Raw genomic sequence first — 225069 nt, 5'->3', positions numbered from 1 at the left:
CGGCGTGAGGATCAGGTCGTATTCCTGCATGAACATCGCCAACTGCCGGCCCAAGCCATGAATCCATTCCACCGCGCCCGCGTGATGTGCCCCGCTGACATCGCCCTTGCTGCGCAAAATGATCCGGGTGCGCGCCTCAAGCTCCTCGGGCTGCACCGCAAAGCCGCGCATCTGTCCCAGCACGTCGAGATAGTGACGGGTACTGGCGCCAATGATGGTGAAGACCTGATCGAGAAATTCCGGCAGTGACACCGGCAACTTCACCGGCTCAACCCGATGGCCCAGGGATTGGCACAATCTGGCGGCCTCCTGCACCGATGCCAACGCTTCGCTGGACGTCGGCCAAGGCCCGAGTTGCTCCACCAGTGCGATGCGCAGCGGCTTTGGTTCGCGCTGTAACGCCGAAACATAGGGCTGCACCTGCACCGGTGCGGCATAGGGTGCGCCGAGGTCGATCCCGGCCGTTGCATCCAACAAGGCGGCGCTGTCACGTACCGACAAGGTGATCCCATGGGGCGTGCCCATGCCGGCCCAGCCTTCGCCGACCATCGGCCCTGATGGCAACAATCCGCGACTGGGCTTGAGGCCAAACACCCCGCAGCAGGACGCCGGCACGCGCAAGGAGCCGCCGCCGTCGTTGCCATGGGCAAACGGGACGACACGCGCCGCCACCAAGGCGGCCGCGCCACCGCTGGAGCCGCCCGCACTGTGGCCGGTGTTCCAGGGGTTGCGTGTGGCGCCAAAGCGCGTGGACTCGGTGGAGTACGACGTGCCGAATTCGGGCGAGGTGCTGGTGCCGGCAATCACGCAACCGGCACGGCGCAAACGGGTCACCAGTTCGGCTTCAAAATCTGCGCGAAACCCTCCCAGTGCCTGGGAACCGTTGGTCATCGCCGCGCCGTTGACCGGCGAAAACAAGTCTTTGATCAAGGTCGGTACGCCCGCGAATACGCCGTGGCCGGGCTGCACGGTGCGTGCAGCTTCACGGGCCGACGTGTACAGCCGTTCGGCCACGGCATTGAGCTGCGGCTCGACCCACTCAATCCGGTCAATCACCGCTTCAAGCAACTCGCCGGGGTGCACTTCGCCACGGCGGACCCACTCGGCCAGGCCGGTGGCATCCTCGCTGTCCAACAGATTCTGGATGTTCATGTTTATCTCCTTTTAGTTACGAATGACTTGACCGGAAGGTACCCGGAGCCCCCTTACGTCGGGCGTGCAGGCCTGCCAGCGCCCAGATCGCCGCCGAGGCAAAGCTGGCCAGCGCCAGCCACTGGATGGAGGTGCGCAGGTCACCGGCGTAGACACTGAGCAGCGCCACCACCAGCGGGCTGACAAATTGGCCGAAATACAGGCAAGCCGTGAACCCGCCCAGGCCGCGCCCGCGTGTTCGGGCACTCAGGGCATTCATCACCGGCGCCATCACGTTGGGCACCAGCAGCCCGGCGCCCAGGCCGTGAATCAGCACCGCCACCAGCACCGCGTTGTAGCTTTGCCCGCGCATCAGCAGCCACAGCCCCAACCCCAGCAGAGCCAGCAACAGCGCGTTGCAACCGACGATGCCGAAGCGTCGACGCAGCAATGGCCAGGCCAGCGAACCGCCCAGGGTCGCGAGCAAACCCAGGCCCGCCGACAGCCCGATCAGCGTGCTAGAGGTCACTCCCAGGCCGACCAGCAGAATCGGGGCCTGGATCGGCACGATAAAACTCAGGACCATCCCGCTGAGAATCAGCAGATAACCCAGTACCAACGGCACCACGGCTACCCTGCCCGGCTCGGGTTCGTCGAGGGACTGCGGGCGGCTAGCCGGTTCCCACAGCACCTTCATCATCAGCGGCACCAACAGCAATGGCAGCAGGTACAGCAGGAACGGCAGGCGCCAGGAATGCTCGCCCAGCGCGCCGCCCACCACAAAGAACAGCGAGCCCACCAGGCCGATGGTTACTACCTGCCGATTGATGTAGCGCAGCCGTTCCTCACCGTGCCAATAGTCGGCAATCAAGGTGGCGCAACAGGTCATCACGGCGGCTTCGGCGCAGCCGAACAACAGGCGCACGCCCACGATGGCCTGCAAGTTATCCAGCAGTGCCGGCAAGGCGCCGAGCACGGCGTATAACAAGGTCGCGATAACCAGCAACGCCTTGCGCCCGACCCGGTCGGCCAACCAGCCGGCCAACGGCGCGCACAGTGCAATCGCCAGCGCCGGCCCGGTGACCGCCAAGGGCACCAGCAAGTCGGCGCGCGGCTCCAGCGGACCAAACGTGGCGCCAAGCTTGGGCAGGATCGGCGCAACCATGACCGCGCCCATGATCGTCAGGCTGCTGCCGAGCATCAGCACCAACCCTTCACGACGACCGCTGGCTTGCCGGGGTGGTGCGTATTCAGAACGTGATGGATTCATGGCCAGCCCCTTAAAAGCTTTGAGAAATACGCAGCGCCACGGTGTAACCCTCGGCACGGTTGCGCGCGTCGGTTTCCTTGTAGGCATGCAGCCAGACCGGTGGCAGGCCCGGCTTGAAGTAACTCACCGCCGGCCCCACTGCCAGCACCCGTGCCCGGTTGCCAGTCTGCAACCCTGGCGCATCGTCATCGCTGAACTGGCGGTAGTAATAACCACCCAGGCCCAACGTCCACGGGCCGATGTGCTGGCCCACGGCAAACTCGTGGCGGTACTCGACACCGTTTTTGTAATCGGTTGCGGGGTTGCGGGTGTTGACGTCGACTTCAAAGCTTGAGGAAACCTCGAAGCCACTGTCGGTGAGGTAGGTGGCGTTGACGATCGGCGAGAACGTCCAGTGATTGAGACCGGGGGAAACCAGACGGTTCTTGTCGTAGTCACCGGTAGGCGCCTGGATCTGCAATTGGGTGTTGATGAACAGATTCGGCGATGGGTTCCATTGCAGGATCACCGGCAGGAATTGCACATCGGCCAGTCGAAACGGATCAGCCTCCAGGCTCAGCGGCCCAATGGGGGTCGGCACCTTGACGGAAGCGTCCATCTTGAAAAACGGCACCACCACGCCAAACCCATAGTGGGCGCCCAGTACAGTGTGATCAGTCATGCGCATATAGGCGACGCCAATCGACAAGACGTCCAACGAGAAGTGGTTGTCGATCGAACGGCCGTTGCGGTCCTTCTGCACATTGGCCGAGTAGAACGCCGTACGCAGCCCGATGGTGCCGAACGGCGTGGCCGGTGGCATCATCCCCGCGCCGAAGTCATACACGCCGACCGCCGTGGTCGGCGCGCCGTTCTCGGTTGCCTGGACGCCGGCGCAGCAACCGAGCAGCCCCAGGGTGAACAACGTCTTGCGTGCAGCGCTTGCGTTATTGTTATTGCTCATCGAATGCCCCTCCCAGCAAGTGGTGTGGGTCATCCTAGGCAGCAGCGCCGTGGGCGGGTTATCCGTTTTCAGCAGAGTTGCGTACGGCGCAGGGTCTGTGAAGGGGTTTCACCAAACAGGGTGCGATAGTCACCGGAAAAGCGGCTCAAATGCCAGAACCCCCAGCGTGCCGCGACGTCCTGTACGTTCAGGGATTGGGTGCTCATTCGCAGTTCACGACGCACTGCATTGAGGCGCAACGCACGCAAATACGCCACCGGATTGATCCCCAGGGTTTCCTGGAAACAATATTGGAGTTTGCGCCGGCTGGCGCCGATGTGGTTACACAGGTCGAGGATCGACAACGGCTCGTCGAGGTGACTCAGCGCGTATTCCCGTGCGCGGTCGACCATCCTTTTGCGCGCGGTGGGGTTGAGCGGTGGAGCGTGATCCGGCGCAATCAGCTCCAGCACGTGCAGCATCACCGAATCCCGCAGGCCACGGCGGATCGAATCGTGGCCAAGCAACGCATCCCGCGCTTGCTCGGAGCCGGACAGTGCCTCGAACAGCGCCGCGAGTTCAGCCTGCACAGACGAGTCACCCAAGCGGTAACACTTGGGAAGATCGGTAATTCGAAAGTGGCTGCCCTGACGCTCCAGCACATGCTCAAGGACGTGCTCGTCAATGGCCACACTGAGCAAATCCAGGTGTTGGGGAGTGTGCAACTCAGGAAGATGCTCACCGTGGGCGACCAACAGGCTTGGCTCATGGATCGGATGCCCCGAGCAATACACCGGGCCATCGGCACTCAAGGGGATGCTGAAAGTGATCGCGCCTTTCCACGCCATGCCACTTTTGATCATGGCCTGATTAGAGCGGTCGCGGGCCAATTGCATCCAGTCCGACCGGAACGCCACCAACTCCCCTTCAAAGGCCCCCGCAGACACTTGATCGTAGCGAACCTGCCAGCCGTGCATATTGCGAGCGTGCTCGTCGATATCGCGGGTCAGAAAACGTTGGAGCGCTGGCGCCCCTCGGGCAACCACCGCGGCCTCAGGCATCAGCACATTATTGTTGTTCATTGACCCAACCTTTTTCAGTTGCAAGGCTTACCGGTCAGGTACAAGGCAAGTTCCATTCCGAACTCAGGTGATGCGGCACATTTGTGCCGAAAACGGATAGCGATCGGTGCTGCGCGGGGCGAACACATTCACTTATTAACTAAATTTAGCCCATCAAGGCTTTATGTTTTTCAGCTCGTTGAGCAAACCCAGCAGTTGCTCCATTTTTTCCGCGCCAAACTGTTCCTCGATTTTCTGGTAGTTGCTTTCCATGCCTTCACTCATGGAAACGAAGCACTGCTGACCGCGTTCGGTGAGGGCGACGAACACGCGGCGCTGATCCTGGCTGGACTTCTGCCGACGCACCAGGCCGTCACGCTCCAGGCGACTCAGCACGCCAGTCATGCTCGGTTTGAGAATGCATGCCTGCTGGGCGAGTTGATGGCTTTCAAGTTCCCCCTGCTGGCGCAGTATGCGAATGACGCGCCACTGTTGTTCAGTCAGTTCGTGCTGGTTCAGGGCGGGTCGGAAAAAAGCCATTGCGGCTTCACGGGCTTGCAGCAAGGTCAGGGTCAGCGAAGGTCGGGGGTTGGCCATATCGGCACCACTTGAGGGGGCGAGTCGGCAGCTTAGTGTCGCCGGCCTGTCCGTGCAAGCCGCGCGCAAGCCTGTGAAAAGTGCAATCGGTTCCGTGTAAAAGCCATTCTGTCGCACCGCTGCGCTGGTCATGCTGATCCTTACAAGATCAACAAGATCAAGGCGCAGTTCCCCATGCCTGTCTCAACGCAGCCCCAATTGTCGCTGGCGGTACTCCCCCGGAGTGAGCTGTGCGTAGCGCTGGAAAAACCGACTGAAGTAGGCCGGGTCCTTGAAGCCGAGTTGGTAGCAGATCTCGTTGGCGGAGCTGCCCGTGAACATCAGCAGCCGCTTGGCCTCCTGCATCAGCCGCTCCAGGATCAGGCGCTTGGACGGCAGGTCGGCGATGCGCCGGCACACATCGTTGAGTCGCGCCTCGGTCACCCCGATGCCTTGCGCATACCGGGACAAGGGCCAGTGTTGCTGGTAGTGCGCTTCGATCAGCTCGTTGAAACGGTGGAAAATCCTCAAGTCTTCGTGCCGCGCAGGCGTGGCTTTCAGCGAGTGGGAGCACAGCCGCAGCAGGCTGATCATGATCAAGCGCGTCAGGCTGTCCAGGGCCGCACTGTGCCCTGGGCGCTGGGCCTCGACCTCTGCACTGAGTTCCTCGAACAGAAAATCCAATCGACGGACCTCACTCGCGTCATGCAGGCCCAACTGCGCCAGCGCCACGCACGCGGCCGGGAGTTGCGCGCCCGCCGGCGCCAGGCTGGGATCAGCATCGATCAGTTGCCAGACCAGTTGCTGGCGCACCGTCAACACATGCCCGTCACTGTCGGCCTCGGTCACAAAGGAGTGCGGCACCGTGGGCGGCGTGAGAAAGAACATCGGCCCCGACTCGACGTATTGCTGGTCGTCCAGATACACCCGCACCGTACCGCTTTTCACGTAGTGAACCTGGAAGAACCGGTCGTGCCGGTGGATCGGCATGTTGCGCCCGAAGAAACCCGCGAGGTTGGCCAGCCGGTCGTAGTGGACCTGCGCGTCGCTGTAGCGCTGGTCGTACACCTGGCCAATGTTGATGTTGGGAATGGGTTGTCGGTCGGTCATCGCACGCTACTCATTTTTATTCTGATTGCCGGGGTGCTGCCACGCTCATCCTGCACCGATTTGGGCAGCGCAACCACCGCGAGAACAGTCTGCCACGCTTGACGATAGTTAACATCTTAATTATAACTGTTAACACATTAACAATATTCAGAGCCTCCCCATGGCTCTGCCAGGAGAAAGCATGAGCCATGCCTTGCATGACGTCGCGACCGGCACTCTTTTCGGTGTGGCGCTCAACTACCAAGGGCTGCTGAAGCAGCGCCTCGCCGAATTCGAACAGCCTCCATATCAGAAGCCGCCGGTCAAACCGGTGCTGTTTATCAAGACGCCCAATACGCGCAATCAGCACGGTGCAGCGGTGGTGCATCCAGGCCAGGGCGAGCGCCTGCAACCCGGCCCAGCCCTGGGCGTGGTGATGGGCAAGAGCGCCAGCCGCGTCAGCCAGGGCGACGCACTCGATTACGTTGCCGGATTCACCGTCATCAATGAATTCAGCCTGCCGGAAGACAGCTACTACCGCCCCGCCGTCAAAGCCAAATGCCGGGATGGCTTCTGTTCCGTCGGGCCCGAATTGATCCCTACCGCCCAAGTCACAGACCCGCACAGCCTGGCGATCACGCTGTACGTCAACGGCGAGATTCGCCAGCAAAACACCACGGCTAACTTCGTGCGCAACATTCCTTTGCTCATCGCCGAAATCAGCGAGTTCATGACCCTGCACGCTGGCGATGTGTTGGTCACTGGCACTCCGGAAGGTCGCGTGGATGTGCTGCCGGGTGACACCGTCGAAGTCGAAATCAGCGGTTTGGGCCGCCTCGTCAACCATGTCGTGGCCGAGTAACAGGAGCTTCCATGAAACACGCCCGTATCCAGTTTGAAGGCGAAGTGCACCTCGCCCATGTCGAAGACCACAACGCCGTGCGCCTGGCCGATGGCCGCCTGCTGGCCGAACATCAAGTGCAATGGCTGCCACCGGCCACAGGCAGCATGTTTGCCCTGGGCCTGAACTATGCCGATCACGCCGCCGAGCTGGCGTTCACGCCGCCGACCGAGCCGCTGGCCTTCATTAAGTCTCCAGGCACTTACACCGGTCACAACCAAGTGACATGGCGCCCGGACAACGTCGCCTACATGCACTACGAGTGCGAGCTGGTGGCCGTCATCGGCAAGCCCGCGCGCAACGTCAAGCGCGAAGACGCCCTGGACTACGTGGCGGGCTACACGGTGTGCAACGACTACGCGATTCGCGACTACCTGGAAAACTACTACCGCCCCAACCTGCGGGTGAAAAACCGCGACGCCACCACGCCTGTCGGCCCGTGGATCGTCGATGTGGCCGATGTGCCGGACCCAAGCAACCTGACCCTGCGCACGTGGATCAACGGTGAACTGCGCCAGGAAGGCAGTACCAGAGACATGATTTTCGACATCCCCTACCTGATCGAATACCTGTCCAGCTTCATGACCTTGCAGCCCGGCGACATGATCGCCACCGGCACGCCGGAAGGCCTGGCCGATGTGGTGCCCGGTGATGAAGTGATCGTGGAAGTTGAAGGCGTCGGCCGCCTGATCAATCGAATTGTCAGCGAAGCGGCGTTCTTCAACGCCCGTAAAGAGGCTTGAGCAGCATGATCAAACATTGGATCAACGGCCGTGAGGTCGAAAGTAAAGACGTGTTCGTCAACTACAACCCAGCCACCGGTGAAGCCATCGGCGAAGTCGCCAGCGGCGGTGCCGAGGAAGTCGCGCAAGCTGTGGCCGCCGCCAAGGAAGCCTTTCCCAAATGGGCTGGCACACCGGCCAAAGAGCGTGCGCGCTTGATGCGCAAGCTGGGCGAACTGATCGAACAGAACGTGCCGCACCTGGCCGAACTGGAAACCCTCGACACCGGCCTGCCGATTCACCAGACCAAAAACGTGCTGATCCCCCGCGCCTCGCACAACTTCGATTTCTTCGCCGAAGTCTGCACACGCATGGACGGGCACAGCTACCCGGTCGATGACCAGATGCTCAATTACACCCTGTACCAGCCAGTGGGTGTATGCGCGCTGGTCTCGCCGTGGAACGTGCCGTTCATGACGGCTACCTGGAAGACCGCGCCGTGCCTGGCGCTGGGTAATACTGCCGTGCTGAAAATGTCTGAATTGTCGCCATTGACCGCTAACGAACTGGGGCGCCTGGCCGTCGAAGCCGGCATCCCCAACGGCGTCTTGAACGTGATCCAAGGCTATGGCGCAACGGCGGGTGATGCGTTGGTGCGTCACCCGGACGTGCGCGCGATTTCCTTCACCGGCGGCACCGCCACCGGCAAGAAAATCATGCAGACCGCCGGCCTGAAAAAGTACTCCATGGAACTGGGCGGCAAGTCGCCGGTGCTGATCTTTGAAGATGCCGACCTGGAACGCGCCCTCGATGCCGCCCTGTTCACGATCTTCTCCCTCAATGGCGAGCGCTGCACCGCCGGCAGCCGCATCTTTATCCAGGAAAGCGTCTATCCGCAGTTTGTCGCCGAGTTTGCTGCGCGCGCCAAACGCTTGATCGTCGGCGACCCGCAAGACCCGAAAACCCAGGTCGGCTCGATGATCACCCAGGCCCACTACGACAAGGTCACCGGCTACATCAAGATCGGCCTCGAAGAAGGCGCCACCCTCCTCGCCGGCGGCCTCGAACGTCCGGCCAACTTGCCGGCGCACTTGAGCAAAGGCCAGTTCATCCAACCGACGGTGTTCGCTGACGTGAACAACAACATGCGTATTGCCCAGGAAGAAATCTTCGGCCCGGTGGTGTGCCTCATTCCCTTCAAGGACGAAGCCGAAGCCCTCAAACTGGCCAACGAAACCGACTATGGCCTGGCGTCGTACATCTGGACCCAGGACATCGGCAAGGCGCATCGTCTGGCCTATGGCATCGAAGCCGGGATGGTGTTCATCAACAGCCAGAACGTGCGCGACCTGCGTCAGCCGTTCGGCGGTGTGAAAGGCTCCGGCACCGGCCGTGAAGGCGGCCAGTACAGCTTCGAAGTGTTCGCCGAGATCAAGAACGTGTGCATCTCGATGGGCAGCCATCACATTCCACGCTGGGGCGTTTGAGTCACACCAGCCCCCTAAGACAACAACAATAATTTCAGGAGAATCATCATGGGCGAAGTCGTCCTGGCGGCGAAAATCTGCCACGTTCCCTCGATGTATTTATCGGAGCTGCCCGGCAAGCACCATGGCTGCCGTGAAGCAGCGATTGCCGGTCACAAAGAGATCGGCCGCCGCGCCCGCGAACTGGGCGCCGATACCGCCGTAGTGTTTGACGTGCACTGGCTGGTCAACAGCGCCTATCACGTCAACAGCGGTGAGCACTTCAAGGGCACCTACACCAGTAACGAGCTGCCGCACTTCATCAAGAACATGGACTACGAATACCCAGGCTGCCCGGAACTTGGCGAGTTGATCGCCGCCGAGGCCAATGCGGCCGACGTGCGTACCCTGGCCCACAACATCCCCAGCCTGGAGCTGGAATACGGCACCCTGGTACCGATGCGCTACATGCACATGGGCGTACCGGACGCGCAGAAATTCAATGTGGTATCGATTGCCGCCTGGTGTGCCTGGCATCGCCTGCAAGACAGCTTCACGTTCGGCGCCGCCGTGCGCCGGGCCATCGAGAAGAGCGACCGCAAAGTCGTGGTGCTGGCTTCCGGCTCACTGTCGCACCGGTTCTCCGACGACCGTAATGCCGAAGCCAATATCCATAACTGGACGCGCGAGTTCGACAAACAGGTCGATCTGCATGTGGTGGAGCTCTGGCGCCAAGGCCGCTGGAAAGAGTTCTGCGCGATGCTTCCGGACTACGCCGAACACTGCTTCGGCGAAGGCAAGATGCACGACACCGCGATGCTTCTCGGGTTACTCGGCGGGCCGGATTACGACAAGCCTGCCGAAATCATCACCGCCCCGTTCGGCAGCTCAGGCACCGGGCAGATCAACGCCATTTTCCCCGTTTGACCGTATGGCCGCACGGTGTCCCCGCGCGGTCTGAAGGAGCCGTTCATGCCCCACTTCATCGCTGAATACACCGACAACATCGAGCAGCAGGCGGACTTGCCTGCCCTGTTTGAAAAAGTCCATGCCACCCTGGGCGACAGCGGTGTGTTCCCGCTGGGCGGCATCCGCAGCCGTGGCGTGCGCCTGGATACCTGGCGCATGGCCGACGGCAAGCACGACTACGCCTTCGTACACATGACGCTCAAGGTCGGCCATGGCCGCGACCTGGCGACCAGTCAGCAAGTCGCCGAACACCTCTTCGAGGTGATCACCGCGCACTTTGCCGAGCTTCAGGCCCAACGCCTGCTGGCCCTGTCGTTTGAAATGATCGAGCTGCACGAGCAGCTCAACTTCAAGCAGAACAACGTGCACGCCTTCCTCAAGGCCCAGCTGGGCTAGCACGCCCTGCCCGTTCACTCCATCGGCCTTCTCAGACAAAAAGTATAAAACCATGAGCACAGCCAATATCGCCGACAGCCTCGGCAGCGTCGCCCGCGACCGCACCCACAGCACCATCACCTGGCGGCTGATGCCGCTGTTGTTGATCTGCTACCTCTTTGCCCACCTCGACCGCATCAACATCGGCTTCGCCAAGATGCAGATGAGCGCCGACCTGAATTTCAGCGACACGGTCTACGGCTTCGGCGCCGGTCTGTTCTTTGTCGCTTACGCGCTGTTCGGCGTACCGAGCAACATGGCCCTGGACCGTGTGGGTCCCAGGCGCTGGATCGCCACGTTGATGGTGGTGTGGGGCGCGCTGTCGACCTGCATGTTCATGGTCGACAGCGCCACGGGCTTCTATGTGCTGCGCTTTTTGCTCGGAGTGGCCGAGGCGGGTTTCTTCCCAGGCATCCTGGTGTTCCTCAACCGTTGGTACCCGGCTGGTCGGCGTGCGCAAGTCACCGCCTTGTTTGCGATTGCGGTGCCCATGGCCGGGGTGATTGGAGGACCACTGTCGGGCGGCATTCTTGAGCACTTCCATGACCTGGGCAGCCTGCGCGGCTGGCAGTGGATGTTTGTCATCGAGGGCGCGCCGGTCATCCTGCTCGGGCTGGTGGTGCTCAAGTGCCTGCCGGACAGTTTCGAGACCGTTACCTGGCTGACGCTCGCGCAGAAGCAACAACTGCGCGAACAACTGACGAAGGAAGAACAGCGCAAATCGATCACCTCGTTCTCCGCGATTCTGCGTAACCCGCAAGTCTGGCTGTTGGTGGCGGTGTATTTCGCGGTGATGCTGGCGGTCAACACCCTGGCGTTCTGGATGCCAACACTGATCCACGGCGCCGGGGTCGGCAGCGACGGCAAGGTCGGACTGCTCAGTGCAGTGCCGTATCTGGCGGGTTGCTTTTTCATGATCGGCTGCGGGCGTTCGTCGGATCGCCAGTGTGAACGCCGCTGGCACCTGTGCGTGCCGTTGCTGATGGCGGCTGCCGGTATTGCCATCGCCGGGCTCGCTCCGGCCAACCCGACCCTGGTGCTGAGCGGCCTGATCCTCGCCGGCATGGGCGCCAGCGCGGCATTGCCGATGTTCTGGCAGTTACCTCCGGCGTTTCTCTCCAACACCACTCAGGCCGCCGGCATCGCCTTGATCAGTTCCTTCGGCAGCATCGCGTCTTTCTTTGCGCCCTATCTGATTGGCTGGATGCGCGACACCACCCACAGCGCCAGCCTGGCCCTTTACGCCCTGGCGCTGCTTATTGCACTCGGTGGCCTGCTGGTGCTGCGCACCCAGGCCGCCATCGTCAACCCTCACTGAGAGACCTTTGTCATGCTTGATCAACAGCTCATCCAGCAAGCCGCCGCCCGTCTTGACCAGGCCGAAAGGTCACGGGAACAGGTGCGCCAGTTTTCCCTGGAGCACCCGACGATCACGATCGAAGACGCCTACGCCATCCAGCGCGCCTGGGTCGCCCAAAAGATCAAGGACGGGCGCAAGCTGGTCGGCCACAAGATCGGCCTGACCTCCCGCGCCATGCAAGTGTCGTCCAACATCACCGAGCCGGATTACGGCGCGCTGCTCGATGACATGTTCTTCGATGAAGGCACCGACATCCCCTTCGAGCGCTTTATCGTGCCGAGGGTCGAGGTGGAGTTGGCGTTCATCCTGGGCAAACCGCTTAAAGGCCCGAATGTGACGGTGTTCGATGTGCTGGACGCCACCGAGTGGGTGATCCCGGCGCTGGAGATCATCGACGCGCGTATCCAACAGGTCGACCCGCACACCAACGCCACCCGCAAGGTGTTTGACACCATCTCCGACAATGCCGCCAACGCGGGCGTGGTCATGGGCGGACGCGCCGTGCGCCCCACCGAAATCGACCTGCGCAAAGTGCCGGCAGTGCTCTACCGCAATGGCGTGATCGAAGAATCCGGCGTATCGGCCGCCGTGCTCAATCACCCGGCCAAGGGCGTGGCCTGGCTCGCCAATAAACTCGCCGCGTATGACGTGACCCTGCAACCTGGGCAAATCATCCTCGGCGGTTCCTTCACCCGGCCGGTGGCGGCCAACCCTGGCGATACCTTTCATGTCGACTACGACATGCTTGGCTCGATTGCCTGCCGCTTCGTTTAACAGGAGATCGCTCGATGGACATGCCTATCAACACCTTCAAGCAACGCCTGCACAGCGGTGAGGCCCAGATCGGCCTGTGGTTGGGTTTATCCGATGCCTATTGCGCAGAACTGGCCGCCAACGCCGGGTTTGACTGGCTACTGATCGACGGCGAACACGCGCCCAACGACCTGCGCGGCATGCTTGGCCAGCTCCAGGCCGTGGCGCCCTACCCCAGCCACCCGGTGATCCGCCCGGTCATCGGTGACACCGCGCTGATCAAACAAGTGCTCGATATCGGCGTACAAACCTTGCTGGTGCCCATGGTGGAAAGCGCAGCGCAGGCACGGGAACTGGTCAAGGCGATCCACTACCCGCCCAACGGCGTGCGCGGCGTCGGCAGCGCGCTGGCACGGGCATCGCGCTGGAACAGCATCCCCGATTACCTCGACAAAGCCGACGAGCAGATGTGCTTGCTGGTGCAGATCGAAAGCCGCGAAGGCCTGGCCAACCTGGATGCGATTGCGGCGGTAGAGGGCGTGGATGGTGTGTTTATCGGCCCGGCGGACCTGAGCGCCTCGCTGGGTTTTCGCGGCAACCCCGGCCATCCTGACGTGCAGGCGGCGATTGAACACGCCATCGCCCGTATCCGCAGCGCCGGCAAGGCCGCCGGCATCCTCAGCGCCGACCAGACCTTAGCGCGGCGTTACATCGAACTGGGCGCGGCGTTCGTCGCAGTGGGCGTCGACACCACCGTGCTGATGCGCGGATTGCAAAGCCTCGCGGCGGCCTTCAAAGATGCACCGGCGCCCACAAGCACTGCCGGTGCTATCTACTGACGCTGCGGTATTCGCGTTTGCTTTGGCTTTGCCGGCAAACACGCTGGCCGAACGCAGGCTTGAATCCGTGGGCTAACCCGGCAGGACGCTGGGTTAGCCCTATCAACGCTTGAGCGTCTTCAGCTCATTGAGCAACGCCAGCAACGTCTGTAACTTCTCCTCACCAAAGCCCGCCTGCAAGCGCTGATAATTCGCCTCCATGCACTGACTCATCGAGGCAAAACACGCCTGACCTTTGTCGGCCAACCGCACCAGCACACGCCGTTGGTCCTGCTGCGCCTTGCGCCGTTCAACCATGCCCGCGGCCTCCATACGAACCAGCACACCGGTCATGCTCGGTTTGAGGATGCACGCAAGCTCCGCGAGACGATTAATCTCCAGCTCATCGTGCTGGCTCAGGATGCGAATGACCCGCCATTGCTGCTCGGTCAAACCGTGTTGGTTAAGCGAAGGACGAAAAAACCCCATGGCGGCTTCACGCGCTTGGAGCAAAGTAAGGGTCAAGGATTGGCGCGGTTTGGGCATGGGTGCAGGCGTCGCAATTAGTTAACAGATTAACAACATTCTAGCACCCGCGACTGATCACCGTGTGCCGCTTTACCGCCTGGCCGGCTCCAGGGTGGACAGTGGCAGCCAGGGTCAAGACCGACGGCACACAGAATCAAGACACCTACCGCTCGGAAGGCAGTTAATACACCCCAACAGGCACAGAGCTTCTTGTCGGCTCTGCAGTGAGTTCCCCTTCACTTTTCCAGGCTGCGCCATGATCAATATCGAAACGCCGACCTACTACTCGGCAACCAAAAAATACAACCTCAGTTTCCCAACCCTCGAACAGGACGTGGAAGCGGATGTGGTAGTGATTGGCGGCGGTTTCTCCGGCATCAACACCGCGCTGGAACTCGCTGAAAAAGGCATCACCAATATTGTGGTGCTGGAAGCGCGCTACCTGGGTTTTGGTGGCACGGGTCGCAACGGCGGGCAAATCATGGCGGGGATCGGCCATGACCTTGAAAAGATCAAGCAACAAGTGGGCGACGAAGGCCTGCGCCAGATTTTTGAAATCAGCGAGCTGGGCGCCGGGATCATCAAGGACCGCATCGCCAAATACTCGATTGACGCCGACTTCTGCCACGGCTACGGCTACATGGGCTTCAACGCCCGCCAGGAAAAAACCCTGCGCGCCTGGGAGAAAGACTTCAAGTCGATCAATACCAAAGACGAAATCCGCTTTATGGCAGGGTCCGAGGTCAAGCAGATCATCGGTTCCGACGCCTATACCAGCGCGCTGCTGCACATGGGCGGCGGCCACGTGCATTCGCTCAACCTGCTGCTGGGCGAAGCCAAGGCACTGGCCGGCCATGGCGTGCGCATCTTTGAGCACAGCCCGGCCCTGGACGTCAGTTATGGCGACCGCATCACGGTGCGCACCGGCCGCGGCTCGGTCAAGGCGTCCAAGTTGCTGTGGGCCTGCGACAGTTTCCTCAACAAGCTCGAACCCGAACTGCACAAGACGACCGTTAACACCTACGCCTTTCAGTTGATGACCGAACCGTTGTCGGACGAGATGATCCATCGCATCAGCCCGATACGCGGCGCCTACAGCGATATTCGGCCGGTGATCGACTACTACCGCGTCACCAATGAAAACCGCCTGCTGTTCGGTGCCGCCACGCCGTTTGTCGAGCACATCCCGCTGGACCTCAAAGCCTGGAACCGCAACCTGATGCTGAAGATTTTCCCGTACCTCAAGGACGTGAAGATCGACCTGGCGTGGGGCGGGCCGATGGCGACCGGGGCCAACCTGTTTCCGCAGATCGGCACCCTCAGTGGTCGCCCCAACGCCTTCTATGTGCAGGGTTACGCCGGCTTTGGCGTCACGCCCAGCCACATCATCTGCAAGGTCCTGGCCGAAGGCATGAGCGAGGGTTCATCGCGCTATGACCTGATCAGCTCGGTCAAGCATGCGCAGATCCTGGGCAAGGACCATATCCGCCCACTGCTGCTGACCGCCGGTAAAAGCCTTCATCAACTGTCGGGTTACTTCAACGGTCGCCGTTGATTCCCACCGTTTCATTCTCAGGAGAACTGCCATGCCCGTTACGACGCTCAAGAAAGACATCCAATTATCCGACCTCGATGCCTGGGGCACCGTCGCCGACCTTGGTTCCGAGATCCTCGAAGGTGAAGTCAACGCCTTCGGCAAAATGACCTTTGGCGCACCGACCGACCCGGTCAGCAGTGCCTATTTCGGCACCACCCAAGGCAAGTTCCGCATGGTCTATCCGTTTGCCGAACAGGCCACCGTGGTCACCGGCGAAGTGGTATTGACCGATGAAAGCACCGGCCAGAGCAGCCGTTACAAGGCCGGCGACAGCTGGTTCGTGACCAAGGGCACGCCGGTGCTGTGGGAGATCGTGAGCGAGAGCTTTGTGAAGCACTATTTCGCGGTTGTTTGATGGTTCTGCCTGCCGGCTTCGGTCGGCAGCATTTTCTCCGGCGCAGGTGACCGACCATGCACGCCATCCCCGCTCAGGAAGTCGCCGGCCATTGCCTGCAGGCTTTCACCCAGCTCGTCCCCGCCAGCCAGGCCGCGTTTTATTGTGTCGACCGCCAACTCCAAGCCCGCGATTTCCAACTGCAAGGCATGACTGGCGAGATGCACCGCGACTACCTGGACAACTACCGGCAATTCGACCCGTTGCAGCCGCGCAATTGCCTGTCCACCGGGCTGGCCGTGGTGCCGCTGGGTTTGGCCATGGCCCGCCAACCCCAGCGTGACAGCCGCCGCTATCGCGACTTCCTGCAGCGCTACGGTGTAATCGATGTGGTGGAGATCGTTGCCCATCGCGCCGACCAACCCCAGGCGGCCATCTCGTTACTGCGCACTGCCGAACAAGGCGCCTTCACCCCCGACCAATTGGCGCAGCTCACTGCCTTGCAGGCCCTGCTGCAAATGGCAGTGGCCAATATGCAGCCCTGTGAGGATGCATTCGCCGCCTTCACGCCCAAGGAGCGCCAGATCGCGTGGTTATTGCGTCAAGGCGCGAGCAACAAGCAACTGGCCCTGGAACTGAACGTGGGCCTGCCCACCATCAAGACCCACCTGATCCACCTGTTCCGCAAGGCGGGCGTGAGCAGCCGCACCGAACTGGTGGCGGCGCTGTTTCTGTAGCGGGCTCAACCCTTCGGTTGATAGGCGCGCGCCCTGCTCCACCTCATGCTCCGGGTTGTCCATTCAACCCACCGGAGCCATGCAATGACCACCCCATCCGACTGGATCACCGTAGGCGCCCTCGCCGACGGTTTCGCCCCCGCAGCGTTCATCCTGCCCAACCTCGCCGACCTCAACGGCAAAACCTTCACCCTGCACTTTGCCAACGGCTGGCAGATCGAGCATCGCTTTGAAGCCGACGCGCTGCACTGGCACGCCGCCGACGGCCACTCCAGCGGTTCGGCCGCGTACCGCGCTACATCGGTGCGACCGGGGCTGTACCTGGTCGATTTCATCAAACACGAAGCCGGCCAGGCGTGGTCGATCAGCCTGGTGCTGGACACCGCCACGTCGTCGTTCACCGCCGTGATCGGCCGCATGCCGCGCCGCGAGCACACCGAAGAAGGCCTCTACAGCCGCGCCCTGGCCGGCAAAGCGTTGACCTCGGTTGAGGTGGATTTCCTCCACGGCAGCCTGGACCAACCCTGGCAACCCGGCCATTGCCCCCACGCGCCGACCCAGGAGCTGACCGGCTTGCGCAACCTGTACCGCTACAGCCCGAGCGAAGTCTACGAGCACATCTACCTGAACGATCAGTTCTACGCCTGGCAATGCATCAAGGGCGTGGAGCAAGGCCTGTGCGATACCGACCGCTGCCACTACTACAAGATCGCCGACCAGTTGTACCTGTTTGTCTGGCGCGAAAAGATCATCCCGACCTTGGGCCTGGTATTGATCGACCTGCAACAGCACCGCAGCGACGGCAAGATCTTCGGCTATGCCGACGCGTCCTTTGCTGAGCTGTCGAACTTTCCGGTCAGTTCCTACTGCCAGGTACTCAACCGTACGGAGTATCCCGATGCCTGATCCACGAACCGTCGTCATCACGGGCGCCGGCACCGGCATCGGCGCCGCCTGCGCCAGGCTGTACGCCGCCGAAGGGGCCAATCTGGTCCTGATCGGCCGGCGTCGCGAGCCGTTGGAGCAGGTGGCGGCCCAAACTGGTGGCCTGATCCTGGTCGGCGATGCGGCCTGCCCGGACACCTGGGAAGGCTTTATCGCGCAGATTCGCGCGCGCCATGGCCGCCTTGATGTATTGCTGGCGTGTGCCGGTGGGCATGGCGTGGGCAGTGCCAGCCAAACCAGCCCGGCCAGTTGGGAAGCCGCGTTGCGCAGCAACCTGGACAGCGCGTTTTACAGCGCCCGGGCTTGCCTGCCGCTGCTGATCGAAAGCGCCGGCAATATCGTGCTGCTCGGCTCCATCGCCTCCCTTGCCGCCGGGCCTGAAGTGTGCAGCTACACCACCGCCAAGCATGCGCTGCTCGGGCTTAACCGCTCGCTGGCACGGGACTACGGGCCGCGTGGGGTGCGGGTAAACGCGGTGTGCCCCGGCTGGGTCACCACGCCGATGGCCGATCAGGAAATGCAGCCCTTGATGGAGGCTTACGGCGACACGTTGCAGCAAGCCTATGTCCGCGTATGCGCCGACGTACCGTTGCGCCGCCCCGCCAGCGCTGACGAAATCGCCAAAGTGTGCCGGTTCCTCGCCAGCCCTGACGCCTCAATCATCACCGGCGCAAGCGTGGTCGCCGACGGCGGTTCGAGCATCGTGGATGTGCCGACGCTGGCCTATGCCCATATGGAGAACGCCCATGCCTGAAGATTTAAATTTCAGCGGCAAAACCGTGCTGGTCACCGGCGGCGCCCAAGGCATCGGCCAGGCCATTGTCGAGGCGTTTGCCTGGCGCGGCGCGCGCGTGATGATCGCCGACCTGCGCCTGGTGCAAGCCCAAGCGCTGGCCGAAGCGCTGCGCGTGCGAGGCTGTCAGGTCGAGGCCATGGAACTTGATCTGGCTGACGCCGCTGCCGTGTTCGACGGTATCAGGACCATAGACCTGGACTGGGGCCGCCTGGATGTTCTGGTGCACAACGCCGGCTATTTCCCGCTGACACCCTTCGCGCAGATCACCCCCGCCGTCCTGGAACGCACCCTGGCGGTCAACCTCTGCGCATTGTTCTGGCTGACCCAGGCCGCCTTGCCCATGTTTCAGCGCCAGGGCGGTGGCTGTGTGCTGGTCACGTCATCGGTCACCGGGCCACGGGTTGCCTATCCCGGCCTCAGTCACTACGCGGCGTCCAAAGCCGGGGTCAACGGTTTTATCCGCAACGCAGCGCTGGAGTTGGCCTGCGACGGAGTGCGGGTCAATGGCGTCGAGCCAGGGATGATCGCCACGCCGGCCATGGGCAATCTGGGCGACGAACAAGTCAACGCCGACATCGCCAGCCGCGTTCCTCTGGGACGACTCGGCGCGCCGGAAGATATTGCCGCAGCCATGTTGTTTCTGGCGTCTGACCTGGCCGCCTACATCACTGGCCAGACCCTCGTGGTGGATGGCGGATCGACGTTACCTGAGGTGAAATAACCTCTGTGTCTCTGTAAACCGAATCAACTGCGGGAGGGGCTTGCCCCCTCCCGCAGGTTGATCTAGCGCTCGGCCCTTTCGAGCATCGACAGTGAGTCACCGAACACTCGCGACAACGCCGCTAGCCGTTTGACGTACCCCTGAGCCGTCGAATAAATCAACTCCACATGCAAGCTGTCGACAATCCCCAGATAGGCATCACAAAACACCTCAAGCGCCTCGGGCTCTACCCGGCTGTACCGACTGCGCGCTGCATGCTGAAAACCCTCGCGTATGCAGGCCAGATACCCCTCGAATCCCGCGGTAATCACGCTGCGAATCCGCGCCGGCGGAAAGTACGCCGTACGCAACAGAAAGCGCAGATGCGCAGAGCCTTCATAGCGGCCGATCAAGCGCTCAAGGTGCAAATAACCCGGCATCCCCGTGTACCCGGCCTCGTCCTGAAAGCACCCAGCGATAGAGTGATGTTCATGATCCAGGGCAATCTGGAAGACCGTCTGAAACAGCGCATCCTTGCTCACAAAGTGCGCATACAACGACGCCTTGCGCATACCCGCTCCCACCGCGATATCGTTCAGCGACGAGGCGTCATACCCATGATCGGCAAAGTGTTCGACCGCCACCGCACAAATGTTACTGGCCGACAGGCTGAGCGCTTTCATTGATCGATGGACAACCTACGCCGCACCGACCGCTTGCTGCAGATGGGTCGAACGAAAGTCCTTGGGCGACAGCTCGAATTGCTTCTTGAACGAGCGACTGAAGTGAGCCGAATCGGTGAACCCCCACTTATAGGCAATCGAGGTGATCGACTCACTCTTGAGGAACGGGTTGGTCAGGTCATCCGCGCTACGCTTTAGCCGCGCCCGCTGGATGTAGCGGCAGACGCTGTCGTCCTGTTCTTCAAACAGGCGGTACAAGTGTCGCACCGAGATGTTCAGCCGATTGGCCAGGCCCACGGGGCTCAGGCCCGGTTGGGTCAGGGACTCATCAATGACTTTCTGCACATAGCTGCGCAGGTTGCTGCCGTGCAACGAGGCGGTGCTGTCACCTTGGGTGTCATGCGCGTCAAACGCCGAGCCCAGCAAGGAGACAAAGGCCGCCTGCAGTGCCTGCGCCTCTTCCTCTGAATCCTGGCCGTCCAGCCCTTCCCTGCACAGTTGGTCCATCAACACATGGAGCATCCGCCCACAGGCTTTGCTCGACGAGATCTTGCCGAAGGTTTTCGAGGCGTTGCCCAGCTGTTTGCACACTGCGTTGCGCGAAAGAGACAGGGATGCATGTTCAATCAGGCCGAAGGGGCTGATTTCGATTGAACCGGTGGAATCCATCAGCAGCATGTCACCGGGGGCCAACTGGATGACCTCGTCGTTCTGGGTGATCTGGCAATAGCCGCTGCGCTGGCTGACGAGGAAGCAATGCTGGTCCATGTCGTGATCGGCGTTGGGCCGTGGGCGCTTGATCAGGCCGGCATTGGTCCGCAGGGAGGCCAGTGAGAGGCAACCACGGGAGAGCGTGGAGACTTCACCGATGAACAGCGAACGGTTGAAGGCCAGTTCAGTGTCGAAATGGCCACAGGCCGCTCGCAAATCCTGAGTCCAGGTGTCCAATCCAGTGTGCGCAGATTGATAGGTGCTCATGGCAACTCCACAGTGGCTTCTTGTTTTTGTTGGCCAATAGTTAACATGTTATCTATATAGGCGCAACAAGTACGTAGTACCGACTGTGGAAGCAGTAATGATGCCAAGTCGCCAAAAATCAGAGCGCGCCCAGCACCCGGTGTAACCCCGCTAGAACATCGAACAAAGCCCCTCGTTGCGCGCCGCTCAAGGCGATGTAGCGACGAAACGCGGGCATGCGGTTGACCACTTCGCTGCCGCCCATATGTTCAAGCCGAACGTGCCACTGCTGGCCGTCCAGTGCGATGCACAGGCGCTTGAAGTCCAGCGCCATCAACGCTTGATGCAGGGCTTGATCCTGCGTCAACGCAGACTCAAGCCTGGACAGCAAGCTCGGCGTACCAGCGCGTTGCCGACATGCCAGCCCCGTGCGCCGAATTGACCCGCGGTGGTGCAGCTCGAAGCGTGCATTGCCCTGCTCTGAGGCGGGCACGTTGACCATGAATTCGGTCATGACCAAGTGCATCAGCAACTGCGATTCGGTGCGCTCGCCAACCGCCACCTGCACGTCGCTATCGCCCAAACCGAACACTGCGCTTGTCGGCCCCGTCGAGGTAAAACTCGCCAGGCCAAGGTTGCGTCGCAGGTACTCAAGCGTGACGCCGGGACGATAACCGGCCGGGGCACGTTTGGCACTGAACAGCTCAGACAGCTTTTGCAGCATGCTCGATATACCCAGGGTGAGGGTTGCCAGGCTCATGGGAAAACTCCTTGGCCAGCACGTCTTCTACCGACGCGGGCTTGAATGGATTGACCTTCTGCACCACCAGTGTCCAGAACAGCGCATAGCTCGCGGTGATCCCAAGCATCACGCCAAACGGCACATAAATGTCGGCGGGGTTCATGCCCGGTGGGGTGATGAACCACATGCCCAGCAAGATGCCGACGCTGGACAGGATCTGCGGCAACGGGAAAAACGGCGAGCGATAGGCCCGTGGCAGATCAGGGCGACGAATCCGCAGGATCACCACCGACAGCGTCACCAGCAGGTAGGAGAAACTCCACGCACACACCGCCGCCAGCACCAGGTGCATGATGTTATCGGTGTTGCCACCCAGCCACAGGGCATACAGGCACGGGATCAGCATCGCCACGAGGATGCACAGCAGCGGCGTCTTGAAGCGCGGGTGCAAGTAGGTGAACACCTTGGGCAACGCACCGTCCACCGCCATGCCATAGAGAATTCGCGGTACACCGGCCATCAACGTGTTGATGGTGGCGGCGCCCGCGAACAGAAAACCGATCCCCAGCCACAGCGGGCCTACCTGGCCCATGACCTGCTCGGCAAACTTGGGAATCGCCATCGGCGTGTCGAGCAGGTGCACGCCCGACGCGGCGTCCAGCAGCACGTTTTCGACCTGGCGCTTCATCGCCGCGCCATAGATAAACATGCAGGTTGCCACGCTCAGCAATCCAAGAATCATCGCCTTGGGCATGACCTTGGCCGAATTGCGCAAATCCGGGGCCAACGGGGTGACGAACTCGCAACCGACGAACATGAACATGGCCATGCCCACCAGCGACAGAATGGTGATCAGGTCGGTACCCACCAGCGACACACCAAACCAGCCCTCCAGCTGCACCGCCGGTGCGGCGATCAGGCCCATCACGCCAAACACCATCAGCGTGGTCCACATGCCGAAGGTCAGGATGATCTCGGCCCGGCCAAAGGCACTGACGCCGAAAGCATTGAGAATGCCGAACACCACCACGAACCCGACCCCCAGCAACCAGGAGCCGCCGGCCGACTCCGCCAGGGTATTGAGGTGCTCGAAGTTCACCAGGGCCATGACCCCGGACAGAATGGTCTCTGCCGTGCCCGCGAACACGTGCACGATCAGGTACGCCGACAAAGTGCCGGTGATCGCGAAGAATCGACCCATGCCGCAATTGATGTAGTCGTAGACCGAACCGGTGGTCGGCAGGATCGAAGCCGCCTCGGCAAAGGTAGTCGCCTGGGCCAGCATCATCACCACTGCGATCAGCATGGCCACCGCAAAGGCGCTGCCGCCGATCCCGAAACCCATGGTCGCGGTAAGAATCACCGGGCTGGCCATGATCAGGCCAATGGTGCTGGCCAGCGCGGTTGGAAAGCCGACGCTGCCTCGTTTCAAATGCTGCGTGAGCCGGTCATTGATCGACATGGTGCGGATCCTCGAAAGCGGATTTCTTAGTGGATGCATCGAGCCCTACAGGGAGCCGGCGATAACGCCCTCCCCAACCAGTCCCTGATCAAAACGGCATCGAGCGAAATCACTGTGCGCCCATGACCTATCGAGCGTCTTGCCCATGTCTGCCGTCGCTTTTGTTGCTGCCTGCCACGGGCAAAGTAAACAGATAACTCAAATTGATCAGGTGTAACACCCATAAAATGTGGGAGGGGGCTTGCCCCCGATAGCGGTGGATCAGCCATCACATCAGTGACTGACACACTGCCATCGGGGGCAAGCCCCCTCCCACATTTGACCGACTGCGTCTGCCCGCTCGGTGAACGGCTCACCACCTATAGCGCCAGCCCTGCAACATTTCAGATCGGCTTACACTCACACGCCCATCAGCATTGGCTGATCAACTGCTTAAGTACGGCCTTGAACGTTTCGACCTGGGCTTGGCTGAACTCGGCAAACACCTTTTCCTGCTGCTCCCGTGCAATCGCCCACAGATCTTCGGTTTGCTCGACACCGGCAGCGGTCAGATGCACGCCCTGCTCATCATCATCCACCAACCCCTTGCGCTTGAGGTTGGCCACCGCGTCATCGATCTCCCGCACCGGCATCGCGACTTCCCGCAGCAGGTCGCCGGGGCTCAGGCGGGCGTCGTTCTCCAGCACCATCAACATCCGCGCCTCGTTGGTGCGCAGGCCGGTGGACAGCTGTCGGGGTTGGTAGCTGGATTGGTAGGCGCGCACCGCCTGGGTCATCAAGTAGTAGAGGTTGTGGCGCAGGCGCCCCTGGAAATGGCTGCTCGGCGGCTGGCTTTCGTCACGTTTGGTCATGCGGGTATGGGGCAAGACCATGGAATAGGCGCCCTGATGGTAGAGCAGCGGCGCACGGCCAAAATCGTCGAAGGCCACCACCTTGCCGATCATGATCCAGTGATCGCCGCCGTCCACTTGTTGGTAGTTCTCGCAGTGAAAGCGCGCCGCACAATCGGCAAACACTGGCGCGCCACCCTCTCCCGGTTCGTATTCGATCTCAGCGAAACGATCGTCCTTGGGCCGCGCAAAATTGTTCGACAGGTCGATCTGGTCCGCCGCCAGCACGTTGACGGCGAAATGGCTGGCCTGCTCAAACACCTCATGGCTGTTGGAGCGTTTGTCGATGCTCCACAGCACCAGCGGTGGGTCAAGGGACACCGAATTGAAACTGTTGGCGGTAACGCCCACCTTGCGCCCGCAGGCGTCAGCGGCGGTGACCACGGTGACGCCCGTGGCGAAGTTGCCCAGGGCGCGGCGAAAGGCCCGTGGGTCGAAGGTCGATTCAGACATGCAAGACTCCCGGACTGCGTCATGCGCAGCCCCTATTGTTGTTTTCAAAAGCGGGTTCAGATCATGCTCGGATCGGGCTCCAGGCCCATCAGCTCACGCCCGAGGATCTGTGCACAGACGTCGTAGTCGGTGTAGGCATGGGCGCCGGTCATGTGCGAATCGCGGAACAGGCGCTGCATCTCGTTATGTTCAAACCAGGCATTGCCGCCAGCGGCTTCGAACAGGCGGTCCACCGCCTGGATGCACATCTTGGTGGCGTAGGCTTGGTTGGTGCGCCAGAACGCCAGGGTTTCGCGGCTAGGGTAGCGTTGCTGCTCACTGTGCTCAGCGTGTTCGGCCCAGGTCTTTTCCAGGAACGCTCGCGCGGCGCCCACCTGGTGCGTCGACTCGGCCAGGCGCATCAGCGCCGGGGTGGCGGCACCGACTGCGGCACCGGTGTAGGCGCGTACTCGCGTTTTGGTCTTCTCGCGGAACACTTCCAGCATCCGCTCGGCGACGCCCAGGCTCACGGTGGAAAAACCGCTGGCGAAATAGGGTCGATACGGCGAGTAGAACACCTTGCTGTCGGGGTACAAGCCGAAGCCTGCGGACTTGCCTTCCATCATGTCCTTGGCCTTCTGGATACGGTGCTCCGGCACCCTGGCCTTGTCGATGATCAAGGTCTTGGTGCCGCTGCCTTTCATGCCCGCCGCAAACCAGTCATCGCGGATCTGATAGTCACTGCGCGGCAGCACCGCAAAGCAGTAATCCTGAGTGCCCTCGGCATTGGGCCGACGGAATCCGACAATCGCCCATTCGGCGTGATCGCAGCCGCTGCTCCAACCCATCTCACCGCTGAACAGCACGCCACCCTCAACCTCTTCGGTGCGACCGAACGGCGCGATACTGCTGCTGGCCGTGGCATTCGGGTCCAATCCCCAGACTTCCTGCTGCAACTGGGCAGAAAACAGTGCCAGTTGATGGCTGTGCGTACACAGCAGGCTCATGGCCCAGGCCGTGCTGGCGCAGGCTCCGGCGAGCAACGCGATGCAGTCGGCAAACTGTGGCAGCGACAACTCCATGCCACCGAACGCCTTGGGCTGGAACGCACGGTGCAGGCCGATGCCTTTGAGCAGCGCAATATTCTCGGCGGGCACCTTGCGATCCTGCTCGGCTTGGAAGGCATTGGCGGCAATGGTCGGCAAGACGGACTTGAGGTCTTCGAGGAGCGGGTTTGGCTTTTTCATGGATGGCCCTGCTTATTATTGGATGTCCGGGCAACCCCAAAAAGCGAGGCGTGGCGCCGGATGCAGGGCCAGTATGGAGCGCAGTTTGCCGGCCGAACATGCACCTTCCAGAGTCAAGATTGTACTTTTCAAAGGCTCAGGCTGATCCGTCGCGCACAGGCGTTGGCAGCCACAGACATGCCACTCGGCAGCCAGAGTCAAGCCCGTTCCGGCCACTGCAATTAACCTCGGGCTTTTCAATGTCTGCCACCAGGAAAAACCCATGAGCGATATTCCACTGCTGCCCCAGGTTGAAGCCTTCCTCCGTCGAAACCATACGTTGTTCATCGATGGTGGCTACGTCGAGAGCCATTCGAGCCAGCGGTTGGAGGTGATCAACCCGGCGACCGGCCAGGTCATCGCCGATGTCGCCGACGCCGACCAGGCCGACATCGACGCAGCCGTGGCGTCGGCGAGCAGAGGCTTCAAGCAGTGGTCGCAGGTCGCACCGGCGGTGCGCGGCAATGTACTGCTCAAGCTGGCCGACCTGCTGGAGCAACACCGCGAAGAACTGGCACAGATCGAAACCTGCCAGTCGGGCAAGATCATCCAGATTTCCCGTGCTTTCGAAGTCGACCAGGCCGCGCATTTCCTGCGTTACTACGCCGGCTGGGCTACCAAGATCAGCGGCCAGACCATCACCCCGTCGCTGCCCTCCTTCGCCGGCGAGCGCTACACAGCGTTCACCCTGCGCGAACCGGTCGGGGTGGTGGTCGGCATCGTGCCGTGGAATTTCTCGACCATGATCGCCATCTGGAAACTCGCCTCGGCGCTGGTGACCGGTTGCAGCATCATCATCAAGCCCAGCGAGTTCACGCCGCTGACCATCCTGCGCATCGCCGAGCTGGCGATTGACGCCGGCCTTCCCGCCGGTGCGCTGAACGTATTGACCGGCGGCGGCAGCGTAGGCAAAGGCCTGATCGAACACCCCGGTACCGACAAGGTGTCGTTCACCGGCTCCGTGCCGACCGGGATTGCGGTGGGCCAGAGTGCCATGGGCGCCGGACTGACCCGGGCCACCCTTGAGCTGGGCGGGAAAAACTCGGCCGGGTTCCTGCGCGATGTGGACCTGGACAAGGCCGTCAACGGCATCATCGAAGCGGGCTTTTTGCACTCCGGGCAAATCTGCGCCGCCGCCGAACGCTTCTTTGTGCACCGTTCGCAGATCGAAGCAGTCATGGGCAAACTGGCCCAGCGCCTGAGCGCGCTGAACATCGGCTCACCCCTGGATGAGCGCACCGAATTCGGCCCGGTCACCAACCGCCAGCACCAACTCAAACTCGGCGAGTTCTTCGCCAAAGCCCGCGCCGAAAACAACAGCATCGTTCACGGGGGCAACCTGATCGACCGTCCTGGCTGTTACGTCGAACCGACGATCATCCTCGCCAACAGCGTCAACGACACCCTGCTCAACGAAGAGACCTTCGGCCCCATTGCCACGTTCTTGCCGTACGACAACGAAGAAGAACTGCTGGCCTTGATGAACAACACGCCCTACGGCTTGAGCGCCAGCCTCTGGACCAACGACTTGGGCAAGGCCCTGCGCATGGTGCCCGCCATCGAGGCCGGCACGGTGTGGGTGAACATGCACACGATGCTGGACCCGGCGGTGCCGTTTGGCGGCAACAAATCCTCGGGGATAGGCCGGGAGTTCGGCAGTGCGTTCATCGATGACTACACCGAGCTGAAGTCGGTGATGATTCGCTACTGAAAACACTTTATTGGATCCACTGGTGCATATCGACCGATAATCGCCCAACAAAATATCAATGCAAGATTGACTCTCCATCCTACGGCCCATTTAATGGATCCATTAAATAAAAATAATCCGTTGCCTGGAGAGTCATCATGTACCCCAAGAACACGTGGTATGTCGCCTGCACCCCCGATGAAATCGCGCACAAGCCCCTGGGTCGTCAGATCTGCGGCGAAAAAATGGTGTTTTATCGTGGCCAGGAAGGCGCCGTGGTGGCGGTCGAGGACTTCTGCCCCCATCGCGGTGCGCCGCTGTCGCTGGGTTATGTCGAGAACGGCAACCTGGTCTGCGGCTACCACGGGCTGGTCATGGGCGGCGACGGCAAGACCGTGGAAATGCCCGGTCAGCGGGTACGCGGCTTTCCGTGCAACAAGACCTTTGCCGCGGTTGAACGCTACGGCTTCATTTGGGTGTGGCCCGGCGATCAGGCCCAGGCCGACCCGGCGCTGATCCACCATCTGGAATGGGCCGAGAGTGACCAGTGGGCCTATGGCGGCGGGCTGTTTGATATCCAGTGCGACTACCGCCTGATGATCGACAACCTGATGGACCTGACCCACGAAACCTACGTGCACGCCTCCAGCATCGGCCAGAAGGAAATCGACGAAGCGCCGCCCGTGACCACGGTGGACGGCGATGAGGTCGTCACTGCCCGGCACATGGAAAACATCATGGCCCCGCCGTTCTGGCGCATGGCCTTGCGTGGCAACAACCTGGCCGATGACGTGCCGGTAGACCGCTGGCAGATCTGCCGCTTCACCCCGCCCAGCCATGTGCTGATCGAGGTCGGCGTGGCCCACGCCGGCAAGGGTGGCTATAACGCCGCCCCCGAGCATAAGGCTGCGAGCATTGTGGTCGACTTCATCACCCCGCAAACCGAGACCTCGATCTGGTACTTCTGGGGCATGGCGCGCAACTTCAACCCCCACGATGAGGCACTGACCGCAAGCATTCGCGAGGGCCAGGGCAAGATTTTCAGCGAAGACCTGGAAATGCTCGAACGCCAGCAACAGAACCTGCTGGCCCATCCGCAGCGCAACCTGCTCAAGTTGAATATCGACGCGGGTGGCGTGCAGTCACGCAAGATCCTGGAGCGACTGATTGCCAAGGAACGCGCCCTCGAACCGCAACTGATCGCCACCACCACCGCCTGAACAGCACGACAACTTTGCGAGGACTGAACATGATCGATGTGGTGGTGGTATCCCGTAACAACGAAGCCCAGGACATTTGCAGCTATGAACTGGCCAGTGTCGATGGCCAGCCGCTGCCGGCCTTCAGTGCCGGCGCGCATATTGACGTGCACCTGCCCGATCGGGTGATCCGGCAATATTCCCTGTGCAATCACCCCGAAGAACGTCATCGCTACCTGATCGGCGTGCTCAAGGACCCGGCCTCCCGGGGTGGCTCGCGCAGCTTGCACGAGCAGGTTCACGAAGGCGCACACCTGACCATCAGCGAACCCCGCAACCTATTTCCCTTAGTCCACGACGCGCGTCGCAGCCTGCTGTTTGCCGGTGGCATCGGCATCACTCCGATCCTGTGCATGGCCGAACGCCTGGCCCATGCGGGGGCCGACTTCGAACTGCATTACTGCGCCCGCGCCAGCGAGCGCGCGGCGTTTGTGCAGCGGCTCAAGGCGTCGCCTTTTGCAGAGCGAGTGTTCCTGCATTTCGATGAGCAGCCGCACACGGCCTTGAATGCTGCCGAGGTGCTGGCGGCGCCCGCCGACGACGTACACCTGTATGTCTGCGGCCCTGGCGGGTTCATGCAGCATGTACTCGACAGCGCACGCGCACAGGGCTGGCAGGAAGACTGCCTGCACCGCGAATACTTTAGTGCGGCACCGGTGGACAGCAGCCTCGACGGCGGCTTTTCGGTGAAGCTCGGCAGCAGCGGCCAGGTCTTCGAAATTCCCGCCGACAAGACCGTGGTCCAGGTCCTGGAAAGCCACGGTATCGAGATTGCGGTGTCCTGCGAACAGGGGATTTGCGGCACCTGCCTGACCCGCGTGCTGGAAGGCATACCGGAGCACCGCGATCTGTTTCTCACCGAGCAGGAGCAGGCGCTGAATGATCAGTTCACGCCCTGCTGTTCGCGGGCGAAAACGCCCTTGCTGGTACTCGATATCTAACCGGGTTACGACGCGGGCAGGATCACCTTCATGCGCGCGTCGGCGGTGGCTGAACTGAAAATCTCGGCATAGCGCAGGGTCGCGTTGGCATGCTCGCGCATGATGGCTTCGGCCCGTGCGCCCTGGCGATTGACCAGGGCGTCGAAGACCGAGTGATGCTGCATGTGGGCATAGTTGAAGCGTCGGTACTCGCGGGCCATGTCCTCGCGATCCACCGCCAGCGCGGTCACCGAGGCGAACGGCAAGTGATCATTGCGCGCCAGGGCGTCGGCGATCGCCGGGTTGTGGCTGCCTTCGACGATGACCTGGTGAAAGCGCATGTTCAGGTCGTGATAGACCTCAAGGTCGTCTTCGGTCACGTAGCCCTTTTCGAACAGTTGATCGCCCTCGACCAGGCAGCGCTCCAGCGCGGCGCGGGCCTCGTTGGATAACCCAAGCTCCGCGGTTTGACGCGCGGCCAGGCCTTCGAGCACGCCGCGCACTTCAACCGCGCCGGCAATGTCGCTGGGGCTGACCGAACGCACCTGATAGCCGCGCCCGCCAAACGGCACCAGCAGTCCTTCTTGTTCGAGGGTACGAAAGGCCATGCGCACGGGCATGCGCGACACGCCGAACAACTGCGCCGTGGGAATTTCCATCAGCCGCTCGCCCGCCGCCAACTCCCCGCTGGCAATCATCTTGCGCAGTGCAACCAGCACCAATTGACCGGGCTTACTCATCCAGGCAACTTCCAGAAAACGTGGGTCGCCATAGTACCGCAAGCCTCTGCCGCCGTCAGACGAATGCCAGTGCCGCCCGCGCCCCGTCTATCGCGCCCAAGTGCTGGGCCAGCCTTGATGGCAGGTAATCAAAAAAGAACCCGGCGCTTTGCAGCTTGGCGGCGCGCAACGGATCCCCTTCGGGCAATGCCCTGGACACCCGCGCCGCCCGCGCCCAGGCAAAGGCCAGCAGCGCAACGCCACACAGCTGGAGGAAATCCGGCGCAGCGCGATACGGGTATTCGCTGTCTTCCAGGGAGCGTTCGCGGATGGCACTCACCACCGTGTCCAAGGTATCGCATAGGCTGCCAAGTGCCCGGGAGAAGGCCGCGCATTCGACGAACTCGCTGCCCTGCCCGGCCTCTGCACGCAACTCGCTCAGCAGCAGGCCGAACACCCGACCGTCATCCCCAAGCACCTTGCGCAGCAACAGGTCATTGGCCTGGATCTCATTGCTGCCCTCGTAGATCATCGCGATGCGACTGTCGCGCAAGGTTTGCTCGATGGCGAACTCGGCGACGTAACCGTAACCGCCGAAGACCTGCAAGGCATTGCTGGCCTGGCGGAAGCCCTGTTCAGTGAAAAACGCCTTGATGATAGGGGTCAGCAACGGCGCCAATGGGTCGTCCCGATCCAGCAGGTGCGCCGCCCAGTAACCGATAGCGCGCATGCCCTCGCTGGTGGTGCGCAGCTCCAGCAATACACGCCGCATGGCCGGGTGATAGCAGATCGGATCGGCCGCCTGGGCCGCCACTTCTTCAGGCCTGATCGGTGCGCGCATCTGCACACGTTCGGCGGCGTATTGGCGGGCGTTCTGCCACGCCGCCTCGGCATGCCCCAGGCCTTGCAGGCCCACGTGCAGGCGCGCCGAATTCATCATCACAAACATTGCCGCCAGGCCGCGATTGGCCTCGCCGATCAGCCAGCCCTGGGCAGCTTCGAACGTCAGCGAACAGGTGGCGCTGCCCTTGATGCCCATCTTGTGCTCAAGGCCGTCACAGCGCACGCCATTGACGTGGCCGTCGTCCAATCGCTTGGGCACCAGAAACAGTGAAATACCGCGACTGCCGGGCGGCGCATCGGGCAGGCGCGCCAGCACCAGGTGCAGGATGTTGGCCGTGAGGTCGTGCTCGCCACCGGAGATAAACAGCTTGCTGCCGCTCAGGCGATAACTGCCATCCGCCTGGGGTTCGGCGCGACAGCGCAGCAAGCCGACGTCGCTGCCGGCCTGGGGCTCGGTCAGGCACATGGTGGGCAAGGCCTGGCCGCTGACGATTTCAGGCAAGTAGCGCGCCTGCAACCACTGCTCGGCGTGGGTCTTGAGGCACAGGTAAGCGCCGTGGGCGATGCCGGTGTACATGGCCCAGGCGTGGTTGCTGGCGTAGAGCATTTCTTGCAACGCCGCGTCGAGCAATTGCGGCAAGCCCTGCCCGCCCACTGCCTCGGCGCACGCCAGCCCTGGCCAGCCACCGTCCACATAGGCCTGGTAAGCCTCGACAAAACCATCCGGGGTGCTGACCTGCCCCGCCTGCCAACGGCAGCCCTGACGATCACCTTGACTGTTCAGCGGCGCCAGCACGCCCTGACTGAAGCGTGCAGCCTCCTCCAGCACCTGCATCGCCAGGGACAGGTCCAAGGCCTCCCATGCAGAGGGCGCCTGCAGCCAATGCTCCAGGACAAATTGCATATCGCGCAGGGGCGCCTCATAGCTCCACATCGGGACACCTCATCATCGAATAAAACGTGTGTGTTCAAGCGCGCCAGTCAGGGTTCTCGATCAGCAGCGCCATGCCCTGCCCGCCGCCCACGCACGCAGCAGCAATGCCGTAGCGCAGGTTGTACTGACGCAGTTGCCGGGCCAGGCTCATGACCAGGCGCAGACCGCTGGCAGCCAAAGGATGCCCCAGCGCAAGGGAGCCGCCCTGGACGTTGAGCCGGGTGCTGTCCAGCTCCAGCTCCTGGGCCACTGCGAGTACCTGGGCCGACTGCGCTTCGTTGATCTCGAAACGGCCGATATCGCTCAGGTTCAACCCGCTGCGGTGCAGCAACAGACGGATCGCCGGTGCCGGGCCGATGCCCATGAATTCGGGGGCCACGCCGACCACCGCGCTGGCCACCAACCGGGCCAGGGCCGGGCGCGTGCAGTCTGAAGCGCGTCCCACCAACGCGGCCGCCGCACCATCGACCACCGCACAACTATTACCGGCGGTCTGCACGCCGTCCGCATGCACGGCGCGCAAACGCGCGAGTGCCGCAAGGTCGGTGGGCCGTGGGTGACTGTCCTCGGTCACCGCAGCGGCGCGACGTGCCAGGGTGAGGCGTCGGGGTTGATAACCGTCAAGTTCGAACACCTGGTTATCGACGCTGACGATCTCTTGCGCCCATGCCCCCTCACGCTGCGCCTGCAACGCACGCTGATGGCTGTCACAGGCATACCGGTCCACCGCCTCGCGGCTCAGGCCATAACGGCGCGCCAGGTTATCGGCGGTGGCGATCATGTCCAGGCCGGGAGCCGGGTCGTACAGTGCCTCCCACAGAAAATCCTTGAATTGCACCTCGCCTCCCAGGCGAAACCCGCCCCGGTGGGTGTAAGCAGCAATCGGATTGCGCGACATGGACTCAGCCGCCACGCACAGGGCCAGTTGCACTTCGTCGCGCAGTTGTTCAGCGGCCTGGCGCAACAGCTCGAAACCGGTGGCGCAGATGCGCTGCACCCCCAGCGCCGGGACTGATTGCGCCACACCGCTGTACAACCCGATATGCCGTGGCAGCAAGTAGGCATCGAAGCTGGCCTGGGCCATGGAACCCGCCAACACGCTGTCCACCGCCTGCGGATCGATATCGGCCCGGGCCAGCACTTCACGGCCGACCTTGATTCCCAGGTCGATGGGCGAGACCTGGGACAGCGCACCACCGAGGTCGACCCACGGCGTGCGCACCGCCTCGAAAATCGCCGCGTCGGCAAACGCCGAATACTGCCCTGCGCCGCTCAAGGCTTGGGCCCGGCGCGCAGGATGGTGGGGTCTTCACCGCGATACAACGCCTCGACCTTGGCCGCGCGCCACTGCAGTACCGCCCGCTGGTTGATCGAACCTTTATCGGTGATTTCCCCACGGTCGATGGACGCGGGTTCGTCGAGCACGGCAATCCATTCCAGGCGACTGGCATTACCGGTGGCGTCGCGATTAAGGCGTTGCAACCAATCGCCGAACCATTGGCGCACCGGCTCGCTGGCCATTACCTGGGCGTCGCTGGCGTCGGCGCTCAAACCCGCCAAACGGCGGCATTCGTAGGCTCTGGGGAACACCAGCGCCCCCAGGCATTCGCGGTCCGGCGCGGCAATGACCAGGTCTTGCACGTAGGGCGAGCCTTCCAGTACCGCGCGATTGCGCAACGGGCCTACGCTGACAAACACCCCGGAAGACAGCTTGAAGTCTTCGGCAATGCGCCCGTCGAACATCAGCCCCAATTGCGGCTGGTGGGGATCGGCGAGTTTGATCGCGTCTCCGGAACAGTAGAAACCCTGGTCATCGAACACCTCGGCGGTTTGCTCGGGCGCGCGCCAGTAACCCGGCATGATGTGCGGCCCGCGAAAGCGCCCTTCGAACTTGCCGTCCACCGGCACCAGTCGCACTTCGCATCCCGGCGCGGGCAAGCCGATATAACCGGCCATGGACAACGGCCCAGTGGTGAACGTGCAGGACGGCGCGGCTTCGGTCATGCCCAGCCCGGCCATCATGCGGATGCGCTCACCGCAGTGCAGCTCGGCCACGCGATCGAGGCGATCCCAGATGCTCTGTGACAGGCCCGCAGCGGCAAAGAAGAACAGTGTCATCCGCGCAAAAAAGCGCTCGCGCAACTCGGCATCCTGCTCCAGGGCGCTGACCAGTTCTTCCCAGCCCTTGGGGACAGTCAGGTAGGCCGTCGGCGAAATTTCCTTGAGGTTGCGCAGGGTCTCGGCAAAGCCCTGGACCGTGGGTTTGCCGTCGTCGAGGTAAAAAGTGCCGCCGTTATAGAGCACGATGCCGACGTTGTGGCTGCCGCCAAAGGTGTGATTCCACGGTAGCCAGTCCACCAGCACCGGCGGTTCCTCGCCGAACACCGGAAAAGTCTGCAACAGCATTTGCTGGTTGGCGCAGAGCATGCGTTGAGTGGTGATCACGGCCTTGGGCAGTTTGGTCGAGCCCGAAGTGAAGAGGAACTTGGCAATGCTGTCCGGGCCGGTGGCGTCAAACGCCGCTTCAGCCTCGGCGCCACTCGGCGTTTGAAGCAGGCTGTCGAAGCTCACCCGAGTGCGCCCTGGCACTTCACCGCGCACACTGATCAACGGCGTTTCGGCGGGCAACACCGCCTCGATTGCGCGCTGGTAGGCGGCCGCATCGCTGACGAACACCAGCCCCGGTTGCAGCAGGCCACACACATGCCGCAGCTTGGCGAAATCCTGGGACAGCAGCGAATACGCGGGCGATACCGGGCAATACGGAATACCGGCATACATGGCGCCCAGCGCCACCTGCAAATGCTCGATATCGTTGCCCGACAACAATGCCAGTGGCTTGTCCGCCGACAGTCCGTAACTCAACAGGCCTTGGGCAATAGAGCGCACGCTGTCGAGCATCTCCCTGTAGCTCACGCGGCGCCAGTCACCACCGCCCTGGCGTGCGGCGATAAACGTCTGCTCGGGGCGCACCCGGGCCCAATGCACAAGGCGATCGAGCAAGCGCGCAGGCAACTCGGCCAACGGCTCCAGGGAACGCATATGCAGCACGCCCTGCTCTTCGGTGACCTGCACCGGTGCGTGGCCGATGGACACTTCGCGGTATCGCGACGCGGACTGGGGTTGCGGTCTGAATTCGGAACTCACAAGGACGTCCTCCATCAAGGCGAATCAACGCCGCCTTGTTATTGTTATGTCGCAGCGCGTGCTCAGATCGGGTAGTGCCGTGGCCCGTTCTGCAAGGTCACCCAGCGCAGTTGCGTGAAGTGTTCAATGGAGGCCTTGCCGCCAAAACTGCCGTAGCCGCTGGACTTGACCCCACCGAAGGGCATCTGCGCTTCGTCGTGCACGGTCGGGCCGTTGATATGGCAAATGCCCGATTCGACCCGCTGTGCCAGGGCCAGGGCACGGCCGGTGTCACGGCTGAAAATCGCCGCCGACAGGCCGAACTCCGAATCGTTGGCCAGGTGCAGCAAGGCTTCGTCGCCGTCACCGCGCAACAGCACCGCCACCGGACCGAAGGACTCTTCGCGGTACAAACGCATGTCTTCGGTAACGCCATCGATCAGCGTCGGTTGCAGGATGCTGCCGTCCAGTTGCCCTCCGACCACCAGCCGCGCGCCTTTGCCCAGCGCATCGTCGATCAGGGCCTTGATGCGCGTACCGGCGCTGGCGTCCACCAGGGAACCCAGTACCGAGTCCGCCGCCGTGGGATCACCGGCGCGCAGGGTCGCAACCTTGGCCGCCAGCTTGGCGACAAAGGCATCGGCGACCTTGGCGTCGACAATCAGGCGCTCGGTGGACATACAGATCTGCCCCTGGTTGAAGTAAGCGCCAAAGGCTGCTGCCGATACGGCGGCGTCCAGGTCGGCGTCGTCCAGCACCAGCAACGGCGCCTTGCCGCCCAGTTCCAGCAAGGCCGGCTTGAGATGACGGGCCGAGAGTTCACCGACGATCCGACCGACATGGGTCGAGCCGGTGAAGTTGACCCGACGCACCGCCGGGTTGGCGATCAGCCGTTCGACAATTGCCGCCGCATCCGCCGGGGCGTTGCTGATGACGTTGACCACGCCATCGCCCAGGCCGGCGTCCTGCAGCACCTGGCCGATCAGGCGGTGCACTGCCGGGCTCAGTTCCGAGGCTTTGAGCACCACGGTATTGCCGCAGGCGAGCGGCATGGCAATGGCGCGGGTAGCGAGGATCACCGGAGCATTCCACGGCGCGATGCCCAGCACCACGCCGCAGGGCTGACGCAGGGCCATGGCGAAGCTGCCAGGCACATCGGAAGGGATCACGTCGCCGGTGATCTGGGTAGTCATCGAAGCCGCTTCGCGCAGGATATTGGCCGCCAGGCGCACGTTAAAGCCATACCAGTTGGCCATGGCGCCGGTCTCGCCGGCGGCCGCGATAAATTCGTCGCTGCGCGCCTGCAACTGCTCGGCAGCCTTGAGCAGCCGGGTACGGCGTTCGTTGGGCGCCAGCGCCGCCCACGCGGGGAACGCAGTTTGGGCAGCGGCCACGGCGGCGTCAGCATCTTCCAGAGTGGCAGCGGCGACCCGCGAGACCACTTCACCGGTCACCGGGTTGCGACGCTCAAAGGTTCGACCGTCGCGCGCGGGGCACGACTGGCCGCCGATCAACAGGGGCACGTCCAGCATGGTGATTCCTCTTTATTGTCTTTATCGGGAATACGTTCAAGCAGGGTAAAACGGTGCGGCCCGCAGGCCGCATGCTTCAGCGTTTATACGCCTGCAGACCAGGCTTGATGCTCTTGTCGTCGAGGAATTGCTTCATGCCCTGCTCGCGACCGCCTTCGGTGTCGAGCAGGCGCGATTGGTCGAGTTTGGCGTAAAGGTAATCTTCGTTCTGCTCCCAGGTCAGCTCGCGGCAACGCTTGAAGCCATGCTTGGCGGCACGCAGCACCACCGGGTTTTTCTCCAGCAGGTTGCGCGCCAGGTCAATGGTGACTTCACGCAGTTGCGCCAGGGGCACGCTTTCGTTAACCAGGCCCATTTCAGCGGCTTTCTGCCCGCCGAAGGTCTTGCCGGTCATGATGTAGTACAGCGATTGGCGATGACCCACGGTGTCGGCCATGGCCTTGCTGACCAGGTTTCCAGGCGGGATGCCCCAGTTGATTTCCGAGAGGCCGAAGGTGGCTTCGTCGGCGCAGATCGCCAAGTCGCACGCTACCAGAGGGCTGAAGCCGCCGCCGAAGCACCAGCCGTTGACCATGGCGATGGTCGGCTTGGCGTACATGCGCAGCAGTTTCCATTGCCATTGGGAGGCTTCGCGGCGGATTTTTTCCTGGAGGATTTCCGGGCCGGCGTCCACTTCGCGGAAGTATTCCTTGAGGTCCATGCCGGCGGTCCAGGCCTCACCGGCTCCGGTCAGCACCAGCACACCGGCGGCGGGATCCTGTTCCAGGGTTTCCAGCACGTCGATCATTTCCCGGTTCAGGGTCGGGCTCATGGCGTTGCGCTTTTCGGGGCGATTGAGAATGACCCACGCGATGCCTTCCTCAATCTCAACCTTGACGGTGGTCCAGCGGCCTTCGTAATTGCTCATGGCGGTGTGCTCTTGTTCTGGGTTTGAAGATGATTCGAAATTAAACCGCAAATATAGTTATGTCAATTAACTATTAATCTGAATAACCAATATTTAACAACTGTGAAAAACCGTCGTAGCCACAGCGCGCCAACCCCGGCAAACTAGATAGCCTTGTTAACCGCTACCTTCTGAGGATTGCACTGCTAATGGCCAAGCCTTCCAACATCGCCACCAGCCAGGCCCTGCCCGACCATGACGAGGTACAGCCGCCGCTGGATTCAGCCCTGGACGATCTGATCGGTTATGCCATGCGCCGCGCCCAGCTCAAGCTGTTCCAGAACCTGATCGGCCGACTGTCCGACCACGACCTGCGCCCCGCACAGTTCTCGGCCCTGGCGATCATCGAGCAAAACCCCGGCCTGATGCAGGCCGACCTCGCCCGCGCCTTGGCAATCGAACCGCCCCAGGTCGTGCCGTTGCTGAACAAGCTGGAAAGCCGCGCCCTCGCCGTGCGCGTGCGCTGCAAACCCGACAAGCGCTCTTATGGGATTTTCCTGAGCAAACCGGGCGAAATCCTGCTCAAGTCCCTCAAGGACATTGCCGCGCAGAGCGACCTGGACGCCACCGCAGCCCTGGACGTCGAGGAACGTGCAGAGCTGCTGCGTTTGCTCAAGAAGGTGTATCAGGACTGATCCCGCGATCTACCACAGCGCCACGGTGTAGAGCACCAGGAAGCGGGTCTGGTTTTCATCGCGAAAGGCCGCGCCGCCTGGGAAGTCGTTGCGGTAGATCGACTTGCGTGCCATCAGCCCGACGTTTTTCAGCGGGCCGCTTTGGATCACGTAACCCAACTCCATCTGGAACTCACGTTCCTTGCGGTCCTCGGCATTGAACGCCGCCAACTCGATGTTATCGCCGCGCACATAACGCAGCCGGCCCTTCAGGCCCGGCATGCCGGATGCGGCAAAGTCGTAGTCGTAAATGGCCTGCCAGGTGCGCTCCTTGGCGTTGAGAAAATCCGAACTCATGGTCAGTTCGCTCATGCCCATCAGCTCCGTGCCGGAGATGTAGGGCGTGGCAGTGTCGCCGCTGGAATGCATGTAACCCAGGCTGACGCGGTGCCCACCCAGGCGGTAGGCAAACAGCGCCGAGAGGTTACGGTTATCCACGTCCCCAGCCTTGGCACTGCCGTCCTCGCGGCTGAAGAAACTGCGCAGGTCGCTGGTGAATACCCCATCGCCCACCGGCAGGTTGTGCAGCAACGCCAGGGTGTCCTGCTGGTAAAGGTCCGCCACTTGGGAGTGATAGACGCGCAGGCTGAGGTCTTTATTGACTTGGTAATCCCCGCCGACATACGCCAGGTGTGAGGTGGTCGCCGTCGCATTGAACCGCCGGTTGGGCGATGCGATGGTCATGGCCTGGTAGTCAGTGGAATCACGCTTGTTGATACGGTCGATATAGCCCGTGTTCAGGGTCAGCCCGTCGAAGTCCTTGGAGCTCAAGGTGGTGCCGCGAAAGGTCTGGGGCAGCAGGCGGGACGGGCTGGCGAAGGCGAATGGCAGGAAGATTGACACGTCACCGGCCTTCACCGTGGTTTGTGCAAACCGCAATTTGGCGGTGGGCGCCAGGCGTGAGTATTCATCGGCGGCACGCTTGTCGCTGGCCGACACCGGCAATAGCTCGGTGCCGCTGCGGTCCGGCGACGAGTCGAGTTTGATCCCCATCAGCCCACGCACATCCAGGCCAAAGCCTACGACGCCAGGGGTGTACCCAGACTCCAGGTTGAGCATGAACGCCTGGGCCCATTCTCGCGCGGCGGTCTTGGCGCCGTCGTCCTTGTAGTCACGGTCCAGGTAATAATTGCGCAGCGTCAGGGTGCCGTGGCTGTCGTCGATGAACCCCGCCGCCCACAGCGGAGTGGGCAGGATGCTGAACATCAGCAGTGCACTGATCAGGCGTGGAGTGCTGTTCGACACACAGCAGGCCGCCGCGACGGCGTCCGTGGGGAGTTTTGGCATGTTCGATGTCCATTTTTTGTTGTTGTTTTTGGGGGTGGCACAGGCGTGGCCCAGTGGGCTTCGCGGACAGAGAATGGAAACAGCTGGAGCCCTTCGTCAACCGCCACTGACCGATAATCGAACATTAATAAACCTATCTATTTTCATATTTTCGACTGACGTTAATCTCAAACACCTGCGTTAGACGGCTTGCGTCATGATTTTAGACTGGGGTCCGGCACCCTTCTTTTTATAGTTATATTTGTTATCTTAATTTCCAGCAGCCGGTCAGGCTCGCCACCACAACAAAAACAACAACGAGGTTTGCCCATGAACAGTTCATCGCGTCGTTCGACGCTGACGATCGCTTTGTGTTTTATCGTTGCGCTGATCGAGGGTTTCGATCTACAGGCGGCCGGCACCACCGCTGCCGGGCTGCGCAACAGTTTTGCCCTTGACCCGAAAATGCTCGGCTGGGTATTCAGCGTCGGGATCATCGGCCTGCTGCCGGGAGCGTTTTTTGGCGGATGGATCGCCGACCGTATCGGCCGCAAGAAAATCCTGGTGATCGCAGTGCTGCTGTTTGGGCTGTTCTCATTGAGCACGGCATTTGTACAGAGCTATTCAAGCCTGTTGCTGGTGCGTTTTCTCACCGGCCTGGGCCTGGGCGCCGCGTTGCCCAACCTGATTGCGCTGTGTGCCGAAGCGGTGAGCGAGCGCAATCGCGGCACCGCCATCAGTGTCATGTACTGCGGTGTACCGCTGGGGGGTGCATTGGCCGCCGTGGTGGCGATGTTTTCCAGTGAACACTGGCAGACCACCTTTATCATCGGCGGCCTGGCGCCGCTGCTGGCCGTGCCATTGATGATCCTGCTGCTGCCCGAATCCAACGTCTTTCGCCAGCAGGTCGACCACACGCCAGGCGCCCGCCCATCCACGGGCCAGGCGCTGTTCGGCGAGGGTCGCGCCCGCACCACCCTGGCGCTGTGGCTCAGTTACTTCTTCACCCTGACCGTGATGTACATGTTGCTCAACTGGCTGCCTTCATTGTTGCTGGAACAAGGTTTCAGCAAACCCCAGGCGGGCATGGTGCAGATGCTCTTCAATATCGGCGGCGCCCTCGGTTCACTGCTCGGTGGCGTGCTGCTGGACCGTTGCAACGCGCTCAAAGTGGTGCTGTTTGTGTACGCCGGGTTGCTGGCGGCGCTGGCCGGTGTCGGCCTGTCGGTGGGCATCGTGCCCATGGCCGTCGCGGGTTTCGCTGCCGGGTTGTTCGTGATGGCTGCGCAATTGGTGCTGTATGCCAGCGCCCCGCCCTCCTACCCCACGGCAGTGCGCGCCACCGGCGTGGGTGCGGCCGTGGCCATCGGCCGTCTGGGCTCGGTGGCCGGGCCACTGGCGGCCGGGCAACTCCTTGCGGCAGGCGCCGGTACCGCCGGCGTGCTGCTGGCTACCTCCCCCGGCGTGGTGATCGCCGCACTGACCATCATCAGCGTGATGGTGCGTGCGGCGCCACTGAACCTGCCCGGCACCTCCACGTCTAGAACTGGTGCAGCCAGTTAAGCACCAGCTTATTGCCCTGGGTGCGGTTCTGCGCCTCCTGCTCAAAGTACGCGTTCACCGACAGGACATTCTCCTTGTTGAACGCGTACACCAGGCCCGGGCCAATGGCCCAGACCTTTTCCCGCCGACCACTCACCGCATGCCCCTCTACCTCGGTGTCGGTGATCTGCTTCAACCAATAGCCATTCAAGCCCACGCTCAACTGCTGGTCGATTGCGTACTGCAACGTCAGGTTGGCATGTAATGCCTGCCCCGCCTGGGTGTCGGAGACATCGCCAAAACTGGCCGATGGTTGGTCATTCTTGCCATTCCACAGGTACATGAAGCGCCCGCTCGCCGACCACTTCGGGTTGAACCAGTAGGTCGCCGCGTAATACGGGTTGAATGACCAGAAGTTGCTGCCAGGGTTGATCGAGCGCTTGCGATCGTAGGCACCTACCGGGATCGCCACATCGACTTCCACCCGCTGGGTCAACAGCGGGCTGCCATCGGCGCGGTTCAGGGTCGGCAGTTGCAGGAAGGGGCCGACGACCACGTCGCCAAAGCCTGCCCGCGAACTCAGTGCCGCGTTATTCAAACCATCGTCCACATCCACATGGGCCAGGGACGTGTTGATCACGGTGAATCCGGGCATCGCACCATTGGCCAGGGGTTGGCCGACGTAGATGATCTGCGTGGTCGGCGCCACCACTTCCACGTCCTGCTTGGGCAGCGCCAGCTTGTTGCCGTTGGCGTCATTGAAGCGGCTGGCGCGCGCGTACGTCAGGTATTCCTCCAGGTACCAACCGGGTCCGGCAGGCGCTGGCGAGCCATCGTAGAAACTGGTGCTGCCCAGGTTGAGTCCGGGCAGGTCGTAAGCGTGTGCAGTCGATGACAGTGCGACAAATGTTGAGGCCGCAACGGTCCGCAAGATTGGCTTGAGCATCTTGTATGTCCTGTATTTTTGTTGTTGTTCAAGACCCCCGGCACGGTGGATCCGCCCCGGGGTTTAACGCGGTTGCAGCGCCTACACGTAGGTGGCCGCCAACCCGCCGTCCACCGGCAGATTGACCCCATTGATCCATCGCGCAGCGTCCGAACAGAGGAAGGCGATCACCGACGCCACCTCATCGGCCAGGGCGGGACGCGTCATGCGCTGGCTGTCCTGGGCCACCCGTTCCGGGCCGAGCATGCTGACGAAATCCCCCAGAATCGGGGTGAACACCGGCCCCGGCGCGACGCAGTTGATGCGTACCGAATGATCGCGAAACCATCCTTGGGATTGCTGCAGGCTCCAGACGATCAGCGCCTCTTTGAAATACTGATAACAGGTGCCCTGCTCCACCGGATTGGCGGCCAGCCACTGCTGCCCGGCCCTGAAACTTTCGGTCGCCGCCAGCGCCTTGTGCAGCGCCAACCGCTGCGGCCACTGCGCACCGAGTACCGAAGCGACATTGACGATGCTGCCGCCCGCTGGCATGCGCGGCAGCAGCGCTTGAGTCAGATGGCGCAGGCCCAGGTAATTGACCTCGGCCACCGTTTGCATCGGCGCCGTACCGGGCACGCCGGCAATGTTGCACAGGGCATCGACCTGCTGCGGCAGGCGCGCCACCAGCGCATCGATGCTGGTGGGATCGCTCAAGTCGGCATGGAAAAAGCCATCAAGCGTCAACTGCGGTTCATGGCGATCGACGCCGATCACCGTGGCGCCCTGGAAGCGCGCCAATCGCGCGACTTCCGCACCAATGCCCGACGCCACGCCGGTCACGATCAAGGTTTTGCGGTACAGGTTCATGGTCAAGCCCTCTTATTGTTGTATAGGCATGCGCGAGCCGGGGCTCAGAAGGGATAGGTCGGCGGCGTGTTTTTTACGGTGACCCATTGCCACTGGGTGTACTCGTCCCAGTCGGCCGGCCCACCCACACTGCCGCCATTGCCCGAGGCGCCGCGCCCGCCGAAGGGGTTGATGCATTCGTCCGCCACGGTCTGGTCGTTGATGTGCAGCAGGCCGCAATCAAGTCGTTCGCCAATGGCCATGGCGCGCCCCACCGAGGGTGAAATGATCGCCGCCGAAAGCCCGTACTCGGTGCGGTTGGCCAATTCGATGGCCTCCTCGTCCGTGGCAAAACTGACCACCGTGGCCACTGGGCCGAACACTTCGTCCTCAAAGGCGCGCATGCCCGGACGTACGCCACTGAGCACGGTGGGCTGGTAGAACAACCGGTCGTATTCGCCGCCCGCTTCCAACCGCGCGCCGGCTTGCAGGCTGTCGCTGACTATCTCGTGCACGCGCTGCAATTGGCGTTGATTGATCAATGGGCCGAGCGCGGCCTCACCCCGGGCGGCGTTGCCCACAGTGAGCGCCCGGGCCTTTTCCACCAACTTGCGCGTCAGGCTGGCGGCGATGGATTCATGGACCAGAATCAACCCGGTCGCCATGCAGATTTGCCCTTGATGCAGCCAGGCGCCCCAGGCGGCATTGCTTGCGGCCAGGTCAAGGTTGGCGTCTTCGAGAATAATCAATGGGTTCTTGCCGCCCAGTTCCAGCGCGACTTTTTTCAGGTGCCGACCGGCCACCTCGGCGACTTTGCGCCCCGCCGCCGTGGAGCCCGTAAACGCGATCATCCGCACATTGGGGTCGCGGCACAGCGCCTCACCGGCCGCCGCGTCGCCGGGCAACACGTGCAGCAGGCCCTTGGGCAAGCCTGCTTCTTCGAAGAGTCGGGCAATGAGAAAACCACCGCTGACCGGCGTCTGTGGGTCAGGCTTGAGCACCACCGCATTGCCCGCCGCCAAGGCCGGCGCCACCGAGCGCAGTGACAGTATCAGCGGGAAATTGAACGGTGAAATTACCCCAACCACGCCATGGGGCTGGCGCCGAGCATAGGACAATCGCCCCGCCGCACTGGGCAGCACCACTCCGTGGGGTTGAGACAACAAGCCCGCCGCCTGATGCAGCAGCACAATCGCCTCGCGCACTTCGTGTTCGCCCTTGAACAGCGCGCCCCCGGTTTCCCGCGCGACGTACAGCGCCAGTTCGGCGAAAGACTGCTCGGCGACGTCGGCCGCCTTGCGAAACACCTCGGCGCGCTCCCGTGGACCGAGTGCGGCCCACGCCGTTTGGGCCAGGGCCGCGCTGCGACTGGCCAGGGCGACATCGGCCGGGCTGGCCATGGCGCAGCGCAGCAGCGGCTCGCCGGTGGCGGGTTCGATCACGGGGCTCACGGATCCCGAAGCGGGTATCCAATCGCCGTTAAACAGGCATTCGGACTCAAGGGCCCGCTGTAACAGGTGGGTGGTTTCAGACACTGACATGGCAACTCCCGGTTCTTGTAATTGTCATCGCCTGCACAAGTGCAAACGCCGCATTGGGCCTTGAGCAAAGGCTGTGCCGCTTGCACGTGCTGACGCAGACATAAACCGCCGAGGGCTCTGGACCGGGGCCTGACACGTGCCGCCCGTTTACCACTCGCCCATCGGCCGCAAAAACCAGGGGCCTGCCACTTGTTCAATTGATAAGGTTATGTTTAGTAACTATCTGAGCAGTTACTCATATCGTTCATTCGCTTTGCAGGGGCATAACAATGACTAACCCCCACAGCGCGCCAGCCACCGCGCCCTATCATCCGCGCGGCGACAGTCGCCACCTCAGCGACAGCAGCTCGCCGACGCCTGCGGAACTGACCGACTGCCTGTTTTTTTCTCCCGAAGACGGGAGGATCTGGCTCAACGACCAACGCATGCTGCTGCTGCACAGTTCCTCGTTCGGCGCCCTGCGCAGGGAAGTCATCGAGCGTCTGGGGCTGGAGCAGGCGCGTGGTCTGTTCACCCGTACCGGCTATGCCTCCGGAGCGCGGGATGCCCGGCTGATCCGCGAGCGCTGGCCAAACGCTGATGCCGCTGCGGTGTTTCGTGCCGGGACGCACCTGCACACACTGGAAGGCATGACCAAGGTCGAGCCGCTGCATTTCAAGTTCGACGCCGACTCGGGCTTTTATGAAGGCGAGTTTCTCTGGCACCACTCCTGCGAGGCCGATGAGCATGTGGGCGCCTACGGCATCGGCCAGGACCCTGTGTGCTGGACGGAGACCGGCTACGCCATCGGTTTTGTCAGTGGCCTGTTCGGGCAACTGGTGATCTTTCGCGAAGTAGAGTGCCGAGGCATGGGCCACAGCAGTTGCCGGGTGATCGGCAAGACCGCCGAACAATGGGGTGATGTTGAGCAGGACTTGCGCTACCTGAACGTGTCCTCGACCGTCACCCACACCGCCGACGCCTGTGCGCGCCACAGCCCGGTAGACCGCCTTGCCAGCACCAGCGCGCCCCGACCTTTGGTGGGCGCCAGTGCCGCGTTCAACGCAGCAATGCAGGCCCTGCAACGCGTCGCGCAGACGCCCGCCACCGTGCTGATCAGCGGGGAGTCCGGCGTGGGCAAGGAAATGTTTGCGCGCCAGTTACATCAACTCAGCCGTCGCCACGACAGCCCGTTCGTGGCGCTCAATTGCGCGGCCATCCCGGACAACCTGATCGAGGCTGAACTCTTCGGGGTTGAACGCGGCGCGTACACCGGCGCCACCCACTCACGGCCCGGGCGTTTTGAACGGGCCCAGGGCGGCACGTTGTTTCTGGATGAAATCACCAGCCTCAGCCTGGCCGGGCAAAGCAAACTGCTGCGGGCATTGCAGGAGCGCGAGATCGAACGCGTCGGAGGCATACGCGGCATCACGGTGGATGTGCGGGTAGTGGCCGCCACCAATATCGATCTGCGCAAAGCGGTGTCTGACGGCACCTTTCGCGAAGACCTGTTCTACCGGCTGAATGTCTACCCCATCGCCCTGCCGCCGTTGCGTGAACGCCGCGATGATATCCCGCTGTTGATCAACGCGTTCCTCACCCGCTTCTGCCAGGAGTACGCCCGTACACCCGTAGGCCTGACCATGCGCGCCCTGAAAGTCCTGCTGCGCTACGACTTCGCAGGGAACGTGCGCGAACTGCAAAACCTGATCGAACGCGGCCTGATCGCCAGCGACGAAGGCCAGGCCATCGACTTGGTGCACCTGTTTCGCAACGAGCCACTGCCGGCGGATCCGTACGGCCTGGACGACCATGGCAGCCTGTCAAACACCGCACCTTTGCAGCGACCAGCACTGCTGGACACCCTTGGGCAGTTGGACCAGGGGTTTTCCATCGAGGGCCTTGAATCACGCCTGATCACCGAAGCGCTGCAACAGAACGCCGGCAACCTCGCCGCCGCCGCCAGACTCGTGGGGCTTAGCCGTGCTCAGTTTGCCTATCGGTTGAAGAAGCACCAGCGGCAACAGCCTTGAAGGGATTGCCTGAAAATGAGTGCTTTAAATGTTTTATCCGATTAAGTATTTTGCACGGGTACCGAGCCCCCTTTGAATCGTGACCAGGAGCACCCGTGACCGGACTGCGTGAACGTCAGAAAGCCGAACGCCGACAAGCCATCAGCAAGGCGGCCATCGAACTGTTTGAGCGCCAGGGTTTCCAGAACACCACCATCGAACAGATCGCCAGCCAGGCTGGCGTATCGGCGCCCACGGTGTTCAAGTATTTCGGCAACAAACAGGAAATCATCCTGGAAATCCTGCACCACGCCGATCAACGCGCGATCACCGACACTCGCCGCCTGATCCAGGAAATCGAAGATCCGGTTGACGCGCTGTGCCACCTTGAACGGCTGCTGACCGGCTACGCCCTGGAAGTCATGCACCCCAGCCTGTGGCGTGAATTGCTGCCACTGATCCTGTTCGGCGGCACCAACGAACTCCCCGCCGGCTATCGCGCGATGAACGACGCACTCAGGGCTGAGATCAGCCAACTGCTGCGCGAACTGCAACTGGCCGGCAAGCTACGCCCGCAACTGGACGTGGAAATGGCTGCGTTTTTACTGAACGATTATTCACACCTGCAACTGTTCAGACTGGTGAATCAGGAACACCCGGATATAGAAGCGCACTCCACGCAGGTCAGGCGTATTACGGAGCTGGTGTTTTATGGCATGCAGGCCTGACTGAGGGATTGCCCCATGAGCATGGTTATCTGCACGATTCTTACAGGTTAACGCCTCACTCTGTGGTGAGCGGGCTTGTCCCGCGCTGGAGTGCGCGACGGCCTTAGAGCCGGCCGGATTTTTGTCTCGTGTCCTCAGGTAACCGTGTGGGAGGGGGCTTGCTCCCGATGGCGGTGGGTCAGTTACAGCTCTGTTGGCTGACACACCGCCATCGGGAGCAAGCCCCCTCCCACATTTTGATCTCCATAGATCAGACAGATAGGTCTCAGTCTGCTTTTGCTCTGCTTTTGCTCTGCTTTTGCCCTGCTTTTGATCCGGCCCTTACATCCTTTTCGCTGACGAAGTCAGCGGTCTTTTGATCTGCGCTTTTGATCTTGATCTCAGGCGCCCCATCAAACACGCTGGCCGAACGCAGGCTTGAATCCGTGGGTAACCCGGCAGGACGCCGGGTTAGCCGCGCTGGGCCATGGATGGCCCATCGCGGCGGCCCACGGATTCAAGCCGGAGTGAGGGCACACCGAGCCTAGGCGAGGTGCCGAGTGTTGGGGCGAAGCGTTTTTGGTTACTTTTTGCGCTCTTCAAAAAGTGACCCGCTGTAAAAGCGGAACCCATAGCCGCCGTTACCCAAATAACGGATATGTACACCGACAAACCGCCATCGCGCTCGAACTCGGTACCCCCGGACAGAGCCCGCACATCACTGCACCAAACGCCCTCAGTAAAACCGATAACACCGAACCACCACCTGATCAGCACTGGGGTAATGCACCAACCCAATAAAACTCGCACGCCCAAGCCAATCCAACCGCCCCTTCGGCACCTGAAACACCGGCGTACAGGTACACCGATACTCCGTCTCTGGAATCGGCCACTGTCCCTCACGCTCCAACTGACGCCCATACTCCGTCATGTTCAGAACCCCCCGATTACGCAGATTAATCAGCTCTCCCTGATCAGTCCTGAGGCTATAGCGAGCGTCCAGTTGACCCAGCCCATCCGGGCGCAGCACAAACAAATCCTCGCCGCCCGCCAGCACCTGACCGCGAATACCTACCCCCTCGAAATCCCCCCCCACAATCGGGTAGTTGCAGCGCAAACCGTCAACACTGTCGCCCAGCATCACCCCACGCCCTATGGCCACGCGCAACGTCAGCACGCGCTGCAAATTAGGCGCAACGTCCATCAAGTCCAAATGCTCACTCATGGCACAACTCCAAACCCGGCGCGCACGCACCGGGTCGCAGGGGATCAGCGGTTGGTCTTGATGTTGGTCCAGGTGCGCGTACGGATTCGCTCGATCGCAGGCGGAATCGGCTCCAGGGCAAACAACGTCTTACGCACTTGCTCCGGCACATACATGTTGGGGTTGTCGCGGATATTGGCGTCTACCAGTGCAGTGGCGTCCTTGTTCGGGTTGGGGTAGCCGATCTTGTTGCTGATGCGGGCAATCACTTCCGGACGCAGGATGTAATTGATGAACGCATGGGCCTCGGCCACGTCGGGGGCATTGGCCGGGATCATCATCACGTCCGACCACATCGGCGCGCCTTCCTTGGGCAAGGCCATCTCGACCTTGACGCCCTTGCCGGCGGCATCCGCCAATTGCTTGGCCAGCGCGACACCACCGGACCAGCCCACGCCGACGCAGATATCACCATTGGCCAGGTCCATGCCGTAGCGCGATGAGTTGAAATAGGTGATGTAGGGACGGATTTTCATCATCGCCGCCTGGGCCTGCGCATAGTCCTCGCGCTTCTGGCTGTTGGGGTCCAGGCCCTTGTAGTGCAAGGCGATGGGCACGATTTCGTTGCCTGCGTCGAGGAAACCCACGCCGCAACTGGCGAGTTTGGCGAGGTTTTCTTCCTTGAAGATGATGTCCCAGGTGTCAATCTTTACGTCGGGCCCCAGGGCCTTGCGCACCTTGTCGACGTTGTAGCCGATCAGCGTGGTGCCCCACAGGTAAGGTGCGGCGTAGCGATTGCCAGTGTCACCCACCGCTTCCAGGGACTGCATGAATTGCGGGTCAAGATGCTCCCAGTTCGGCAACTGCTTGCGATCCAGGGGCTGGACGGCACCGGCGGTGATCAGGTGCCCCAGGTTGGCAGTGCCGGGGAAGACCACGTCGTACCCGGAGTTGCCCGTCAGCAGCTTGGACTCCATGGTTTCGGCGCTGTCGAACACGTCATAAATCGGGCGAATACCGGTTTCTTCCTGGAAGCTCTTGAGCACTTCCGGCGGCAGGTATTCGATCCAGTTGTAGATCCGTACGGTTCGTTCTTCCGCCAGGCAAAAGCCACTGATCAGAAGGGAGGCGACAGTGCCCAACAAGGTGTGACGCAAAAACCTGTTCATGATTAAACACTCCAGCGCGGCCACGATGGCTCGCGGCACTTAGTAGCGATAGGTGAAATACAATTCCAGCGCGCTGAACCTCTGGTCATCGCCAAAGACTTGCTTGGCAGCGGCCAGTGGCTTGACCCAGTTGTAGGACAGCGATGTATAGAACGACGGCGTGGGCGTCCAGTCGAGGAAAACCACGCTCTCATCGGCAAAACGCCGGTCACTGACCGCCGCGCCCATGTAGTTCTTCTCGTCCAGCCAGAACTGATAGTGAATCGTGCCGAGGGTCACGGTGTCGCTGAGGTGGGTCTTGAGCGAGAACTGCTGGACCTTTTCGTTGCTGTTGAACAGCAGGTAGTTACCGACCACGTCGCCGATAAGCCACGTGCTCCAGTCGACAAAGCCTTTGCTCAGCGGGTCCCAGGCTTTCTGGCGGTTGTCGGTGAGGTTGTCGTCACCGGAAAAACTCGCGTAGCGGTAGCCGATGATCGGTGTCAGCGGCAGCGTGCTGAAGGCATAGTCGGCCTGGCCATACCAAGCGTTGGCATCGTAGTTGGCACCCTCGCCGCTGCCGCGCTCAATGGCGTATTCGGCGTTCAGCGTCAGTGCCTGCACACCGGGCACCTTGGCGTTGAGCGCCCTGATGTTGTAGACCTGCATCCCGTCACGAAGACGCGGGAATGTGCTGCCTCTGGGCCCCAGGGCATGGACCTTCATGGCCATCGCCCCCAGGGTCACCTGGTCATCGACGTTGTAATCGAGGTTGACGCCAGTCATGCGGAAGTCGCCCAAATCGTCATCGGTGCGCAAGGTGAATGCCTGGGATTTGAGTGCGCCATGGTTCCAGGCCAGGACCGCTGAATCCTTGAACGCGGTTCGAGGGCCCAGCCAGTAGGCGGCGTCCTTGTACTGGTCGAGGTTGCCGTCCATGACGATGAACCCGGTGCCGATCATGTAGTTCTGGCGGCCTGCGGTGAAGGTCCACTCGCCGGCCCGAAAACCAGCGTAGAGCTCTTCAAACGCGGCTTTACCGTCGGAACTGCGGGTGAAGCCGCCCGCATCGCCATCGCCGAACGTGCTGGCAGCCACCAGGGAGCCGCCCGCCAGCAGGCTGAAATCGGGCTGCAGCGCGTAGTCGAGTTTGACGCCGGGCTTGATGTAGAGCTCTTGCCAGTTGATGTTCGCGCCGCCGTTTTTACCGCTGCGTGCATCAACCTGGCCACTGCCAAAGTTAACGCCACGGGTAAACAGCGTCCCACCACCCGCCGTGAAGTTGACTTCGCCCTTGAGATTGCCGTCCTCAAAGGTGTAGCCCGCCAACGCGACGTGGGTGGTCAGGGGTAAGCCGACCGCTAAGAGCGCTCGTGAGAAACGCTTGGTGAAAACCATAAGAAGCTCCTGTGGAATTATTGTTGTTACAGGGCAGTCAATGGCGACGCAGCGCGCCGCCAACACCTGGCCGGGGTCAGGTGAATAGAACGCAAGACTCTTATTGTTGGGCGTGTGTCAGGGATTCAGGTGGGCCGCAATGGCGCGCAGCATGCGCACGCTGTCGGCATCGAACGGGCCGACCGCTTCCGTCAGGGACGATTGCTTGACGATCACTACGCCGGACGGCTTGTCGATGAACAGGTACTGGCCGTGAATTCCGCCGGCCATCAGTGCCTGGCTGTGATCGTTGAACACGTACCACTGGCTGCGATAGGACGCACCCGGCGTCCAGCTGGAAAACTCGTCATTTTGCGCGTAGATCGCCGGATCGGAACCGGCAGCTATCCGGGCGACGGTCGCAGGGGACAGCAGTTCAAGCCCTTCGTGGCGTCCATTGTTGGCCAGCAGCCGACCGAAACGCGCCATGTCCCTCAAGGTGGCGCTGAAGCCTGCGCCCGCCACATTGCGTCCCCAGGCGTCGGCCATGAAGTAGCCGTCACGGTCGCAACCCAGGCGCTCCCAGATCGTCTCCAGCATCTGACTGCAAGCCTTGCCCGACGCACGTTCCATAACCCATGCCAAGGCTTCGGTGGTCGCGGTCACATAATGGAAAAATCCGCCATGGCTGCCGCGTTTCTTGAGGGATGGCAAGTACTGGTACAGGGATGCGAATTGCGCGTAAGCCGCCGGAGCCGGTTGAAAGCCGCAGGCATAACCGTACTGCGAACTCTCTGAGTTGGGATCGTCGTAGACCTCGCTGTAGTCGATGCCCACCGCCATGTCGAACAACTGACGCACCGTGGCATCGCCAAACGCACTGCCGGCCAGCTCGGGGACGTAATACGCAGCGAGCAACTCAGGTCTGAGCACGCCCTCGGTGACCAGTTGCTCACCCAACGTCCCAATCAACGACTTGGTCACCGAGAACATGATGTGTCGATCACCGGCGCGCTGTCCGTTGAAGTAACGCTCGAACAACACCGTATCGCCCTGCATCACCAGGAAGCCGTCGGTCTGGCTGGCCACAAGGTGATCGATAACGCTGATGCTCAGCCCGCATTCGCTGTTGAAATACAGCGAATCCAAGGCTGTCGGGGCAACCTTGAGCGGGCTGGCAGGTGCTGCGCCCGCCTGCACGTCGATGGTGGGACGCAGTCGTGCGAGGTTGCGAAACCCCCATTGACTGAAGGGCGAACGCATCCAGTTGTCCCACGTAACGCGGCGTTCGGGCTCTGACGGGAAGCCCTGCATGAGTAAAGGTGCGAGGCGAGGCTTGGACAACGCCTCGTCAGTCTGGACATACAGGCTGGCCAATGACGGCGTGATTTTCTGACCCATGGTGTAACCCTGGAAATGACTCTGCATGCGAGCAGATGCGAAGCAATAATTAACCGGCAAATATTCTTTAGTCAATAAAAGATTTAACCGATCAAAATCTTTCCAGACCAGGGGCCGCCGATCACCTTGCCGTCAGTAGAAGTACGCCACGCGAAACTGCAGCGAATTATCGATCTTCACGCCCTCGCGCACCGAGGTGTCATGCATGAGCTGCCCCATCACCTGCACTTGCTTGCCCAGCATCGTGGCGACAGTGAAACCGAGCGTGCCGTTACTGCGGCTGGTGGCGAGGGTTTCATGGTCAAGCGTCTGGCGCGCGCCCCAGTTATGTCGATACGAAATCGCGGCGTAAGTGTCCGGGGTGAAGTTGTAGCGTAAATGGTTGTGCAACTGGAATAGCGGCGCTTTTTCGGCGTCGGTGGCGCGCTGCTTGTCGTAGAACTCCGTTTCGGCGATCACGTCCCAGGTGATTTTATCGGTGAGTCCCTTGATGTAGCCGACTTGAAAGTCCAAGGCCCAGCGGTTATCGCTCAACGCAAAACCCTGGTTTTTATCGCTGCCGGTGGGTGCCGTGACGAACACCGACCAGCCCAGGTGTTCATTTCTGGCAAGGTCTGCGATGGTCCATACCGTTCCACCGAAGGTGATATCCCCCAGCCCAGAGTTTTTGCTGTCGGTGGTGCCGATCTTCTGATAACCGAAGGGGATCACAATCTGTGGATCCCAGGTCAAGCCTGTGTTGAAGAACTCGGTGAAGTGGATCAATCGCAACACGCCGACAGTCAGGTCGAGGTCGAGGTTGTCGGCGACTTTCTTGCCGCCGGAATACACCTTGTCCCCTCGCGGATTCTGCTGGTACAGCACCACCACATCGGTGCCTTGGGGCAGCGCGGTGTAGTCGCCGGGGTCGGGTTTGACATCGGCCTGGGCCAAGGGCGCCAGACTGGCAAACAATGCGCTGAACGTCAGAGTGCTAAGTATTTTCATGGCGGGTCCCGTTATTTTTATTGGAGGCAGAGCTTCGCCATGACGACTCCGTGGGGAGTCGCCAGGCTTAGGTGAAACGGATTGGAATCAGTGCGCGGTGGTGTGTCCGCCAGCCTTGAGATCGGCTTGCAGATCCTGGGTCCGCTTGACGAGGTATTGACGGATCAATTCCATGTCTTCGCGCTGAAGGATGTCGGAAAAATTCGGCATCCCTCCATTGATCAGCGCCCCGCTGAGAAAGGCGGGAAACGCCGCGTGCTTGTTGTCATCCAGGTAGCGCAGGTCTGGCACCACACCGCCGCTGATAGCATTGAGGCCATGGCAACCCGCACACAATCCATTGAACAGGCCGCGCGCCTGGGTCAGTTGCTCGGGGGTTGCAGTGAGTGCCTGATGGGTCGTCGGCATGACGGGTGCAGCTTTCGGCGCAGGCAGTTCCCCGTGCGCGCCCAGTTTGAAAGCGATCACCCGCGACTCTGCTCGCACCTTGCCTTTGTTGGTCAATGGGCCGGTCAGCAAAGGAATGATGCCGCCCCACCCCACAGAGAACGCCACATATTGTTCGCCATTGACGGTGTAGGTGACGGGCCCGGCCATTACTCCTGAATTGGCTCGATGCTCCCATAGCGGCTTGCCGGTGTCGGCGCGGTAGGCGACGACGCGCCCATCGGCGGTGCCCTGGAACACTAGGTTACCCGCCGTGGCCAACGTGCCGCCGTTGCCGGCGCTGATGTACGGTTGCTTCCAGGCGGCTTTCTGTTTTACCGGGTCCCAGGCGATCAGTTCGCCGCTCCAGGCGTCGCGGATTTTATTCAGGATTTTCGGGTCCTCAGGCAGGTCCGGCACATCCAGGCCGAAGTTCACCACGGACTTGTTCGATAAGAACATCGGCGCCTTGGCCGCTTTCAGTTCGGCCAGGGTGTATTGGGCCGGGATGTAGACGTAACCGGTCTTGGGGCTGAACGACATCGGGTGCCAGTTGTGCCCGCCGAGGAAACTCGGCTGCACCACTTTCGGCTCCTTGGAATAGTCGGCCGCGCCGGTGAGGATCGGACGCCCGGTTTTCAGGTCGATACCGCTGGCCCAGTTGACCGGGACGAAATTCTTCGCCGAGAGCAATTGCCCGTTGGTGCGATCGAGGACATAGAAAAACCCGTTCTTCGGCGCCTGCATGATCACTTTGCGCAGGCTGCCGTCGATCTTGATATCGGCCAGGATCATGTGTTGGGTCGCCGTGAAATCCCACTGGTCCTGCGGCGTGATCTGGTAGTGCCACACGTATTCGCCGGTGTCTGGGCGCAGTGCCAGAATCGACGACACGTACAGGTTGTCACCTTTGCCATTGGTGCGGAACTGGTAGTTCCAGGGTGAACCATTGCCGGTGCCCACATAGAGAAGATCAAGCTGCGGATCGTAGGCCATGGAGTCCCAGACCGTGCCGCCACCGCCCCACTTCACCCAGCCGTCGCCGTCCCAGGTTTTCATGGCCTTGGCCATGGCGGGGTTTTCCGCTGGCAGCTTGGGGTCACCCGGCACCGTATAGAAGCGCCACACCTGTTTACCGGTGTCGGCATCGTAGGCCGTAACGTAACCGCGCACGCCGAACTCGGCGCCGCCATTGCCGATCAGCACCTTGCCCTTGACGATGCGGGGCGCGCCGGTAATCGAATAGCTTTTTGTGCGATCGATAATGGTATCGACGCTCCACACCGGCTGACCATTAGACGCATCCAGGGCGATCAAGCGTCCATCGAAACTGCCCACATAGACTTTACCCTGCCACACCGCAACGCCCCGGTTGACCGGCCCACAACACCCCTGGCTAAGGTTTTCGGCGGGCACTTTCGGGTCGTATTTCCACAGCAACTCACCGGTGGCGGCATTGATGGCATACACGATGCTGAAGGCGCCGGTGGTGTACATCACACCATCGACCACCAGCGGCGTGGCCTCGGTGCCGCTGTCGATATCCAGCTTGGTCGTCCACGCCAAGCCCAGCTGTGCGACGTTGCCGGCATTGACGCTGTCCAGTGGGCTGTAACGCTGCTCGTCATAGGTGCGACCGTGGCTCATCCAATTGCCGGGCTCCTGGTCGGCCGCGATGATTCGCTGGCCATCGACCTGCGCCGGGGCCGCCCACACAACAGAGCAGAACGTAGCCATCAGTAAGGGAATGCCTGGCAACAGGCTGCGTAATCTCATTATTATTTTTCTCCAGCGATAAGCGGCTCGGTATCACCCCCAGCCCAGGCAAGCTTATTAGAGGACTTGGCGCGCTGCGCGACTTGACTGACGCTGCCAAAGCGCTTGGCATTCTCTGCCAGGCGCGCACTTACGTAGCGTGCTGGCGAAAATCCCGAGGGGCGTGCTGAAAATGACGCTTGAACGCGCGGCTGAAATGCGCGGCGTCGACAAAACCCCATTTAAAGGCGATCTGAGTGATGGATTCATGGCGCAGATCCTGGCAGCGCAGATCCTGGGCCACCCGCTCCAGGCGGCGCTGCTGAATGTAGCGAGAGATGCTTTCGTGGCGCTGCTCGAACAACCGATAGAGCTGGCGGACAGAGACGTTCAACTGCCGCGCCAGATAGTCAGGGCCCAACTCAGCCTCTTGCAGGGAAGACTCAACCAGGCGGGTGGCCAAGCCGTACAGATCATCATGACCCACGCAGGCAAAGGCGGGCTGCCCGTCGGTGCGTTCATCCAGGCCAGCGACAGCCAACCGGATTAATGCATGTTCCAGCGCGGGCCCATCGCTCCTGCCGCCGGAGTCACCGCTCAACGCAACGTCACCCAACGAACGCACCAGAGCGCGAATCATGTGAGTGGCGACACTGTTGCGCGCGAGCTTGCCAAACAGCGGTTGCGGGCCAAGCTGATGGCTGACTTCCTGGCGTGACAGGTGAATCGAGATATTCTGCACCAGCCCTCGCGGCTCTATATCGAAGGCCTGGGCCGAGTCCACCAGGGCGATGTCTTCAGGCCCTAACTCAATCACCTGACTTTGCCCGCGGATGCGCTGGTGGCCGCTGCTCTGAAGAATGAGAAAACAGTGACGATCGTCATCGCCGTCACCCGAGGTGCGATGGCGGCTGATCAATCCTGCATTGGTGCGGATATGGGCCAACTCCAGGCCGCACACATCCTGAGCGTGGACGCTGCCGATAAACAGTGTGTGCTGTTCGGACAGGGCTGTGCTGAAATTACCGCACACCGTACGCAAGTCGCGGTTCCAGTTGGCGAACGCCTCACGAGTGCTCAACAAGGCAGGCATATCCTCGCTCCCACAGGTTATTTATAGTTATACCGTTAACATATTATCTATTTTTTCCGGGTGCAAGCGGGCTGGGCTTGATGTGGGTGAGCAACCGGCCGCTCCAAGACCGACGCGCTATTGCTTTTGACCTCAAATCACCCGTCACACACACTGCCCGGGTACTAAAATCAAGGCTCAAACAGGAGTGGTGGTTATGCGCAATTTTTCAATTCAACGCCTCGACCATGTGGTTCTGCGGGTGCAGGACATCGAGCGCAGCCTGGCTTTCTATACCTCGGTGCTGGGATGTGAGGTCAAAAAGCGCCGGGAAGACCTGGGCCTGATTCACCTGAGCGCTGGGGCATCCATGATCGACTTGGTGGACGTGAATGGCTCCATCGGACGCCAAGGCGGGAAGCCGGCGGGCAAGCAAGGGCACAACGTCGATCACGTTTGCCTGCGGGTCGAGCCGTTCGATGAGCAGGCCATTCTCGGCCACTTGGCTGACGCGGGAATATCCGCTGAAAAAGCCGAGATGCGCTATGGCGCAGAGGGCACAGGCTGGTCGCTCTATTTCAATGACCCGGACGGTAATCAAATCGAGTTGAAGGGCCCGGCTGTGCAGCCTTGATGCAGGCTCGGCCCCGCCGCCCCCGTGACACAACATCATAAAAATAGATGATCTTAAAAAACCACATAATGACAATATCTAATAATTAGCTTATTCCAAAAAAGACTTTCCCTCGGGTTTTTTATAGGAATATCTTCACTTCACAGACCGACCCCATACCTGGCGGAGGACGTACCCCCGACCACCAGGAGCCTGCTATCAGGCTAAATGGACCGATCTCGACATGCCAGACCTCACCTCCCCGCTGCCCCTCAAGAACTTTCACCTGTCACTGCTGACCAGCTCCCTGCTGCTCGCCACTGCGCCCTCCTTCGCCGAAGCCGCGACGGAAGACGCCCAACTCGGCACCGTCACCGTGATCTCCACCGGCCTGCGTGGCCAGGAGCGCACCGTGGCCGACAGCCCGGCGCCGATCGATGTGATCAACAGCGAGCAACTGCTCAAGACCGGTCGCGCCGAATTGTCCGAAGCGATTGCCAAATTGCTGCCGTCGTTCAACTTCGGCACCAATATCGCCGGCTACAACTCGGTGACTCGCCCACTGAGTAACCGCAGCCTCGGCCCGGCCTACACGCTGGTGCTGGTCAACGGCAAACGTCGCCACAACGGCGCCACCGGTCAGCGCGGGTCCATCGACAACAGCGGCGCGAATGCGGTGGATATCGACCTGATCCCGGTCAGCTCGGTGGACCATATTGAAGTGCTCAAAGACAGCGCTGCCGCCCAGTACGGTTCCGATGCGGTGGCCGGGGTGATCAACATCATCCTCAAGACCGGCAACAGCGGTGGGCACCTGGAAACCAGTTACGGCCAGTTATTCTCCGGCCAGGGCGAAACCATCAAGGTGGCCGGCGACCAGGGTTTCAAGCTGGGCGACGGCGGCTTTTTCCACCTCTCCGCCGATGCACGCAAACGCGGCGAAGCCTCTTGGAACGACAAGGCCGACGGCAGCGTGAGGGCCTTCAACGATCCGGCCAAGGAAGCCGCCTGGGACCGTGTGGCAATCAAGAACGGCGACCCGGACCTCAAGGCCTTCAACCTCGCCTACAACGCCGAACTGCCCCTGGAAGACCTGACCCTCTACTCGTTCTCCACCTACGGCGAGCGTGATGCCGAGGCGGCCAACTACTTCCGCCTGCCCACCGGCCGCGCCGCCGTGCCCGAGGTGTTCCCGGACGGTTACTACCCCTTGAACAACATCAAGGACCGCGACTATCAATTGCTATTCGGCGGCAAGGGCCAGGCGGCCGAATGGAACTGGGACCTGAGCACCACCTACGGGCGCAACAATGTCCACCACTCCAGCGACCTCAACATCAACCCGTCCCTGGGCACCGCCTCACCGACCAAATTCGACAACCTGGCCACCTTCCGCTTTGAGCAGTGGGTCAATAACCTGGACTTCACTCGCCGCTACGACAGTTTGTTTAATCTGACTTCGCCGGTGCAGGTGTCGGCCGGCCTGGAACATCGCTGGGAACACTTCAGCACGTTCGCCGGCGACCCCGAGGCCTATATCACCGGGACCTACCCGGCGGCATCGGGCGCTCAGGCGGCGGTGACGATTCGCCCGGAAGATGAAGTCAGCCTGATCCGCAACAACTACGCCGGCTACCTAGATTTAGGCTTTGACCTGACCGAGCGCTGGTTTCTCGACGTCGCCGGGCGTGTCGAACATTACGACGACGACTCAGGCAACACCTTCGGCCTGAAAGTGAACTCGCGCTACGAACTCACCGACAGCGTGGCCGTGCGCGGCACCGTCGGCACCGGTTTCCGTGCGCCATCCCTGACCCAGATCGGCTACACCGTGGCCGACAACCGAGTCGCCGTAGACGTGAACGGCAACGTGGTGCCTGCCGTCACCCGCCTGACCCCGTCGGGCAGCAACCTGGCCAAAGCCTTGGGTGGCGATGACCTCAAGCCGGAGAAATCACGCAACCTCGGGCTGGGCTTGACCTGGCAACCGGCACCGCGCACCAGCATCACCGCTGACGCGTACTTGATCGACATCGACGACCGTATCGCCTTGACCAGCAACATCTACGACCAAGGCAATGGCGTGATCAACGGCATCCTCACCGCCCAAGGCGTGCCCTCCGGCACTTGGGTCAACTACTACACCAACGCTTTCGATACCCGCACCCGTGGCCTGGACGTGGTCGCCGACCACACCACGCCGCTGGATGCCTGGGGTGATGTGCGCTGGAGCCTGGGTTTCAACTGGAACAAAACCACTATCGAAGGCAACCGCGATACCCCGAGTGCGCTGGCCAACTCCGGCGTCACCCTGGTAGGCCGCGACCGCGAAGGCGACCTGACCGAAGCCTCGCCCAAGACCAAATGGATCCTGGGCGCCAACTGGAAGGTCGAGGACCTGGCAGTGAACCTGCAAACCAGCCGCTACGGCGCGGTCAAGACCTTGGCGGTCAACCCCACGGGCGACCGCAGCTTCGGCGCCAAATGGATCACCGACCTCGACGTCAGCTACACCTTCGTCGACCAGATCACCGTGAGCATCGGCGGCACCAACATCTTCGACGTGCGCCCAGACCGGCACGCCGTCTACAGCAACCTGGGCCTGGCGCCCTACGGCAACCCGCCGTTCTACCCCGGCGGCGGCTACTGGTACACCAAGCTGGCCTACGACTTCTAAGCCAATCGCCATACGAGGGCATCCCATTGAACACCTCCAACTTGATGAGCCGTCTATTGGCCCCGTGCGCCCTGGCGCTTAGCCTGGCCGCCTGCTCGCCTTCGGGCAGTGACGCCCAGGCCGGCAAGACCCTGAACATCGCCTTTTTTGGCGACAACACCACCCTGGTCAGCGTCGACCCGTTCCAGGTCTATTGGCTGGAACACCGCGTGCTGCTGCGCAATGTCGCCGAGTCCCTTACCGACCAAGACCCGGAGACCGGCAAGATCATTCCCTGGCTGGCCAAAAGCTGGGAAGTCAGTGACGACGCGCTCACCTATACCTTCCACTTGCGCGACAACGTCACCTTCAGCAACGGCGAGCGCTTCAATGCGGTGGCGGTCAAAACCGCCTTCGACAGCAACAAGGCGTTAGCCACCGAGTTGCCGGCCACCTTTGGCGCCACCTACCTGGCGGGGTTCGACCACGCCGAAGTGGTGGATGACCTGACCGTCAAACTGGTACTGGCCAAGCCCAACGCCGGCTTCCTGCAAGCCACGTCCACCACCAACCTGTCGATCCTTGCGCCGGCCTCTTACACACTCAGCGCCAAAGAGCGCTCGTTGGGCAAGATCATCGGCACCGGGCCGTTCGTGCTGGCCAGCTACACCCCGGAAGTCGGCGCGCACCTGACCAAGCGCAAGGGTTACGCCTGGGCTTCGGCGAATATGAAGAACCAGGGCGAAGCGCACCTGGATGCGGTGGACATCAGCTACATCCCCGAGGAAAGCGTGCGCAACGGCCTGTTCCTGCAAGGCAAGGCTGACATCCTGTGGCCGCGCAACCCGTTCTCCGAGGTGGATCTGAAGCTGTTCCAGTCCAAGGGCGCCACCATCCAGAGCCGTTCGCTGCCGGGGCCGGCCCTGAACCTGTATCCCAACACCCGTGATGGGCGTGCACTGAGCGACAAGCAAGTCCGCCTGGCCCTGCAAAAGGCCATCGACCGCAAGAGCTACGCCAGCACCGTCTACAACGCCGAATTTCCGGTGGTGGACGGCATCTACGACGTCACCACGCCTTATTTCAAGAGCCAGGGTGCCAAGTTGGCCTACGACCCGGCAGGCGCGGAGCAGCTGCTGGACCAGGCCGGCTGGGCCAAGGGCGCGGACGGCTACCGCCAGAAAAACGGCAAGCGCCTGAGCCTGAGCTACAACATCACCCCATCCGAAACCGCCGGTGACGTGCTGCTCCAGGACCAACTGCGCAAGGTCGGTATCGAGGTCAAACTCAACGTGGTCACCCGTGCCGAATGGGTCGCCAACAACTCGGCCGGTAACTATGACCTGACCAGCACCTACATGACCCGCGCCGACCCGATCATCCTGCAAACCATCCTCGACCCACGCACCGCCAACAGCTCGACCCTGGCCACCAACCTCTACGAACCGACGGTGCTGAACGCTGCCAAAGGCCTGTTCGATGCAGGCATCACCGCCACCCAAAGCCAACAACGCGCAGCGGCCTACGGCAACCTGCAAGACCTGCTGGTGGATGAAGGCTCGGCGTTCCCGGTGTATGAGCGCGTGTGGCAGGCCGCAACGTCGGCCAAGGTGAAAAACTTCCGCTGGACCGCCGAAGGTTTTGCGCTGCTGGGTGATATCGAGGTCGCCGCGCCATGAGTCGTTACCTGATTGGCCGGGTCGGCCAGGCGCTGCTGGTGCTTTGGGGGGCCTACAGCATCACCTACTTCATCCTCTATCTGCTGCCCGGCGACACCTTGTCGATCATGCTCAGTGCGTCCGGCATGGAAGCCGACGCGCTGTCGGTGGAAGACCTGGCCAAGGCGCGGGCCTATTACGGATTGGATAAAGGTCTGTTTGAGCAATACATCGACCTGCTGCTGGGCGCGCTGCGCGGTGACTTTGGGCAGTCATTGTCACTCAACCGCCCGGTGGCCGAGTTGCTCGCCGAGCGCCTGCCACAGACGCTGTCCCTGGCGGGGCTGGCGATTGTGCTGTCGCTGCTCGGCGGCATTGGCTTGGCGTACCTCACCGCGTATATCCGCTGGCAACCCCTGAAAAAAGCACTGGCGCGCTTGCCGTCCCTGGGCTTTTCGGTGCCGGTGTTCTGGATGGGTTTGTTGCTGATCCAGGTGTTTGCGTTTGGCCTGGGTTGGTTTCCCGCGACCGGCACCCGAGGCTTCGAAAGCTTGGTGTTACCGGCGATCACCCTGGCGATCCCAAGTGCCGCGGTGTACGCCCAAGTGCTGCAACGCAGCTTCCAGGGCGTGTGGAAAGAGGCCTATATCGTCACCGCCTACGCCAAGGGCCTGAGCCGGGGCCAGGTGCAGGCACGCCATGGGTTCAGGAATGCCGCGCTGCCCATCCTCACCCTGATCGGCCTACAGGTGGGTAATACCGTGTCCGGCGCGGTGCTGGTGGAAACCATCTTCGCCCGCTCCGGCATCGGCCGCCTGGCCCAGGAAGCCGTACTGCGCCAAGACATTCCGGTGGTGTTGGCCATCGTTGCAGTGTCGGCGGCAGCCTTCGTCCTCGTGAACCTGCTGGTGGACTTGCTGTACCCCTGGCTCGACCCGCGCATTTCCCACACGCCAAAGGTGTCCTAGACCATGACGACGCTCACCCAGAAACGCGTGCGCAGCGAAACCCTCTGGCACCGCCGCAGCCACTTGCAACGCGCCACGTCCACCCTGCTGCCCTTGCTGCGCCGGCCGGGGTTCAGCCTGGCCGTGGCAGTGGTGGTGTTCTCGCTGGTCGCCGCCCTGGCGCCGCACCTGCTGAGCAGCTTCGACCCCTACGCCACCGCGCCGCTCGCCAAACTCACGGCGCCCAACTTGACCCATTGGTTCGGCACCGATGAATTGGGCCGTGACCTGTTTACCCGCGTGGTCTACGGCGCGCGCCTGTCGGTGCTGGCGGCCTCGCTGGCGGTGGGGATCGCGCTGGTAGGCGGACTCGGGCTGGGCATTTTGTCCGGGTTTGCCGGTGGCCGTATCGATGCGGTGATCATGCGCGTGGTCGATGTACTGCTGGCTCTGCCTGGACTGCTGCTGGCCCTGGCGATCGTCACGGCCATCGGTTTCGGCACCGTACCGGTGGCCATCGCGGTGGGCATCGGCATTATTCCGGGCTTTGCCCGCACCACCCGCGCCGAAGTACTGCGGGTGAAAACCCTGCCCTATGTCGAAGCCGCACGGCTGGGCGGTGCCAGTTGGGGCCGCACGTTGTTGCGGCACATTCTGCCCAACGCCTGGGGCCCGGTAGCGGTACTGGCAACGTTGGACTTCGGCGCAGCCATCCTCGCCACCGCAGGCTTGAGTTTTCTCGGTTTCGGCGCCGCACCACCGGCGGCGGAATGGGGCACCTTGATCGCCAACGGCCGGCACTTTCTGATCACCGCACCTTGGGTGTCGTTGCTGCCCGGCCTGTTCCTGGTGGCCGTGGTGTTCAGCCTCAACCATATCGCCCGCACCTTCGAGGAGATCCAGCGATGAGCCCGTTTTTGGTCGATGTACGCCAACTCAGTGTCGATTACCGCTCCAGCGGCCAGGTCAATCCAGCGGTGCGTTCGCTGTCGTTTTCCCTCGCCCAAGGCGAAACCGTGGCGATTGTCGGCGAGTCCGGCTCGGGCAAATCCACCCTGGCCAACGCCATCCTTGGCCTGCTGCCAGACAACGCGCAAATCAGCGCCGGTCAACTGTGGGTGGATGGCCATAACTTGACCCACGCCAGCGAACGCCAGAAACGCAACCTGCGCGGCCGCACCATTGGCCTGGTGCCCCAGGACCCGATGGTCAGCCTCAACCCTACCCTGCGCGTCGGCCAACAGATCGCCGAGGCGTTGATCCTGGCCAAGGGCAAGCGCTACCCCGGCGTCGATGCGGATATTGTCGAGTTGCTGCAACAGGTGGGGATCGACAAACCGGTGCTGCGCGCCCGCCAATATCCCCATGAACTCTCCGGTGGCATGCGCCAGCGCGTGCTGATCGCCATCGCCCTGGCCGGTAATCCGCGCCTGATCATTGCCGACGAGCCCACCAGCGCGCTCGACGTCACCGTGCAGCGCAAGATCCTCGATCACCTGCAACGGCTGGTCAGAGAGCGCGGCATTTCGCTATTGATCATCACCCATGACCTCGGCGTGGCCACCGACCGCGCCGACCGCATTCTGGTGATGCAGCACGGCGAGGTGGTCGAACAAGGCCTGCCACAGCAGATCCTTTCCCGCCCCAGCCACGACTACACCCGCGCACTGATTGCCGCCGCGCCCGCCTTCGCCAAGCGCCGCGATCCGTTGATCAATCTCGATCTGGGGCGCCAGCCGATCCTCAGCCTGCACAACGTCGGCAAGACGTTTGCCCTACCCAAGGTCAAGGGAGAAGCCTCGACCTTCCTGGCCCTGGAAGGTCTCAACCTTGAGGTGTACCCCGGCCAGACCCTGGCCATCGTCGGCGAGTCCGGTTCGGGCAAGAGCACCGCGCTGCGCATCGCCCTCGGGCTGGAGAAGCCGAGCCAGGGCCGGGTCTGCTTCGAACAACAGGACGTTACAGACCTCAGTTGGCGCGACTTCCGCCCGTTGCGCCAACGCCTGCAACTGGTGCAGCAAAATCCCTTCGCTGCGCTGGACCCACGCTTCACCGTGTTCGACAGCATCGTGGAGCCGCTGGTGTCGTTTGGCTTGCTCAAGGGTGCCGCCCTGGAACAGGCGGCGCGGGAGCTGATCAGCCGCGTGCACCTGCCGGTGAGCTTTCTGGACCGTCTGCCCCGTGAACTGTCCGGCGGCCAGTGCCAACGCGTCGCCATCGCCCGCGCCCTGGCGTTGAAACCCGACCTGCTGTTGCTGGATGAACCGGTCAGCGCCCTGGACGTGTCGGTGCAGGCACGCATTCTTGACCTGCTGCAAGAGCTGCAACGGGAGATGGGCATTGCGTATGTGCTGGTGTCCCACGACTTGTCAGTGGTGGCCAACTTCGCCCATGAGGTGCTGGTGCTGCGCAATGGTCGCGTGGTTGAACAAGGCTCGGTGGCGCAAATCTTCAACCAGCCGGCCACCGAGTACACCCGCGAACTGATTGCGGCCATCCCTGGCCGGCAAGTCGCGGCAAGCGCCGCCTGAGGTTTACTGCGCCGAACAATCACGCGCCACGATGCCCTTTTCCTGGGCATACGCGGCGGACTTGGCTTCGATCAACGGACGCAAGGTGGCGCGGTCGGCTTGCAGCCAGTCGGTCACCAGCACCCACTTTTGCCCATCCCATTGCTGCACTCGGGCCGAACCGCCGCCTTCGTGGTCCACGCAGGACAATGTCAACGGCGCCAACAGCCCGTCGAAGCCCATGGCCTTGAGGCGTGCCGCATCGATATTCAGGTGCTCGAACGCCCAGCGGGTTTCCTCACCGTTCAGTGCGCGGTTGCCGAATTTGGCCTGACCAGTGCGCAGCGCTTCGACAGCAATCGCGGCGTTGATCAGGCCGATGTTGTAGTAGACCTTGCCGAAGTAGCTGGTGTCCTTGAGGTTGCTCTTGCCGGGATCGAGGATGAACTGCTTGAGCTTTTTATGGATTTCGAAACCGTCGCCACCGGGGAACGGCGCCAGCGCCTGGTAGCCTTTGGCGGCGGTGCCGGCGGGAATCACATCGGCTTCAGAGCCTGCCCACACATCACCGATCAGACGGTCCACGGGAACGCCAAAACGCACGGCGGTCTTGATCGCCACCGGTGTCGAAACGCCCCAAGTGCGCAGGAATACCCAGTCCGGGTTGATCTGGCGCACTTGCCGCCATTGAGTGGACTGCTCGTTACCCGGGTCTGCCACGGGAATCTGGATGTTCTCGAAACCGTACTTTTGCGCCAGCAACTGCATGGCCGCCTGGGTTTCGCGACCGTAGGCAGAGTCGTGATAGACAGTGACGATCTTCTTGCCCTTGAGCTTGTCCAGCCCACCTTCGCGCTGGGCAATGTAATTGATGCCCACCGAGGCCTGGCCGTAGTAGTTGAGCAACAGCGGAAACGCGTAAGGGAACACGCGGCCATCAGTGGATTCGGTACGCCCGCCGGCGCCATCGATCAAGGGGATGTGATCGACGGCAGCACGGTCCATCAGCGCATAGGAGGCCGGGGTGCTGTGGGTAAAGAAGAACCCGGTGGGCGCACCGTCCAGGCCGCCTTTGTAGCGTTCGTAGCATTCGATGATGCGGTCGGTCTTCCACTCGGTCTCGCATTCCTGCCAGACCAGCTTCACGCCGTTCACCCCGCCTTCGACTTCGTTGATATAGCGAAAGTAATCAATTTCCCCGGCCCACCACGGAATACCGCTGGAGGCATAGGCGCCAACTCGGTAGGTGGCCAGCGGGATGAACTGTTGATCGTTGGCGGCCTGGGCGATGGTCGACAATGGCCCGCCCAAGGCGCCGAGTGCCAGCAGGCTGGCGATGACTGTGCGTTGCAAGACGTTGTGCATGGGTGTGGTTTCTTATGAAAGGTGAGGTTTCCCCTCCCGTTGTCGGGTCAGCGCCAATCGGGTCACAACACAATTCATGCCAAGCGCATAAGCCGTCTTATTCAAGGGGTTGCGCTGTACCGGTCACCCCGCACGGCTCGGATAATCGAACACTTTATTGAACCGCTGTTGCGCCACCAACACCGCGTTCGGTCGCCAGGCCTGCGGCAAAATAGCGCGTTTTACTTCATGCCTGAACTGCGGCTAAATACGCGCCCCTTTGCGTCGATGGCTTTATGGCTATGTTCAAACGCATCAGCCCCTGGATCGCCTGCCTGGCCCTGTTGCTCAACATGCTGGCCATGCCGTTGAGCCGCGCCCTGCAAACGCCGGACATCGGCCTGATGCTGTGGGGTGGATTCTGCTCGGGCGGCGCCTCCCAAGCCCTGCCACCAGGCTTTGACAAGCTGATCGACCCGCTCAAATCTGCGCCTTCGACTGCCGCCATGAAGCATGGCGACTGCTGCTGCGGGCATGCCGGCCTGGCCGCGCTGCCGTCCAACTATTACCGGCATTGGCTGCCGCGCTATGCGCCGGATGTCGCCCTCGCTGATCCGCTGTTACCCACGTTGCATCCCAGGGTTCGCTGGCCGAGCCTGAGCCCGCGCGCCTCCCCTGTTGCCTGACTGCCCCGAAACCCTGTGTTTTCTGCCGCCCCTTGAGGGTGGCTGAACGTCCTTGAAGTCTTTTGGTCATCAGGAAGCGTGCTCATGCCTGCTCCATTTACTCTGTCCCGCGCACAGCGTATCGCTGTGCCCTCCTCACTCTGGCCGCTGCTCTCAGTGTTTGCACTCACGCCACTGGCCCATGCAACCGAAAGTTCGGCCCTCACCCTTGGCACCGTCAGCGTCCAAGGCAGCACCAACGCCAGCGGCCCGCTGAACACCGCCAGCGTGCTCAGTTCGGTCGACATCCTCGGTGCCGACATCCTGGAGAAAATGCCGGTCAACTACAGCTGGGAGCTGTTCAGCCGTGCGCCAGGGGTCATGCTCACCGAATTCAACCAAGGCACCACCTCCGGCAAGATCTCCTTTCGCGGTTTCAACGGCGAAGGTGAAGTGAACGCGGTGAAGCTGCTGATCGATGGGATCCCCAGCAACAGCAACGACGGCAACATGCCGTTCATGGACATGATTTTCCCCATGGAGCTGGACAGTATCGAAGTGGTACGTGGTACCAGCGACGCGCGCTACGGCCTCAACAACATTGCCGGCAACGTCAACATGCTGACCCGCACAGGAGGCGACTACACCAAGGCGCGAATCCGCTACGGCAGCTACAACACCCGCGAGACGCAACTCGCCAAAGGTATCGAAGGCAGCAACTGGACCCAGAATTATTTCTTCGCCTACCAGAAAGCCGATGGCTACCGGGATCATGCCCAGGCGGATAAATTCTCGATGTCCGGCAAATGGTTCTACACCCCGGACGACAGCAGCTACCGTGTCGGCCTGATCGCTCGCCATTACGAAACCGAGGCGCAAGAGCCGGGTTATTTGAGTGAAGACGACGCCCGCCACCACCCCACCATGACCAACCGCTACAACGCCACCGACAAAGGCACGCGGCGGATGAACCAACTCAGTGTGCACGTCGATACCGAACTGGCCGAAACATTGGCCTGGTCGGCAAAAACCTACCTCAACACCTTCGACGACCGACGCTGGACGCAATACTGGCGCACCAGCTCCCAGCAGGAGCGCGACGCCTACGAAACCCAGTACGGCGCCCTCACCTCCCTGACCTGGCGGCCCGAGGTAAGCTGGCTCTACGCCTTCGCCCTGGAAGGCGGCGCGGACGTCCAGCAGCAACAGAACACCAGTGAACGCTACCGGACCCAGAACCGCACACGCCTGGCGCAAACCCGCGACCAGCAGTTCGACTTTGACACCTACGGGGCTTACATCCAGGCTGAGATCAAACCGTTTGAATCGCTGAAAATCATCCCGGCCTACCGCGTCGATAAAATCCACGGCGACTTCACCAACCAAATGACCGGCATGGATTACGCCATCAACGACTATGGGCTGATCAAACAACCCAAGCTCAGCGTGGTGTACTCGCCGTGGGACGTGGCCAGCGTGTACGCCAACTGGGGCCGTACCTTCCAGGTCGGCACCGGCGCCGCTGCCTACAAGATCCCGCCACGGGATACGGACCTCGCGCCGTCGATCAACGAAGGCTGGGAAACCGGTATCAAGTTCACCCCCGCCGACTGGATCGACGGCCGCGTCGCCTATTGGCAGCAGGAAGCCAGCGGCGAAGTCAGCCGCCGGCTCAATGATCCGAGTGGCGAATCGGATAACGTCGGCGAAACCCGCCGCTGGGGTTACGACGCGCAGTTGAACCTGCACCCGAACGACCGCACCGACATCTGGATGGCCTACGCCTGGCAGTACTCGAAAATCCTCGAGCCCAGCGCCACCCTGCCCAACAGCAAAGGCCAGGAAATCGACCACATCCCCCATCACCTCTACAACGCAGGCATAAACTACAAAGCCACCCCCGCGCTGCAACTGACCGCGTGGATGAACGGCCAGACCCACTATTACCTGGAGCGCGAAAACACCAAGGGGACTTACGGCGGTTACGTGTTGATGAACCTGGGTGCGACGTACCAAGTGACTGAATCAGTCAGTGTCGACCTGCAACTGAAAAACCTCACCAACCGCTACTACGAATACGTCTGGTACGACCCGGACGGCGCGAAGGCGTCACTGCACTCACCCGGCGACGGGCGTGCGCTCTATACCGGCGTCACCTTGGACTTCTGAAAGACAACCCCTTGTTATCAACCATAAAATAAGCCACTGATTTTAAAGGGTTAACCATTTTTCTAAACGGGCCTGTTTTTTTGACGAGCGTGGCCTCTCACATTTGGATAGGGAGAGGTCGTCAAATGCCCATGGGTTCCGGGTCCGTCACAGGGGCACTCTCCCAACCACCACAAAAAAATGCCTACCCCCGCCAAGGGATAGGCATTTTTTCCTCCCATCGTTACTGCTTAGCGTGCTTGACCTGCACCTCAGGCATCGCCGAAGAGTGGTGATTAAGAATTTTCCACTGGCCCCCCACCTGCTCATAAACGAAGGTGTAGCGCGCCTGCACATGGCTGACCTGCCCCTTCGCGTCGGTCAGGGTGAAGGTGTAGACCCCGCTGTCCATGGCTACGTTAGTGCCCAGTTGGCGGATTTCACGGTAGTTGATCTGGCCTACCGGCTTGAGTGCCAGGAAGTGATCGAAGTAGTCCTTGATCTGATCCGGCGTAGTGCGCACTTGGTTGGACACGGTGGGCTGCAGCACCGCGCCCGGCGCATACAGGTCGACCACCGAGGTGACGTTGCCGGTCTGCAAAGCGCTGTTCCAACGGTCAAACAAACCGGCAATCTCCCGGTCCTTCACATTGGCCGGCGCCTGGGCCACCTCACGGTAGACATACGGCGACGTTTCGGCGGCCTGAACAAACGGAACGCTCAAGGCAAACATCAGGGCGATTGCTGCGGGCTTGAATTGCATTGGGATACTCCAGTGGTGTTCGTTGAGCCCACTTTGCCAAGCCGACCGCGGCGCGCCATCGGCCAACCGGAGTCATTTACCTATGCCATTTGGCAGATAGCGCCCAAGGTGTTTAACCATGTTTAATAGAAGCCCCGCACGCCCGCAGCACTGGAGCATCACCCATGCATAACCCGCCCCATGACCCCGGCAGCGCCTTGGCCATGCGCGCGCATTTCCGGCAATCGGAAAGCCGCACGGCGCGGCTGCGGCTGTTAGTGGATACCGGGCAGGAGCTGAGCCAACTGGCCCCCGACGCCATGCGCGAACGCGTACTCGCACGGGCTTGCGCGTTTCTTGCGATGGACCATGGCCTGCTGCAGGAATGGGCCGCCGACGGAGCTGTTCGCACCACGGCGAGCCATGGCAGCCCGGCACGCTTGACCAGCCTGGCCGCCCTCGCTGACCGCGATCTGCGCGCACCTCGCTGGAAGGAGCAACCTCACAGCGTGCTGCAAGTGCCGTTGCGAGGCAGTGACGGCAAAGCGTTTGGCCTGCTGGTGCTGGGCAATAGTGTCAGCCTGCGGGCACCGGAGCACGAAGACAGCGAATCCCTGCAACTGCTCGCCACCCTGCTGGCCACTCACCTGGAAAACGATCGCCTGCTGACCACCCTCAAAACCCGCGACAAGACGCTGTCCGACCTGGTCAACCGGCTGTTTCGCGCCCAGGAAGACGAACGCAAGCGCGTGGCCTACGACCTGCACGACGGCCTGGCACAGACCCTCGCGGGTTTGCACCAACGGCTGCAAGGGTTTGCCGGCCGCTGCCCCGTACTGCCGGACGCACTCGCCGCCGACTTGCAGGCGATTCTCACCCTGGCCCAGCACTCCGTCGGTGAAGGCCGTCAACTCATCGCAGGTCTGCGCCCCACCGTGCTGGATGATTTCGGCCTGTTCAAAGCCCTCGACAAAGAAGCCGACCGCCTGCGCGACGCTGGCATCAACGTGGTGTGGCTCGCCCACTGTGAAACGCGATTGCCCAGCCAGGTGGAAATCGCCCTGTTCCGGATCGGCCAGGAAGCCATCAACAATATCCTCAAGCATGCGCATGCCAGCCGGGTGACCCTGACCCTGGCCTTGCACGACGGCCAGGCTTCCCTGCGCATGGACGACAACGGCAGAGGCTTCACTTCGGCCCCCTCACGCGATGACGCCCAGCATCTTGGCCTCGCGACCATGCAGGAGCGTGCCAGCCTGCTGGGCGGCAGCTTCACCTGCGTCAGCGCAGTCGACTGCGGTACCCAACTGCACGCCCGCGTGCCAGCCCACTTGCCTGGAACTCCTCAATGACCGACGTCCTGCGTCTCGTGCTGGCAGACGACCATGAAGTCACGCGCACCGGTTTCGTCTCTCTGCTGGCCGGCCTTGCGCAGTTCGAGGTGGTCGGTCAAGCCAGCGATGGCCTGCAAGCAGTGGAGCTGTGTGAGCAACTGCTGCCGGATATCGTCATCCTCGACATCCGCATGCCTGGGCTCAACGGCTTGGGCGCCGCTCGGTTGCTGCAAGAGCGCCTGCCAGCGGTGAAAGTGGTGATGTTCACCATGGACGACAGCCCCGAATACCTGGAAGCGGCGATGAATGCCGGTGCGGTCGGCTACTTGCTCAAGGACGCCAGCCGTGCCGAGGTGATCCAGGCCCTGCAAAAAGTCGGGGCCGGCGGCGAAGCGCTCAACACAGCGGTCAGCACGCGGCTATTGCGCCGCATGACCGAACGCCAGGCCAGCGGCGCGGCCCCCACCGAAAACCTCACCCCGCGCGAGCGCCAGGTCCTTGGCCTGGTGGCCAACGGCATGAGCAACCGCGCCATCGGCGAGCAGCTCGGGATCACCACTGGCACCGCCAAGGCCCATGTGGAACGCGTGATCGGCAAGCTTGGCGCAGCCGATCGCACCCAAGCCGCCGTACGCGGCATCGCCTTGGGCCTGGTGACGTCACCATGAAGCGGCGTTGGGCCGACCTGCCACTGCGGGGCAAGGCGCTGGTGGTGATCTCGCTGCCGCTGGTGGTGCTGTTGCTGTCGCTGGTGCTGATCTACACCACCGAACGCCAGACCGCCCGCGCCGAAGAGGACGTGCGCCGGGTGCTGCGCGTGCAAGGCGATATCCAGGCCGTGCACACCCTGCTCGCAGAGGCCGCCGCCAGTGTGCGCGGCTACCTGCTCACTCGCCGCGAAGACTTCCTGCCCAGCTACCTCAACGCCAGGCCGCAGATCGAGTCCGCCCTACGCCGGCTTGACCACAACGTGCGTGATCAACGGGTACGCGAGCAACTCAGCGCCATCAAGCCGCTGATCGATGGCAAGGTCGACGGGCTGGAAGAGATGCTCAAGGACCGCGACGCCACGCCGCAATCGATCAGTGCCATCCTGATCAGCAACAAACACATCCTCGATGCGTTGCGCCAACACATCAGCACCATGCTCACCCTTGAGGCGTCGTTGCTGGCCGAGCGCAGCGCGGCGGCGGCCGAAACCCGTCAGCGTTTGTTGCTGTCCACCTGGCTGGCGGCGATCTGCGGCTTGTTTGGCGCCATTGTCGCCGTGCTGTTCCTGTCCAAAGGCATTGTGGCGCGAGTCCAGAATGTACAGCGCAACGCCCAGCGCCTGGCCCTCGGTTCGCCGCTGCTGCCGCAACCGCCGGAGCACGATGAAATCGGCCAATTGGGCACCAGCCTGGTAGAAGCCGGGTTGCTGCTGGCCGAGCGCGAGCGCGCATTGCGTGACAACGAAGAACGCTTGCGGCTGATCATCGATGGGGTCAAGGACTACGGGATCTTCGCCCTCGACACCGCGGGTTATGTCACCAGTTGGAACAACGGCGCCGAGCGGATCAAGGGCTACACCGAACAGGAAATCATCGGCCAGCATTTCTCGGTGTTCTACTTGCCCGAGGAATGCCCTCAGCACCCGGACATGGCGCTGCGCGAAGCCACCCGCAACGGCGATTACACCGAAGAAGGCTGGCGTTGCCGCCAGGACGGCACGCGGTTCTGGGCCAGCGTGGTGATCACCGCGCAGTACGACGGCACGGGCGCCTTGCGCGGTTTTTCGAAGATCACCCGCGACATCACCGACCGCCGCGCGGCCGAGATCGCTCTGCGCAAGGCCCGTGAGGAAGCCGAACGTGCCAGCCGTGCCAAAAGCGAGTTTCTGTCGCGCATGAGCCACGAACTGCGCACCCCGCTCAACTCGATCCTGGGCTTTGCACAACTGCTGGACATGGACGCGCCCAAGGCGCAAAAGGCCGACGTCGGGCATATCCTGCGGGCCGGCCAGCACTTGCTGACACTGATCAACGAAGTGCTGGACATCGCCAAGATCGAGGCGGGAAGCCTGGCGTTGAATATCGCGCCGATCCCTTTGGCGGAGGCGTTGCAAGAGGCGCTGTCGCTGGTGTCGCCGATGGCCGCCGAGGCGGGCATTCGGTTACAGCCATTGCCCGCCTTGGCGGCGGATGTGGGCATCGTGGCCGACCGGCAACGCCTGACCCAGGTGCTGCTGAACCTGCTGTCCAATGCGATCAAATACAACCAGCGCGATGGCGACGTCAGCATCGAAGTCAGCGTTGATGGGCCACGTATCGCCGTGTCGGTGTGTGATACCGGCAACGGCATCGCGGCGGATCACCTGGGGCAACTGTTCAAACCGTTCGAACGCCTGGGCGCCGACCCCAATGTGGAAGGCAGCGGCTTGGGCCTGGCCCTGAGTAAAAGCCTGCTGGAAAACATGGACGGCCACCTCAATGTGCAAAGCCAGGCCGGCATTGGCTCACGCTTCACGCTGGAGCTACCGTTCGCGCGCGTAGCGGCATTCCAGCGCAGTACCACGCCCGTCATCGACACCCAGTTGCCGCGCCCAGTCCCCGCCGCCTGCACGTTCCTGGGCAAGGTTTTATGCATCGAAGACAATCTCTCCAGCCTGGCGCTGATCGAAACCCTGCTGCAACGCCGACCGGGGATAAAACTGCTGTCGAGCATGCAAGGCCAACTGGGCCTGGACCTGGCCGCGCAGCACGCGCCACAGTTGATTCTGCTGGATGTCTGCCTGCCGGACCTCGACGGATTGAAGGTGCTGCAACGGTTGCGCCAGTCACCGATCACCCGTGACACACCGGTACTGATGATCACCGCCGACGCCAGCGACCTTACCCGCCAGGCCCTGCAGGACGCCGGCGCAACCGCCGTGTTGAATAAACCGATCAACGTGCCCGCGTTTCTCGCCCACCTCGACCAGTCTTTCCCGGAGCCCGCGTGAACCTCGACCTGCGCATTCTAATCATCGACGACCAACGCCCGAACCTCGACCTGGTGGAGCAACTGCTGGCGCGCGAAGGGCTGACCAACGTGCTGAGCAGCACCCAGCCGCTGCGCACCCTGGAGCTGTTCAACAGCTTCGAACCGGACTTGGTGATTCTTGACCTGCACATGCCGGAATTCGACGGTTTTGCAGTGCTGGAACAACTCAACCGGCGCATCCCCCAGGGTGAATACCTGCCGATCCTGGTACTCACCGCCGACGCGACCCGCGACACCCGCCTGCGCGCCCTAGCCCTGGGCGCCCGGGACTTCATCAGCAAACCCCTGGACGCGCTGGAAACCATGCTGCGGGTGTGGAACCTGCTGGAAACCCGGGTGCTCTACAAGACCTTGCGCACCCTGGTACCCGCGCAGCACATCGAGTTGTTGCAACGGCGTGAATCAACGGGCAATCTGCCCGCCGCCGGGGAGGACTCGGCTTAACTTCCCCCTCGGTTCATGCACCTCAAGGACGATCCGCACATGGCGGCTTCAAACAAATGGCTGATGTCGTCAGTCGCGTATTACCTGGATTTCTTCACCGTTCCCCTGTTTATCGGCCTGGCGCTCTGCCTGGCGCCAATTGATCCGCTGCAACTGCTCGCGGGCTTCATGGCCTGGACGCTGGTGGAGTATTCGGCACACCGCTTTCTGTTCCACTCGCTGTATCGCCACGAGCACTGGACCCACCATGTGGATGTGCTGGCCTATATCGGTGTGTCGAGCTGGAAAACCAGCTCCACCTTTGCGGCATTGCTGCTATTGGCCTGGTACGCCGGTTTGACCTCGGCGTTTGTCGGCGCGGTGACGGGCTACTTCTATTACATCTCGGTGCACTACGTGATGCACCGCCCGGCGCACTGGGCCTATCGATTTATTCCGGGGCTGGTGGCCAATCACGACCTGCATCATCGCAAAGGCATCGAGAAGAACTTCGGCGTGTCTTCACCGCTGTGGGACCATGTGTTTCGCACCTATATCCGCGCAGAGCGTGCCTGAAGCGCCTCTGAGCGATTGTTTTTATTACGAATAAATCTAGCGTCCCGTACACCGGCATTTCCAACCTTATCTACGCTCAAGCCCGTGCCAGGAGGCGCATTGAAGAGTCCATGACGGACCCACTGTCTCCTGGCGTCTGATGCCTAGGAGATACCGATGAGAATGGAAACCCATCGCCCCCGGCCCGGGTTCGGCTGTGCGCTGTTTGGCGCGTTGCTGAGCCCCCTGGTCGTCGCGGCCCCCACGTTGTCTACGCAAATACCCTTCGATGTCACGGCGACCCCGCCCTTCTCTCTCGACAGCCTGCAAGCCAACTTCGATGAAATGTCGTGGCAGACGTTCATTGCGCTGAACTGGCCGGTCCTGGCCGATGGCAAGCCCAATACCGGCGTGCAGATCGGCCAGCAGGACGCGGCCACGGTGTGGGAAAGCTACAAGGAGAGCTACCAAATCTTCCTGCCCCAAGGGCAGAAACCAGCGGCCTGGCAGGCGCCGGCCAGTGTACCGGCGGCCTGTGAAGGCAAGGGGTCGGGGCGCTTGTTGCAGCAAATGGGCAAGGTCCCGGATGTGCTGGACGAGTTTATTCAGCCGTTTCAAAGCGGCCCGTTGGTGGACCAGAGCGGCGTGTACACGCGCAATGAAATCGTGGTTAACCAATCGATGTTCGACGGCATCGTCAACAATGGCCTGTACAGCATCCAGGGTCAGCAGGCATTTTTTGCCGCCAGTGCGACCAATGCGGTGGCATTCAGTTGCGGCAACCCGGCCACCAGTGACGTGGGTTCGTTGATGGTCAAGGCCTCGTGGAAGGTGCTGGACGGCAACGACAACCCCAGCCGTTTCCACACCGTCGATGCCCTGGTGTATACGCCAGGCAACAGCGACCCGAGCAAAGGGCCGGTGGTGGCCGAGTCCTGCGTTGCCGAGCCGGTGGGACTGGTGGGACTGCATATCGTGCATAAGACCACCAGTGCGCCGCAGTGGGTGTGGTCGACCTTCGAGCACGTTGACAATGTCCCGGAAAAAACCACGCCGCCTGCCGAGCGCAAAGGCCCGTACCTGTTCTACAACGCCAGCAGCCATGCCGAGGTCAACCAACCGCCGCCACGGCCCTGGAACCCGGCGGTAAAGGCCACGCCATCGCAGATCGTGCGCGAGATCCCTTTGACCGATGAAACCAAGGCGCTCAACAGCACTTACCAGAACCTGCTGCGTACGGTTAACCCCAACAGCGTCTGGGCCAATTACCAGTTGATCAGCACCCAGTGGCCTACCCTCAGCGGCCAGCCACCGTGCCAGATCTCGGCCACCAAACCGTTGGGCAATCCAGCGCCTTCGTTCCTCGCCAATGCAACGCTGGAGACCTATATCCAGGGCACGGTGCCCCAGGCGTCCTCCAGTTGTATCGCCTGTCACGGCAATGCCGCCACCCACGTGACGCAATCACCGCGCACCAGTTTCGCCGACTTCACTTACCTGCTCGAACGCGCTCAATCCACCGGTGTGACAAGGAGTCAGCCATGAGTACCGACTTGGACAATTTTACCGGCCTGAGCGTGGTGCTCACCGGCATCAATCAGGAACTGCTGGCGCCGTCGGTAGACCCCATCGGCCTGCCCACCCTGTTTCTGAATTTCGTTGGCCCTCGCGTGGGCCAAGACGTGCTCAGCGCCCTGCTCGCCCAATACGCCGCGCTGGCGAGCGAGCAGCAGACGCCGCAGCAAATCGGCAACGCAATCCTGATGCAGAACGGCCAACCCGCCGCTACGCAAACCGCCCAAGCGGCGCGCGCGATCATGAAACTGTGGATGCTCGGCGTGTGGTATCAGCCGTACACCCAAGGCGCGTTCCCGGTGAACGAGCAAACCGTGGTCAGTGCCGAGGCCTACACCCAGAGCTGGGCGTGGAACATCGCCCAGGCCCATCCGATGGGCTACAGCGAGTTCTTCTTCGGTTACTGGAACAGCCCACCACCGAGCCTGGAAGACTTCACCGGGGTTACCGCCAGCCCACAGCCTGGAGCATCGTCATGAGTACCGAACAAGCAGACGTAGTGATCGTCGGTGCTGGCCTGGCGGGCAGCATCATTGCCTATCAATTGGGCCTGGCGGGGGTGAAGGTGCTGGTGCTGGAGTCCGGCCCGGAAGTCCCGGCCAACCGAAACCAGTACCTGGAGCGTTTCTACACCGCCACGCTGAAGACCCCCGAGTCCCCCTATCCGCCGGTGAGCACCCTCAGTCCGACGCGCAACCCAGCCGAACAGAACGCACCGCGTGCGACCATCGCTGACCTGCTCGATGACAACTGGAAAAATCCCGAGGTCAGTTACCTGGTGCAAAAAGGCCCGTTGCCGTTCACCAGCACCTATGAGCGCGTCGGCGGCGGCACTACCTGGCATTGGGTCGCCACGTGCCTGCGCATGCTGCCGAATGATTTTAAGATGAAGACGCTGTACGGCGTGGGCGTGGACTGGCCGATCAGCTACAACGACCTGCAAAGCGCTTATTGCCGCGCCGAAGCAGAAATAGGCGTGGCGGCCAACGTCACCGACCAGGCCTATCTGGGCATCACGTTCCCGACCAACTATGAATACCCGATGACCAGCATTCCACTGTCGTTGGTGGATGGCAGCTTCGTCAGCGCGGTGCAGGGCCAATCGTTCCAAGGACTGCCGCTGGTGGTGAGCCCCACTCCAGCCGGGCGCAACTCGCAGCCGTATGCCGGGCGACGGGTGTGCGCAGGCAATACCAACTGCACGCCGATCTGCCCGATCCAGGCCAAGTACGACGCCACGGTGACCCTGAACAATGCGCTCAACACCGGCAATGTGCGGGTGCTGTACAAGACCGTGGCGAGCAAGGTCACGGTGGCAGCGGACAAGACTGTCAGCGGCATTGAGTTCATTCAGTATCAGTTGGGCGATGGGCCGGCCACCGGCACTGGCGTCGCGATCGGGCAGCGCTACGTGATCGCCGCCCATGCCATCGAAACGCCAAAACTGCTGCTCAACTCCACTAGCAGCGCCTGGCCCCAGGGCGTGGCCAACAGCAGTGGCCAGGTCGGTCGTAGCCTGGCGGACCACCCGATCTACCTGGCGTGGGGCTTGATGCCCGAAGGCAAGACGGTGTTCCCGTACCGTGGCCCGGTGTCCACCGCCGGCATCGAAAGCCTGCGCGACGGCGCCTTTCGCAGCCAGCGCGCGGCCTGGCGGATCGAGATAGGCAACGAGGGTTTCAACTGGCCGATCGGCGACCCGTACACCACAGTGGCCGACCTGATCGATGGCACCAACGTCAGCCGCACCAACCCACTGCCAAAGTCCACGGACGCGTCCCAGGTGCTGTTCGGCACGGCACTGGTGCAACAGCTGAACAACCTGCTCACCCGGCAGTTTCGGGTGGGGTTTCTGGTGGAACAAGTCGAGGACGATCCGAACAAGGCCAACTGCTACATCGTGCCGTCCAGTCAGTACAAAGACCGTCTGGGCATCCCGCGACCGGAAATCCATTACAACCTGTCGGACTACACCAAGGAAGGCTTCAAACAGGCGCGGATTCTTGCCAGCCACGTCATCACTGAGCTGCTGGGCGCCACGGAACTAACCACCAATATCAAGCCCGGTTTGTTTGAATACCAGGGCGAGTCGTACTCCTTCCAGGGCGCCGGGCACTTGATGGGCACCTACCGCATGGGCGCAGACCCGGCCACCTCGGTGGTAGACAAATACCAGCGCAGTTGGGACCACAACAACCTGTTCCTGGTGGGCGACGGCGTATTCCCCACCACCGGCACCTCCAACCCGAGCCTGACCATTGCCGCGCTGTCGATCCAGGCCGGCGACACCCTGTGCAACGACCTCAAAGCCGTCACCGTGCAGGTGCAAGCCAACCAGCCATGGCAAGGGACTGGCGTGCAGATCAGCGGCCCAAGCCCGCGTGTGGTGCGGTATGTCAGCGGCCATTGGCTGGCCAGCCCGGTCGGCGGCATGGTTGATGGCAATGGCAGTCCGGGGTTGATCGCCAAAGCGGGCTACACCCTGCCGGGCGCAAATGAAGGCGCGCTGGTTGGGCGTGTGGGCAGCAGCGGGACACCGTTTCTGGTGGGGGATCTGGCCGAGATTCCGCCGGGGCAGACGGGGGAATTGCAGCTGTGTATCAACGATGATCTAGAGGGGCGCTATGGCATTGGTTTGGGGGATAACCAGGGAGCGCTGACGGTGCAGATCGGGTTCGGTACAGCGTAGGGCCCACGGCCAAACACCGTCCGGTCGTTTTGACTGGACGGTTTCACCCGTCCATACGCCCACCTCAATGTAATACCTGACACCCCAACCGCCACACCCTCTCAGTGCTTGTTGCGAACCACGCAACAGTCCTTTGTCATCACGCCCATTGATAGCACCCTAACGAAACCCCCATCCTAGAGGGCTAATCTCGCGCTTATATCATTCGCAATGATAGTTACCTTTGCTTCATTCGATTCGTGACATACCACCCCGCCGCGCATGATCCGCCCATCTCAAATACATTGGCGGATGCACCTCATGGAACAGTCACTCAAACATTTGCGCTTCCCCCTGGCGATTTTGGCCGTGGTGGTGATGAGCGCGTGCGGCAAGACCCCGGAACAAGCGGCCGCCATGCCAGCCGCCAAAGTCAGTGTGGCCAAGGTGCTGGAACAACCGGTGAACGAGTGGGATGAATTCACCGGCCGTTTGGAAGCACCGGAAACGGTGCAGATCCGTCCACGGGTTTCTGGCCAGATTGACCAAGTCGCTTTCACCGAAGGCGCTTTGGTCAAGAAAGGCGACCTGCTGTTCCAGATCGACCCGCGTCCGTTCCAGGCTGAAGTGCGCCGCCTTGAAGCCCAGTTGCAACAGACCCGCGCCGCCGCCACCCGCAGCGACAACGAAGCCCAACGCGGCGAGCGCCTGCGCCAGAGCAATGCGATCTCCGCCGAACTGGCCGACTCGCGCACCACCGCCGCCCAGGAAGCCCGCGCCGCCGTCGCCGGGATCCAGGCGCAGTTGGACCTGGCCAAGCTGAACCTGAGCTTTACCCGCGTAACCTCGCCAATCAGCGGCCGCGTCAGCCGTGCCGACATCACCGCCGGCAACTTGGTGACCGCTGACGTCACCGCGCTGACCAGCGTGGTTTCCACCGACAAGGTCTACGCCTATTTCGACGCCGATGAGCGCGTTTACCTCAAGTACACCGAGCTGGCTCGCCAAGGCCGCCGTGGCGCTACGACCCCGGTTTACCTGGGCCTGTCGAATGAAACCGGCAACCCGCACCTGGGCCAGATGAACTTCGTCGACAACCAGGTCAACCCGGCCACCGGCACCATTCGTGGGCGCGCCGTGTTCGACAACAGCAAGGGCGAATACACCCCTGGCCTGTACGCACGCCTGAAGCTGGTGGGCAGCGGCACCTACTCCGCCGTGCTGATCAACGATGAAGCCGTGGGCACCGATCTGGGCAAGAAATTCGTACTGGTGATGGACGGCGACAAGCCGGCCTATCGCGCCGTGGAACTGGGGCCGAAGATCGAAGGTTTGCGCATCGTACGCAGCGGCCTGAACAAGGACGACACCATCATCGTCAAGGGCCTGCAGCGTGCACGCCCCGGCTCGCCGGTCGCCCCGGAAACCATTCCGATGGCCAGCAAAGAAACCCTCGCCGCCTTGGCCCAACAACGACAAGCGCTTGAAGCCAGCAACCTGGAACAAGTGGCGCCGGATAAAGCCGCGCCCAAACTTGCCAGCGTCGCGACTCCACGCGGTTAAGGGATACGACTCAAGATGAATTTTTCCAAGTTCTTCATTTCGCGGCCGATCTTCGCAGCGGTGCTGTCGCTGCTGATTCTGATCGCTGGCGCGATTTCGCTGTTCCAACTGCCGATCAGCGAGTACCCGGAAGTGGTACCGCCGACCGTGGTGGTGCGCGCCAACTTCCCCGGCGCCAACCCCAAGGTCATCGGCGAAACCGTGGCCGCGCCGCTGGAGCAGGCCATCACCGGCGTCGAGAACATGCTGTACATGTCCTCGCAATCGACTGCTGACGGCAAGCTGACCCTGACCATCACCTTCGCCCTGGGCACCGACCTGGACAACGCGCAGGTGCAGGTGCAAAACCGCGTGACGCGGACTCAGCCAAAACTGCCTGAGGAAGTGACGCGCATCGGTATTACCGTGGACAAGGCCTCCCCCGACCTGACCATGGTGGTGCACATCACCTCGCCGGATCAGCGCTACAACATGCTCTACCTGTCCAACTACGCGATCCTGAATATCAAGGATGAGCTCGCGCGGCTCGGCGGCGTGGGCGATGTGCAGTTGTTCGGCATGGGCGACTACTCGTTGCGTGTATGGCTGGACCCGAACAAGACCGCCTCGCGCAACCTGACCGCCACCGATGTGGTGACGGCGATTCGCGAGCAGAACCGCCAAGTCGCCGCCGGTGCCTTGGGCGCGCAGCCCTCACCTAACGACACCAGCTTCCAGCTGTCGGTCAACACCCAGGGGCGCCTGGTCACCGAAGAAGAGTTCGAGAACATCGTGATTCGCGCTGGCGATAACGGTGAAATCACGCGCCTCAAGGATATTGCACGGGTCGAGCTGGGCTCCAGCCAATATGCCCTGCGCTCGTTGATCGACAATCAACCAGCGGTGGCGATCCCGATCTTCCAGCGTCCTGGCTCTAACGCCATCGACATCTCCAATGATGTGCGCGCCAAGATGGCGGAGCTGAAAAAAAGCTTCCCCGAAGGCATGGACTACCGCATCGCCTATGACCCGACGGTGTTCGTGCGCGGCTCCATCGAGGCGGTGGTTCACACGCTGTTCGAAGCACTGATCCTGGTCGTGCTGGTGGTGATCCTGTTCCTGCAGACCTGGCGCGCCTCGATCATCCCGTTGGTGGCGGTGCCGGTCTCGCTGATCGGTACGTTTGCGGTGATGCACCTGTTTGGGTTCTCGCTTAACGCACTGTCGTTGTTCGGATTGGTATTGGCGATTGGTATCGTGGTGGACGACGCCATCGTGGTGGTGGAAAACGTCGAACGTAATATCGAGTTGGGGCTTGAGCCCTTCCCCGCCACTGAAAAAGCCATGAGCGAAGTGACCGGTCCGATCATCGCGACGGCGTTGGTGCTGTGCGCGGTATTCGTGCCAGCAGCCTTTATCAGCGGCTTGACCGGGCAGTTCTACAAGCAGTTCGCGTTGACCATTGCGATCTCCACAGTGATCTCCGCGTTCAACTCGCTGACCCTGTCCCCTGCACTGGCAGCGGTGTTGCTCAAGGGCCACAACGCGCCGAAAGATGGCTTCTCCAGGTTCCTCGACAAGCTGTTGGGTGGCTGGTTGTTCCGTCCATTCAACCGCTTCTTCGAAAAAGCCAGCCACGGCTATGTCGGCACCGTTCGCCGGGTGATTCGCGGCAGCGGCATCGCACTGTTCCTGTACGCAGGCCTGATGGTCCTGACCTGGCTGGGCTTTGCCCACACACCGACCGGTTTCGTACCGGCCCAGGACAAGCAATACCTGGTGGCTTTCGCCCAACTGCCCGACGCCGCCAGCCTGGACCGCACTGAAAACGTGATCAAGCGTATGTCTGACATCGCCTTGAAACAGCCCGGCGTGGAAAGCGCTATCGCCTTCCCGGGCCTGTCGATCAACGGGTTCACCAACAGCCCGAACAGCGGCATCGTGTTCGTGACCTTGAAGCCATTCGATGAGCGCAAAGACCCGAGCATGTCCGCCGGTGCGATTGCCGGCGCGTTGAACGGCAAGTACAGCGACATCCAGGAAGCCTACATGGCGATCTTCCCGCCACCACCGGTACAGGGCCTCGGCACTATCGGCGGGTTCCGTCTGCAGATCGAAGACCGTGGCAACCTGGGCTATGACGAACTGTACAAAGAAGTGCAGAACGTCATCACCAAGAGCCATGGCGTGCCGGAACTGTTCGGCCTGTTCACCAGCTACACGGTCAACGTGCCCCAGGTCGATGCCGCCATCGACCGCGAAAAGGCCAAGACCCACGGCGTGGCGATCAGCGACATCTTCGACACCCTGCAGATCTACTTGGGCTCGTTGTATGCCAACGACTTCAACCGCTTCGGCCGTACCTATCAGGTCAACGTGCAGGCGGAGCAGCAGTTCCGCAATGATTCGGACCAGATTGGCCAACTGAAAGTGCGTAACAACAAGGGCGAGATGATCCCGCTGGCAACCTTCATCAAGGTCAGCGACACCTCAGGCCCGGACCGCGTGATGCACTACAACGGCTTTATCACCGCTGAAATCAACGGCAACGCCGCTCCGGGCTACAGCTCCGGCCAGGCAGAAGCGGCGATTGAAAAACTGTTGAAGGATGAACTGCCCAACGGCATGACCTATGAGTGGACTGACCTGACTTATCAGCAAATCCTCTCGGGCAACACCGCGCTGTTCGTGTTCCCGCTCTGCGTACTGCTGGCGTTCCTGGTACTGGCTGCTCAATACGAGAGCTGGAGCCTGCCACTGGCGGTGATCCTGATCGTACCGATGACGCTGCTGTCGGCCATTACCGGGGTGATCATCTCGGGTGGCGACAACAACATCTTCACTCAGATTGGCTTGATTGTACTTGTGGGCCTGGCGTGTAAGAACGCGATTCTGATCGTCGAGTTCGCCAAGGACAAACAAGCCGAGGGCCTCGACCCGCTGGCCGCGGTGCTGGAAGCCTGCCGCCTGCGTCTGCGGCCGATTCTGATGACCTCGTTCGCCTTCATCATGGGTGTGGTGCCACTGGTGTTGTCCAGCGGTGCCGGTGCCGAGATGCGTCATGCCATGGGCGTGGCGGTGTTCTCCGGGATGATCGGTGTGACCTTCTTCGGTCTGTTGCTGACGCCAGTGTTCTACGTACTGATCCGTCGTTATGTGGAGCGCAGCGAAGCGCGCAAAGCGGCCAAGGCCTTGAAGCTGGAGACACAGCAATGAGTGTGAAAGTATTCCTGCCGAGCTTGCTGGTACTGGCGCTGAGCGCCTGTGCCGTGGGCCCGGACTACAAGACCCAGACCCCGGAGGCGGCGAACATCACCGCCGCCGCGGACGCCAAGCAGTATGACCACGCCAAGTTCGAAGGCATCTGGTGGCAGCAGTTCGAAGACCCGACGCTTAACCAGTTGGTGACTCAATCGCTGCAAGGTAACCGCGATTTGCGCGTAGCGTTTGCCCGCCTGCGCGCTGCTCGTGCAATCCGCGATGACGCCAGCAATGATGCCATGCCGACGATTACCAGCCGCGTCAGCAGCGACCAGGGCAAGGGCCAGATCCCGGGCCAGACCACCCGCCGGGTCAAGACCGAGCGTTACGACCTGGGCCTGGACATGGCCTGGGAACTGGACCTGTTCGGCCGCATCCAGCGCAACCTGGAAGCCACCGACGCCGACCAGCAGGCCGCCGAAGCCGATCTATACCAGTTGCAAGTCACCCTGATTGCCGAACTGGTGGACGCCTACGGTCAACTGCGCGGCGCACAACTGCGTGAAAAGATCGCCCTGGACAATCTGAAGAACCAGCAGGACTCGCGCACCATCACCGTCAGCCTGCGCGACGCCGGTGTGGGTGACCAACTCGACGTGGAACGCGCCGACGCACGCCTCGCAGCCGTTGAAGCCAGCGTGCCGCAACTGCAAGCCGAACAAGTGCGCGAACGTAACCGCATCGCCACACTCCTCGGCCAGCGTCCGGACAAGTTGAGCGTGGACCTGGGCCCGAAAGACCTGCCGGCGATTGCCAAGGCGTTGCCGATCGGTGATCCAGGCCAACTGCTGCAACGTCGCCCGGACATTCTCAGCGCCGAACGCAAACTGGCCGCCGCCACCGCACGTATCGGCGTGGCCAAGGCCGACCTGTTCCCACGGGTCAGCCTCAGCGGCTTCCTCGGCTTTACCGCCGGGCGCGGTTCACAGATCGGTTCGTCCGCCGCGAATGCCTGGGCCCTCGGCCCGAGCATCACCTGGGCCGCGTTCGACCTGGGCAGCGTGCGCGCCCGTTTGCGTGGCGCAGACGCCGAAGCCGATGGCGCCCTGGCGACCTATGAGCAGCAAGTGTTGCTGGCACTGGAAGAATCCGAAAACGCCTTCAGTGACTACAGCAAGCGTCAGCAACGCCTGATCTCACTGATCCGTCAAAGCGAGTCCAGCCGCGCCGCCGCCGACCTCGCCGCCATCCGCTACCGCGAAGGCACCGTGGACTTCCTCGTCCTCCTCGACGCCCAACGCGAACGCCTCGCCGCGGAAGACTCCCAGGCCCAGGCCGAAGTGGACCTGTATCGCGGGATCGTGGCGATCTACAAGGCACTCGGAGGTGGATGGAAGCCAGATACCGTTGTAGCAACGGCGAAGTGATGTAAAGAGCTCCTTTGGTTGGTCGCATCCAACCAATTTTTAGCCCCGTGGCCTGTTTGGTCATGGGGCTTTTTTTGATTAATGTCTCAGCCATCTATATAGGGTGTCGGCTATGGCAACCGTTAAAAAAACCACTCCCCCCAGCATTATGCTTTGAAGTACACGCTTAAGGCCGCGAGGAAAGTCCTGCACTTGCTGCCTGTCCACGACACCACGTCGTATGTTCCACCTCGGCATTGATACCGTCGCCATGACGGCGCATAGCCGAATCACCCTCCCCAGTATCCCGTCACCCCAGATGCGCTTGTGAGAAGTAACAAGACGGCACTTGTTTAATCGATCCTCCATCTGATCCAGTCGCGTATACGCCAGAACAATGCCTGCCACATTGAAGGCAAGGGCCAGACACATGACTCCTACATCAAACCAAAATTTTTGAGGGTGATTGAACAAGTAATCAATACTCATAGATTTTCTCGCCTACGGTTTCCCCGAGCGCGATCCTATCGCCAACAGCGTCCCCGACTTGAGTACTTAGACTGTTTTGGTGGTTCACCCGGCGAATTTGCCGGCTATTGTTAACTTTGGCAAATGAGTTACTGGGTGAATTCATGAGCCTATCAGGCACTGCAATAGTGGACGTAATCAGGTTAGCCAAATAATAGCGAAATAGGCGAAGAAAATTATGCTAGTGAAATATATCCCTAGGAAGAGGGTTCTATAGCGCTTAAGAAACGCCTCAGTTTGCTGCCAGTCGATAAGACCACGTTTCAGAAATCTCATGGGTAGTAACACTACCGCTGCAACTGCAGCGAGCCGCATCATCCTGCCGCCGGGCCGCCTCGATTTATGTATTGCGGTGAGCACAACTGGCGTATTCGGCTTTACCCACAGGGGTGGTTCGCAGATTGGGTCGCCGGCCTCGAATGCCTGGCGCCATTCAGAAATCGACCTGTATCGCGGGAACGTGCCGATCGACAAGGCGCTCGGAGGTGGATGGGAGCCGGACACGGTTGTGGCAACGGCGAAGAGATGTAAAGAGCTCCTTTAGTTGGTCAAATCCAGCCATTTTTAGCCCTGCGGCCCGGTTGCTCATGGTTCTTTTTGTTTGGAGCGTCCTAAAATATTGAAGGACACTTTTGTAAGCCAAGTTAGAAGTCCTACGTAAGTAATTTCCTAGTACAGCGCTGTTAGTGGTGACAAGCCCAAACTGTTTACTGTCTCGGGCATATCGCACTAGCCTTCCCCTGCAATCGACTCATTGATGCATGAGATTACAAGGCGTACATTTTCGCGATAGCGGCAACTCAGTTACTACTACAGAGAACGCTGATTCACCTAAGGCAATCACGCGACCACCGTTAACCGAGCTAATCAATCAATGCTTATTACATCTGCACCTTACCGAATAAAAACAAAGCATTTACTAACAAAACCATGTTTCTCGACAGTTCTTGCGCGAACCCATAAACGCAGGCATTAAAATACGATGAGCACATTAGGTTTTTATAAGGCAAAAAACAACAAGCCATACTATCTCTTATCAATATTTATGAACCTGGACGTTCAGAGAAGCTTGTTTGTACTTTACTTGCTACAGCTTGGTGTCACACAAGGAGAAATAGGCATTCTTCAATCATTTTTATTTTTCTCCTCAGTAGCATTAGAAATCCCATCCGGATTAATCGCAGATCGATACGGTCGCAGACTCTCTCTTACAATCGGATTCCTAGGTTTATCTTTAAGTGGCATTGGCTTCTTAATCTTCACCTCCTTTATACCTTTCGCAATTATATTTTGTCTATTTGGCGCTAGCATTGCCATGGGTTCCGGGTCAGACAGAGCGCTACTTTATGATAACTTATTAGCTGAACACCGAGCTGAAGAATTCCCTAAAATATTATCGCGCGCCCGTGCCATTGGGGCTATATCACTAGGTTTGTCTATGATCCTCGGAGGTATCTTACAAGACAGCTGGTCTTGGAACAGCGTGTATATTGCTTTTGCAGCATCAAAGCTTATAGGAGCGCTTATCGCAACACTCACCCCAGAGTTAAAACTGCCATCTATTTCACACCAGGAAAATAAGATACCCAGCATCAGCAATCATAAAACCGAATCAACTTCCACCTCGCTCGTTAATTTTTTTCGCACAAAAAATGGCGCCTTTTTTATACCTTTATTTATTGGATACGCCTTATTCGAGCTGTCAACGATTCCATTATTTATATACGGACAGCCATTTTTTTCCATGCGCGGTTTAGAAGTGCCTATGATTGCTGGTATTTATGCAGCGATTGAAGCTATATCAGCAGGGGTATTCATAGCCGCTGGCTTCATTTGTTCCAGACTATCTCTCGGCATAATTGCGCTAACTACCACCTGCATTACTACCTTTCTTCTTTTTATCCTTTCATTAGATTTTGGAATAACCATTTCGATTGTTGCTTTTGTCCTGACCATGTCCCTCCCTGCAATCTACGAGACTGCATATGAGACATACATCCATGAAAATGTCGAATCACGCATCCGCGCATCCTGCGTCTCTTTTGCAAATCTAGTTAACTCAGTCATTATCGGCATTTCCTATACGGTTTTTGGAGGACTATTGGACAGGCATGGTTTTTCGCTGACGTTAATTATAATTGCAGTCTGCTGCTTTACTGGTTTACTTGGTGTAAATGCAACATTACTGCTAGGCAGGCAAATAGCTCACTCAAAAAACAAGAAACTTGAATCTTCTCGTTTTTTTTAGAGACTCCCCGGGCTCGCGCCGATTTTTGCCTTTAGCTCTGCGCCTTGCGGGCGAACGCTTTAAAACATTGCCCTCACGCTGCCCAGCAGTATCTGTCAGACCATTCTCAAATTACAGCGCTGACTAAGGTTGGCCGGTCCAAGGTCGATAAGGGATGGAGTGCTTAATACAAACAGGAGATTGATATGGGCATGCTCGTTACGAATGCCGCAACCACGCTATCGAAGCAGACAGATGCTCGCGTAATCAGAAATCCGACGATGGTGACAAATGCGTTCACTGTGAATGAAGAGGCCAAGGCGGCGGAGACATTAAAACTCAAAAACGCCGAGAAAACGGCTGACCTGAAGGCATTCCTGAAAAACTATGACATGACATCGATCAGCACCCAGGAGCTGAAAATCGTTGGTAGGAAACTCTATGAGAGCGATCTGATAGATGGAAATACATTTAGTATGTTCATTTCCGGCGATGGCGCATTCGATGAAAATGGGCACCAGACAAAACAGGACGTTAAGTTCAATGCTATAGCGCTATTCAATGAGAAATATGAAGATCAACTGGCATATTTCAGTACCGACCGCTACTCGAAACCCGGAGATGTCACCTATATTCTTGGTGGAATGAAAAGTGCAAATCAAGTGATCAATGTCTGGCCTATTTTGTAAACTCTGAAAATAACAACCTGTCGGTAGATGAGCGTGCCTGAGCCACGACTCGTAGAATTGCAGTGCAATCAACCGCGCATGAATTATCAATCCAAGTAAGCCGGGCACTTCCTAAAAGTTCGAAGGATCACGTTGTCGGACGCAAACGCAAGACACAGCCAGTTATTTCTTAGTCCCTTGCGCCCCGAACTTAAACGCGAGTGACTTCATTCAAAATCAAACTCCGATAATGCCCAGGATTGGACCCCGCCCACTTCCGAAACGCCTTATAAAACGAGCTCGTGTCCGCAAACCCTAACCGCGCGGCAATCTCGGCGAAGCTGATCTGCGGTTCCGCCAGCCACACTATCGCCAGTTCTTTGCGCACGCTGTCCTTGAGGCCTTGGTAGGTTTGCCCTTCTTCCGCCAGACGGCGGCGCAGGGTTGAGGCGGAGATGCATAAGGTGGCCGCAAGGCCTTCGGTTTCCGGCCAGGTGTCGGGGGGCATTTGGCGCAGGTCGTGTTTGATCCGTGTGGCGAGGCTGTCGGGGTCGCGGTATTTGACCAGGATGTTGGCCGGCGCGTGGGCGAGGAAGCGCTTGAGTTCTTCAGGGCTGCGCTTGATGGGCAAGTCGAGGCAGTCGGCGGAAAAGATCATACGGGTGCGCGGTCGGTCGAAGCGCAGGTTGTCGGAAAACATCACTTGGTAGTCGTCGTAAAAGTCTGGCTGTGGGCAGCGCAACTCAATAGCCAGGATGGGAATGCGCCGTCCCGCCAGCCAGCAGGCGACGCCGTGCACGATCATCCAATAGGTAAAATAGGTGAACGCGCGCTGCGGCTTAGGCTCGGGCTCGTGCAGGACAATCTCTGCCAGGCTCTGTTGGCGCACCAACTGGGCGGGCATGCGTTCCAGCATCAGAGAGAGGAACCCCAAACCGGTTTCCAGGCTGGTAGCAAGCGTTGGTTGCGCCACGCAGGCATGGCACAAAAACGCCAGGCTGCCGGACTTGAGCTTGCGCGGGTCCATGCCGAAGAATTCGTCGTCCATGCGCCGTGCCAGCAAACGCCACAGCCGCGCATAAGCGGTAGCCGAAATGCGTGCGGTCGGCAGTTCGAGCAACCCAGGGTCAATCCCGACTTTGCGCAAGACTTCAATCGTGGCCGCACCGGTTGCACAGCTCTGCAACAAGGCCTCGCGCACGAGGTGGATGGAGATGGTGTCTTTTTCCAACATTGGCGCCGCCGTGCCCTGTGTGGCGTGAAGTGCGGCCATCTTAGGCAGTCGCGCGGCAAAAGAGTAGGCACCGAGGTATTGGTCTCGGGTATTCTGCGCCGGGATTTTTACCGACAGGGAGTGGAATCGATGAGTTGCTGGGAAGTACTTGGGCTGCCGTCCGACGCCGATGCTCGCAGTATCAAGCGCCAATACGCGGTGTTGCTCAAACAGCATCGCCCGGATGAAGACCCTGTCGGCTTCCAGCGCCTGCGCGAGGCCTATGAGCACGCGCTGCAATGGAGCCGTTACGAAGCGCCCGTCGAAGTGCCGCAATCGCTCCCGGTCGACACAGTGCAGCCCGCTACGACCGAGCCCGACACGCGCTTGGACCAGGCGCAAGCCTTGGTGGACGACGCCACACCGGCCAATCTTGCGCGTCTCTATGAGCAGGCCCAGCACATTGGATGCGCCGAGGCTTTTGAGGCCCTGCTGCTGCAACGCTGCCTGAATGGCACGGAACCCGCGATTGCGGCCTGGGCCGTCACTCATCTGCACTGGCTCACGCCCTGGCAACGGGAAACACCCGTGCGACTGCCCGACTATCGTCTGGCTGCCTTGTTGGAGCAGATGTTTACCGACGTCGAGCACACGCTCACCGAATTACTCAATCAACAACAGGTCGAGGCCTTCACGGCGGCCTTGATCGAGTTGCATAACACCGAATGGCTCAAGCCCCTGGCGCGCCATGCGCGGCTCAATGACGTACTCGCGCGCACGCTGCTGGCCAGCACCTTCTGGTCAGAGGCGCTGTTCGAAACCCTGTGCACCGAGCAGGCCTGGTCCGATCAGTACCTGGAAAACCACTGCCCCGAGCCTGAGTGGTCGGCGTTAAAGGAACGCAATGTACTGGAGCGTTTCAGTGCACAGGTCTACCACCAGGCCAGCCTGGACAGCCGTGACCCCAAGGCGCGCGCGGCCAGGTTGCTGTTCGGCGACATGACGCTGGAACAACGCCAACGCTTTGCCCGGCGCTTCGGCGAATCCGACTGGAACGCCTGCCGCACCCTCAGCGAAACCCTGCTCAACCAGTACCCGGCCCTGTGCGCACACATGCCCGGTGAGGATCCCTACTTCTGGCGCGACTGGGAACGCATCAGCCGCCCCTGGCCGATGTTTGTGGCGTTGCTGGGCATGGCCGTCGGCTGGGCGATCCACGACCAGCAAATGACCGACCACACCTTGATGGAATCCCTCGGCATGGCCCCTACCTGGGCCTTCCTGATCGCTATACCGGCGCTGCTCATCCTCGCGATCTGGCGTCCGGCCACCGACGGTTTTGGTGAAATCGATGAGCGGCTTGCCGTGCACCTGTCGCCCTGGCTGAGCTTTCGCCGGCCGCCACCGTTGGTGATCCGCGAGATTCTGCCGTGCTGGGTGCTTGGCCTGTTGATCTGGATGATCCTCGGCAACTACGCGTTGGCGGGCTATGTGTTGACGTTGCAGGGCCTGGGCCTGGCGCAGCGCGTGCTTGGTCGGCCGGGATTACGTGCAGCACTGACGTGGCGCTGGCCGGCGCGACCGTCGACGCGTCAATGGGCCATCGGCCTGGGCCTCGGCGCCCTGCTGCTGAGCGCCGCGCAGATGTACGAAAACAATCAACGTATCCACCGTGATGAGGGTTTGCAGCCGTTCTTGATGAGCCGTTGCAGCGGACTCAAAGCTGGCGCGCCGGGGTGTACACCATGAACCGCATCACCTTTGCAGCCCTCTGCACCTTCGTGCCCCTGGCGCTGAGCACCGTGGGCCTGCTGACGAATACCGATATGCTCGCCCCGCTGAAAACCTGGGCCAACCGCCCGGCAGCGCTTGAGCACCAGCAAGCCCAGGCGCTGCGTCCGGTGATCGACTGCCTCAACCGAGTCGACAGCAATTGGCGAGTGGCGTACTTCAACTACCGCAGCCGCAGCCCCCGCGCCAACGACCCGAATCTGGCGTTCATCGAGCGTTTCCCCGAGCTGTATCAGCGCACACAAGGCCCGCAATTGAGCCTGCTGGACTACGACGCCAAACGCCCGGACCTGTGCCTGCTGACGTCCTCGCAAAGAAGCGCACTGCAAAAATACTTGCCGCAGATCGCCGCGCTTCGCAACGACTATATGGACCACCTGCTGCAGGTCTATTCATCGGTGAAAGCGTTCGACTTCTACCCCAGCGCAACCGTCCCTGGCCTCACCCCTGCGCAGCGGGCGATCAGCGATGCGCAGTTCTTCCCTGTGGCGGAAAAATTCCTCACGGTCTCATCCGAACTGCGCGCCGCCGTGGACGTAGCCGACCGCCGGATACGCCTGCAACAACTGCAGCACTTGCAGGTACGTGACGAACACCAGATGGCGCTTATCGCCGGCCTGATCCTGCAGACCCGCGACACGATGCACAGCCTTGACCCACGATCCCCCAAGCAATTGGCGGACGCATTGAGCGACATACAGCAGACCTGGGATTACGCCCAGCGGTACCTGCGCCCCAACCTACCGACCTCCGAAGCCAAGGCCCAACAGTTGTGGCAGCGGATTAAACAACCCGGTTACGACTACCTTGGCGCGCTCCAAGCACTTGCCCAGCATTCCAGCGAAACCCCCGATCCAGACCGGCTAAACGCTGATTACTTTGAAACACAACGGCGCTTTGACTTGCTGGTGGACGCCTATAACCAGGCCGTCGGACAGGACTACTGAGCGGCCTTCTCTTGGTCGTTCAGCCACTGTTCAGCAAACGTCAATATTTCCTGTTTAGCAATGAGTATCATTATGTTACAACTTAGGCTCCTATCTAGTTACGCTCTGGTGCCGAATGCTTGTCCCCTTTCTCATCATGCTGCGCGAAGGCATTGAAGCAGCATTGATCGTTGGCATCATCGCCAGTTACCTGCAACAGACTGGCCGCGGCCAATGGATGCCGGCGGTGTGGATCGGGGTGTTCCTCGCCGCCGCGTTGGCTTTGTTGGTGGGCGGTGGCCTGGAGCTGGTCAGCGCCGAATTCCCGCAAAAACAACAGGAACTGTTCGAAGGCATCGTCGGCTTGGTCGCCGTGGGTATTCTCAGCTCCATGGTGTTCTGGATGCGCAAGGTCGCGCGCTCCATCAAACATTCCCTGCATGCCTCCCTTGATCAGGCTCTGACCGGTTCCAAACACCAGGTCACGGCCCTGATCCTCATGGTGTTCTTCGCCGTGGCCCGGGAAGGCCTGGAAACCGTGTTTTTCCTGCTGGCGGTGTTCCAGCAAAGCGAGGGCCCGGGCGCGCCGATTGGCGCCTTGCTCGGCCTGGTCCTGGCGATCATCGTGGGTTTCCTGATCTACACCGGCAGCATGCGCCTCAACCTCGGCGCGTTTTTCCGCTGGACCGGCCTGTTCATCCTGGTGGTCGCCGCCGGCATTCTGGCCAATTCGGTGCAGGCCCTGCACGAAGCAGGCGTGTGGAACCACCTGCAAACGGTGCTGTTCGACTTCAGCGCCGCATTGCCGATGGACAGCCCTCTGGGTTCGGTGCTCGCCGGCATGTTCGGCTACCAGGAAGCGCCGACCGTCAGCACCCTGGGTGCCTACCTGATCTACCTGGTGGTCGCGCTGGTGATGTTCTTCCTGCCTGCCGCACCGGCCAAACCCGCCAACATGCCCTCTTCCGTTTCCAGCCAGTAAGGACCGTCTCTTGTCCAACCCAACGCCTCAACCCGCCTCGCCACCCCGCGCCCTGCGCTGGGCGGTGGCCGGCTCGGTGGTCGTGATGATCGCCGCCGGTGGCCTGTTCTATTACGCATCGCAATTGGCCGCCGCCAAGCGCCAGACCAACAGCAATGAGATCGCTGTAACGATTCATGGCCACGCCTGCGAGCCCAATGCGTTGACGGTTCCGGCCGGGCGCGCGAGCTTTCGTATCATCAACCGCTCCGACCGCGCGGTGGAATGGGAAATCCTCGACGGCGTCCTGGTGGTCGAAGAGCGGGAAAACATTGCCCCCGGTCTGAGCCAGGTGATCAACGCCAACCTGCTGCCGGGCGACTATGCGATCACCTGCGGCCTGTTGAGCAATCCCCGTGGCACCCTGCATGTGACGCCAACGGCAGCCTCCGATGCCCAGGCCAAGGCCAAGCCGTCGATGGTGGCGTTTATCGGCCCGCTGTCGGAATTCCGCGTGTACTTGAGCGGCCAGGGTAGCGCGCTGGTCAAGGCTGCGACCGCCTTGCAACAAGCAATCGACGCCGGTGACCTGGCGCAGGCCCAGGCCCTGTATGCGCCGGCCCGTGAGGCTTACCAACGACTGGCGCCGGCGTCCCAACGCCTGGCAGAGCTGGACAACGCGATCAACGCCCGCGCCGATTACTTCGAGAAACGCGAACAGGACCCGGCCTTCAGCGGCTTCCATCGCCTCGAATACAGCCTGTTCCAGCAACGCAGCCTCGACGGCCTGGCCCCGGTGGCACAGCGCTTGGTGACCGATGTCACCACGCTTAAGCAGCAACTGCTGGCTCAATCGCTGCCACCGGAGCAACTGGTGAGTATCGTGGTGCGCAACCTCAACAGTCTGGCCGATGTGCGCGCCATCAGCGGTGAGGAAGAGCGCTACAGCCACCTAGACCTGAACGGTTTCGCCGCCAATCTGCAAGTGGCGCACAAAGTGGTCGAGTTGATGCGTCCACTGTTGACCAAGTCCGCTGCCGACCTGTTGCCTGACATCGACAACGCCCTCGCCGCGTTCGATGCCGAGCTCGCGGGGTTCAAGGTCAATGACAGTTACAGCACGTACGACAGCGTGACCGCCGATCAGCGCAAGCAGATCGCCGACAAGGCCAAGGCTCTGGCCGATGCACTCGATGGAATCGACCCCGCCCTTGGCCTTTCCGGCCTGCAGTGAAGACGACCGAATTTTATGAGTGACTCAGAACAGTTTTCAGCCCAACGCCGCCGTGTCCTCTTGGGCATGGCCGCCACCGGCGCGGCCATCGCCGGCAGCTCCCTGACCTGCCCGGCCATGGCGGCCGCCGCCGAGCAAGTCACTACCGCACCGCGCAGTGACAAGACCCAGGACCACCACGATTTTTTCGGCAAGCACCAAAGCGGTATCGTCACCCCGCGCCCGGCCTGCGGCATGCTGGTGGCGTTCGACGTATTGGCCAGCGACCGTGAAGACCTGGAGCGCCTGTTCCGCACCTTGAACGAACGCATCAGCTTTCTGATGACCGGCGGCACCGTGCCCCAGGTCGACCCGAAGCTGCCGCCCACCGATTCCGGGATCCTTGGGCCGGTGGTCACACCGGACAACCTGACCATCACCGTGTCTGTCGGCGAATCGCTGTTTGATGAACGCTTCGGCCTGGGCGCCGCCAAACCGAAGCGTCTGAGCCGCATGGTCGGTTTTCCCAACGATGCGCTGGAGCCGGCGCAGTGCCATGGCGACCTGAGCCTGCAATTCAGCTCTAACACGCCGGACACCAATATCCACGCCCTGCGCGACATCGTGAAGAACCTGCCCGACCTGTTGCTGGTGCGCTGGAAACAGGAAGGCAGCGTGCCGCCGCAGGCGCCGGCCAAACCCGGCGAGCCGGCGCAGAGCGCGCGTAACTTCCTGGGTTTCCGTGATGGTTCGGCCAACCCGAATTCCAACGACAACAAGGCGATGGACCAGATTGTGTGGGTCCAACCCGGCAGCGACGAACCGGCCTGGGCCGCCAATGGCAGTTACCAGGCGGTGCGCATCATCCGCAACTTCGTCGAGCGCTGGGACCGCACGCCCCTGCAGGAGCAAGAAAGCATCATTGGCCGCGTCAAGACCACCGGTTCGCCCATGGATGGCCAGAAAGAATCCCAGGTGCCCGACTACAGCAAGGACCCGGAAGGCAAGCTGACCAAGCTCGATGCCCATATCCGCCTGGCCAACCCGCGTACCCCGCAGACGCAGGCCAACCTGATCCTGCGTCGGCCGTTCAACTACTCCAACGGCGTCAATAAAAACGGTCAGCTGGACATGGGGCTGTTGTTCATCTGCTACCAGGCTGACCTGGAGAAAGGCTTTATCAGCGTGCAGACCCGACTCAACGGCGAGCCCCTGGAGGAATACCTCAAGCCCGTCGGCGGCGGGTATTTCTTCACCTTGCCGGGAGTCACCGGGCCCAAGGATTTCATCGGTCGCACGCTGCTTGCCGCGACGCCCCCTCAAACCACTGCCAACACCTGAAACCAACCCCCAAAGCGGAAACCGCCCTATGAAGAAGTCGACCCTCGCGTTGTCGTTGTTAGTGACCCTCTCACCCCTGGCCGCCTTCGCCGCCACCACGGCGCCGCTGGATCTGGTAGGGCCGGTGTCGGACTACAAGATCTACGTCACCGAAGAAATCGGTGAATTGGTCACCCAAACCAAAGCGTTTACCGACGCCATCAACCAGGGCGACCTGGCTACCGCCAAGAAGCTCTACGCGCCGACCCGCGTGCATTATGAGTCCATCGAGCCGATCGCCGAGCTGTTCAGCGATCTGGATGCGTCCATCGACTCCCGTGTCGACGACCACGAAAAAGGCGTGACTGCCGAAGACTTCACCGGCTTCCACCGCATCGAATACGCGCTGTTCTCGCAGAACTCAACCAAGGGCCTGGAAACGTTGACGGCCAAGCTCAACACCGACGTCAACGACCTCAAGACCCGGGTCGACGGCCTGACCTTCCCGCCGGAAAAAGTCGTGGGCGGCGCCGCAGCCCTTCTGGAAGAGGTCGCCGCAACCAAGATCTCCGGCGAAGAGGACCGCTACAGCCACACCGACCTGTATGACTTCCAGGGCAACATCGACGGTGCGAAGAAAATCGTCGACCTGTTCCGTGGCCAGATCGACAAACAGGACAAGGCCTTCCTGGCCAAGGTCGACAAGAACTTCGCCACCGTGGACAAGGTTCTGGCCAAGTACAAGACCAAGGACGGCGGTTTCGAGACCTACGATAAGGTCAAGGACAACGACCGCAAGGCGTTGGTAGGCCCGGTGAACACGCTGGCTGAAGATCTGTCGACGCTACGCGGCAAGCTGGGCTTGAACTGATCAAGACCTGACGCCATGTCCCGCGCTCCGGCGCGGGGCATCACCGGTTCGGCGCTGCTCGCCTGGCCCCCCGCAACCATCATGTACGTACGCAATTTTTCTTCAGCCGTGAGCAGATGCGGCGCCGTCTTGCCCCATTTCGTCGCTCCCCCCGCCAGCAGCACCGGCAGTTTTACCAGGCCCTTCGTCGCGGCATGGATCATCTGCGGATAACCATCCAGCGGGTTTAACGCGGCATTGGCAAACAGGCCGGAGTGTTTGATGAAGTCAAACGCGCGCTCGCTGAAACTGGCCGCGACTTTAGCCGTATTCGCCGTAGCGGCCGCGGGTCTGAACCGCGTGGCAAGTCGCTGCACCGGGTTGGGCAGCAAGGCCTTGGCCGAACGCAGCAGGCCACTCGCCTGACCGCCGGCGCCGATGGCCACGCCGATCATATCCACGGTCAAATTGCCCAGGCCCTGGGCGATATCGCCACGCTTGAACGCCTGGTACGCACCGAGGAACGGCACAAACCCCAATAGAAACTCGTGCTCGCGGGCCCGGGCTTCCCGGCGTTTTTCAAGTGGTAACGGCTCGCGCGCGCGCTGCAAGAGAGCCTCGGCGGGCTCATAGAAATTGTCCTGAGCGATTCTGCCGGCAATGGCCGCGATCTTGCGCGAGCCATAAGTGTTGGGCACGAAGCTTTGCAGCGTGTGGTTGGCAGGCAACTCGCCTGGCGCAATCGCTCCCCCCAGCGGTTCAACGATAACCGACGACGCCATCGCCTCCGGCCGTGGCGCAGAGCCGGTCGTGTAGGCAGCAAGATCGAAGGGCATCTGTGTGCCACGGACTATCGGCATATACACCGAACCATGGGGCGCGCTGATGCGCTGCTTGCGAATCACGCCGTGTAGCTCGATGGCGTCGGGCAGGTCTGTACGCTTGATCAGCTCGCCGCTGGCGAAGACCTCGTAATAGGCCACCGTCTGGTCATGCTCCACACGCATCAGGGTTGCGTGGCGACCGCGCTGCGCATCTTTGCGGGCCTGGGTCTCCTCGACCTGAACGACGCCAGTTTCGCCACGCAGGGTGAACAATTCGACCTTGCCCAGCTCGATCAACGTGCGCTCGGCAAGGGGTAACTGGGCAAACATCAATTTGAGCTTCGTGGCATAGGCGCCCTGGAGCTGTTTGAGGTGACGGTTGACGGTGCTTTTGAGTAACGGTTCAAGCTCGGGCAGATGACGAATGCGTCGATCCAGTAACTCCAGGGCGCCCTCCGCCACCTGCGGCGCGCGGTCTGGCTGATAGGGCGTTTGCGCAGACGTCGGCGGTGCTAGCAAATGCTTGCTGAGCACCCACTTTCCCGGTGTGAGGTCGCCGGTCATGTAGGTTTCCACCAGCGAACGGCTGCGCGGTTCGGTGACCGGTGCGTTGCGGCGATCTTTGCCGTTGGCCAGTTCCAGGCTCATGCGCTCAAGCTCAGACGCCGTGCTGTCGGGGAATACTCGCAGCAACTCCCGGATGGCCAGCGCCTTGCGCGTCGGCAGTTCCACGCTGGCGCTGGCGAAGGCCTCGGCCGTCTCTTCTTGCTGTTTGAACAGTGCCCGCGACGCCTCTTGGAGGTCGTGTTGCGAATACTCGCCGTCACTGCGCAGCCTGACGGCGCCGTTCAACACGCCCCAGTCAGCGAGGATTTTCAGCGCATTGAGTTGCATCAATTCTGCTTGTGCCTCACTGGTGGGCACCAGGGTCGTCAGTGCACGGACCTGGTGTTCACTCATCATCCGTGACGTGCCCGGCGCAGCATGATCGGCCAGCGTGCAGCCCAGGCGTAGCTCCATCCAGGCCAGAGTGCCGATACGCAACGTGTCCGGCACTTCCTTGACCAGCATTTCCGGCGCCGCTTGCGCCAGGAATACCGGGGTGACCAGCGCCGCCAGGTCGGGCGTCAGCTTTATATATTGCTGCAGGTGCTGCTCGATATCGCGCCGCACCTCGCTCAACGAACGGCCCATATTCGCCGGTTGATAGATCGAATAACCACCGATGTGCCCAGGTTTGACGTCGTCCAGGTTGATCCGCGCGACTTTAGTCAGTGTGGCCTTATCAGCCTCGCTCAACGTGTCGGGGGAATATGGCCCGGTGTAGTCACCCACTGCGGGCGCCGGCGGCAGCGACAGCCGTAACCAGCGGATGACATTGCGTGTCTCGGCCACGGTGCGTGGCGACCCCAGCCCCTTCAATTCGAGGAGCTGGCGTGCGTCAACCCGTGGCGTCGAGTACACGGCATTCCCCAGTGGTTCGGTCAGTGGGGTCAACGCCGCAAGCTCATCACGCAACGTGTCTACGTCGTTGACGTAATGGGTCAGATTCACCCAGCCCCCCACCGGGCTCAAGCGTTCAAGGCGGCCTTCAGATACTCGAAAGGGCTTACCGTCCCAATCGAACCGTTCGCGCTGCAGCAGGGCGAGCATTTGCGGGCGAGACACAAATGCCTGCAAACGCTCCATCGCCGCTTGGCTGCGCGCGAGCAGTGACGATGTGAGTGGAACGTCCCAGGCCTCGGCGGACCAGTCGGTGCGTGCGCCGTCTGGCAGGTCTTCAAGCCCGGCTTCAAGGCGCTCGGCCAGCGCGTCCCGCTCCACCAGCTCGGGACTCAGGCGCGGCGCCTGGGCAAGGTTGGCGACGTTTGCCGGGGCGGCCCATAGGCGCGGCTGCTGGACCGTGGGCTTGGCACTGTCTTCGCCGACTACGGGAGCCTGCACAGCATATGGAGGGGGCGAGCCGGTGCTCGACAGTGGCGTCAACATATTCAATCCTCTCTGCGCTAGGCCGTGGAATACGGCTTCGTCTGGAGAGGCAATCTAAGGAAAGCTTAAACGCGCTGAATGTAAGCCGAGTCTTGCCGCCTTACGCGTTGCGTTGCGGCGGATTACAGGATCCGGTAAAGCAGTCGCTCGATCCGCACGCGGCTCACCCGACGCAGAAACTTGCCGACCGCCGGGGGGTAATCCACCAGTGTCTGCAACTGCGCGTACCCGTCGATGCGGGTGGTGTGCTGGAAAATCTGCTCAAGCTCGGTCCGCCGTGGGTCCAACCATTGCCCCTGGGGATCGTCGATCAACAAGGCGTTTTCCAAGTCGAGACGGAACGCCCGAGGGTTTAGGTTGTTGCCGGTGAGCAAGGTGTAACGCTGGTCGATCCACATGCCTTTGAGGTGGTAGGTGTTGTCGCCATCGCGCCATAGGTGCAGGTTCAATTGGCCGCTGTCGATCATCGGCTGGTGGCGCTTGGCAAAGCGACGCAGGCTGATTTCGTACAGGTATGGCAGTGCCGCGATGACCTTGAAAGGCTCGCTGGGTGGGATGTAGAAGTCGTTGGCGGTCTTGTCACCGACGATGATGTCGATCTTCACGCCACGCGCCAGGGCACGGTTGATCTCGCGCGTGACCGCCAATGGCAGGTTGAAGTACGGCGTGCAAATGGTCAGTTGCTGCTGGGCGCTGGCGATCAACTCCAGGATCACCCGGCTCAGCGGGTTGTTCTTGCCGACGCCGAGCAACGGGCTGACTGACAGGTGGCCATTGGGCAACTGCCCGGCCGTGGTGTCGTAGGTCGCGTGCTTGAGGCGGCTGCGCAGGTCGCCGATGTCGTTGCGCAGGCTGCGGGTGGTGGGCGGGTTGGGCAGGTCGAGGCGGTGCACCGCTTTGGACGCTACCAGGCCGTGTTCCACCAAGTGCTGCATCGAATCGGCCAGGGGCTTGCTGTGGATCAGGTGATAACGGTCAAACCGGTATTTGTCGAACTTGTGCAGGTACACATTGTTCAGGCTGGCGCCGCTGTACAACACGCTGTCATCGATCACAAAGCCCTTGAGGTGCAACACGCCAAACAGCTCGCGGGTTTGTACCGGAACGCCGTACACCGGCACTTCGCTGGCATGGCTCTGTGTCATGGCCTGGTACCAGGCGCTGTTGCCGGGCTGTTTGCCCGCACCAATCAACCCGCGTTGGGCGCGTAACCAGTCGACCACCACCACGATGTCCAGCTCCGGCCGTGCAGCCTTGGCGGCGTGCAAGGCGTCGTAGATCTCCTGCCCTGCCTCGTCCTGCTGCAAGTACAGCGCCACGATGTAGATACGCCGGGTGGCCTGGGAGATTTTTTCCAGCAGGCAGCGGCGGTACGCATCCGCACCGGACAGCACATCGAGCGCGTCGGGAGTGAGGGGGAAACCACGCAGTTTGGGCAACAGGGAGCGTTTGAAGAACGACGGCATAGGGCTCGCAATGGGTCGAATCCGAAGAGGCCCCGAGCTTACACCATGGGGTTGCTCAGGTCTCGTTGCCTCGTAGGAAAAAGCCCATTGACCATGAAGAACGATCGTTCTACTGTGTGCGACATGAACGACATTACTGGCAATGAAACCCGCGACATTATCCTCGACGTCACCGAGAAGTTGATCTATCGCCACGGCATCGCCGCCACCGGCATGGACTTTCTGGTGAAAACCGCTGGCGTCTCGCGCAAGAGTATTTACCGCTACTTCGCCAATAAAGACGAGTTGGTGATCGCGGCCCTGCAACGCCGCGATGAACGCTGGATGCACTGGCTGCGTGGCGAAGTGGAACGCGTCGACGGCAGCGGCGAACGCCTGCTCGCGCTGTTTGACGCGCTCAGGACGTGGTTCGGCTCGGCGGATTTTCGCGGCTGTGCCTTCATCAACACCAGCGGTGAAACCGGCGACCCGCACAGCCCGGTGCGCCTGCTGGCCAAAGCGCATAAACAGAAACTGTTCGAGTACGCACTTGAACTGTGCCAAGCCCATGGCACCTGCGACCCCGAACGGCAGGCAGCACACCTGCTGATCCTGATCGATGGCGCCATTACCGTTGCCTTGGTCATGGGCGATACAACCGCTGCTGATAACGCGCAATGCATGGCGCGAACGTTATTAGGGCTTTGAATGCACTGGCCGAGCCACTTTGTCTAAACAGGAGCGTTGAAATGTCATCCACCCCAGAAACACGCCCGCCGCTGCCGCCATTCACCCGCGAATCAGCGATTGAAAAAGTCCGCCTGGCCGAAGACGGTTGGAACTCCCGCGACCCACAACGTGTGTCCCTGGCTTACACCCTGGACACCCAGTGGCGTAACCGCGCCGAATTCGTCCATGGCCGCGAAGAAGCCAAAGGCTTTCTCACGCGCAAATGGGCCAAGGAGTTGGATTATCGGCTGATCAAGGAATTGTGGGCCTTCACCGACAACCGCATTGCCGTGCGGTATGCCTATGAATGGCATGACGACTCCGGCAACTGGTTCCGCTCTTACGGCAATGAGAATTGGGAGTTCGACGAAAACGGCCTGATGGCCAACCGTTTTGCCTGTATCAACGACAGGCCGATCATGGAAAGCGAGCGGCTGTTCCATTGGCCGCTGGGCCGACGCCCGGATGAGCATCCGGGGTTGTCCGATCTCGGCCTGTAAAACCTGGTGCGGTTCAAATGTGAGAGGGGGCAAGCCCCCTCCCTACGCTGAGTGCCTCAGTCCTGATTAAGGCCGACTCGATACAACGCACCATCATCCTCATCCGTCAGCACATACAAAAAGCCATCCGGGCCCTGCCGCACATCGCGAATACGCGCCTTCAAACCTCCCAGCAAACGCTCCTCGTGGATGACCTTGTCGCCCTCGAACTGCAACCGAATCAGCTCCTGGCTGGCCAGCGCGCCGATGAACACGTTGTGCTGCCACGCCTTGAACCGGTCACTGTCGTAGAACGCCATGCCGCTGATGCCCGGTGACTTTTCCCACACATGATGGGGCGCCACGGTACCTTCCGCCGTCTTGCCTTTGGCCTCCGGAATCGGCGTCAGGGAGTAGTTGATGCCGTGCGTCGCCAGGGGCCAGCCATAGTTTTTGCCACGTTCGACGATGTTGATCTCGTCACCACCACGGGGGCCGTGCTCGTTTTCCCAGATCGTGCCGCTCCAGGGGTTCAGTGCCAGTCCCTGTGGGTTGCGTTGGCCGTAGGACCAGATTTCGGGGCGTACGCCCGGCTGACCAACAAAGGGGTTGTCATCCGGCACGCGGCCGTCGGGGTAGATCCGTACGACCTTGCCTTGCAGCTTGTCCAGGTCCTGGGCAGTGGGTCGGTCGTTGTTTTCGCCCAGGGTCACGAACAGGTACCCATCCTGGTCGAAGGCCAGGCGCGAGCCAAAGTGATTGCCGGTGGAGAGCTTCGGCTCCTGGCGCAGGATGACTTTGAAATCGATCAGGCCGCTGAGGTCCGCCGCCAAACGTCCACGTCCCACCACAGTGCCGGCCGTGCCGCCTTTGCCGCCGCCTTCGGCGTATGACAAATAGACCGTGCGGTCCTCTTTGAAATCGGGCGACAGCACCACATCGAGTAAACCGCCCTGCCCCTTGGCCCACACCTCAGGCACGCCGCTCAGCGGAGCCGAGAGTTTGCCATCCGGGCTGACAACGCGCAGGTGGCCAAGGCGTTCGGTAACCAGGAAGCCTTGCTGGTCCGGCAGAAACGCCACGGCCCATGGGTGGTCCAGGCCTTTGACGATCGAGGTGACAGTGAGGCTGCCTTGTTCACTGGGGAACTGCTGCGAATCGGCGGCGTAGACCGTCGTCAGGGTCGTCGCGCACATAACGGCTAACAGGGTTTTGCGTATAAACATAAGACGAGTCCTTACCGGCGATTGCCGTTGGCATCAAACGTGGGGGCTTTAGTGTCGGTGGCCGGGCGGCTGGGCGCGGCCTCACGCTGGGGGTAACGGTTGCCGATGCCGCCGTTTTCCAGGGTCGGCGGACGCGTGGCCGGCACGGTCTGGATACCGCGAATCGCCGGCGCATTGGGCTGCGTGCCCTGCATGCTGTTGGGGTTGGCCCGGTGAATGGGGCCATTGTTGGTGTTGTTGCCGCCAGGCAGGTTCTGCGCTTGAGCGGTGGCTGCAAGTGCCAGGCTCAGCGCCAGCACTGCAAGATGACGCACGCGGGTGATCATGACAAAGCCTCTCTGGGACGAGGAGTACCTGCTTTCGATACCACGCTACGCCTGGGGTTCGGCTTTGGTAACTAAATACTTCCTCATCAGGTGTAACACGATCTGTCCGCGCATCCATCCAGGGAAACTTTTTTAACCGCACGCGAGTCACCCGAACACAGTCTCTTCTCAAGGAATCGCACTTATGCCACGGGCCATCTGGAAAGGCGCCATCAGCTTCGGTTTGGTTCATATCCCTGTATCGCTGGTTTCCGCCACGTCCGCACAGGGCGTGGATTTCGACTGGTTGGACAAGCGCAGCATGGACCCGGTGGGCTACAAGCGCATCAACAAAACCACCGGCAAGGAAGTGACCAAGGAGCACATCGTCAAAGGCGTAGCGTTTGAGAAGGGACGTTATGTGGTGCTCAGCGAAGAGGAGATTCGCTCGGCCCACCCCAAGTCCACTCAGACCATCGAAATCATCGCCTTTGTCGCCAGCGACCAGATCCCCTTGCAGAACATCGACACGCCCTACTTCCTGGCGCCGGACAAACGCGGCGGCAAGGTCTACGCGCTGCTGCGGGAAACCCTCAAGAAAACCCGCAAGGTCGCCCTGGCCAATGTGGTGCTGCACACCAAGCAGCACCTGGCGGCATTGATGCCCCTGGAGTCCGCACTGGTGCTGGTGATGCTGCGCTGGCCCGCCGAGGTGCGCAGCCTGGATGAATTGGAACTGGGCAGCGACGTAACCAAACCCTCCCTGGCCAAAGGTGAACTGGACATGGCCAAGCGCTTGGTGGAGGACATGAGCGCCGACTGGCAACCGGATGCCTACCGCGACAGCTTTCAGGAAAAAATCATGGCGCTGGTGGCGAAGAAGGCCAAGGCCGGCAAGATTGAAGATGTGGAATCCAAGGAAGGCAGCGAAGAGCGCAAGTCGGCCGATGTGCTCGACCTGACCGAACTGCTCAAGCGCAGCCTGGCGGGTAAGCCTGCGGCGAAAAAAACCGCCAAGAAAAAGGCCTCTTGAGCCTGGCATTACAGGGAGAACCCCATGGCAAAGCCGCTGAGTGAATACAATCGCAAGCGCGATTTCGAGATCACCGCAGAACCTTCCGGCAAGGCGACCACGGGCAAACGAAAGACGTCAGCACTGTCGTTCGTGATCCAGAAGCACGACGCACGCAACCTGCACTATGACTTTCGCCTGGAACTCGATGGCGTGCTCAAAAGCTGGGCCGTGCCCAAGGGCCCAAGCCTCGACCCCAGCCAGAAGCGCTTGGCGGTTCACGTGGAAGACCACCCGCTGGGCTACGGCAGTTTCGAAGGCAGCATCCCGGCCGGTCAATACGGCGCCGGTGATGTGATTGTCTGGGACCGTGGGGTCTGGAAACCCCATGACGACCCACACAAGGCTTACGCCGCCGGCAAACTCAAATTCACGCTGGTAGGTGAAAAACTCTCGGGCGATTGGGCGCTGGTGCGCACTCGCTTGAAAGGCAGCGGTGACAAGGAACAGTGGCTGCTGATCAAAGAGCAAGACCAACAGGCGCGCCCTGCCGCCGACTACGACATCGTGCAGGCTGAGCCTAAAAGCGTGCTCAGTGATGCCTCCATCGCCCCCACCAAGAACCAGCCGAAAGCCAAGAAAGCAGCCGCTGCACTGCCCGAGCAATTCACACCGCAACTGGCAACCCTGGTAGACCGCGCGCCCGACGGGGACTGGCAGTATGAAATCAAGTTTGATGGCTACCGCATGCTGGCGCGGATTCGCGACGGCGAAGTCCGCCTGTTTACACGTAACGGCCATGACTGGACCGAGCGCCTGCCGCGGCAGGTCAAGGCCCTGCACGCCCTCAAACTCAAGGACAGTTGGCTGGATGGCGAAGTGGTCAGCCTCAACCCTGAAGGTTTACCGGATTTCCAGGCCCTGCAAAATGCCTTTGACAGCGGCCGTAGCCTGGACCTCGTCTATTACCTGTTCGATGCGCCGTTTCTGGATGGCGCAGATCAGCGCCAGGCCCCCGTAGAGGATCGCCGGGCCATGCTCAAGGCCGCGCTGTCCGGAAGCAAAAGTAAGTTACTGCGGTTTTCTGAAGCCTTCACCGCCCATCATCAGGACATTTTACAGAGCGCCTGCAACCTGGCCCTGGAAGGCGTGATCGGCAAACGCATGGGTAGCCCCTACACGTCCGCTCGCAGCACTGACTGGATCAAGCTCAAATGCCGTTTGCGCCAGGAGTTTGTGATTGTCGGACATACCCGTCCCCAGGGTTCGCGCAGCGGTTTTGGCGCATTGCTGCTGGCGGTGAATGACGACAGAGGGTTGAGGTACGCCGGTCGCGTCGGCACCGGTTTTGATCAAGCGTCGTTGGAGGCTATCTACACGCAGCTCAAAGCGCGGGCGCGCAAAACCTCGCCTTTGCACAAACCCCTGACCAGTGCCCAGGCGCGAGGCGTGCAGTGGGTGGAGCCGACGCTGGTGGGCGAAGTACAGTTTGCCCAGTGGACCCGTGACGGTTTGGTGCGCCACGCCACTTTTATGGGCCTGCGCAGCGATAAACCGGCCGCGCAGATCGTGCACGAACAGCCGCAGGTGGCTGAATCCATGAAAGCCCCGCAAGCCAGGACCGTGTTGAAGATCACCCACCCTGAGCGAGTGATCGATCCACTAAGCGGCACGCAAAAGCAGCAATTGGCGCAGTTCTACGAAAGTATCAGCGAATGGGTCCTGCCCTTTCTGCGCCATCGCCCGGTGTCCTTGCTCAGGGCTCCGGAAGGCATCGAGGGCGAGCAGTTCTTTCAGAAGCACTCGGAACGCCTGGCGATTCCCCATATCAAGCAATTGGACGCCGCGCTGGACCCAGGCCACGCGCGGCTGATGGAGATCGACAGCGTCCAGGCACTTGTCGGCGCTGTGCAAATGGGCACCGTCGAATTTCATACCTGGGGCGCCACCTCAGACAAGATCGAAACCCCTGACCTGTTTGTGCTCGACCTCGACCCGGATCCCGCGTTGCCCTGGAAAAGCATGCTGGAAGCGGCACAACTCACCTTGTCGGTACTGGACGAACTGGGCCTCGATGCGTTCGTCAAAACCAGCGGCGGCAAAGGCCTGCACTTGGTAGTGCCGCTGGCACGACGGGACGGTTGGGAGCCGGTAAAAGCCTTCGCCAAAGCCATTGCCCAGTTTATGACCGAGCAACTGCCGGAACGCTTTACCGCCACCTCCGGGCCGAAAAACCGTGTGGGCAAGATCTTTATCGATTACCTGCGCAATGCACGGGGCGCGAGCACCGTGGCCGCCTACTCGGTACGGGCTCGGCCAGGGCTGCCGGTGTCGGTGCCGGTCAGTCGTAAGGAGTTGCAGGGGTTGAGTGGCGCGCAGCAGTGGACGGTGGCCAATCTGCACCAACGCTTACAGGGACTGAAGGAGGATCCGTGGGCGGGTTATGCCCATAGGCAGAAGATCAGCAAAAAAATGTGGGACAAACTGGGCGCCCAGCCACCGCAATGAGGGCGCCCTGGCCGAGCGTTAGATGAGCACGAAGATCAGCGCCAAGGCCGCGAAAATCGCCCATTTTTCCAGGTAGTAACGGGTGCGGTTGCGTTTCTTCAGCTCTTTGCCGCGCAGGCGGATCTTGTACAGACGCGTAAACGCTCGGTTCAGTCCGCCGGTCTTGTCGCCAGCGTCGTTGGGCGAACCCGCCGCCGCCATCACTGTGCGGCTGAACCAGCGATTGAACGCCGCAGCCCAGCGGTATTTCATCGGTCGCTCGACATCGCAGAACAGGATGATGCGGTTCTGCTGCGTGGTGTTTTCGGCGTAGTGAATATAGGTCTCGTCGAACATCACCGGTTCACCGTCACGCCAGTAGTAGCTCTCACCGTCCACGTTGATGTAGCAGCCAGGATCATTCGGGGTATCCAGGCCCAAGTGATAGCGGTAAGAGCCGGCGTAGGGATCGCGATGGCGTACCAGTTTGGAACCCGGCGGCAGCTCGGCGAACATCGCGGCCTTGATCGAGCCGATGCTCTGCACCAGCTCGGTGGTGCGCGGGCAGAGCTTCATTGCGGAAGGATGGCTGTCGCCGTACCACTTGAGGTAGAAACGCTTCCAGCCCGACTTGAAAAACGAGTTGAAGCCCACGTCGTTGTACTGGTCAGAGCGCTTGATTGCCCCTGCCCTCATGAGGTTCTGGCCTTCCTGGCGAATCTCTTCCCAATGCTCCTGCAACGGGCTTAGATCAGGGAAGTCGCTGGGCGAGAGAAACGGTCGACCGGGGAGTTTGGAGAACAGGTATAGAAAACAGTTGATGGGTGCCAGGAAGGTTGAATGGTCACTGAGCTGGCGACCCAGTTTGTGTCGCACCCGGCCACGCAGGTGTACATACGCAATGGAGGCGACATAGAGAACAACAATGATGAGCTTCAAGGGATTTCGTCACACGTCAGTAGAGAACAGGCTGCTCCTGCGTGCCCACGACGGCCGAGGATGAATAGCAGCACCTGAAATCACAATTCACAGACAGGCAACATGAGCGGCTTGATGACAAGCGGTTACATGGCCATTGGCAGTTATTTAGCCATATTCTGTAACGAAAAGTTAACTAAGAATTGTGAAAAGCTGTCTACTTAGGCAGGGTTCGCACCTGCACAACTACAAGGAATGGTTATGTCGCCCACTTTAGATCCGGATCATCAGGCCCTTCAGGGAGCCTGGGAGCAAACTTCACTCGAGGACAACGGTGTCCTGAACCCGGTAGACGCTCACACTGCGCCCGGTGCCATCACCACCATTTCAGGCGACCGCTTCGAAGTGAAAACCGTGCAGGGCGACCTGTTGCTGGCCGGCCGATTCTCCCTGGACAGCAGCACTACGCCAAAAAGCATTACGTGGGTCGATTCCATGGGCGATGACGCCGGCAAGCCGTTGCCTGCCAGCTACCGCCTTGATGGCGACGAATTTGTATTTATCGCGGCCGATGAAGGGATGCCCAGGCCCACCGTCTTCAGCACCGGCCCCGGTCAGACCATGCGCAGCTTCGTGCGGCGCGCTTGATCAATACGCCGTCCGAACCTGCGACGTGCTTTTCACACAGCCTTCACTTTCGGCGCGATAGGGTAAAGCCTACCTACTCCAGTGAATCCCTTGGCCCGCCTCTTTAAGCGGGCTTTTTTTTGCGTGGACAAACCGTATCAGGCAGGCCTTTTAGTGGCGGTCAAGGTAAAGCACAGCGGCAATTGCGCCGCTTGGTGCTCGTACTGATCGTAGAGTTCTTCACGATTGGAATGCGCGTATTCCTGCAAGTGACTGATCTGCAGGTCTGCGCAAATCGCGGCGCTCACCACATCGCCCAACGTGTGCACGTACCAATAGGAAGTCGGTCCGACTACCTCACCCTGACCTTCATAGACAATCGACTCCTGCAGCACAAAGGGTTCAAGCTGAAAGTACGAGCTGGCAGGTAGCAGCGGGTTCTGCGCCCTGGGGTCGAACACTTCCAGGAACGGATGGGTTTCGTACATCACCAGCGAACCGCCGGGCTTCAGCGTGCTGGCGACATGGCGCATGAACAACGCCACATCCGGCATCCAGCCGAGCACGCCGATGGTGACCAGGGCGATATCAAAGCGCTCGTGTAACCGCTGCGGCAACTGGTGGATATCGCTTTCGATAAATTCAGGAGCATGAGGCGACACATCGGCAAGCTCACGCGCTTGCCGGAGAAACGCGGCGGACTGGTCCACCCCCACCACCGAGCGTGCGCCGAGGGCGAACAGCGACAGGCTTTCTCGACCGTTGTTGCAGCCCAGTTGCACCACGTCCTTGCCGGCGACACCCAGGTCCTGCAGAACCCCTGTAATGGTTGGGTCCAGGCAGGAAAAATCGGCGTTACCAACACCGGTCAGCAATGCGCTCCAGGTGTCGGTGGTTTTATGCAGGCCGGCAGATTGGTCCCAGGCGTCCTTGTTGCTGGCAATTGCCTGTTGGGCTGAGGGCATGTCCATTGCGTCTCCAGATAAGTCTTACGGCGGGGCACCGAAGATAAGCCACATGCCGGCGTATTGAAACTCCAGGCAACTGCGGAAACTTAACGCTCACCGCGCAGGTCATTAACGCAATGAGTGTTCAGCCGTTGAACGCCCCCTCTGCGAAGCCGTCATCGTGGCCAATCACTCCGACCTGCGAAATGCCTTGTCACTGGACAGTCTGAACTTCTTTCTGGCGGATGTGCGCGACGGCCTCGGCCCGTACCTGGCCATCTACCTGCTGGCCGTGCACAAGTGGGACCCGGCCAGCATCGGCGTGGTCATGACCCTGGCGGGCATCGCCGCGCTGCTCACCCAGGGCCCGGCGGGCGCACTGATCGACCGCACGCGCAGCAAACGCGCCGTGGTTGCGCTTGCCGCCATCCTGGTGACCGCCAGCTGCCTGGTGCTGCCCTTCGTCAGCTCCTTCAGCCTGGTGGCGTTGACCCAAGCTGCCAGCGCCGTCGCCGCGTCCGTGTTCGCCCCGGCGATTTCCGCTATTTCCCTGGGGATCACCGGCCCGCGGGCATTTACCCGCCGCACCGGGCGCAATGAAACCTTCAATCACGCCGGCAACGCCGTGGCCGCGCTGCTCGCCGGTGGATTGGCCTACCTGTTCGGACCGGTGGTGGTGTTCTACCTGATGGCGTTTATGGCGGTGGCCAGTGTGGTCGCGGTCAGTTGCGTGTCAGCCAAGGCCATCGACCATGAAGTGGCCCGCGGCTTCGACCCTGCCCACGCCACCGATCATGAACAACCGTCGGGCCTGAAGGTATTACTGGCCAACCGTCCGCTGCTGCTGTTTGCCATTTGCTGCGCCTTGTTCCACTTGGCCAATGCCGCCATGCTGCCGTTGGTCAGCCAGAAGCTGTCCCAGATCAACCTGCAGATGGCCACCCCGCTGACCTCGGCCTGTATCGTCGCCGCGCAATTGGTGATGGTACCGATGGCCTGGCTGGTAGGGGTCAAGGCTGACGTGTGGGGACGCAAGCCGCTGCTGATATTCGGTTTCATGATTCTGCCGCTGCGTGGCGTGCTCTACACCGTGTCCAGCGATCCCTATTGGCTGGTGGCAGTGCAAATGCTCGACGGCATCGGTGCAGGGATCTTCGGCGCGCTGTTCCCGGTGATCGTCAAAGACCTGACCCAGGGTACCGGGCGTTTCAATGTCAGCCTGGGTGCGCTGTCCACCGTGTTTGGCTTGGGCGCGGCACTGAGCAACAGCCTGGCGGGGTTCGTGGTGCAACAGGCGGGCTATAACGCGGCCTTCTTAACCCTGGCGGGCGTGGCGGGCGCTGCGTTGGTGCTGTTGTGGGTGGCGATGCCGGAGACGTTGGAGAAACCGCTCTATGCGCCCCATGTGCCTGCAGCATGATAGAAGCGACACAGAAAACCCGGCACATGGCCGGGTTCCTTTCTCTACACATACTCAGTTGTCGGGATGTTCGCTGGCGACCGAATCGGCAGCATCGACATCGGACATGTCCTCTTCTAGAGGTGCATCATCGTCCGGCGGCAGAGGGATATTGTCCTCATCATTTCTCGGGTCGTGGCCTGTCTCGTTGTCTGTGCCACGTGTTACGGCCTGCTGTGAAAGATTGCCGGGGGCGTTCTCATTGATGTCCATGCTGGCTCTCCGTTCTTACGCTCGGGATATCCGCGCTTAAAGATGTGAGGCGGCAGATCCTGGCAAGTGCCAAGCATTAGACGAATGGCGAAAAAATACAGGCATCGTGTGCGGGCCTTTTAGCTACCACCTGTGCACGCACTGATTACCGATACCCGTCCGGACTCGTCTTCCTCAGGTTTTCACAAATATCACGCAGGACATCCGCAAGTGGAGGTTGGAGCAGAAAGGACTTCATTTCCGAGACTGCCGCTTTGTATGAAGGATCAGCGTTGACCCTCCGGAACTCGGACTTTCTCTCTTCGCTGAAGGTGGGATCACTGACCAGTCCTTCTAGGGTCAAGCCACGCTCGGGATTTCGCTCGTCGCATATCTCAAGTGCAGCGATGAAGCTGACGGCGACCTTTTCTTCGCGTATCGGGTGAGTTGCTGTAGCTGCCTCGACTGCAGTGGCAGCGGATAGAAGCCCCCACAACGCTGCGCTTTTTCCTGAGAACACTTATTTACTCCTGATTTGGGCAACTGAAACTGCCTCTCACTTATGGACCGTATGAGTCGTTCATTTGTCCAGATTCAGTAGTTCGTGCATCCGCTCGCCAATTATTCCTCGCAGCCAGGCAGCATGAAACTCCATCTCTTTCAGGGAAGTACCCTCAGCAAATTGGTATTCGAACACCTTGTCCTTCGGCCCCCGATACACAACGCTGAAATGACCATCGCGGTCATACGAAGCGACTACGTAGGGGCAGATGTAAATAATGTCGCTAAACAGCACGCGCACTTGGGTGGGTTTACGTGCGCGACGGATGACAGTGAGGGTAAGCAGTTGCTGGTTTTCGTCGAACGTAAAGGCCTGCACCCTAGGCTCAGAGAAAATCCACGCGAAGACCAATCCCATAACCACGACAGAGCCGAGCAGGAACAGGATGAGGGACGACGTTGTAAAACTCGACTCATCGCTGGACGGCACATCCTGCATCGCACCGAGCCCGATAACGAGCAAGATCGCCAGCCCGAAGGCAGGCAATAACATAATCACCGCAGCGCAAAAGCCCAAAATGGCCGAACCCGTGCTGCCAGTGATCGGTAAGTCCGGACCACCCTGCCAAATAGATGGGTGGGCGGCGGGATTTTCAGTGCGTGGTGCGGCGACGTGGTGAGGTGGACTTGGACGATTCATTAGGCAGGCTCAAGGGTGCTGTATAGACGGTACCACTACTGCCACTTCTCTAACCCGCAGAGCGTATTGATTCAACGGATATGAAGGCAGGGCTACAGAAGCTGTTTCATGAACTCCTGAGTCGGAACATCAAGCCCCATGCTCTCACCGAACACCACCTTAATCCCATCATTGGCAATTAACAGCATCTCGCAGTGCATACCAATGGCAGTCGTCAAATGGTTGAAATCACGCAGTTCTTCCACATACTTGTCTTTATAGGATTGCAGCCGATGAGAGGCCAGGTCTCTGAGACTCGGGTCAGTTTCTTGAGCTAAAGCGCCCTCTTCTGCTAACAGGCGTCGCTTAGTCAACCCCACTTGTAAGTTGGACATCCGAAAGCGCGTGTATGTGCGTATGACGCTTATGGCGCGAGATGTGAACTCGATTGCCGCGTCTTTTTTCGTCTCAGCACCCGACCAATCGGCAGATTGCATCTCCAGCAAATCCGCTGTTAGCGCCTTCTCGGCATCTTCACCGCGCGCCAAGAAGCTAGACAGGTCTAATGCCGGCTCAGCGTCAAAAGCAAGTAGGTGCGAGGCGACTAATGATGACGCTTTAGCCACATTGTCACGGCCCTGATATGCGCTCCATCCAGAACCGGCTATTCCACATCCAAAAACAATCAGCAAAAGCGCGACGGTAATTTTTCTCATGGATCCCTCCAAATCATCCAGAAAGGCTATCACGGCGACTTTCAAAAGCGGAATTGAGCCAATGGGCATCATGACAATGACTAGAGCGCGGGGCTTCTTGAGCGCGCGCAGTAAAGCCTAGGGCGCTCAGAACATCTTTCCTGTAATGCGTTGCTGGTGGAGGCTAGGTCCAGCACACTAAGTCCGCGCTTTTCAGTTGAAGGAGTAGGTTCAAATGACAGCTCTACCAGGCTCGATCCCGCTTGTTATCCTGGACGTTCAAGATGCGATTGATAGACCAAACTGGGATGGAAAAAGTAATCCTGAATACTTGGCAGTGATCCAGCGCCTTCTAGGCCATTGGCGATCAAACGGCTGGCCAGTTATTCATGTGAAGCACGATGAGCGCACTCCTACATCCAGCTACTTCGTCGACGGCCCATGGAATGGCATCAAGAAAGAGGTCGCACCGATACAGGGAGAAGCCGTCATCATCAAACAGGAAAACTGCGCCTTTGTTGGCACCGAATTGGATGCCACTCTCACACAGATGCAAGTAAAACGGTTGGTGCTGACGGGCGTTGTTATTCACAACAGTATGGACGCCACCGTCCGTGCGGGGAAAGCGCTCGGATACAGCATCATCTTACCGTCAGATGCAACGACCGCCGTGCCCGTTGTTGGGGCGAATGGAAAGTCTTGGGACGCGACAACCGTTCATGAACTGACCCTGGCAATACTCAATGATGAATACGCCGACGTAATGTCATCGGACGAAGTGATCGCACAATTCACGCTATGAACTATGAAGGTACCCAGTGCCGCAGAAGCATTTGACACGCATCAATCGCCAGCTATTTCGACAGGCGTAAGCATGTCCTTTGGGTACCGAAAATACCTAGCGCATATCGCAATTGGAGTGACCTTTATCTTTTCCCCCAACGCTGCTCCAAGCCAAACACCGGAGCAGACGATCATTCCAGCGTCTGCCAGTAATAGGGATGGCAACTTGCGCTTCATTGCGTGATCCCTCACAACAGAGTCGAACCCCTAACATACCGTCCTGTCCAGGCATCCAGCGTGGGTGGCATTCCAGTGAAAGTAACCGACAGGTTTGAACAGGCAGGCACTGCGCTTAAAAAGTTATTTTATGAGGAGGTGCATCCACTTTGATCGTTGGCTCGTAGATTCAATACCCTCACCCGGAGGGCATAAGAGCCAAGGAGATACATCATGCACGCTTTTTTCAAAAAACTTGCTGCAACAGCCTGCTTCGCGATTCTCTCCGTAACTGCAACGTTCAGCTTTGGTGCCGACCCCGTAATGGTCGGAGGTGCAGCTATGTACCCGACCAAAACCATCGTTGAGAACGCGGTCAACTCGAAGGACCACACGACATTGGTAGCCGCTGTCAAAGCTGCCGGCCTGGTTGATACGCTCAATAGCAAAGGTCCGTTCACCGTGTTCGCCCCCACAAACGAAGCCTTTGCAAAGCTGCCAGCGGGCACCGTCGATACTCTGGTCAAGCCTGAGCACAAAGCCGACCTAACTAGAATTCTGACCTACCACGTCGTGCCGGGCACTCACACATCGGCACAGCTGATGGCCGAAGCCAAAAAGAACGGCGGCACCGTTGTGTTGAAAACAGTTCAAGGTGAGTCGCTGAATATCAAGCTGCATGACGGCAAGCTTTGGGTGGTGGATGCCAAAGGCGGTAAGGCTGGTATCAGCATCGCAGACGTAATGCAGTCCAACGGCGTAATCCATGTTGTGGACTCAGTGTTGATGCCTTAAGCGCTCTTTAAGCCCGGCAGACGCAAAGCTTGCCGGGTATTGGCAACCTGCATAGACACTTCAGTTAGTCCGAATTCAAGGTATGGAAATTTCGCCGGGTGGCGCTGGGTGAGCGCCTAGGTAAATCCCGGCATGATGAGGGTGAACCGTGTGCCCGACCTGCATCACGATCATGTCGCCACGCTGCGGCCGTCTAAGTGAACGAACCTGCCAGCAGTCCCAGGCACCGTGAACAAACGAACGCTTGAGCAGCGGCGTCTGTCCGTTCGGCATGATCGTCCAAAGGTCACCGACCTGTTGAGGCACCCTGTAGCGTCAGGCACACTTGCGCGGACTCATCGCCCAAAAAGGAATTTACGATGCCGTTTTCACCGGAGGAAAGAGCCGCTTTGCTCGCGCTCAAAGGCGTAGGACCAACCGTCATTACTCGGCTTGAGCAAATGGGTATCGAATCGCTCGCCGAACTCCGCAAATCAAATGTTAGTGACATCCTGGCTCAAGCATCCGCGGCATTAGGCTCGACTTGCTGGAAGAATAGCCCTCAAGCCAGAGCGGCCATCACCGCTGCAGTGGAGCTTGCGAAGCGCTCTACAGAGCAAATCCCGGCCCGGTAGGCACGTTCGATTGACTCCCAGTCGGGTTGCTTTTGGTCATGGAGAATCCCCTACTATCTGATGGGTCTGTGCATGGGCATGGAGCAAGCGTTGGGGCAGACCGGAAGCCTTTGCAGCGTCCACAGCATCGGCAATTGCCTTGTCGAGCAGGCGCAGCAGACAGTCCATGCGCTCGTCTACACGGGGCATGATTGAACAAAATGTCTTCTTAGCCAAAAACGAAAAAGCCCAGCAGTCGCGCTGGGCTCAGATATGAAAACTCAGTAAAAAATATGAGCCGTGCTACTTAATCCTTGCAACGCGTTTGCGGCGACTCCGTACCTGCGAGCCTTTTTGGCAATGCAAACGGCAGGTTAGGGATAGAGGTAAGCTCGACTAAGCCAAACATGCACATAAGCACCGCATTCCCATCCGCGTTTGGTGCGCTGCTGAGTCCAACCAAGGCCTCATAGTCTTTCCCGGGCTCTAGAGTGAATACTTTCGCCTGGCCTGGGCAAACAGCGTAAGTGCTGCCGTAGCTGCCGGCGGACGCACCCAATGTTGCGATCTGAAAGGGTGCATCCGTTTTAACGCGGTACTCAGCCACAATCTCGGTGTATAGGCCTTCGGCCATCCGAACAGATCCGATGTACTGCTGAAGCTTGGGTGAAACCCTTCCCGGCATTCCAAGACTGGCGGGCTTAAGTGGGTACTGGGGGTAGTTAATGCTCGGCTGCCCTTCCTCTGAGAAGCGGCCAGCTTCAGCCATTTTGTGGCGAGTATCCGGGGCGCAGCTGCCCGTCACACTATCGCCAAACACATTAGAATTGGTGATCACACGAACGCGAGCCGTATTGTCGGCCTGAGGTGGATCGACATAGGGAACAGAGGGGAACCCCCCACAACCAGCAAGGGCGATAGACGAAGAAAACAGGAGCAACCAGGTATTACGCATGTACTACATCCTTGAACTTACCTAAGCGCCATCGTGTGCGAATCAGACTAAAAACTCTAGACATTAATCCTCAGTAAAAACCTGACAACGCGCTTTATATTTCCTTGCTTGCCCGGTTTGTCCCGCCTCTTGGGCATCTAAAGTATCTGCGCTGCGACGGCAATAACAGTTTGCGTTTTTGAATCAGCTCAGGCATCACTCCCTGCTCAGAGCGGAAGATGTGGCGGGGTCGAAAAAGAAAGGACCTTAGTGACGGCTAAAGCCTCAAAAGTCTGCATGAAATTGATAGACCGAACGATCGGAAGGCTAACTAGTCCAACGCTTACCGGATCAGATAACGCAGCGTCCGCAGTTCGGCCATCACCCTATCTCTCGGTATCACCACCCGACAGACCTCTCTGAATTCCAGTTTCCAGGATTGACCCTTTTGGGTACGGCTTCGGCCAAGAGGCTCTAATGGAAAATTTAATACCCTATAAAATTCATTATCTACACGATGGGAAGCCGGAGCACTTCTATACGAATGCAACGGCGTTCAGCGAAAGCGATGCGATTCGCATGGCCACAAGACACGCTGGTGAGGGCCCTGAATATTGGATACCGATAGGTCTGTCTCGGGACTCAATATTAAAAATTGCCGACAAGCTGGGTATTACGAAGGTCCGTTGGAATAAAGCCGGGTAAAACCACGGGCGCCGCCGCAGTTCTAACTCGCAAAGTTCGCGAATAAAAAACCCGGCGCGGTGGCCGGGCTTAGTTGGATGATCTCCAGCGCAAGCTCGGCTGTTGAATAAGCCCGAACCGCCCTTGGATGAGATTGAAAAAGAGACGAAGACGGCCCACGTCTGTCGCGAGGTCGCCTGGGGGGAAGTGGTGGAGCGCACTAAAACGGGTGCAGACCGCTTGGTTTTGTGGAATGCCCCTGCCATGCCCCCCCCTTAAAATCGTCGGTGAATACGCAGAGCGTCAGAAAAAGGGAAAGCCACAGGGCCTTGAGACGCCTTTTATTTTCCTGCCGTCATGGACTCCAGAGCCCCCTAACTCGAACGTTACCTGCAAAGGCATTAATAGGGGCCCGGCGTCGAAAGTTCTTAATACCCGTCGTCCTCTGCCATACAACTGTCGTCACACATATGCGACAATGCGCGCCAAATTCCAACACACATCCCCATTTTTTTGCTCAGCGACCGGGTTTCGCGCCTTGATGTCGCTGTTGATGCATGCCTGACGGCGCCTGCTGCCATGCTCGCAACCCATTGATAGGTAAAGTAATTGATCTCCACAGCTAACATCACCATGCGGTATGAAACGCATTCTGATGATTACTGCTGATCAGTGTTTACTGGGCCAAGTCGTCATTAGTAATCAACGATAAAGCACCGAAATGCACCCGTTGGTCCCAAGATTGGTCCCAGCGGGCAAATTTCAGCCCATGCCGAAACTGCATAACCCTTCCCCGGCGGCCTGCCGACTGAACACAAACCACCAAATAGCCCCACTACTCCTGAGACATCTCACATCGCAGCATTCGGTCAAAAGCGGACCTTCGCTATGACTTCTCCAATCCTGAAACCCACGAAAGTCAGTTGGATCAGTAGCCGAGTCGCATTATGTTTCTACGACTTCCCGCGAATGATGCTCAACTCGATTTCGCCCAAGTTTTTTTGCGTGATACAGAAGAACGTCAGCTTTTTCCAACAAATCAATCGCTACAATCACGCCACGCTGGTGGTTAGAAATGACACCTGAGCTGATCGTGACAATGCCTGCAGTACTGCCTTTGTGTTCTATTTTTGCAGCCTCAATTGCTGAGCGCACTTCCTCAGCGATCTTTACTGCACCTGCAAGTTCTGTTTCTGGAAGCAGGATTACAAACTCTTCGCCACCATACCGCGCAGCCAGATCGGCTGGACGTTTTATATTTTTACCTATCAACTCTGCGATTTGCCTTAAGCATTCGTCGCCGAGTACGTGGCCATAATGGTCGTTATACTGTTTGAACCAGTCTATATCGATAAGTATGAGTGCTAAGCTATTTCCAGTGCGGCATGCTCTCGACCATTCTTGTGCCAATGTAGCGTCGAAACACCTACGATTGGGCAACCCCGTAAGGCTGTCTGTTTTAGCAATATGCTCCAAATCTTGATGCGCAAGACGCAGTTCTTCTTCTGCCACCAACAAACGTTGAATTTGTCGATAAAAGAGAAAACCCAGACTGGTCAGCACAAAAATTATAAGCACCACCATAAGCGATACCTGATAGACGTATGTCCACCATGTAGCAAATACTGAATCTAACGAAAAACCTGCTGCTGCTACGATCGGAAGGCCACGTATGCGGCTGTATGCATAGACTCGTTCCACCCCGTCCACGACGGACGTCAGGGTGGCGGTTCCGTCGTCGCTGTTTATTAAATACCGACTAAATAGCTCTCCCTTTGCGATATTAGTCGTCATTAGCGCGTCAATCATGGGCCGGCGGGCTAGCAAATCACCGTTATTCAGTGCGAGCAGTATCACCCCTTTTTTATCTAAGTCTAAACGATCAAAGAAACTTTGAAAGTATGCGACGGGTACTGTCGCTAAAACCACGCCGCTGAAACTGCCATCGGGGTATTGAGTGCGACGGCTGACAGGGATAATCATATCGCCGGTGGTGCGGCTCAAAATGACCTCGCCTATATGGATGGCCGAACCAGGATGGTTTTTGTGGTAGATAAAATAAGAACGATCACTATTATTCTTTGCGACCGTCTCTGAGGAAAATGAATTTACGACCCAGTCGCCATTTTTGTCGTAAATGAACAATCCTTGAATGCCGTCGGTTGCCTCAACGTTGTTGGCCATTACTTTGGATAAACGAACTCTCTGCTCCTCGCTAAACTTGTCATTTTCGACGCGCTCTGCAAGGTTGCTGAGAATGCTTTCAGCCTGACGCAAGGTATCTTGAGCCTGCTGGTCGGAAGCCCGAACAATGTTGCGCACAGCAATTTTGGCATTCGTCAATCGTTCGTCCGCTGACTGCTTTAGCTGCCAGGCAATTGCGGACACCAGCATGACGCATACCAGTAAGATGAAAGCCACCAGACCCACAGAAAGAGCTTTAGGTGTTAATCGGCCAGACACGAGCGTTATGTTTTTCATTGAGTTCATCATAGCGTGGAAATGCTGAACCTTCCTGTGAGTCATCTAAACTCATCAAGATCCAGGTTGAGCGTATCCAAAGCGATCGGGATACCGAGTCAATATAGGCTTAATAAGCCCATGCTTCACGTTATGAATCTAGGCAAGATCTCCGTTACGAAACTGCTGTGATGAGCGAATACGGGGTGAGGACCAGAGTAGGCGCACCGCGACGTACTCGATGTCTACTTTCAACAGTGCGATTACCAGATCGATTTAGACAATGCTCAGCACCTATACGCTTGCAATTTCATACAGACGTTTCTCAATTGCCACTGTAAAAATTATCCGCAGATTGTCTGCGTCGAGCCTGGAGACGGTGTCTTCTGATTGGTGTTTCAGTATCAACTCCCGCGCGCGAATCTCATGCTGACGAGCTTCTACTGCGGTGGGTGCGCGGGCAATCACAGCGAGTAAATGAGCCGACGCACTCATTGCGGGATGACGATCGCTTCTAGCGCCAAACATGACTTCCTACCCAAGCTCTCAAACGATTGAAGGCGGGCTAAAGAATTTGGCCCCTCCCCTAGGGAGTCATGGGTATAACGGTAGGTTCATAAAAAAACAATCGGGCTCTAGATCGCGATCCTAAAACCGCGCAAAAATGTGGCGCAAGTCGCATAGTGGTCACATGGGCCATTTTTTTGGACGCCAAAAACCACAAAACCCGACTTTTTCTAGAAATATCATGGTTTGCGTTTTCAGAATGTGGCAGTGAAGGAAAGATTCGAACCTGCAACAAGTCAATCCGCTAAACAATTCACGCGGTGTCCGCGCAATGACTGCTTCCGGCCAATAGCAGACATTTGAATCCCATTCTTGCGGCTCAGACTCTAGTAGCGAATCTGCTGGAACAGGCGAGAAAAAAAGGCGCCAAATTGGCGCCTTATCGCTGCTAAGCAACTTTGATCACTACTTTTCCAAATGCTCCCCTCGCGAGATGCTCGTAAGCTTCTCGTGCTTTCTCGAACGGATATACCTGGTCGATCACGGGACGAATCTCGTATTCGTTGAGGAACGTATTCATCCGGTCGAACGATGAGCGCGGCGCTACTGCGATACCGCGAATGGTCGTCTGGCGAAAGATAAGTGGCATCAGATTGAGTTCAACGGTCTGCCCAGTGAGAAAACCGATCTGCGCAATACGCCCCGATGCCTTGGTCGCCGCGACCGATTGATTGATGCCGCTGCCTCCGGCCACATCGAGTAGCAGATCCACGCCCTTGCCTTGGGTCAGCTTCAGCACTTCCTCCGCCCAGTTCGGTGTCGTTCTGTAGTTGATGCCCGCCACGGCCCCCAGATCCTTCACGGTTTGCAAATTCTGGTCGCTGCTCGATGTTGCAATTACCTTCGCGCCAAGCGCAGTAGCGATCTGCACGGCGAATATCGACACGCCTCCAGTGCCTTGAACCAATACGGTCTGGCCCGGCTGGATTTGCCCAAAATCCACTAGCGAATACCAAGCCGTGAGCGCAGCAATAGGAAGTGTTGCCGCCTCTTCGTCGCTCATGTTGTCGGGTGCACCGACGGCGCTGTCTTCATGGATGATCATGTATTCGGCCAAACCGCCGGGCAACGGCGAACCGAAGCAGTAATCGGGTTCGTTCGGCCCTGGCTCGCCATCCAGCCAGCGTGAGTAAAGATGGGAGTTGACGCGATCACCGACTTTAAAGCGCGTGACGTTTTCACCAATCGCTACCACAGTGCCAGCGGCATCGCTCACGGGAATCAACGGTTTGGGCACCATGTGCGGTTCATAAATACCGTCGACGATAGCCTTGTCGCGAAAGTTGAGCGAGACAGCACCGACCTTTACCAGCAACTCGCCAGCCTTGGGCTGAGGGGTCGCTACCTCTCCCAATTGTAGGTTGTCGAGTCCGAAATCTTTCAATAACCAAGCTTTCATTGCGAATCTCCAAATACACGCCAATGGCTTCGAACCAGAGTCGGTTCCGCCTTGGGTGTATTTTTCGCTTTTGACTGTGCGCAATAAATGCGTACGAAAAGACATGATTATTCTATTCTTAGATAACAATCTCTTGATTCAATCGGTTTGATAGGAACGCGTCATGGAACTGCTTCAATCGATGCGACTTTTCGCCAGGCTTGCCGAACTCGGCAGTTTTACTAAAGCCGCCGAATCGCTGGACATCGGCCGCCCTCAGGTGACTCGGTACATCCAGGAGCTGGAGACGTCATTGGGCGTGCGCCTGTTTCAGCGCACCACGAGAAAGGTGGCCCTTACCGCCGAGGGCGAGAGATTCTATGAGCGGGTACAGGAGATTTTGGCTGATATTTCTGCTGCGACTTCGATGTTCGACAGATCTGGAGCAACACTCACGGGCCGACTTCGCGTCGATATTCCGACCGCTTTCGCGCAAATGGAATTCATCAAAAGCCTAAAAGAATTCACCACCTCCTACCCAGGTATCAACATGGTTCTGGGCGTCACTGACCGGGCCGTCGACCTGATTGGCGAAGGTATCGACTGTGCGTTGCGTATCGGCGATCTACCGGATTCAACCTTGATCGCTCGTCCTATCGCGATGGCGACCATGGTGACGTGTGCCGCGCCCGAGTATCTGCACGAGCACGGCGAACCCGAGACACTCGACGATCTGGCCTCCCATCGAGGCGTCAACTTCCTATCAGGTCAGAGCAACAGAACATTGCCTTGGCATTTTTCGGTGAATGGTGAGGATCAATCATTTGTGACTAACGCCGGCATCACCGTCACCGAGTCAAATGCGTACGTGCAGTGTGGTGTTTCGGGTTTCGGAATAATCCAGGCACCCGGGATTACCGTGGCCGAGCATTTATCCAGTTGCGGTTTGGTGGAAATTTTAAAGCACTATCGGCCAGCCCCTCGCCCTGTATCGTTGCTATACCCGAGCCGGACTCATCTGGCCCCCCAGGTTCAAGCTTTCATTGAGTGGCTGCAAATGCGTTTTCCGCAGCTTCATTCTGACTGGATGGAAGCATAGCGATCATTGAGTCTCGTATACGGTGGCTACTGGGTAGGAACGGTCACTCATGAACGTCCGCTCCTGGCCGAGAGCGAACAATCATAACTTTGGAACTGGTTACTAACACCTGCTGCTACGCTGTTGACTCCAACAGAGGAACGCCGATGCCAAACTCAGATCTACTCCCCTCCCTGCTATCGAAGCTATACGAAAACCAGCTGGCCCTTGAAGCCTCCATCATGGAGCTCTCGAATTGGGTAGAGCAGCGCGGCTCTCCCGAAGTGGCCGAAAACATTCGAGGTGCTTTGCACACCATCGACGACAACGAAGAGTTCATCAAATTGACGCTCGCAGTTCTCATGGCACCGGAGTGATCGCTACTTGCAGGCCACTGACCAGAGCTGGTCCAGCTTGGTGGTGTAGCTCTGGCTCATCATCTCGCGCCGCATGCCCCAATCGGGGTTCGTAGGCACGCTGGCAGACCGTAGCGTTCCCCTTCCCCACCTATCATTGATCTGGTCCAGTACGGTCATCACTCTGGTCGCATCGGTGGGCTGAGACACCGCGAATAGATCATCCGTGTATTCCCCAGGCTGGCACAGGTTGAGCAACATCACCTCGGCCTTGCTGTAGTTGAAGCCTGGACGGTAGATATGGTCGAGCGCATCAACCGCAGCCTTGGTGAGTAATCGCACATCGTCGGTTGGATACGGCATGTCCACCACAACCCCGTTCGCGTATTTCGCCTCGTCCGGATTGAACATGCCGGTGCGGATGCAGACCCGGACTTTCTTGCAGAGCGAGTTCTGTGCCCGGAGCTTTTCCGAGGCTCGCATCATGTAGGTGGCCACCGCCTCCTTGATCGGCGCAAGCTCGGTAAGGCGCTTTCCAAACATGCGGCTGCAGCAGATTTCCTGCTTGGGTGGGTCGGGCTCATCCAATTCGAGGCAGGAGGTGCCTGCCAGTTCCCGCGCGGTCTTCTCGATCACCACGCTGAATTTCTTGCGGAGCGTCCAGGGGTCGGACCTGGCCAAGTCCATCGCGGACTTGATGCCTAGAGCGTCCAGATGGAGCTTCATTTTTCGGCCAACACCCCAGACCTCGGCCACATCAGTATTGCGCAGCACCCAGTCCCGCTTAATCGGATCGGTGATGTTCACCACACCGCCCGTCTGCGCTTGCAGCCGCTTCGCGGTGTGGTTTGCAAGCTTGGCGAGCGTCTTAGTGTTCGCGATTCCCACGCCGACGGGGATACCGGTGCACCGCAGCACCTGGGCGCGGATCTGCCGGCCGAGAGCGTCGAGCCCGCCAATTCCGGTGAGGTCGGCGAATGCTTCGTCGATGCTGTAGATCTCGACGGCGGGCACCATCGATTCAATAAGCGTCATCACGCGCTCGCTCATGTCGCCGTAGAGCGCATAGTTCGAGGAAAACGGGATGATTCCGTGTTGCTTGAGCTTGTGCTTGATCTGAAAATACGGCTCGCCCATCTTGATAAAGGGCTTGGCGTCGTAGCTTCGAGCAATAACGCAGCCGTCGTTGTTGCTCAGCACGACAATCGGCGTTTTGGCGAGATCTGGACGGAACACACGCTCGCAACTGGCATAGAAACTGTTGCAGTCGATCAGGGCGAAGACTGGGGAGTTAGACATGGCTGCGGACTGTGCTCGTGATCACACCCCAGATCGATAGTTCGTCGCCCTCAAGCACGTAGCGCGCGGGGTACTTGGGGTTTTCGGAAAGCAGGATCACCTCCTTGCCGCGCTTGCAGAGTCGCTTGCACATGGGGTCGTTGTTTAGGAGGGCCACTACGATGTGGCCGTGCGCAGGCTCAATCGAGCGATCCACCACCGCCAGATCGCCCTCGAATATCCCTGCGCCCTGCATGCTCTCACCTGTGATCATCACCAGGTAAACATGGGGCGCCCTGATGTTAAGCACTTCATCCAGAGAAATATGCTGCTCAATGTGATCGGCCGCAGGCGATGGAAAGCCAGCCGGTACATGAAACGAGCAAAGAGGCAGTTTTACGCCCCCTTCAGCTATTGGACCCAGGATGTTGAAGCTCATGGCGGCGCCTTATGCAAATACTGTACGAATATACAGTTAACTTTGTAAGCGGCTTGCGGTCAATTTCTCTGTAGGGGATTTCGACAGGCGGAGGCGTGTCTATGTGCGGTCGATTCGTGCAGTACGAGGGAATGGCGATCTACATAGAGGAATTGAGCCCTCAGATCGAATTGTTCAGTGGCTACGATGCACAGCCGATTAATCGGTTTAACGTGGCGCCCACGACGCGTGTGCAGCTGCTACACAGCAAAGAGGATGGGTTGCACATTGACGCTGTGCAATGGGGGTGGGCGCCGTTCTGGGCGAAAGGAAAGCGTCCTGATCCGATAAATGCTCGGGTCGAAACTGTGACCACTGGCAAGTTCTTCAAACAGCTTTGGCCAACTGGCCGCGCGATTGTACCCAGCGAAGGCTGGTATGAATGGGTTAAAGACCCGGACGACCCGAAAAAGAAACAGCCCTACTTCATCCGACTGAAAAGCAGAAAGCCGATGTTCTTTGGAGCCTTGGCCCAAGTAAACCCAGGCCTTGAACCGCATGAGGGCGACGGCTTCGTCATCATCACTGCTGCCAGTGACCAAGGCATGGTGGACATACATGACCGTCGGCCACTGGTACTTGCCCCGAAACACGCCAATGAATGGCTTGATCCGGATCTTTCACCGGCACGCGCAGAGGAAATCGCGAAAGAGCTGTGTCAGCCGACCGAAGAGTTTGAGTGGTTTCCGGTTGGGAGGGCTGTTGGCAACGTCAGGAACCAGGGACCGGAGCTTATCGAGCCGTATCCATCAACTGAAAAACCACATGACGAACACGACGGCTGAGACCCAGCCGAGGGTGAGCAGGAATGAAATGCCTGCAAGCCGCTTATCCATTGTGCCCTGTCCATATCCAATGATATCGGAGAGTTCTGCTGTGCGCTCTGCCTGTAATCGCTGGCAAATAGCATGGCACGTCCCGGACGTCGCGCTACCAAAACGGGCCAAATTCAGCAGACAGAGTGCACACGCATTTACTTAGCGCGCAATTATTTAGCGCCTCTATCATTCCAATACATTCTTTTGCGTTCCTCGTTTCAGCCTTAAGTCTGCAAGCTGTAAATGGAATTCACTGTGCCGCATGAAAAGGCTGCCTTTGTTCGTGATCAGCAAAATGACGTGGAAATGCCACGCCACCAAATCCGGCCTTCGGAGGCCTATATGAAATTGAGATCCTTAAGTATCGCGCGAAGAGCCTTCGTCTGTTTTGGCCTAATCACATTCCTGCTAATCAGCTTGGCAGGCTTCTCTTATCTTCAAATTGATCGGCTGCGTGCTACAGAGCAGGACATTGAGCAAAACTCCCTCCCAAGTATCCAAGTCATTGACGACATCCAGATCGCCCTCCTTCACGCCCGCCTTGAAAGTATCCGCATGCTCTCAAGTACCACGAGAGATGTGCATGATTTCTCACTGTCAAAGGTCGAAGAATCTATGCAGACACTTCAGGTAAAAACTGATTTTTATCGTGCACATTTAATGTCTGGTGAGCAGGACGAGATCCAGTTCGCGAAGGCTAACCAGGCTATGCATGCGTACATCGAAGGTCTCAAAAAAGTAATCGCTTTAGATTCATCCGATCATGATCAGGCTGTCATTTTTGCCAACACAGAGCAGGCAAATAGAGCCAACACCTATCAAGAGCAGCTGACGCTTCTGCGAGACCAAAATACACGCCAAGCCGAGGTATCTGGGGTCGACGCGACCGACGTATATAACCATAGCGTCAAAGTTTTGATAGCGGTGCTAATCGTGGCATTTATCTTAACTATAGCGCTGGCGATTTTGTTCACTAATAGCATCACTATTCCAATCAGCTCATCACTAAAATTGGCGGAGAATATCGCTGCTGGCGACCTTACTCATGATCTTGAAGTAACAGGTTCAGATGAAGCTTCGCGCTTGATGCATGCATTGAATCTGATGCAGAAAAATTTGCGAGACACAATTCTAGAAATCTCGGGAGCTTCATCCCAACTGAGCACTGCTGCCGTCGAAATGACGTCGATCACTGAAAGCGCTGATCGCACACTTCAGCAGCAGAACAGTGAGATAGAGCAAGCTGCTACCGCAGTAACTGAAATGAGTGCGGCGGTTGAAGAGGTTGCACGAAACGCCAACTCCACGTCTGAAGCAGCGATGCAGTCGAGCATGGCTGCAGATCTCGGCAATCAAAAAGTCACTGAAACTTTGACGGCGATGCGTGGCTTGACGGGTTTGGTTGAAGTGTCATCAGATCAGGTAAGAGAACTTGCAGGCCAAGCGCAAGACATTAGCAAAGTTCTGAGTGTGATTAGGGCGATTGCTGAGCAAACCAACTTGCTAGCTTTGAACGCCGCAATTGAAGCGGCTCGTGCAGGAGAACAGGGTCGCGGTTTCGCAGTAGTCGCAGATGAAGTTCGAGCGCTGGCGCACCGAACGCAAACATCGACGCAAGAAATTGAACAGATGATATCCACGATTCAAGCAGGCTCATCTGCCGCGGTCGAATCAATGAAAAAAAGCACATCCGAGGTTTATAGCACGCGAGACACTGCGGAACAGGCGGGCCAGTCGCTGCGTCAAATCATTGATTCCGTGCTCGAAATTAACGATAGGAATGTCCAGATTGCAACCGCTTCTGAGGAACAGGCTCACGTGGCGCGGGATGTCGATCGCAGCCTGATAAGCATCCGCGACCTTGCAGTGCAGAGCAGTGAAGGCACTCGGCAAACGCTTACAGCCAGCAACGAACTTTCTCGTCTGGCCGTCAACCTAAACGATTTAGTTCTTCGATTCAGAACATAGGAAATGGGTCAGCCAACTCTAGCTTTGTTGCCCAATCTCTCATAAGCCAATACGGCACGCCCAGCTAAACACAGCATAGGTGGAATATGGTTAGCCCTGAAGTCACCTTGCACTCTATGCTGAGTTTAGATGAACGATCAGCTTTAGCTGAAATTGAGGCGATCTCCAGCATTTTAAAACTCGTAACACGCCTTACGGGAATGCGATTTGCTGGGATCGCGAAGTTCACCGAAACAGACTGGGTGGTCTGCTCAGCTCACGACCCGTTGCATATGGGGATAGAGGCTGGTGACACGCTAGAGCTGGAAATCACGCTCTGCAGCGAGCTCAGGAGAGACCCTAAGGCACTATTTATTCCTAAAATCAGCGAAGACGGCAGATACTCCAGTCGTGCAGTGGTTAAACGGTATGCGATAGAAAGTTATGCTGGTGTTCCTATCTTCCTTCCCGATGGTAGGTTATATGGTGCTCTATGCGCCCTAGATTCGCGCTCGATACTATTTGAAGACCCGGAGCTGGAAGAAACTTTAGCTTTATTTGCAACGTTGATAGGGTGCGTTTTTTTCACTAACCCGCTGCTGAATGAGTCCGAATAACACGGCTTATCTCATGCGAACTATTCAATTTTAATGAGATTGGTTTATAGCTCGGACGTAATCTTGGCATGCTCGTAATGCTATCAACCCATTATCACCTTCATCGGTTATGGCGATAATTCTTTGAGCATGCGCTGGGTCAAGTTGGGCTCGACGGGTTGCATGAACCACGCTGAAGGCGCCGGGGGCGCAAGGCACGTCGCAGCCACTGGCTGGATCCTCGAGGAGGACTGACAGCCGGACATCAGCAGTGGCAAGGCGATCGCGCATGCGAGCCTGATCACGTTGGGCATCGGATAATTCCTTTATGTGTTTTTGGTCCTGCGCGGCCAGTTGCCGCTCACTGGCCAGGCGTTTGTCCTGCTGGGTTCTGGCCTGGGCGGCCGCGGCATTGCTGATCGCCGCCAGGTCATCCTTATGCAAGCCTGCCTGCTCGGCGAGTTTCTTGCCCATTCGCCAGTCCTGAACCTGCCAGGTGACGCCGGCGGCGCTGGCCATCAGCACCAGGATCAGCAGCACCAGACCGGCCTGCTTCTGCACGGGCGTCATCACGGTACATCCTTGAAGAAGACGTGATGCCCGAGGCGCAGAGTCTGCTTGGCCTTCGCCGCCCAGGCCGGCGCCTTGGGCATCGTGGTTGCGTAGTAGTGCGTGGCACCGCCAGTTGGGTCCGGTACCGAGCCAGACATAACTTGGTCAGCAGCGCGCTGGGCCTGGGCGAACTGCGCAGCCGGGATCGGTTTGGCGCCGCTGAGGTAGGCATAGTTCGGGTCGTTCTGGTTCCAGCAGCTGAACTGCCATGGCTTCAGGCACACGCCCGCGTAGCCCTCCCCCCACCAGGACTTGGCCTTGCCGTCGAACACGCGGTTGCGGATGGTCCAGGCCACGGCGACTTGGCCGTCCGGACCTTCGCCGCGGGCCTCGCCCCACAGCGTGCGCGCCAGGATGTCCCGGTCTTTTTCAGAAGTAGTCATGCTTTTCTCCAGGCAATAAAAAACCCGCTCAAGGCGGGCGGGGTGTTGCGCCATCACTCAGTTGATCGGAGCGGGTGCAAGACGCGAGATCGTCGCCCGTGCGGCGGTGCGCGCCGTGGCAATTTCGCTAGGAATAGGCGTGCCATCCTCAAGCAGCGCAAAGGCGTGCCAGTTGGTTTCGCGCAGGTAAGCACGCGCTTGCTCAAGATCCAATTGGTCCGCAACGTCCTGAGCAGTCTTCACCGGCTCAAGCTTGGATAGATCCACCATCTTCAGGCACCTCCAATAATTCGCTCGGTTCGACAGCCACAAGGGCCGCAGGTGGCGCGGTATCGGGAAACTTTACCGGGCCGCTGCGCGCGTCCAAGATTATTGGTTCCGCCGGGTTTCGGTACTCTTCAGGGCTTTCCCATGTAACAGGAAGACGGAGAGTGAAGTGCAGTGTCTTGCCTATACGCTCCACGTAATCCGACTCGACAAAAAACTTATTGCCGACGGCGCTGCCTGGCAGGCGGTAACCACTTGGGATACCGGAGAGGTCGATAGCCTCGCCATTGATAGTGATAACGTCGCCCTGCACGCTGGCCTCCAGCGTATCGTCCATGAGTGCTGCCCAAAGTCTGATCTTCATTTCCAAGTACCCCGCACCGATACGTTTATTTCAAATGCCTGGGCGGTTGCACCGTTCCTGACCGCGTACAGTATTGAACTAGTCGACGCTGCCCGCTGGAAAACTACGCCATACGAGTCACCCGTAGATTGGGCGTTACAGGTCAGTCCCGGCATCATGTTTGCGGTGTTGAGAAACGTGACAGGCAAGGTCAGAGTTTGGTATCCAAAACTGTTGGCTGCCTGACTTGCTAAGGCCACCTTTCCGGTTACACACATCGTGCCGTTAGCAAACTTTTCAACACGGAAGCCGCTAACCACCGCGCTGGAGATGACTCCACCCGCATCTGACTGCGGGTCATTGGTCATATTGAAGCCAGTAACGTAAGGAACCCATCCGTTCCAGTCAGCCGCAGCAGCAGTAGGGTTAGCTACTTTGGCACTCCGTTGCCAAAGAGCATTACCGTAAATTGGACGAACTTCCTGGTATGGGTAGAGACCTCTGCCCTTAACGGAAATCAAGTGCGCGGGGACAATTGGGGCATTCGTCGGGGCAGTGCCGGAGCCGTAGAAGTATTCACCTGGCTGGGTGAGAGTGTTGTAATCCTGCCCCGGCGTGATTGGTAGAGCGTCCCCAAGCCCCAGCCACCCGGGAATCAGTAGCCGACCTGCAGTGCGGTCTGTAAGTGAAGTTGCGGGAACCAGGGCCAATTCTACCTGCATACCTGCGGTATCGCTCCGGGCAAGAAGTGCGCGGGCTTTGCTTGTGATTACTGCAAGGGATAGAGCCCCCGCTCCAGTAAAGTACGGGAGGCGATCAGCGGCACCAACGAGGCTCGACAAGGCAGTAAGGTTGTTGTTCTTGTCCTGCTTAGTTTCAGGAATTGTTGCAATAATTTTTGTTGCTGCGCGCAATTGGTCTGCGGAATCTTTGTTGTAGCCCTGCACGGGCATCACGGCATAGATACCGCTACCGAGTGTGGGACCCAGATAATTGGTGGCAATAGATAGCGCCGTATCGCTTGCGATGTTGTTGATCTCGTACCACGCACCATCTGGTCCACGGAATCCATCGCCTACACGAGCATTGGCGATAAAGGCCGTACCCGTACCGATAACAGCGGTCGAGCCATTCGTGACGGCAACAGTGCCAGCCCTATACCAACCCATAATTTTCTCCAGGCAATAAAAAACCGCACATGGCGGCTATAGAGTTCTACTAATTATTCCAGCAGCTAAGAGATTGGCTTAGCGAAAACAACAGGAATATATAGTGATGTTGTCAAATCAACTCCCACAGACTGAATTACAAGTCTGTCGTTCTGATAATCCCAGACAGCATACATATTGCCTTGCCGGGAAGTGCCGCCAGCAATATCCATTGCAATATTATTGAGTAGCATATAATCACCGGACGCGAGACTCGATGCGGCAGTCCAGCTCAGACGAGAAGTCCCTTGCCCAGTGGAGGATGATCCCAGATAGGCCCATCCGGTTATCGTTCTCGTAAACTGTGCGCAGGGCGTACCGCTGTCAAATAGAAGATCTGTTGACCCATCCCAAATTCGGAATCCAAACTTTGCAGTTGGTTCTGACTTAAAGGCAGCGACGAACCAATTTCCAGAAGTGCCCTGCCCCACAATCCCCGAAAAAGAAAATCCCGTCCAAGATCCGGCCGATCCCTGCACTACACAAAAACATAGAGTTACCGATAGGTTCGGTCTGACAAAAACTAAGGGAGGCTCACTTGTTGTAATTGGTTTAGAGAATGGTACGTAGACGCCAGATCCGTTACCGCTCCACGCCCCCTTCTCCAGAACAACAAGCCTCGCAAACTCAGAATCAAGGGTAACGACGTCGCTGTTGTTTGTGAACGTTACACCAAACGTCATTAGCGATACCTCATAACCAAAAGCCGTTGAGGAGAAAGCCCAAGAGGACCGTTCGATCTTGCTGGATTGCCGAAGTAGATGACCACTCCGTCCACCCCAACGACTGGGGTGTATTGAATCGCGTAGTAGCTCTGTCCGGACGTGTCGTAAGCAGCGACCGGAACGCAGACAGCGGAGTGTGTGGCCGGGTTTACACCTGGAATAGATATGTAGCGAGTTCTCCCTGGCGCAGGAACGCCCACCTGCACAATTTCCGAGTAAATAATCCGGACAGTAAATGAGTTTTCATCCAGTTCAAGGAGGCCGGTCGGCCCCCAGACTCTTGCCCCGTAGTTCATGCGGAAAGGTCTCCCCACTGGTAGCGCTTGATACCGTTCTCGTCGAAAACCTTACCGCCCGCGCTATTGATTACTTGCCGAGCTTGGCCACCGAAAGAGCTGTTGATTTCAAAGGTCCCGTCGAAGAACAGTTTCCAGCCGGAAACGCCCGCAACATAGTTGTTGGACGCGATGTAGTTGCCGATTTTGGCGTTGGTGATCGTGCCGTCCTGGATGAAAGCCGAGTTAATGAACACCTGCCCGCCTTGCACCGCAAACGGAACCGAGATCGCGCCGCCGGCGATTGTGTTCACGATGGCGAACCGGTCCGCGCTCACCAGGAACTGGCTTTGCAACTGACCATCTACGTTCTCGATACCAAACCCAACGCCGGCGGCGACGTACTGCCCGTTTGCATTCAGCTGCATCTTTACCGACCACATGGTGGAGAGCTTGCCGTCGGTGTCGACCTGAGCCCGGCTTACTGTCTGGATGTCCGCGGAGTTGTCATCGATCTTCACGCCGATCTGCTGGATAGCCTGGGCCGTGGCCTCGCGATCCGTGACCACGACGCTTTCCAGATCGGTCACAGTTCCGGCAACGTCGCCCACCGACGCGTTGAGTTCGGTCTGGCGTTGCACCATGGCCTCGTTCTGCGAGGCGCGGGTCTTCACCTCCTCCGCGAAGCTGGCCGCAGCGTTATAGCCTTGGAGCGCATCAGCAAGATCACCCTCCCCGTTGTCATCCCTGTATGCCGCCTGCAGAACCTGAAGGCTCGACGCCGAGGCCGTCACGATGCCGTCCAGCTTGGTGATATCGGTGGTGTTGGTGGAAACCTGCTGTGCCAGACCGTTCGCCGTCTCTACCGACTGGCCAACATCGAGCCAGTAGGTAGCATCCGGTGGCGGCATGTTGATTGGCACAGCCTGAGCGGCTTGGTATATCCGCCCGCCCTCCACCACCATCCGGCCTTTGAGGTAGGTGGCGTCCTTGTTGTACCCCTTCAACCCACCCAAAGCGCTGATCTGATCTTGGAGGCCGGGGATCTTGTCGATCTGGTCGATGATGTCCTGGCCAAGCTCAGTGCGCCCAATCTGCCCCGCGATCAACTCCAGCACCGGCGCAGCATCCGCACTGGCCTGCCCCATCACACCATTGCCAACCGGGTAGAACGGGCCAACATTGCCGGTGCGGTCCACCAGGCGCGCCCAGAAGAACAGGGTTGCGCCAGCCAACAGTGACTGCATGCGATAGTCGGCCTGCGGATGCGCCAGATCGGCAAGCTTGGTGGCCACCGACAAGTCATTGGCCGGGCCATACCAAAGCTCGGTGCGCTGGGTGTCCTCTGCACCTGGTGGGAAGCCCCACTTGATGCCGATGCCGAACAGTTCGCTGGTGGTGCGCAGGAACGCCACCGCCGGCGGTAAGCCCACCTTCCCTTCCAGGTTGGTTAGGTTGGAGCTCTTCCAGACCGATGAGATCTCAAAGGCACTCACGGATCGCACCCGGGCCACGTAGGCGCCCGAGTAAATGCCGGTGACATCCACACTTGTCGCGCCCGTGCGCTGCAGCTTGATCCAGTTGCCGCTGTCCTTGCGCCACTCCACGTCATACGCGACCGCGCCAGCCACAGCTGGCCACGAGATGTTCATGGTGCTGATCGCCAGGCCCTGGTCAACGGAGTAGTTCGACGTGATGTCGACGCTCGCGGGGGCAGGAACGACGGTGATCGGCACAACGCTGATTGGCCGCTCTTCCAGGCGCGCGCCGGTGTCGATGTGATCGAACTTGCTCGGGTCGTACTGCACAGCCGAGATTTCAAACACGCCAGGCTCCGGCCGCGCCACGCTGACCACGCGATAAAGCGGGATGGCCAGGTCGTCAGCATCGAGCGCCCACACCAGTTCGCGCTCTGGCGTAACGGAGTAAGCAACCGTGACGGTGACCTGCCGGCCGCTGACCAGTTGCACGGTGCGGCCCTCGCACTTGCCGTCGGGCAGGTTGAGGATCAATCGATCGCCAGGCTTGGCCTGGGTGTCGCGGTCAAGCGTGATGACTTTGCCGTTTACAGCTGAGATACGCCCACCGACAGGCCTGCCGGCCAGTAGTTCGTCAGCGATCGGGATCACGTAGCCAGGGAGCGGGATGCGCCCGTCGAGCCCCACTTTGAAAGTGACGGCCCGATCCTTGGAGTTGGTGAGCAACGCCCACTTACCGCGGCGCTGGGCCTCGGATTCACGCGTACAGCCAATGGCGCTGATCTCTAACGGGTTGTCGCCGTAGCGCCGCTGGAGCTTGGCATCCGTGACCGCCGTGACGTCGGTGTCGTAGTTGTTGGCCGGGTTGTCGTAGCTCACCAGCGCGCGGCTGTAGCGGGTGCGCTCCGACGCACTGGAGTAAGTGAACTTGCCGTCGATGACGTTCGCCCGGGTGTAGGCAAAGTCGAAGTCGGTAGCGCGCGGCATATCCGAAAGAGTGAAGACTTGACCTTGGGCCCAGTAGGTCATGCCCCTGTAAATCGCCGAGATATCACGCAGCAGAGACCAGGCATCGGCCTTGCTCTGCAGGTTCAAGTTGCATATGAAGCGAGGCTCTTGGCCGCCCTTTCCGTCCGGCACCAGCTGGTCGCAGTACTGCGAGATGCGGTAAAGCTCCCACTTGTCGACCATCCAGGGTTTGATGCGGCGGCCAAGGCCGAAACGGTCGGCCGTGGTGATGTCGTAGGTCATCCAAACCGCGTTGTCGGTCCAGGCCTGCTTGAATGTTCCGTCCCAAACGCCCGAGTAGGTACGAGACACAGGGTCATAATTGCTCGGCACCTGCATCTTCTTCAGCTTAGTCTCGACGGTTACCGCCGGGATGCTACGGAACTGCTCGGCAGAAAATTCAATGTAGAGCAGCGCGGTGTTCGGGTACCGAATCTTCGCGTCGATCACCTCCGTGAAGCCAGCGATCTGCATCGTGTCGGAGATTTTGTTGTTGTTCTGGTTGATGGTCACCCGGGTAATACGCATCAGCCAGCCGGTGGTGGCCCTGGGCAAATCGATACGGCGGGTGCGCTCGTAAAGGCTGGTGTTTTTGCCGTCGACCGCTTCGCTAAGCACCTGCTGGTAGGCGCCGCCGTCGGTGGCCAGATCAACTTTGTACTCGATCCGATAACCATTGATGTTGCCGCTCGAATCCACAGACTGGAGCGCCGGCCAGGCGAAACGCACGCGCACGGCCGAAAGCTGGGTATTGGTGATCGCCCGAACCCACGGTGTGCCGCTGCGCAGTTCGGTACTGATAGTGGTTTCGTTCTCGATCGAGGGGATGCCCTGGATATAGGTCTGATCCACCGCCCCCGTGCGCCACTCCCACTTCACGTTCGGGAAGTTCATATTGCCTTGGGGGTCTTGCAGCGGAGTGTTATCGAGGTAGATGTCGCGCGCGGTAGGGGTGCCCTCGAACTCGCCCTCCCCGATGGCGATGAGCATCTTAGCGATAGCGACCGAGCGCAGGCTGTCAGGGGCTTCCGTTGGCGTTTTTTGTTTCTCTTCGCCGCCCTTGGCACCATGGATGTCGATTTTGCGAGCTGCGCCCATGCTTTCCTCCAGGCAATAAAAAACCGCCTAATGGGCGGCTGCGGTGTTTCAGTTGTTCACTACATCTGATCTTCGGCGTAGATCGCGGCACTGATGATCGCGCCGCCAACCCGGCGCTTTCCGTAGCAGAGCGGGACCGGGTTACCCGACGCTGTGGTGTTCTTGGCGCTGCCGAAGGCATAGCCAGGCGTATTTTCTGGCGCAGCGCTGGTCTTTAGTCCGCCGGCCTGGGGGCTGAGCATCTGGATCACGCCGCCCAGCACCATCGAGCCGCCCATCATGATCAGGGCGGAACCGAAAGGTGCCATGGTGCCGAAGCTGCCCCCGGTGATCACTAAACCGACGACGATAAGGACAGCTCCAATGATGGTCTGCAACGCTCCACCACGCTTGCTACCGGTAATTACCGGGGCAATACGAATGTCGCCAACACCGGCAAACCCAAGTTCATTTTCACCAAGGTTTGTCGCGCCCCGGAAGACGGCGAACTCAACGCCCCTCGACTTGGCATTGGACAGAAACCGTTCGAGCCCTGGGATCTGAACGCATAGCGCCTTGATTGCTTCGGCTGGCGATCTCACGGCCATTCGAAAAGAGCGTCCGAACTGCCGAAGCTGGCCATAGAGCAAAATCGTAGTCATGGGTTGATAGTTGATTGCCAGTGCTGCCATAAAGATCTCCGGATAAGAAAAAGGCCCGCCGAAGCGAGCCTTGTAAGCCATTTAGTTGCTATAGACAGGCCTGAAGAACCGCCAATCGTTTGTTTGCAATCCAGTTGGGCAGCACTACGTAATATTTTGAGACCGAGCCAGCCCCTTCAGGCTGCACGTCCACAAAATAAGCAGAGGCCTCTGTGAAAACGGTGTAGCCGCTAGGTCTTCCAGCTTGAAGTGTTGCACCTGGCGTGCCGCCGAAAACTGCCTGATTTTGCCATTCGTACTGAACGCATTCCGCGACGTCTTTATCCGACTTTTTTGAATGCAGAACCTTGTAGGGACCATCTTGGCGAGCCTCGTTCATCGTCGGAGGCATACACCCCGCCAACATCACCACCGCTACCGCAGCTATCAAAATCCGCATGTCGTTCCCTCTTTGGTTTGGCGGGACTGTAGCACTGAGGGGGAGATGCAAAAAGCCCAGCGCGGGGCTGGGCTGCCAGATCTGCCATCGACCTTCTCGGAAACCTGCTACTTCAAAATCTCATACCAGATCTGGGCATTAACCAGCATTCTGACAGCGTTAACTTTGTCGATCGCATACTGCGGGGCTGTCTCCCAAGGTAGCGAACTGCCTGTAAAAACAAGCAGCGGCTCATCCGTGCCACGCTCAAGCACAAGTCGAGCATTAATAGATGTGAACTCAGGCTTGGCATTCAGCGTATCGCGCATATTCAGCCGCTGCATTGGCGGAAGTTGACTCCAGGCAACAAACTCTTTGATCGGCTCCAGTCCAGCTGGAAATGTGTCGCGATGTAGAGTATTTCCAAACGTCTTTATGACTCGCCCCATGTCATCGTTGAAGTCCATCCATTGATTGTTATCGGCTATCCGTGCGGGCAGCATTCTATTCCGAAAGTTGGGATTAGAACTCAGCATGCCTGACTTGCCATCAAAGTAATTGTACTGAACGTTCGTTCGATTCCACTCATAAAATTGCAAGGTTGCATACTTATTGAACGTCGACACAGAGCAGCCAGACAGCAGGAGCGTTGGAATAGTTAGCCACAGAGCTACCAAGATTTTACGCATGGGGCATCCTTGCGATTCAGGTGGATAGGGAAACTCGAAATCCAAGCACTGTACCTCGTGCCTGTCCAGGCATCCAGCGTGGATGGAATACCAGTAACCGGGTTGATCGGCAGCGTAGTAGCTTTGTGCCTCTCAATTGGAGATCGCTATGGACGGAGAAGACGAACTTTCGCGCGCACTTGTTGAAGCACTGAAGAAGACTGAAGTCGGGAAGAGGCTGACCGTTAACTTCAAAGGCCAGCCTCATCCAGTTGATGTGAAGTACCGCTTCGCAGGTGGATGGATAGTTGAGCAAACTCTCATACCAGGCATGTCGTTAGAGCTCACCCGAGGAGAGGATGGCGTCCTCGAAGGAATTGATATCACCATTCAGCCCAATGACGGGTTGAAGGAGATTAAAGTCGATTAAAGGATTTCCCAGTCCTACGCCTGCAAGCCCAAGGACTGGGGTTGCGCCAATACCGGCGCGTTTATGACCTGGAGGTCAATTTGAACGAGTACGCAATACCAGACGGCACAAAGTTTGTGCCGATTCTCTTCTCAAGGAGAGATGGGCATGTTTATACCGCGCCACCTGGGCGCCCCGTAATTGTGGCGGCATTGAGGTATGACCCCGAGCACGGGAATGGGCCAAGAGAGATTTCTGGATACAAGCTAACCTATGCCTTGGTTGACAGTGGGGCCGACCACAATTACGCGACTCCAAAGCTGATCGCCGAAGCCGGATGCCCGCAAATAGGTACTGCAAAAACTCGCACCGCCAGTGGGTGGATAGAGTCGACTCAGCATACTGCTCACATATTCCTTCCTGAAGTTGGTAAGCAGTTTGAGACAGACGTTTTTTCATCGCCGCTCGTAGATGAAGATGGTTTCGGTGAAAGCCTTATCATTGGCGTTCTGGTCATTAAAACAGGACGGCTCGTCATGGACTTCCAAGCCAACATCTACCGGCTCTACGTCGAATAGCTCAGCCCTTGAAGAGCTTTCAGTCTCGATGAATGCGCGTTCAATTCGAGGTGGCACCGCTTCATTTGCTTCCCATAAACAATTCTTCGTTTCTGGAAGTCGTTCAGTTCTGATAGAGCAAGCGCGATTTGCGCTATCTATGGACATTGCTCTCTCCTGCGGCCACGCCGCGTCATGTTGGTTGTCTTGCGTCTTTGTGCCTGAGGATCAGGCGCGTCCGGTCATGCCAAGGCCCACCGTAAACGATGATCTCCGACGGCCTGCCGTACAGGTGATGCAGCAAGAACGGGCCAAGGCCAAAAGCGCCTGAATCCTCGCCAGGCATCGTCGGATCAGTGCCCAGGTAGATCCCGGCATGGTTGGGGTGAACAGTCCGCCCGACGTGCATGACGACCAGATCACCACGCTGCGGCCTGTCGACGCGCACAAACCCCGCCCCCTCGTAGTGCTGCTCGTACAGGCTGGCGTTTTCCGCACTCTCCCACCAGCCGTCGGTGCGCTGGAAGGCTTCGAAATCCAGGCCCCACTCGCGGGCGTACCAATCAGCGCACACCTGCCAGCAGTCCCAGACGGCGTGCACGAACGGGCGCCTGAGCAGCGGCGTGCTGCCCGTCGGCGTGATCGTGCGCAAATCCCCCTCGGGCCACGACAGGATGTGCCACGGCAAGGCGGTGGCTTCGCACATGGCCAGGTCGTGCGGTGACGGCCTGCTGGTGGCGTCCGGGTGTGAGTGAACGATGCCGATCACCTCACCTGCGTCTTCTGCCGCCGCGTAGTCCTCTGGATCAAGCCGAAACTCTTCGTTCGGCTCCATGGCGATGTTCCGGCACGGGAAGTACTTCTGCGCCCGCCCAACCGCCAACAGCAAGCCGCAGCACTCTTTCGGGTACTCAGCTGCCGCGTGCGCCTGGATAGCGGCAATGATGTGCTTGCGCATGGTCAGCTCCGGGCAATCAGGGACACGGCGGGGAATCCACCGAAGGACAGTTCGTTGTTCTCGCCGAAGCGCAACTTGCAGGACGACAGGCAGCCCTTGCACTGGTCCAGTGCTGGGTCGTCCGTGGCGCTGTCCTCGTCGTCGAACATGGCCGCGCCGGTGTAGCCGCAGTCCGGCCCCCGGTAGCCATTGGTCATCGCCCAGTGGCAGAACGTCGTCATCTGCCGCCCGGGCAGCCCGTGGTTATCGATCTCGCCCGGGGAGGACAGCTCCCAAACCACGGCCTCTCCGTCCTCGCTGGTCTTCTGGTCGATATACCAGATCTCCAGCGCCTCTTGAGTCGGGTCAGCAGTTGGGTTGCCCTCGGGGAAGTTGGCCGCATCCAGGTATTGGGCCAAAGTCTCGCGGACGGTCAGTTTGAACTTCAGCAGGTCCTCGAAAGCCAGGCACAAGGCGGTGATCCGTCCATTGATGTTGCCCGCGGCGAAAGTCGGTCGGGTAGCAGTACCGTCGCTGTTGGAGCCGAAACCTTCGATCTGCACCGGCCAGGCAGCGTACTCGGCGCCCTGCCACCAAATCGACTTGGCAGGCAGGTCCTCCTCCGAATGCTCGTACGCAAGAAGCTCCTGTGGTGTGTGCGGAATGGCGTGACCGTGGAACCGCAGGTAATCGGCGCCGTACTCGGTCCCGTCGATTTCAAACAGGCGAATCTCGCCGCCGGGCTCCAGTTTCTGGATGTCCGTGATCAGTGCCATGGTCTGTTATCTCAAGGGTGAAAGGTTTGCTGGAAGGTCGCGGTGATGGCGTAGACCTGGCCGCCTCGGTGCACTGGCTTGTAGCCGTTGCACTTGTATAGGCCAAGCTCACCCAGGGGCGGCTCCCAGAGGAAGCCCTTCGCCCCTTTGTGCCGGTCAAGGAACGCCATGATGTCCTTGATACGCCCCTTCAAACCGGTGAAGGTCACCGGCCAGGACTGCGACCGGTTGTTGAGGCCATCCTCGACCGACTGCTCGTAGCCATCGCCAAACTTCTTGGAGCGAACGCGCTGGGCTATATCACCCTCTGCGCCCTTCTCCGTCGCCCAAGTGAAACGTTCGATAGCCATCAGCGCCCCTTAATTGCTTTGTTGATGACGCCACCCTGGCCCATGTCTTTGTTGCGCATCTGTTGGTATTTCTGCTCAACGAACGCGGCCAGCTCCTTGCCGAACAGGTCATAGCCGGGAGCATCAGCCGAGGACGAGGCGTTACCCTCGCCATCGATGTGCACCTCGACGTTGATCTGCGTTGAGCCGGATCCACCGCCGCCCATGGACATGACCCCAAGCTTGCCGCTCGACGTCCGGGTCAGGGGCATGATTGCCTCTTCCCCTGCCTCACCCATAACGCCGGTCTTGCCGTTGGCCATGCCAAACGCCGTGGGCTTACTTACGACTGAGTTGGTGAACGCGCCGCCGTCGGCGAACATCTGCACACCGCCCGACCATGCGCCGCCCAAAGCCTGGGGAAAGTAAGTGCTGGAGTAGCCAGCCGAGGACGCGCCGAGGTTCGACGATGTAGCGCCAGCGGAACCGGCAGCCATGCCATTACCGCCGCCAGCAGCGCTACCACCGAAGTAGCTGGCCGCTGCGCCAACCAAGCTGCCAAGCAAGGCCGAACTCGCCTGACGGGTCGCGATACGCGCCATATCCGCCAAAATCGACTTGGTGAAGTCCGCAAAGGAAAGCTTCCCAGTCATGGCGAAGTTGACGATCGAGTCCTCCATGGAGCTGAAGGCGTTGCCGAATAGGCTTTTGGTCTGGCCAGCGATGTTCTGCGCCGAGTCCAGGTAGTTGTCCCATGCAGCAGTCGCCCCCTTCGTCCAATCGCCCTGCGCATTCTCCACATCCGCATAGTTCTGCCGGATCTGGTCCGTCGCGGCATTATTCGCATCTGCGAGCGCCTGCGACTTCCGCTTAAACTCCTCCTCCGACATGTTGCGCGACGGATCGGACTTCTGGTTGGCAAGCTCCAGCGACTGCTGAGCAAAACGGTCCTGCTGGCTATTCAGCTCGCCGCTGAGCGCGTTCTGTCGATCGCCCTGCCCTACGCCGAGCACTGCGCGCTGGCCTGCGAGTTCCAAGGCTCTCTGTTGCTGCCCCAGTGCCTGCACGTATGTACTGATCGCCCGCTCTTGCTTTGCCAGGCGCCCGGTCTCATTGGTTGCGAGCACTTCAAGCTGACTGTCAGCGTCCTTCTGCGCCTTGACCATGCCTGCGCGCGCGTCGGCGATCTTCTGGTCCAGTTGGATGCTTTGCGCAGCCGACGTGGACTTTTTGCCCTTGGCCGCTTCCAGTGCGGCAATCTCAGCCTCGTATGCTGCCGTGGTTTGGTCGAGCTGATTGCCGATCAGAGCCTGGCGCCGCAGCAGATAGTCTTCCTCAGACAGCAGGCCAGCCTTCTGTGCCGCATCCAGTTCCTTCTGGTAGTTTTTGTAGGTGTCGGTGATCGCCGCCAGTTCGTTCTTGGCGTCGTTGAAGCTAGTCAGGTCGACCTGCGTGCCGCCGCCTTTAGGGTCCTTGTTTTTATCTTCGAGGCCTTTCAGCAGCTTGTCATAGGCACCACCGGAGAACTTGGCACCGTCGAAGCTGACGCCATCGAGCAGCGGCGACTTCTGACCAGTCTTCTCAGCGTTTTCGTATAGCGCTTTGAACTGGTCATTGAGTTTTTTCAGGCCGGCTTGGCGTTTGGCCAGAGGGTTCACGTTATCGAGCTGAGCATCCAGTGCCCGCTGGGCTTCGATGGCTTTCTGGTTGGCATCCGTAGCCTCGCCAGTTGCAGCAGTCTGGGCAGAGCTCGCGGCAAGCCGGGATTTCAGTCCCGCAAGCTTCTTCTCCAGAGCCTCGGTTGAGTCGTCATGCTCGCCGGTACCAAGGCCAAGTGCGCTGTTGAGCGTGCTGAGACCATTGGAAATGGCACCAGCCACACCACCGCTTTTGCGCGTATCAAGCACCCGCTGCGTGATCTCGATCTGCTTTGCCAGGTCGGGGAATATCTCCGAACGGACTTCAGCGTATGCTCCTTTGATGGCGGTTTTGATGTTATCCCAGTCGCGTTCTACGTCAGATAGCGACTCTCGGTAGGTCTTCAGGCGCGTAAGTGCGGCCTGGTTCAGATCTTCGCTGAGAACATCCAAAGCGCGCTGACTGTCGCCCTGATCATCCAGCCCTTTGATCACCTGGTACTGCTCAAGGGTGAGCAGCCCATACTGACTGCTGATCTTGCCTGCCGCTTCGGTTGCGGTCTCGCCGGCGGTTGCAAAGGATTTGGCGAGTTCGCCCGCGCCCTGTCCGGTGACTTCACTCACGGCCGCTGCGGCTTCAGCCAGGTTACGCATCTGCGTGCCGCTGGTAGCTGCTCCGGATGCAAGCGAAACCACTGCCTCACGCGCGCCGGACAGGTTACCGGTGACGCGCCCGGCGCCTTCGGCCATGTCCTTAAGGCTGGCGATGGTCTGCCCGGCACCATTCGTACCGCCATTGATCGCGGCGTTGAACTCGCGAGCCTGCTTCATTGCATCGAAGTAGGCGTAGCCCAGCGACCCAATGACAGCAACCAAAAGGCCGGCCGGGATCAGCATCCCTGCGAGGCTTTTCGCCGATTCACCGGCGCCAGCGCCCAGCTGAGCGATCGCGCGCGCACCACTGCCCAGGTCACCCGCCTGAATGGCATTGGCGAGCTGCATGACGTTCTCTTGAGCTTGGCGAGTGCCGAGCTTTAGCTTGTCGAACGCGCCCGCGGCTTCAGTCAGGCCCGCTCGGTCGTTGCCGATCTTGGCCAGGGCTTCGTTATAGCGCTCGGCATCAATCTGCCCAGCTTTGTGCAGGTCGTTTAACGCCTTCTCCTGAGCCTCCAGCTTCGCCAGCTTGGCGGTCACTGGATCAATACCGTTAACGGTGCGCTTCAGTGCCTCAATCTGGCGATTCTCAGCCTCGATCAGCTTTTGCTTCTGGGCCAGCTCTTTGGCTTCCGCCTTTTCAATCTTGTCGTAAGCCTTTCCCAGTTGATCCTGGTACTTCGCCTGCTCCTCGATGGTGACCAAGCCGCCCTTGCGTGCGCGCTCCAGTAAGCCCTCGGCTTGAACCAGCGACTCCATGCTCGAGATATTGCCCGTCATCGCCTTGTCGAGCTGACTGATGACGGAGATTTCCGCTACTGCGCTGTCAGCTGCCTTGCGACTTGCTCCAGCTTGCCGATCCCTGGCCGCCGTGGATTTATCGATGCTTTGCGCAACGTCCGCTTCAGCCTGGGAAACCTTTTTACCGGTGTTGGCCAGGCCTTCGCCCGTTTTGCCCAGGTCATCAATGGCCTTCTGGGCGCCTTCAGCGGAATCGACCAGCTTATCCAGATCATCAGCAGCCTTTGCGGCCTGCGACGACTCGACCGCAATACCCAGGGAAGCGAAATTGGTGCTCATTTGTTTTCTCTCTGTTCCGCCATCACCTGCAGGGCTTCAGCCTCCATCCGCCGGAAGTCGCTGAAAATCGCTTGTCGCTGGCTGATAGGTACGCCACACATCCGAATCACGCCGGAGAGAACGCTGTAGTCCATGCCTGTTGCGCCGCACGCGCCTGTGCGCCACTGGGTGCTCATGGCCTCGAAGACTTTGAAGGCCTCCCAGTTGTCCGGCCAGATGCCGACTTCCTTGTCGGGGATGTCCTGGCGCGATAAACCGAACGCCATCAGATCTGCATCTGACGGCCCGGGTTCATACAGCGCGCGGGAGGCGCTTAGGAGTTTCCCAGGCGGGCTTCGCTGAAGGCTTCGGCGTACGCGTTCAGTACCGCCTTGGGCGCCGAGTTGATCGAGTTGACGAGGATGCGCACGTTTTCAGGCGTGAATTCCTCTTCGATATCCCAGCCCACCACTACATCCAGCAGCTGGTCTGCTTGCAGTGCGATCTGAGCAGCGGTGAAAGCTTTGAGGTCCATGTCGCCGACCTGCTTGCCCAACTCGTCGTGCCGCTCGTTCCAGCCGGTGTACAGCTCGGCAAGCGCAGTACGGTCCAAGTACTTAAACTCGAACTCCACCTTTTCGGCGTTGTAGCCGGCGCGCTGAATCATCACCAGCGCCTTGAAGGTCGGCTTCTGGATCAATTTGAACTTGGCCATGGATTACACCGTGGCCGCGTAGCGGGTTGGGCGACCAGTCAGGGCGATGCTGATGACACGAGTCATCAAGTTGTTGCGGGACATGGTCGGCGTAGAGGTGATCGACACGTACCCGTTGTAGATGATGCTGCTGCCGCCAGGAAGGTTGAGTCGGAGCAGGCGCGCTTGCTTGTCGTCGTCGGCGGCTTCACAGACTTCCACGTAGGGCTTGGAAGGATCATCGGCGACGGTGATGGTCAGTGTGATCGGGTTCTTGGTCGTTGGCATCTGGCGATCATCGTCGTCGGCAAGGAAGCCAAAGGTCAGAAACTGCTGGTCGCCGCCGCTAGAGTTCAGCTCGGTGATTTGCGAGATCTCGGTGAAGCCGGTCACCTCCCGCACCGAACCAATACCCGAGCCGGCCGGATACTGCTGGACGTTGACGGTATTCACGTTTTCCAGCGCGAAAGTGCCGCTGGCGATCTCGCCAAGGCGTACGCCTCGCCCTTCCAAGCGGGTCCAGCCGGAGCTGACAGCGATCACATTGCCTTCGGCCAGGCCATGGGCTGCGGCAGTAGCGACGGCCGGATTGGCATTTGTCAAAGCAGTAAATGGGATCGCAGGGCCGTAAGTGGCTGCGATCTCGAAGGTGGCGCCGTTGGGCATTTGGATGCCGGCCATGGGTGTTTCCTCTTTTCAGAAATGACAAAACCCGCACAGAGGCGGGTTCATTGGTAAACCGTAGGAGCGGAGGATGCCGATACAGCTGACTAGCTATTCTTCGTAAGGCAACATCCCAGAAGCTGAATGTTCTATGTAGGAGTAGCACTCGTTGAGTGAAGGACGCAGGGAGCTCAGTTTGCCCCTCAATCTGGTTTGTCGAGTTTGCGAGCCAACTCGACGTTTATCTCAAACTGCTCACCGACATCGATCAGCGTGCGGCTGCTTTCGTCGATTGAGCCTTCCCGAGTCCAGAGAAACGGAAAGAATGAAAAGCACTGATCTGCTCTCAGTTCCTGCAGGTCACTACGCCAGCCATCCCAGCGCAGGCCGTCGTAAAAAGTAGCGAGCCGATCGCTTAAGGCCCAACCAAGAAAGTCGGTATAACCGATGTCCAACTGCTCCCACCGTAATGTATCGGGTGCCCAGTAATACATCGCTCCTACATCATCGCCCAGACCGCCACCATTAATGGAAAAGAACCCTCCAGCAGCATCGTCGGCGACCAGCAAATAAGCATCGGGACGCCCGTTGTTCCAATCGACAAGATTTCGGGACAATTGGGGATGCCCGGAGCCGAGCACGCGCAACCAACCATGGTCGATGAGTAGACCACCGGTCTCGTAGGCAATCGCCCCCAACGTCGATCTAGTCGTGACTTGTAGGCTAGAAAGAACGCGGCCACTCTCGGTGGACGGGGGGAGTAACTGATAGCTCAAAGTAGCCGCTCCCAACATTTTTTCAATGAGGGGTAGCGCGGGGTCTCGGCTGTCTATTAGGTCTTCCAAACTTGTCATCTGCCGGTCCTTGGAAAAAGGAACCGATTATAGCCACATAGGCAATACCGAGGATTGAGGCTCGGTGGGCACTAACAAACCAGCTATAAGCCGGTATCGGCTCGATACTCGAAAGAGACCGGAACCATGTATGTCGCTGCGTCGGTGATCCCAGGCCCCTGCTCCACTGGCGACATTGTGACCACTGTGACGCCGCTCTTCGTGTCTCGGGCATACAGCCGGAACAGACCAGCCAACTCAACCACAAGCGGGTTCGTCTTGGTCTTGCCGGTGCCGGCCGGGACCACAATGCTGATCTGGTAGACGCCGATGAATGCTCGATGGTCGCCGGCGAGCGTACTGCTGGCTGTATCGCCTGGGAGCGCGAACGCACGAAGGTAGGTCTCGCCGTCCGCAGGGTCGTACTGGATATTCTCAAACACGACCTTGATTGGCTCTGCCCGCACCTTGCTCCAGGCAAGCAACTTAGCCTCGTAAATGGACGAAATGATGGCGTGGCTCATACCTGGTTGTTCCTTGTGGCTTCGTCGACGATCTGCTGGAAGCGGGCAAGAGTAATCCGGACCATCCCGCCAGGCGCCTGGGTCGAATGCCCATACTCCAGCGGGATGCCGTACGGGAGGTTGTTGACGATGTAGGCTGTCTCGCCGGCCGTAAGTGCCTGGACCTGTAGTCGCAGCTTGGCCATCGTCACTCCACCAGCCGGGTCGACCTGGTCAAGCGTGCCCTCCGCCGGCGTACCGATGGAAAACTGCCAGTTCCCGCGAAACCGCCCTCCGACGTAGTCTCTGCCCGCGACCAACCCGTTCACGTTGAAGTTCTGGTCGCGCTCGGTCTTGGTCAGGGGCTTGGCATATTTCACGCCGCGCCGCAGCTTGCCTGCCTTGGTGAAGTTCGATTCGTTGAGGTTGATGATCGTGTTGCGCACTGCGACCTTGAAGTCGTAGTCATCGGCTGCGCGGGTGTTCGCCTGACGGTGAGCGACGTTCGCCGCCCAGATCTCAGGGTTGCCCACCGGCGACATGCGGATGACGCTGCTGCCGATCTCGATGACGATCTCGCGAATGGTCGCATCTATGCCGCCCTTCGCTCGCTCGGCGAAGTCGCGAATGTTCTCGGCGAAGCTGCCGTTCATGCTGGCGTACTTGTTAGTCATGTGCGCACCTGCAGCTCATACAGGATGGGCGTGCCGGCCGGGTTGATCTCTTTCAGCGGAGGCACGATAGACCAGGTGCGGCCTTGGGCGACCACCTTGTCGAGCAGGCCAGGCACCCAGGCCAAGCCCTTCGCGGCGATCTTGAGCTTCTTGTCGCCCTGTTTGATCAGGCTGTTGTTCTGGAATTCTTGGCCGGTGAAGTCGAGCAGAATGCCCTGGGCAATTTGCTTGACGGTTGCGCCTGGCGCTTCGCCGCCCGTCTCCGGGTCGTACTCTCCCGGCTCAGTCTTGCTAATAGTCACAGGCTGGCCGAACTCTGTGATCATCTCCAGAGCCATCACGGCTATTTCGTCGTAGAAGGCCATGGTGGCTCCAGATATGAAAAACCCAGCGCGATGGCTGGGCTTCGATTTACTCGGTTTTTCTTGAAAGGTAGTCTGAAGCCGCCTTCGTCCGCTTCGTACGCTCCTCTAGGAGCTTGTCTGCAAGAAGAGCAGCTGCTGTCGCCGCTTGATCAGGCGATTCGTTACCGTCGACTACTACGGATAGCGCAGCAGCAGCAAATCTGTCCCATGCGGCGGTATCACTATTAAACAACTTGGCAGTCATAAGTCACTCCTCCATAAGCGAGGCAAAAAGCTACCACTACGCACGTACCGCAAACAAGCCCCGCCTAAGAAGGTAATCAGCAAACTGCGTAGCGCTCGGGCGATCAGGCGCCGCCGGCAGCAGTCGGCCGCTGGTGTTCGGAATAGTCGCGTACTCGCGAGTCACCGCGCCTTCGACACGCTCCAGCGTTACCGCGCCTTTGCGCTTGTCGATCGGGTCTATGTCGTCCTGATGAATCTCAGCAGCCAGGGCCATTTGGCCGTATTGGATACGCGCGGGCAGGTAGTTGTTCGGCTTGATCTCATGATCCAGCAGCACTTCCCGGCGCGGCCAGGATAGACCCTGCTCGCTACTGGTCTTGCGCCCCTTCCAGGTCATGCCATCCATCGCCAGGGCGGCCCGGCGCAGCAGCGCTTCCTGCTCGGGAACACCAGCGGGGATGACCGTGCCGAACTTCACGGCATACATGGCCAGATCCTCGGCGCTCGCGTAGCTTTCGGCGTCAGGCTTGCCGGTGCCGTCCTCGATGATGAGTGTCATGCGTTGACTCGCTGGAATGGTTTGAAGATTAGCCGCCGGATCACCAACAGCCAGCAGTATTACTCCTTGGGCAGCTCAGCGACGAGCTTTTCCAGGGATTCTTTCGAAGCGTTGGCCCGGTACTGGACATTGGCTTCATCGAGTTTGGCTTTCAGCGCCTCGATTTGAGTGGCCTCATCCGCCGGCGGTGTGGTGGCGGCCTTCTTCAGCGCTTCAACCTCGCCGTGCAGTGCGTCGACAGTCAAGGCAAGGCCGTCACGCTCAGTAGTCAGGTCACCTACTGAGGCATGGATGGTTCCCAGCACTTCGAACAGGCGCAACGCCAGTTCACCAGCCTCTGGACGGTGGATTTCGCCAGCCTCAAGGCCACCAATCAGGATCTCGATCGTTCCATGATCAGCCCGCAAAGCCGCGATCACCTTTTCCAGTTCGGCCTGGTTGCCCGCACCAACAATCTGCACCCGCTTGGCTTCCTTCACCGACACGTCAATGCCGGCTGCTTCGTATGCGTCGACCACGCTTGGCCAATCGCCAATCACCAGCACGCTGGTCACGCCGGCTTCGGGCTTATCGAAGTGTTCCGGATTGCGGTAACGCTTCTCCGGGTCGAAGCCGCTCAGCTGGTTGCTGTAAGTCAGTTCCATGTGTTTCTCCAAGGCGGCCATCGCTGACCGCGCGTTGAGTTCGATGCTTAGCCGCCAGTAACCGGAGGCGTTGCAGTGAGCGTGATCATCACGCCAGCGGTGACCTTGTTGCTGCCCGCGTGCTTGACCCAGTTGGCAGCGGAACCGACCGCGGCCAGGGTCGGGTTGGAACCGCCAGTGGTGGCTTTCCAGCTGTAACCCAGCACATCGATGTTCACAGTACCTTCAGCGCGGTAGCCGATGCTCAGGTTCTCTTCGTCGTTCACTTCGTATGAACGGAAGCCCGGGGCCTGGGATTCGGTAATAGTTACGGCGTTTGGCAGCAGACCGAAGATCACGTCCGCCGGTGCGGTGTCAGTCACAAGTACAGGCTTGCCCAGGGTGCCAGGCAGGCCGCCGTAGATCACGACACCAGCTTCTTCGTAGATCTTGTTGGTGATGGCTTCGTCAACGATGTCGAAGTAGGCGCTGGAGTGCATGACCCACAGTGCGATCCGACCGAACTTATCGCCGAACTTGCGCATGCCGCGAGTCAGCGTCTTCTTGCCGTCGGTTTCGATGTTGGCCGAAACCACCATGTCAGCGTTGGAGCCGATGGCCGCGCGCAGACCAGCAGTTGCGTATTGGATGAAGCCTTCAAGGGTCGCGTCAGCAACGTCGGCGCCGACGATCTGGGAGAACTCCTCGACCGGACGACCGCGGCGCTTGAACGCCTCTTCGGTGGTCTGGTACGGACCGTACTTCCATGGAGCCTTGACGCCCACAGCTTCGCCGGCGCTGATCTTCTTGGCGGTAACCTTTCCGTCAGAGTTGACGTCACGGTGTTCAAGCGATCCGTTCAGCTTGTAGAGAGCACGCTTGCGGAAATCGCCTTCGATCAGTTCGTTGTCCAGCACCATCGCGCCATTCGACGATGCGTTGAACACATCCAGGTTGTCCTGGACACGCTCCAGGTATGCGGTTTGCGCCTCATCGTTGTAGATGATCAGGTCGCTATTTACGGTTGTAGCCATGGGTCAATCCCCTTACTTGGGCAATTGCAGATATGCGGTTTGGCCGTGCTTGCGCTGGAAGTCGCGCTTCTGCTCGGAGGTCATTTCGGAGCGCTTGAATGCAGCCTTGCCGCCACCCCCGCCCGGGGCAAATGTCCCTGAAGCCCTGGGCCACAGGTGGGGTGCGCTTTCGCGCAGAGATTCCGCCCATTCGAGCGGAGTCAGAGGGGTCTTGCCGTCTTTACCGAGGATGACCTGGCCGGATTCATCGACGGCGACTGCATCGCCATCTTCGTTAAGGGTGAACACGCCTTTGGCGCGCAGGATGATGTCGTCGGTTGCTTCGGGCAGCGCGCCCGCCTTCAAAGCAGCACCACGTACCGAGTCGCCCAGGACTTTGCCCTGGAACTTGGCAGCGAAGGACTCAGCTTTCTCGGCACGCTCGCTGATGGTCTTCAGCTGCTTGTCGTAGTCACCGCGAAGGCGCTCAGTGCGGCGGTTGAAGACCTCGTCGACCTTGCCCTCGGTCAGCAGCTTGGTTTCTTCGTCCTGGCCAGCACGACTGAGCAGGCCTTTCACTGCATCAATGTCGATGCCTTCAAACTGAGTTTCGAACTGGGTGAGCTTGCCAGAGGTTTCCTTCAGCTTGCCCAACAGCTCCGAGTTCTTGGTTTTCAAACCCGAAACGGATGCTTCAACGGCAGTCGCGATAGCGGCCTTGATTGCCGGGTTTTCCAGGTCGATTTCGTTTTCTTCTGCCACGTTGATGCACCCCTTGGGTTGAGTCGGCCCACTTTGCAGGCAATAAAAAACCCGCCGAAGCGGGTTGTGTTCAAAGTTTTGGGCTGTGAATATCCGCCCGAAGCCACTTGGCAATATGAATAAGGATGACGATGGGCCAGCCTCTTTTGCGGAAAGGTCGTTTCTTTTCTCTACCAGAAACGATAACGGTAGCGGTCGTTACTTCAGTAATCGCGCTTATCGGAGCCCTTGGTAGCTCCGCAATTACACTGATGGCGAGCAATGACACCCTCAATCAGAACCGCATACAGAATTGCGTTCAGCGAGTGGATAAGCACGAGGACACTCTTCGAGCCAAAGGAGATGCATTTCTCAAAAGCATCGCAAGCATTACAACCTACGCCTATAGCCCTTTGAGGGACGACGCTGGCTGGAACGAGCGAGCTGAGACCCTTATGAAAAACGCATTTATGGTTTCTGTATATGCACCAGAAATCTCCGTACAAACCCTCGAGGTATCCAACGCAATGCGTGAAACCCTCAATGTGTCCGACGAAGAAAAGGCAAGTGTTTATAAGAAATTAGAAAGCGCGGCTCGCCATTGGCCAAAACTGTATTTCGAACTTATGAAAACCCTTGAGGCCGAGAGATCGAAATGCGTCAGCTCTTGACATTACATTCCTGCCGCTTCGAATGCTAAAGGCTCTAGTCCCTTCATCTGCGCCAGAGTTAGCGGTGCGAAGTTGCGATCAAGCTGCAGCTCGGCGAAGCGTTCGACGGTCAATCCGCCCTCACGGAACAGCTTGGCCCGTACAGGTCCAATAGCCACGTCCTGGAACGATGCCGGTTGCTGCTGGAGCCAGTGGTAGTAATCGAGGTCGGCACTGACCTGCTGTCCGCCATCAGCACCCACCGAGGCACGCGTAGCGCCCTTGGCGAACATCACGCTGAGCTTGGTCAACAGAATGAAGGTGGTGCGGCAGTTCGGGTGGAATGGCGGCCGTGGCCCGGAATTGACCGGAAACTTGCGCTTGTCCATCGAGCGGCATTGCTGGCTGGTCTTGCTGTCCAGCGTGGCCACCATCTGGATCTCTTGCACGATATCCGTGTTGGCCTTGGCGACCTCCATGCGCGCCTGGGACGACACATGCTGAATCGCGGTGTGCACGACCGTGCTGGCGTTGCGGTTGGTGGTAGCGAGAATACCGTCTTTGTACCCTGCCGCCTTGGTACCGCGAATGTTGCGGATGACCTGAAAGTTCGTCTGCCCTTCGAAGAACCCCTGCCGGATTGTGCCGGTGACACGCTCACGCTCGGCGCTGGTCCAGCCTTTGATGAAGGCCTTCAATAACTTCCCGCCACCGGTACCTCGCACACTGAGCGGGTTCGTCAGCACTGCGGTCCGGATTGCAGCGGCCGTCGGCGCGACTACATCCAGCGACACACCAACCGGCGCCGATCTGGCAATGCTGGTCGCCTCAAACTCAGCCTCGTAGTTGGCGATATCTACCAGGTCGAGGTTCAGTTGCGCGCTGTAGCGATCGAAGATGCCCAGCAGCAGACTATCCACTTCCTTCAGCAGCGCTTCGAGGCGTTTGACACTGTACTCAGTCAGGTCCGACTGGGTGAGGCGGTCGCGAATAGAGCGGTCAATCTCCTTGAGAAAGGGAGCGAACTTGCCGACCTCCCCAGCCTTGAGCTTTTCGAGAAAGACCGCGTGCCGGATCGTGGCATCAAGTACTGCCGGATCTACCGCCATTTGGTTTGTCCTCGTCGTCCAGGTCCAGGCCGTCGCCCTGCTCTTCCAGCTCGCCATCGATTTGCAGGTCTGTTCGCTCTGGCGCGATCAAGCCCAGCTTACGCAGGTAGGCCCTCAGATCAGCCTTGGCGAAGCCGCCTTGCTGCCACAAGCCAACCAAAGCCGTGATCATCTGCGGATCAGCCGTGAGCTCGACGAACTCCTGATTCACCTGGTAGGTGACCTTCTTGTCAGCAACGCCCATGTAGGCGCAGCACCACATGATGGCTCGCGTGTATGCCTCGCTGACGTTTGCCACACAACCAGCGAGCACCGATGTAGATGCTGACTGATCGCCGCGTGACTCGGTAGCTGTCTTGGTGGCAAGTGACGCCACAACCATCCGTGCGCCCAGTTCAATCATCATCTGGTTCTTATCGGCCATCGCCTCTTTGACCAGCGTATTGGGTAAGGGCTGCGCGTAACCGAACTGGCCGCCAGCTGGCAGCATCATCGGCGCCCGGGAGCCTACATAAACACCGTTCTTCTCCATCCAGTCGCGCCACTGCTCATCCAAACCAGAGATCCACGGCTGAGCCTGGCCACACCAGAAGACGCTGTCTTCGTAGTCGGCGCTGTTCCGGTAATGACCCAGGTTGATCATGGCGATGTCGTACAGCGGCGACTCGTCGATGCTTGGGTCGTTGTTCTGTGCGCCGACGAAGGTGAACGGGATTTCTTTGAAGCGCCCAGTGACACCTTCAGGCCTAAATTCTTCGATGACCTCTAGTGGGCCGCCACCCTTTGGTCCGGACCGGCGCCAAACCCGGCAAACAAAGCCGTCTTCCTCCAGCGCCAGTTCCCGGAACTGCTCAGCTGTCTTGTAGCCAAAACCTTCCGGTATCTCCGGCGACTCGCGCAGCACCACCAGCGTCAGCACGCTGTGGCCGTTCACCATACCCGTGCGCCAGTTGATGATGTCTTCTGCGCAATAGGAAAGGATCACAGAGTGACCGCCGATGCCGTCGTCTTGGTGATAGTCGACGTACAACCCGTGGCGCCCAGCCTCAAGCACCTTCTCCAGCGTGCCTTGGGAGTGCTGGTAAATGCTGACACCGGAGCCGTTTGCATTGTCCTGCAGGTATTCCAGCTTCTTCGGTACCGCGAGGGTCGGATCTTTATGGAAGGCCAGACCCAGCAGCCCGTTTCGGGTGTGCCCGGTGGCGTTCTTGAACACCGCCCGCTCGCGGTAAGCCCTGTTCCGGTCTACGTTCTCCGGCGACTTGTCGTGCGCGTTGATGTAAGGCAGCCGATCGACTACCCGGTGCTGGCCGGCGCAGACGTCACGAACGGTCGCCCAGCGGTCCAGCACTGCAGTGTATTCCGCCCGCTTGAAGGAGACGTCATTGCTCATCGGGCGTATCCCATTTTGATAGCGGTGACCGGTTTGATGATCGGATACTCGCGGTGGATGAAGTAGCCGCCGGCGTCGTTCGCGTGATCGATGCCTGCGGTTTTATCTGGCTCCCCGTTCGCGCCCCACACCTGTTGCTCCAGGCCATCGGCATAGGTCGGACAGGTGAGCGAATTGATCAGGTAGCGGCGCTCGTCCTGCGCATTGCAGAAGACGGCGTTCATTGCGTTAATTCGATCCTTCACCGGCGGGTTTGCAGCTGGAGCGATGACCGCGAACCCGGCCTGTTTGAGCATGGCAAGGTCGGTGATGCTGGCGTTCACGGACTTGCGCGAATCGCCCGAGGCGTCCGGGTAGATCCTGATTTCGCAGGTCTTCTTGAAATCGTTGCCGTCGTGCTGCCAGTAGCGTTCTTTGATCCGGCGGATCATGTCGGGCGTGTCGTAGCCATCGATCAGCTCATCTACTGCCCTGGGCAGCCCCTGGTCACGTTTGACGTGGGTGATCGCCGCCATCTTGCCTACGTTGAAGTCCATCCCGATGAACAGTGGCTCACCGGGCTGCACGGTGTCGAAGCACCCGTTGAGCTTGCGGTCGTAGGCCGTGTAGATCGTGCCGGACGTCAGGTTGACGAACTGGCCTTTGAGGTACGCCATGATCAGCTGCGGCGGATACGACTCCATCAGGGAGGCGATGTAGTCATCCGGCAGATTGAGCTCGTTGTCGAAGGTGCTGGCCTGCACCAGGCCGTACATCTCCTTGAGCGACGGCTTGTCGCGGAGCTGCTTCACGAACTGCAGAAAGACGAACTTAAAGCCTTCCGGCGTTGTGGTGACGTCCACCCCGTTCTTCAGTCCGGGCAGGTTGTAGCGCATCCGGGCGATGATCTTGCGCCAGGCCTGCTGTGCCTTGATGGCCGTCAGCACGTCCAGCTCATCCACCAGAGCGTGACCGATCTTGAAGCCAACGATGGTCTGAGGCTTCTCCATAGACCTGCAAATCACAGTGCCGCGGCACTGCCGGCCGCTGTAGATGTGAACCTCGTGGTTCGCCTGGTTGATTTTGGTCTTCAACCCCCAGTCATAGGCCACTTCATCCATGGTCGGATAGAAGATGTCCCGGATCTGCGGGTAGGTCGGCGCGAAGTACCCAGCGTTGACGCCGGGCCACTCCATGAAGTGCTTGCTGAGTGCCGAGCAGCCCACCCATGTTTTCCCCGAGCCGAACCCAGCAACGAAAGCACGAAACTTGTGGGGCAGCGTGAGGAACTGAGCCTGCGGAACGTTAAGGCTCGGCATTCGGTTTCCTCGCATCAACCACGTCGACCTGAATCCGAGTCGGAATTACCGGCTCGTCGCCCGCCTCCTCCTTCCGCGCTCGATTGACGTAGATGTCGCCGGTTTCTTTCGCGGCCTGCTCCAGGATCTGCATAGCCAGACCAATGTTCTTCATCGACTCGGCCCTCTCCACGAAGCGGTTCATGGCACGAAGGCGGAAGGCGCGGTTGGCGATCGGGATGTCAGCTGTCTCTTCGCGGAACCGCTTACGGGTGTCGTGAAAGAGGGTCTGCCACTTGAGCGCCAGATGGGAGCCGGCGCGCTTTGTCGGGTCGTGCTGCTCAACCTGCTGGCGGGTTACATCTACATCAAATTCTTGCTTCACCGCTTGTGAGACCTGGCTTGGGGTGTCGAAGCACGCCAAAGCCTGAACGATGAAGCTCTTCACCTCATTTTTCAGGGCTGCCATAAGTTAGATTCCGTCTCACGCCTGTCTTACATCAGGCCAACTTGAGCAGACAGGTTCCGCAGGCCCTCGCAATGTTCAATTTCCCCACCTCAGCAGGACTGTTTGCAGCATCCACCAACGCTTGAACGTCAGGGCTTGCACCGTAGCGGCGGACGACACCGACGAACTCTTCGACGTCGTGGCCCTGCAGCTTGATCTTCGGTGCGCCATCTTGGGTGAATGCTGGTTGACCGTACTTGTCGGTCGCATGAGCCAGGTGATACAGCTCGTGTTCGATCAGGGCGCAGAACTCAAGGTCGCTGCACTGGGCGCAGTAGTCAGCAGCCAAGGTGATGAGGAACTCAGGCTCGTCGCCGAACCAGTCACGCATCTGTTGTTCCTGGCGCGCCTTCTGCCACCCACCTGCGCGGATCACCAGTTGCTCGGCCTGCCCCAGTACTGAACGACCCTTCTTGCTGAAGGCAGATGATGCCCACAGCACACCGATACTGGAATCGATGAGGTGGGAATGGTCGGGGTTGTGAATGCTACCGGCCTCGGCCAGGACCTCGCGCTGTATCCACTCCCACACTTCGGGAGCGGGCGCGAGGATCAGGAATGGCGATTCGAGCAGGTCAGTCGGCGGCATCGGTCTATGCATAAGCCCACCTTGAAATGATGCCGCAAAGCCACCAGTTATGAATCTCAACCAAAGGAGCTTCAAAATGACAAGAAGTGTTATCGATTACGCCATTGAACTCACAACTGCATTAGAGCCTCAGTTTGTAATCCGGCAAGTGGATAAGGAGACAGAAGTCAAAGCCAAGCTAAGGGTGGTCCGCAGCGTCGCACAGGCGCGTTACTCGGAAAAGCTGCCTGAAATTGAGCTGCTCAAGCTTACCGAAAATGGCAAATTCACCCCTGAAAACCCTGGCGATATTGTCGCCTTGCTCTTCGAAACCGTGACGCGCTGGAACCGAAACCCAGATCTTTGGCGCATTCCAGGCGCTGGGGGTGCGGAGGGAGAAATCAATACCACCCTGAACAACTTCACTCACGGACCAAGAACTATGGGTGGATCAACAGATGAAGGGGTTAAAGCCACGACTTATGCCGAGGCAATCGAACAACTCCTTGATATCGTTTCGAAACGAAAACCCTTCTGACTTCAGACGCTGCTACAGAGGTGTGCCGCACTAACCTGCGGCACACCTACCCTTCCCCAATGTCCAGCAGCACATCAATCAGCTTCTGCTCACCCAGGCGCATCGCGCCGAGGCACTGCAGGTCGTCGCACTTCGGGCCGAGACCGAACACGGTCACCTCTCCCTTAGCGCCGATCAGCGTCAGCGCGCCTACCGTGCACTCGGGATGCTCCCCGGCATCGAGGTCATCGGCGATCTTGCGCAGGGTTTTAGCGGCGTCTCGCCAGCCCTCCCGCTTGAACTCCAGTACCTTGACGGTCATTCGGTCACCATTTGGTGTGTCTGTGCATGGGCGTGCCCGTGAAGCAGGCTGACGACCAGGCCCTGAGGCAAACCGGCAGCCTTGGCAGCATCCACAGCATCGGCAATAGCCTTGTCGAGAGCGCCGACCGCAGCGTTGATGTCCGGGCTCATTGGTAGCACGTGTCGCAGCCGGCTGACGTTGCTCATTTGCTAAACCTCGCGCCACGATTTGGCGCATTCGAAAACGTGTCGCGGATTAATCGACCTTGCGACCTGGCAGCTTGAAGTCAGTCACGCGGTCAGCAATTGACCGGATCTTCTCCACACCCAGGAAGCCTACCCATCCACCTGCGAAGGTGGCCATGCTTTGGGGCAGGCCGAAGAAGTCCAGGCCGCTGATGATGGTCAAGGTGAGGCCGCCACAAATAGCGCCCTCCACCAGCATCTGGCGTCGTGTACCACCACCGTAGGTGATACGCAGAACAGCCATGGCGCAGGACAGCGCAGCCGCATAGAGGATTGCCGAATGCTGGCTCAACCACGCAAGCGCAATCGCCCATGTGTCTGGTTTGTCTGGCATGTTGGACATCTCGGTTCCTCCCCGTCAGGGAGTTATGAATATGACAGGCCATGACCTGCAGATTTGAATCAGCCCCAGCAGCACTCCCAGCTCGGAGCAATGGGTGCGGTGGAGCCGAAAACGAAAAGGCCCCGATGAATGTCGAGGCCCTGAATAGGTGCGCGGTCTTTCCCGCAGTCAGCCAAAGACGCTCCCGGCGTCGACGCCCAATGCATCGATCGCGCCGTTATTGTCTCGCGCCACCTTGGAAGCACAGTGAGGTCAGGATGCGCGGGCTGCCGGTGTTTGTCCGCAGCGCTGCACTACCGGCTTATCCGCGTCCAGGCATCCCCCGAAGGGCCACCCTGGCTGTGGCGATCCTGAATCAGAAATGAAAAAGCCCAGCGCGACGGCTGGGCTCTATTACGCAAGGAGATAGAAGATCATGGAGTCCAGTAAGCAATCTTGCCGCCTGCACCAACAGCTACAAAATTGCCGTTGCCGTAGGCGACGCTCCGGATATCGGTTCCTGCGAAAGTGTTGGCTTGCTGAACCCAGCCGATCCCATCCTCGGAAACGACTGTCTTGCCGCCGTCGCCGACAGCTACATACTTGCCATTACCGTAAGCAATGTCGCGGATGATGGTTCCACCGAAACTGGTATCTGCAACAGCAGTCCAGGTAAGCCCATCGGATGAATATGCCATCTTGCCATCCGCACCAACGATAAACATTTTCCCGTTGCAAAGCTTCATGGAAAGGATGGTGCTAGTGCCGAAGGTGCTGGTTCTGGGCGCGAATGATTGCGAATTCTCCGTCGCCATCTTCACAGCGCTAAGCAGCTTCCCATTCGATCCCGCAATCAACACAAAAACGCCAATGACGTTGACGCAGTACACAGTCTCGCTAGAAGTGAAGGTCGTAGTGCGCTCCACCTGGCCTGACCAATCGCCATAACGGGAAAAGACTTTACCGTTAGACCCAACCAGTATCCAGGTCGTGTCAATGCCGGAAATTGGCTCATAATACACGATGCCTTGCAAGTCTCCGGACGCGCGAACAGTTGCCGTAAGGTCTGTCCAAGCCCTTTCAGGGCGTGCTGTGCTGCCGTAGACCACATTGCCGGATTGAGAAAGGGCTTGAAGCGTTACCCCAATACCGTTCCAGTACAGGTCGTTGAGGACCTTTCCGCTATCAGAGGTGACGGCATCCTTAAGCTTGGTCCACGCTGTACCAGTCGCGCCTCCGCTGACAAGCTGAGTGGTTGTGGGAAGACCGTTGCCACCAGCCGCATAAAACTTGCCGTCCCCAAAAACCACGCGCCTAAGCATGCCGGTGTTATCCACCGGTTGCACTTGGGTCCAAAGATCTTGCAAGGTTTGAGACGCCGAATTTGCGTTTTCCATTTTAAACTCCGTTACTTAGCTGATTTAAGTTCAGGCCTCTGTACTGGGCGTATGGCGCTCATCGGCGATTGCTCGAGGCTCGCGGCCTTCACATGATTCAGCGTCCCACATCGGGAACATTTGATCTGGAGCTCTGTAAACCCACCCGTGCGGGCGAGAAGTCTATTGCAGTTACCGCATCTGAATTCTTTCAACATCTGCAAATTCCTTTTGCTGAATCGCCCTTCCATGGGGCAATAAAAAACCCGACGCGATGGCCGGGCTCGTTGACATGAAACTTGTCAGTTATCGGGATGTTCGCTCGCCACTGAATCGGCAGCGTCAACGTCCGACATATCCTCTTCGAGGGAGGGATCCTCATTCTGAGGCGGCAGGATCTCGCGCTCGCCACGACGAGGGTCGTAACCCGCTTCGTTGTCCGTGCCGCGCGTCACTTCCTGCTGCGAAATATTGCCTGGGGCACTCTTATTAATGTCCATGCTGTCTCTCCGTTCAAACGCTCGAAACAACCGCGCATAAACATGGTATTCGGCATGTCACAGCGCTTGCCAAGCACTGGACGAACGGTGGAAAGCAAAAAGCCCCGCTGTAGGCGAGGCTTAGTAAAAACTTTAGTTAATTGAGGTTTGAGGGACCGGGGCCTCGTCGATGCTAATGCAGTGCTCAATGTCAGTTATTTTCTCCAGCGCAAGCTCGGCCGTTGAATAAGCCCCGAACATTCGGCCCTGATAAAAAACAACCCACGCAAACTGAATATCCGCGTTGCCAGCCTGCCCTACAACCAACTTCTTGAACCGTTCCGCCAAGTCGTCGACATGCATCTGTGCCATGCCACGCAAAACCATGACGCTCTCCCAGTTTATAGTCGGAAGCTCTATTTTCGACCCTGCACAAACTGAGCGCAATAAAAAGCCCGACATATAAGCCGGGCTTTGAAGTGTAAACCCCTAACGCGCAAGATCGATAGGATGGATAAATACTCTCTCATTTTCTCATTCGTTGCAATGGCTATTTACTACGCCGCACAACTTTCGATTAAGCCCTCTGAGTCGAGCAGCTCCTGAGCGGCAGTGAGCGCCTCGTTCACTTGGTCATCCAGCGTCTTGCGGATACCTGAGCGCCACCGGTACCGAGTTGATTCTGGCTTCCCATCGTTATCCCAGTTGGTGATGTCGTACCAGGCTGCCGGCAGCACTGCGGCGGAGCGCTTGCCCTCGGCACCGGCAACCTGCGGAATAGCCCAGGTCAGCACGGCGCACTCCCTGAAGCGCTTCGGCGCCGGCGTCTTCACAGAGTTCAGCAGCTCCAGTATCGCGCCGTGCTTTCGCTCCTCGTGGGTAGAGTACTTCGCCACCAGTGCCCGCCAGTGCGCCGGAGTCAATGCCTTGTGCAGGCGACCGAATACCCAGCAGTCCTGGAGAAACGCCGCTTCCTTTCCGATGATCTCCCCCTTCTGCTTGGCGCACTGCACCTTGGGCTCAAAGTCGCAGCCGCCGGCGGAAGTAATGGTTTCGGCCGCGAGGGCTCGAACTACTGCTGAAACAACGTTGCGATAGGTCATGCGGCCTTCTCCTTTAGCTTTCTGGTCTTCGCTCGATATTCGGTCTTGATGGCCTTGATCTCTTCGATCGTGTACTTGCAGGCTGGGTGCAAACCCTCCAGCCAGGCCACCTTTTCGGCACCGATGCGCTGCACCAGACGAATGCGGTACTCCACGGCATTGCCGGACAGATTGCGGTTGCACTTCACACACTGGCGATGGATGTTCAGTGGCTCGAAGCGCAGCTCTGGACAGGCGCCGACTGATCGGTAGTGCCCGGCATCCCACCGGCTGCCAGTCATGAGGTCGTTGTCGTTTGGCGTGGAGTCGCAGCTGATGCAGGGCAGGTGCGCATCACGCAGGCGCACGTATTCGTTGACCGCCGCCTGGGCTTCGCGCAGGTGATCCGCCCTGCTCTTCAGATTCTCCTTACGCACCTTGATCTCGCGGCGCTCGACCTGGGCCAGCGACTTGCGCGCCTTCGCCTGGTTTACGTCCTTGATGGCGAGGCCGCACTTCGGGCTACATACGGACTGGCCCAAGCGCTGCGGCGGAAAGCTGATGCCGCATGCTGGGTTCTTGCAATTCTTCGGTTTTGGTTGCTTGGCGATCATGCAGCCTCCTTGCTGAGCAGATCAGTGAAAACCACACCTTGGCCCGTGAAGTAGACTGCAATGCGGTCGGTGTAAGTGATGCCCTGGGCGCGATTGAACAGGCTGGTCACCGGGAAGCCGTCAGGGCCGAACAAGTGGCACTCGCCCATCATGGCAAGCTTCGTTTCGTATGGCAGAAGACGCATCACCCGGTACCACTCGGCCTGGAACCCAGCGTCCTCATTCAGCAGGATCTGCACGCCAAAGTGCAGCTTGCAGTAGCGTCGGGCGTCCGCTGCGTCGCCGATCTGGGTCATTTCGGCGATTCGCTTGTACATCCCGAACCACAACCGGTTCTGGTCGAGGGTGCGGTCTTTGCCCGGACGCAGGGAGACCACCACAAACTTCTTGTCGCGGTACATGGTGGTCAAGCATGTGATGGCCTCGGTGAGCTTGGCCTGGCAGTTGACGCTGATCTTGTCGGTCATTGCGCCGCCCTCTTCGTTTCCAGTTCCTGGGCCTGCTTGATCAGTAGCGCCCGGCGATCCGCCAACTCATTGGCCGCTTCAATCCGCATTTCGGTTTTTCGTTCGGCGCTGGCCTTCCGCATTTCCATCATCGAGTTCTTCACCAGCTCCAGCTTCTGGCGAATCGCCGGATCTTCTGGCCGGGTGACGTTGCCAGTGAGCAGACCGGCGATAGCACGTCCGCCCTCGGTAATGGGCTCGGAGCTAAGGTCTGCCAGGTACTTCTGGCCGTGCTCACGAGGAATGCGTTTCAGCTCCATCGCCTTGGTCACAGCCTGGATACGGCGGTTGGCGTCGAAGCCTACGGACACATGCCAGTTGACCGGCTTCGCGTCCTCGCGGGCTTGGCTCACAAACCGCTGGTAGGCGTCGATGAACGCCATGCGCGCGCCGATTTTGTCGCCGCCATCCAAGATGGGTTTCGCAGCAGCAAGTGCCAGCTGGATCTCGTCGGTCAGCACCACGGTTTCAAATTCATCGTTGGTGGTCATGGCGATGGCCCAGGCCTCATCCTTCCCAGGGCGGCCGTCGGAGGTCTGGACACGCTGCAGGATGTCAGCCATCGCCAGCTTGCCCTTCACTTCGAAGCGGCACGCCTTCAACGCCGCCTTCACGATGGGCACAGGGTAGGCGCAGAGGTCTTCGGCCATAATCGCCGCAGTGCCTGGGTTCATTTCTTGGCCCATGGCCTCGGCCGTTGCGCAGATGGCGGCGGCCAGCCCGGCGACCTGCTGGTCGTTCATTTCAGAGGTATTCATTGCGGTCACCTGCTTGGCGCTTGGCCAGAACCATCTGGGCTGCCTGCTCGGCTGCGGAGAGGTTTGCCTCAGTCCTTTCCATCTGGCGGGCGGTTGTGCTGTTGACACGCTGCCCGGTCACCCACTGGGTGTGGTAGCTCTCGGCGTTGGCCAGCAGTTCGTTGAGGCTGTGGCACTTGCGCAGCACAGCGGCGTCGCTGGTTTTCAGGAAGTGGGCGGCAACGTGGTGGGCGACATCGGCGCCGAGGCGATCAACCAGTTGGCCGAGCTGGCCGCCAACCTTTGCGTTCCAAACCGGCCAGGTGCTGTAGCGCTTGCGGTATGCCATGGCGTAATTCGCCCAGACCTTGAAGGTTTTGCAGGTCTGGTCTTTGGGGCCAGGCATGTCGGCGGGAATCTCAACCCGTGGAGCGTCGGTACGATCAACCACCAGCACCAAGCCGCGGGACTGAGCCGGCTTGCCGGTGGCGTCCTGCAAGTCCTGACTGGTGTCCTGACTGGTACCCTGATGATTGGTATCCTGATTTGTCGGAGATTTATCCGACCCTTGCTCGGATTTTTTTCCGACCTTGCTCGGAGATTTATCCGAGGTAGATCGGATATTTTTCCGACCTTTGTTTTTTGGTGGGGTCGGATATTTTTCCGACCCATCAAGCTTTTGGTTCCACTCGACGGCCTTCTCGGTGAGACGAAAAAGCGTGATGTTAGAAGTGCTGGAAAGCTCAATCAAACCGGCCTCTTCCAGAGCCTTCAGCATGCGGTAAGCGGTGTCCGGCTTATCAGTGAGAAGAGGCAGTTCCTCAATGATCTTGGCCTTGCTGAGCGCGAAGAAGATCCCGTCATCGGTCTTGATTGGCTTGGTCCAGCTCGGGCAGCCGTAGACGAAGGCGAACAGCAGGGCCTGCTGAGAATTCAGTCCCCACTCCAGCGCCTTCACCTGGTTAATCGTGACGGTGTATTGCATGTCAGACCGCCGGAAAAAAGATATACGAGCAAATGCGCGCCACGTTTTCAGATTGCGCAAAACGTGGCGCGAGATTGGTAGAGCTATTGATATGTGGCTGGGTTTCCATATAATCGGCCTCACAACGTGTTTTCGAATTAGCCGACCTCGACCGTCGGCTTTTTTGTGGCTGTAATTCAGCGCCGAAGCGCCAACCTCCCCGCCCTACTCCCCGTTTCGCCTTTTCAAAAACTACTGGATAAAACTCCAGCGACATCAGGTTTCTTACCTCGCAGACCGCATGGGCCGATACTGGCTACATGGGCAGCAGGGCTTGCCTGTCAGGCGGCTTGGTCTTTCTTTGTCGCCTTGAACTTGCCCTTGGAAAGGACTTGGATCTGGTACTGCCGGGATTCGGGGATCGTTTCCCCCCACATGGTCACTGCGCTTGGACGGATGCCCAAAGCGAGTGCCAACTTCGTCTTGCTGCCGAAGAATTCGGCGACCTCATGCGTATTCATTGCGCATCCTCGTTCGAGTCTGTCGCAATTTAAGCATGCTTAACTTATGGCATCAACGGCGTTTTTCCCCTACTGCATGCTTAAATTCAGTTAACTTAATATTGAGTCCATGGAAAGACACGAACGCATCGCCCGCGCCATACAGGTCAGCGGTAAAAAGAAAGGGGAAATTGCATCGCTTTGCGGCGTTGCAAATTCGGCCGTCACTCAATGGATCACCGGTGAGAGCAAAAGCCTCAGGCCGGAGAACCTTTATTCTCTGGCGAAAGCGACTGGCTTCCGAGCTGAGTGGCTGGCCATTGGCGAAGGTGATGAGCGCGATGCTTCTGAATCAAACATTTCCCCCGCCGCCCAGCCCACCAAATCATTCCGCTACCCGGTAGTGAGCTGGGTTGCCGCCGGGGCTTGGGCGGAAGCAGTGGAGCCGTACCCGGCGGGAATCTCGGACACCTACGAGTTTTCGGAGTACGACTCCAAAGGCCCTGCGTTCTGGCTGACAGTCAAAGGTGACTCGATGACAGCTCCCGCCGGCCAGAGCATTACCGAGGGCACGCTGATCCTTGTGGACACTGAGGCTGAAGTAGCACCAGGTAAGCTGGTGGTGGCCAAGCTCCCAGCTAGCAATGAAGCGACATTCAAGAAGCTGGTCAGCGATGGCGGACGGCTGTTCCTGAAGCCACTCAACCCTAGCTACCCAATCGAAGCGGTAGACGAGAGCTGCCGGATCGTGGGCGTGGTAGTGCAGGCGCTGCAGAAGTTTTACTGATGCGTTCCAGGAGGCCCCATGTCCCTCACGAAACCTAATCAACTACTGCGCCGCGACCTTAAGGCGATAGCCTCCAACCTTGAGCAGTCCTGTGTCGACCTAGGCAAGATCGCTGAAAAACTCAGCGATGCCGACGCCATAGCCCTGATGGGGCTGGTGGGTACGCTTTACGAAGAAGCGGACAGGTTGGTGGGTTACGCTGACGAGGTGAAGGACGGCCGAATAAGTCGGGCTGCGGAACAGCGCAAATGACTGCATGGCGAGAGCAGCGCTTCTGGAGCAAGTTTTGGGTCTGGGCTTGGTTGGCGTTCCTCATGGTGCTTCCTTTCATTTCCGACGCGGGTCCTAGTTGTTGGGGCTCATCAGGTCGCAAGCGAGTCTTCAGCCCTGGCTTCGTTGTGCTCTGCACCATCGTGGCGGTGGTTGAGCTGATAGCGCTGAACCATTTCTATGTTCGCCTGGACTAAATACGCTTAGGCGATCCGCCTCGTAACGGGAAATGGACTTTATGGAAAAAATAATTCTCTCCTTCTTTGTGGGCCTGCTTCTCTCAGGATGCGCCAGAGCTCCCGTTTTTCCTGTAGCGGACAGGCTGTGGTATGCAGAGAAAGAAGTCCCCGACTCTCAATTTCATGTTTATGTTTATTTCAAAGACGATAGTAACTTCATATATTGGCGTACTAAAGAGTCACAGGAAGTAGTGATGAGGCGGTGGGCCTACTACACCCACGACCATCCAGGCGTTGACACTCCCGTCCAATACAAACTCCAAGGCGACAGGTTGCAAGGCCTCGAGCGTTTTATTGCCACGAACAGCGAAGGTGTTCCTCAGTACACAGCCACGTATGAGTTTGCGGGAAGCTTCAAAAAGGACAATCTTGAAATGGAGATAAAGAGGAGCTCTATTTGGGCTGATGGCACACCTACCCCTCAAGAAACCGTGAGATGGTCAATGAAGCGTCTCCGCGCACAATAGTTATCAGTATTTATGAGATGTCACGATGGTCGAGAAACTGGGTAGGCCAACACCCTCTTGATGTGCGACTTCGTTTGACGTTCACGTAGGAAAATGAAAAAGGGATTTAGATGAGATTTACCTTCATTCTGTTCGCGCTTGCCCTTACGGGTTGTGCCAACACGCCTCCCTCGCTATCCGAGGGCGCAAAGGCTACTTTAGATGCCCCAATGCCAACATCTGACGCGCAGCGAGTTTGGGAATGTGCTGGAACGAGCAACGTCATCAAAGGCCACGAATTTGTCCTTAAATTGCAAGGCAGACCGGCAGATTGGGGCGGGGAAAACTGGGCGCTCCGGGAACGAGCCAAGCGCATGGGATGCAGTCAAGCAGAGATGGATGCGCGTGACATGGGTAAATTTTCAAGCCCACCTGTTTCTCCTCGTCCCAAGTAAAGTCAACAAGCCCGGTCCATCGCCGGGCTTCTTGTATCTGCCCATTGACACTAGGGCTCCTCTGCTACACCCAATCTCTAGTACCCGCTTAAGGCTAACTCCTCAGCCGAATCCATGTGGGCATATGTTGTTACAACCATTCGCCTGTAGGCAGTACCCTTAGAGAACTTCAAACTTTCACTCTAGTCTTAATGCTAGGCGTGCTTTAACCGTGAGCGCCTGCTGACAACCTATAGAGGTTCACAAAATGAAAATCACACTACCCGCGCTATTTTTGGGCGCCCTCATTTCGCAAGGAGCACTAGCTGCCGGAGATGGCACAGCCGCTCTTGGAGGCGGCGTTGGTGGTGCACTTGGCAATATCGTAGGTCAGCAACTCGGCGGCTCAACGGGTGCGGCGGTAGGTGCAGGCGTAGGTGGTGCAGCCGGCAGTGCTGTCGGCGCTCAAAGAGGCAACAGAGCTGAAGCAGCATTAGGTGGCGGTATCGGCTCGGCAGGCGGCTCTCTCATTGGTAATCGCCTCGGCGGCACAACGGGTTCGACTATCGGTGCAGGTCTCGGCGGCGCAGCGGGTGGCGCGCTAGGAAACAACCTGGCGGATGACGACAGCAATCATCGATCGGATGGCAAAAAGCACAAAGGGAACAACAAGCATAAACACAAAAACAAGCATCGTTAGTTTCTGACGCTGTTACATCGAAGCCCGGCGCTAGGCCGGGCTTCATGTTTCTGGTGATCCCCTACTCTGCTATCGTGGCGCCCTCTGATCGCAACGGAAGCATCGAAGAATGGACTCATAGAAGACATTGGCGATCGCCCTTCTGGCATCGGTCAGCACTCAGGCCGTATCAGGTGACGACGTCAACCCTATCGCTGCCGCGATATTTATCACAATCTCCTCGCCAACCATTTTAATTGGATTAACCACATCTCTCACGACCGATCCGCCAAAAATCTTCAAGTCAGCCAAGACCGACGCTTTGGCATTCATCGGTTCGGACGGAGAGATTCGCGGTGCTGAGTTTGAGCAGGCGTCCAGGTACTATCGTTCGGCCTACAAATCACCTCATATGCCTGACATGCAACTGGCGCAGGCGATAGCGACCTCGTTCTGATGTCGACCTAGAGCTACCCGCAGCAACCCGATCTGGTGGTGTGGCGCCCTACTCTAAATGCAATGGAAGCACCAAAAATGTACTCATGGAAGCTTGTAGCTGCAGCCCTCGTCGTATCCATCAGCGCTCATGCCTTTGAGGGGTCCGATGACTCCTATAACAACTCGATGCTATCAGTGCTAATGGCTCCAACCTACACCGTTGCGGGAACCACCGGGCTTACCATGCTTGCATCGAACAACTTCAAGCCTGCTAAGGCTGACGCGCTCGCATTCATTGGGTCAGAAGGTCAGATTCGCGGAGCCCAATTTGAACAGGCAGTTCGCTTTTATCACACGACATACCTGCCGCCTCTAATGACCGACCGGCAGTTGGCACAGGCAATCGCTACCTCGTACTGAGCACGAGCATTCACGAACTTTTCACAGTAGGGCGCCTATGGTTATCCCAGCTCCTAGTGAAACCCTTTAAGCCCGCTACCCCCCATCGCGGGCTTTTCTTTGTCTGAGATTTGGAGGGCCGAAACTCGCCCTCCCCAACTTACCCAACGACGGCTATACACGCCCACCGTCAAAATGACACGATAACGCCTCGCCTTCGTAAGTAGGAATACAGGATGTTCAGTCACGTAACCGTTGGGACAAACGATCTTGATAAGGCCTCTACCTTCTATGACGCGGTGCTGATCCCCCTGGGGCTCTGTCGTAGGCCTGTAACGCCTGATGGCGGGCCACCTTCGGCATGCTGGATTAAGCCAAATAGCGTCCTCCCTCGCTTTTATGTGTACAGCCCTTATGACCGAAATGAAGCCGGAACAGGGAATGGCAGCATGGTGGCTTTCACCGCATCATCTCCAAATGCGGTAGACAGCGCCTATGCAGCTGGGCTTCTTGCGGGCGGATCTGATGAAGGTGAACCTGGCCAACGTCCCCACTATGGTGACGGCTACTACGGTGCGTACCTACGTGATCCAGATGGCAACAAGGTACATATCGCTCATCGTGGTGATTTGGACTTGGCGGGGTAGCCGCCGCTCACCGTATTCGCTTAAAGCCCGCCCACCGCGGGCTTTTTCATTCCTGCCGGAAAGCACCCATCATAAAATATGCATTCATGCATTAAACTTCTTGCTGCCCTCTTGCCAATACATGACAGCACAAATACTGTGTATACATACAGTATTCGCAAGGAGCTACACATGAACCAGGAACCCTACCCCGCACCAAAACCGAGAAATTCCTACGAGCTTGTTGGCCGCCGCCTGCAAGGGTTGATCGCCTCTCCCCGGGTACAGCGGATTCAGTTGGTCGAGGTCTCCAGGCGCGACGATGAAAGCCCTGAAGCCTGGCACCAGGTCATCCAAGACATTGGCGATACCGCCGGGATAAGAGTCGAGCATCTGGAAGACGGAGCCGTCAGGATCGGTTGGCGCGAGTACTGCGACGCATAAAGGAGCCCGCCACTGAGCGGGTTTTTTATCGACTTGAATTTCAGCAATCTGAATTATTTATTTCAGCATGCTTGACACCTTTATTTCAGCTTGCTTAAATTCAACTCAAGCCAGCAATGAACATCGCCGGCCAGCAGCGAGAGCTGCGCCGCTCTTTAACAGTCAGCGCAATACAGAAATACCAACAGACCGCATTGCCTCTACTGGCGACCGGCGATCAGACGGGTCAGATAGCCCGCCCACGACAGGGACACCCTGTACGGCTGATCGAGAGCGAAACGCTCGAACCGTGCGAATGACCTGGCAAGCAATGCGCCCCGCGAATCCCAGCGGTAGAAGGGAGACTCAACTGAACAGAATTAGCGGTCCCGATAGCCTCGGCTGGGAACGCCGGACCTCATGCATCCTGCCCACCTAACCGGGCAAACGAGCTGCAGCGTGCATGTTGTAGGGACCTGTGATCCAAGGCGAACAGATGCTGATTGATGCTCTGGGGAGGAAGCTCACCGCCAACCTACGAAGACGAACGGCCAGGCCTGCAATCAGCAGCGGGCAACGGGCCTCACCGCTGACGCAACAACCCCGGCCTGACGCCAGTAGCGAGGTCGGGGGTTTCACCGATAGTCCTTGGCAACAGGGCCTAACGGGAAACCAACCGAGGGTTACGACGAATGGAAGCAACAATCATCAACGGCGCATGGAAGGGTCACCTCGGACGTGGCCTGGCGCCGCGAGAGCTACAGTTTCTGCTTTGGATTGCCCAGGGCTTCACCTCGAAAGAGATCGCCCGAGAGGCAGGCATAGAGGCAGGCACCGTGAAGAAGCGCCTGACCAATGCGATGTTCAAGCTGGGCGTGACGAAACGCACGGCCTTGGTGGCAGAGGCCATGAAGCGCCAGATTATCACGCCGGTGTGCTTTGTACTGGCGGCGCTGATCGCCATGCACTCAACGATCAGTGACGACTCGCTGCGTCGTGATCGCCGGGCGCCGGAAAGACGGATGGCTCAGGCTCGGATGGTGCGCCGGGCGGAATGTCCTAGGCTGACCACTTAACAGAAACAGCCAAGACAGCCTTTCGTTAACTGTCTGGTCAGCTGCGTGCCGGCCAGTTCCGGCACCTGCGGCCTTTCAAACATCAATGATGACAAGTGTCCCGTAGCTTCCAGACAAAACTGCATGCGGAACACCAGCTTCAGCCAGATAAATTTGTCCCTCTCCCACGCGCACGCACTCACCATCGACTCCCAGCAATAACTGTCCGGAGATGACTAGCAAGCCCTCGGTGTAGTCATGCACCTCTGCTTCAACGGACATTTCATCCATGCGCAGGACTTTGATATTGGAGCCGCCTACCCGTCCTAGAACGGTGGACTTCCAAGCTTGAGGCAAGGCCTTCGAGGTCAAATCAAGATCCACCAGGGACATAGAAAACTCCTTATTTCGAACTTCCCTACTTATACCCCTCCTCACCTCTACCCGTCAGCACTCACCCCGCGCCCATCGGCAACCAGCGGGAGGCATGAGTGTTGACGAATACAGGTGAACCAACGAACGGAGAGAGTCATGGCCAAGAAGGTTGGCGTAAAAACCAGGAGCGCCCAAATCGGCGTTCGAATCAGCCCCCGCGTTAAGTACATGCTCGACGTGATGGGTCGCATCCAGCGCAGAACCATGAGTGGAGTTATCGAATCGGCTCTTTTGGCTTATGCCAAGTACGACGAAAAACGCTTAGCCGACCAGACATGGTCAACGGATGAAAGCGAACGATTGCTCAACCTTTACCTAGTAGCGCCTCACCTTCTGTCATTCGACGAAGAGATTGAGGCCAAGCGGCTAATCGCAGCCAAAGCCACCGCCTAACCCCAAGCAATGGAGGACGCCAATCGTCAATACGCTCTGGGTCGAGATCGATGCCAGCAAGCGCCGGTAACGGTGGGCGGCACCCGGCTCCGGTTGCGGTCAGCTTAGGCTGGCTGTGCGATGAGAGCCTTCTAACGATGTCGGACGCCAACCCCGCAGGTGCGAGACACCTAGCATAAGGTATGCGTTCTCACTTCTTGGGGAGGTAGTACGAGCACATATCTGGAAGCTTAGATACGACGACAGAGTTGCTCATATTGAACGCCAACGATTGGATTTTTGCTTTGGAAGCTGGATCAGATTTGACTCGGCGAACTTCTGCTCTAAGCGACTCGGTCGTCTCCGGATCGCTATTTAAAGCGTTCTCAACGCTGCTATTCGAATCTGGATTGGCCTTGACGCAAAGGCTTTCAATGGCCAGCAAATTGACGGCGTTTTCGGTGTCGTCCTCTGCTGCGCTTGCCAAGGTACTTGCGACCGAAGAAACGCTCAATAGCAGAAGCGCTGCAGAAATTCGCTTTAAAAACATCATTGATCTCCCTGAAAAAAATGAAATTTATCATAGCGCTATTGATTGACGATTTTCCAGTTATCTCCCGCATAGACACCTCCCCACCCACTACCAACAACCTTACCGGTCAGGTGCCCGACAGGCCTATTTATGCCGGAATTCAAAGACGGCCACTTCAAATACGTCGCTTACACCGACTAACCCACGCAGCCGCCTCGGAGGCGACCATGAGCGCAGTATTGAAATTATGCCAAGAGCGATTCGACGCTCAGTTGCCTCCAGATGTCAGCGACGCGAATCCGGAACAGGAGTGGCTGGAGCATTAGGCGGAACAGCTGGTGTGCGGAATGGACATCAAGTGGAAGCGCCGCCACGGCCAGCCGCAATTGGTGACGTTTGATCGTTACTGCACGTACCTTCAAGGCCACCTGAACCAGCGCCAAATCGACGGTCTGGACGAGCGTGATTCGTTCGCTCGACTGTTCCTTTCCTCGATCCTTGGCAGTCAGTCGGATTCACGCGGGCACGCTGCCGATTTGATCGGTCAGCCCCGCCCTATCGAAGCCGCCGAGCGGATCGCCATAGAGATGCTCAAGCCCTACGCCGTCGACGCGGTTGCAGCAGAGCGGGAAGAGGCAGAAGACGACGTGGATGCGGACCTATGAGCGCGCATGTAGATATAACGGCTGCGTTGCTTGCCCTTGACCCTTCGGACGCAGCGCCCCTCGCCGAGTCGCAGGTAGAGGGATTGATCGTTCGCCACTTCACGGAAGGCACCATAAATGCTGAAGAGTTTCATCATTACAGTGCGTGGCTACTGAGAGCCAGTCGGAAGAGGCTGGCTCGGCTGGTTAGATAGGCCGTCAGACTACGTCGAGCGCCCTTCGTTACGACCTTGTTGTTTTCTTACGTTTTTCCCAGTTAAACGTTCGTATTGGTGGTGGATAAACCACACAACCAAGAGCAGGCCAGACAAGCCAATAACGAACAGCAACAGCTCTAATGCGGGACCTTCGTGTGAAAACATTTTTCGTTCCTCATCCTGAAGTAGCGTGAACCGAAAACGGTCACTACCGAAATTATTCGTAACAATTCATACATTTTCAGGGTAGACGCCGAGGATCGAGGTGGCAACCCCAAATACTCACAGAACCATTGATCTAGACACGTCACTCGTCGAAAAACCCTTCACGAGCACGATAGCGCCAGCGATACACACGCAAGGAGAAGATCATGACTACTGCACCAGTCCAATCGCTAATCGAAGAGCAACTCAACGAAATCGAGAGTCGAATCGCCATCCTGGGCTTTGGCCTTCCTTTCAATGAACTGATTGGCCGCAAGCGTGAAGACCTGGTAAGGGATCTTCCGCAGCGGCTGGCGCCGACAATGAAGGGCGGTCGCATCGCAGTGAGAGTTCGGCCTTGACTCCCCACCAGCGCACCAGGCGCATTCTCATCTGGCGTGGCGCTTTCCCTGCCCTAGCCCTTTTCACCTTCCTGATGTTGCTCAGCGCACTCGCTGATCGAATCACTCAATAACCAACACCTTCAATCGCTGCGAGCATCGCGGCAAGGATTCCCCATGTCCGCAGTAATGAAGCAGGACGACAACACGCCTGCGATGTCGGAGGCCGCGCTCGTTGAAGTGCTGAGCAGCAGCCTCTACCCCGGCGCCGAAAAGAACTCAGTCGTGATGGTCTTGGCCTACTGCCAGGCCGCGCACCTAGACCCAATGCTGAAGCCGGTCCACATCGTTCCTATCTGGAACTCGAAGACGAAAAAGATGCAGGACACAGTGATGCCTGGCATCGGCCTGTACCGCATCCAGGCGGCGCGTACCGGCCAGTACGCCGGGATCAGCGAACCAGAATATGGCCCCCCAGTGACTGCGAAGTTGAGCGGTGTAGAAGTCACGTATCCCGAATGGTGCCGCGTGACGGTCAAGCGGCAGATGAGCAACGGCCTGGTGGCCGAATACACAGCCAACGAGCGCTGGATCGAAAACTACGCAACAGCCAGCAAGGACACTGCGGCGCCCAATGCCATGTGGAAGCGTCGAGCATTTGCCCAGCTCGCAAAGTGCGCCGAAGCACAGGCCCTACGCAAAGCCTTCCCCGAAGTCGGGTCGGCGCCAACGGCCGACGAGATGGAAGGCAAGGCATTCGAAGAGCCGGCGCGCGATGTCAGCCCTCGGCAGCACGCCCATCCTGAGCCAGAAGCGCTACCCGCCTATTCCGACGACCTGCTGACCGAGAACATCGAGAAGTGGCAACCGCTGATCGACTCAAACCGCACCAGCCCTGAACACCTCATTGCGACCATCAGCAGCAAGTACACGCTGAGCCCGGCGCAGATTGAAAAAATCACCAACCTCAAAGCCCTCGATGGAGACGCAGCATGAAAATTCACAACGTAGCTCAAGGCTCCGCCGAGTGGCTTGCCCTCCGCGCCCAGTTCCGCACCGCCTCCGAAGCCCCAGCAATGATGGGCGCCTCGAAGTACCAATCCCGCACCGACCTGCTAGTCGCCAAGAAGACCGGCATCACGCCCGATGTCACGCCGTCTCAGCAATTCATCTTCGACAAAGGCCACGCAACCGAAGCCATGGCTCGCCCGCTGGCCGAAGCACTGATCGGCGAAGAGCTGTATCCGATCGTTGGCACCAAGGGCAACCTTCTCGCTTCCATGGACGGCGCCACAATGCTCGGCGAGACCCTGTTCGAGCACAAGCTTTGGAATGAGTCGGTTGTGGCCCAGGTGAAGGCTGGTGAGCTGGCCCCGCACTATTACTGGCAGCTTGAACAGCAACTGCTAGTTAGCGGCGCTGAGCGAGTGATCTTTGTTTGCTCGGATGGCACGCCGGAAAACTTCGTGCACATGGAATACCGGCCTGTCGCCGGGCGCGCGACCCAGTTGATCGAAGGCTGGAAACAGTTTGAGGCAGACCTGGCCAACTTCGAAATGGCCGACGCGCCCTCAATCGTCGTCGGCAAGGCACCTGACGAGCTGCCAGCCCTGCGCATCGAGCTGACCGGCATGGTTACCGCCAGCAACCTGAAGGTGTTTGAAGATTCGGCGCTGGCCGTCATCGACTCGGTGAAAACCACGCTCTCCACCGACCAGGACTTCGCCGATGCGAAGAAGGCGGTCAAGTGGTGCGGTGATGTCGAAGAGGCCGTGTCGGTCGCCAAGAAACAGGCCTTATCGCAGACCCAAAGCATCGACGAGCTGTTTTCGTCGCTGGATCGCATTAGTGCCCATGCTCGCGAGACTCGACTGAAAGTCGACAAGCTGGTGAAGGCTCAAGAGCTGCTGGTGAAGACCAACATCAAGCAAAAAGCCGAGCTGGCGCTGGCGGATCATATCGCCGCCATCAACAAGACGCTGGGCAAAGTCACGCTGCCTCATGTCGTTTCGGACTTCGCCGGCGCCATGAAGAACAAGCGCACCATCGCCAGCCTCCAGGACGCAGTAGATACCGAACTGGCCCGGGCGAAGATCGATGCAAGCCAGGCAGCCGACGGCATCCGATTGAACCTGACCAGTCTGGCAGAGCTCGCCGTTGATCATGCCTTCCTGTTCAGCGACGTGCAGCAGCTGGTGACCAAGGCCAACGATGACCTGGTAACGCTGATCAAATTCCGCATCTCCGAACACCAGAAGGCTGAGCAGGAAAAGGCCGACGCGAAGCGTATAGCCGAAGAGCAAGAAACCAAGCGCTTGGCGGCCATCAAGCCAGAACCGGTCGTGGAGAAAGTGGCGACACCCGAGCCTGTCCGCGCCACGCCAGTTCAGACTGCGGCACCCGTCGCCCAGGCTAAAAAGCCAGTAACGAGCCACGTGGTCGAGCAGGTAGCGCTGCAGGCCAACGTGACGGACTTCGAGGCCCTGGTGAAAGCCGTGGCATATGGTCAGGCGCCGATCACCGTCCTCTTGGTCAACTGGGAAGTGCTCGACGCAATGGTCGCGGAACAAGGATCAACCTTCAGCATGGCCGGGGTGACGCTGGCCAAGGCGGCAGCATGATCAGCAACCTCAGATCTGATATCGAGTTCCGGCGCGAGAAAGCGCTGGAGCTTTCCAGTCAGGTTCGGCGGCACCTGGCCGCCGGCGGCAAGCTCACCATCGGCGATAGCCCGCCGATCAATCCAGACCCGGCGAAGCGTTCGGAATTCATCGACCCGACAACCATCCTCAAGCGCCGCAAGCCGCCCATCACCCGGGCCGAGCGTGAAGCGCTGCGCAAACTCGCGGAGGCATTATGAGCAAGCGCAAACCCCACAACCTCAAAGCCCGCATTGACCGGTCCTGCCGGTCGCTGCTCGCCGCCAATCACGTCGCCGTGGTCAACATCGACCCCAGTGGCCGACAGGGCATGATCAACTACAAGTCGCTCAAGAACATCGCGCCCGGGAAGATTGGCCAGGCCGTCTGCGGCATTCCCCACCGATGGACGATCTACCTTAGCGCCCTCTGCATCGACGCCCACGGCGACCGTTACAGCAAATCGGTGGAGGTGGCGCCCGATGGCGTTTACCTCTCCGACCACTTGGAAGACGTGATTGAGCATTGCTACAAGAAGCTGCGCGACGAGGCCAATCAAAGCCAGATGGTGGCTTCGGGCTGGATCGCCATACCTGAAGCGATATCGCTGGACGAGGCGCACGCCGCGCGGATCTTCGAAGCCGTCGGCGCCTGGCACCAGGTGAAGGTCGATTCATGCGCCGCATAGCCCGCACCCAGCAACGCAAACGTCAAACCTGGCTCGCACTGCCGGCCAGCGGAATAGAAGAGGTAGGCCATGGCTGCAACTCAACAGCAGCGATCAGCAAAGAGCGCAGCGAAACGCAGGGAGCTTGGCGAGGAAGAGCTGCGGCATCGTGTCCGCCAGGGTGAAAAGCAGATGCTTGCCGATCTGATGGCCTGGACTGAGGACACCGAGAAGGCGTCAGTCATGTCCGGCGCTCTACGCTACATTCACTCGCTCGGACCTGAAGGCGCACGTGAGGCCCTTCGTTCGCGCCACGAAATCGTGATTAGCAAAGATGTGGCGCGCGAGTTCCGTAATCAAAGCCTGGCGGAACTGAATCGTGATCCGGGCGATGAAATCGTCACTCCAGCAGTTGTTCAGGCTGACTGAGGAGTGCTCACAACTTTACGCAGTACCGCGGTTAACAGAGCATAACTTAGGAACTCTTCGTGCTCACTCAAAAGGACCTCATTATCGCCAGAATACACCGTGCCATCAGGTCCTAAATAAAAGCGTCCGACTTCTGCAGCTCGTCCAGCCTGGGTTGATGGAGAGAAGATAATGGCTTCAATACGGCAAAACTCGTCAGTCGCCAACACCCCAAAAGTGATTGAGAAGTTTTTGCCGAGAACGGTCCCACTGATATTTTTAGTCTGTTCATCAATCACGATGGTTGCATTGCCTCCCAGCATCGACTGGGTAAACCCGGACCAGTGAGAGATGGTGTTTAGCAAAAGCTGCCTTGCAACTGCAAGCTTCCGGCTGTTTGTACCAAGCGCCCCTTTAAATCGATCGTTATCAAATGCAAAATCCGACTGCTTCACTCTAAGCTCCTTCATGTTATCCGGCTCCATGCCGGTCACCCGTAATACCGCAACCCAAACCAAATTGCCACCACCGGATACCGGAGGGCGGCGCCTACCCAATATCGCGATCAACCCAAAGCTTTGCGAGCCAGGCTGGGATCAATAACGTTCGTGCTGCATTCAACTTAGTCCTGGCATCTGGCGAGCGATCGATCTCAGTGCCGAAGTAAGCCATCCAGCTTCCATCAGGTTGCGACTCAAGCGCCGTCAGGTACGTTCCGACTTCAGCCTCTGTGAGGCCGCTTTGCTCTGCAAGCAGCTTGTTTGAGGGTTTGTTGTCCACCTGTTCCTCCTTGATCCGGCTCCATCCGGTCACCCGTAATACCCCATATCAACGAATCGCGCCAGCCGGCGAGGATCCCCTATGTCCGCACAACAGAAGAAACACCCCTTCGATTTCAAAACCCAATACGGACTCGGCTTCAACCCTCAGGACGATGAGATCGTTGTCGATTTCTTCTGCGGTGGCGGCGGCGCCGGTACCGGGCTGGAAATAGGCCTGGGCCGTGCGGTGAACGTGGCGAAGAACCACAGCCCCCAAGCGATCAGCATGCACACCGTGAATCACCCAGGCGCCAAGCACTTCACCACCGACGTGTTTGAGGGTGATCCTGACACCGAGTGCGGAGGCAAGGCCGTGGGCTGGTTCCACATGTCGCCGGACTGCACGCACCACAGCCAGGCGGCCGGCGGCCAGCCGCGCAAGCGCGAGATCCGCAACCTGTCGTGGATCGGCCTCAAGTGGGGCGGCAAGAAGCGGCCACGGGTGATCAGCCTTGAGAACGTGAAACAAATCCTGCAATGGGGCCGACTTATCGCCAAGCGAGACAAGGACACCGGCCGCGTCGTCACCCTCGACCAGGTTCCGCACCCGACCAAGAAGGGAGCGACCACCAACCGGGTCGCTGCGCCAGGCGAACGGGTTCCGGTTTCCAACCAGTTCTTGGTGCCTGACCCTAAGCAGCGCGGGCGCACCTGGCGCCGTTTCGTAGCCCTGCTGGAAGGCATGGGCTATGTCGTTGAGTGGAAGGTAATCAAGGCCTGCGACTTCGGCGCGCCGACCAGTCGGGAACGCCTGTTCATGATTGCCCGGTGCGACGGTCAGCAAATCGTGTGGCCGGAGCCAACCCACGCCAAGAACCCCACCAAGGGCCAGCAGAAGTGGAAGACCGCCGCTGACTGCATCGATTTCACCGACTTGGGCAAAAGCATTTTCGGCCGCAAGAAAGACCTGGCACCGGCCACCCTGCGCCGCGTTGCCAAGGGCATGAAGAAGTTTGTTATCGATAGCGCGGCGCCATTCATTGTGCCGATCGCCAACTGGTCAGGGGAAACGGTGCAGTCAGCCGACGAGCCCTTGCGCACCATCACCTCCTACCCGAAGGGCGGCGCCTTCTCGATGGTCAGTCCGATCATCGCCCCGGCAACGCACCAGGGCAGCGACCGAATCAACAACCCGCTCGACCCGTTGCCGACGGTGACCTGCGCGAATCGCGGCGAGCTGACGCTGATCAGCCCGTTGATGGTTGGTGCTGGTGGCCCGGAGTACTCAGGCAAGCCGGTGGGCATGGACAATCCGGTGGGCACGCTGATGACCCAGAACCACCGCGCGCTGGCTTCCGCCTGCATCGTCCAGGCTGGGCACGGGGAAGGCTCTGGCGCAAACAAACGCCGCTCCCATGGGGTGAACGACATCTGTGGACCGATCGGCACCATCACGGCCTGCGGCGGCGGCCAAGCCGTCAGCACGGCGGTTATGATCCAGGCCAACGGCGGATTCAACACCACGCACGCCAAGGGTATGCACGAACCCATGACGACGGTAACTAACACCGGCAGCCAGCAGCAGTTGGCCGTGGCGAACCTGGTGCACCTGCGTGGCAACTGCGATGCGCGCGACCTCAATGACCCGCTTCACACCGTGAGCGCCGGCGGCCAGCACCACGGCTTGGTCAGTGCTTTCATGGAGCGCGCATTCGGCGCCAGCGTGGGCCAGGGCCTGGAAGAACCGGCGCCGACCATCACGGCAGGCGGCGGTGGCAAGAGCTCTCTGGTGTCGCTCACCTTGTCGCCTGAACACGAAGCCGGTGCCCTGCGGGTCGCTGCTTTCCTGATCAGCTACTACGGAACAGAGAACATCAGCGCCTGCGATGCGCCCGCACCGACAATCACCACCAAGGACCGCCTCGCAATGGTCACCGTAATGGTCAAGGGCACGCCCTACGTGATCGTCGACATCTGCCTGCGGATGCTGAAACCGGCTGAGCTGTACAAGGCGCAGGGGTTCCCGGCGGATTACATCATCAGCCACGGCGCCGACGGTAAACCGTTCACCAAAACCCAGCAGGTGCACATGTGCGGCAACAGCGTCAGCCCGCCGCCGATGGCTGCGCTGGCTAGGGCAAACGATCCATGGCGTACAGAGCAACGCCAAGCGCGCGCGGCTTAATGATCAGCTTGAACCAGGCGGAATCCCGTCCTTGTTGAAGTCCTTCAAGCGTTCGCGCTCTTCCTCAGTGGAGTGAGCCGGCGTTTCTTGCTCGGGTTCTTTCTTCTTTTCTTCAGTCATCGCTATGTCCTCTGGGTGGTAGCTGTTTCGGCACCTGATGGAATCAGCAGTTCAAATCAATCAACTCCACCACCTGGGCATGGCCCGGCAAGGACTCCCCATGCACCCCTACAAAATATCCGGGACTACGGTAGTCAGCTTTTCCGGAGGCCGCACCAGCGCCTACATGCTGCGACAGGTACTGGACAACAACGATGACCTGAGCGATCTGGTCGTCACCTTCGCTAATACCGGGAAGGAGCACCCAGCCACGCTGGAGTTTGTTCGGGAATGCGCCGAGCGCTGGGCCGTTCCGATTGTATGGCTGGAGTTTCGCGACGATGACGCGGGATTTTCGGTAGTGGATTACTCCACCGCCAGCCGCGAGGGCGAGCCGTTCGAAGCCCTGATCCGCAAGCGGAAGTACTTGCCCAACCCGGTAACCAGGTTCTGCACCATCGACCTGAAGATCCGCATCATCCACAAGTTCCTCCGCAGCCTGGGCCTTTCGACCGAGGAAGCGCCGGTAGACATGATGACAGGCATCCGTGCGGATGAACCGCGGCGTGTCGTGAAGATCCGGCACCGAAAAAGCACCAGCGAAAGCAAGTGGGCAACCATGGTGATGCCGCTGGCCGATGCCGGTGTCGGCGTTCAGGACGTGTCCGACTTCTGGGCCGGGCAACCTTTCGACCTGATGCTGCCGACGATCAACGGCAGGACGCTGGAAGGCAACTGCGACCTTTGTTTCTTGAAGGGTGCCAAGCAGGTCTATTCCATCATAGCTAGCGACCGGCCCAAGGCCGAATGGTGGGCTCGCATGGAAAGCTCAGTGGTATCCGGCGGCAAGTTCACCGGCGACGGCGCCCGCTTCCGCAGTGACCGCCCCAGCTACCAGCAAATGCTCGACTACTCCGATACACAATTCGATATGTTCGCTGACCACGACGAGGCAATTGACTGCTTCTGTGGCGAGTAATAGCACGCAATCTACTAGCAAAATGGCAGCATAGCCCCATCTATTAGTTTTTCAATATTATGATAGAACTTTAAGACAAAACTACCATATCCCCAAACCAACGTACCCAGCAAAGTAACAAGTAGAGATACCCCTTCAATTGCCTGAACTATTTTAGTGTATTTTTTTGTGAGTGTAGATGCCTCTCTTGCGGTTATCTCTTCTGATTGGGAAATAAGATCCATTGAAAACCTAGATACAGCAGCAGCAATCGCAGAATAGATCGTCATAATAGCTCCACTCCTCTCAAGCCACTGAGCTAAAGTGTCCGTCCCTGGCGTCCATAGATAAAAAACTGCCCTAGCGAAAATTGGTGCGAGGATTGCAATCACCAAAAGTAGCACCGCGCCAATAACATTTCTAAAAATCCTCCAATCAAGTTTCTTTACGGTTTCAATGCTCAAGATTCCCCCTCTCTAAATAATTGTCGCCCCTTCCTAAAAACCAAGTCCAAAGTATTTCTAAAAAGAGGTTATTAATAATGTTCGAAGCATTACCTATTCACTTCAATACCCAGTATAGCTTGGGTCTCAAAAGTCAAGACGATGAGATCGTTTTTGAACTTCTTCTGCGGGACTAACCACTACCGAGTGGCGATGCGATCACAAATAGCCTTATAAGAGTCTGTGAAATAGCTTCGATTGCTCAGCGACGGTTGCTGAAGCCTGTAGTCCGCCAGGTGCGGTTTCTCATCAATGGTGAATGTGTCGAGAAATTCATCGGCTTCCGCGATTAAGATTTCTGGCTGGTCGTAACCTTTGAATTGGCTACCAGTAATGTCAATGATTTTACCATCCAGGTTCAGCCAAATATGAGACCACCACTCACGATCATGACCGCCATAGCCCCCCGAAACCCGAAGGGCTCCTGGGAAGCCATTGTCGGACAAGTAGGCCGCCAGAAGCATTGAGGAGTCGTCGCATGCCCCATTTGGAAAGCGCCCGTCAATGCAAATGCCAAACCAGAATCCCTCATCAGCTAGAGATTGAATCGCATTCCGAAACTCAAGCACGAGGTCTCCCAATGACTTCTGCAGCACGTTGATTTCCTTTTTCAGCGACCAGCGAATTTATCGTAATGGTATCCCCATGCCCACAGAAAACAAACTCACACTCAAGCAGCAGCGAGCTGAGCAGGTCAACCAGGCGATCCGGATCATCGGAGCGCACGGCCGGCGGTTTTTCTTCAACCAAGTCGCTGATCGCTACGCCAGCATGGAAGTGGATCAGCGCGGCAAGGTCTGGTTCATCGACGACTACAGCGCGCGACGGATCTTCACGCACAAAACAACCTGGGGCGGCCGGTGGCGAGGCTTCAGCCATGGCGGCACGCTTCGGTCGCTCGTTGAGGGGGTCCGGGATTACATCCGCACAGGGGAGCCAATGCACCCTGGTTACCTCGGGCCTGAGCGGTTCGACGACAGCAACATCTGGGGTTACGACGAGGAAGGCATGAAGGCAGTGCGCGAGCAGGCCGGCGCCCTTGCGGTGTTTCGCCAGCCAGTCGCGGAGGCCGCATGAAGCGCATCTACCTCAGCGGGCCCATGACCGGCCTGCCCGACCTCAACTTCGCCGCCTTCCACGCCATGACCACCATCCTGCGCGCCGACGGCCACACCGTCACCAACCCCGCCGAACTCAACCCCGACGGCGGCAGTTGGAACGACTGCATGCGCCGCGACATTGCCGCCTTGATGGACTGCGACACCGTGGCCACCCTGCCCGGCTGGTAGCATTCAAAGGGTGCAAGACTGGAAGTCCTGATCGCCGAACGCCTCGGCATGACGGTTGTGAATGCCCATGATCTGGTAACGAGGGAGATAGCAGGATGATCAGTCCTGCTTATTTAACCAGTAATTCATTCGCGCCTCTGGTTCAGTGATTGCTTCACCACAGGAGTCGGAGTACTTGTTTAGAAGAATCGAAAAGTTGGCGATGTCATTGTCCAGCTCTTTGGTCATTGATTTGATCGCCATATCGACTCTTGCTTCGGTCACTTTCTTACTCGTCAGCGTCCGGGCCCCCACGTAAGCACGATCAGCTGCTTCGTCGATTTGCTTCGCTACTTCAGGCTTGGTACGTGAAATTATCTGCGAGGATATCGAGTAATAAGCTGCGCACTCTGCAAATTCGTGCGCGAGGTTATTCGATGCTCGCTCAGGGTCGTATGCTGAAGCCGAGCCGACCGGGAAGAGAAGTAAAAAAGAAAAGTATCTGATCAAGCTGAGCGTCCTTTCACTGCGATATAAGACATCTAATACACCAGTAAAACACCGCTGTAACCCCTCCCCCTTCAAAGTCAGCCGCTATAGCGGCAAGGACGAGTGTTGCCCATGAAAAGAACAGTCGTACTCACCGGCAAGGCAGTCGTGAACTTCCGAAAGGTCATTGAGGACATTGATGACGACGAGGTCGAGCAACTACTGTCCAGCAATGATCTGCGGGAAGGCCAGATCGACGACGAGGATCTGCTTGATATCGAGTGGATTCTCGACGAAGTCGATATCAAGGTGACGCCATGATCGCCACCCTCTGGTTCACCTACGTCTTCATCTACAAGGGGCCGAGGCCATGAACGATGCACCGAAAAGCATGGGCTTCATGGACCATGGCAAGACGAATTGCGGTCTTCTAGTGATGAGTCGGTGGGACGAACCTGATCGCGACGGAAACGCGAAAGACCTGCAGCGCTTCGTAAAAGACGTGAAGCGCACCGGCCTAAGCCACTCCTGCATTGAGCGCTTCGAGGGCGACCATTTCCCTGAATGGGTTGGTGAGTTGCATTGCGACGATCCGCAATGTCAGTGCCGGCGCTATCTCCGCACCCAGCAAGCCTAACCCCAATCCCCCTACATGCCTGCCCGTGAGCATCAAGGCTGTTTATTGCCCTTCGCCCATCCACACGCCATCAATACCAAGCCGGTTATCCAGAGGGCAGGCGCAGTTATCGCGAGCCCGCAGACTGCCAATGGGAGCCCAGTCAAAAACAGCGGGTTTCTAAACGCCTTATCCATTTCGCGTCACCCTTAAGAATTCATTTCATTAAATCACAAGTGCCTGCCGGTGAGCGGCGGGCGAGGTATTCCTGTGTTCAAACAAATCGGAAAACTCATCACTGAACCGCTTCGCAAAGGCGACAAGAACCAGCCACTGCGCTGGCGTATGGGAATGCGACTGAACCACGTCCACAACACTCTGCACTCCAAGCACCCGAAGCTCTGGAATTTCTTCGTGATGACGGCCAGGGCCGTGATCTGCAAACCATTCGGCCATCGCTGGACCAGGTTCGAAGCGGTGAAGTACGGCGATTTTGGTCACTCGCGGATCTGCAAGCTCTGCCGCATTAGCCACGGGCAACACCGTGGTGTCGACACCTACCACGAAACCCATCGCCAGGGCGGCTGGAACAAGATCGCCAAACCCTAACCCACCTTTTGCCGCCCAGCGCGGCGCGGAGCATCCAATGTCAGCAGCGGAACAACTCAACGACGGGATCACGGGCGACAAGGTGCCCGAGGCGCAGATGGCCGAGCTACTCGGTACCACCCTCGCCGCCCTGCGCTCAAAGCGCGCCCGCAATCAAATCCCCCTCGGCGTCTGGAACAAGCAAGGCAGCCGCGTCATGTACAGCATCAGGAGATACTACGAATGGCTCGAAAGCCAATGGGTTTGCCCGCAGGAATGGACCTCCACCACGGATCGATCCGCATCCGCTTTATGTGGAACGGCAGCCGGCGCAGTGAAACGCTCCCCTATCCCCCGACACAGAAAGGAATCAAGTCTGCCTCACAGGTTGTTGATCAAGTAAAAGGCCTGATTAAGCTGGGGCTGCTCGACGACGATAAGTACGCCGAGCTTTTCCCCAGTTCCAGCAACGTCGCTGGGGGGAAGATCAACTTCGGCGAGTATGCCCAGCTCTGGCTAGACAGTCGTGAGGTGGTCGGTGGAACGAAGGCGAACTACAAGGGTGCACTGAACCGGTACTGGATGCCCGGCCTGGCCCTGGTGCGAATCGACCTGATCACCACTACGCTGCTCCGCCGGGTAATGGCAGCCAGCGAATGGAAGTCCCCCGGGGTAAAACGCAACGCGATCTCAAAGCTGTCGACCATCCTGAACTCAGCAATGTCCGAAGAGCTTATCCCGAAGAACCCCGCGGCGATCCTGGAGTTACCCAAGCGCAGCAAGAAGGAAATTGACCCGTTCACTTTGGAGGAGGCAAACCTGATCATCGCCAAGATGTACGAGCACGATCATTGGCCCAGCACGATTTATGCGGCATTTTTTGAGTTTGTGTTCTTTACAGGAATGCGCCTTTCCGAGGCCCTGGCAATGCGCTGGGATGCGGTAGACGAAGAGAAAAGGACGGCCCACGTATGTCGTGGGATCGCCCTGGGGGAAGTGGTAGAGCGTACAAAAACAGGTGGAGACCGCTTTGTTTTGCTGAATGAACGCGCCATGCATGCGCTGAAATTCGCGAGGGAATACGCAGAGCGTCGGAAAAAAGGTAAAGGGAGGGTGCTGGAAACGCCTTTCATTTTCCCGCCGTCAAAGAACTCGGAGTACGTGAAACAGACATCTGACCTGCACAAGCAGTGGATTCCGACCCTGAAGGCTCTGAATATCCGTCGTCGGCCGCCATACAACTGTCGTCACACCTATGCGACAATATGCATTATGTCTGGCATGAACCCCGCCTTCATCTCCCAGCAGCTCGGCCATAGTGTGCAGATGCTGCTCTCGACTTATGCGCGTTGGATCAACTCAAGCTCGGACTGGAGCGAAATGCAAAAGCTCCAGATTGGTCCCAAATTGGTCCCAGTTCAAATAAGCGCACCCTAAGCTATTGATAGGTAAAGTAATTGATCTCCACAGCTAACATCACCATGCAGTTCGGCGCCAAGCCGCTCTTTGAGAACGTCTCGGTCAAGTTCGGCGCCGGCAACCGGTATGGTTTGATCGGTGCCAACGGTTGCGGCAAGTCGACCTTCATGAAAATCCTCGGCGGCGACCTCGATCCGTCGGGCGGCCAGGTCATGCTGGAGCCTAACGTTCGCCTGGGTAAATTGCGCCAGGACCAGTTCGCCTACGAAGAATTCACCGTGCTCGACACCGTGATCATGGGCCACGAGGAGCTGTGGAAGGTCAAGGCCGAGCGCGACCGTATCTACTCGCTGCCGGAAATGAGCGAAGACGACGGCATGGCCGTGGCCGAGCTGGAAACCGAGTTCGCCGAGATGGACGGCTACACCGCCGAATCCCGTGCCGGCGAGCTGCTGCTGGGCCTGGGCATTCCTCTGGAACAACACTTCGGCCCGATGAGCGAAGTGTCCCCTGGCTGGAAACTGCGTGTATTGCTGGCCCAGGCGCTGTTCTCCGATCCTGAAGTGCTGTTGCTCGACGAACCGACCAACCACTTGGACATCAACACCATCCGCTGGCTGGAAAACATCCTGACCCAGCGTAACAGCCTGATGATCATCATCTCTCACGACCGTCACTTCCTGAACAGCGTGTGCACCCACATGGCTGACCTGGACTACGGCGAGTTGCGCCTGTTCCCGGGCAACTACGACGAGTACATGACCGTGGCGACCCAGTCCCGCGAGCAGCTGCTGTCGGACAACGCCAAGAAGAAGGCGCAGATCTCTGAGCTGCAATCCTTCGTCAGCCGCTTCTCGGCCAACGCCTCCAAAGCCAAGCAAGCGACTTCCCGCGCCAAGGCGATCGACAAGATCCAACTCGCTGAGGTCAAGCCTTCGAGCCGGGTGAGCCCGTTCATCCGTTTCGATCAGAACAAGAAACTTCACCGCCAGGCTGTAATGGTCGAAAAAATGGCCAAGGGTTTCGACGGCAAGCCGCTGTTCAAGGATTTCAGCTTCCAGGTTGAAGCGGGAGAGCGTGTTGCGATCATCGGTCCGAACGGTATCGGCAAGACCACCCTGCTGCGCACCCTGGTCAACGAGTTGACCCCGGACGCAGGCTCCATCAAGTGGACCGACGCTGCAGAATTGGGCTACTACGCCCAGGATCACGCTCACGACTTCGAAGACGACGTGACGTTGTTCGACTGGATGGGTCAGTGGACTCAGGGCGAGCAGATGATTCGCGGCACTTTGGGCCGCATGCTGTTCTCCAACGACGAGATCCTCAAGTCGGTCAAGGTAATCTCCGGTGGTGAGCAAGGTCGCATGCTGTTCGGCAAGTTGATCCTGCAAAAGCCGAACGTGCTGATCATGGACGAACCGACCAACCACTTGGACATGGAATCCATCGAAGCGCTGAACCTGGCGCTGGAAAACTACCCGGGCACGCTGATCTTCGTCAGCCACGACCGTGAGTTCGTATCGTCCCTGGCCACCCGCATCATCGAGTTGAGCGCTGACGGCGTGATCGACTTCAGCGGCACCTATGACGACTACCTGCGTAGCCAAGGCGTCGTGTTCTAAATAACGCCCGCTGCACCCAAGAGCCCCGTCCACTGTGACGGGGCTTTTTGCATGTTGTGGCGAGCGGGCCTGTTCGTCAGACCAAGTAGTTAGGCTGCTTCCTTTTACCCCGGGCCCTTGCCATGATGCCCTCACCGCCCGCCCGCGAACGAGTGCCCATGTCTACCGCCACCCCCTCCTCCCTGTCGGTCACCCTGCAGATCGTCTCGATCGTCTTCTATACCTTCATTGCCTTCATCTGCATCGGCCTGCCGATTGCGGTAATCCCAGGCTACGTGCACGAACAATTGGGGTTCAGCGCGGTGGTGGCCGGGATCACTATCGGTTCGCAGTACCTGGCGACCCTGCTTAGCCGCCCCATGGCCGGGCGGATGTCGGACAGCGTTGGCACCAAACGAGCGATTGTGCTGGGGTTGGCGGGCATTCTCGTGAGCGGTGTGCTGACGTTCTTCGCGACGTTGCTGGAAAGTACGCCCAACGTAAGCCTGGGCATTCTGATCGTCGCCCGGCTGCTGTTGGGCGTGGCCCAAGGTCTGATCGGCGTGGGCACCATCAGTTGGTGCATGGGCCAGGTCGGCGCCGAGCATACGGCGCGGTCGATTTCCTGGAACGGCATTGCGTCCTACGGTGCCATCGCCATCGGTGCGCCGCTGGGGGTGGTGATGGTGGCCGAGTATGGCTACAACAGCCTGGGGATCGCCCTGACCGTACTCGCAGCGCTGGGCCTGATGCTGATCCGCAACAAACCGTCGGTGCCGGTGGTGCGCGGCGAGCGCTTGCCATTCTGGGCGGTGTTCGGGCGTATCGCGCCGTTTGGGGTCAGCTTGTGCCTGTCGTCGATTGGCTACGGCACGCTCACTACCTTTATCACCCTCTACTACCTCAATCGTGGCTGGCAAGGCGCGGCGTACTGCCTCACGGTATTTGGCGTGTGCTTTATCCTGTCGCGCCTGGTATTTATCTCGGCGATCAGTCGTTTTGGCGGGTTCAGCGCCGCCATCGCCTGCATGCTTATCGAGACCCTCGGCCTCACCTTGTTGTGGCTGGCGCCCTCCACCGGTGTGGCGTTGATCGGCGCAGGACTGACGGGCTTTGGTCTGTCGCTGGTGTACCCGGCGCTGGGCGTGGAAGCCATCAAGCAAGTGCCCAACAGCAGCCGTGGCGCGGGATTGAGTGCGTATGCGGTGTTTTTTGACTTGGCCCTGGCGATTGCCGGGCCGTTGATGGGTTTTGTGGCGCTGAACCTGGGGTACGGCTGGATCTTCTTCTGCGCGGCGTTGCTGTCGGTCACGGCGCTGGGCGTGACTTTACTGCTCAAGCGCCGCGCTTACTGATCAGCCGTCTGCAAACCCGCACGGGTGGACGTGCCAAGGGTACGAGTGAAAAAGCGCCCGGCTTCGGAAATCAGATCGCGGTGAATGCCTTCGCGGTCGACGCCATCGGCGTCAGTGCAGATCGCCGGCATGGCGGCCAGTTGGTCACTGTCGCACGGCGCCATGAACACGAAGTGCCCTGCCCCGGCCAGTAGCTTGAAATTCGGCGGCTCAGGCAATTTGCGCGCGAGTGCCGCGGCGTTCTTGTCCACGGCCACCAGCTTGTCGCCGTCGCCGCTGTAGAGCAGCACCGGCACATGCACGTCGGCCAACGTGTGACGGCCGAACATCAGGCTCAACGGCGCCATTAGCATCAAGGCGTGGATGCGCGGGTCGGATTGGGGCTGTAAGTCGTCACGGTCCACCACCAACTCGCCTTTGGTGGTGCAGGCGTCGCGGTCTTCCGGGCGTTCCTGGCAATAGCGGCGCAGGCGATCGAAATCCGGCTTGGCGCCAGCCAGGATCAACGCGGTTTCGCCACCGGCGGAATAGCCGATCACCCCCACCTGGTTGATGTTGACGAACGGAGACAGCATCGGATCCGCCAGGGTGGCGGTGATCGCTTCGGATATCTGGATCGGCCGCCCGTACAGGTTGCTCAGCGTGCCCAGACGGCTATGGTCCTTGTAGTTGTCGCCAGGATGCAGCACCGCCACCACCACAAAGCCTTTGCGCGCCAGGGACGTGGCCAGGTCGTGCAGGGCCAGCGGCGTGCCGGTGTTGCCATGGGACAGCATCAGCATCGGGAAACGGCCGATGGCGATCTTGGAATCTTCGGTGGCGGCGACGTGATAGGCGCCCAACTGCGTGGTGTGCTCAAGGCCGGTTGACGGATAGAACGCCACGGCTTTCATTGGTTGCAAGTCGAGCGGATCGAGAAACGTCATGCGATGAAAGCCGACGCTCCAATGGGGGTGCGGCGCAGGCGCGGCGTGCACTGAAATCAGGCCGCCCAGCAGGGAAAGAACCATAACAGCACAAAGACGCATCATGGGGATGTCCACCTTTGCTGCGTGAGAACCGACATGTCGAATGAAAAGTCCAGGGCATTGACCCCATGCTTGCACAAGCTGGGCCACATCAAAGAAGACAGCGGGAAAACGAAAAAACTCCGTACTCCGGTCGCGTTCAGGCGATCAGAATACAGAGTTTAGACACTCGGCTTCAGATTGAAACCGAGAGGAGGCGATATTTACTAAAGCCTTACGCGGCAGCGAACAATTGTTCGTTGATCAGTACGTTAGCGTCGCTCAGGGACTTGCTGCGCACTTCATCACCATAGGCCAGGCCTTCGGCCCGCACGATTTCGATGTTGGTGATGCCGAGGAAGCCGAACAGCAGTTTCAGGTAGCCTTCATGGGCAGCGCCCGACGCTTGACCGGCATGCAGGCCGCCGGCAGTGGAAACGATGATGACTTTCTTGTTGCCGCACAGGCCTTCCGGACCGGCTTCGGTGTAACGGAAAGTCTGACCAGCGACCGCGATACGGTCGATCCAGGCTTTCAGTTGGGTCGGGATAGTGAAGTTGTACATCGGCGCACCGACCACAATGGCGTCGGCAGCGAGGAATTCAGCCAGGGACGAAGCGCTCAGTTCAGCTTCGTGTTTTTGCGCAGCGTCGCGCAGTTCAGCGGCCGTGCCCAACGCACCCAGGGTGGCGCCGGAGAAGTGGTTGATGGCGTCGCTGGCCAGGTCGCGGTAAGTCACTTCCACACTCGGCTCAGCCGCTTGCCAGGCTTTAACCACACCAGCGCTGAGCTGACGGGAAGCCGAGTTGTCGCCGAGGATGCTGGAATCGATATGCAACAGTTTCATGATGGATCTCCGAGGTGGGATCGACTATGGCGATCAGATGGCGGTGATGCTACGCATGAAACGAATAGTCGATAAGCCGCCTGTAATGCGATAGTTTGTCCCACTGACAGGACAATAGGCTCACCATGCAAGACCTCAACGACCTCTATTATTTTGCCAAAGTCGTCGAAGCCGGCGGTTTCGCAGCCGCCGGTCGGCTGCTGGGCATCCCCAAGTCACGGTTGTCGCGGCGCATTGCCGAGCTCGAAGAGCGCCTGGGCGCACGCCTGCTACAACGCACCACGCGCCAGTTGACCCTCACCGCCGTCGGCGAACGCTACCTGCGCCACTGCCAAGCGATGCTGCTGGAAGCCGAGATGGCCGATGAGGCCGTGGCCAGCATGTCCAGCGAACCCCGTGGACGTCTGCGGGTGACGTGCCCGGTGGGGCTGGCACAGAACATGATGCCGGACGTGGTCGCCGGGTTTCTGGCAGCACATCCTCAGGTGCAGTTGGAAATGACGTTGGTCAACCGCCGAGTCGACCTCGTGGCCGAAGGCATCGATGTGGCGCTGCGAGTGCGTGAGCAAGGCGATGAAGACCCGCTGCTGGTCACCAAGCGCCTGCGCCCGGCCCAGACCGTCCTGGTTGCCAGCCCGAACTTCATGCATGGCCGATCTATCAGCACCCTTGATGACCTCAAGCAGCTGCCGATACTCGGTGCATTGGAGGCGGACCGGATGGTGCACCAGCGCATCCTCGATCCCCAGGGCAACCCCCACGACCTGATCATGGAAGCACGCCTGGGCGTTGATGACTTCAACGTGCGCAAGGCCAGCGCCATCATGGGCCTGGGCTTTACCGTGCTGCCAATGATGTACTGCGAGGAAGAATTGGCCAACGGCCACTTGGTGCAACTGCTGCCGGAATGGTCACTGCCCGGCGGTTGGTTGCAGGCCGTCTACCCACACCGGCGCGGTGTGCTGCCGGCAATTCGTGCCTGGATCGATTACCTGGAAGAAGGCTTTAAAAGCTGCGGAGACCGCCTGCTATGAAGATGACCGAAGCGCAAGTCGCCACCTTTTGCCTGAGCCTGCCCGGCGCGCGGGAGGACTACAAATGGGGCGGCGTGCGAGTGTTCTCGATTGCCGGCAACAAGATGTTCGCCCTGCAAAACCTGCGCGGCGACTCGTTGGCGTTCAAGGTCGACAAGGAACTGTTTCTCGGCCACGTGGACCGCCCCGGTATCCACCCCGCGCCATACCTGGCGCGTGCGCAGTGGATCATCATGAACACGCCCTACCCGCTGGGCGCCGAGGAACTGCGTGGCTTGTTGCAGCGCTCCCACCAACTGGTGGTGAGCAAGCTACCCAAGCGCACGCAGATTGGTTTGTTGCTAGAGGACTGACAGTAACGTGCCGCCAAGGAACAACTGGTCCAACCAGAACACTTGGTGCAACAGCACAATCACCCAGAACAGCACCTGGAAAGACACCTTGCGCGTCTTGTGCCGGAACACCTGCTGAGCAATCAACGCCCCGGGCCAACCGCCGGCCAACTCAACGGCGTGCAGGATGTTTTCCGGTGTGCGCCAGCTGTCGGTGCGCGCTTTGCGTTTATCACTCCAGTACAGGAAAAACGCGATCACGCTGACCACGCCATAGGCCACCAGCGGGATCACGGTTTCGCCGCGCTGCCACACCAGCACCGACCCCAACAGCGGCGCGGCGCACAGCAGCACAAAGATCGCCGCCTTCAAGCGCGGGTGCTGGATGATCATGCCGTTGCCGCCGCCCAGTCGATCCAACCGAACTGCCAAGTCGCCAGGATCAGTAGGCCAAACCCGATGCGGTACCAGGCAAACGCCGCGTAGCTATGGCTGGCGATGAACTTGAGCAGGCCCTTGACCGCGATCATCGCGAAGATGAACGAGGTGATAAACCCAATAGCAAAGACCGGCAGGTCCGCTGGCTGGAACAGGTCGCGGTACTTGTAGCCCGAGTACACCGCAGCACCGACCATGGTCGGCATGGCGAGGAAGAACGAGAACTCGGTAGCAGTCTTGCGCGACAGGCCGAACAGCAGGCCGCCGATGATGGTCGAGCCGGAGCGCGAAGTGCCCGGGATCATCGCCAGGCACTGGGCAAAGCCTACCTTGAGTGCATCTTTCCAGGTGATGTCGTCGACGGTCTCGGCATGCACTTCATGCTCGCGGCGCTCGGCCCACAGCATGATGACGCCGCCCACCACCAGCGCTGTGGCGACAGTGATCGGGTTGAACAGGTAGTGGTGAATCAAGTCGGCGAAAATCACCCCAAGGACCACGGCCGGCAGGAACGCAATCAGCAGGTTGATCGTGAAACGCTGCGCATTGCGCTGGGTTGGCAAGCCGGTGACAACGTCGAGAATCTTGCGCCGAAACTCCCAGACCACCGCCAAAATGGCGCCGAGCTGAATAATGATGTTGAAGGCCATCGCACGTTCACCGCCGAAATCGAGCAAGTCGGCAACGATGATCTGGTGGCCGGTACTGGAGATCGGCAGGAACTCCGTCAACCCCTCCACTACGCCGAGAATCAATGCCTGAATGGCGGTCCAAAAATCCATGCTTCCCCCAAAGGTCATGCGCTATGGCACGCCTTGTTAGTCTTTTTTAATGGTTCACTGACGACGAGCGCGCTGAAGGCCCAGTGTTGATGATGATCAACACCAGTCTGCAAAAATTCTGTGAAAATCAGGCAGTACTCAGGTTTTTCGATTACGGGCCGAAAGCCTATCAGACAAGGCGTAAAAGTCGATGCGACGCCCACAATTATAAAAAGCCCGGAGTGACAGGACGATGAACAGTTTGCGCAATATGTCGATCAGCCGACGCCTATGGCTGATCCTGATAGTCGCCCTGCTGATGCTGCTGGCCCTGGGTTTGCTGATGCTCAAGCAGATCCATGACGACCTTTACCAAGCCAAACGCCAACAGACCCAACACGTGGTCCAGACCGCCAGCGGGATCTTGACGTTCTATCACGGCCTGGAAACCACCGGTGTGATGACCCGTGACGCCGCCCAGAAACAAGCCCTGAGCGCGGTGCGGGGGTTGCGTTACGACCATGACGACTATTTCTGGATCAACGACCTCACGCCCGTGATGATCATGCACCCGGCCAACCCCAAGCTCGATGGCCAGAACCTTTCGGCTATCCGCGATCCCGATGGGTTTGCTGTGTTCAACGAGTTCGTCAGCCTGGCAAAAGCCAAGGGCGCCGGGATCGTCAACTATCGCTGGCCCAAGCCCGGCGCACAGGCCCCCGTGGCCAAGACTTCCTATATCCAGCTGTTCGAACCCTGGGGCTGGATTATCGGCTCCGGCGTCTATGTGGACGACGTGCAGGCCGAGTTCAGCGGCCAAGTGTGGAAAGCCTCCATGATCGGCCTGGGCATTGCGCTGGTGATGGGCCTGCTGGTGTCGCTGATTGTGCGCAGCATCGTGCGCCCGTTGCAGGCGGCGGTGAATGCCATGGGCAATATCGCCAGCGGTGAAAGCGACTTGACCCGCAGCCTCGACACCCACGGCCGTGACGAAATCACCCAACTGTCCCAGCACTTCAACAGTTTCACCGCCAAGCTGCGTCAGGTGGTAAGCCAGTTGCAGGTGTGCGCGAACGCCTTGGGTCAGTCCTCTACCGACCTGGGCAACAACGCCAGCTCGGCCCATGACCGCAGCCAGCAGCAGTCGCAGCAGATGGAACTGGTGGCCACTGCCATCAACGAAGTCACCTACGGCGTGCAGGACGTGGCCAAGAACGCGGAACATGCCGCCAGCGAAATGCGCGATGCCCAGGCCCAGGCGCACCAAGGCCAGGTCAATATCGACAGCAGCCTGCAACAGATCGACCAACTCTCCAGCACCATCAGCCAGGCGGTGGAAGTGATCCGCACGCTGTCCAGCGAAAGCACCCAGATCGGTGGCGTGCTGGAAGTGATCCGCTCCATCGCCGACCAAACCAACCTGCTGGCGCTGAACGCTGCCATCGAAGCGGCTCGCGCCGGGGAGCAAGGCCGAGGGTTTGCGGTGGTGGCCGACGAAGTGCGCCTGCTCGCCCAACGCACGCAAAAGTCCACCGCCGAAATCCAGGTGATGATCGAGCGCCTGCAAGGACACTCGGAAGCGGCGGTCAAGGTGATCAGCGACAGCCACAGCGCCTCCCAACTGACCATTGAGCAGGCAGGTCAGGCCGGTGCCAGCCTCACTGCGATTGGGCAGGCCTTGCACAACCTCAACGGCCTGAACGCGTCCATCGCCAGTGCCACCCTGCAACAGGCCCATGTGGTGGAAGACATCAACCAGAACGTCACCCAGGCGGCGGGCTTGTCCCACAGCACGGCACTGGCAGCGGAACAGTCCAGTGTGGCCAGCGCGCATTTGCGCGGGTTGAGCGAGCAGCTCGACGGCCTCTTGCGCCAGTTCAAGGTCTAACACTGCTCCAAATGTAGGGGGGCTTGCCCCCGATGGCGATATATCAGTCTGCACAGGTGCAACTGACCTTTCGCTATCGGGGGCAAGCCCCCTCCTACATTTGCCCTACTGTGTTTTGAAGATTGCTGGCCTGTGGTTACAATCCCCGCCCTCTCCCACTCCCCCAAGGAACCGCCATGTCCGGGCTTGAATTGTTCGCCGCTGCCCTGGGGGTGATCGCTGTCTGGCTGACGGTCAAGCAAAACCCATGGTGCTGGCCCATCGGGCTGGTGATGGTGCTGCTGTACACCTGGGTGTTCTACGACGTGAAACTCTATTCCGACATGCTGCTGCAGGTGGTCTACGCCGCGCTGCAAGTCTATGGCTGGTGGCAGTGGACCCGCGCGGGCGAGGTCAAGCAAGGCCGCCAGGTCACGAGCCTGGGGGTGCCGGCAATCATGACCAGCCTCGCGATCGGCGCGGTGGGCAGCCTGCTGCTCGGTGCCGCCATGGCCCACTGGACCGATGCTGCGCAACCCTGGCTCGACGCGGCCCTCACCGGCTTCAGCCTGGTGGCGCAAATGTGGATGGCGCAGAAACGCGTGCAATGCTGGCCGTTGTGGATTGCCGTGGATGTGATCTTCGTCGGGCTGTTCCTCTATAAAGGCCTGTACCTCACCGCCGGGCTCTATGCCTTGTTCACCGTGATCGCCGTGCAGGGCTGGCGTGAATGGCGCGCCGATCCGGCGTTGCGCACATGAAAGTAGTGGTTTTGGCGGGGCCTGAATCCAGCGGCAAAAGCTGGCTCGCAGCGCAGTTGCACGCGCACTTTGGTGGGTTGATGGTCGGCGAGTATGTGCGCTATTTCATTGATCATCATCAGCGCGATACCTGCCTGGCGGATATCCCGGCCATCGCCCACGGCCAACTGGCCTGGGAAGACGCGGCCCGCGCCGAACAACCTCGCCTACTGGTTCTCGACACCCATCTGCTCACCAACAAGCTGTGGAGCCAGACCCTGTTCGGCGACTACCCGGCGTGGCTCGACGATGAGTTGTTGGCACGTCATTACGACCTGCACCTGTTGCTCTCCCCCGAAGATGTGGAGTGGACGGCCGATGGCCAACGCTGCCAGCCGGAGCTGGAGGATCGTCGCGCGTTTTTCCAGCAAAGCCTGGACTGGATGCATCAGCATCAACAGCCGGTGGTGGTGATTCGCGGGAATTGGGAGGAACGCTGCAAAGCCGCGTTTGCTGCGGTAAAACAGCTGTTGCAGTGAGCGAGCTTGTCGAATCGTCGCGTCGCCCGAACCGGGTGGCGAAGCCGCCCAAAAACAAACACCGCGATCTGCCTGGCAGACCGCGGTGTTTTTTATTGGGAACCGAGGCGTTTAGTAGCCCAGGGAAAGCCCAGTATTACGACGCGGGTCGTTAGCCCCGTAGAAGCGATTGTTACCCACCGGCTTGCCACCCAGGGAAGGCGCGCCTACCAGGATCGCCGCCAAGTGGTTGGCATCCTGCGGCCCTGCAAACTTATGGCCCCAGCTTTCCAGAAGCTTCTGGGTATCCGGGCTGACCGCAAAGGTCTCAAGGTTGGTGGTTTCCGGCATCCACTGCTGGTGGAAACGCGGCGCATCCACGGCTTCCTGGATGTTCATCTTGTAGTCGATCACGTTCAAAATGGTCAGCAGGGTCGCGGTGATGATGCGGCTGCCACCCGGCGTGCCCACCACCATGACGGCCTTGCCATCCTTGGTCACGATGGTTGGGCTCATTGACGACAACGGCGCCTTGCCCGGGGCGATGGCGTTGGCTTCACCCTGCACCAGCCCGTACATGTTCGGCACGCCGACCTTGACGGTGAAGTCGTCCATTTCATCGTTGAGAATCACCCCGGTCTTGCTCGCCATCACGCCCGCGCCGAACCAGTCGTTGAGGGTGTAAGTGACGGACACCGCATTGCCCCATTTGTCGACGATGGAGTAGTGGGTGGTGTTATTGCCTTCATGGGGCGAGACACCCGGTTTGATCGCCTGGGAATCACCGGCCTTTTGCGGCTCGATAGCATCACGCAGCTTGGCGGCGTAGTTTTTATCCAGCAGATGCTCGATCGGGTTCTTCACGAAATCCGGGTCGCCGAGGTAGCTGTTGCGGTCCACATAGGCGTGGCGCATGGCTTCGATCTGGTAGTGCAGGCCTTGGGCCGAGTGATAGCCCAGGTCGGCCATCGGGTAGCCTTCGAGGATGTTCATGATCTGGCAGATCACTACACCGCCCGAGCTCGGCGGCGGCGCGGAAACGACGTGGTAACCCCGGTAGTCGCACTCGATGGGCGCCAGTTCGCGGGTCTTGTACTTGTCGAGGTCGGCCTGGGTGATGATGCCTTTGCCTGCCTGGCTGGAATCTACCAGGGCCTTGGCGACCCAACCTTTATAGAAACCGTCCGAACCTTTGGCGGAGATTTCCTTCAGGGTCTTGGCCAGGTCTTTCTGCACCAGTTTCTGTCCGACCTGCATCGGCTGGCCGTTGTGCAGGAAGATGGCGCGCAGGTCCTTGTCTTTTTCGAACTCGCCGGTTGCGGTGTGCAGCAGGTCGATGTCGCCTTGTTCCAGGGCGAAACCGTTTTCTGCCAGCTTGATCGCCGGGGCAATCACCTGGGCGCGCTTGAGGGTGCCGTACTTGCTCAAGGCCAGTTCCATACCCGACACGGTCCCCGGCACGCCGACAGCCAGGTGACCCTTGGCGCTGAGGCCTTCGATGACGTTGCCGTCCTTGTCCAGGTACATATTGGCAGTAGCCGCCAGCGGGGCTTTTTCGCGGAAGTCGAGGAAGGTCTTGCGCCCGTCCGCCAGTTGCACAGTCATGAAACCGCCGCCGCCCAGGTTGCCCGCCGCCGGGTACACCACCGCCAGCGCATAGCCTACGGCCACGGCCGCATCCACCGCGTTGCCCCCGGCCTTGAGCACATCCACGCCCACATGAGTTGCCAAATGCTGAGCCGTCACCACCATGCCATTTTCACCGGCCACCGGAGCTTGGGAAGCAGCTTGTACACCACTGACCGTCAACACCAGGGCAGTGGCAATCAAGGTACGGCTGAAGGGTTGGTATTTCATCCATGGCTACTCGGGTTGTTGAGATGCACCAAAATAGCTCGTCGGCAATTTAATCCCCAGCGCAATGGCGTTTTTATTACAGAACTTGTCGGTCATAGAACGGACCGAAAAAAGCCAATCTTCAGCTGACCCACTGCAATCGTGGGACAAGCCCCCCTCCCACACTTTTTTAACCGCGTTTAATCAGTGAGTGCCGGGGTTGGCTCGCAGAGTTGCGGTGGTGCACACCAATATCCGCTACCATCCCGGCCACTTCGTCGAGGGCGGGATCTAGGTCAAGAAGGCCTCGGTGATGAAAGACATGGTCGAAGGCAACCCATTGGCAGCGTTCTGCGCCGAGGTGTTGCCTCTGGCGCATGAAGCGGTGATTACCAAGCAGTACGCCAGCGCGCAGCTCGCGCCTACAACAACTGCCGACTGTATAAAAACCATAAGTCACCGCCAGGAGACACCCAATGCCCAGTGCGAATCCAGTGCCCGCGAACACAGTCGCCGACCCGGTCAACACGCTTTACCACAAGATCACTTGGAAGCTGATTCCCTTCCTGTGCTTCTGTTATCTGGCCGCGTACCTGGACCGAATCAACATCGGCTTCGCCAAGCTGCAGATGCTCGACCAACTGCACTTCAGCGAAACCGCGTTCGGCCTCGGCGCTGGCCTGTTCTTTGTCGGCTACATCATCTTTGAAGTGCCGAGCAACCTGGTGCTGGAGCGGGTCGGCGCGAAGATCTGGATCGCACGCATCATGATCACCTGGGGCCTGCTCTCGGCCTGCACCATGCTGGTTACGTCAACGACCCAGTTCTACATCCTGCGTTTTTTGCTCGGCGCCGCCGAAGCCGGGTTCCTGCCGGGCGTGCTGTACTACCTGACCACCTGGTTTCCCACCCATCGACGCGGGCGCATCATTGCGCTGTTCATGATCGGCCTGCCGCTGTCCAGCGTGATCGGCGGCCCGCTGTCCGGCTGGATCATGGGCCACTTCGACCACGTGGGTGGCCTGCGCGGCTGGCAGTGGCTGTTCCTGATCGAAGCGGTGCCCAGCGTGTTGCTCGGCGTACTGACCTTCTGGGCACTGCCCAACACCTACCAACAAGCCAAATGGCTGTCGGATGAAGAAAAAGCCCTGCTGGAAAGCGAACTGCGCAAGGACGACGCCGATGGCGCCGGCAGCAAGCACAGCTTCCGTGACGGCTTCTTCAACCTCAAAGTGTGGATGCTCGGCGGTATCGACTTCTCGATCCTGCTCAGCGCCTATGCCATGGGTTTCTGGATGCCGACCTTTATTCGCAACGCCGGGGTCACCGACACCTTCCATATCGGCGTGCTCACCGCACTGCCGAGCGTGGCCGCGCTGCTGGGCATGCTCTTGATCGGCGCCAGCTCCGACAAACACCGCGAACGCCGTTGGCACATCATCGTGCCGTTTTTCATCGGCGCAGCGGCGATGGCCGCCAGCACGTTCTTCACCCATAACGTCGCGGCCACCGTCGCCCTGTTCGCGGTTGCCTCGGCCGCAATCATCGGCGCAGTGCCGGTGTTCTTCAGCCTGCCGGCGACCTTTCTCAAAGGCACTGCGGCAGCCACAGGTTTTGCCCTGGCGTGCTCGTTGGCGAATATCGCAGGTCTGGTGAGTAACTCGTTGATGGGGGTGGCGATCGACGTCACCGGCAGCAGCGCGGGCGCCTTGTGGTTCTTTGCCGGCTGCCTGATTCTCAGCAGTTTCCTGGTCATCGCCTTGCCGGCGAAACGGGTGAATCGTTGATAACACGGTCGCGTAATGGCTAGCAGAAAGGCGCAACGCTGGGCACGCAAAACGCTAAAGCGGTGTTGAAATAGATCGACAGTGATTTCGGGCTGGCTGCCCTGACATGGATCACGCGGCCAATATCGTTAAAACCAGTGAAATAAAATGCATTTTAAACCGTAGGAACAACCCGAACTCTCGGACCACACAGGGAAGACTTCGCCTGTCAGAAGCCTCCCTACTTCTTATCCGAGAGATCAGTTTTCATGCCATCTACTTCCGCCGTCGTCGATCACACCTCCCGCGCCCAAGCACCTTTGCTGCATTCGCAAGCTGTGCAGCCTATTCAGCGTTTGCAGCAAGCACGCCCTGAAAATCAGAGCCCCCTAAGGCAGGAAAAATCGGAGGAACACGCCAACCTGGACGACCGAAAATCATTGCTGGATGCCTTGGGCAAAACCCTGAACAGCGCCTCAACTGATATGCCGGATCTTGGCCTGACCCGCTTTGCAGTCTCGCCAGACTCTTCGCTGGGTCGCGAACTTAAACTCATCAACCCGGCGCACGTCAGCTTGAACTGGTTTATCAAACACCAAGGCTGGATAGCCCCAACAAACAAAGAAGCGCTGCAGAATCTCTACGACGCAATCACCTACGCGCCCCCTCCACAACCCGCTCACCGGGACTATTGGGGAATGTTGTCGCGCGAGGTGCCCCTGACACTGGAGCAGCGTCAACGAATCAATGAGATTGTCGAGGGCTGGCTGGACAAAACCAAGGGCGGACTCATCGAGAACCTGGTGGGGCTTGCGACGACAGATGCACACACGCTTGACTCGTTATCCAAAATGACCGGTGTTCAAACCAGGATTGGGAGTACCACCCAAACCACGAAAACCTTCGGGCCCTACACCCAAACCGAAACATGCACCGAGTCCCCCCTATACGCCCAGACTTATCCCGCCTGGGTAATGGGCACTAGTCGGTCGTGCTCAAAGAAAATCACCGCTGAGCCACGCTACGCGTTGTATCGACTGCTGTTGGAGCCCAAAGCCATTGAGCTAGGCAAAAAGCTGGAGGCCGAACTCGGCGTCTTGCCCACAGTGACAAGTGCCGCTGAACTGGTCCTTAGCGCACTGGTGTTATCCGTGATGCCTCAGCTCCCCACCACACGCAACTTGATCGGCAATGATTTTGCCCTTGATGCGCCTGATCATTTACGCAAGTCACCAGAAGCCATCGTCGAAGCACTGGACCTCTACCTGCTGCGCACCCACCAACATCTGAAGGCCGATAACGTCCGCACAGTCAGCTACTTGATGCTGTCCCGTATCGCCCCACAGTTTCTAGTCAAAGACCTGCCTGACTCGTTGCTGTATGGAACCCATCAGTGGGCCACATTCAGCGCCGCTGTCTCACGCATCGAGCACTCCGCGCCTGGCACAAGCGCCACTATGAATTATCAACAAGTGATGAACTATGACGCGACGACACCGATCACGGAGCAGGACAAGACCTTCGCCACCATTGCTCTAAGAGACGCCTTAGTGGACTGGGCGATTACCAACGGTCGACTCGACAAGCGCGCCGATAACAACTATTCAGAGTCCGAGATACAGCAGGCACACCAGGATTTTCAACATCAGCCCTCATCTCTGGTCCGAGCGGGCCAACAATTGGCCACCCCCCTCCCAAACCGCGAACAGATTGCCCTGGATGACCTTAAACGGGTCTTTGGCAATCAAATCGATTTTACCCGCAAAGTGCTGCAAGCCACGCCGGACAATCTGGAGTCCGACAAGAACCATTTCTACAGCCTGCTGGACGTGCATATGTCGGGAAAACTCCAGGCAGGTATGTGGCGATCAATCAGTTCCGACTTTTCCATGGCCCCCATCGAGAAGGAACTCCATCGGCTTCATAGCATTGAGTGGCTGTTCACCCAGACATTCAACAACTACTACACAGACCTGCTGCAGGGCCACACCGCGGTGGTCCGAAACCTGCTCTCGCAGCTTCCAGAGGAACATCGAAGCAGCCTGCAATGGGGCGAGCAGAAATTTTATGCGTTGAGAAAAGCCGTTACCTCGCACTATGCCCACCTCATCCCCAAGGCCGAAAAAGAAGCCAGCAAAGGTCGACAAGGGTTCATCATTCGCTCCGAACGCCAGTCAAAAGTCACCTACTATGAAGTCTTCCCACAGCAAGGGAAAATCCAGATCCGTACCGATCTTCCAGCAGAGTGGCCTGAAGGTATCAACACCAGGGCCGTGGGTAACGTGGAGAACAATATCCGGCAACCGTTTGATTGGGAGGCTTACAACAGTGGGACTCCCCCTCGCGAGAATGAATTTTCTGAGGTGGTGATCGAGCACATACCAACGCCGGATAAGTGGCAACGTGGCGCCAGCGACAAGACACCCGACCTCTCCTTCCTCGGAGGAAAAAGTTTTGATCTGGCCAGGACCGCCGCGTCCAAACACCTGGCCTACGATGAGGAAACCCTGCGTCAACAGGCTAGTGGCGAAAGTGCCGTCGAATTAACAGAGCGCTATCAGAAGACCGGAGCGGCAGCGGTGCTGAGCTTGGTACCGTTTGCAAACACGTTGAAGCACGCGATCAATGGTGAAATAGCAGAAGCCTTCACCGGTTTTATTATCGACGGCGTATCGACCGCCATACCTGTTTCGCAACCACTTCGTGCATTCGCCCACAGCATCAAGTCCAGCAAAACCCTGTTTAACATGCTGAGAAAAGCCAGCCACTCTACAGATGATCTGGTCGGGTTGCTGGGCAGCGCAGGCAAGACAGCGAAACCCTTTTATTCCACCATTCCGTCGTTTGGCGGCTTGCGACCGACAAGCAATGGCCTGGTCCAGAGCTTGGGTGTCAGCACGGCGGTCAGGATCGGAAGAACCGAGGGGGTGGACGCCGCCGGTGGTGGTGCACGTACCCTGGCCAAAATCATCGACGAGAAGTGGTACCCCGTGGACGCAGCCTCCGGCAAGGCTTACGGCACCCCCATCGAAGGCTTTGCACCGGAGGGTGGCATTGGCTTTTTTGAGCGACCCGCTTCGCCACAACGCGATCCGGATACGCTGGCACAATATGAAGCCAACGTCATCAACGCTAAGTACTCGGAAGCAACCAGCTTCCCGGAAGGTTTCAAACACCTGAGCCCCGATACGGTTCCTGGCTACAAGCCGTCCATGGGGGTACAGGAAATCGAGGACCTTATTGCAACGTCCAACTTTTCAACAGAGCAAATCGGCAGTCTTGTGCGCCAGCGAGAAAGACTTTTGTTGGCCCATACTCAACGCAGCGCACAGATATTCCAGCGTGAAGTCACCGCCGCCGGTGGCACCACCCGAGGCATGCCGCAAACGTATTACCTGAGCCAGACCAGCCCTGACATTGCCGGTGAATGTGCGGCCCTTTCCACCGCCATGGGCCTGGCGCTGCTCGAAGGCAATGAAGACACGCTGCTCGACAACCTGGTATTTGCCATGGCAAACCCGGAAGCTGAAAACTCAGCCAAATTCATCAGAAACCTTTCAAGCCTGCAGTCCACCGTCGGCAACGAGCTGGGATTTCATAGCAGTGCCGTGGGTAACCCGATTTCTTATAAGTCGGTCATTAAAGAATTGAGCGAAGCCACTTCCTCAAAGACGCTGATGATCAGCAGCACTAACCATGGAATGCTTGCGGGCGTGAAGGTCGACCCCACCGGCACCACCCCGAAGAGCTGGTTTTTTTACGACCCCAACTACGGCAAAGCGATATTCCCCACACAAGAATCAATGGCCAAGGGCCTGGAAAAGACCCTTAGCAACGGCATCACCGGCAAAAACCTCGATGCATTTGGTACGTTCCTGACCGGAAAAAAATACAAAGTCAGTGCCTTTGATGCCGACGTGGTTGCCAGCAAATTCAATATCGATCGTGTCAGGGGATTGACCCAACCTATCTAATAAAACCCCGTCTATTTGCGCACGGCCAGGCAAGACGTTTTTCAACAGCCTGGCCGTCGCGCAGGGCATATGACTTGATTGGGAGAACCACGGCCTTTGGGCCCGGCCTCCATACAATTATTCAATTAATGGCGCTAGAATCAGCGCCATTCTTGCACCCGCCCCCCTGACACGAGCCCCTCCATGAGCTTTGATTTCGACACGATCCACCCTCGCCTCGGCACCGGCAGCACCAAGTGGAACCGCTACTCGGCCGACGTGCTGCCAATGTGGATCGCCGACATGGACATCGCAGCGCCGCCCGCCGTGCTGCAAGCCCTGCACGAGCGCCTGGACCAGCAGATTCTCGGCTACAGCGTGGCCGGCCCGGATGTGCGTGAAGCCATCGTGGCCGACCTGTGGGCCAAGTACGCCTGGCGCGTGCAGCCCGAAGAGTTGCTGTTTTTGCCCGGCGTCGAACCCGGTTTCAATATGGCGCTGCATGCCTTTGTAAAACCGGACCAGCCGGTGGTACTGCAAACCCCAAATTATCGTCCGATTCGCCTGGCGCCAGGCAACTGGAACCTACCGCGCATCGAAGTGCCGTTCCAATCGACCGACGGTGAATACATCACCCCAATGCCCGCCATGCGCGAAGCACTGACCGGCGCCGGCGCCTTGCTGTTGAGCAACCCGCACAACCCCATCGGCAAGGTCTTCCCCCGCGAAGAGCTGCTGGCATTGGCCACTGCCTGTCTGGAAAACGATGCGCTGATCATCAGCGACGAAATCCACGCAGAACTGTGCTTCGACGGTCGTCGCCACATCCCCACCGCGAGCCTCAGCCCGGAGATTGCACAGCGCACCATCACGCTGATGTCGGCGAGCAAGGCCTACAACGTGGCCGGCTTGAAGACCTGCTTTGCCGTGATCCAGAACGCCGAGATCCGCGAGCGCTTCAACCAGGCCCGCTGTGGCATGGTCGACAGCGTCAGCCCCCTGGGCCTGGAAGCCACCCGCGCGGCCTACAGCCAGTGCGGCCAATGGCTGGATGCATTGAAGCAGTACCTGCAAGCGAACCGCGATTACCTGCTCGACGCCGTGCAAACGCGCTTGCCGGGCGTGGTGATGCATGCGCCGCAAGGCACGTTCCTCGCTTGGCTCGACTGCAGCGCCCTGGGCTTGGATGACCCGCAGCAGTTCTTCCTGGAACAGGCCAAGGTTGGGTTGAGTGCAGGTATCGAATTCGGGGATGACAGCCAGCAGTTCGTACGCCTGAACTTCGGTTGCCCGAGGGCGATGCTGGAAGAGGGTCTGCAGCGCATGGAGCGCAGTTTGCGCAACCGCTGAAGCGCGCAAAAAATGGCCCCCGCTGCAAAGGCGGGGGCTGGCGTTTACAACTTGGCGATAGACACTTCAGTGGACTTCACGAAGGCAATCACTTCGCTGCCCACTTTCAATTCCAGGTCACGCACCGAACGGGTGGTGATGACGGACGTCACGATGCCGGACGCGGTTTGCACGTCGATTTCCGACACCACTTCGCCCAGCAGAATCTCTTTGATCACGCCCTTGAATTGGTTGCGCACGTTGATCGCTTTAATGGTCATGTCGGGTTTCCTTTTGGCTGTTGGGTCAATCCGCACGAATGCGCAGGCCCTCAAAGTGCGCTATCCGAGAGAACATTAAAAGGAATATATAACTCTTTATTTATTCCATAAAAACATATAAAAACTGTTGCCCAGGAAACATCGGTTCAACAATTTGCCACCTCCTGCAACAACCGCACATGCCCCTGACCCGGTAAATCCGGGCTCCTGCCCGATGGCACAGAGACTGCATATTCCTGTAAAGCATGATTGAGCGCACCCAATCAGTTTTCTGAATATAAGAAAAACCTTCTCTCAACGCCTTGTCCGGAGCTGTTCCATGAAACCCTTCACCCAACGTCTACTCGGCGCCTGCGCCCTCGCCCTATGCCTGCAACCGCAGGTATTCGCGGCCGAAACCGACCCCGCCGAAGTCAACCTCGACTACGCCTACTACTCGCCGGTCAGCCTGGTGCTCAAGCACTTCGGCTGGCTGGAACAGGCCCTGCCCCACAGCAAGGTCAGCTGGGTACTGAGCCAAGGCAGCAACCGGTCCCTGGAATACCTCAACAGCGGCGGCGTGGATTTCGCGTCGTCCGCCAGCTTGTCCGCCGTACTGAGCCGGGCCAACGGCAGCCCGATCAAATCGGTGTATGTCTACAGCCGCGCGGAATGGACCGCACTGGTGGTGCGCAAGGACTCGCCACTCAACAGCGTCAACGACCTCAAGGGCAAGAAAATCGCCGCCACCAAAGGCACCGACCCTTACCTGTTCACCCTGCGCAGTCTGCAACAGGCCGGGCTGAAAAAAGACGACGTCGAGTTGGTGCACCTGCAACACCCGGACGGCCGCACCGCGCTGGAAAAGGGTGACGTGGACGCCTGGGCCGGTCTCGACCCACACATGGCCGCCAGTCAAATCCAGGCCGGTTCGCGCCTGCTTTACCGCAATAAGGACTTCAACAGCTATGGCGTGGTGAGCGTCACCGAGAAGTTCGCCAAGGCGCACCCACAGACCATCACCAAGGTGTTGGGCGCTTATGAAAAAGCGCGTGACTGGGCAGTGAAGCACCCGGATGAATTCGCCAAGTTGCTGGCCGACGAATCCGGGCTGCCATTGGAAGTGGCCAAGCTGCAATTGTCGCGCACTGACCTGAGCACGCCGTTGTTGAGCGCCAAGGATGTGCAGTCTTCCAAGGCGGCGGCGCCGATTCTGGTGTCCGAGGAATTGGTGCGCCGTGGGGTGAATGTGGACCAGGTGATCGATCAACTGATCGACCCTTCGTTTGGCCAAACCCTGCCGCAGCAGTAAGGGGCGTTTGATGAGCAGCAAAAGCCAAGCATTGCCCCTGCCGGTACCCATGGTCAGCCAGCGCAGCGCCTGGCCACGGCGGTTAAAAGGCCTGGTCTTGCCGGTTCTGATCCTGTTGATCCTGGAAGTGGTCGTACGGGTGGGCTGGCTGCCTTCCTACCAGATGCCTGCGCCCAGCGAGATCGCCGTGACCCTCACCGACCTGGCCGAAGGCGTGTTGTGGAAACACATCAGCGCCAGCCTCGCACGGGTGCTGCTGGGCTTTGCCATCGGCGCTAGCCTGGCCCTGGTGTTCGCCGCCTGGGTCGGTTTGAGCCGTGAAGCCGAAGCCTACCTGGAGCCGACCTTTGCCGGCCTGCGTTCGATCCCGAGCCTGGCCTGGGTACCCCTGTTGCTGCTGTGGCTGGGCATCGATGAAACCTCCAAGGTTGTGCTGATTGCCATTGGCGCGTTTTTCCCGGTGTACCTCAATGGCGTCGCGGCGATTCGCGACATCGACCGCAAGCTGGTGGAAGTCGGGCAAATGTACGGTTTCAGTCGCCGCCGCCTGGTGCGGCGCGTCCTGCTGCCCGCCGCCCTGCCCGGCCTGTTCACTGGACTGCGCAGTGGTTTGAGCCTGGCGTGGATGTTCCTCGTGGCGGCCGAGCTGATAGCGGCGACTAAAGGTTTGGGTTACCTGCTCAGCGATGGGCGGGAAACCTCGCGACCCGACATTGTGCTGGCCGCCATTATCGTGTTGGCGCTGCTGGGCAAGATCAGCGACGGCCTGCTCGCGGCGCTGGAGAAACGCTGCCTCGCCTGGCGCGACACCTTCACTGGCCAAGGAGCGGAACAATGAGTGCGCCGTCGTTATTGGACATCCATGTGGTGCGTAAAAGCTTCGCCAGCACCACCGTATTGAAAGACGTGCGCCTGGCCTTGCAGCCTCGCGAAGCGGTCAGCCTGCTGGGCCCCAGTGGCTGCGGCAAAAGTACCTTGCTGCGGATCGTCGCCGGTTTGGAAACGGACTTCCTGGGCGAGCTGCGCAGCCCCGATGGCCAAGTGGCCTTTGTGTTCCAGGAACCGCGGCTGATGCCATGGCTCACGGTAGAACAGAACATCGGCTTCAGTGATGACAACCACTACGACAAAGCCTGGGTCTCACAGTTGATCGAGGAAGTCGGCCTTAAGGGCTTCGCCCAGGCGCTGCCCAAAGCGTTGTCAGGTGGGATGGCGCAGCGGGTGGCGATCGCTCGCGGCCTGTATTCACGCCCCCAGGTGTTGTTGCTGGATGAGCCGTTCAGCGCGGTGGATGCCTTCACCCGTATGAAACTGCAGGACTTGCTGCTGCAACTGGCGGCGCATCACGCCATCGCTTTATTACTGGTGACCCATGATGTGGACGAGGCGCTGTACCTGAGTGACCGGGTGCTGGTGATGGACAACCGGCCCAGCAGCATTCGCCAGGAACTGGCGGTCGACTTGCCGCACCCGAGGGATCGGCGTGACCCGCTGCTGGCGCAGCTCAAGGCGCTGGCCTTGACCGAGTTGCAGCGGGCCCATGTGATCTGAGGACTCCTCGTAACCCGAGACGAGCGAGGTTTTCATGGCCCACAGGTTGTTGTGGCGAGCCCGCTCGCCACAACGCGCATCACGCCTTGCGCAGGCTCACCCAATAACGCGTTCGGTATTGCACGTCCAGCGCCAGGGTCGAGGCCAGCAGGTTGAGAATGCGGTCGGTGTCATCCAGGCGGAAACTGCCGGTCACCCGTAGCGTTTCCAGGCGCGGCTCCCAGCGCAACACGCCAGGGCGATAGCGCTCCAGCTCACGAAGGAAGTCCCCCAGTGGCTGGTTCTGCGCGGTCAGTACACCGTCGCGCCAGCCCAGTTGCAGCACATCAAACAACGCCCGGGCACCCAGGCCGCCGGCCTTGAGCGGCGCTTGCTGGCCTGCTTGCAAGGTCGCCATCTGGCCGCTCAGGTCGCGCACCTGAACCGTGCCCTTGAGCACCGAGACCAGACAACCGGACGCCAGTTGCCGTATGCACACGTCAGCGTGACTGACGAGCAATTGGCCGTAGCGAGTTTGCACCGTCATCGCCGCCGCGCCCGGCACCGTCAGCGCCAGTTCACCGTCGACCAAGCTGACCCGCCGCTGGGCCATATCTACGTCTACCGCCGTGGCGGTGTTGAGTTGCAGGCTGGCACCATCGGCCAGCGGCAGGCGCTTGCGCTCGCCAGTAGCGGTACGCAGGTCGGCACGCCAAGTGTCGATGGGTAATTGGCGGCTGATCAGCCACGCCGTCGGCAACAGTGCCGCCACACCCAACGCACGCTTGAGCACCGCACGCCGGCCCGGTTGCGGGCGGTCGAGGCTGGCCATGGCCAGAGCCTGGGGCAAAGCGCTGAAGCGTTGGCGCAGGGATTGGGCTTTCTGCCAAGTCTGTTCATGCTGGGGATGGCTGTCGCGCCAGTGCTGCAGCGCGGCATGATCACGCTCGGTGGCGGCGCCGGACTCCAGCAGCGCCAGCCACTGGGCAGCAGCGCGGGCGACGTCGCGGCTCACAGCTCCACCAGCAGGCAATGTTCATACGCCTGGGCCATGTAGCGCTTCACCGTACGCTCGGACACCTCAAGCCGTTCGGCAATCTCGCGATAGCCCAGGCCCTCCAGCTGGCTCCATAAAAAGGCTCGGCGTACAAGCACCGGCAAGCCATCGAGCAACTCATCCAGGGCTTGCAGGGTTTCCAGCATCAGCCAGCGCTGTTCGGGGGACGGCACGCAAGCTTCGGGCAAGCTGGCCAGGGCGTTCAAATACGCCTGTTCCAGGCTGCGACGCTGATGGAAGTTCACCAGCAGGCGCTTACCGACTGTCACCAGATACGCCCGCGGCTCCTGCATCTGTGCAATCGGCTGCGCACTGGCCAGTACGCGCAGAAACGTATCCTGGCTCAGGTCGGCCGCATCCCAGGCATTGCCCAGGCGCCGCCGCAGCCAGCTTTCCAGCCAACTGCGATGGTCGCGGTATAGGCTCGATAGCGTCAGTTCGGGGGCGTGCGTGGGGACAACAGCATCATTCATGGCAACAACCTGCACGGCGCGATTGAGTCTCAAATGAGATTCATTCTATTTAATATCGTGCCGGGACACCATGATCTTTTCAACCTCGCGTTTACAGCATCGCCGCCCTCTGCCGCAGCAGGTCAATAAACAAGCCCAATTCGCGGCTCACCCCCTCGCCCTTGCGCAACAAGATGCCAAACGGCGCCAGCCGCACGTCCAGGGCCACCGGCAGCGCGACCACCAGGCCCATTTTTAGATAATCACGCAAGGCACTTTCCGACAGCACCATCACCGCGTCCGTCAGTTGGATCAACTGCTGCATGGAGTACACCGAGCTGCATTCGATGATGTCCGCCGGGCTTGGCAGCGCCAGGTCTTGCAGGGCCTGGTCGAAACCGATGCGCGCCGGGCTGGTTTGCGGTTGCAGGATCCACGGCCAGTCGCGCACCAGCTCTGCCAGGGATAGCCGACCGCGTCGGACCAATGGGTGGCCGGCATGCACCACCACCAGCAGGCGCTCGTTGCCCAGGGGTTCGAAGCTGTAGTGCTCGCTGTCGGTGGCGGCGGTGCGCCGGGAGATGGCCAGGTCGATGCGCCCCTGCTCCAGCAGTTGGATCACCTGGTCGCTGGTGTCGCCCATGATGCGGATACGCAGTTGCGGGTTGAGCGCCTTGATCTGCGCAATGCAGTCCATCACCAAGTCCGGCGCGGCGCCCATGATGGTGCCGATGGACAAGTAGCCATACCCGCCCTGCTGGCGCGCCATCAGGTCTTCGGCGCAACGGTCGAGGCCACTCAGCGCCGACTCGGCAAAGTTGATCAGTTGCTGGCCCAGCGCCGTTGGCCGCATCCCCCGTGGCAAGCGCTCGAACAGGTCGCAGCCGAACATATCTTCAATCTCGCGCAGCATGCGCGTGGCCGCCGGTTGCGACATGTTCAGGGCCTGGGATGCACGGTGCAGGTTCTGACTGGAACTGAGCGCTACCAGCATATGCAGATGCTTGTAGCGCAGGCGGTTGAACAAGCTGCGGGAGAGGACGGGACTACTCATAAATTCCTTATTACCGATACCCTGAGGGTATCACTTGTAAGCGAGATTCGATTTGTAGCGTATTGCTCGGCCGCCGTACAGTCCGTTCCATAAGAACAAAACAACGGACTCCATCATGAAAACCCTGCCCGCGCCCCTGCTCGCCAAGATTTCCTGGCGACTGCTGCCCTTCCTGCTGCTGATGTACATCATGGCGTTTCTTGACCGTGCCAACGTCGGCTTTGCCAAACAGGCCTTCCAGGCCGATACAGGCTTGAGCGATGCCGCGTTTGCCTTCGGCGCCGGTGTGTTCTTCGTCGGCTACGCGCTGCTGGAAGTGCCGAGCAACCTGATCCTGCACCGTGTCGGCGCCCGCCTGTGGATGTGCCGCATCATGGTCAGTTGGGGCCTGATTTCGGCGGCGATGGTGTTTGCCCATAACGAAACCAGCTTCTACGTGCTGCGTTTTTTGTTGGGCGTGGCCGAAGCCGGATTCTTCCCCGGCGTGATCCTCTATCTCACCTACTGGTTCCCCCAGGCCGTGCGCGGCAAGGCCATGGGCTTCTTTTACTTCGGCGCCCCCCTGGCATTCATTGTCGGCAGTCCGTTGTCCGGCCTGCTGCTGGAGATGGACGGTTTCGGCGGTATTCACGGCTGGCAATGGCTGTTCGCCGTGGAAGGTTTGATGGCCAGCGCCGTGGGGATCTGGGCCTACTGGTACCTGGACAACCGCCCCGCCGACGCCAAGTGGCTGAGTGTGGATGAACGCCAGCAAATCCAGACCTTGCTGGACACGGAAGACCAACACAAAACCTCCCACGGCCGCAGCCTGCTCAACGTGCTGTGCCAGCCGTCGGTGCTGTACCTGTGCCTGGTGTATTTGCTGATCCAGGCCAGCGTGTACGGCGTGGTGTTTTACCTGCCAACCCAAGTGGGCGGCCTGCTCGGCACCAAGGTCGGCTTGATGGTTGGGCTGGTCTCGGCGATTCCCTGGATCTGCGCACTGTTTGCCGCCTGGTGGATTCCCGGTTATTCCGACCGCACTGGCGAACGCCGCCGCACCGCTTGCCTGACCTTGTTGATGGCCGCCGCCGGTATTGCTTGCTCGGTGACCTTCGCCAACCCGCTGCTGGGTATGCTCGCCTTGTGCTTTGCCGCCTCGGGTTTTATCGCGGTGCAGCCGGTGTTCTGGACCTTTCCTTCCAGCTACCTGGCCGGCAGTGCCGCTGCTGCGGGCATTGCGCTGATCAACTCATTCGGTGCCCTCGGCGGCTTCATCGCGCCGGTCATCAAGCACTGGGCCGAAGGCGCCTTCCATTCTCCGGCAGCCGGTTTGTACCTGCTGTCCGCCACCACGGTACTGGCTGCATTGCTGGTACTGGGCATCCATTCACCCGGCCGCACTGCATCGAACACGCCGGCCACTGTTTAACGTCAGGAGTCACACCATGGGTCATCTCACCATCAAACACGTGCGCGCCTTTGTATTGCGAGGCGGCGGCGCCGATTACCACGATCAGGCCGACGGCCACTGGATCGACGATCACATCTCGACGCCCATGAGCAAATACCCCGAGTACCGCCAGAGCCGCCGCAGTTTCGGCATCAACGTACTCGGCACGCTGGTGGTGGAGATCGAAGCCAGCGACGGCACTGTCGGGTTTGCCGTGACCACTGGCGGCGAACCGGCGGCGTATATCGTCGAGAAACACCTGGCGCGCTTTATCGAAGGCGCCCGCGTCACTGATATCGAAAAGATCTGGGACCAGATGTACCAGTCCACCCTCTACTACGGTCGCAAGGGCCTGGTGATCAACACCCTCTCCGGCGTCGATCTGGCGTTGTGGGACTTGCTCGGCAAAATCCGCCAGGAGCCCGTGCATCAGTTGCTCGGCGGTGCGGTACGCGACGAATTGCAGTTCTACGCCACCGGCGCCCGCCCGGACTTGGCGCAGAAGATGGGTTTTATCGGCGGCAAGATGCCCCTGCACCACGGCCCCAGCGAAGGCGAAGAAGGCCTGCGCAAAAACCTCGAACAATTGGCCGACATGCGCGAAAGGGTCGGCCCGGACTTCTGGCTGATGCTCGATTGCTGGATGAGCCTGGACCTCAACTACGCGACCAAACTCGCCATCGGTGCCCATGAACACGGGCTCAAATGGATCGAAGAAGCCCTGAGCCCGGACGATTACTGGGGCTACGCAGCCCTGCGCAACAATGTGCCCAAGGGCATGCTGGTGACGACCGGCGAACACGAAGCCACTCGTTGGGGCTTCCGCATGCTGCTGGAAATGGGCTGCTGCGACATTATCCAGCCGGATGTCGGCTGGTGCGGCGGCCTCACCGAGCTGGTGAAAATCTCGGCCTTGGCCGATGCCCATAATGCGATGGTCGTGCCCCACGGCTCGTCGGTGTACAGCTACCACTTCGTCGCCACCCGCCATAACAGCCCGTTCGCCGAATTCCTGATGATGGCGCCGAAGGCCGATGAAGTGGTGCCGATGTTCCACCCGCAACTGCTCGGCGAACCGGTACCGGTGAATGGCCGCATGCGCTTGTCGGTGCTCGACAAGCCCGGTTTCGGCGTAGACCTGAACCCGGATTGCCAACTGCACCGTCCGTACAATCGCTGAGGAAAACGCCATGAATATGCCCCGTAATGGCTTCAAGGCTGCCCTGGCCAAGGACGCCACCCAATACGGCATCTGGGCCGGTTTCGCCACCGGCTACGCCGCCGAGATCGTCGCTGGCCTCGGTTATGACTGGATGCTGATCGACGGTGAACACGCGCCCAATACCGTGCCCAGCGTGCTCAACCAACTGCAGACGGTGGCGCCCTACGCTACCGCGCCGGTGGTACGCGCGGTGAATGGCGATGCCAGTCTGATCAAGCAACTGCTCGACGTCGGCGCCCAGACGCTGATGATCCCCATGGTGGAAACCGCCGAACAGGCTCAAGCCCTGGTGCGCGCCATGCGTTACCCACCCCATGGCGTTCGCGGCGTCGGCGGCGGCTTGACCCGCGCCACCCGCTGGGATGGTGTAACGAACTACCTGCAAACCGCCCACGAGGAGCTGTGCCTGATCGTCCAGGTCGAATCACGCCTGGGCGTGGAAAACGTCGCCGCCATTGCCGCCGTGGAAGGCGTGGACGCAGTGTTTATCGGCCCCGCCGACCTCTCCATCGGCCTCGGCCACGCCGGTAACCCCGGCCATCCCGAAGTTCAGGAACGCATCAAGTACGCGGTGGACGCCACCCTCGCCGCCGGCAAAGTCAGCGGCATCCTGGCGCCCAACGAAGACGACGCGCGCCGTTACCAAGCCTGGGGTTGCCGTTTTATCGCAGTGGCCATCGACATCAGCCTGTTACGCCAGAGCGCGTTGGCCACCCTCGCACGCTATCGCCCGGTTGCCGACGCGCCCACACCATCACGTACTTACTGAGGAGCTGCCCATGTCATCCGTTCCCGTGTACCAGAACTTCATCAATGGCCGCTTCGTCCCCAGCGAAGCCCATCTGGATGTACTCAATCCGGCCAGCGGCGCCTTGCTGTCCAAGGTGCCCGCCTCTACCGCCGCTGACGTCGACCACGCCCTCGCTGCGGCGCGCGGTGCGCAAAAAGCGTGGGCGCGCAAGCCGGCCATCGAACGCGCCGGGCACTTGCGCCGCATCGCCGCCAAGCTGCGGGAAAACGTCGCGCACCTGGCGCGTACCATCACCCTGGAACAGGGCAAGGTCACTGGCCTGGCCGAAGTCGAAGTGAATTTCACCGCCGACTACCTCGACTACATGGCCGAATGGGCGCGGCGCATTGAGGGCGAGATCATCACCAGCGATCGGCGCGACGAAAACATCTTCCTGTTCCGCAAACCCTTGGGCGTAGTGGCCGGCATCCTGCCGTGGAATTTCCCGTTCTTCTTGATCGCCCGAAAACTGGCCCCGGCGTTGCTCACCGGCAACACCATCGTGATCAAGCCCAGCGAAGAAACCCCGAACAACTGCTTTGAGTTCGCCAAGCTGGTGGCCGAGACCGACCTGCCCGCCGGTGTGTTCAACGTGGTCTGCGGCGACGGCCAGGTCGGCGGCGCACTCACCGCCCATAAAGGCGTGGACATGATCAGCTTCACCGGTAGCGTCGCCACCGGTTCGCGCATCATGGCCGCCGCTGCGCCAAACATCACCAAGCTCAACCTGGAACTGGGCGGCAAGGCTCCGGCCATCGTGCTGGCAGACGCCGACCTGGAGCTGGCAGTTAAAGCCATTCGCGACTCGCGCATCATCAATACCGGGCAAGTGTGCAACTGCGCGGAGCGGGTATACGTGGAGCGCAAGGTCGCCGCCCCGTTCATCGAGCGCATCAGCGCGGCCATGTCAGCCACGCGCTACGGCGACCCGATGGCCATGGCCGACGCGGAAATGGGCCCACTGATCAACCGCCAGGGCCTGGAAAACGTCAACCGTAAGGTGCGCACCGCACTGAGCCAGGGTGCCACGCTGATCAGCGGCGGACAGATTGCCGACCTCGGCGCGGGCTTTCACTTCCAGCCGACCGTATTGGCCGGGTGCCGCGCCGACATGGAGATCATGCGCGAAGAAATTTTTGGCCCGGTGCTGCCGATCCAGATTGTCGACGACCTCGACGAAGCCATCGCCATGGCCAATGACTGCGACTACGGCCTGACCTCATCGATCTACACCCGCGACCTCGGCAAGGCCATGCACGCGGTGCGCGAGATCGACTTTGGTGAAACCTACGTCAACCGCGAAAATTTCGAGGCCATGCAGGGCTTCCATGCCGGGGTGCGTAAATCCGGGATCGGCGGCGCCGATGGTAAGCATGGCCTGTACGAATACACCCATACCCATGTGGTGTACCTACAGAGCTGAGGTGGTGAAGCGGGCCCGTGCGCGTTAGCGTGCTGGCCCTTCCTGAGAAAATCCCACAAGGATTGCGCAATGCCTCTGATGCCTTACAGCGGCCCCATCATCGATAGCCACTTGCACCTGTTCGACCCGCGTCGCCCCCAAGGCATTCCGTGGCCCGAGCCGGGCAATCAGCTGTATGCCGCCCATTTACCGAGCGATTATTGGGCCTTGGCCAGCTCACACAATGTGGTCGGTGCCATTGCTGTGGAAGCCAGCCCATGGCGTGACGACAACCGCTGGTTGCTCGAAACCCTACGCAGCGACCCGCGTATGCTCGGGTTCGTTGGCAATCTGGACCCGCTGCACGCCGACTTCGCCGCCGACCTCGATGCCCTGGCGCAAGAGCCGCTGTTCCTCGGCTTGCGCTACGGCAACCTGTGGGACCGCGACCTGCTGCAGGACCAGACGCGCCCCGGTTTTATCGACGGTCTGCGCCAACTGGCCGCCTGTGGTCGGGGCCTGGACAGCGCCAACCCGAACCCGCGTTTGATCAAGGGTTTGTTGCACCTCAGCGATACGCTGCCCGAGCTGCGCATCATCGTCGACCACTTGCCCAATGCTCAGGTGCCGGCCGGTGAAGAGGCGGCGTATCACGCCGACCTGTTGCGCCTGGCGCAGCGGCCGAACGTGTTCGCCAAACTCGCGGAAATCCCACAGCTCGGCCCCCAAGGTCTGATCGTCGATACGGCGTTCTACAACGACCGCCTGGCGGTCTTATGGGAGGCGTTTGGTGACGAGCGCTGCTTCTTCGGCAGCGACTGGCCCAACAGCGATCACCTGGCCGATTTCGCCACCACCCTGGGGCTCGTAAAAAGCTGCATGGCAGACAAATCCGAGGCGGTGCAAGGCCAGTTTTTTCTGCACAACGCAGTGCGTATCTATACCCCGACCCATGGAGCGCCGTGATGCAGACCCGTGCCTTTCGCATGAACCTCAACCCGGGCCAGGCCGATGAATATCGCCGACGCCACGACGAAATCTGGCCGGAGCTGGCCCAAGCCCTGCTGGACGCCGGCGTGGTGGACTACCGGATTTTTTTTGACGAGCCCACCAACACGCTGTTCGCCGTCCTCACCCATGAAGACGCCCACGGCCTGGATGAGCTGCCCGGCACCGCGCTGATGCAACGCTGGTGGACTTACATGCAGGACATCATGCCCAGCCACGCGGATGCCTCGCCGATCAGTGTCGACCTGCTGCCCATGTTCCACCTGGCCCGCCCCTGATCTAACTGACCCACACAACAATAAAAAGGATTCGACTACGTGGAAATCATTCTCCTCGGTGTGATTCTGCACTTCATCGGCGGCTTCGCCTCCGGCAGTTTTTACATCCCCTACAAGAAGGTCCGCGGCTGGGCCTGGGAAAGTTATTGGATCACCGGCGGCCTGGTGTCCTGGTTGATCGTGCCGCTGATCGCCGCGCAACTGACGGTGCCGGGCTGGGTGGACATTCTGCGCAATGCCGACACCAGCACGCTGCTGTGGACCTATATGTTCGGCGTGTTGTGGGGCATCGGCGGGCTGACCTTCGGCCTGACCATGCGCTACCTGGGCCTGTCCTTGGGCATGTCGCTGATCATGGGCCTCACCTCGGCCCTCGGAGCGTTGATGCCGGCGCTGTACCGCGACCTGTTCACCGATGCAACCGAAGGCACCTTGACCTCGATGCTGGCCTCCCAGGGCGGGCATTGGGTGTTATGGGGCGTGGCGGTGTCGCTGGTCGGTATCGCAGTGTGCGGCAAGGCTGGATTGATCAAGGAACGGGAAGTGTCCCAGGCGGTGAAGTTCGCCAGTGTCAGCGAATTTTCCCTGGGCAAGGGCATGCTGGTGGCAGTGATTTCCGGGGTGCTCAGCGCCTGTTTCAGCTACGGCATTTCTGCCGGACGCCCGCTGGCCGCCGCGGCGGTGGAACATGGCGCCAACAGCCTGTTCCAGAACAACGTGACCTTTATGGTGATCATGTGGGGCGGCCTGACCACCAACGGCATCTGGTGCCTGTGGCTGAACTGGCGCAACCGTACCTTCCATAACTACACCGATCGCAGCACGCCGCTGCTGGGCAACTACCTGCTGGTGGCCATCGCCGGCACGCTGTGGTTCTTGCAGTTTTTCTTCTACGGCATGGGCGAAAGCCGCCTGCAGAACGACGCCAGTTCCTGGGTGCTGCACATGTCATTCATCATCATCGTGTCCAACTGCTGGGGCCTGTATTTCCGTGAATGGCACGGCACCAGCGCCGCTAACAAGGGCGTACTGGTGGCCGGGATCGCGGTGATCCTCGGCGCCATCGCCATGGTCGGTTACGGCAATTACCTCGGCTGATACCGCTAATTTTTGAAGGAGTGTTTTTATGTTGCTTGCAGACAAAACCGTGATCATCACCGGCGCCTCCCGTGGCATCGGCCGCGCCGCCGCCCGTGAATGTGCGCGCCAGGGCGCCCGTGTGGTGATCGGCCACAGTGGCAGTGGCCAAGGCACCGAGGCGGCGTATTCGCTGATTGAAGAGATCAAGGCGTTTGGCGGCCAGGCCGTTGAAGTGGGAGGCGATGCGGCCGACCCGGACACCGGCGACAAGCTGGTGGCCGGCGCCGTGCAAGCCTTCGGCAGAGTCGACGTGTTCGTCAACAACGCCGGCATCTGCCCGTTCCATTCATTCCTGGATATGCCCCGCGAGGTCTATCTGAAAACCGTCAACACCAACCTCAACGGCGCCTACTTCGCCGTGCAGGCGGCGGCCAACCAAATGAAAAACCAGGGCCGTGGCGGCGCGATCATTGCCGTCAGCTCCATCAGCGCGCTGGTCGGCGGCGGCATGCAAACCCACTACACGCCGACCAAGGCTGGCCTGCATTCGTTGATGCAGTCCTGCGCAATTGCACTGGGGCCCTATGGCATTCGCTGCAACTCGGTACTGCCGGGGACCATCGCCACCGACATCAACAAGGAAGACCTGGCCGACGAGGAAAAGCTCGCCTACATGACCTCGCGCACGCCGCTGGGTCGCTTGGGCGAACCGGATGATGTGGCTGGGCCGATCGTGTTCCTCGCCTCGGACATGGCGCGCTATGTAACCGGCGCCTCGTTGCTGGTGGATGGCGGGTTGTTCGTTAACCTCCAGTAAAGCCGCACCCTCTCAAACACCCAAGAACCAATGTGGGAAGGGACTTGCTCCCTCCCACAGGGGGTCTCTGTGTGCCTGAAATTTGTGTTGTACCTGATAAAAACAACAATCCCAGGAGTACTTCCATGCGCACCACCCTCCCCCTGGCCCTGCTCTGCAGCGCCATGTCCACCTGTGCCTTCAGCGCCGGCCTGCTCGATCCCAACTCCCCGGCCATGCTCGGCGACTGGAGCGGCCTGCGCCCCCAATTGGCCGAACAAGGCTACGACTTCACCCTCAAATACGTCGGCGAAGTCGGCTCCAACCTCGGCGGTGGCTACAACTCCCACACCACCGCGCGCTGGAGCGACCAGTTGATCCTGGGCGTGAACATGGACCTGCAAAAACTCCTCGGCTGGCAGGACGCGACCTTTCGCATCGGCATCGGCGAGCGCCATGGCAAGGACATCACCAACGACCGCGTGCACCAACCCAACGCCACGGGCCTGACGTCCACCATGGAAGTGTTCGGCGGCGGCAACGCCTGGCGGCTGTCGCAGTTCTGGTACGAGCAAAAGTTCTTCGACCGGAAATTAGCCCTCAAACTCGGTCGCTTCGGCCATGGTGAAGACTTCGATCAGTTCCCCTGCGAATTCCAGAACGTCACCCTGTGCGGTTCCCAGGAAGGTAACTGGAACGGCGTGTGGAACAGCTTCCCGATCAGCCAGTGGGCAGTGCGCGCCAAGTACCAATTCACCGTTGAGTTCGCCATGCAGGTCGGCGCCTACGACAAGAACCCTGGCAACGCCGAGGCCAGCAATGGCTTCAAACCGTTTATCAGCGGCTCCCAGGGCACCAGTTTCCCTATCGAAGCCATCTGGAAAGGTCAGATCCAAGGCCTGAATTCGGAGTACCACGCCGGTTACTACTACGCCAACGCCGACACCAAGGACATGCTCAAGGACGCCGACGGGAACTACGCTGCCAGCTCGAAAAAGCCCTATCGGATGTATTCCAGCAACAGCGGCTGGTGGCTGTCGGGCCAGCAACAATTGACCACCGTCGACGGCAACAGCAAGCGCGGGCTCAACGTATTCGCCAACCTGACGGTGAATGACCCGGACAAAAGCGTGATCAAGAACTTGATCCAAGTCGGCCTGATCTACCGTGGCCCGTTCGATTCACGCCCGAACGACACCATCGGCCTTGGCGCGTCGAAGTTGCAGGTCAGCGACCGCTATACCCGCAACACGCAGACGCTCAACGCGGCCAATGGCGTCAGCGATATCGACGATCCGCTTTACGTGCCCGAGCAGCGCCGCGAGTACAGCTACGAGATCAACTATGGCGTGCAGGCGACCCAATGGCTGATGGTGCGGCCTAACCTGCAATACGTGAAATACCCCGGCGGGCTCACACAAACCAGCGGCGCGGTGGTCGGTGGCGTGCAGTTTATTGTTGATTTCTAGATACCCGTGCCAGCGCGCCCCTCAAAGACCGCGCTGGCGAAGCCATTGCAAAAAGCCCTTCTTGACCGGTACCACTGGCGCGTCTTGGGTCAGCACCTGAGCGGCGTGCAAGCGGAAATCCAACAGGGTTTTCATGGCGTCGGCGATGTCGTGCCGCGCGTCCAGGCACGGCGTCAGGTACGCCTTCTCGATGCGGTACAACGTGCAGAACGTCTTGGCGGTGAAGTCCGCCAAGGCCGCTTGCTCAGTCAGAATCCCCGCTTCGCCGATCACCTCGCCGGGGCCCATGCGCCCGGCTTCGAACGCGTGGCCGCCCTTGATCAGCATCACCGACACCACACCCGACTCGACGATAAACAAATGATCGCTGACCTCCCCCGCCGGCAGGATCATCTCGCCGGCGCGATAGGTGTGCAGGGTCATGTTCTGGCTGAAGGTGTCCTTTTCCTCCTGGCGCAAAGTGGAGAAAATCGACGAACTGTCCAACAGTGCCCGCGCCGGAGAGGTCGGCACTGGGGTCGCGCTTTCGACGGCGGACAACAGGCTCACGCCCGCTGCCTGCAGGTGCCGGAACGCCAAGTCGTAGAGTTGGTTGCGCACTTCGCGCTTGAGGGTCATGGTCGGCACGAACCCGCTGATTTCATACTCCACGCCGCCACTGGCGGAAGTCTTGAACGCCACACTCGGCGCCGGTTTGGCCAGCAGCGGACGGCAACCCTGCATGGCCCGCTCCAGCGCTTCGATCACCGTTTGCGGCCGTGCATGGGGGCTGACCTGCAGGCTGACCGCCAGGCCAAACATATCCGCCGGACGCGAAAAGTTGATGATCTTGGCCTTTGCCGCCAGGGAGTTGGGAATCACCGCCATGCTGCCCTGGGAGGTTTGCAGGCGCGTGGCGCGCCAGTCGATGTCCGTGACCCGGCCTTCAGTGCCGTCGATGGAAATCCAGTCATCCAGTTGATAGGGCTTGGTGGTATTGAGCACGATCCCGGAAAACACATCACTCAAGGTGCTTTGCAACGCCAGGCCGACAATGATCGCCACCGCGCCGGACGTGGCCAACACGCCCTTGACCGGCAGATCGAGCACATAGGCCAGCGCGGCAATGATCGCGATCAGGAAAATCACCGCGCCCATCAAATCCTGCAACAGCCGCCCGGTGTGGCCAACCCGCTGCATCATCAACGCACCGAGCAACACCGTCAGCGTACGCGCCGCGAACAACCACCAACCAATCTGCAGCGCCGTGGCGGCCATGTGCAACGCGGTGTTGTCGGCGTAGGGCGCGACGAGCATGGGATTCATACCGTCGTTGAACAGCACGGCACTGAAGACTGCAAAGATCACCAACCGCGCTGCGAGTTTCCAATTAGCCAGGTTGGCGGAGATAAGTCGCCACACGGCGATGTCGATAAGGATCAGCGCCAGGGCGCACAGCATCGGGTGATCGGAGATAAATGAGGGCATCCAGGCGACTCCAGGGCGAATGACGGGAAGATCGCATGAATTGAGAACACTGGAAAACAAAATGTAGAAGCCGGCTTGCCAACGAAAGTATCGACTCGGTGTGCCAGGGACACCACGGTGATGCTATCGCCGGCAAGCCGGCTCCTACCCTTTTGTTTACGGCTAACTGTCAGGCATGCATCTGCCCAAATTTACCCGATTGGAAATCCGCAAACGCCTGATGAATCTCCTGCTCGGTGTTCATTACAAACGGCCCGTGCCCCACGATGGGCTCGTCAATCGGTTCGCCGCTGAGCAGCAGCACCTTGGCGGCGTCGTTGGACTCCAGGACCAGTTGCGTGCCATCGCGCTCAAACAACGCCAGTTGGCCTTGGCGCGCGACTTCTTCGCCATTGACCAGCACGGTGCCGCGCAGGATCACCAGAGCGGTGTTGCGCCCGGCGTGCAAGTCCAGGGTCACGGGCTTGCCGGCGTTAAGACGCAGGTCCCACACGTCAATCGGCGTGAAGGTGCGTGCGGGCCCTTTGGCGCCGTCGAACGCTCCGGCGATCAGGCGAAGGTGCCCGGCGTCATGGGGCAGCGCAAGCACGGGAATATCGCCATCGACAATGGTCTGGTAACCGGCGTCGGCCATTTTGTCCTTGGCGGGCAAGTTGACCCACAGTTGCACCATCTCCAGCGCGCCGCCTTTACGGGCGAACGCTTCGGAGTGGAATTCTTCATGGAGAATGCCTTTTGCGGCCGTCATCCATTGCACATCGCCGGGGCCGATGGTGCCGCCTGCGCCGGTTGAATCGCGGTGCTCGACTTCACCGTCGTAGACGATGGTCACGGTTTCAAAGCCGCGATGGGGGTGTTGGCCTACGCCGCGACGTTGTTCGGTGGGGGAAAATTCGGCCGGGCCGGCGTGGTCCAGCAGCAGGAATGGGCTGATGTGTTTGCCCAGGTTGTCGTAGGAAAACAGTGTGCGCACCGGGAAACCGTCGCCGACCCAGTGGGCGCGAGGGCTGGTGTAGATGCCGATGAGTTTTTTCATGGTGATCCTCCAAAGTGCATACACCTTAAAACCGATAACAATTGAGCGGTAGACGGCTAAAACACCCTAGAGCGTCCTACTGATGGAACGGAGTACCAGTGCCCCACCATAAAAACCGCGTTAATGATAATGACTCGTAGTAATATCCGCCCTCTCCCGCTCAACCTCCCGAGGGCTGCAATGCCGTTTGCCCCTGCGCCTGTCGCACCGCGCGTGCTGGTGGTGGATGACCACCGCAAAATCCGCGAACCCTTGGCCACTTACCTGCGTCGCCACACCTTCGATGTGCGCACCGCCGAAGACGCGGCAGGCATGTGGCAATTGCTCAAGACCCAGGCGTTCGACGTCGTAGTGCTCGACGTGCTGCTGCCGGATGGCGATGGTTTCGAGCTGTGCAACCAGTTGCATCGGCGCAGCAATACCCCCGTGATTCTGTTGACCGCCCGCGATACCGCCGCCGACCGCATCCGCGGCCTGGACCTCGGCGCGGACGATTACGTGACCAAGCCCTTCGAACCCCGCGAACTGGTCGCACGCATCAACAGTGTGCTGCGCCGCCAAGGCCGCAACACCGGGCCGGCCGCGCCCAGCGGTGGCCCACAGGCTTATCGGTTCGCTGGCTGGCAGTTCAGCGTGAGCAGCGCCACGTTGTGCCGCGACGCCAGCCCGGCAATCCAGCTCAGTACAGCGGAAAGCCGTTTGCTGCAGGTGTTCCTTGCCCACCCCAATACGTTGCTGCCCCGCGAACGTTTGATCGACCTCACCGCTGCCGCCGACAGCGACGTCAGCGACCGCGCCATCGACCGCCAGGTCAGCCGCCTGCGCCGCAAGTTGGCCCACGGCGATGCCACGCCGGACCTGCTGCGCACTATCTGGGGCGGCGGCTATCTGTTGGCGGCCGAGGTCAGTGAATGCGCGCCCTGAACAGGCTGTGGCCGCGCACCCTGGCGCGGCAATTGAGCCTGTTGTTGCTGCTGGCCTTGCTCGCATCCAACGGCATCGCGATGTTGTTTTTGCAACGCACCGGCAGCCTGATCCACCCACTGTCGCGCAGTTTCAGCCTGGAGCGCCTAGGGATTGCCCACCACACGGCAATCGACCTGACGCCCACTGAAACCGAGCACCTGCTGGCCGGGATGAGCCACGACGACACGCGCTTCTGGATTGCACCGACGCCCGAAGTGGCGCCGTTTGAACTGCGCCCGGAGGAGCAGCGACTGGCCAGTGAGCTGCGTCGCCAATTGCACCTGGATGACGCGGCCGCCATCGGCATGCAGTTGGAACGCATCAGCGGTGCCGACGCCCGCACCCATGTGTTCAGCCCCGCCGGCTGGGCGCCGTTGCGCTTGCGCAGCAGCGTGCCACTGCCGAACGGTACCTATCTGAATGCCGTGCAATACCCCGCCGGCGCCTATGAATGGGGCCGCGTGCTGGCCTACAGCCTGCCGGTGACAACGCTGCCAGTGCTGCTGATCGTGATGTTTTTCATTGCCCGCGTGGTGCGCCCGATCAAGACCCTGGCCCAGGCCACGGAGCGCGTCAGCCGTGGTGAATGGATCGCTCCGCTGCCGGAAATCGGCCCACAGGAAGCCCGCGACCTCACTGCCGCTTTCAACACCATGCAGGCCAATCTTGCCCGGCACGTCGAAGGCCGTACGCGGATGCTTGCAGCGGTCAGCCACGACCTGAACACGCCGATCACCGAACTGCGCCTGCAAGTGGAATTGCTGGAGCCCGGCGACGCCCGGGATGACATGCTCGAAAGCCTCGCGCAATTGAGTGCGATGGTGCGTGAAACCCTGAGTTTTGTGCGCGATGACGCGGTGCAGGAAGCGACCGCCACGATGTCGATGAGCGGCCTGTTGGATGACCTGGCCAAGCGTTATCAGCGCATGCGGCAACCTGTCAGATGGGCGGGTGCGCCACACCTGATGCTGACCTGCCGGCCTCTGGCGCTCAAGCGCGCGCTGACCAACGTGATCGACAACGCCCTGCACCACGCTGGGGATGCCCACCTGAGCTTGATCCAGGAAGATAACGGCTGGCTGCGCATCGAGGTGCTCGACCACGGCCAAGGCTTGCCCGAGGCCTGGCTGGACAAAGTCTTCGAACCCTTTGTGCAACGCGGCGTCAGCGACGGTGGCGTGGGGTTGGGCCTGGCGATTGCACGTTCGTGCATCCAGGCCCATGGCGGCGAACTGGTGTTGCAGAATCGCCCACCGGCCGGCCTGTGCGCGGTGGTGCGATTGCCGGCGGCACTTTAGAAGTTGAGCGTGGCACCCATCCACAGCGTACGACCGTAGTTCACCGTGCCGTAGGTTTCATCGTCCAAACGCTTGTCGGTGAGGTTGTTGAGGGAGGCGTTGAGGGTCAGCGAGTCGCTCACGTCGTAGGAGCCGCCCAGGTCGGCGGTGGTGTAGCCCGGTGCGGGTTCGTCGGTGATGGTGTTGCCGGTTTCTTCGCCGTAGTAACTCAGCGACGCCCAGGCCTGGGTGCGGTCGTTGATGCTCCACTCGGTGCGCACATTGGCTTTCTGCTTCGGCGTGAGAGCCAATGGTGCACCTTTGTTGGCGCCGCTCTTCTGCTCGGAATCGGTGTAGGTGTAGTTGGCCTTGAGCAGCACGCTGGCGTTGATATCCCATTGGCCGTTGAGCTCGACGCCCTGGATGATCGCTTTGTCGACGTTGACCCGTTCCATGATGGTGTAGCCGTTCCAGCGCTGGTCGGTGGTGACGGTAGACAGCTTGTCCTGGAAGTCGTTGTAGAACAGCGTCACGCCGCCCGACAGGTCAT

General features: G+C 59.5%; 227 protein-coding genes and 2 pseudogenes (2 of these 229 cut by a window edge). 119 read left to right on the top strand and 110 right to left on the bottom strand.

The features are described from left to right. The 6 genes from LRO94_RS14070 to hpaA form a co-directional block, all read right to left on the bottom strand. Positions 1–1152, bottom strand: the 5' portion of a protein-coding gene (locus LRO94_RS14070) for an amidase (protein ID WP_122681048.1). The gene continues 297 nt to the left of window position 1, outside the view; 1152 of the gene's 1449 nt are visible here — the first part of the coding sequence; its start codon is at positions 1150–1152; its stop codon lies off the left edge, out of view. Positions 1153–1168: 16 nt separating this feature from the next. Next, positions 1169–2401 carry an MFS transporter gene (locus tag LRO94_RS14065; protein ID WP_179179015.1) on the bottom strand — a complete coding sequence of 411 codons (1233 nt, stop codon included), beginning with the start codon at positions 2399–2401 and terminating at the stop codon, positions 1169–1171. A gap of 10 nt (positions 2402–2411) precedes the next feature. Then, positions 2412–3344: a SphA family protein gene (locus tag LRO94_RS14060; protein WP_032891396.1), complete on the bottom strand. Its 933-nt coding sequence runs from the start codon at positions 3342–3344 to the stop codon at positions 2412–2414. Positions 3345–3412: 68 nt separating this feature from the next. After that, positions 3413–4405: a helix-turn-helix domain-containing protein gene (locus tag LRO94_RS14055; RefSeq protein WP_099602418.1), complete on the bottom strand. Its 993-nt coding sequence runs from the start codon at positions 4403–4405 to the stop codon at positions 3413–3415. 153 nt (positions 4406–4558) lie between these two features. Then, complete coding sequence (gene hpaR / locus LRO94_RS14050) at positions 4559–4981, bottom strand: homoprotocatechuate degradation operon regulator HpaR (protein WP_032891392.1); 423 nt, start codon at positions 4979–4981, stop codon at positions 4559–4561. Positions 4982–5164: 183 nt separating this feature from the next. Continuing rightward, positions 5165–6070 (bottom strand): 4-hydroxyphenylacetate catabolism regulatory protein HpaA, encoded by a 906-nt coding sequence (hpaA, locus tag LRO94_RS14045; RefSeq protein WP_032891391.1) that lies wholly within the window; start codon positions 6068–6070, stop codon positions 5165–5167. 181 nt (positions 6071–6251) lie between these two features. On the opposite strand from hpaA, the gene LRO94_RS14040 reads away from it, so the two are divergent. The 8 genes from LRO94_RS14040 to hpaI are packed head-to-tail and all read left to right on the top strand — an operon-like array spanning position 6252 to position 13494. After that, positions 6252–6911: a fumarylacetoacetate hydrolase family protein gene (locus LRO94_RS14040; RefSeq protein WP_179179016.1), complete on the top strand. Its 660-nt coding sequence runs from the start codon at positions 6252–6254 to the stop codon at positions 6909–6911. An 11-nt stretch (positions 6912–6922) separates the two neighbouring features. Continuing rightward, positions 6923–7693 carry a fumarylacetoacetate hydrolase family protein gene (locus LRO94_RS14035; protein WP_179179017.1) on the top strand — a complete coding sequence of 257 codons (771 nt, stop codon included), beginning with the start codon at positions 6923–6925 and terminating at the stop codon, positions 7691–7693. A gap of 5 nt (positions 7694–7698) precedes the next feature. Then, a complete protein-coding gene (gene hpaE / locus LRO94_RS14030; protein ID WP_032891388.1) occupies positions 7699–9159 on the top strand; it encodes a 5-carboxymethyl-2-hydroxymuconate semialdehyde dehydrogenase in 1461 nt (486 codons plus the stop codon). 48 nt (positions 9160–9207) lie between these two features. Next, entirely contained in the window at positions 9208–10065 is an 858-nt protein-coding gene (hpaD, locus tag LRO94_RS14025; protein WP_032891387.1) for a 3,4-dihydroxyphenylacetate 2,3-dioxygenase, read from the top strand. A gap of 45 nt (positions 10066–10110) precedes the next feature. After that, complete coding sequence (locus LRO94_RS14020; RefSeq protein WP_179179018.1) at positions 10111–10503, top strand: 5-carboxymethyl-2-hydroxymuconate Delta-isomerase; 393 nt, start codon at positions 10111–10113, stop codon at positions 10501–10503. Positions 10504–10555: 52 nt separating this feature from the next. Next, positions 10556–11860: an MFS transporter gene (locus LRO94_RS14015; protein WP_179179019.1), complete on the top strand. Its 1305-nt coding sequence runs from the start codon at positions 10556–10558 to the stop codon at positions 11858–11860. A gap of 12 nt (positions 11861–11872) precedes the next feature. Then, positions 11873–12676, top strand: coding sequence for a 2-oxo-hept-4-ene-1,7-dioate hydratase (gene hpaH / locus LRO94_RS14010; protein WP_032891384.1), 804 nt, complete (start codon positions 11873–11875; stop codon positions 12674–12676). A 14-nt stretch (positions 12677–12690) separates the two neighbouring features. Next, positions 12691–13494, top strand: a complete 804-nt coding sequence (gene hpaI, locus LRO94_RS14005) for a 4-hydroxy-2-oxoheptanedioate aldolase (protein ID WP_179179020.1) — start codon at positions 12691–12693, stop codon at positions 13492–13494. A 102-nt stretch (positions 13495–13596) separates the two neighbouring features. On the opposite strand, the gene hpaR (LRO94_RS14000) is transcribed toward hpaI, so the two are convergent. Beyond that, positions 13597–14019, bottom strand: a complete 423-nt coding sequence (gene hpaR / locus LRO94_RS14000; protein WP_032891381.1) for a homoprotocatechuate degradation operon regulator HpaR — start codon at positions 14017–14019, stop codon at positions 13597–13599. A 238-nt stretch (positions 14020–14257) separates the two neighbouring features. On the opposite strand from hpaR (LRO94_RS14000), the gene LRO94_RS13995 reads away from it, so the two are divergent. The 6 genes from LRO94_RS13995 (at position 14258) to LRO94_RS13970 (ending at position 19131) form a co-directional block, all read left to right on the top strand. After that, positions 14258–15556 carry an NAD(P)/FAD-dependent oxidoreductase gene (locus LRO94_RS13995; protein ID WP_179179021.1) on the top strand — a complete coding sequence of 433 codons (1299 nt, stop codon included), beginning with the start codon at positions 14258–14260 and terminating at the stop codon, positions 15554–15556. Between the two features lie 31 nt (positions 15557–15587). Next, positions 15588–15953, top strand: a complete 366-nt coding sequence (locus LRO94_RS13990; RefSeq protein WP_032891378.1) for a cupin domain-containing protein — start codon at positions 15588–15590, stop codon at positions 15951–15953. Positions 15954–16009: 56 nt separating this feature from the next. Further along, positions 16010–16669: a helix-turn-helix transcriptional regulator gene (locus LRO94_RS13985; RefSeq protein ID WP_179179022.1), complete on the top strand. Its 660-nt coding sequence runs from the start codon at positions 16010–16012 to the stop codon at positions 16667–16669. Between the two features lie 84 nt (positions 16670–16753). Beyond that, a complete protein-coding gene (locus LRO94_RS13980; protein WP_179179023.1) occupies positions 16754–17575 on the top strand; it encodes a molybdenum cofactor biosynthesis F family protein in 822 nt (273 codons plus the stop codon). Then, positions 17568–18368, top strand: coding sequence for an SDR family NAD(P)-dependent oxidoreductase (locus LRO94_RS13975; protein ID WP_179179024.1), 801 nt, complete (start codon positions 17568–17570; stop codon positions 18366–18368). Before LRO94_RS13980 ends, LRO94_RS13975 begins: the two co-directional genes overlap by 8 nt. Then, complete coding sequence (locus LRO94_RS13970) at positions 18361–19131, top strand: SDR family oxidoreductase (RefSeq protein ID WP_179179025.1); 771 nt, start codon at positions 18361–18363, stop codon at positions 19129–19131. Before LRO94_RS13975 ends, LRO94_RS13970 begins: the two co-directional genes overlap by 8 nt. 62 nt (positions 19132–19193) lie before the next feature. Here LRO94_RS13970 and LRO94_RS13965 read toward each other — a convergent pair whose 3' ends face one another. From LRO94_RS13965 to LRO94_RS13940, 6 genes are all read right to left on the bottom strand, one after another. Continuing rightward, positions 19194–19793, bottom strand: a complete 600-nt coding sequence (locus LRO94_RS13965; RefSeq protein WP_122681058.1) for a TetR/AcrR family transcriptional regulator — start codon at positions 19791–19793, stop codon at positions 19194–19196. A gap of 15 nt (positions 19794–19808) precedes the next feature. Next, on the bottom strand, positions 19809–20771 hold the full coding sequence (feaR, locus tag LRO94_RS13960) for a transcriptional regulator FeaR (protein WP_179179026.1): 963 nt from the start codon (positions 20769–20771) through the stop codon (positions 19809–19811). A 118-nt stretch (positions 20772–20889) separates the two neighbouring features. Continuing rightward, positions 20890–21474 (bottom strand): DUF3156 family protein, encoded by a 585-nt coding sequence (locus tag LRO94_RS13955; protein ID WP_179180070.1) that lies wholly within the window; start codon positions 21472–21474, stop codon positions 20890–20892. Continuing rightward, positions 21455–22954 (bottom strand): APC family permease, encoded by a 1500-nt coding sequence (locus LRO94_RS13950; RefSeq protein WP_122681059.1) that lies wholly within the window; start codon positions 22952–22954, stop codon positions 21455–21457. The genes LRO94_RS13955 and LRO94_RS13950 overlap by 20 nt, the downstream gene beginning before the upstream one ends. A gap of 410 nt (positions 22955–23364) precedes the next feature. Beyond that, positions 23365–24297, bottom strand: coding sequence for a p-hydroxyphenylacetate 3-hydroxylase reductase component (locus tag LRO94_RS13945; RefSeq protein ID WP_122753245.1), 933 nt, complete (start codon positions 24295–24297; stop codon positions 23365–23367). 56 nt (positions 24298–24353) lie between these two features. Continuing rightward, the gene (locus LRO94_RS13940) at positions 24354–25523 is read right to left on the bottom strand and encodes a p-hydroxyphenylacetate 3-hydroxylase oxygenase component (RefSeq protein ID WP_032891364.1); all 1170 of its coding nucleotides are present in this window, start codon (positions 25521–25523) and stop codon (positions 24354–24356) included. A 262-nt stretch (positions 25524–25785) separates the two neighbouring features. On the opposite strand from LRO94_RS13940, the gene LRO94_RS13935 reads away from it, so the two are divergent. The 3 genes from LRO94_RS13935 (at position 25786) to LRO94_RS13925 (ending at position 29452) form a co-directional block, all read left to right on the top strand. Further along, entirely contained in the window at positions 25786–27273 is a 1488-nt protein-coding gene (locus tag LRO94_RS13935; RefSeq protein WP_179179027.1) for an aldehyde dehydrogenase family protein, read from the top strand. A 137-nt stretch (positions 27274–27410) separates the two neighbouring features. After that, complete coding sequence (locus LRO94_RS13930) at positions 27411–28472, top strand: aromatic ring-hydroxylating oxygenase subunit alpha (RefSeq protein ID WP_179179028.1); 1062 nt, start codon at positions 27411–27413, stop codon at positions 28470–28472. Between the two features lie 29 nt (positions 28473–28501). After that, positions 28502–29452 (top strand): PDR/VanB family oxidoreductase, encoded by a 951-nt coding sequence (locus tag LRO94_RS13925; RefSeq protein WP_179179029.1) that lies wholly within the window; start codon positions 28502–28504, stop codon positions 29450–29452. 5 nt (positions 29453–29457) lie between these two features. Here the strand turns inward: LRO94_RS13925 and LRO94_RS13920 are convergent, their stop codons facing one another. From LRO94_RS13920 to LRO94_RS13895, 6 genes are all read right to left on the bottom strand, one after another. Beyond that, on the bottom strand, positions 29458–30171 hold the full coding sequence (locus LRO94_RS13920) for a GntR family transcriptional regulator (protein ID WP_095184855.1): 714 nt from the start codon (positions 30169–30171) through the stop codon (positions 29458–29460). Between the two features lie 55 nt (positions 30172–30226). After that, positions 30227–31927: an acyl-CoA dehydrogenase family protein gene (locus LRO94_RS13915; protein ID WP_179179030.1), complete on the bottom strand. Its 1701-nt coding sequence runs from the start codon at positions 31925–31927 to the stop codon at positions 30227–30229. 34 nt (positions 31928–31961) lie between these two features. Beyond that, a complete protein-coding gene (locus tag LRO94_RS13910; RefSeq protein WP_179179031.1) occupies positions 31962–33203 on the bottom strand; it encodes a thiolase family protein in 1242 nt (413 codons plus the stop codon). Beyond that, positions 33200–35074: a feruloyl-CoA synthase gene (locus LRO94_RS13905; RefSeq protein WP_179179032.1), complete on the bottom strand. Its 1875-nt coding sequence runs from the start codon at positions 35072–35074 to the stop codon at positions 33200–33202. Before LRO94_RS13905 ends, LRO94_RS13910 begins: the two co-directional genes overlap by 4 nt. Positions 35075–35136: 62 nt before the next feature. Next, positions 35137–36585 (bottom strand): aldehyde dehydrogenase, encoded by a 1449-nt coding sequence (locus tag LRO94_RS13900; protein ID WP_179179033.1) that lies wholly within the window; start codon positions 36583–36585, stop codon positions 35137–35139. A gap of 76 nt (positions 36586–36661) precedes the next feature. Next, the gene (locus LRO94_RS13895; protein ID WP_032891354.1) at positions 36662–37492 is read right to left on the bottom strand and encodes a p-hydroxycinnamoyl CoA hydratase/lyase; all 831 of its coding nucleotides are present in this window, start codon (positions 37490–37492) and stop codon (positions 36662–36664) included. Positions 37493–37680: 188 nt separating this feature from the next. On the opposite strand from LRO94_RS13895, the gene LRO94_RS13890 reads away from it, so the two are divergent. Continuing rightward, positions 37681–38166, top strand: a complete 486-nt coding sequence (locus LRO94_RS13890) for a MarR family winged helix-turn-helix transcriptional regulator (protein ID WP_032891352.1) — start codon at positions 37681–37683, stop codon at positions 38164–38166. Positions 38167–38175: 9 nt separating this feature from the next. Here LRO94_RS13890 and LRO94_RS13885 read toward each other — a convergent pair whose 3' ends face one another. Next, complete coding sequence (locus LRO94_RS13885; protein WP_122681065.1) at positions 38176–39492, bottom strand: OprD family porin; 1317 nt, start codon at positions 39490–39492, stop codon at positions 38176–38178. 309 nt (positions 39493–39801) lie between these two features. On the opposite strand from LRO94_RS13885, the gene mhpT reads away from it, so the two are divergent. Further along, the gene (gene mhpT / locus LRO94_RS13880; protein WP_032891349.1) at positions 39802–41034 is read left to right on the top strand and encodes a 3-(3-hydroxy-phenyl)propionate transporter MhpT; all 1233 of its coding nucleotides are present in this window, start codon (positions 39802–39804) and stop codon (positions 41032–41034) included. Here mhpT and LRO94_RS13875 read toward each other — a convergent pair. The 3 genes from LRO94_RS13875 to LRO94_RS13865 all read right to left on the bottom strand — a co-directional run bounded on the left by LRO94_RS13875 (position 41012) and on the right by LRO94_RS13865 (position 44328). Beyond that, the gene (locus LRO94_RS13875) at positions 41012–41959 is read right to left on the bottom strand and encodes a SphA family protein (protein WP_179179034.1); all 948 of its coding nucleotides are present in this window, start codon (positions 41957–41959) and stop codon (positions 41012–41014) included. The two genes, mhpT and LRO94_RS13875, sit on opposite strands and share 23 nt — an antisense overlap. A gap of 81 nt (positions 41960–42040) precedes the next feature. Then, on the bottom strand, positions 42041–42808 hold the full coding sequence (locus LRO94_RS13870) for a coniferyl-alcohol dehydrogenase (protein WP_122757262.1): 768 nt from the start codon (positions 42806–42808) through the stop codon (positions 42041–42043). Between the two features lie 44 nt (positions 42809–42852). Next, positions 42853–44328, bottom strand: a complete 1476-nt coding sequence (locus LRO94_RS13865) for a benzaldehyde dehydrogenase (RefSeq protein ID WP_179179035.1) — start codon at positions 44326–44328, stop codon at positions 42853–42855. 269 nt (positions 44329–44597) lie between these two features. Between LRO94_RS13865 and LRO94_RS13860 the strand changes: the two genes are divergently transcribed. Next, positions 44598–46340, top strand: a complete 1743-nt coding sequence (locus LRO94_RS13860) for a sigma-54-dependent Fis family transcriptional regulator (protein WP_099602393.1) — start codon at positions 44598–44600, stop codon at positions 46338–46340. Between the two features lie 95 nt (positions 46341–46435). Further along, positions 46436–47047, top strand: coding sequence for a TetR/AcrR family transcriptional regulator (locus LRO94_RS13855; RefSeq protein WP_032891341.1), 612 nt, complete (start codon positions 46436–46438; stop codon positions 47045–47047). Positions 47048–47762: 715 nt separating this feature from the next. Here the strand turns inward: LRO94_RS13855 and LRO94_RS13850 are convergent. The 7 genes from LRO94_RS13850 to feaR (LRO94_RS13820) all read right to left on the bottom strand — a co-directional run bounded on the left by LRO94_RS13850 (position 47763) and on the right by feaR (LRO94_RS13820) (position 56417). Beyond that, positions 47763–48251, bottom strand: a complete 489-nt coding sequence (locus tag LRO94_RS13850) for a DUF3237 domain-containing protein (RefSeq protein WP_032891339.1) — start codon at positions 48249–48251, stop codon at positions 47763–47765. A 44-nt stretch (positions 48252–48295) separates the two neighbouring features. Further along, entirely contained in the window at positions 48296–49399 is a 1104-nt protein-coding gene (locus LRO94_RS13845; RefSeq protein ID WP_122757259.1) for a polyamine ABC transporter substrate-binding protein, read from the bottom strand. A gap of 39 nt (positions 49400–49438) precedes the next feature. After that, on the bottom strand, positions 49439–50776 hold the full coding sequence (locus tag LRO94_RS13840; RefSeq protein WP_179179036.1) for an alginate export family protein: 1338 nt from the start codon (positions 50774–50776) through the stop codon (positions 49439–49441). 117 nt (positions 50777–50893) lie between these two features. Continuing rightward, the gene (locus tag LRO94_RS13835) at positions 50894–52156 is read right to left on the bottom strand and encodes a serine hydrolase domain-containing protein (protein ID WP_122681547.1); all 1263 of its coding nucleotides are present in this window, start codon (positions 52154–52156) and stop codon (positions 50894–50896) included. A 132-nt stretch (positions 52157–52288) separates the two neighbouring features. Continuing rightward, entirely contained in the window at positions 52289–53143 is an 855-nt protein-coding gene (locus LRO94_RS13830; protein ID WP_179179037.1) for a transporter, read from the bottom strand. Positions 53144–53230: 87 nt separating this feature from the next. Then, positions 53231–55345, bottom strand: coding sequence for a PQQ-dependent dehydrogenase, methanol/ethanol family (locus LRO94_RS13825; RefSeq protein WP_179179038.1), 2115 nt, complete (start codon positions 55343–55345; stop codon positions 53231–53233). Positions 55346–55475: 130 nt separating this feature from the next. Then, complete coding sequence (gene feaR / locus LRO94_RS13820) at positions 55476–56417, bottom strand: transcriptional regulator FeaR (protein WP_179179039.1); 942 nt, start codon at positions 56415–56417, stop codon at positions 55476–55478. Positions 56418–56613: 196 nt separating this feature from the next. Here feaR (LRO94_RS13820) and LRO94_RS13815 point away from each other — a divergent pair, with 196 nt between their 5' ends. The 6 genes from LRO94_RS13815 (at position 56614) to LRO94_RS13790 (ending at position 64801) form a co-directional block, all read left to right on the top strand. After that, positions 56614–57030: a VOC family protein gene (locus LRO94_RS13815; protein ID WP_032891323.1), complete on the top strand. Its 417-nt coding sequence runs from the start codon at positions 56614–56616 to the stop codon at positions 57028–57030. Between the two features lie 223 nt (positions 57031–57253). Further along, positions 57254–59686: a TonB-dependent receptor plug domain-containing protein gene (locus tag LRO94_RS13810; RefSeq protein WP_095184868.1), complete on the top strand. Its 2433-nt coding sequence runs from the start codon at positions 57254–57256 to the stop codon at positions 59684–59686. Between the two features lie 44 nt (positions 59687–59730). Further along, the gene (locus LRO94_RS13805; protein WP_122681690.1) at positions 59731–61344 is read left to right on the top strand and encodes an ABC transporter substrate-binding protein; all 1614 of its coding nucleotides are present in this window, start codon (positions 59731–59733) and stop codon (positions 61342–61344) included. Beyond that, positions 61341–62291 carry an ABC transporter permease gene (locus tag LRO94_RS13800; protein ID WP_032891316.1) on the top strand — a complete coding sequence of 317 codons (951 nt, stop codon included), beginning with the start codon at positions 61341–61343 and terminating at the stop codon, positions 62289–62291. The genes LRO94_RS13805 and LRO94_RS13800 overlap by 4 nt, the downstream gene beginning before the upstream one ends. Positions 62292–62294: 3 nt before the next feature. Beyond that, a complete protein-coding gene (locus LRO94_RS13795) occupies positions 62295–63179 on the top strand; it encodes an ABC transporter permease (protein ID WP_032891314.1) in 885 nt (294 codons plus the stop codon). Then, positions 63176–64801: a dipeptide ABC transporter ATP-binding protein gene (locus LRO94_RS13790; RefSeq protein WP_099602385.1), complete on the top strand. Its 1626-nt coding sequence runs from the start codon at positions 63176–63178 to the stop codon at positions 64799–64801. Before LRO94_RS13795 ends, LRO94_RS13790 begins: the two co-directional genes overlap by 4 nt. Positions 64802–64804: 3 nt before the next feature. Here LRO94_RS13790 and LRO94_RS13785 read toward each other — a convergent pair whose 3' ends face one another. Then, entirely contained in the window at positions 64805–66145 is a 1341-nt protein-coding gene (locus LRO94_RS13785) for an ABC transporter substrate-binding protein (RefSeq protein WP_179179040.1), read from the bottom strand. A gap of 275 nt (positions 66146–66420) precedes the next feature. Between LRO94_RS13785 and LRO94_RS13780 the strand changes: the two genes are divergently transcribed. Continuing rightward, entirely contained in the window at positions 66421–66810 is a 390-nt protein-coding gene (locus LRO94_RS13780) for a DUF2946 family protein (protein WP_122753223.1), read from the top strand. Positions 66811–66894: 84 nt separating this feature from the next. After that, the gene (locus LRO94_RS13775; protein WP_233896779.1) at positions 66895–68958 is read left to right on the top strand and encodes a TonB-dependent receptor; all 2064 of its coding nucleotides are present in this window, start codon (positions 66895–66897) and stop codon (positions 68956–68958) included. 223 nt (positions 68959–69181) lie between these two features. Here the strand turns inward: LRO94_RS13775 and LRO94_RS13770 are convergent, their stop codons facing one another. Then, positions 69182–69700, bottom strand: a complete 519-nt coding sequence (locus LRO94_RS13770) for an SgcJ/EcaC family oxidoreductase (protein WP_095184873.1) — start codon at positions 69698–69700, stop codon at positions 69182–69184. Positions 69701–69864: 164 nt separating this feature from the next. Between LRO94_RS13770 and LRO94_RS13765 the strand changes: the two genes are divergently transcribed. The 13 genes from LRO94_RS13765 (at position 69865) to LRO94_RS13705 (ending at position 88848) form a co-directional block, all read left to right on the top strand. Continuing rightward, the gene (locus LRO94_RS13765) at positions 69865–71031 is read left to right on the top strand and encodes a sensor histidine kinase (RefSeq protein WP_122763666.1); all 1167 of its coding nucleotides are present in this window, start codon (positions 69865–69867) and stop codon (positions 71029–71031) included. Further along, entirely contained in the window at positions 71028–71681 is a 654-nt protein-coding gene (locus LRO94_RS13760) for a response regulator (RefSeq protein ID WP_032891304.1), read from the top strand. The genes LRO94_RS13765 and LRO94_RS13760 overlap by 4 nt, the downstream gene beginning before the upstream one ends. Continuing rightward, positions 71678–73993, top strand: coding sequence for an ATP-binding protein (locus LRO94_RS13755; protein WP_122757251.1), 2316 nt, complete (start codon positions 71678–71680; stop codon positions 73991–73993). The genes LRO94_RS13760 and LRO94_RS13755 overlap by 4 nt, the downstream gene beginning before the upstream one ends. After that, positions 73990–74478, top strand: coding sequence for a response regulator (locus LRO94_RS13750; RefSeq protein ID WP_095184877.1), 489 nt, complete (start codon positions 73990–73992; stop codon positions 74476–74478). The genes LRO94_RS13755 and LRO94_RS13750 overlap by 4 nt, the downstream gene beginning before the upstream one ends. Positions 74479–74517: 39 nt before the next feature. Continuing rightward, entirely contained in the window at positions 74518–75033 is a 516-nt protein-coding gene (locus LRO94_RS13745; protein WP_179179041.1) for a sterol desaturase family protein, read from the top strand. A gap of 156 nt (positions 75034–75189) precedes the next feature. Further along, positions 75190–76557 (top strand): cytochrome C, encoded by a 1368-nt coding sequence (locus LRO94_RS13740; protein ID WP_179179042.1) that lies wholly within the window; start codon positions 75190–75192, stop codon positions 76555–76557. Then, entirely contained in the window at positions 76554–77066 is a 513-nt protein-coding gene (locus LRO94_RS13735; protein ID WP_032891299.1) for a sorbitol dehydrogenase, read from the top strand. The genes LRO94_RS13740 and LRO94_RS13735 overlap by 4 nt, the downstream gene beginning before the upstream one ends. Then, positions 77063–79276, top strand: a complete 2214-nt coding sequence (locus LRO94_RS13730) for a GMC family oxidoreductase (RefSeq protein WP_179179043.1) — start codon at positions 77063–77065, stop codon at positions 79274–79276. The genes LRO94_RS13735 and LRO94_RS13730 overlap by 4 nt, the downstream gene beginning before the upstream one ends. 300 nt (positions 79277–79576) lie before the next feature. Beyond that, complete coding sequence (gene mexE / locus LRO94_RS13725) at positions 79577–80818, top strand: multidrug efflux RND transporter periplasmic adaptor subunit MexE (RefSeq protein ID WP_032891296.1); 1242 nt, start codon at positions 79577–79579, stop codon at positions 80816–80818. 15 nt (positions 80819–80833) lie between these two features. Beyond that, the gene (locus LRO94_RS13720) at positions 80834–84013 is read left to right on the top strand and encodes an efflux RND transporter permease subunit (RefSeq protein WP_032891294.1); all 3180 of its coding nucleotides are present in this window, start codon (positions 80834–80836) and stop codon (positions 84011–84013) included. After that, on the top strand, positions 84010–85425 hold the full coding sequence (locus LRO94_RS13715; RefSeq protein ID WP_095184880.1) for an efflux transporter outer membrane subunit: 1416 nt from the start codon (positions 84010–84012) through the stop codon (positions 85423–85425). Before LRO94_RS13720 ends, LRO94_RS13715 begins: the two co-directional genes overlap by 4 nt. 1489 nt (positions 85426–86914) lie before the next feature. After that, complete coding sequence (locus LRO94_RS13710) at positions 86915–88180, top strand: MFS transporter (protein ID WP_233897045.1); 1266 nt, start codon at positions 86915–86917, stop codon at positions 88178–88180. Positions 88181–88365: 185 nt separating this feature from the next. Further along, positions 88366–88848 carry a hypothetical protein gene (locus LRO94_RS13705; protein ID WP_233897044.1) on the top strand — a complete coding sequence of 161 codons (483 nt, stop codon included), beginning with the start codon at positions 88366–88368 and terminating at the stop codon, positions 88846–88848. A 190-nt stretch (positions 88849–89038) separates the two neighbouring features. Here the strand turns inward: LRO94_RS13705 and LRO94_RS13700 are convergent, their stop codons facing one another. Beyond that, a complete protein-coding gene (locus tag LRO94_RS13700) occupies positions 89039–90061 on the bottom strand; it encodes an AraC family transcriptional regulator (protein WP_095184882.1) in 1023 nt (340 codons plus the stop codon). A gap of 129 nt (positions 90062–90190) precedes the next feature. Between LRO94_RS13700 and LRO94_RS13695 the strand changes: the two genes are divergently transcribed. The 6 genes from LRO94_RS13695 (at position 90191) to efeO (LRO94_RS13670) (ending at position 97122) form a co-directional block, all read left to right on the top strand. Beyond that, on the top strand, positions 90191–91789 hold the full coding sequence (locus LRO94_RS13695; RefSeq protein WP_179179044.1) for a J domain-containing protein: 1599 nt from the start codon (positions 90191–90193) through the stop codon (positions 91787–91789). After that, positions 91786–92778 carry a hypothetical protein gene (locus tag LRO94_RS13690; protein ID WP_122763673.1) on the top strand — a complete coding sequence of 331 codons (993 nt, stop codon included), beginning with the start codon at positions 91786–91788 and terminating at the stop codon, positions 92776–92778. The genes LRO94_RS13695 and LRO94_RS13690 overlap by 4 nt, the downstream gene beginning before the upstream one ends. Positions 92779–92893: 115 nt before the next feature. After that, complete coding sequence (efeU, locus tag LRO94_RS13685; RefSeq protein WP_032891284.1) at positions 92894–93739, top strand: iron uptake transporter permease EfeU; 846 nt, start codon at positions 92894–92896, stop codon at positions 93737–93739. A 10-nt stretch (positions 93740–93749) separates the two neighbouring features. Then, positions 93750–94952, top strand: coding sequence for an iron uptake system protein EfeO (efeO, locus tag LRO94_RS13680; protein WP_122681567.1), 1203 nt, complete (start codon positions 93750–93752; stop codon positions 94950–94952). Positions 94953–94967: 15 nt separating this feature from the next. Beyond that, on the top strand, positions 94968–96272 hold the full coding sequence (gene efeB / locus LRO94_RS13675; protein ID WP_179179045.1) for an iron uptake transporter deferrochelatase/peroxidase subunit: 1305 nt from the start codon (positions 94968–94970) through the stop codon (positions 96270–96272). A 28-nt stretch (positions 96273–96300) separates the two neighbouring features. Then, positions 96301–97122 carry an iron uptake system protein EfeO gene (gene efeO / locus LRO94_RS13670; RefSeq protein ID WP_032891279.1) on the top strand — a complete coding sequence of 274 codons (822 nt, stop codon included), beginning with the start codon at positions 96301–96303 and terminating at the stop codon, positions 97120–97122. Here efeO (LRO94_RS13670) and LRO94_RS13665 read toward each other — a convergent pair. Continuing rightward, positions 97020–99914 (bottom strand): hypothetical protein, encoded by a 2895-nt coding sequence (locus tag LRO94_RS13665; RefSeq protein ID WP_233897043.1) that lies wholly within the window; start codon positions 99912–99914, stop codon positions 97020–97022. The two genes, efeO (LRO94_RS13670) and LRO94_RS13665, sit on opposite strands and share 103 nt — an antisense overlap. Before the next feature lie 122 nt (positions 99915–100036). Further along, entirely contained in the window at positions 100037–101380 is a 1344-nt protein-coding gene (gene pssA, locus LRO94_RS13660) for a CDP-diacylglycerol--serine O-phosphatidyltransferase (RefSeq protein WP_122763678.1), read from the bottom strand. 123 nt (positions 101381–101503) lie between these two features. Between pssA and LRO94_RS13655 the strand changes: the two genes are divergently transcribed. Continuing rightward, positions 101504–102067, top strand: a complete 564-nt coding sequence (locus tag LRO94_RS13655; RefSeq protein ID WP_095185029.1) for a TetR/AcrR family transcriptional regulator — start codon at positions 101504–101506, stop codon at positions 102065–102067. Between the two features lie 41 nt (positions 102068–102108). Then, positions 102109–102588 carry a nuclear transport factor 2 family protein gene (locus tag LRO94_RS13650; protein ID WP_095184891.1) on the top strand — a complete coding sequence of 160 codons (480 nt, stop codon included), beginning with the start codon at positions 102109–102111 and terminating at the stop codon, positions 102586–102588. A 56-nt stretch (positions 102589–102644) separates the two neighbouring features. On the opposite strand, the gene LRO94_RS13645 is transcribed toward LRO94_RS13650, so the two are convergent. Both LRO94_RS13645 and LRO94_RS13640 read right to left on the bottom strand, forming a co-directional pair. Then, positions 102645–103793 (bottom strand): PQQ-dependent sugar dehydrogenase, encoded by a 1149-nt coding sequence (locus LRO94_RS13645; RefSeq protein WP_179179048.1) that lies wholly within the window; start codon positions 103791–103793, stop codon positions 102645–102647. 11 nt (positions 103794–103804) lie between these two features. Continuing rightward, a complete protein-coding gene (locus LRO94_RS13640; RefSeq protein WP_032891269.1) occupies positions 103805–104119 on the bottom strand; it encodes a hypothetical protein in 315 nt (104 codons plus the stop codon). Positions 104120–104303: 184 nt separating this feature from the next. Here LRO94_RS13640 and ku point away from each other — a divergent pair, with 184 nt between their 5' ends. Both ku and ligD read left to right on the top strand, forming a co-directional pair. Next, a complete protein-coding gene (gene ku / locus LRO94_RS13635) occupies positions 104304–105131 on the top strand; it encodes a non-homologous end joining protein Ku (protein ID WP_032891268.1) in 828 nt (275 codons plus the stop codon). Positions 105132–105155: 24 nt separating this feature from the next. After that, positions 105156–107618 carry a DNA ligase D gene (gene ligD / locus LRO94_RS13630; protein WP_179179049.1) on the top strand — a complete coding sequence of 821 codons (2463 nt, stop codon included), beginning with the start codon at positions 105156–105158 and terminating at the stop codon, positions 107616–107618. An 18-nt stretch (positions 107619–107636) separates the two neighbouring features. On the opposite strand, the gene lpxO is transcribed toward ligD, so the two are convergent. Then, complete coding sequence (gene lpxO, locus LRO94_RS13625; protein WP_032891264.1) at positions 107637–108536, bottom strand: lipid A hydroxylase LpxO; 900 nt, start codon at positions 108534–108536, stop codon at positions 107637–107639. A gap of 240 nt (positions 108537–108776) precedes the next feature. Between lpxO and LRO94_RS13620 the strand changes: the two genes are divergently transcribed. Next, positions 108777–109163 carry a TIGR03067 domain-containing protein gene (locus LRO94_RS13620; RefSeq protein WP_032891263.1) on the top strand — a complete coding sequence of 129 codons (387 nt, stop codon included), beginning with the start codon at positions 108777–108779 and terminating at the stop codon, positions 109161–109163. A 137-nt stretch (positions 109164–109300) separates the two neighbouring features. On the opposite strand, the gene LRO94_RS13615 is transcribed toward LRO94_RS13620, so the two are convergent. Then, on the bottom strand, positions 109301–110113 hold the full coding sequence (locus LRO94_RS13615; RefSeq protein ID WP_122763682.1) for a class I SAM-dependent methyltransferase: 813 nt from the start codon (positions 110111–110113) through the stop codon (positions 109301–109303). A gap of 157 nt (positions 110114–110270) precedes the next feature. Between LRO94_RS13615 and LRO94_RS13610 the strand changes: the two genes are divergently transcribed. Continuing rightward, positions 110271–111509, top strand: coding sequence for an MFS transporter (locus tag LRO94_RS13610; RefSeq protein WP_095184894.1), 1239 nt, complete (start codon positions 110271–110273; stop codon positions 111507–111509). 54 nt (positions 111510–111563) lie between these two features. Here LRO94_RS13610 and LRO94_RS13605 read toward each other — a convergent pair whose 3' ends face one another. The 3 genes from LRO94_RS13605 to LRO94_RS13595 form a co-directional block, all read right to left on the bottom strand. Beyond that, positions 111564–111761, bottom strand: coding sequence for a hypothetical protein (locus LRO94_RS13605; RefSeq protein WP_095184895.1), 198 nt, complete (start codon positions 111759–111761; stop codon positions 111564–111566). Between the two features lie 559 nt (positions 111762–112320). Beyond that, positions 112321–112941, bottom strand: a complete 621-nt coding sequence (locus LRO94_RS13600) for a hypothetical protein (protein WP_179179050.1) — start codon at positions 112939–112941, stop codon at positions 112321–112323. Between the two features lie 92 nt (positions 112942–113033). Next, positions 113034–113636: a hypothetical protein gene (locus LRO94_RS13595; protein ID WP_143499365.1), complete on the bottom strand. Its 603-nt coding sequence runs from the start codon at positions 113634–113636 to the stop codon at positions 113034–113036. Between the two features lie 214 nt (positions 113637–113850). On the opposite strand from LRO94_RS13595, the gene LRO94_RS13590 reads away from it, so the two are divergent. Further along, positions 113851–114417, top strand: a complete 567-nt coding sequence (locus LRO94_RS13590) for an isochorismatase family protein (protein WP_179179051.1) — start codon at positions 113851–113853, stop codon at positions 114415–114417. A 431-nt stretch (positions 114418–114848) separates the two neighbouring features. Beyond that, positions 114849–115409 (top strand): fasciclin domain-containing protein, encoded by a 561-nt coding sequence (locus LRO94_RS13585; RefSeq protein WP_122753200.1) that lies wholly within the window; start codon positions 114849–114851, stop codon positions 115407–115409. A 90-nt stretch (positions 115410–115499) separates the two neighbouring features. Here the strand turns inward: LRO94_RS13585 and LRO94_RS13580 are convergent. Further along, a pseudogene (locus LRO94_RS13580) lies at positions 115500–115700 on the bottom strand (phage tail protein); the annotation flags it as partial. Between the two features lie 68 nt (positions 115701–115768). Between LRO94_RS13580 and LRO94_RS13575 the strand changes: the two are divergent. Next, positions 115769–116023, top strand: a complete 255-nt coding sequence (locus LRO94_RS13575; protein WP_032891253.1) for a Pathogenicity locus — start codon at positions 115769–115771, stop codon at positions 116021–116023. Between the two features lie 36 nt (positions 116024–116059). On the opposite strand, the gene LRO94_RS13570 is transcribed toward LRO94_RS13575, so the two are convergent. Continuing rightward, a complete protein-coding gene (locus LRO94_RS13570; protein WP_177326466.1) occupies positions 116060–116212 on the bottom strand; it encodes a hypothetical protein in 153 nt (50 codons plus the stop codon). A gap of 97 nt (positions 116213–116309) precedes the next feature. Further along, positions 116310–116957 carry a hypothetical protein gene (locus LRO94_RS13565; RefSeq protein WP_032891252.1) on the bottom strand — a complete coding sequence of 216 codons (648 nt, stop codon included), beginning with the start codon at positions 116955–116957 and terminating at the stop codon, positions 116310–116312. A 456-nt stretch (positions 116958–117413) separates the two neighbouring features. Between LRO94_RS13565 and LRO94_RS28075 the strand changes: the two genes are divergently transcribed. Beyond that, the gene (locus LRO94_RS28075; RefSeq protein ID WP_032891251.1) at positions 117414–117641 is read left to right on the top strand and encodes a DUF6555 family protein; all 228 of its coding nucleotides are present in this window, start codon (positions 117414–117416) and stop codon (positions 117639–117641) included. A 924-nt stretch (positions 117642–118565) separates the two neighbouring features. On the opposite strand, the gene LRO94_RS13560 is transcribed toward LRO94_RS28075, so the two are convergent. Next, positions 118566–120101, bottom strand: a complete 1536-nt coding sequence (locus LRO94_RS13560; protein ID WP_179179052.1) for a sensor domain-containing diguanylate cyclase — start codon at positions 120099–120101, stop codon at positions 118566–118568. A gap of 934 nt (positions 120102–121035) precedes the next feature. Further along, the gene (locus tag LRO94_RS13555) at positions 121036–122046 is read right to left on the bottom strand and encodes a zinc-dependent alcohol dehydrogenase family protein (protein WP_179179053.1); all 1011 of its coding nucleotides are present in this window, start codon (positions 122044–122046) and stop codon (positions 121036–121038) included. A 163-nt stretch (positions 122047–122209) separates the two neighbouring features. On the opposite strand from LRO94_RS13555, the gene LRO94_RS13550 reads away from it, so the two are divergent. Together LRO94_RS13550 and LRO94_RS13545 are read left to right on the top strand one after the other, a co-directional pair. After that, a complete protein-coding gene (locus tag LRO94_RS13550) occupies positions 122210–123124 on the top strand; it encodes a LysR family transcriptional regulator (RefSeq protein WP_179179054.1) in 915 nt (304 codons plus the stop codon). 146 nt (positions 123125–123270) lie between these two features. Beyond that, positions 123271–123480 (top strand): hypothetical protein, encoded by a 210-nt coding sequence (locus LRO94_RS13545; protein ID WP_179179055.1) that lies wholly within the window; start codon positions 123271–123273, stop codon positions 123478–123480. 3 nt (positions 123481–123483) lie between these two features. Here LRO94_RS13545 and umuC read toward each other — a convergent pair whose 3' ends face one another. Then, on the bottom strand, positions 123484–124758 hold the full coding sequence (gene umuC, locus LRO94_RS13540; RefSeq protein ID WP_179179056.1) for a translesion error-prone DNA polymerase V subunit UmuC: 1275 nt from the start codon (positions 124756–124758) through the stop codon (positions 123484–123486). After that, on the bottom strand, positions 124751–125176 hold the full coding sequence (locus LRO94_RS13535; RefSeq protein ID WP_179179057.1) for a LexA family protein: 426 nt from the start codon (positions 125174–125176) through the stop codon (positions 124751–124753). The genes umuC and LRO94_RS13535 overlap by 8 nt, the downstream gene beginning before the upstream one ends. Positions 125177–125277: 101 nt before the next feature. Between LRO94_RS13535 and LRO94_RS13530 the strand changes: the two genes are divergently transcribed. The 3 genes from LRO94_RS13530 to LRO94_RS13520 all read left to right on the top strand — a co-directional run bounded on the left by LRO94_RS13530 (position 125278) and on the right by LRO94_RS13520 (position 128597). Next, positions 125278–126000 (top strand): SOS response-associated peptidase family protein, encoded by a 723-nt coding sequence (locus tag LRO94_RS13530; protein ID WP_179179058.1) that lies wholly within the window; start codon positions 125278–125280, stop codon positions 125998–126000. Positions 126001–126375: 375 nt separating this feature from the next. Further along, positions 126376–128001 carry a methyl-accepting chemotaxis protein gene (locus LRO94_RS13525; RefSeq protein ID WP_179180073.1) on the top strand — a complete coding sequence of 542 codons (1626 nt, stop codon included), beginning with the start codon at positions 126376–126378 and terminating at the stop codon, positions 127999–128001. A gap of 86 nt (positions 128002–128087) precedes the next feature. After that, on the top strand, positions 128088–128597 hold the full coding sequence (locus LRO94_RS13520) for a GAF domain-containing protein (RefSeq protein WP_122753962.1): 510 nt from the start codon (positions 128088–128090) through the stop codon (positions 128595–128597). Between the two features lie 30 nt (positions 128598–128627). On the opposite strand, the gene LRO94_RS13515 is transcribed toward LRO94_RS13520, so the two are convergent. The 9 genes from LRO94_RS13515 to LRO94_RS13475 all read right to left on the bottom strand — a co-directional run bounded on the left by LRO94_RS13515 (position 128628) and on the right by LRO94_RS13475 (position 137721). After that, entirely contained in the window at positions 128628–129146 is a 519-nt protein-coding gene (locus LRO94_RS13515; RefSeq protein ID WP_179179059.1) for a lysis system i-spanin subunit Rz, read from the bottom strand. Further along, positions 129146–129571, bottom strand: a complete 426-nt coding sequence (locus tag LRO94_RS13510) for a cell wall hydrolase (RefSeq protein WP_179179060.1) — start codon at positions 129569–129571, stop codon at positions 129146–129148. Before LRO94_RS13510 ends, LRO94_RS13515 begins: the two co-directional genes overlap by 1 nt. 57 nt (positions 129572–129628) lie before the next feature. Continuing rightward, positions 129629–129841, bottom strand: a complete 213-nt coding sequence (locus LRO94_RS13505) for a hypothetical protein (protein ID WP_179179061.1) — start codon at positions 129839–129841, stop codon at positions 129629–129631. Further along, positions 129819–130208, bottom strand: coding sequence for a hypothetical protein (locus tag LRO94_RS13500; RefSeq protein WP_179179062.1), 390 nt, complete (start codon positions 130206–130208; stop codon positions 129819–129821). Before LRO94_RS13500 ends, LRO94_RS13505 begins: the two co-directional genes overlap by 23 nt. Continuing rightward, positions 130199–131350, bottom strand: a complete 1152-nt coding sequence (locus LRO94_RS13495; protein WP_233897041.1) for a hypothetical protein — start codon at positions 131348–131350, stop codon at positions 130199–130201. The genes LRO94_RS13500 and LRO94_RS13495 overlap by 10 nt, the downstream gene beginning before the upstream one ends. Positions 131351–132406: 1056 nt before the next feature. Beyond that, positions 132407–135973 (bottom strand): phage tail protein, encoded by a 3567-nt coding sequence (locus LRO94_RS13490; RefSeq protein WP_179179063.1) that lies wholly within the window; start codon positions 135971–135973, stop codon positions 132407–132409. A 59-nt stretch (positions 135974–136032) separates the two neighbouring features. Further along, positions 136033–136644 carry a tail assembly protein gene (locus LRO94_RS13485; RefSeq protein WP_179180074.1) on the bottom strand — a complete coding sequence of 204 codons (612 nt, stop codon included), beginning with the start codon at positions 136642–136644 and terminating at the stop codon, positions 136033–136035. Positions 136645–136702: 58 nt separating this feature from the next. Beyond that, a complete protein-coding gene (locus LRO94_RS13480; protein ID WP_179179064.1) occupies positions 136703–137053 on the bottom strand; it encodes a hypothetical protein in 351 nt (116 codons plus the stop codon). Between the two features lie 107 nt (positions 137054–137160). Next, positions 137161–137721, bottom strand: a complete 561-nt coding sequence (locus LRO94_RS13475; protein WP_179179065.1) for a hypothetical protein — start codon at positions 137719–137721, stop codon at positions 137161–137163. 148 nt (positions 137722–137869) lie between these two features. On the opposite strand from LRO94_RS13475, the gene LRO94_RS13470 reads away from it, so the two are divergent. Then, entirely contained in the window at positions 137870–138130 is a 261-nt protein-coding gene (locus LRO94_RS13470; protein WP_122753971.1) for a hypothetical protein, read from the top strand. Positions 138131–138210: 80 nt separating this feature from the next. Then, positions 138211–138687, top strand: coding sequence for a pepsin/retropepsin-like aspartic protease family protein (locus LRO94_RS13465; RefSeq protein WP_179179066.1), 477 nt, complete (start codon positions 138211–138213; stop codon positions 138685–138687). A gap of 172 nt (positions 138688–138859) precedes the next feature. Here LRO94_RS13465 and LRO94_RS13460 read toward each other — a convergent pair whose 3' ends face one another. The 16 genes from LRO94_RS13460 to LRO94_RS13385 form a co-directional block, all read right to left on the bottom strand. Further along, a complete protein-coding gene (locus LRO94_RS13460; RefSeq protein WP_179179067.1) occupies positions 138860–139624 on the bottom strand; it encodes a C40 family peptidase in 765 nt (254 codons plus the stop codon). 2 nt (positions 139625–139626) lie between these two features. Then, entirely contained in the window at positions 139627–140379 is a 753-nt protein-coding gene (locus LRO94_RS13455; protein WP_179179068.1) for a phage minor tail protein L, read from the bottom strand. A gap of 11 nt (positions 140380–140390) precedes the next feature. After that, positions 140391–140729, bottom strand: a complete 339-nt coding sequence (locus LRO94_RS13450; RefSeq protein ID WP_095184924.1) for a phage tail protein — start codon at positions 140727–140729, stop codon at positions 140391–140393. Then, on the bottom strand, positions 140729–144079 hold the full coding sequence (locus LRO94_RS13445; protein WP_179179069.1) for a phage tail tape measure protein: 3351 nt from the start codon (positions 144077–144079) through the stop codon (positions 140729–140731). The genes LRO94_RS13450 and LRO94_RS13445 overlap by 1 nt, the downstream gene beginning before the upstream one ends. After that, a complete protein-coding gene (locus LRO94_RS13440) occupies positions 144076–144345 on the bottom strand; it encodes a DUF1799 domain-containing protein (RefSeq protein ID WP_179179070.1) in 270 nt (89 codons plus the stop codon). The genes LRO94_RS13445 and LRO94_RS13440 overlap by 4 nt, the downstream gene beginning before the upstream one ends. 47 nt (positions 144346–144392) lie before the next feature. Further along, positions 144393–144773 carry a phage tail assembly chaperone gene (locus LRO94_RS13435; protein WP_179179071.1) on the bottom strand — a complete coding sequence of 127 codons (381 nt, stop codon included), beginning with the start codon at positions 144771–144773 and terminating at the stop codon, positions 144393–144395. 3 nt (positions 144774–144776) lie between these two features. Beyond that, positions 144777–145433 carry a phage tail protein gene (locus LRO94_RS13430; RefSeq protein WP_179179072.1) on the bottom strand — a complete coding sequence of 219 codons (657 nt, stop codon included), beginning with the start codon at positions 145431–145433 and terminating at the stop codon, positions 144777–144779. A gap of 185 nt (positions 145434–145618) precedes the next feature. Beyond that, positions 145619–146269, bottom strand: coding sequence for a DUF2625 domain-containing protein (locus LRO94_RS13425; protein WP_179179073.1), 651 nt, complete (start codon positions 146267–146269; stop codon positions 145619–145621). A gap of 83 nt (positions 146270–146352) precedes the next feature. Beyond that, entirely contained in the window at positions 146353–146772 is a 420-nt protein-coding gene (locus LRO94_RS13420; RefSeq protein ID WP_179179074.1) for a phage tail terminator-like protein, read from the bottom strand. Then, positions 146769–147425 (bottom strand): hypothetical protein, encoded by a 657-nt coding sequence (locus tag LRO94_RS13415; RefSeq protein ID WP_179179075.1) that lies wholly within the window; start codon positions 147423–147425, stop codon positions 146769–146771. The genes LRO94_RS13420 and LRO94_RS13415 overlap by 4 nt, the downstream gene beginning before the upstream one ends. Further along, positions 147422–147790, bottom strand: coding sequence for a hypothetical protein (locus LRO94_RS13410; protein WP_179179076.1), 369 nt, complete (start codon positions 147788–147790; stop codon positions 147422–147424). Before LRO94_RS13410 ends, LRO94_RS13415 begins: the two co-directional genes overlap by 4 nt. A gap of 46 nt (positions 147791–147836) precedes the next feature. Beyond that, a complete protein-coding gene (locus LRO94_RS13405) occupies positions 147837–148034 on the bottom strand; it encodes a hypothetical protein (protein ID WP_179179077.1) in 198 nt (65 codons plus the stop codon). Positions 148035–148070: 36 nt separating this feature from the next. Continuing rightward, positions 148071–148574 (bottom strand): DnaT-like ssDNA-binding protein, encoded by a 504-nt coding sequence (locus tag LRO94_RS13400; RefSeq protein WP_179179078.1) that lies wholly within the window; start codon positions 148572–148574, stop codon positions 148071–148073. A 59-nt stretch (positions 148575–148633) separates the two neighbouring features. Then, positions 148634–149218: a BAR domain-containing protein gene (locus tag LRO94_RS13395; RefSeq protein ID WP_179179079.1), complete on the bottom strand. Its 585-nt coding sequence runs from the start codon at positions 149216–149218 to the stop codon at positions 148634–148636. Between the two features lie 47 nt (positions 149219–149265). Next, positions 149266–150231, bottom strand: coding sequence for a major capsid protein (locus LRO94_RS13390; RefSeq protein ID WP_042572010.1), 966 nt, complete (start codon positions 150229–150231; stop codon positions 149266–149268). A 12-nt stretch (positions 150232–150243) separates the two neighbouring features. Beyond that, positions 150244–150972 (bottom strand): hypothetical protein, encoded by a 729-nt coding sequence (locus tag LRO94_RS13385; protein WP_093546469.1) that lies wholly within the window; start codon positions 150970–150972, stop codon positions 150244–150246. Positions 150973–151103: 131 nt separating this feature from the next. On the opposite strand from LRO94_RS13385, the gene LRO94_RS13380 reads away from it, so the two are divergent. Beyond that, positions 151104–151622: a hypothetical protein gene (locus LRO94_RS13380; protein WP_139238014.1), complete on the top strand. Its 519-nt coding sequence runs from the start codon at positions 151104–151106 to the stop codon at positions 151620–151622. A gap of 2 nt (positions 151623–151624) precedes the next feature. Here the strand turns inward: LRO94_RS13380 and LRO94_RS13375 are convergent, their stop codons facing one another. The 5 genes from LRO94_RS13375 to LRO94_RS13355 are packed head-to-tail and all read right to left on the bottom strand — an operon-like array spanning position 151625 to position 156489. Next, entirely contained in the window at positions 151625–152710 is a 1086-nt protein-coding gene (locus LRO94_RS13375) for a minor capsid protein (protein WP_179179080.1), read from the bottom strand. Beyond that, positions 152685–154103 carry a DUF4055 domain-containing protein gene (locus LRO94_RS13370; protein ID WP_179179081.1) on the bottom strand — a complete coding sequence of 473 codons (1419 nt, stop codon included), beginning with the start codon at positions 154101–154103 and terminating at the stop codon, positions 152685–152687. Before LRO94_RS13370 ends, LRO94_RS13375 begins: the two co-directional genes overlap by 26 nt. After that, entirely contained in the window at positions 154100–155401 is a 1302-nt protein-coding gene (locus LRO94_RS13365; protein ID WP_122757205.1) for a terminase large subunit domain-containing protein, read from the bottom strand. Before LRO94_RS13365 ends, LRO94_RS13370 begins: the two co-directional genes overlap by 4 nt. After that, a complete protein-coding gene (locus LRO94_RS13360) occupies positions 155388–155849 on the bottom strand; it encodes a DUF2280 domain-containing protein (RefSeq protein ID WP_122681617.1) in 462 nt (153 codons plus the stop codon). Before LRO94_RS13360 ends, LRO94_RS13365 begins: the two co-directional genes overlap by 14 nt. Positions 155850–155880: 31 nt before the next feature. Next, entirely contained in the window at positions 155881–156489 is a 609-nt protein-coding gene (locus LRO94_RS13355; RefSeq protein WP_179179082.1) for a putative metallopeptidase, read from the bottom strand. A 64-nt stretch (positions 156490–156553) separates the two neighbouring features. On the opposite strand from LRO94_RS13355, the gene LRO94_RS13350 reads away from it, so the two are divergent. Further along, positions 156554–156994, top strand: coding sequence for a hypothetical protein (locus tag LRO94_RS13350; protein ID WP_179179083.1), 441 nt, complete (start codon positions 156554–156556; stop codon positions 156992–156994). A 46-nt stretch (positions 156995–157040) separates the two neighbouring features. On the opposite strand, the gene LRO94_RS13345 is transcribed toward LRO94_RS13350, so the two are convergent. From LRO94_RS13345 to LRO94_RS13285, 13 genes are all read right to left on the bottom strand, one after another. Further along, positions 157041–157295, bottom strand: a complete 255-nt coding sequence (locus LRO94_RS13345) for a hypothetical protein (RefSeq protein WP_179179084.1) — start codon at positions 157293–157295, stop codon at positions 157041–157043. Beyond that, a complete protein-coding gene (locus LRO94_RS13340; protein WP_032891197.1) occupies positions 157292–157483 on the bottom strand; it encodes a hypothetical protein in 192 nt (63 codons plus the stop codon). Before LRO94_RS13340 ends, LRO94_RS13345 begins: the two co-directional genes overlap by 4 nt. A 49-nt stretch (positions 157484–157532) precedes the next feature. After that, a complete protein-coding gene (locus tag LRO94_RS13335; protein WP_179179085.1) occupies positions 157533–157865 on the bottom strand; it encodes a phage holin, lambda family in 333 nt (110 codons plus the stop codon). Positions 157866–158278: 413 nt separating this feature from the next. After that, positions 158279–159241: a hypothetical protein gene (locus LRO94_RS13330; RefSeq protein ID WP_179179086.1), complete on the bottom strand. Its 963-nt coding sequence runs from the start codon at positions 159239–159241 to the stop codon at positions 158279–158281. 11 nt (positions 159242–159252) lie between these two features. After that, on the bottom strand, positions 159253–159438 hold the full coding sequence (locus LRO94_RS13325; protein WP_122763722.1) for a zinc finger domain-containing protein: 186 nt from the start codon (positions 159436–159438) through the stop codon (positions 159253–159255). Between the two features lie 84 nt (positions 159439–159522). Further along, a complete protein-coding gene (locus LRO94_RS13320; RefSeq protein WP_179179087.1) occupies positions 159523–159720 on the bottom strand; it encodes a hypothetical protein in 198 nt (65 codons plus the stop codon). A gap of 132 nt (positions 159721–159852) precedes the next feature. Then, positions 159853–160086 (bottom strand): hypothetical protein, encoded by a 234-nt coding sequence (locus LRO94_RS13315; protein ID WP_179179088.1) that lies wholly within the window; start codon positions 160084–160086, stop codon positions 159853–159855. Positions 160087–160256: 170 nt separating this feature from the next. Continuing rightward, positions 160257–160802 (bottom strand): hypothetical protein, encoded by a 546-nt coding sequence (locus tag LRO94_RS13310; protein ID WP_122763725.1) that lies wholly within the window; start codon positions 160800–160802, stop codon positions 160257–160259. Next, entirely contained in the window at positions 160799–161395 is a 597-nt protein-coding gene (locus LRO94_RS13305; protein ID WP_179179089.1) for a recombination protein NinG, read from the bottom strand. The genes LRO94_RS13310 and LRO94_RS13305 overlap by 4 nt, the downstream gene beginning before the upstream one ends. Beyond that, on the bottom strand, positions 161392–161862 hold the full coding sequence (locus LRO94_RS13300; protein ID WP_179179090.1) for a hypothetical protein: 471 nt from the start codon (positions 161860–161862) through the stop codon (positions 161392–161394). The genes LRO94_RS13305 and LRO94_RS13300 overlap by 4 nt, the downstream gene beginning before the upstream one ends. Next, positions 161859–162659, bottom strand: coding sequence for a hypothetical protein (locus LRO94_RS13295; RefSeq protein WP_179179091.1), 801 nt, complete (start codon positions 162657–162659; stop codon positions 161859–161861). The genes LRO94_RS13300 and LRO94_RS13295 overlap by 4 nt, the downstream gene beginning before the upstream one ends. Continuing rightward, positions 162646–163623, bottom strand: a complete 978-nt coding sequence (locus LRO94_RS13290) for an SIR2 family protein (RefSeq protein ID WP_179179092.1) — start codon at positions 163621–163623, stop codon at positions 162646–162648. Before LRO94_RS13290 ends, LRO94_RS13295 begins: the two co-directional genes overlap by 14 nt. Before the next feature lie 320 nt (positions 163624–163943). Next, positions 163944–164123: a Cro/CI family transcriptional regulator gene (locus LRO94_RS13285; RefSeq protein WP_017255748.1), complete on the bottom strand. Its 180-nt coding sequence runs from the start codon at positions 164121–164123 to the stop codon at positions 163944–163946. Between the two features lie 109 nt (positions 164124–164232). Between LRO94_RS13285 and LRO94_RS13280 the strand changes: the two genes are divergently transcribed. The 10 genes from LRO94_RS13280 (at position 164233) to LRO94_RS13235 (ending at position 169919) form a co-directional block, all read left to right on the top strand. Continuing rightward, positions 164233–164889 (top strand): LexA family protein, encoded by a 657-nt coding sequence (locus LRO94_RS13280; RefSeq protein ID WP_179179093.1) that lies wholly within the window; start codon positions 164233–164235, stop codon positions 164887–164889. 18 nt (positions 164890–164907) lie between these two features. Continuing rightward, positions 164908–165141: a hypothetical protein gene (locus tag LRO94_RS13275; protein ID WP_179179094.1), complete on the top strand. Its 234-nt coding sequence runs from the start codon at positions 164908–164910 to the stop codon at positions 165139–165141. Next, positions 165138–165356: a hypothetical protein gene (locus LRO94_RS13270; RefSeq protein WP_233897040.1), complete on the top strand. Its 219-nt coding sequence runs from the start codon at positions 165138–165140 to the stop codon at positions 165354–165356. Before LRO94_RS13275 ends, LRO94_RS13270 begins: the two co-directional genes overlap by 4 nt. Positions 165357–165397: 41 nt before the next feature. Next, positions 165398–165865, top strand: a complete 468-nt coding sequence (locus tag LRO94_RS13265) for a hypothetical protein (RefSeq protein WP_179179095.1) — start codon at positions 165398–165400, stop codon at positions 165863–165865. Positions 165866–166546: 681 nt separating this feature from the next. Then, positions 166547–166978, top strand: a complete 432-nt coding sequence (locus LRO94_RS13260) for a hypothetical protein (protein ID WP_179179096.1) — start codon at positions 166547–166549, stop codon at positions 166976–166978. Positions 166979–167105: 127 nt separating this feature from the next. Next, the gene (locus tag LRO94_RS13255; RefSeq protein WP_233897039.1) at positions 167106–167414 is read left to right on the top strand and encodes a DUF2388 domain-containing protein; all 309 of its coding nucleotides are present in this window, start codon (positions 167106–167108) and stop codon (positions 167412–167414) included. Between the two features lie 62 nt (positions 167415–167476). Then, complete coding sequence (locus LRO94_RS13250; RefSeq protein WP_326490175.1) at positions 167477–167815, top strand: DUF2388 domain-containing protein; 339 nt, start codon at positions 167477–167479, stop codon at positions 167813–167815. 215 nt (positions 167816–168030) lie between these two features. Next, a complete protein-coding gene (locus LRO94_RS13245; RefSeq protein ID WP_179179098.1) occupies positions 168031–168441 on the top strand; it encodes a VOC family protein in 411 nt (136 codons plus the stop codon). 171 nt (positions 168442–168612) lie between these two features. Next, complete coding sequence (locus LRO94_RS13240; RefSeq protein WP_122681634.1) at positions 168613–168864, top strand: DUF1654 domain-containing protein; 252 nt, start codon at positions 168613–168615, stop codon at positions 168862–168864. A 671-nt stretch (positions 168865–169535) separates the two neighbouring features. Further along, positions 169536–169919 carry a response regulator transcription factor gene (locus tag LRO94_RS13235; protein WP_179179099.1) on the top strand — a complete coding sequence of 128 codons (384 nt, stop codon included), beginning with the start codon at positions 169536–169538 and terminating at the stop codon, positions 169917–169919. Between the two features lie 75 nt (positions 169920–169994). On the opposite strand, the gene LRO94_RS13230 is transcribed toward LRO94_RS13235, so the two are convergent. After that, complete coding sequence (locus tag LRO94_RS13230; protein ID WP_095184960.1) at positions 169995–170291, bottom strand: cupin domain-containing protein; 297 nt, start codon at positions 170289–170291, stop codon at positions 169995–169997. Positions 170292–170429: 138 nt separating this feature from the next. Here LRO94_RS13230 and LRO94_RS13225 point away from each other — a divergent pair, with 138 nt between their 5' ends. From LRO94_RS13225 to LRO94_RS13185, 9 genes are all read left to right on the top strand, one after another. Continuing rightward, positions 170430–170726 carry a hypothetical protein gene (locus LRO94_RS13225; RefSeq protein WP_095184961.1) on the top strand — a complete coding sequence of 99 codons (297 nt, stop codon included), beginning with the start codon at positions 170430–170432 and terminating at the stop codon, positions 170724–170726. Between the two features lie 257 nt (positions 170727–170983). Continuing rightward, positions 170984–171304 (top strand): hypothetical protein, encoded by a 321-nt coding sequence (locus tag LRO94_RS13220; protein ID WP_179179100.1) that lies wholly within the window; start codon positions 170984–170986, stop codon positions 171302–171304. 280 nt (positions 171305–171584) lie between these two features. Then, positions 171585–171902 carry a hypothetical protein gene (locus LRO94_RS13215; RefSeq protein WP_233897038.1) on the top strand — a complete coding sequence of 106 codons (318 nt, stop codon included), beginning with the start codon at positions 171585–171587 and terminating at the stop codon, positions 171900–171902. A gap of 568 nt (positions 171903–172470) precedes the next feature. Beyond that, positions 172471–172665 carry a hypothetical protein gene (locus LRO94_RS13210; RefSeq protein WP_179179101.1) on the top strand — a complete coding sequence of 65 codons (195 nt, stop codon included), beginning with the start codon at positions 172471–172473 and terminating at the stop codon, positions 172663–172665. A 168-nt stretch (positions 172666–172833) separates the two neighbouring features. Next, positions 172834–173640 (top strand): phage recombination protein Bet, encoded by an 807-nt coding sequence (bet, locus tag LRO94_RS13205; protein WP_179180075.1) that lies wholly within the window; start codon positions 172834–172836, stop codon positions 173638–173640. Then, positions 173637–175265, top strand: a complete 1629-nt coding sequence (locus LRO94_RS13200) for a YqaJ viral recombinase family protein (RefSeq protein ID WP_179179102.1) — start codon at positions 173637–173639, stop codon at positions 175263–175265. The genes bet and LRO94_RS13200 overlap by 4 nt, the downstream gene beginning before the upstream one ends. Beyond that, positions 175262–175504 carry a hypothetical protein gene (locus tag LRO94_RS13195; protein ID WP_179179103.1) on the top strand — a complete coding sequence of 81 codons (243 nt, stop codon included), beginning with the start codon at positions 175262–175264 and terminating at the stop codon, positions 175502–175504. Before LRO94_RS13200 ends, LRO94_RS13195 begins: the two co-directional genes overlap by 4 nt. Next, positions 175501–175971: a hypothetical protein gene (locus LRO94_RS13190; protein ID WP_179179104.1), complete on the top strand. Its 471-nt coding sequence runs from the start codon at positions 175501–175503 to the stop codon at positions 175969–175971. The genes LRO94_RS13195 and LRO94_RS13190 overlap by 4 nt, the downstream gene beginning before the upstream one ends. Positions 175972–176040: 69 nt before the next feature. Further along, the gene (locus LRO94_RS13185; protein ID WP_179179105.1) at positions 176041–176379 is read left to right on the top strand and encodes a hypothetical protein; all 339 of its coding nucleotides are present in this window, start codon (positions 176041–176043) and stop codon (positions 176377–176379) included. On the opposite strand, the gene LRO94_RS13180 is transcribed toward LRO94_RS13185, so the two are convergent. After that, positions 176367–176813 (bottom strand): hypothetical protein, encoded by a 447-nt coding sequence (locus LRO94_RS13180; protein ID WP_179179106.1) that lies wholly within the window; start codon positions 176811–176813, stop codon positions 176367–176369. The genes LRO94_RS13185 and LRO94_RS13180 overlap by 13 nt on opposite strands. 94 nt (positions 176814–176907) lie before the next feature. Then, positions 176908–177138: a hypothetical protein gene (locus LRO94_RS13175; protein WP_179179107.1), complete on the bottom strand. Its 231-nt coding sequence runs from the start codon at positions 177136–177138 to the stop codon at positions 176908–176910. Between the two features lie 81 nt (positions 177139–177219). Here LRO94_RS13175 and LRO94_RS13170 point away from each other — a divergent pair, with 81 nt between their 5' ends. Both LRO94_RS13170 and LRO94_RS13165 read left to right on the top strand, forming a co-directional pair. Next, positions 177220–179304, top strand: a complete 2085-nt coding sequence (locus tag LRO94_RS13170; protein ID WP_179179108.1) for a DNA cytosine methyltransferase — start codon at positions 177220–177222, stop codon at positions 179302–179304. Positions 179305–179524: 220 nt separating this feature from the next. Beyond that, entirely contained in the window at positions 179525–180382 is an 858-nt protein-coding gene (locus LRO94_RS13165; protein ID WP_179179109.1) for a phosphoadenosine phosphosulfate reductase domain-containing protein, read from the top strand. Positions 180383–180396: 14 nt separating this feature from the next. Here the strand turns inward: LRO94_RS13165 and LRO94_RS13160 are convergent, their stop codons facing one another. Then, positions 180397–180825 (bottom strand): hypothetical protein, encoded by a 429-nt coding sequence (locus LRO94_RS13160; protein ID WP_179179110.1) that lies wholly within the window; start codon positions 180823–180825, stop codon positions 180397–180399. A gap of 179 nt (positions 180826–181004) precedes the next feature. Then, a complete protein-coding gene (locus LRO94_RS13155; RefSeq protein ID WP_179179111.1) occupies positions 181005–181460 on the bottom strand; it encodes a hypothetical protein in 456 nt (151 codons plus the stop codon). A 49-nt stretch (positions 181461–181509) separates the two neighbouring features. Between LRO94_RS13155 and LRO94_RS13150 the strand changes: the two genes are divergently transcribed. Next, the gene (locus tag LRO94_RS13150) at positions 181510–181941 is read left to right on the top strand and encodes a hypothetical protein (RefSeq protein WP_179179112.1); all 432 of its coding nucleotides are present in this window, start codon (positions 181510–181512) and stop codon (positions 181939–181941) included. After that, positions 181938–182153, top strand: a complete 216-nt coding sequence (locus LRO94_RS13145; protein ID WP_233897036.1) for a DUF4406 domain-containing protein — start codon at positions 181938–181940, stop codon at positions 182151–182153. The genes LRO94_RS13150 and LRO94_RS13145 overlap by 4 nt, the downstream gene beginning before the upstream one ends. Before the next feature lie 99 nt (positions 182154–182252). On the opposite strand, the gene LRO94_RS13140 is transcribed toward LRO94_RS13145, so the two are convergent. Beyond that, positions 182253–182642, bottom strand: coding sequence for a hypothetical protein (locus LRO94_RS13140; RefSeq protein ID WP_179179113.1), 390 nt, complete (start codon positions 182640–182642; stop codon positions 182253–182255). A 111-nt stretch (positions 182643–182753) separates the two neighbouring features. Here LRO94_RS13140 and LRO94_RS13135 point away from each other — a divergent pair, with 111 nt between their 5' ends. The 6 genes from LRO94_RS13135 (at position 182754) to LRO94_RS13110 (ending at position 188203) form a co-directional block, all read left to right on the top strand. Next, on the top strand, positions 182754–182942 hold the full coding sequence (locus LRO94_RS13135; RefSeq protein ID WP_179179114.1) for a hypothetical protein: 189 nt from the start codon (positions 182754–182756) through the stop codon (positions 182940–182942). Between the two features lie 49 nt (positions 182943–182991). Beyond that, positions 182992–183258 (top strand): hypothetical protein, encoded by a 267-nt coding sequence (locus tag LRO94_RS13130; RefSeq protein WP_179179115.1) that lies wholly within the window; start codon positions 182992–182994, stop codon positions 183256–183258. A gap of 330 nt (positions 183259–183588) precedes the next feature. Further along, complete coding sequence (locus LRO94_RS13125; RefSeq protein ID WP_179179116.1) at positions 183589–183846, top strand: hypothetical protein; 258 nt, start codon at positions 183589–183591, stop codon at positions 183844–183846. 222 nt (positions 183847–184068) lie between these two features. Further along, positions 184069–185262, top strand: coding sequence for a tyrosine-type recombinase/integrase (locus LRO94_RS13120; protein WP_099602841.1), 1194 nt, complete (start codon positions 184069–184071; stop codon positions 185260–185262). 20 nt (positions 185263–185282) lie between these two features. Continuing rightward, positions 185283–186869, top strand: coding sequence for an ABC-F family ATPase (locus tag LRO94_RS13115; protein ID WP_081797888.1), 1587 nt, complete (start codon positions 185283–185285; stop codon positions 186867–186869). 158 nt (positions 186870–187027) lie between these two features. After that, complete coding sequence (locus LRO94_RS13110) at positions 187028–188203, top strand: MFS transporter (RefSeq protein WP_095184981.1); 1176 nt, start codon at positions 187028–187030, stop codon at positions 188201–188203. Here LRO94_RS13110 and LRO94_RS13105 read toward each other — a convergent pair. Together LRO94_RS13105 and LRO94_RS13100 are read right to left on the bottom strand one after the other, a co-directional pair. Further along, the gene (locus LRO94_RS13105; protein WP_032891141.1) at positions 188197–189234 is read right to left on the bottom strand and encodes an alpha/beta hydrolase family protein; all 1038 of its coding nucleotides are present in this window, start codon (positions 189232–189234) and stop codon (positions 188197–188199) included. The two genes, LRO94_RS13110 and LRO94_RS13105, sit on opposite strands and share 7 nt — an antisense overlap. A 211-nt stretch (positions 189235–189445) precedes the next feature. Beyond that, complete coding sequence (locus tag LRO94_RS13100) at positions 189446–190057, bottom strand: FMN-dependent NADH-azoreductase (RefSeq protein ID WP_032891140.1); 612 nt, start codon at positions 190055–190057, stop codon at positions 189446–189448. 125 nt (positions 190058–190182) lie between these two features. On the opposite strand from LRO94_RS13100, the gene LRO94_RS13095 reads away from it, so the two are divergent. Continuing rightward, the gene (locus tag LRO94_RS13095; RefSeq protein ID WP_122754008.1) at positions 190183–191091 is read left to right on the top strand and encodes a LysR substrate-binding domain-containing protein; all 909 of its coding nucleotides are present in this window, start codon (positions 190183–190185) and stop codon (positions 191089–191091) included. Further along, the gene (locus LRO94_RS13090) at positions 191088–191444 is read left to right on the top strand and encodes an MmcQ/YjbR family DNA-binding protein (protein WP_012723994.1); all 357 of its coding nucleotides are present in this window, start codon (positions 191088–191090) and stop codon (positions 191442–191444) included. The genes LRO94_RS13095 and LRO94_RS13090 overlap by 4 nt, the downstream gene beginning before the upstream one ends. Here LRO94_RS13090 and LRO94_RS13085 read toward each other — a convergent pair. After that, positions 191433–191816, bottom strand: a complete 384-nt coding sequence (locus LRO94_RS13085) for a DUF1294 domain-containing protein (protein WP_032891498.1) — start codon at positions 191814–191816, stop codon at positions 191433–191435. The genes LRO94_RS13090 and LRO94_RS13085 overlap by 12 nt on opposite strands. Beyond that, positions 191813–192643, bottom strand: coding sequence for an undecaprenyl-diphosphate phosphatase (locus tag LRO94_RS13080; RefSeq protein ID WP_032891138.1), 831 nt, complete (start codon positions 192641–192643; stop codon positions 191813–191815). The genes LRO94_RS13085 and LRO94_RS13080 overlap by 4 nt, the downstream gene beginning before the upstream one ends. A gap of 232 nt (positions 192644–192875) precedes the next feature. On the opposite strand from LRO94_RS13080, the gene LRO94_RS13075 reads away from it, so the two are divergent. From LRO94_RS13075 to LRO94_RS13065, 3 genes are all read left to right on the top strand, one after another. Then, positions 192876–194510: a methyl-accepting chemotaxis protein gene (locus tag LRO94_RS13075; protein ID WP_122754009.1), complete on the top strand. Its 1635-nt coding sequence runs from the start codon at positions 192876–192878 to the stop codon at positions 194508–194510. 176 nt (positions 194511–194686) lie between these two features. Continuing rightward, positions 194687–195250 carry a nicotinamide riboside transporter PnuC gene (pnuC, locus tag LRO94_RS13070; protein WP_032891136.1) on the top strand — a complete coding sequence of 188 codons (564 nt, stop codon included), beginning with the start codon at positions 194687–194689 and terminating at the stop codon, positions 195248–195250. Continuing rightward, positions 195247–195768 (top strand): AAA family ATPase, encoded by a 522-nt coding sequence (locus LRO94_RS13065; protein WP_032891135.1) that lies wholly within the window; start codon positions 195247–195249, stop codon positions 195766–195768. The genes pnuC and LRO94_RS13065 overlap by 4 nt, the downstream gene beginning before the upstream one ends. 111 nt (positions 195769–195879) lie before the next feature. Here LRO94_RS13065 and ggt read toward each other — a convergent pair whose 3' ends face one another. Further along, positions 195880–197604: a gamma-glutamyltransferase gene (gene ggt, locus LRO94_RS13060; RefSeq protein WP_032891134.1), complete on the bottom strand. Its 1725-nt coding sequence runs from the start codon at positions 197602–197604 to the stop codon at positions 195880–195882. Positions 197605–197821: 217 nt separating this feature from the next. On the opposite strand from ggt, the pseudogene LRO94_RS13055 reads away from it, so the two are divergent. From LRO94_RS13055 to LRO94_RS13040, 4 genes and pseudogenes are all read left to right on the top strand, one after another. Next, positions 197822–198037 (top strand): annotated as a pseudogene (locus tag LRO94_RS13055) (isochorismatase); the annotation flags it as partial. A 22-nt stretch (positions 198038–198059) separates the two neighbouring features. Continuing rightward, complete coding sequence (locus LRO94_RS13050) at positions 198060–199370, top strand: MFS transporter (RefSeq protein WP_099602837.1); 1311 nt, start codon at positions 198060–198062, stop codon at positions 199368–199370. A gap of 248 nt (positions 199371–199618) precedes the next feature. Next, positions 199619–203323 carry a hypothetical protein gene (locus LRO94_RS13045; RefSeq protein WP_233897035.1) on the top strand — a complete coding sequence of 1235 codons (3705 nt, stop codon included), beginning with the start codon at positions 199619–199621 and terminating at the stop codon, positions 203321–203323. 183 nt (positions 203324–203506) lie between these two features. Further along, a complete protein-coding gene (locus tag LRO94_RS13040) occupies positions 203507–204652 on the top strand; it encodes a MalY/PatB family protein (RefSeq protein WP_179179119.1) in 1146 nt (381 codons plus the stop codon). 44 nt (positions 204653–204696) lie between these two features. Here the strand turns inward: LRO94_RS13040 and LRO94_RS13035 are convergent, their stop codons facing one another. Next, positions 204697–204912, bottom strand: coding sequence for a TOBE domain-containing protein (locus tag LRO94_RS13035; protein ID WP_003173733.1), 216 nt, complete (start codon positions 204910–204912; stop codon positions 204697–204699). Between the two features lie 319 nt (positions 204913–205231). On the opposite strand from LRO94_RS13035, the gene LRO94_RS13030 reads away from it, so the two are divergent. The 3 genes from LRO94_RS13030 to LRO94_RS13020 are packed head-to-tail and all read left to right on the top strand — an operon-like array spanning position 205232 to position 207754. Continuing rightward, positions 205232–206203, top strand: a complete 972-nt coding sequence (locus tag LRO94_RS13030; protein ID WP_095184988.1) for an aliphatic sulfonate ABC transporter substrate-binding protein — start codon at positions 205232–205234, stop codon at positions 206201–206203. A gap of 10 nt (positions 206204–206213) precedes the next feature. Next, a complete protein-coding gene (locus tag LRO94_RS13025; protein WP_179179120.1) occupies positions 206214–207041 on the top strand; it encodes an ABC transporter permease in 828 nt (275 codons plus the stop codon). Beyond that, positions 207038–207754, top strand: a complete 717-nt coding sequence (locus tag LRO94_RS13020; RefSeq protein WP_099602834.1) for an ABC transporter ATP-binding protein — start codon at positions 207038–207040, stop codon at positions 207752–207754. The genes LRO94_RS13025 and LRO94_RS13020 overlap by 4 nt, the downstream gene beginning before the upstream one ends. A 79-nt stretch (positions 207755–207833) precedes the next feature. Here the strand turns inward: LRO94_RS13020 and LRO94_RS13015 are convergent, their stop codons facing one another. The 3 genes from LRO94_RS13015 to LRO94_RS13005 form a co-directional block, all read right to left on the bottom strand. Then, complete coding sequence (locus LRO94_RS13015; RefSeq protein WP_099602833.1) at positions 207834–208748, bottom strand: FecR domain-containing protein; 915 nt, start codon at positions 208746–208748, stop codon at positions 207834–207836. Further along, positions 208745–209263 (bottom strand): sigma-70 family RNA polymerase sigma factor, encoded by a 519-nt coding sequence (locus LRO94_RS13010; RefSeq protein WP_032891125.1) that lies wholly within the window; start codon positions 209261–209263, stop codon positions 208745–208747. The genes LRO94_RS13015 and LRO94_RS13010 overlap by 4 nt, the downstream gene beginning before the upstream one ends. Positions 209264–209354: 91 nt before the next feature. Next, positions 209355–210296, bottom strand: coding sequence for a LysR family transcriptional regulator (locus tag LRO94_RS13005; protein WP_032891124.1), 942 nt, complete (start codon positions 210294–210296; stop codon positions 209355–209357). A 115-nt stretch (positions 210297–210411) separates the two neighbouring features. Between LRO94_RS13005 and LRO94_RS13000 the strand changes: the two genes are divergently transcribed. From LRO94_RS13000 to LRO94_RS12960, 9 genes are all read left to right on the top strand, one after another. Continuing rightward, the gene (locus LRO94_RS13000) at positions 210412–211707 is read left to right on the top strand and encodes an MFS transporter (RefSeq protein ID WP_095184993.1); all 1296 of its coding nucleotides are present in this window, start codon (positions 210412–210414) and stop codon (positions 211705–211707) included. A 16-nt stretch (positions 211708–211723) separates the two neighbouring features. Continuing rightward, positions 211724–212908, top strand: coding sequence for an L-rhamnonate dehydratase (rhmD, locus tag LRO94_RS12995; RefSeq protein ID WP_095184994.1), 1185 nt, complete (start codon positions 211724–211726; stop codon positions 212906–212908). A 10-nt stretch (positions 212909–212918) separates the two neighbouring features. Then, positions 212919–213719: an aldolase/citrate lyase family protein gene (locus LRO94_RS12990; protein ID WP_099602830.1), complete on the top strand. Its 801-nt coding sequence runs from the start codon at positions 212919–212921 to the stop codon at positions 213717–213719. A gap of 10 nt (positions 213720–213729) precedes the next feature. After that, positions 213730–215163, top strand: coding sequence for an aldehyde dehydrogenase (gene aldA, locus LRO94_RS12985; RefSeq protein WP_179179121.1), 1434 nt, complete (start codon positions 213730–213732; stop codon positions 215161–215163). A 69-nt stretch (positions 215164–215232) separates the two neighbouring features. Continuing rightward, positions 215233–216108: an amidohydrolase family protein gene (locus LRO94_RS12980; protein WP_122754017.1), complete on the top strand. Its 876-nt coding sequence runs from the start codon at positions 215233–215235 to the stop codon at positions 216106–216108. Beyond that, complete coding sequence (gene rhaM, locus LRO94_RS12975) at positions 216108–216428, top strand: L-rhamnose mutarotase (protein WP_179179122.1); 321 nt, start codon at positions 216108–216110, stop codon at positions 216426–216428. Before LRO94_RS12980 ends, rhaM begins: the two co-directional genes overlap by 1 nt. Before the next feature lie 39 nt (positions 216429–216467). Continuing rightward, positions 216468–217526: an L-rhamnose/proton symporter RhaT gene (gene rhaT / locus LRO94_RS12970; RefSeq protein WP_032891118.1), complete on the top strand. Its 1059-nt coding sequence runs from the start codon at positions 216468–216470 to the stop codon at positions 217524–217526. Between the two features lie 28 nt (positions 217527–217554). After that, a complete protein-coding gene (locus LRO94_RS12965; protein ID WP_179179123.1) occupies positions 217555–218325 on the top strand; it encodes an SDR family NAD(P)-dependent oxidoreductase in 771 nt (256 codons plus the stop codon). Positions 218326–218450: 125 nt separating this feature from the next. Next, positions 218451–219773 (top strand): carbohydrate porin, encoded by a 1323-nt coding sequence (locus LRO94_RS12960; protein ID WP_179179124.1) that lies wholly within the window; start codon positions 218451–218453, stop codon positions 219771–219773. Positions 219774–219794: 21 nt separating this feature from the next. Here the strand turns inward: LRO94_RS12960 and LRO94_RS12955 are convergent, their stop codons facing one another. Both LRO94_RS12955 and LRO94_RS12950 read right to left on the bottom strand, forming a co-directional pair. Then, entirely contained in the window at positions 219795–221240 is a 1446-nt protein-coding gene (locus LRO94_RS12955) for a mechanosensitive ion channel family protein (protein ID WP_032891115.1), read from the bottom strand. A gap of 169 nt (positions 221241–221409) precedes the next feature. Beyond that, entirely contained in the window at positions 221410–222276 is an 867-nt protein-coding gene (locus tag LRO94_RS12950) for a pirin family protein (protein ID WP_032891114.1), read from the bottom strand. A 180-nt stretch (positions 222277–222456) separates the two neighbouring features. On the opposite strand from LRO94_RS12950, the gene LRO94_RS12945 reads away from it, so the two are divergent. Both LRO94_RS12945 and LRO94_RS12940 read left to right on the top strand, forming a co-directional pair. Continuing rightward, on the top strand, positions 222457–223200 hold the full coding sequence (locus tag LRO94_RS12945) for a response regulator (RefSeq protein WP_032891113.1): 744 nt from the start codon (positions 222457–222459) through the stop codon (positions 223198–223200). Between the two features lie 20 nt (positions 223201–223220). Further along, entirely contained in the window at positions 223221–224540 is a 1320-nt protein-coding gene (locus tag LRO94_RS12940; protein WP_179180076.1) for an ATP-binding protein, read from the top strand. Here LRO94_RS12940 and LRO94_RS12935 read toward each other — a convergent pair. Continuing rightward, positions 224537–225069, bottom strand: the end of a protein-coding gene (locus tag LRO94_RS12935) for a TonB-dependent receptor domain-containing protein (protein ID WP_122681667.1). 1405 nt of this gene lie beyond the right edge of the window; only the last 533 of its 1938 coding nucleotides appear in the window; its start codon lies beyond the right edge, outside the window; it ends in the stop codon at positions 224537–224539. The two genes, LRO94_RS12940 and LRO94_RS12935, sit on opposite strands and share 4 nt — an antisense overlap.

Source organism: Pseudomonas sivasensis, assembly GCF_021391435.1.
GTDB lineage: Bacteria > Pseudomonadota > Gammaproteobacteria > Pseudomonadales > Pseudomonadaceae > Aquipseudomonas > Aquipseudomonas sivasensis.
Note: the sequence above shows the minus strand (reverse complement) of the source record. Positions and strands in the feature narration are given on the sequence as shown.

What these genes read in the sequence shown, in the direction of transcription:
- LRO94_RS13845 (WP_122757259.1), bottom strand. Translation starts at nt 49,399, where the DNA reads ATGAACAGGTTTTTGCGTCACACCTTGTTGGGCACTGTCGCCTCCCTT.
- LRO94_RS13490 (WP_179179063.1), bottom strand. Translation starts at nt 135,973, where the DNA reads ATGGGCGCAGCTCGCAAAATCGACATCCATGGTGCCAAGGGCGGCGAA.
- hpaE (WP_032891388.1), top strand. Translation starts at nt 7,699, where the DNA reads ATGATCAAACATTGGATCAACGGCCGTGAGGTCGAAAGTAAAGACGTG.
- LRO94_RS13095 (WP_122754008.1), top strand. Translation starts at nt 190,183, where the DNA reads ATGCAAGACCTCAACGACCTCTATTATTTTGCCAAAGTCGTCGAAGCC.
- LRO94_RS13235 (WP_179179099.1), top strand. Translation starts at nt 169,536, where the DNA reads ATGGAAGCAACAATCATCAACGGCGCATGGAAGGGTCACCTCGGACGT.
- LRO94_RS13740 (WP_179179042.1), top strand. Translation starts at nt 75,190, where the DNA reads ATGAGAATGGAAACCCATCGCCCCCGGCCCGGGTTCGGCTGTGCGCTG.
- LRO94_RS13505 (WP_179179061.1), bottom strand. Translation starts at nt 129,841, where the DNA reads ATGGTGGATCTATCCAAGCTTGAGCCGGTGAAGACTGCTCAGGACGTT.
- LRO94_RS13355 (WP_179179082.1), bottom strand. Translation starts at nt 156,489, where the DNA reads ATGCATAGACCGATGCCGCCGACTGACCTGCTCGAATCGCCATTCCTG.
- LRO94_RS13320 (WP_179179087.1), bottom strand. Translation starts at nt 159,720, where the DNA reads ATGGACATTAATAAGAGTGCCCCAGGCAATATTTCGCAGCAGGAAGTG.
- hpaR (WP_032891392.1), bottom strand. Translation starts at nt 4,981, where the DNA reads ATGGCCAACCCCCGACCTTCGCTGACCCTGACCTTGCTGCAAGCCCGT.
- LRO94_RS13020 (WP_099602834.1), top strand. Translation starts at nt 207,038, where the DNA reads ATGAGTGCGCCGTCGTTATTGGACATCCATGTGGTGCGTAAAAGCTTC.
- LRO94_RS12945 (WP_032891113.1), top strand. Translation starts at nt 222,457, where the DNA reads ATGCCGTTTGCCCCTGCGCCTGTCGCACCGCGCGTGCTGGTGGTGGAT.
- LRO94_RS13190 (WP_179179104.1), top strand. Translation starts at nt 175,501, where the DNA reads ATGAGCAAGCGCAAACCCCACAACCTCAAAGCCCGCATTGACCGGTCC.
- LRO94_RS13045 (WP_233897035.1), top strand. Translation starts at nt 199,619, where the DNA reads ATGCCATCTACTTCCGCCGTCGTCGATCACACCTCCCGCGCCCAAGCA.
- LRO94_RS13835 (WP_122681547.1), bottom strand. Translation starts at nt 52,156, where the DNA reads ATGGGTCAGAAAATCACGCCGTCATTGGCCAGCCTGTATGTCCAGACT.
- LRO94_RS13050 (WP_099602837.1), top strand. Translation starts at nt 198,060, where the DNA reads ATGCCCAGTGCGAATCCAGTGCCCGCGAACACAGTCGCCGACCCGGTC.
- LRO94_RS13850 (WP_032891339.1), bottom strand. Translation starts at nt 48,251, where the DNA reads ATGAGTGAGCATTTGGACTTGATGGACGTTGCGCCTAATTTGCAGCGC.
- LRO94_RS13000 (WP_095184993.1), top strand. Translation starts at nt 210,412, where the DNA reads ATGAAAACCCTGCCCGCGCCCCTGCTCGCCAAGATTTCCTGGCGACTG.
- LRO94_RS13075 (WP_122754009.1), top strand. Translation starts at nt 192,876, where the DNA reads ATGAACAGTTTGCGCAATATGTCGATCAGCCGACGCCTATGGCTGATC.
- LRO94_RS13495 (WP_233897041.1), bottom strand. Translation starts at nt 131,350, where the DNA reads ATGGGTTGGTATAGGGCTGGCACTGTTGCCGTCACGAATGGCTCGACC.
- LRO94_RS13890 (WP_032891352.1), top strand. Translation starts at nt 37,681, where the DNA reads ATGGCCAAGCCTTCCAACATCGCCACCAGCCAGGCCCTGCCCGACCAT.
- LRO94_RS14035 (WP_179179017.1), top strand. Translation starts at nt 6,923, where the DNA reads ATGAAACACGCCCGTATCCAGTTTGAAGGCGAAGTGCACCTCGCCCAT.
- bet (WP_179180075.1), top strand. Translation starts at nt 172,834, where the DNA reads ATGAAGCAGGACGACAACACGCCTGCGATGTCGGAGGCCGCGCTCGTT.
- LRO94_RS13510 (WP_179179060.1), bottom strand. Translation starts at nt 129,571, where the DNA reads ATGACTACTTCTGAAAAAGACCGGGACATCCTGGCGCGCACGCTGTGG.
- LRO94_RS13200 (WP_179179102.1), top strand. Translation starts at nt 173,637, where the DNA reads ATGAAAATTCACAACGTAGCTCAAGGCTCCGCCGAGTGGCTTGCCCTC.
- LRO94_RS14065 (WP_179179015.1), bottom strand. Translation starts at nt 2,401, where the DNA reads ATGAATCCATCACGTTCTGAATACGCACCACCCCGGCAAGCCAGCGGT.
- LRO94_RS13965 (WP_122681058.1), bottom strand. Translation starts at nt 19,793, where the DNA reads ATGAAAGCGCTCAGCCTGTCGGCCAGTAACATTTGTGCGGTGGCGGTC.
- feaR (WP_179179039.1), bottom strand. Translation starts at nt 56,417, where the DNA reads ATGCCTGCCTTGTTGAGCACTCGTGAGGCGTTCGCCAACTGGAACCGC.
- LRO94_RS13005 (WP_032891124.1), bottom strand. Translation starts at nt 210,296, where the DNA reads ATGAGTAGTCCCGTCCTCTCCCGCAGCTTGTTCAACCGCCTGCGCTAC.
- LRO94_RS13515 (WP_179179059.1), bottom strand. Translation starts at nt 129,146, where the DNA reads ATGACGCCCGTGCAGAAGCAGGCCGGTCTGGTGCTGCTGATCCTGGTG.
- LRO94_RS13795 (WP_032891314.1), top strand. Translation starts at nt 62,295, where the DNA reads ATGACGACGCTCACCCAGAAACGCGTGCGCAGCGAAACCCTCTGGCAC.
- LRO94_RS13655 (WP_095185029.1), top strand. Translation starts at nt 101,504, where the DNA reads ATGAACGACATTACTGGCAATGAAACCCGCGACATTATCCTCGACGTC.
- LRO94_RS13875 (WP_179179034.1), bottom strand. Translation starts at nt 41,959, where the DNA reads ATGCTCAAGCCAATCTTGCGGACCGTTGCGGCCTCAACATTTGTCGCA.
- LRO94_RS13825 (WP_179179038.1), bottom strand. Translation starts at nt 55,345, where the DNA reads ATGAGATTACGCAGCCTGTTGCCAGGCATTCCCTTACTGATGGCTACG.
- LRO94_RS13370 (WP_179179081.1), bottom strand. Translation starts at nt 154,103, where the DNA reads ATGAGCAATGACGTCTCCTTCAAGCGGGCGGAATACACTGCAGTGCTG.
- LRO94_RS13390 (WP_042572010.1), bottom strand. Translation starts at nt 150,231, where the DNA reads ATGGCTACAACCGTAAATAGCGACCTGATCATCTACAACGATGAGGCG.
- LRO94_RS13245 (WP_179179098.1), top strand. Translation starts at nt 168,031, where the DNA reads ATGTTCAGTCACGTAACCGTTGGGACAAACGATCTTGATAAGGCCTCT.
- efeU (WP_032891284.1), top strand. Translation starts at nt 92,894, where the DNA reads ATGCTTGTCCCCTTTCTCATCATGCTGCGCGAAGGCATTGAAGCAGCA.
- LRO94_RS13760 (WP_032891304.1), top strand. Translation starts at nt 71,028, where the DNA reads ATGACCGACGTCCTGCGTCTCGTGCTGGCAGACGACCATGAAGTCACG.
- pnuC (WP_032891136.1), top strand. Translation starts at nt 194,687, where the DNA reads ATGTCCGGGCTTGAATTGTTCGCCGCTGCCCTGGGGGTGATCGCTGTC.
- LRO94_RS13530 (WP_179179058.1), top strand. Translation starts at nt 125,278, where the DNA reads ATGTGCGGTCGATTCGTGCAGTACGAGGGAATGGCGATCTACATAGAG.
- LRO94_RS13270 (WP_233897040.1), top strand. Translation starts at nt 165,138, where the DNA reads ATGACTGCATGGCGAGAGCAGCGCTTCTGGAGCAAGTTTTGGGTCTGG.
- LRO94_RS13325 (WP_122763722.1), bottom strand. Translation starts at nt 159,438, where the DNA reads ATGTTGAAAGAATTCAGATGCGGTAACTGCAATAGACTTCTCGCCCGC.
- LRO94_RS13305 (WP_179179089.1), bottom strand. Translation starts at nt 161,395, where the DNA reads ATGATCGCCAAGCAACCAAAACCGAAGAATTGCAAGAACCCAGCATGC.
- LRO94_RS13885 (WP_122681065.1), bottom strand. Translation starts at nt 39,492, where the DNA reads ATGCCAAAACTCCCCACGGACGCCGTCGCGGCGGCCTGCTGTGTGTCG.
- LRO94_RS13120 (WP_099602841.1), top strand. Translation starts at nt 184,069, where the DNA reads ATGGCTCGAAAGCCAATGGGTTTGCCCGCAGGAATGGACCTCCACCAC.
- LRO94_RS13805 (WP_122681690.1), top strand. Translation starts at nt 59,731, where the DNA reads ATGAGCCGTCTATTGGCCCCGTGCGCCCTGGCGCTTAGCCTGGCCGCC.
- LRO94_RS13870 (WP_122757262.1), bottom strand. Translation starts at nt 42,808, where the DNA reads ATGAACCTGTACCGCAAAACCTTGATCGTGACCGGCGTGGCGTCGGGC.
- LRO94_RS13575 (WP_032891253.1), top strand. Translation starts at nt 115,769, where the DNA reads ATGCCGTTTTCACCGGAGGAAAGAGCCGCTTTGCTCGCGCTCAAAGGC.
- LRO94_RS13560 (WP_179179052.1), bottom strand. Translation starts at nt 120,101, where the DNA reads ATGAAAAACATAACGCTCGTGTCTGGCCGATTAACACCTAAAGCTCTT.
- LRO94_RS13415 (WP_179179075.1), bottom strand. Translation starts at nt 147,425, where the DNA reads ATGACTAACAAGTACGCCAGCATGAACGGCAGCTTCGCCGAGAACATT.
- LRO94_RS13025 (WP_179179120.1), top strand. Translation starts at nt 206,214, where the DNA reads ATGAGCAGCAAAAGCCAAGCATTGCCCCTGCCGGTACCCATGGTCAGC.
- LRO94_RS13950 (WP_122681059.1), bottom strand. Translation starts at nt 22,954, where the DNA reads ATGTCGATCAATGACCGGCTCACGCAGCATTTGAAACGAGGCAGCGTC.
- LRO94_RS13925 (WP_179179029.1), top strand. Translation starts at nt 28,502, where the DNA reads ATGATCGATGTGGTGGTGGTATCCCGTAACAACGAAGCCCAGGACATT.
- LRO94_RS13620 (WP_032891263.1), top strand. Translation starts at nt 108,777, where the DNA reads ATGTCGCCCACTTTAGATCCGGATCATCAGGCCCTTCAGGGAGCCTGG.
- LRO94_RS13340 (WP_032891197.1), bottom strand. Translation starts at nt 157,483, where the DNA reads ATGAGCAACGTCAGCCGGCTGCGACACGTGCTACCAATGAGCCCGGAC.
- pssA (WP_122763678.1), bottom strand. Translation starts at nt 101,380, where the DNA reads ATGCCGTCGTTCTTCAAACGCTCCCTGTTGCCCAAACTGCGTGGTTTC.
- LRO94_RS13940 (WP_032891364.1), bottom strand. Translation starts at nt 25,523, where the DNA reads ATGAAAAAGCCAAACCCGCTCCTCGAAGACCTCAAGTCCGTCTTGCCG.
- LRO94_RS14040 (WP_179179016.1), top strand. Translation starts at nt 6,252, where the DNA reads ATGAGCCATGCCTTGCATGACGTCGCGACCGGCACTCTTTTCGGTGTG.
- LRO94_RS13280 (WP_179179093.1), top strand. Translation starts at nt 164,233, where the DNA reads ATGGAAAGACACGAACGCATCGCCCGCGCCATACAGGTCAGCGGTAAA.
- LRO94_RS13310 (WP_122763725.1), bottom strand. Translation starts at nt 160,802, where the DNA reads ATGACCTATCGCAACGTTGTTTCAGCAGTAGTTCGAGCCCTCGCGGCC.
- LRO94_RS13815 (WP_032891323.1), top strand. Translation starts at nt 56,614, where the DNA reads ATGCGCAATTTTTCAATTCAACGCCTCGACCATGTGGTTCTGCGGGTG.
- LRO94_RS13640 (WP_032891269.1), bottom strand. Translation starts at nt 104,119, where the DNA reads ATGATCACCCGCGTGCGTCATCTTGCAGTGCTGGCGCTGAGCCTGGCA.
- LRO94_RS13920 (WP_095184855.1), bottom strand. Translation starts at nt 30,171, where the DNA reads ATGAGTAAGCCCGGTCAATTGGTGCTGGTTGCACTGCGCAAGATGATT.
- LRO94_RS13430 (WP_179179072.1), bottom strand. Translation starts at nt 145,433, where the DNA reads ATGGCCGGCATCCAAATGCCCAACGGCGCCACCTTCGAGATCGCAGCC.
- LRO94_RS13525 (WP_179180073.1), top strand. Translation starts at nt 126,376, where the DNA reads ATGAAATTGAGATCCTTAAGTATCGCGCGAAGAGCCTTCGTCTGTTTT.
- LRO94_RS12980 (WP_122754017.1), top strand. Translation starts at nt 215,233, where the DNA reads ATGCCTCTGATGCCTTACAGCGGCCCCATCATCGATAGCCACTTGCAC.
- LRO94_RS13210 (WP_179179101.1), top strand. Translation starts at nt 172,471, where the DNA reads ATGACTACTGCACCAGTCCAATCGCTAATCGAAGAGCAACTCAACGAA.
- LRO94_RS13790 (WP_099602385.1), top strand. Translation starts at nt 63,176, where the DNA reads ATGAGCCCGTTTTTGGTCGATGTACGCCAACTCAGTGTCGATTACCGC.
- LRO94_RS13650 (WP_095184891.1), top strand. Translation starts at nt 102,109, where the DNA reads ATGTCATCCACCCCAGAAACACGCCCGCCGCTGCCGCCATTCACCCGC.
- LRO94_RS13010 (WP_032891125.1), bottom strand. Translation starts at nt 209,263, where the DNA reads ATGAATGATGCTGTTGTCCCCACGCACGCCCCCGAACTGACGCTATCG.
- LRO94_RS13265 (WP_179179095.1), top strand. Translation starts at nt 165,398, where the DNA reads ATGGAAAAAATAATTCTCTCCTTCTTTGTGGGCCTGCTTCTCTCAGGA.
- ligD (WP_179179049.1), top strand. Translation starts at nt 105,156, where the DNA reads ATGGCAAAGCCGCTGAGTGAATACAATCGCAAGCGCGATTTCGAGATC.
- LRO94_RS13300 (WP_179179090.1), bottom strand. Translation starts at nt 161,862, where the DNA reads ATGACCGACAAGATCAGCGTCAACTGCCAGGCCAAGCTCACCGAGGCC.
- LRO94_RS13865 (WP_179179035.1), bottom strand. Translation starts at nt 44,328, where the DNA reads ATGTCAGTGTCTGAAACCACCCACCTGTTACAGCGGGCCCTTGAGTCC.
- LRO94_RS13995 (WP_179179021.1), top strand. Translation starts at nt 14,258, where the DNA reads ATGATCAATATCGAAACGCCGACCTACTACTCGGCAACCAAAAAATAC.
- LRO94_RS13090 (WP_012723994.1), top strand. Translation starts at nt 191,088, where the DNA reads ATGAAGATGACCGAAGCGCAAGTCGCCACCTTTTGCCTGAGCCTGCCC.
- LRO94_RS13420 (WP_179179074.1), bottom strand. Translation starts at nt 146,772, where the DNA reads ATGAGCCACGCCATCATTTCGTCCATTTACGAGGCTAAGTTGCTTGCC.
- mexE (WP_032891296.1), top strand. Translation starts at nt 79,577, where the DNA reads ATGGAACAGTCACTCAAACATTTGCGCTTCCCCCTGGCGATTTTGGCC.
- LRO94_RS13395 (WP_179179079.1), bottom strand. Translation starts at nt 149,218, where the DNA reads ATGGAACTGACTTACAGCAACCAGCTGAGCGGCTTCGACCCGGAGAAG.
- LRO94_RS13990 (WP_032891378.1), top strand. Translation starts at nt 15,588, where the DNA reads ATGCCCGTTACGACGCTCAAGAAAGACATCCAATTATCCGACCTCGAT.
- LRO94_RS28075 (WP_032891251.1), top strand. Translation starts at nt 117,414, where the DNA reads ATGGAAAATTTAATACCCTATAAAATTCATTATCTACACGATGGGAAG.
- LRO94_RS13425 (WP_179179073.1), bottom strand. Translation starts at nt 146,269, where the DNA reads ATGACAAGTTTGGAAGACCTAATAGACAGCCGAGACCCCGCGCTACCC.
- LRO94_RS13605 (WP_095184895.1), bottom strand. Translation starts at nt 111,761, where the DNA reads ATGGACATCAATGAGAACGCCCCCGGCAATCTTTCACAGCAGGCCGTA.
- LRO94_RS13330 (WP_179179086.1), bottom strand. Translation starts at nt 159,241, where the DNA reads ATGGAAAACGCAAATTCGGCGTCTCAAACCTTGCAAGATCTTTGGACC.
- LRO94_RS13295 (WP_179179091.1), bottom strand. Translation starts at nt 162,659, where the DNA reads ATGAATACCTCTGAAATGAACGACCAGCAGGTCGCCGGGCTGGCCGCC.
- LRO94_RS13755 (WP_122757251.1), top strand. Translation starts at nt 71,678, where the DNA reads ATGAAGCGGCGTTGGGCCGACCTGCCACTGCGGGGCAAGGCGCTGGTG.
- LRO94_RS13690 (WP_122763673.1), top strand. Translation starts at nt 91,786, where the DNA reads ATGAACCGCATCACCTTTGCAGCCCTCTGCACCTTCGTGCCCCTGGCG.
- LRO94_RS13445 (WP_179179069.1), bottom strand. Translation starts at nt 144,079, where the DNA reads ATGAGCACCAATTTCGCTTCCCTGGGTATTGCGGTCGAGTCGTCGCAG.
- LRO94_RS12965 (WP_179179123.1), top strand. Translation starts at nt 217,555, where the DNA reads ATGTTGCTTGCAGACAAAACCGTGATCATCACCGGCGCCTCCCGTGGC.
- LRO94_RS14015 (WP_179179019.1), top strand. Translation starts at nt 10,556, where the DNA reads ATGAGCACAGCCAATATCGCCGACAGCCTCGGCAGCGTCGCCCGCGAC.
- LRO94_RS13830 (WP_179179037.1), bottom strand. Translation starts at nt 53,143, where the DNA reads ATGAAAATACTTAGCACTCTGACGTTCAGCGCATTGTTTGCCAGTCTG.
- LRO94_RS13595 (WP_143499365.1), bottom strand. Translation starts at nt 113,636, where the DNA reads ATGAGAAAAATTACCGTCGCGCTTTTGCTGATTGTTTTTGGATGTGGA.
- LRO94_RS13110 (WP_095184981.1), top strand. Translation starts at nt 187,028, where the DNA reads ATGTCTACCGCCACCCCCTCCTCCCTGTCGGTCACCCTGCAGATCGTC.
- LRO94_RS13585 (WP_122753200.1), top strand. Translation starts at nt 114,849, where the DNA reads ATGCACGCTTTTTTCAAAAAACTTGCTGCAACAGCCTGCTTCGCGATT.
- LRO94_RS13230 (WP_095184960.1), bottom strand. Translation starts at nt 170,291, where the DNA reads ATGTCCCTGGTGGATCTTGATTTGACCTCGAAGGCCTTGCCTCAAGCT.
- LRO94_RS13170 (WP_179179108.1), top strand. Translation starts at nt 177,220, where the DNA reads ATGTCCGCACAACAGAAGAAACACCCCTTCGATTTCAAAACCCAATAC.
- LRO94_RS13285 (WP_017255748.1), bottom strand. Translation starts at nt 164,123, where the DNA reads ATGAATACGCATGAGGTCGCCGAATTCTTCGGCAGCAAGACGAAGTTG.
- LRO94_RS12960 (WP_179179124.1), top strand. Translation starts at nt 218,451, where the DNA reads ATGCGCACCACCCTCCCCCTGGCCCTGCTCTGCAGCGCCATGTCCACC.
- LRO94_RS13715 (WP_095184880.1), top strand. Translation starts at nt 84,010, where the DNA reads ATGAGTGTGAAAGTATTCCTGCCGAGCTTGCTGGTACTGGCGCTGAGC.
- LRO94_RS13365 (WP_122757205.1), bottom strand. Translation starts at nt 155,401, where the DNA reads ATGCCGAGCCTTAACGTTCCGCAGGCTCAGTTCCTCACGCTGCCCCAC.
- LRO94_RS13480 (WP_179179064.1), bottom strand. Translation starts at nt 137,053, where the DNA reads ATGCGGATTTTGATAGCTGCGGTAGCGGTGGTGATGTTGGCGGGGTGT.
- LRO94_RS13100 (WP_032891140.1), bottom strand. Translation starts at nt 190,057, where the DNA reads ATGAAACTGTTGCATATCGATTCCAGCATCCTCGGCGACAACTCGGCT.
- hpaI (WP_179179020.1), top strand. Translation starts at nt 12,691, where the DNA reads ATGGACATGCCTATCAACACCTTCAAGCAACGCCTGCACAGCGGTGAG.
- LRO94_RS13225 (WP_095184961.1), top strand. Translation starts at nt 170,430, where the DNA reads ATGGCCAAGAAGGTTGGCGTAAAAACCAGGAGCGCCCAAATCGGCGTT.
- LRO94_RS13520 (WP_122753962.1), top strand. Translation starts at nt 128,088, where the DNA reads ATGGTTAGCCCTGAAGTCACCTTGCACTCTATGCTGAGTTTAGATGAA.
- LRO94_RS13260 (WP_179179096.1), top strand. Translation starts at nt 166,547, where the DNA reads ATGAAAATCACACTACCCGCGCTATTTTTGGGCGCCCTCATTTCGCAA.
- LRO94_RS13275 (WP_179179094.1), top strand. Translation starts at nt 164,908, where the DNA reads ATGTCCCTCACGAAACCTAATCAACTACTGCGCCGCGACCTTAAGGCG.
- LRO94_RS13185 (WP_179179105.1), top strand. Translation starts at nt 176,041, where the DNA reads ATGGCTGCAACTCAACAGCAGCGATCAGCAAAGAGCGCAGCGAAACGC.
- LRO94_RS13935 (WP_179179027.1), top strand. Translation starts at nt 25,786, where the DNA reads ATGAGCGATATTCCACTGCTGCCCCAGGTTGAAGCCTTCCTCCGTCGA.
- LRO94_RS13435 (WP_179179071.1), bottom strand. Translation starts at nt 144,773, where the DNA reads ATGGCCAAGTTCAAATTGATCCAGAAGCCGACCTTCAAGGCGCTGGTG.
- LRO94_RS13810 (WP_095184868.1), top strand. Translation starts at nt 57,254, where the DNA reads ATGCCAGACCTCACCTCCCCGCTGCCCCTCAAGAACTTTCACCTGTCA.
- hpaR (WP_032891381.1), bottom strand. Translation starts at nt 14,019, where the DNA reads ATGCCCAAACCGCGCCAATCCTTGACCCTTACTTTGCTCCAAGCGCGT.
- LRO94_RS13080 (WP_032891138.1), bottom strand. Translation starts at nt 192,643, where the DNA reads ATGGATTTTTGGACCGCCATTCAGGCATTGATTCTCGGCGTAGTGGAG.
- LRO94_RS13915 (WP_179179030.1), bottom strand. Translation starts at nt 31,927, where the DNA reads ATGTGGAGCTATGAGGCGCCCCTGCGCGATATGCAATTTGTCCTGGAG.
- LRO94_RS13035 (WP_003173733.1), bottom strand. Translation starts at nt 204,912, where the DNA reads ATGACCATTAAAGCGATCAACGTGCGCAACCAATTCAAGGGCGTGATC.
- LRO94_RS12950 (WP_032891114.1), bottom strand. Translation starts at nt 222,276, where the DNA reads ATGAAAAAACTCATCGGCATCTACACCAGCCCTCGCGCCCACTGGGTC.
- LRO94_RS13165 (WP_179179109.1), top strand. Translation starts at nt 179,525, where the DNA reads ATGCACCCCTACAAAATATCCGGGACTACGGTAGTCAGCTTTTCCGGA.
- LRO94_RS13375 (WP_179179080.1), bottom strand. Translation starts at nt 152,710, where the DNA reads ATGGCGGTAGATCCGGCAGTACTTGATGCCACGATCCGGCACGCGGTC.
- LRO94_RS13130 (WP_179179115.1), top strand. Translation starts at nt 182,992, where the DNA reads ATGAACGATGCACCGAAAAGCATGGGCTTCATGGACCATGGCAAGACG.
- LRO94_RS13085 (WP_032891498.1), bottom strand. Translation starts at nt 191,816, where the DNA reads ATGATCATCCAGCACCCGCGCTTGAAGGCGGCGATCTTTGTGCTGCTG.
- LRO94_RS13980 (WP_179179023.1), top strand. Translation starts at nt 16,754, where the DNA reads ATGACCACCCCATCCGACTGGATCACCGTAGGCGCCCTCGCCGACGGT.
- LRO94_RS13360 (WP_122681617.1), bottom strand. Translation starts at nt 155,849, where the DNA reads ATGGCAGCCCTGAAAAATGAGGTGAAGAGCTTCATCGTTCAGGCTTTG.
- LRO94_RS13900 (WP_179179033.1), bottom strand. Translation starts at nt 36,585, where the DNA reads ATGCTGGACGTGCCCCTGTTGATCGGCGGCCAGTCGTGCCCCGCGCGC.
- LRO94_RS13555 (WP_179179053.1), bottom strand. Translation starts at nt 122,046, where the DNA reads ATGAAAGCTTGGTTATTGAAAGATTTCGGACTCGACAACCTACAATTG.
- LRO94_RS14055 (WP_099602418.1), bottom strand. Translation starts at nt 4,405, where the DNA reads ATGAACAACAATAATGTGCTGATGCCTGAGGCCGCGGTGGTTGCCCGA.
- LRO94_RS13770 (WP_095184873.1), bottom strand. Translation starts at nt 69,700, where the DNA reads ATGCAATTCAAGCCCGCAGCAATCGCCCTGATGTTTGCCTTGAGCGTT.
- LRO94_RS13545 (WP_179179055.1), top strand. Translation starts at nt 123,271, where the DNA reads ATGCCAAACTCAGATCTACTCCCCTCCCTGCTATCGAAGCTATACGAA.
- LRO94_RS13470 (WP_122753971.1), top strand. Translation starts at nt 137,870, where the DNA reads ATGGACGGAGAAGACGAACTTTCGCGCGCACTTGTTGAAGCACTGAAG.
- LRO94_RS13930 (WP_179179028.1), top strand. Translation starts at nt 27,411, where the DNA reads ATGTACCCCAAGAACACGTGGTATGTCGCCTGCACCCCCGATGAAATC.
- LRO94_RS13350 (WP_179179083.1), top strand. Translation starts at nt 156,554, where the DNA reads ATGACAAGAAGTGTTATCGATTACGCCATTGAACTCACAACTGCATTA.
- LRO94_RS13730 (WP_179179043.1), top strand. Translation starts at nt 77,063, where the DNA reads ATGAGTACCGAACAAGCAGACGTAGTGATCGTCGGTGCTGGCCTGGCG.
- LRO94_RS13600 (WP_179179050.1), bottom strand. Translation starts at nt 112,941, where the DNA reads ATGAATCGTCCAAGTCCACCTCACCACGTCGCCGCACCACGCACTGAA.
- LRO94_RS13710 (WP_233897045.1), top strand. Translation starts at nt 86,915, where the DNA reads ATGAGCACATTAGGTTTTTATAAGGCAAAAAACAACAAGCCATACTAT.
- LRO94_RS13195 (WP_179179103.1), top strand. Translation starts at nt 175,262, where the DNA reads ATGATCAGCAACCTCAGATCTGATATCGAGTTCCGGCGCGAGAAAGCG.
- LRO94_RS13315 (WP_179179088.1), bottom strand. Translation starts at nt 160,086, where the DNA reads ATGGTTTTGCGTGGCATGGCACAGATGCATGTCGACGACTTGGCGGAA.
- LRO94_RS13590 (WP_179179051.1), top strand. Translation starts at nt 113,851, where the DNA reads ATGACAGCTCTACCAGGCTCGATCCCGCTTGTTATCCTGGACGTTCAA.
- LRO94_RS13405 (WP_179179077.1), bottom strand. Translation starts at nt 148,034, where the DNA reads ATGACTGCCAAGTTGTTTAATAGTGATACCGCCGCATGGGACAGATTT.
- LRO94_RS13615 (WP_122763682.1), bottom strand. Translation starts at nt 110,113, where the DNA reads ATGGACATGCCCTCAGCCCAACAGGCAATTGCCAGCAACAAGGACGCC.
- rhaM (WP_179179122.1), top strand. Translation starts at nt 216,108, where the DNA reads ATGCAGACCCGTGCCTTTCGCATGAACCTCAACCCGGGCCAGGCCGAT.
- LRO94_RS13985 (WP_179179022.1), top strand. Translation starts at nt 16,010, where the DNA reads ATGCACGCCATCCCCGCTCAGGAAGTCGCCGGCCATTGCCTGCAGGCT.
- efeB (WP_179179045.1), top strand. Translation starts at nt 94,968, where the DNA reads ATGAGTGACTCAGAACAGTTTTCAGCCCAACGCCGCCGTGTCCTCTTG.
- LRO94_RS12955 (WP_032891115.1), bottom strand. Translation starts at nt 221,240, where the DNA reads ATGCCCTCATTTATCTCCGATCACCCGATGCTGTGCGCCCTGGCGCTG.
- LRO94_RS13720 (WP_032891294.1), top strand. Translation starts at nt 80,834, where the DNA reads ATGAATTTTTCCAAGTTCTTCATTTCGCGGCCGATCTTCGCAGCGGTG.
- LRO94_RS13765 (WP_122763666.1), top strand. Translation starts at nt 69,865, where the DNA reads ATGCATAACCCGCCCCATGACCCCGGCAGCGCCTTGGCCATGCGCGCG.
- feaR (WP_179179026.1), bottom strand. Translation starts at nt 20,771, where the DNA reads ATGAGCACCTATCAATCTGCGCACACTGGATTGGACACCTGGACTCAG.
- LRO94_RS13250 (WP_326490175.1), top strand. Translation starts at nt 167,477, where the DNA reads ATGGAAGCACCAAAAATGTACTCATGGAAGCTTGTAGCTGCAGCCCTC.
- LRO94_RS13460 (WP_179179067.1), bottom strand. Translation starts at nt 139,624, where the DNA reads ATGCGCAAGCACATCATTGCCGCTATCCAGGCGCACGCGGCAGCTGAG.
- umuC (WP_179179056.1), bottom strand. Translation starts at nt 124,758, where the DNA reads ATGTCTAACTCCCCAGTCTTCGCCCTGATCGACTGCAACAGTTTCTAT.
- rhmD (WP_095184994.1), top strand. Translation starts at nt 211,724, where the DNA reads ATGGGTCATCTCACCATCAAACACGTGCGCGCCTTTGTATTGCGAGGC.
- LRO94_RS13040 (WP_179179119.1), top strand. Translation starts at nt 203,507, where the DNA reads ATGAGCTTTGATTTCGACACGATCCACCCTCGCCTCGGCACCGGCAGC.
- LRO94_RS13125 (WP_179179116.1), top strand. Translation starts at nt 183,589, where the DNA reads ATGCGACTGAACCACGTCCACAACACTCTGCACTCCAAGCACCCGAAG.
- LRO94_RS13785 (WP_179179040.1), bottom strand. Translation starts at nt 66,145, where the DNA reads ATGCACAACGTCTTGCAACGCACAGTCATCGCCAGCCTGCTGGCACTC.
- LRO94_RS13290 (WP_179179092.1), bottom strand. Translation starts at nt 163,623, where the DNA reads ATGCAATACACCGTCACGATTAACCAGGTGAAGGCGCTGGAGTGGGGA.
- LRO94_RS13485 (WP_179180074.1), bottom strand. Translation starts at nt 136,644, where the DNA reads ATGGCAGCACTGGCAATCAACTATCAACCCATGACTACGATTTTGCTC.
- LRO94_RS13215 (WP_233897038.1), top strand. Translation starts at nt 171,585, where the DNA reads ATGGACATCAAGTGGAAGCGCCGCCACGGCCAGCCGCAATTGGTGACG.
- LRO94_RS13895 (WP_032891354.1), bottom strand. Translation starts at nt 37,492, where the DNA reads ATGAGCAATTACGAAGGCCGCTGGACCACCGTCAAGGTTGAGATTGAG.
- LRO94_RS13475 (WP_179179065.1), bottom strand. Translation starts at nt 137,721, where the DNA reads ATGCGTAAAATCTTGGTAGCTCTGTGGCTAACTATTCCAACGCTCCTG.
- LRO94_RS13565 (WP_032891252.1), bottom strand. Translation starts at nt 116,957, where the DNA reads ATGCGTAATACCTGGTTGCTCCTGTTTTCTTCGTCTATCGCCCTTGCT.
- LRO94_RS13030 (WP_095184988.1), top strand. Translation starts at nt 205,232, where the DNA reads ATGAAACCCTTCACCCAACGTCTACTCGGCGCCTGCGCCCTCGCCCTA.
- LRO94_RS13800 (WP_032891316.1), top strand. Translation starts at nt 61,341, where the DNA reads ATGAGTCGTTACCTGATTGGCCGGGTCGGCCAGGCGCTGCTGGTGCTT.
- LRO94_RS13455 (WP_179179068.1), bottom strand. Translation starts at nt 140,379, where the DNA reads ATGGCACTGATCACGGACATCCAGAAACTGGAGCCCGGCGGCGAGATT.
- LRO94_RS13400 (WP_179179078.1), bottom strand. Translation starts at nt 148,574, where the DNA reads ATGACACTCATCATCGAGGACGGCACCGGCAAGCCTGACGCCGAAAGC.
- LRO94_RS13065 (WP_032891135.1), top strand. Translation starts at nt 195,247, where the DNA reads ATGAAAGTAGTGGTTTTGGCGGGGCCTGAATCCAGCGGCAAAAGCTGG.
- aldA (WP_179179121.1), top strand. Translation starts at nt 213,730, where the DNA reads ATGTCATCCGTTCCCGTGTACCAGAACTTCATCAATGGCCGCTTCGTC.
- hpaD (WP_032891387.1), top strand. Translation starts at nt 9,208, where the DNA reads ATGGGCGAAGTCGTCCTGGCGGCGAAAATCTGCCACGTTCCCTCGATG.
- LRO94_RS13735 (WP_032891299.1), top strand. Translation starts at nt 76,554, where the DNA reads ATGAGTACCGACTTGGACAATTTTACCGGCCTGAGCGTGGTGCTCACC.
- LRO94_RS13705 (WP_233897044.1), top strand. Translation starts at nt 88,366, where the DNA reads ATGGGCATGCTCGTTACGAATGCCGCAACCACGCTATCGAAGCAGACA.
- LRO94_RS13645 (WP_179179048.1), bottom strand. Translation starts at nt 103,793, where the DNA reads ATGTTTATACGCAAAACCCTGTTAGCCGTTATGTGCGCGACGACCCTG.
- LRO94_RS12990 (WP_099602830.1), top strand. Translation starts at nt 212,919, where the DNA reads ATGAATATGCCCCGTAATGGCTTCAAGGCTGCCCTGGCCAAGGACGCC.
- LRO94_RS13970 (WP_179179025.1), top strand. Translation starts at nt 18,361, where the DNA reads ATGCCTGAAGATTTAAATTTCAGCGGCAAAACCGTGCTGGTCACCGGC.
- ggt (WP_032891134.1), bottom strand. Translation starts at nt 197,604, where the DNA reads ATGAAATACCAACCCTTCAGCCGTACCTTGATTGCCACTGCCCTGGTG.
- LRO94_RS13145 (WP_233897036.1), top strand. Translation starts at nt 181,938, where the DNA reads ATGAAGCGCATCTACCTCAGCGGGCCCATGACCGGCCTGCCCGACCTC.
- LRO94_RS13440 (WP_179179070.1), bottom strand. Translation starts at nt 144,345, where the DNA reads ATGGCGTTCGGTTTATCGCGCCAGGACATCCCCGACAAGGAAGTCGGC.
- LRO94_RS13380 (WP_139238014.1), top strand. Translation starts at nt 151,104, where the DNA reads ATGGGCCAGCCTCTTTTGCGGAAAGGTCGTTTCTTTTCTCTACCAGAA.
- LRO94_RS14020 (WP_179179018.1), top strand. Translation starts at nt 10,111, where the DNA reads ATGCCCCACTTCATCGCTGAATACACCGACAACATCGAGCAGCAGGCG.
- mhpT (WP_032891349.1), top strand. Translation starts at nt 39,802, where the DNA reads ATGAACAGTTCATCGCGTCGTTCGACGCTGACGATCGCTTTGTGTTTT.
- LRO94_RS14060 (WP_032891396.1), bottom strand. Translation starts at nt 3,344, where the DNA reads ATGAGCAATAACAATAACGCAAGCGCTGCACGCAAGACGTTGTTCACC.
- hpaA (WP_032891391.1), bottom strand. Translation starts at nt 6,070, where the DNA reads ATGACCGACCGACAACCCATTCCCAACATCAACATTGGCCAGGTGTAC.
- LRO94_RS13105 (WP_032891141.1), bottom strand. Translation starts at nt 189,234, where the DNA reads ATGATGCGTCTTTGTGCTGTTATGGTTCTTTCCCTGCTGGGCGGCCTG.
- LRO94_RS13975 (WP_179179024.1), top strand. Translation starts at nt 17,568, where the DNA reads ATGCCTGATCCACGAACCGTCGTCATCACGGGCGCCGGCACCGGCATC.
- LRO94_RS13665 (WP_233897043.1), bottom strand. Translation starts at nt 99,914, where the DNA reads ATGTTGACGCCACTGTCGAGCACCGGCTCGCCCCCTCCATATGCTGTG.
- LRO94_RS13700 (WP_095184882.1), bottom strand. Translation starts at nt 90,061, where the DNA reads ATGTTGGAAAAAGACACCATCTCCATCCACCTCGTGCGCGAGGCCTTG.
- LRO94_RS13240 (WP_122681634.1), top strand. Translation starts at nt 168,613, where the DNA reads ATGAACCAGGAACCCTACCCCGCACCAAAACCGAGAAATTCCTACGAG.
- hpaH (WP_032891384.1), top strand. Translation starts at nt 11,873, where the DNA reads ATGCTTGATCAACAGCTCATCCAGCAAGCCGCCGCCCGTCTTGACCAG.
- LRO94_RS13570 (WP_177326466.1), bottom strand. Translation starts at nt 116,212, where the DNA reads ATGCCCCGTGTAGACGAGCGCATGGACTGTCTGCTGCGCCTGCTCGAC.
- LRO94_RS13860 (WP_099602393.1), top strand. Translation starts at nt 44,598, where the DNA reads ATGACTAACCCCCACAGCGCGCCAGCCACCGCGCCCTATCATCCGCGC.
- LRO94_RS13955 (WP_179180070.1), bottom strand. Translation starts at nt 21,474, where the DNA reads ATGCTGCAAAAGCTGTCTGAGCTGTTCAGTGCCAAACGTGCCCCGGCC.
- LRO94_RS13945 (WP_122753245.1), bottom strand. Translation starts at nt 24,297, where the DNA reads ATGTCTGAATCGACCTTCGACCCACGGGCCTTTCGCCGCGCCCTGGGC.
- LRO94_RS13840 (WP_179179036.1), bottom strand. Translation starts at nt 50,776, where the DNA reads ATGGTTTTCACCAAGCGTTTCTCACGAGCGCTCTTAGCGGTCGGCTTA.
- LRO94_RS13335 (WP_179179085.1), bottom strand. Translation starts at nt 157,865, where the DNA reads ATGTCCAACATGCCAGACAAACCAGACACATGGGCGATTGCGCTTGCG.
- LRO94_RS13150 (WP_179179112.1), top strand. Translation starts at nt 181,510, where the DNA reads ATGCCCACAGAAAACAAACTCACACTCAAGCAGCAGCGAGCTGAGCAG.
- LRO94_RS13550 (WP_179179054.1), top strand. Translation starts at nt 122,210, where the DNA reads ATGGAACTGCTTCAATCGATGCGACTTTTCGCCAGGCTTGCCGAACTC.
- LRO94_RS13135 (WP_179179114.1), top strand. Translation starts at nt 182,754, where the DNA reads ATGAAAAGAACAGTCGTACTCACCGGCAAGGCAGTCGTGAACTTCCGA.
- LRO94_RS13695 (WP_179179044.1), top strand. Translation starts at nt 90,191, where the DNA reads ATGAGTTGCTGGGAAGTACTTGGGCTGCCGTCCGACGCCGATGCTCGC.
- LRO94_RS13780 (WP_122753223.1), top strand. Translation starts at nt 66,421, where the DNA reads ATGGCTATGTTCAAACGCATCAGCCCCTGGATCGCCTGCCTGGCCCTG.
- ku (WP_032891268.1), top strand. Translation starts at nt 104,304, where the DNA reads ATGCCACGGGCCATCTGGAAAGGCGCCATCAGCTTCGGTTTGGTTCAT.
- LRO94_RS13775 (WP_233896779.1), top strand. Translation starts at nt 66,895, where the DNA reads ATGCCTGCTCCATTTACTCTGTCCCGCGCACAGCGTATCGCTGTGCCC.
- LRO94_RS13345 (WP_179179084.1), bottom strand. Translation starts at nt 157,295, where the DNA reads ATGACCGTCAAGGTACTGGAGTTCAAGCGGGAGGGCTGGCGAGACGCC.
- LRO94_RS13745 (WP_179179041.1), top strand. Translation starts at nt 74,518, where the DNA reads ATGGCGGCTTCAAACAAATGGCTGATGTCGTCAGTCGCGTATTACCTG.
- efeO (WP_032891279.1), top strand. Translation starts at nt 96,301, where the DNA reads ATGAAGAAGTCGACCCTCGCGTTGTCGTTGTTAGTGACCCTCTCACCC.
- LRO94_RS13450 (WP_095184924.1), bottom strand. Translation starts at nt 140,729, where the DNA reads ATGGCTATCGAACGTTTCACTTGGGCGACGGAGAAGGGCGCAGAGGGT.
- LRO94_RS13535 (WP_179179057.1), bottom strand. Translation starts at nt 125,176, where the DNA reads ATGAGCTTCAACATCCTGGGTCCAATAGCTGAAGGGGGCGTAAAACTG.
- LRO94_RS13410 (WP_179179076.1), bottom strand. Translation starts at nt 147,790, where the DNA reads ATGGCCTTCTACGACGAAATAGCCGTGATGGCTCTGGAGATGATCACA.